Origin of the sequence: Streptomyces griseosporeus (genome assembly GCF_014656055.1) — a bacterium.
GTDB classification, from domain to species: Bacteria; Actinomycetota; Actinomycetes; order Streptomycetales; family Streptomycetaceae; genus Streptomyces; species Streptomyces griseosporeus.
Genome location: NZ_BNBR01000002.1, coordinates 769,745 through 991,639, shown reverse-complemented (window position 1 = coordinate 991,639; position 221,895 = coordinate 769,745). Strand labels below are relative to the sequence as shown.

212 protein-coding genes and 5 pseudogenes (1 of these 217 running past the window's edge) are annotated in these 221,895 nt (G+C 73.7%); 103 read left to right on the top strand and 114 right to left on the bottom strand.

Features of this window, described 5'->3' with window-relative positions; genetic code table 11:
- Window positions 1-27 precede the first annotated feature (27 nt).
- Together IE308_RS13540 and IE308_RS13535 are read right to left on the bottom strand one after the other, a co-directional pair.
- Window positions 28-786: a PP2C family protein-serine/threonine phosphatase gene (locus IE308_RS13540; protein ID WP_110626620.1), complete on the bottom strand. Its 759-nt coding sequence runs from the start codon at window positions 784-786 to the stop codon at window positions 28-30.
- A gap of 160 nt (window positions 787-946) precedes the next feature.
- Window positions 947-1,318 (bottom strand): winged helix-turn-helix transcriptional regulator, encoded by a 372-nt coding sequence (locus IE308_RS13535; protein ID WP_110626619.1) that lies wholly within the window; start codon window positions 1,316-1,318, stop codon window positions 947-949.
- 124 nt (window positions 1,319-1,442) lie between these two features.
- On the opposite strand from IE308_RS13535, the gene IE308_RS13530 reads away from it, so the two are divergent.
- Window positions 1,443-2,093 carry an FMN-dependent NADH-azoreductase gene (locus IE308_RS13530; RefSeq protein WP_110626618.1) on the top strand — a complete coding sequence of 217 codons (651 nt, stop codon included), beginning with the start codon at window positions 1,443-1,445 and terminating at the stop codon, window positions 2,091-2,093.
- Window positions 2,094-2,184: 91 nt separating this feature from the next.
- Here IE308_RS13530 and IE308_RS13525 read toward each other — a convergent pair whose 3' ends face one another.
- The 4 genes from IE308_RS13525 to IE308_RS13510 form a co-directional block, all read right to left on the bottom strand.
- A complete protein-coding gene (locus IE308_RS13525; RefSeq protein ID WP_110626617.1) occupies window positions 2,185-2,610 on the bottom strand; it encodes a DUF2267 domain-containing protein in 426 nt (141 codons plus the stop codon).
- 45 nt (window positions 2,611-2,655) lie between these two features.
- Window positions 2,656-2,844, bottom strand: a complete 189-nt coding sequence (locus IE308_RS13520; protein WP_190218080.1) for a hypothetical protein — start codon at window positions 2,842-2,844, stop codon at window positions 2,656-2,658.
- A 251-nt stretch (window positions 2,845-3,095) separates the two neighbouring features.
- Window positions 3,096-3,332, bottom strand: a complete 237-nt coding sequence (locus IE308_RS13515) for a hypothetical protein (RefSeq protein ID WP_190218079.1) — start codon at window positions 3,330-3,332, stop codon at window positions 3,096-3,098.
- Window positions 3,333-3,476: 144 nt separating this feature from the next.
- Window positions 3,477-4,595 (bottom strand): CapA family protein, encoded by a 1,119-nt coding sequence (locus IE308_RS13510; protein WP_190218078.1) that lies wholly within the window; start codon window positions 4,593-4,595, stop codon window positions 3,477-3,479.
- 161 nt (window positions 4,596-4,756) lie between these two features.
- Here IE308_RS13510 and IE308_RS13505 point away from each other — a divergent pair, with 161 nt between their 5' ends.
- A complete protein-coding gene (locus IE308_RS13505) occupies window positions 4,757-6,265 on the top strand; it encodes an RtcB family protein (protein WP_190218077.1) in 1,509 nt (502 codons plus the stop codon).
- 86 nt (window positions 6,266-6,351) lie between these two features.
- Here IE308_RS13505 and IE308_RS13500 read toward each other — a convergent pair whose 3' ends face one another.
- On the bottom strand, window positions 6,352-6,807 hold the full coding sequence (locus IE308_RS13500; protein WP_190218312.1) for an archease: 456 nt from the start codon (window positions 6,805-6,807) through the stop codon (window positions 6,352-6,354).
- 183 nt (window positions 6,808-6,990) lie between these two features.
- Here IE308_RS13500 and IE308_RS13495 point away from each other — a divergent pair, with 183 nt between their 5' ends.
- From IE308_RS13495 to IE308_RS13480, 4 genes are all read left to right on the top strand, one after another.
- Window positions 6,991-7,818 (top strand): LLM class F420-dependent oxidoreductase, encoded by an 828-nt coding sequence (locus IE308_RS13495; RefSeq protein WP_110626612.1) that lies wholly within the window; start codon window positions 6,991-6,993, stop codon window positions 7,816-7,818.
- A gap of 21 nt (window positions 7,819-7,839) precedes the next feature.
- Complete coding sequence (locus IE308_RS13490; RefSeq protein WP_373314497.1) at window positions 7,840-8,346, top strand: TIGR03668 family PPOX class F420-dependent oxidoreductase; 507 nt, start codon at window positions 7,840-7,842, stop codon at window positions 8,344-8,346.
- A complete protein-coding gene (locus tag IE308_RS13485; RefSeq protein WP_190218076.1) occupies window positions 8,343-9,152 on the top strand; it encodes a LysR family substrate-binding domain-containing protein in 810 nt (269 codons plus the stop codon). The genes IE308_RS13490 and IE308_RS13485 overlap by 4 nt, the downstream gene beginning before the upstream one ends.
- 374 nt (window positions 9,153-9,526) lie before the next feature.
- A complete protein-coding gene (locus IE308_RS13480) occupies window positions 9,527-10,456 on the top strand; it encodes a helix-turn-helix domain-containing protein (protein WP_110626610.1) in 930 nt (309 codons plus the stop codon).
- Between the two features lie 36 nt (window positions 10,457-10,492).
- On the opposite strand, the gene IE308_RS13475 is transcribed toward IE308_RS13480, so the two are convergent.
- Window positions 10,493-10,969 (bottom strand): Lrp/AsnC family transcriptional regulator, encoded by a 477-nt coding sequence (locus IE308_RS13475; RefSeq protein WP_110626609.1) that lies wholly within the window; start codon window positions 10,967-10,969, stop codon window positions 10,493-10,495.
- Window positions 10,970-11,244: 275 nt separating this feature from the next.
- Here IE308_RS13475 and IE308_RS13470 point away from each other — a divergent pair, with 275 nt between their 5' ends.
- Both IE308_RS13470 and IE308_RS13465 read left to right on the top strand, forming a co-directional pair.
- Window positions 11,245-12,735, top strand: coding sequence for an FUSC family protein (locus tag IE308_RS13470; RefSeq protein ID WP_190218075.1), 1,491 nt, complete (start codon window positions 11,245-11,247; stop codon window positions 12,733-12,735).
- Between the two features lie 247 nt (window positions 12,736-12,982).
- A complete protein-coding gene (locus IE308_RS13465; RefSeq protein WP_190218074.1) occupies window positions 12,983-14,014 on the top strand; it encodes a lactonase family protein in 1,032 nt (343 codons plus the stop codon).
- Between the two features lie 123 nt (window positions 14,015-14,137).
- Here the strand turns inward: IE308_RS13465 and IE308_RS13460 are convergent, their stop codons facing one another.
- From IE308_RS13460 to IE308_RS13445, 4 genes and pseudogenes are all read right to left on the bottom strand, one after another.
- Window positions 14,138-15,058 carry a sirohydrochlorin chelatase gene (locus IE308_RS13460; protein WP_190218073.1) on the bottom strand — a complete coding sequence of 307 codons (921 nt, stop codon included), beginning with the start codon at window positions 15,056-15,058 and terminating at the stop codon, window positions 14,138-14,140.
- Window positions 15,059-15,153: 95 nt separating this feature from the next.
- Window positions 15,154-16,233 carry an N-acetylglucosamine kinase gene (locus tag IE308_RS13455; protein WP_190218072.1) on the bottom strand — a complete coding sequence of 360 codons (1,080 nt, stop codon included), beginning with the start codon at window positions 16,231-16,233 and terminating at the stop codon, window positions 15,154-15,156.
- Between the two features lie 186 nt (window positions 16,234-16,419).
- Window positions 16,420-17,097 (bottom strand): uracil-DNA glycosylase, encoded by a 678-nt coding sequence (locus IE308_RS13450; RefSeq protein WP_190218071.1) that lies wholly within the window; start codon window positions 17,095-17,097, stop codon window positions 16,420-16,422.
- A gap of 73 nt (window positions 17,098-17,170) precedes the next feature.
- Window positions 17,171-18,333 (bottom strand): annotated as a pseudogene (locus tag IE308_RS13445) (WD40/YVTN/BNR-like repeat-containing protein).
- Window positions 18,334-18,546: 213 nt separating this feature from the next.
- Between IE308_RS13445 and IE308_RS13440 the strand changes: the two are divergent.
- Together IE308_RS13440 and IE308_RS13435 are read left to right on the top strand one after the other, a co-directional pair.
- Window positions 18,547-19,128, top strand: a complete 582-nt coding sequence (locus tag IE308_RS13440; RefSeq protein WP_190218069.1) for an Rv1733c family protein — start codon at window positions 18,547-18,549, stop codon at window positions 19,126-19,128.
- Between the two features lie 120 nt (window positions 19,129-19,248).
- A complete protein-coding gene (locus IE308_RS13435) occupies window positions 19,249-20,673 on the top strand; it encodes a TerD family protein (RefSeq protein WP_190218068.1) in 1,425 nt (474 codons plus the stop codon).
- A gap of 82 nt (window positions 20,674-20,755) precedes the next feature.
- Here IE308_RS13435 and IE308_RS13430 read toward each other — a convergent pair whose 3' ends face one another.
- Complete coding sequence (locus IE308_RS13430; RefSeq protein ID WP_190218067.1) at window positions 20,756-22,429, bottom strand: acyl-CoA dehydrogenase family protein; 1,674 nt, start codon at window positions 22,427-22,429, stop codon at window positions 20,756-20,758.
- Between the two features lie 80 nt (window positions 22,430-22,509).
- On the opposite strand from IE308_RS13430, the gene IE308_RS13425 reads away from it, so the two are divergent.
- Window positions 22,510-23,274, top strand: a complete 765-nt coding sequence (locus IE308_RS13425) for a PaaX family transcriptional regulator C-terminal domain-containing protein (RefSeq protein ID WP_190218066.1) — start codon at window positions 22,510-22,512, stop codon at window positions 23,272-23,274.
- Between the two features lie 37 nt (window positions 23,275-23,311).
- On the opposite strand, the gene IE308_RS13420 is transcribed toward IE308_RS13425, so the two are convergent.
- A complete protein-coding gene (locus tag IE308_RS13420) occupies window positions 23,312-24,118 on the bottom strand; it encodes a pectate lyase (RefSeq protein WP_190218065.1) in 807 nt (268 codons plus the stop codon).
- 393 nt (window positions 24,119-24,511) lie between these two features.
- On the opposite strand from IE308_RS13420, the gene IE308_RS13415 reads away from it, so the two are divergent.
- From IE308_RS13415 to IE308_RS13405, 3 genes are all read left to right on the top strand, one after another.
- Window positions 24,512-25,783 (top strand): extracellular catalytic domain type 1 short-chain-length polyhydroxyalkanoate depolymerase, encoded by a 1,272-nt coding sequence (locus IE308_RS13415; protein WP_373314502.1) that lies wholly within the window; start codon window positions 24,512-24,514, stop codon window positions 25,781-25,783.
- A gap of 128 nt (window positions 25,784-25,911) precedes the next feature.
- Window positions 25,912-26,664, top strand: coding sequence for a hypothetical protein (locus IE308_RS37350; RefSeq protein ID WP_308440100.1), 753 nt, complete (start codon window positions 25,912-25,914; stop codon window positions 26,662-26,664).
- A gap of 10 nt (window positions 26,665-26,674) precedes the next feature.
- A complete protein-coding gene (locus IE308_RS13405; protein WP_190218064.1) occupies window positions 26,675-30,937 on the top strand; it encodes a cation-translocating P-type ATPase in 4,263 nt (1,420 codons plus the stop codon).
- Window positions 30,938-31,163: 226 nt separating this feature from the next.
- Here IE308_RS13405 and IE308_RS13400 read toward each other — a convergent pair whose 3' ends face one another.
- Window positions 31,164-32,267, bottom strand: a complete 1,104-nt coding sequence (locus tag IE308_RS13400; RefSeq protein ID WP_190218063.1) for an NADH:flavin oxidoreductase/NADH oxidase — start codon at window positions 32,265-32,267, stop codon at window positions 31,164-31,166.
- Between the two features lie 121 nt (window positions 32,268-32,388).
- Here IE308_RS13400 and IE308_RS13395 point away from each other — a divergent pair, with 121 nt between their 5' ends.
- Complete coding sequence (locus IE308_RS13395) at window positions 32,389-32,751, top strand: ArsR/SmtB family transcription factor (protein ID WP_110626595.1); 363 nt, start codon at window positions 32,389-32,391, stop codon at window positions 32,749-32,751.
- A 4-nt stretch (window positions 32,752-32,755) separates the two neighbouring features.
- On the opposite strand, the gene IE308_RS13390 is transcribed toward IE308_RS13395, so the two are convergent.
- Window positions 32,756-34,108, bottom strand: a complete 1,353-nt coding sequence (locus IE308_RS13390; RefSeq protein ID WP_190218062.1) for an FAD-dependent oxidoreductase — start codon at window positions 34,106-34,108, stop codon at window positions 32,756-32,758.
- Between the two features lie 127 nt (window positions 34,109-34,235).
- Between IE308_RS13390 and IE308_RS37455 the strand changes: the two are divergent.
- Both IE308_RS37455 and IE308_RS37450 read left to right on the top strand, forming a co-directional pair.
- Window positions 34,236-34,568: pseudogene (locus tag IE308_RS37455) on the top strand (DUF6214 family protein); the annotation flags it as partial.
- Between the two features lie 252 nt (window positions 34,569-34,820).
- Window positions 34,821-35,030, top strand: a pseudogene (locus tag IE308_RS37450) (DUF6214 family protein); the annotation flags it as partial.
- Between the two features lie 16 nt (window positions 35,031-35,046).
- On the opposite strand, the gene IE308_RS13375 reads toward IE308_RS37450, so the two are convergent.
- Window positions 35,047-35,697, bottom strand: coding sequence for a DUF305 domain-containing protein (locus IE308_RS13375; RefSeq protein ID WP_229908857.1), 651 nt, complete (start codon window positions 35,695-35,697; stop codon window positions 35,047-35,049).
- Window positions 35,698-35,817: 120 nt separating this feature from the next.
- Here IE308_RS13375 and IE308_RS13370 point away from each other — a divergent pair, with 120 nt between their 5' ends.
- Complete coding sequence (locus IE308_RS13370; protein ID WP_190218060.1) at window positions 35,818-37,320, top strand: LVIVD repeat-containing protein; 1,503 nt, start codon at window positions 35,818-35,820, stop codon at window positions 37,318-37,320.
- Between the two features lie 6 nt (window positions 37,321-37,326).
- Here the strand turns inward: IE308_RS13370 and IE308_RS13365 are convergent, their stop codons facing one another.
- Both IE308_RS13365 and IE308_RS13360 read right to left on the bottom strand, forming a co-directional pair.
- Window positions 37,327-38,004: a TetR/AcrR family transcriptional regulator gene (locus tag IE308_RS13365; RefSeq protein ID WP_110626591.1), complete on the bottom strand. Its 678-nt coding sequence runs from the start codon at window positions 38,002-38,004 to the stop codon at window positions 37,327-37,329.
- A 176-nt stretch (window positions 38,005-38,180) separates the two neighbouring features.
- Window positions 38,181-38,870, bottom strand: coding sequence for an HAD family hydrolase (locus IE308_RS13360; protein ID WP_190218059.1), 690 nt, complete (start codon window positions 38,868-38,870; stop codon window positions 38,181-38,183).
- Between the two features lie 78 nt (window positions 38,871-38,948).
- Here IE308_RS13360 and IE308_RS13355 point away from each other — a divergent pair, with 78 nt between their 5' ends.
- Window positions 38,949-39,494 (top strand): GNAT family N-acetyltransferase, encoded by a 546-nt coding sequence (locus IE308_RS13355; protein WP_229908856.1) that lies wholly within the window; start codon window positions 38,949-38,951, stop codon window positions 39,492-39,494.
- A 22-nt stretch (window positions 39,495-39,516) separates the two neighbouring features.
- On the opposite strand, the gene IE308_RS13350 is transcribed toward IE308_RS13355, so the two are convergent.
- The 3 genes from IE308_RS13350 to IE308_RS13340 form a co-directional block, all read right to left on the bottom strand.
- The gene (locus IE308_RS13350; protein WP_190218058.1) at window positions 39,517-40,176 is read right to left on the bottom strand and encodes a phosphatase PAP2 family protein; all 660 of its coding nucleotides are present in this window, start codon (window positions 40,174-40,176) and stop codon (window positions 39,517-39,519) included.
- A gap of 55 nt (window positions 40,177-40,231) precedes the next feature.
- Window positions 40,232-41,170, bottom strand: a complete 939-nt coding sequence (locus tag IE308_RS13345; protein ID WP_190218057.1) for a M56 family metallopeptidase — start codon at window positions 41,168-41,170, stop codon at window positions 40,232-40,234.
- A 95-nt stretch (window positions 41,171-41,265) separates the two neighbouring features.
- Complete coding sequence (locus IE308_RS13340; RefSeq protein ID WP_190218056.1) at window positions 41,266-41,802, bottom strand: DUF5134 domain-containing protein; 537 nt, start codon at window positions 41,800-41,802, stop codon at window positions 41,266-41,268.
- Between the two features lie 168 nt (window positions 41,803-41,970).
- Here IE308_RS13340 and IE308_RS13335 point away from each other — a divergent pair, with 168 nt between their 5' ends.
- The gene (locus IE308_RS13335) at window positions 41,971-43,638 is read left to right on the top strand and encodes an FUSC family protein (protein ID WP_190218055.1); all 1,668 of its coding nucleotides are present in this window, start codon (window positions 41,971-41,973) and stop codon (window positions 43,636-43,638) included.
- On the top strand, window positions 43,635-44,180 hold the full coding sequence (locus IE308_RS13330) for a MarR family winged helix-turn-helix transcriptional regulator (RefSeq protein WP_190218054.1): 546 nt from the start codon (window positions 43,635-43,637) through the stop codon (window positions 44,178-44,180). The genes IE308_RS13335 and IE308_RS13330 overlap by 4 nt, the downstream gene beginning before the upstream one ends.
- Window positions 44,181-44,195: 15 nt before the next feature.
- Here the strand turns inward: IE308_RS13330 and IE308_RS13325 are convergent, their stop codons facing one another.
- The 7 genes from IE308_RS13325 to IE308_RS13295 form a co-directional block, all read right to left on the bottom strand.
- Complete coding sequence (locus IE308_RS13325) at window positions 44,196-45,440, bottom strand: putative hexosyltransferase (RefSeq protein ID WP_190218308.1); 1,245 nt, start codon at window positions 45,438-45,440, stop codon at window positions 44,196-44,198.
- Window positions 45,441-45,448: 8 nt separating this feature from the next.
- Window positions 45,449-46,693 (bottom strand): bifunctional glycosyltransferase family 2/GtrA family protein, encoded by a 1,245-nt coding sequence (locus IE308_RS13320; protein ID WP_190218053.1) that lies wholly within the window; start codon window positions 46,691-46,693, stop codon window positions 45,449-45,451.
- 107 nt (window positions 46,694-46,800) lie between these two features.
- A complete protein-coding gene (locus IE308_RS13315) occupies window positions 46,801-47,325 on the bottom strand; it encodes a hypothetical protein (RefSeq protein WP_190218052.1) in 525 nt (174 codons plus the stop codon).
- Between the two features lie 10 nt (window positions 47,326-47,335).
- Window positions 47,336-47,842, bottom strand: coding sequence for a SigE family RNA polymerase sigma factor (locus IE308_RS13310; RefSeq protein WP_110626582.1), 507 nt, complete (start codon window positions 47,840-47,842; stop codon window positions 47,336-47,338).
- Between the two features lie 180 nt (window positions 47,843-48,022).
- Entirely contained in the window at window positions 48,023-49,075 is a 1,053-nt protein-coding gene (locus tag IE308_RS13305) for an aldo/keto reductase (protein WP_190218051.1), read from the bottom strand.
- A gap of 102 nt (window positions 49,076-49,177) precedes the next feature.
- A complete protein-coding gene (locus tag IE308_RS13300) occupies window positions 49,178-49,942 on the bottom strand; it encodes a VOC family protein (protein WP_190218050.1) in 765 nt (254 codons plus the stop codon).
- Window positions 49,943-50,059: 117 nt separating this feature from the next.
- Window positions 50,060-50,452: a VOC family protein gene (locus IE308_RS13295; RefSeq protein WP_190218049.1), complete on the bottom strand. Its 393-nt coding sequence runs from the start codon at window positions 50,450-50,452 to the stop codon at window positions 50,060-50,062.
- A gap of 84 nt (window positions 50,453-50,536) precedes the next feature.
- Here IE308_RS13295 and IE308_RS13290 point away from each other — a divergent pair, with 84 nt between their 5' ends.
- Window positions 50,537-51,088 (top strand): GNAT family N-acetyltransferase, encoded by a 552-nt coding sequence (locus tag IE308_RS13290; RefSeq protein ID WP_190218048.1) that lies wholly within the window; start codon window positions 50,537-50,539, stop codon window positions 51,086-51,088.
- Between the two features lie 37 nt (window positions 51,089-51,125).
- Here IE308_RS13290 and IE308_RS13285 read toward each other — a convergent pair whose 3' ends face one another.
- Complete coding sequence (locus IE308_RS13285) at window positions 51,126-51,809, bottom strand: glycerophosphodiester phosphodiesterase (RefSeq protein WP_190218047.1); 684 nt, start codon at window positions 51,807-51,809, stop codon at window positions 51,126-51,128.
- A gap of 235 nt (window positions 51,810-52,044) precedes the next feature.
- On the opposite strand from IE308_RS13285, the gene IE308_RS13280 reads away from it, so the two are divergent.
- From IE308_RS13280 to IE308_RS13265, 4 genes are all read left to right on the top strand, one after another.
- On the top strand, window positions 52,045-53,442 hold the full coding sequence (locus IE308_RS13280) for a DUF6421 family protein (RefSeq protein ID WP_110626576.1): 1,398 nt from the start codon (window positions 52,045-52,047) through the stop codon (window positions 53,440-53,442).
- A 44-nt stretch (window positions 53,443-53,486) separates the two neighbouring features.
- Complete coding sequence (locus IE308_RS13275; RefSeq protein WP_162655701.1) at window positions 53,487-54,233, top strand: SDR family NAD(P)-dependent oxidoreductase; 747 nt, start codon at window positions 53,487-53,489, stop codon at window positions 54,231-54,233.
- Window positions 54,230-55,300: a threonine aldolase family protein gene (locus tag IE308_RS13270; RefSeq protein WP_110626574.1), complete on the top strand. Its 1,071-nt coding sequence runs from the start codon at window positions 54,230-54,232 to the stop codon at window positions 55,298-55,300. Before IE308_RS13275 ends, IE308_RS13270 begins: the two co-directional genes overlap by 4 nt.
- A gap of 93 nt (window positions 55,301-55,393) precedes the next feature.
- Window positions 55,394-55,999, top strand: a complete 606-nt coding sequence (locus tag IE308_RS13265; RefSeq protein WP_190218046.1) for a transglutaminase domain-containing protein — start codon at window positions 55,394-55,396, stop codon at window positions 55,997-55,999.
- A 3-nt stretch (window positions 56,000-56,002) separates the two neighbouring features.
- Here the strand turns inward: IE308_RS13265 and IE308_RS13260 are convergent, their stop codons facing one another.
- On the bottom strand, window positions 56,003-56,917 hold the full coding sequence (locus tag IE308_RS13260; protein WP_190218045.1) for a LysR family transcriptional regulator: 915 nt from the start codon (window positions 56,915-56,917) through the stop codon (window positions 56,003-56,005).
- A 176-nt stretch (window positions 56,918-57,093) separates the two neighbouring features.
- On the opposite strand from IE308_RS13260, the pseudogene IE308_RS13255 reads away from it, so the two are divergent.
- Window positions 57,094-57,980: pseudogene (locus IE308_RS13255) on the top strand (SDR family oxidoreductase).
- A 137-nt stretch (window positions 57,981-58,117) separates the two neighbouring features.
- Here IE308_RS13255 and IE308_RS13250 read toward each other — a convergent pair.
- Both IE308_RS13250 and IE308_RS13245 read right to left on the bottom strand, forming a co-directional pair.
- The gene (locus tag IE308_RS13250) at window positions 58,118-58,846 is read right to left on the bottom strand and encodes a lysophospholipid acyltransferase family protein (RefSeq protein ID WP_110626570.1); all 729 of its coding nucleotides are present in this window, start codon (window positions 58,844-58,846) and stop codon (window positions 58,118-58,120) included.
- A 204-nt stretch (window positions 58,847-59,050) separates the two neighbouring features.
- Window positions 59,051-59,467 carry a DUF4395 domain-containing protein gene (locus IE308_RS13245; protein WP_190218044.1) on the bottom strand — a complete coding sequence of 139 codons (417 nt, stop codon included), beginning with the start codon at window positions 59,465-59,467 and terminating at the stop codon, window positions 59,051-59,053.
- Between the two features lie 77 nt (window positions 59,468-59,544).
- Here IE308_RS13245 and IE308_RS13240 point away from each other — a divergent pair, with 77 nt between their 5' ends.
- The 7 genes from IE308_RS13240 to IE308_RS13215 all read left to right on the top strand — a co-directional run bounded on the left by IE308_RS13240 (window position 59,545) and on the right by IE308_RS13215 (window position 66,221).
- On the top strand, window positions 59,545-59,958 hold the full coding sequence (locus IE308_RS13240) for a TlpA family protein disulfide reductase (protein ID WP_110626568.1): 414 nt from the start codon (window positions 59,545-59,547) through the stop codon (window positions 59,956-59,958).
- A gap of 107 nt (window positions 59,959-60,065) precedes the next feature.
- Window positions 60,066-60,146: a putative leader peptide gene (locus IE308_RS37445; protein ID WP_366504475.1), complete on the top strand. Its 81-nt coding sequence runs from the start codon at window positions 60,066-60,068 to the stop codon at window positions 60,144-60,146.
- Between the two features lie 44 nt (window positions 60,147-60,190).
- A complete protein-coding gene (locus IE308_RS13235) occupies window positions 60,191-60,700 on the top strand; it encodes a flavin reductase family protein (protein ID WP_110626567.1) in 510 nt (169 codons plus the stop codon).
- Window positions 60,701-60,919: 219 nt separating this feature from the next.
- On the top strand, window positions 60,920-61,708 hold the full coding sequence (locus tag IE308_RS13230; protein ID WP_110626566.1) for an electron transfer flavoprotein subunit beta/FixA family protein: 789 nt from the start codon (window positions 60,920-60,922) through the stop codon (window positions 61,706-61,708).
- A gap of 72 nt (window positions 61,709-61,780) precedes the next feature.
- Window positions 61,781-62,743, top strand: a complete 963-nt coding sequence (locus tag IE308_RS13225) for an electron transfer flavoprotein subunit alpha/FixB family protein (RefSeq protein ID WP_110626565.1) — start codon at window positions 61,781-61,783, stop codon at window positions 62,741-62,743.
- A gap of 191 nt (window positions 62,744-62,934) precedes the next feature.
- Window positions 62,935-64,230: a DUF6986 family protein gene (locus IE308_RS13220; RefSeq protein ID WP_190218043.1), complete on the top strand. Its 1,296-nt coding sequence runs from the start codon at window positions 62,935-62,937 to the stop codon at window positions 64,228-64,230.
- 110 nt (window positions 64,231-64,340) lie between these two features.
- On the top strand, window positions 64,341-66,221 hold the full coding sequence (locus IE308_RS13215; protein WP_190218042.1) for a serine/threonine-protein kinase: 1,881 nt from the start codon (window positions 64,341-64,343) through the stop codon (window positions 66,219-66,221).
- Here the strand turns inward: IE308_RS13215 and IE308_RS13210 are convergent.
- Together IE308_RS13210 and IE308_RS13205 are read right to left on the bottom strand one after the other, a co-directional pair.
- Window positions 66,167-66,946 carry a hypothetical protein gene (locus IE308_RS13210; protein ID WP_190218041.1) on the bottom strand — a complete coding sequence of 260 codons (780 nt, stop codon included), beginning with the start codon at window positions 66,944-66,946 and terminating at the stop codon, window positions 66,167-66,169. The two genes, IE308_RS13215 and IE308_RS13210, sit on opposite strands and share 55 nt — an antisense overlap.
- Window positions 66,947-67,034: 88 nt before the next feature.
- A complete protein-coding gene (locus IE308_RS13205; RefSeq protein ID WP_110626563.1) occupies window positions 67,035-68,153 on the bottom strand; it encodes a LacI family DNA-binding transcriptional regulator in 1,119 nt (372 codons plus the stop codon).
- A gap of 146 nt (window positions 68,154-68,299) precedes the next feature.
- Here IE308_RS13205 and IE308_RS13200 point away from each other — a divergent pair, with 146 nt between their 5' ends.
- Window positions 68,300-69,250, top strand: a complete 951-nt coding sequence (locus IE308_RS13200) for an ROK family protein (RefSeq protein WP_190218040.1) — start codon at window positions 68,300-68,302, stop codon at window positions 69,248-69,250.
- A gap of 69 nt (window positions 69,251-69,319) precedes the next feature.
- Here IE308_RS13200 and IE308_RS13195 read toward each other — a convergent pair whose 3' ends face one another.
- The 3 genes from IE308_RS13195 to IE308_RS13185 all read right to left on the bottom strand — a co-directional run bounded on the left by IE308_RS13195 (window position 69,320) and on the right by IE308_RS13185 (window position 72,885).
- Window positions 69,320-71,329, bottom strand: a complete 2,010-nt coding sequence (locus IE308_RS13195) for an NPCBM/NEW2 domain-containing protein (RefSeq protein WP_190218039.1) — start codon at window positions 71,327-71,329, stop codon at window positions 69,320-69,322.
- A gap of 193 nt (window positions 71,330-71,522) precedes the next feature.
- The gene (locus IE308_RS36900; protein WP_229908855.1) at window positions 71,523-72,215 is read right to left on the bottom strand and encodes a hypothetical protein; all 693 of its coding nucleotides are present in this window, start codon (window positions 72,213-72,215) and stop codon (window positions 71,523-71,525) included.
- 121 nt (window positions 72,216-72,336) lie between these two features.
- Window positions 72,337-72,885: a YciI family protein gene (locus IE308_RS13185; RefSeq protein WP_190218038.1), complete on the bottom strand. Its 549-nt coding sequence runs from the start codon at window positions 72,883-72,885 to the stop codon at window positions 72,337-72,339.
- Window positions 72,886-72,986: 101 nt separating this feature from the next.
- Here IE308_RS13185 and IE308_RS13180 point away from each other — a divergent pair, with 101 nt between their 5' ends.
- Together IE308_RS13180 and IE308_RS13175 are read left to right on the top strand one after the other, a co-directional pair.
- Entirely contained in the window at window positions 72,987-73,187 is a 201-nt protein-coding gene (locus tag IE308_RS13180; protein ID WP_190218037.1) for a hypothetical protein, read from the top strand.
- 148 nt (window positions 73,188-73,335) lie between these two features.
- Window positions 73,336-74,376, top strand: a complete 1,041-nt coding sequence (locus IE308_RS13175) for an NUDIX hydrolase (RefSeq protein ID WP_190218036.1) — start codon at window positions 73,336-73,338, stop codon at window positions 74,374-74,376.
- Window positions 74,377-74,409: 33 nt separating this feature from the next.
- On the opposite strand, the gene IE308_RS13170 is transcribed toward IE308_RS13175, so the two are convergent.
- Entirely contained in the window at window positions 74,410-75,909 is a 1,500-nt protein-coding gene (locus IE308_RS13170; RefSeq protein ID WP_190218035.1) for an alpha/beta fold hydrolase, read from the bottom strand.
- A gap of 76 nt (window positions 75,910-75,985) precedes the next feature.
- On the opposite strand from IE308_RS13170, the gene IE308_RS13165 reads away from it, so the two are divergent.
- A complete protein-coding gene (locus IE308_RS13165) occupies window positions 75,986-76,924 on the top strand; it encodes a helix-turn-helix domain-containing protein (RefSeq protein ID WP_373314496.1) in 939 nt (312 codons plus the stop codon).
- A 70-nt stretch (window positions 76,925-76,994) separates the two neighbouring features.
- Here IE308_RS13165 and IE308_RS13160 read toward each other — a convergent pair whose 3' ends face one another.
- Window positions 76,995-78,350, bottom strand: coding sequence for a dipeptidase (locus IE308_RS13160; RefSeq protein WP_190218034.1), 1,356 nt, complete (start codon window positions 78,348-78,350; stop codon window positions 76,995-76,997).
- Window positions 78,351-78,565: 215 nt separating this feature from the next.
- On the opposite strand from IE308_RS13160, the gene IE308_RS13155 reads away from it, so the two are divergent.
- A complete protein-coding gene (locus tag IE308_RS13155) occupies window positions 78,566-79,798 on the top strand; it encodes a geranylgeranyl reductase family protein (RefSeq protein ID WP_190218033.1) in 1,233 nt (410 codons plus the stop codon).
- Window positions 79,799-79,829: 31 nt separating this feature from the next.
- On the opposite strand, the gene IE308_RS13150 is transcribed toward IE308_RS13155, so the two are convergent.
- Window positions 79,830-80,294 (bottom strand): nitroreductase family deazaflavin-dependent oxidoreductase, encoded by a 465-nt coding sequence (locus IE308_RS13150; protein WP_190218032.1) that lies wholly within the window; start codon window positions 80,292-80,294, stop codon window positions 79,830-79,832.
- 147 nt (window positions 80,295-80,441) lie between these two features.
- Between IE308_RS13150 and IE308_RS13145 the strand changes: the two genes are divergently transcribed.
- The 4 genes from IE308_RS13145 to IE308_RS13130 all read left to right on the top strand — a co-directional run bounded on the left by IE308_RS13145 (window position 80,442) and on the right by IE308_RS13130 (window position 83,730).
- Window positions 80,442-81,152: a TetR/AcrR family transcriptional regulator gene (locus IE308_RS13145; protein WP_190218031.1), complete on the top strand. Its 711-nt coding sequence runs from the start codon at window positions 80,442-80,444 to the stop codon at window positions 81,150-81,152.
- A gap of 95 nt (window positions 81,153-81,247) precedes the next feature.
- On the top strand, window positions 81,248-81,595 hold the full coding sequence (locus IE308_RS13140; protein WP_110626552.1) for a DUF1330 domain-containing protein: 348 nt from the start codon (window positions 81,248-81,250) through the stop codon (window positions 81,593-81,595).
- A gap of 237 nt (window positions 81,596-81,832) precedes the next feature.
- Entirely contained in the window at window positions 81,833-83,068 is a 1,236-nt protein-coding gene (locus tag IE308_RS13135; RefSeq protein ID WP_190218030.1) for a sensor histidine kinase, read from the top strand.
- Complete coding sequence (locus tag IE308_RS13130) at window positions 83,065-83,730, top strand: response regulator (protein WP_110626550.1); 666 nt, start codon at window positions 83,065-83,067, stop codon at window positions 83,728-83,730. Before IE308_RS13135 ends, IE308_RS13130 begins: the two co-directional genes overlap by 4 nt.
- On the opposite strand, the gene IE308_RS13125 is transcribed toward IE308_RS13130, so the two are convergent.
- Window positions 83,691-83,993 (bottom strand): DUF6332 family protein, encoded by a 303-nt coding sequence (locus tag IE308_RS13125; RefSeq protein WP_190218029.1) that lies wholly within the window; start codon window positions 83,991-83,993, stop codon window positions 83,691-83,693. The two genes, IE308_RS13130 and IE308_RS13125, sit on opposite strands and share 40 nt — an antisense overlap.
- 75 nt (window positions 83,994-84,068) lie before the next feature.
- Window positions 84,069-85,562, bottom strand: coding sequence for an MFS transporter (locus IE308_RS13120; RefSeq protein ID WP_190218028.1), 1,494 nt, complete (start codon window positions 85,560-85,562; stop codon window positions 84,069-84,071).
- An 85-nt stretch (window positions 85,563-85,647) separates the two neighbouring features.
- On the opposite strand from IE308_RS13120, the gene IE308_RS13115 reads away from it, so the two are divergent.
- The gene (locus IE308_RS13115) at window positions 85,648-86,040 is read left to right on the top strand and encodes a MarR family winged helix-turn-helix transcriptional regulator (protein WP_190218027.1); all 393 of its coding nucleotides are present in this window, start codon (window positions 85,648-85,650) and stop codon (window positions 86,038-86,040) included.
- 36 nt (window positions 86,041-86,076) lie between these two features.
- Here the strand turns inward: IE308_RS13115 and IE308_RS13110 are convergent, their stop codons facing one another.
- The 3 genes from IE308_RS13110 to IE308_RS13100 all read right to left on the bottom strand — a co-directional run bounded on the left by IE308_RS13110 (window position 86,077) and on the right by IE308_RS13100 (window position 88,553).
- Complete coding sequence (locus IE308_RS13110) at window positions 86,077-86,820, bottom strand: maleylpyruvate isomerase family mycothiol-dependent enzyme (RefSeq protein ID WP_190218026.1); 744 nt, start codon at window positions 86,818-86,820, stop codon at window positions 86,077-86,079.
- A gap of 66 nt (window positions 86,821-86,886) precedes the next feature.
- A complete protein-coding gene (locus tag IE308_RS13105; RefSeq protein WP_190218025.1) occupies window positions 86,887-87,693 on the bottom strand; it encodes a maleylpyruvate isomerase family mycothiol-dependent enzyme in 807 nt (268 codons plus the stop codon).
- Window positions 87,694-87,920: 227 nt separating this feature from the next.
- Window positions 87,921-88,553: an NAD(P)-dependent oxidoreductase gene (locus IE308_RS13100; protein WP_190218024.1), complete on the bottom strand. Its 633-nt coding sequence runs from the start codon at window positions 88,551-88,553 to the stop codon at window positions 87,921-87,923.
- 132 nt (window positions 88,554-88,685) lie between these two features.
- Between IE308_RS13100 and IE308_RS13095 the strand changes: the two genes are divergently transcribed.
- A complete protein-coding gene (locus IE308_RS13095; protein ID WP_190218023.1) occupies window positions 88,686-89,342 on the top strand; it encodes a TetR/AcrR family transcriptional regulator in 657 nt (218 codons plus the stop codon).
- Between the two features lie 94 nt (window positions 89,343-89,436).
- The gene (locus tag IE308_RS13090) at window positions 89,437-89,637 is read left to right on the top strand and encodes a DUF6059 family protein (protein WP_110626544.1); all 201 of its coding nucleotides are present in this window, start codon (window positions 89,437-89,439) and stop codon (window positions 89,635-89,637) included.
- Window positions 89,638-89,674: 37 nt separating this feature from the next.
- On the opposite strand, the gene IE308_RS13085 is transcribed toward IE308_RS13090, so the two are convergent.
- A complete protein-coding gene (locus tag IE308_RS13085) occupies window positions 89,675-90,895 on the bottom strand; it encodes an MFS transporter (RefSeq protein ID WP_229908854.1) in 1,221 nt (406 codons plus the stop codon).
- A gap of 230 nt (window positions 90,896-91,125) precedes the next feature.
- Here IE308_RS13085 and IE308_RS13080 point away from each other — a divergent pair, with 230 nt between their 5' ends.
- A complete protein-coding gene (locus tag IE308_RS13080) occupies window positions 91,126-92,400 on the top strand; it encodes an ArgE/DapE family deacylase (protein WP_190218022.1) in 1,275 nt (424 codons plus the stop codon).
- Window positions 92,401-92,423: 23 nt separating this feature from the next.
- On the opposite strand, the gene IE308_RS13075 is transcribed toward IE308_RS13080, so the two are convergent.
- Entirely contained in the window at window positions 92,424-92,996 is a 573-nt protein-coding gene (locus IE308_RS13075; protein WP_190218021.1) for a YrhB domain-containing protein, read from the bottom strand.
- 171 nt (window positions 92,997-93,167) lie between these two features.
- On the opposite strand from IE308_RS13075, the gene IE308_RS13070 reads away from it, so the two are divergent.
- The 3 genes from IE308_RS13070 to IE308_RS13060 all read left to right on the top strand — a co-directional run bounded on the left by IE308_RS13070 (window position 93,168) and on the right by IE308_RS13060 (window position 96,449).
- Window positions 93,168-94,394, top strand: a complete 1,227-nt coding sequence (locus IE308_RS13070) for a CaiB/BaiF CoA transferase family protein (protein ID WP_190218020.1) — start codon at window positions 93,168-93,170, stop codon at window positions 94,392-94,394.
- Window positions 94,395-94,484: 90 nt separating this feature from the next.
- Window positions 94,485-95,282 (top strand): VOC family protein, encoded by a 798-nt coding sequence (locus IE308_RS13065; protein WP_110626539.1) that lies wholly within the window; start codon window positions 94,485-94,487, stop codon window positions 95,280-95,282.
- A 210-nt stretch (window positions 95,283-95,492) separates the two neighbouring features.
- Window positions 95,493-96,449 carry an RNA polymerase sigma-70 factor gene (locus IE308_RS13060; RefSeq protein WP_229908853.1) on the top strand — a complete coding sequence of 319 codons (957 nt, stop codon included), beginning with the start codon at window positions 95,493-95,495 and terminating at the stop codon, window positions 96,447-96,449.
- A 34-nt stretch (window positions 96,450-96,483) separates the two neighbouring features.
- Here IE308_RS13060 and helR read toward each other — a convergent pair whose 3' ends face one another.
- The 4 genes from helR to IE308_RS13040 all read right to left on the bottom strand — a co-directional run bounded on the left by helR (window position 96,484) and on the right by IE308_RS13040 (window position 101,270).
- Window positions 96,484-98,646 carry an RNA polymerase recycling motor ATPase HelR gene (helR, locus tag IE308_RS13055; RefSeq protein ID WP_190218019.1) on the bottom strand — a complete coding sequence of 721 codons (2,163 nt, stop codon included), beginning with the start codon at window positions 98,644-98,646 and terminating at the stop codon, window positions 96,484-96,486.
- Between the two features lie 38 nt (window positions 98,647-98,684).
- Window positions 98,685-98,846 (bottom strand): hypothetical protein, encoded by a 162-nt coding sequence (locus IE308_RS13050; protein WP_190218018.1) that lies wholly within the window; start codon window positions 98,844-98,846, stop codon window positions 98,685-98,687.
- A gap of 164 nt (window positions 98,847-99,010) precedes the next feature.
- The gene (locus tag IE308_RS13045; RefSeq protein WP_190218017.1) at window positions 99,011-100,603 is read right to left on the bottom strand and encodes an MFS transporter; all 1,593 of its coding nucleotides are present in this window, start codon (window positions 100,601-100,603) and stop codon (window positions 99,011-99,013) included.
- A gap of 193 nt (window positions 100,604-100,796) precedes the next feature.
- Window positions 100,797-101,270: a MarR family winged helix-turn-helix transcriptional regulator gene (locus tag IE308_RS13040; RefSeq protein WP_190218016.1), complete on the bottom strand. Its 474-nt coding sequence runs from the start codon at window positions 101,268-101,270 to the stop codon at window positions 100,797-100,799.
- Window positions 101,271-101,445: 175 nt separating this feature from the next.
- Between IE308_RS13040 and IE308_RS13035 the strand changes: the two genes are divergently transcribed.
- Window positions 101,446-102,705: a vanadium-dependent haloperoxidase gene (locus tag IE308_RS13035; protein ID WP_229908852.1), complete on the top strand. Its 1,260-nt coding sequence runs from the start codon at window positions 101,446-101,448 to the stop codon at window positions 102,703-102,705.
- Between the two features lie 37 nt (window positions 102,706-102,742).
- Here the strand turns inward: IE308_RS13035 and IE308_RS13030 are convergent, their stop codons facing one another.
- The 6 genes from IE308_RS13030 to IE308_RS13005 are packed head-to-tail and all read right to left on the bottom strand — an operon-like array spanning window position 102,743 to window position 109,487.
- Window positions 102,743-105,454 (bottom strand): fumarate reductase/succinate dehydrogenase flavoprotein subunit, encoded by a 2,712-nt coding sequence (locus tag IE308_RS13030; protein ID WP_190218014.1) that lies wholly within the window; start codon window positions 105,452-105,454, stop codon window positions 102,743-102,745.
- 11 nt (window positions 105,455-105,465) lie between these two features.
- Window positions 105,466-106,233 (bottom strand): ABC transporter ATP-binding protein, encoded by a 768-nt coding sequence (locus IE308_RS13025; protein ID WP_190218013.1) that lies wholly within the window; start codon window positions 106,231-106,233, stop codon window positions 105,466-105,468.
- Window positions 106,217-107,080 (bottom strand): ABC transporter permease, encoded by an 864-nt coding sequence (locus IE308_RS13020; RefSeq protein WP_190218012.1) that lies wholly within the window; start codon window positions 107,078-107,080, stop codon window positions 106,217-106,219. Before IE308_RS13020 ends, IE308_RS13025 begins: the two co-directional genes overlap by 17 nt.
- Window positions 107,077-108,420 carry an ABC transporter substrate-binding protein gene (locus IE308_RS13015; protein WP_190218011.1) on the bottom strand — a complete coding sequence of 448 codons (1,344 nt, stop codon included), beginning with the start codon at window positions 108,418-108,420 and terminating at the stop codon, window positions 107,077-107,079. Before IE308_RS13015 ends, IE308_RS13020 begins: the two co-directional genes overlap by 4 nt.
- Before the next feature lie 15 nt (window positions 108,421-108,435).
- Entirely contained in the window at window positions 108,436-108,663 is a 228-nt protein-coding gene (locus IE308_RS13010) for a 4Fe-4S dicluster domain-containing protein (protein ID WP_190218010.1), read from the bottom strand.
- A gap of 38 nt (window positions 108,664-108,701) precedes the next feature.
- The gene (locus IE308_RS13005) at window positions 108,702-109,487 is read right to left on the bottom strand and encodes a GntR family transcriptional regulator (RefSeq protein ID WP_190218009.1); all 786 of its coding nucleotides are present in this window, start codon (window positions 109,485-109,487) and stop codon (window positions 108,702-108,704) included.
- A 232-nt stretch (window positions 109,488-109,719) separates the two neighbouring features.
- Between IE308_RS13005 and paaA the strand changes: the two genes are divergently transcribed.
- The 5 genes from paaA to paaE are packed head-to-tail and all read left to right on the top strand — an operon-like array spanning window position 109,720 to window position 113,456.
- Window positions 109,720-110,694, top strand: coding sequence for a 1,2-phenylacetyl-CoA epoxidase subunit PaaA (gene paaA, locus IE308_RS13000; RefSeq protein WP_110626530.1), 975 nt, complete (start codon window positions 109,720-109,722; stop codon window positions 110,692-110,694).
- On the top strand, window positions 110,691-110,984 hold the full coding sequence (gene paaB / locus IE308_RS12995; RefSeq protein ID WP_110626529.1) for a 1,2-phenylacetyl-CoA epoxidase subunit PaaB: 294 nt from the start codon (window positions 110,691-110,693) through the stop codon (window positions 110,982-110,984). Before paaA ends, paaB begins: the two co-directional genes overlap by 4 nt.
- A gap of 20 nt (window positions 110,985-111,004) precedes the next feature.
- The gene (paaC, locus tag IE308_RS12990; RefSeq protein WP_190218008.1) at window positions 111,005-111,832 is read left to right on the top strand and encodes a 1,2-phenylacetyl-CoA epoxidase subunit PaaC; all 828 of its coding nucleotides are present in this window, start codon (window positions 111,005-111,007) and stop codon (window positions 111,830-111,832) included.
- Window positions 111,826-112,341: a 1,2-phenylacetyl-CoA epoxidase subunit PaaD gene (gene paaD, locus IE308_RS12985; protein ID WP_190218007.1), complete on the top strand. Its 516-nt coding sequence runs from the start codon at window positions 111,826-111,828 to the stop codon at window positions 112,339-112,341. Before paaC ends, paaD begins: the two co-directional genes overlap by 7 nt.
- On the top strand, window positions 112,341-113,456 hold the full coding sequence (paaE, locus tag IE308_RS12980) for a 1,2-phenylacetyl-CoA epoxidase subunit PaaE (protein WP_190218006.1): 1,116 nt from the start codon (window positions 112,341-112,343) through the stop codon (window positions 113,454-113,456). Before paaD ends, paaE begins: the two co-directional genes overlap by 1 nt.
- Before the next feature lie 104 nt (window positions 113,457-113,560).
- Here paaE and IE308_RS12975 read toward each other — a convergent pair whose 3' ends face one another.
- Together IE308_RS12975 and IE308_RS12970 are read right to left on the bottom strand one after the other, a co-directional pair.
- Complete coding sequence (locus IE308_RS12975) at window positions 113,561-114,067, bottom strand: SRPBCC family protein (RefSeq protein WP_190218005.1); 507 nt, start codon at window positions 114,065-114,067, stop codon at window positions 113,561-113,563.
- A gap of 195 nt (window positions 114,068-114,262) precedes the next feature.
- Window positions 114,263-114,946, bottom strand: coding sequence for a DUF899 family protein (locus tag IE308_RS12970; RefSeq protein ID WP_190218004.1), 684 nt, complete (start codon window positions 114,944-114,946; stop codon window positions 114,263-114,265).
- Between the two features lie 167 nt (window positions 114,947-115,113).
- Between IE308_RS12970 and IE308_RS12965 the strand changes: the two genes are divergently transcribed.
- The gene (locus IE308_RS12965) at window positions 115,114-115,701 is read left to right on the top strand and encodes a TetR/AcrR family transcriptional regulator (protein ID WP_190218003.1); all 588 of its coding nucleotides are present in this window, start codon (window positions 115,114-115,116) and stop codon (window positions 115,699-115,701) included.
- 57 nt (window positions 115,702-115,758) lie between these two features.
- Window positions 115,759-116,922, top strand: a complete 1,164-nt coding sequence (locus IE308_RS12960) for a GDSL-type esterase/lipase family protein (RefSeq protein WP_190218002.1) — start codon at window positions 115,759-115,761, stop codon at window positions 116,920-116,922.
- Window positions 116,923-116,965: 43 nt separating this feature from the next.
- Here the strand turns inward: IE308_RS12960 and IE308_RS12955 are convergent, their stop codons facing one another.
- A complete protein-coding gene (locus IE308_RS12955; RefSeq protein WP_190218001.1) occupies window positions 116,966-118,402 on the bottom strand; it encodes an MFS transporter in 1,437 nt (478 codons plus the stop codon).
- A gap of 69 nt (window positions 118,403-118,471) precedes the next feature.
- Here IE308_RS12955 and IE308_RS12950 point away from each other — a divergent pair, with 69 nt between their 5' ends.
- Window positions 118,472-119,116 carry a TetR/AcrR family transcriptional regulator gene (locus IE308_RS12950; protein WP_190218000.1) on the top strand — a complete coding sequence of 215 codons (645 nt, stop codon included), beginning with the start codon at window positions 118,472-118,474 and terminating at the stop codon, window positions 119,114-119,116.
- Window positions 119,117-119,168: 52 nt separating this feature from the next.
- Here IE308_RS12950 and IE308_RS12945 read toward each other — a convergent pair whose 3' ends face one another.
- Window positions 119,169-120,788, bottom strand: a complete 1,620-nt coding sequence (locus IE308_RS12945; RefSeq protein WP_190217999.1) for an adenosine deaminase family protein — start codon at window positions 120,786-120,788, stop codon at window positions 119,169-119,171.
- Between the two features lie 284 nt (window positions 120,789-121,072).
- Here IE308_RS12945 and IE308_RS12940 point away from each other — a divergent pair, with 284 nt between their 5' ends.
- The 3 genes from IE308_RS12940 (at window position 121,073) to IE308_RS12930 (ending at window position 125,536) form a co-directional block, all read left to right on the top strand.
- Entirely contained in the window at window positions 121,073-122,302 is a 1,230-nt protein-coding gene (locus IE308_RS12940) for a M20 metallopeptidase family protein (RefSeq protein WP_190217998.1), read from the top strand.
- 60 nt (window positions 122,303-122,362) lie between these two features.
- Window positions 122,363-124,255: a molecular chaperone HtpG gene (htpG, locus tag IE308_RS12935; RefSeq protein ID WP_190217997.1), complete on the top strand. Its 1,893-nt coding sequence runs from the start codon at window positions 122,363-122,365 to the stop codon at window positions 124,253-124,255.
- A gap of 195 nt (window positions 124,256-124,450) precedes the next feature.
- A complete protein-coding gene (locus IE308_RS12930) occupies window positions 124,451-125,536 on the top strand; it encodes a GNAT family N-acetyltransferase (protein WP_190217996.1) in 1,086 nt (361 codons plus the stop codon).
- Between the two features lie 95 nt (window positions 125,537-125,631).
- Here IE308_RS12930 and IE308_RS12925 read toward each other — a convergent pair whose 3' ends face one another.
- Window positions 125,632-126,213, bottom strand: a complete 582-nt coding sequence (locus tag IE308_RS12925; RefSeq protein ID WP_190217995.1) for an AMIN-like domain-containing (lipo)protein — start codon at window positions 126,211-126,213, stop codon at window positions 125,632-125,634.
- 103 nt (window positions 126,214-126,316) lie between these two features.
- Window positions 126,317-126,628: a hypothetical protein gene (locus tag IE308_RS12920; protein ID WP_229908851.1), complete on the bottom strand. Its 312-nt coding sequence runs from the start codon at window positions 126,626-126,628 to the stop codon at window positions 126,317-126,319.
- Window positions 126,629-126,696: 68 nt separating this feature from the next.
- On the opposite strand from IE308_RS12920, the gene polX reads away from it, so the two are divergent.
- Window positions 126,697-128,448, top strand: a complete 1,752-nt coding sequence (gene polX / locus IE308_RS12915) for a DNA polymerase/3'-5' exonuclease PolX (RefSeq protein ID WP_190217994.1) — start codon at window positions 126,697-126,699, stop codon at window positions 128,446-128,448.
- Here polX and prcB read toward each other — a convergent pair.
- Window positions 128,445-129,284 carry a proteasome subunit beta gene (gene prcB, locus IE308_RS12910; RefSeq protein WP_190217993.1) on the bottom strand — a complete coding sequence of 280 codons (840 nt, stop codon included), beginning with the start codon at window positions 129,282-129,284 and terminating at the stop codon, window positions 128,445-128,447. The two genes, polX and prcB, sit on opposite strands and share 4 nt — an antisense overlap.
- Before the next feature lie 203 nt (window positions 129,285-129,487).
- Between prcB and IE308_RS12905 the strand changes: the two genes are divergently transcribed.
- Window positions 129,488-130,366: a methylenetetrahydrofolate reductase gene (locus tag IE308_RS12905; RefSeq protein WP_190217992.1), complete on the top strand. Its 879-nt coding sequence runs from the start codon at window positions 129,488-129,490 to the stop codon at window positions 130,364-130,366.
- Here the strand turns inward: IE308_RS12905 and IE308_RS12900 are convergent.
- From IE308_RS12900 to IE308_RS12870, 8 genes are all read right to left on the bottom strand, one after another.
- On the bottom strand, window positions 130,291-130,983 hold the full coding sequence (locus tag IE308_RS12900) for a flavin reductase family protein (protein ID WP_190217991.1): 693 nt from the start codon (window positions 130,981-130,983) through the stop codon (window positions 130,291-130,293). The genes IE308_RS12905 and IE308_RS12900 overlap by 76 nt on opposite strands.
- Before the next feature lie 58 nt (window positions 130,984-131,041).
- Window positions 131,042-131,608 carry a class I SAM-dependent methyltransferase gene (locus IE308_RS12895; protein WP_190217990.1) on the bottom strand — a complete coding sequence of 189 codons (567 nt, stop codon included), beginning with the start codon at window positions 131,606-131,608 and terminating at the stop codon, window positions 131,042-131,044.
- 55 nt (window positions 131,609-131,663) lie between these two features.
- Window positions 131,664-133,295 (bottom strand): FAD-dependent monooxygenase, encoded by a 1,632-nt coding sequence (locus IE308_RS12890; RefSeq protein WP_190217989.1) that lies wholly within the window; start codon window positions 133,293-133,295, stop codon window positions 131,664-131,666.
- Window positions 133,296-133,382: 87 nt separating this feature from the next.
- Window positions 133,383-133,499, bottom strand: a complete 117-nt coding sequence (locus IE308_RS37600) for an LWPPW motif RiPP peptide (RefSeq protein WP_494518356.1) — start codon at window positions 133,497-133,499, stop codon at window positions 133,383-133,385.
- Between the two features lie 75 nt (window positions 133,500-133,574).
- Entirely contained in the window at window positions 133,575-133,874 is a 300-nt protein-coding gene (locus tag IE308_RS12885) for a PqqD family protein (RefSeq protein ID WP_110626509.1), read from the bottom strand.
- A complete protein-coding gene (locus tag IE308_RS12880) occupies window positions 133,867-135,024 on the bottom strand; it encodes an aKG-HExxH-type peptide beta-hydroxylase (protein WP_190217988.1) in 1,158 nt (385 codons plus the stop codon). Before IE308_RS12880 ends, IE308_RS12885 begins: the two co-directional genes overlap by 8 nt.
- Before the next feature lie 141 nt (window positions 135,025-135,165).
- The gene (locus IE308_RS12875; RefSeq protein ID WP_190217987.1) at window positions 135,166-137,013 is read right to left on the bottom strand and encodes a glycoside hydrolase family 15 protein; all 1,848 of its coding nucleotides are present in this window, start codon (window positions 137,011-137,013) and stop codon (window positions 135,166-135,168) included.
- 63 nt (window positions 137,014-137,076) lie between these two features.
- The gene (locus tag IE308_RS12870; protein ID WP_190217986.1) at window positions 137,077-137,856 is read right to left on the bottom strand and encodes a DeoR/GlpR family DNA-binding transcription regulator; all 780 of its coding nucleotides are present in this window, start codon (window positions 137,854-137,856) and stop codon (window positions 137,077-137,079) included.
- 146 nt (window positions 137,857-138,002) lie between these two features.
- On the opposite strand from IE308_RS12870, the gene IE308_RS12865 reads away from it, so the two are divergent.
- Together IE308_RS12865 and IE308_RS12860 are read left to right on the top strand one after the other, a co-directional pair.
- A complete protein-coding gene (locus tag IE308_RS12865; RefSeq protein ID WP_190217985.1) occupies window positions 138,003-138,884 on the top strand; it encodes an SIS domain-containing protein in 882 nt (293 codons plus the stop codon).
- Window positions 138,885-138,904: 20 nt separating this feature from the next.
- Window positions 138,905-139,774, top strand: a complete 870-nt coding sequence (locus tag IE308_RS12860; RefSeq protein ID WP_190217984.1) for a class II fructose-bisphosphate aldolase — start codon at window positions 138,905-138,907, stop codon at window positions 139,772-139,774.
- A gap of 67 nt (window positions 139,775-139,841) precedes the next feature.
- Here IE308_RS12860 and IE308_RS12855 read toward each other — a convergent pair whose 3' ends face one another.
- Window positions 139,842-140,978: a methyltransferase gene (locus IE308_RS12855; protein WP_190218304.1), complete on the bottom strand. Its 1,137-nt coding sequence runs from the start codon at window positions 140,976-140,978 to the stop codon at window positions 139,842-139,844.
- A 122-nt stretch (window positions 140,979-141,100) separates the two neighbouring features.
- On the opposite strand from IE308_RS12855, the gene IE308_RS12850 reads away from it, so the two are divergent.
- Window positions 141,101-141,766 carry an alpha-ketoglutarate-dependent dioxygenase AlkB family protein gene (locus tag IE308_RS12850; protein ID WP_190217983.1) on the top strand — a complete coding sequence of 222 codons (666 nt, stop codon included), beginning with the start codon at window positions 141,101-141,103 and terminating at the stop codon, window positions 141,764-141,766.
- 24 nt (window positions 141,767-141,790) lie between these two features.
- Window positions 141,791-143,035 carry an ROK family protein gene (locus IE308_RS12845; RefSeq protein WP_110626501.1) on the top strand — a complete coding sequence of 415 codons (1,245 nt, stop codon included), beginning with the start codon at window positions 141,791-141,793 and terminating at the stop codon, window positions 143,033-143,035.
- 17 nt (window positions 143,036-143,052) lie between these two features.
- Here the strand turns inward: IE308_RS12845 and IE308_RS12840 are convergent, their stop codons facing one another.
- Both IE308_RS12840 and IE308_RS12835 read right to left on the bottom strand, forming a co-directional pair.
- Entirely contained in the window at window positions 143,053-143,820 is a 768-nt protein-coding gene (locus IE308_RS12840) for an SDR family NAD(P)-dependent oxidoreductase (RefSeq protein ID WP_190217982.1), read from the bottom strand.
- Window positions 143,821-143,925: 105 nt separating this feature from the next.
- Entirely contained in the window at window positions 143,926-144,510 is a 585-nt protein-coding gene (locus IE308_RS12835) for a TetR/AcrR family transcriptional regulator (protein ID WP_190217981.1), read from the bottom strand.
- 133 nt (window positions 144,511-144,643) lie between these two features.
- On the opposite strand from IE308_RS12835, the gene IE308_RS12830 reads away from it, so the two are divergent.
- Entirely contained in the window at window positions 144,644-145,534 is an 891-nt protein-coding gene (locus tag IE308_RS12830) for an NAD(P)-dependent oxidoreductase (protein WP_190217980.1), read from the top strand.
- A 48-nt stretch (window positions 145,535-145,582) separates the two neighbouring features.
- Window positions 145,583-146,002, top strand: a complete 420-nt coding sequence (locus IE308_RS12825) for a PPOX class F420-dependent oxidoreductase (protein WP_190217979.1) — start codon at window positions 145,583-145,585, stop codon at window positions 146,000-146,002.
- 9 nt (window positions 146,003-146,011) lie between these two features.
- Here the strand turns inward: IE308_RS12825 and IE308_RS12820 are convergent, their stop codons facing one another.
- The 4 genes from IE308_RS12820 to IE308_RS12805 form a co-directional block, all read right to left on the bottom strand.
- Complete coding sequence (locus IE308_RS12820; protein WP_190217978.1) at window positions 146,012-146,191, bottom strand: DUF1272 domain-containing protein; 180 nt, start codon at window positions 146,189-146,191, stop codon at window positions 146,012-146,014.
- A 128-nt stretch (window positions 146,192-146,319) separates the two neighbouring features.
- Complete coding sequence (locus tag IE308_RS12815) at window positions 146,320-147,234, bottom strand: phosphotriesterase family protein (protein WP_190217977.1); 915 nt, start codon at window positions 147,232-147,234, stop codon at window positions 146,320-146,322.
- Window positions 147,231-147,815 (bottom strand): DUF4865 family protein, encoded by a 585-nt coding sequence (locus tag IE308_RS12810; RefSeq protein ID WP_110626496.1) that lies wholly within the window; start codon window positions 147,813-147,815, stop codon window positions 147,231-147,233. The genes IE308_RS12815 and IE308_RS12810 overlap by 4 nt, the downstream gene beginning before the upstream one ends.
- A gap of 11 nt (window positions 147,816-147,826) precedes the next feature.
- The gene (locus tag IE308_RS12805; protein ID WP_110636060.1) at window positions 147,827-148,444 is read right to left on the bottom strand and encodes a TetR/AcrR family transcriptional regulator; all 618 of its coding nucleotides are present in this window, start codon (window positions 148,442-148,444) and stop codon (window positions 147,827-147,829) included.
- 184 nt (window positions 148,445-148,628) lie between these two features.
- Between IE308_RS12805 and IE308_RS12800 the strand changes: the two genes are divergently transcribed.
- From IE308_RS12800 to IE308_RS12790, 3 genes are read left to right on the top strand one after another with little or no spacing between them, the layout of a single operon-like run.
- The gene (locus tag IE308_RS12800) at window positions 148,629-148,913 is read left to right on the top strand and encodes an SHOCT domain-containing protein (protein ID WP_190218303.1); all 285 of its coding nucleotides are present in this window, start codon (window positions 148,629-148,631) and stop codon (window positions 148,911-148,913) included.
- Window positions 148,910-149,659 (top strand): ABC transporter ATP-binding protein, encoded by a 750-nt coding sequence (locus IE308_RS12795; protein ID WP_190217976.1) that lies wholly within the window; start codon window positions 148,910-148,912, stop codon window positions 149,657-149,659. The genes IE308_RS12800 and IE308_RS12795 overlap by 4 nt, the downstream gene beginning before the upstream one ends.
- Window positions 149,656-152,217, top strand: a complete 2,562-nt coding sequence (locus IE308_RS12790; RefSeq protein WP_190217975.1) for an ABC transporter permease — start codon at window positions 149,656-149,658, stop codon at window positions 152,215-152,217. Before IE308_RS12795 ends, IE308_RS12790 begins: the two co-directional genes overlap by 4 nt.
- 271 nt (window positions 152,218-152,488) lie before the next feature.
- Here the strand turns inward: IE308_RS12790 and IE308_RS12785 are convergent, their stop codons facing one another.
- Entirely contained in the window at window positions 152,489-153,028 is a 540-nt protein-coding gene (locus IE308_RS12785) for an ATP-binding protein (protein WP_190217974.1), read from the bottom strand.
- Window positions 153,029-153,268: 240 nt separating this feature from the next.
- Window positions 153,269-153,592, bottom strand: a complete 324-nt coding sequence (locus IE308_RS12780; protein ID WP_190217973.1) for a hypothetical protein — start codon at window positions 153,590-153,592, stop codon at window positions 153,269-153,271.
- A gap of 414 nt (window positions 153,593-154,006) precedes the next feature.
- Between IE308_RS12780 and cds1 the strand changes: the two genes are divergently transcribed.
- A complete protein-coding gene (gene cds1, locus IE308_RS12775) occupies window positions 154,007-155,134 on the top strand; it encodes an L-cysteine desulfhydrase Cds1 (RefSeq protein ID WP_110626491.1) in 1,128 nt (375 codons plus the stop codon).
- Between the two features lie 22 nt (window positions 155,135-155,156).
- On the opposite strand, the gene IE308_RS12770 is transcribed toward cds1, so the two are convergent.
- Window positions 155,157-156,020: a DeoR/GlpR family DNA-binding transcription regulator gene (locus IE308_RS12770; RefSeq protein WP_190217972.1), complete on the bottom strand. Its 864-nt coding sequence runs from the start codon at window positions 156,018-156,020 to the stop codon at window positions 155,157-155,159.
- 435 nt (window positions 156,021-156,455) lie between these two features.
- On the opposite strand from IE308_RS12770, the gene IE308_RS12765 reads away from it, so the two are divergent.
- The gene (locus IE308_RS12765; RefSeq protein WP_190218302.1) at window positions 156,456-158,756 is read left to right on the top strand and encodes a hypothetical protein; all 2,301 of its coding nucleotides are present in this window, start codon (window positions 156,456-156,458) and stop codon (window positions 158,754-158,756) included.
- Window positions 158,757-158,796: 40 nt separating this feature from the next.
- Complete coding sequence (locus IE308_RS12760) at window positions 158,797-159,246, top strand: nucleotidyltransferase domain-containing protein (RefSeq protein ID WP_190217971.1); 450 nt, start codon at window positions 158,797-158,799, stop codon at window positions 159,244-159,246.
- A 21-nt stretch (window positions 159,247-159,267) separates the two neighbouring features.
- On the opposite strand, the gene IE308_RS12755 is transcribed toward IE308_RS12760, so the two are convergent.
- Window positions 159,268-161,703, bottom strand: coding sequence for a right-handed parallel beta-helix repeat-containing protein (locus IE308_RS12755; protein WP_190217970.1), 2,436 nt, complete (start codon window positions 161,701-161,703; stop codon window positions 159,268-159,270).
- Window positions 161,704-161,853: 150 nt separating this feature from the next.
- Complete coding sequence (locus IE308_RS12750) at window positions 161,854-162,459, bottom strand: Rv1733c family protein (protein WP_110636052.1); 606 nt, start codon at window positions 162,457-162,459, stop codon at window positions 161,854-161,856.
- A gap of 307 nt (window positions 162,460-162,766) precedes the next feature.
- On the opposite strand from IE308_RS12750, the gene IE308_RS12745 reads away from it, so the two are divergent.
- Window positions 162,767-163,540: a nucleotidyltransferase domain-containing protein gene (locus IE308_RS12745; RefSeq protein WP_190217969.1), complete on the top strand. Its 774-nt coding sequence runs from the start codon at window positions 162,767-162,769 to the stop codon at window positions 163,538-163,540.
- Here the strand turns inward: IE308_RS12745 and IE308_RS12740 are convergent.
- Both IE308_RS12740 and IE308_RS12735 read right to left on the bottom strand, forming a co-directional pair.
- Window positions 163,537-164,361, bottom strand: a complete 825-nt coding sequence (locus tag IE308_RS12740; RefSeq protein WP_190217968.1) for an MOSC domain-containing protein — start codon at window positions 164,359-164,361, stop codon at window positions 163,537-163,539. The genes IE308_RS12745 and IE308_RS12740 overlap by 4 nt on opposite strands.
- Window positions 164,362-164,404: 43 nt before the next feature.
- A complete protein-coding gene (locus IE308_RS12735) occupies window positions 164,405-164,836 on the bottom strand; it encodes a DUF6643 family protein (protein WP_110626485.1) in 432 nt (143 codons plus the stop codon).
- A gap of 238 nt (window positions 164,837-165,074) precedes the next feature.
- On the opposite strand from IE308_RS12735, the gene IE308_RS12730 reads away from it, so the two are divergent.
- Window positions 165,075-166,433, top strand: a complete 1,359-nt coding sequence (locus IE308_RS12730) for a TerD family protein (protein WP_190218301.1) — start codon at window positions 165,075-165,077, stop codon at window positions 166,431-166,433.
- Between the two features lie 3 nt (window positions 166,434-166,436).
- Here IE308_RS12730 and IE308_RS12725 read toward each other — a convergent pair whose 3' ends face one another.
- On the bottom strand, window positions 166,437-167,630 hold the full coding sequence (locus IE308_RS12725) for a glycosyltransferase (RefSeq protein ID WP_190217967.1): 1,194 nt from the start codon (window positions 167,628-167,630) through the stop codon (window positions 166,437-166,439).
- A 39-nt stretch (window positions 167,631-167,669) separates the two neighbouring features.
- Here IE308_RS12725 and IE308_RS12720 point away from each other — a divergent pair, with 39 nt between their 5' ends.
- Together IE308_RS12720 and IE308_RS12715 are read left to right on the top strand one after the other, a co-directional pair.
- Entirely contained in the window at window positions 167,670-168,455 is a 786-nt protein-coding gene (locus IE308_RS12720) for a glutamate racemase (protein WP_110626482.1), read from the top strand.
- Window positions 168,456-168,558: 103 nt separating this feature from the next.
- Complete coding sequence (locus tag IE308_RS12715) at window positions 168,559-169,104, top strand: hypothetical protein (protein WP_110626481.1); 546 nt, start codon at window positions 168,559-168,561, stop codon at window positions 169,102-169,104.
- Between the two features lie 10 nt (window positions 169,105-169,114).
- Here IE308_RS12715 and IE308_RS12710 read toward each other — a convergent pair whose 3' ends face one another.
- Complete coding sequence (locus IE308_RS12710; protein ID WP_373314495.1) at window positions 169,115-170,113, bottom strand: O-antigen ligase family protein; 999 nt, start codon at window positions 170,111-170,113, stop codon at window positions 169,115-169,117.
- A gap of 291 nt (window positions 170,114-170,404) precedes the next feature.
- Here IE308_RS12710 and lnt point away from each other — a divergent pair, with 291 nt between their 5' ends.
- The 4 genes from lnt (at window position 170,405) to IE308_RS12690 (ending at window position 175,470) form a co-directional block, all read left to right on the top strand.
- Window positions 170,405-172,012, top strand: coding sequence for an apolipoprotein N-acyltransferase (gene lnt / locus IE308_RS12705; protein ID WP_190217965.1), 1,608 nt, complete (start codon window positions 170,405-170,407; stop codon window positions 172,010-172,012).
- A 67-nt stretch (window positions 172,013-172,079) separates the two neighbouring features.
- Window positions 172,080-172,559, top strand: a complete 480-nt coding sequence (locus tag IE308_RS12700) for an NUDIX hydrolase (protein WP_190217964.1) — start codon at window positions 172,080-172,082, stop codon at window positions 172,557-172,559.
- A gap of 54 nt (window positions 172,560-172,613) precedes the next feature.
- Window positions 172,614-173,414 carry a 3-hydroxybutyrate dehydrogenase gene (locus tag IE308_RS12695; RefSeq protein ID WP_190217963.1) on the top strand — a complete coding sequence of 267 codons (801 nt, stop codon included), beginning with the start codon at window positions 172,614-172,616 and terminating at the stop codon, window positions 173,412-173,414.
- A gap of 109 nt (window positions 173,415-173,523) precedes the next feature.
- A complete protein-coding gene (locus IE308_RS12690; protein ID WP_190217962.1) occupies window positions 173,524-175,470 on the top strand; it encodes a helix-turn-helix domain-containing protein in 1,947 nt (648 codons plus the stop codon).
- A gap of 49 nt (window positions 175,471-175,519) precedes the next feature.
- Here the strand turns inward: IE308_RS12690 and IE308_RS12685 are convergent, their stop codons facing one another.
- Window positions 175,520-176,908, bottom strand: coding sequence for an MFS transporter (locus IE308_RS12685; RefSeq protein ID WP_190217961.1), 1,389 nt, complete (start codon window positions 176,906-176,908; stop codon window positions 175,520-175,522).
- A 963-nt stretch (window positions 176,909-177,871) separates the two neighbouring features.
- Between IE308_RS12685 and IE308_RS12680 the strand changes: the two genes are divergently transcribed.
- On the top strand, window positions 177,872-178,477 hold the full coding sequence (locus IE308_RS12680; RefSeq protein WP_190217960.1) for a GNAT family N-acetyltransferase: 606 nt from the start codon (window positions 177,872-177,874) through the stop codon (window positions 178,475-178,477).
- 256 nt (window positions 178,478-178,733) lie between these two features.
- Here the strand turns inward: IE308_RS12680 and IE308_RS12675 are convergent, their stop codons facing one another.
- The 3 genes from IE308_RS12675 to IE308_RS12665 all read right to left on the bottom strand — a co-directional run bounded on the left by IE308_RS12675 (window position 178,734) and on the right by IE308_RS12665 (window position 179,682).
- Window positions 178,734-178,934, bottom strand: coding sequence for a hypothetical protein (locus IE308_RS12675; protein ID WP_190217959.1), 201 nt, complete (start codon window positions 178,932-178,934; stop codon window positions 178,734-178,736).
- A 155-nt stretch (window positions 178,935-179,089) separates the two neighbouring features.
- Window positions 179,090-179,353 (bottom strand): YrhB domain-containing protein, encoded by a 264-nt coding sequence (locus IE308_RS12670; protein WP_229908850.1) that lies wholly within the window; start codon window positions 179,351-179,353, stop codon window positions 179,090-179,092.
- 2 nt (window positions 179,354-179,355) lie between these two features.
- A complete protein-coding gene (locus IE308_RS12665) occupies window positions 179,356-179,682 on the bottom strand; it encodes a toxin glutamine deamidase domain-containing protein (protein ID WP_229908849.1) in 327 nt (108 codons plus the stop codon).
- 1,320 nt (window positions 179,683-181,002) lie between these two features.
- Here IE308_RS12665 and IE308_RS36890 point away from each other — a divergent pair.
- A pseudogene (locus tag IE308_RS36890) lies at window positions 181,003-181,295 on the top strand (CBS domain-containing protein); the annotation flags it as partial.
- Between the two features lie 220 nt (window positions 181,296-181,515).
- Here IE308_RS36890 and IE308_RS12660 read toward each other — a convergent pair.
- From IE308_RS12660 to IE308_RS12635, 6 genes are all read right to left on the bottom strand, one after another.
- On the bottom strand, window positions 181,516-183,228 hold the full coding sequence (locus IE308_RS12660; RefSeq protein ID WP_190217957.1) for a glycerol-3-phosphate dehydrogenase/oxidase: 1,713 nt from the start codon (window positions 183,226-183,228) through the stop codon (window positions 181,516-181,518).
- Window positions 183,229-183,309: 81 nt separating this feature from the next.
- Window positions 183,310-184,827 carry a glycerol kinase GlpK gene (gene glpK / locus IE308_RS12655; protein WP_190217956.1) on the bottom strand — a complete coding sequence of 506 codons (1,518 nt, stop codon included), beginning with the start codon at window positions 184,825-184,827 and terminating at the stop codon, window positions 183,310-183,312.
- 62 nt (window positions 184,828-184,889) lie between these two features.
- Complete coding sequence (locus IE308_RS12650; protein ID WP_190217955.1) at window positions 184,890-185,738, bottom strand: MIP/aquaporin family protein; 849 nt, start codon at window positions 185,736-185,738, stop codon at window positions 184,890-184,892.
- A gap of 125 nt (window positions 185,739-185,863) precedes the next feature.
- The gene (locus tag IE308_RS12645; protein WP_190217954.1) at window positions 185,864-187,984 is read right to left on the bottom strand and encodes a GAF domain-containing SpoIIE family protein phosphatase; all 2,121 of its coding nucleotides are present in this window, start codon (window positions 187,982-187,984) and stop codon (window positions 185,864-185,866) included.
- A gap of 12 nt (window positions 187,985-187,996) precedes the next feature.
- On the bottom strand, window positions 187,997-190,447 hold the full coding sequence (locus IE308_RS12640; RefSeq protein ID WP_229908848.1) for a SpoIIE family protein phosphatase: 2,451 nt from the start codon (window positions 190,445-190,447) through the stop codon (window positions 187,997-187,999).
- Between the two features lie 153 nt (window positions 190,448-190,600).
- A complete protein-coding gene (locus IE308_RS12635) occupies window positions 190,601-191,821 on the bottom strand; it encodes a metallophosphoesterase (RefSeq protein WP_190217953.1) in 1,221 nt (406 codons plus the stop codon).
- 233 nt (window positions 191,822-192,054) lie between these two features.
- Here IE308_RS12635 and IE308_RS12630 point away from each other — a divergent pair, with 233 nt between their 5' ends.
- Together IE308_RS12630 and IE308_RS12625 are read left to right on the top strand one after the other, a co-directional pair.
- Window positions 192,055-192,441 (top strand): BlaI/MecI/CopY family transcriptional regulator, encoded by a 387-nt coding sequence (locus IE308_RS12630; protein WP_190217952.1) that lies wholly within the window; start codon window positions 192,055-192,057, stop codon window positions 192,439-192,441.
- A 6-nt stretch (window positions 192,442-192,447) separates the two neighbouring features.
- Entirely contained in the window at window positions 192,448-193,386 is a 939-nt protein-coding gene (locus IE308_RS12625) for a M56 family metallopeptidase (protein WP_190217951.1), read from the top strand.
- Window positions 193,387-193,426: 40 nt separating this feature from the next.
- On the opposite strand, the gene IE308_RS12620 is transcribed toward IE308_RS12625, so the two are convergent.
- A complete protein-coding gene (locus tag IE308_RS12620) occupies window positions 193,427-193,882 on the bottom strand; it encodes a tellurite resistance TerB family protein (RefSeq protein ID WP_190217950.1) in 456 nt (151 codons plus the stop codon).
- Between the two features lie 256 nt (window positions 193,883-194,138).
- Between IE308_RS12620 and IE308_RS12615 the strand changes: the two genes are divergently transcribed.
- From IE308_RS12615 to IE308_RS12575, 9 genes are all read left to right on the top strand, one after another.
- Window positions 194,139-195,734 (top strand): alpha/beta hydrolase domain-containing protein, encoded by a 1,596-nt coding sequence (locus IE308_RS12615; protein ID WP_190217949.1) that lies wholly within the window; start codon window positions 194,139-194,141, stop codon window positions 195,732-195,734.
- Between the two features lie 112 nt (window positions 195,735-195,846).
- Entirely contained in the window at window positions 195,847-196,620 is a 774-nt protein-coding gene (locus IE308_RS12610) for a restriction endonuclease (RefSeq protein WP_373314494.1), read from the top strand.
- Between the two features lie 118 nt (window positions 196,621-196,738).
- Window positions 196,739-197,749 carry a LacI family DNA-binding transcriptional regulator gene (locus IE308_RS12605; protein WP_110626461.1) on the top strand — a complete coding sequence of 337 codons (1,011 nt, stop codon included), beginning with the start codon at window positions 196,739-196,741 and terminating at the stop codon, window positions 197,747-197,749.
- Window positions 197,750-198,152: 403 nt separating this feature from the next.
- Window positions 198,153-198,290, top strand: coding sequence for a hypothetical protein (locus tag IE308_RS12600; RefSeq protein ID WP_190217948.1), 138 nt, complete (start codon window positions 198,153-198,155; stop codon window positions 198,288-198,290).
- A gap of 175 nt (window positions 198,291-198,465) precedes the next feature.
- The gene (locus IE308_RS12595) at window positions 198,466-202,752 is read left to right on the top strand and encodes a discoidin domain-containing protein (RefSeq protein ID WP_190217947.1); all 4,287 of its coding nucleotides are present in this window, start codon (window positions 198,466-198,468) and stop codon (window positions 202,750-202,752) included.
- A gap of 164 nt (window positions 202,753-202,916) precedes the next feature.
- Window positions 202,917-204,329: an extracellular solute-binding protein gene (locus tag IE308_RS12590; protein ID WP_190217946.1), complete on the top strand. Its 1,413-nt coding sequence runs from the start codon at window positions 202,917-202,919 to the stop codon at window positions 204,327-204,329.
- A 23-nt stretch (window positions 204,330-204,352) separates the two neighbouring features.
- Window positions 204,353-205,315: a carbohydrate ABC transporter permease gene (locus IE308_RS12585; RefSeq protein ID WP_190217945.1), complete on the top strand. Its 963-nt coding sequence runs from the start codon at window positions 204,353-204,355 to the stop codon at window positions 205,313-205,315.
- Window positions 205,316-205,331: 16 nt separating this feature from the next.
- Window positions 205,332-206,207, top strand: coding sequence for a carbohydrate ABC transporter permease (locus IE308_RS12580; protein WP_190217944.1), 876 nt, complete (start codon window positions 205,332-205,334; stop codon window positions 206,205-206,207).
- 173 nt (window positions 206,208-206,380) lie between these two features.
- Window positions 206,381-207,988 (top strand): glycoside hydrolase family 13 protein, encoded by a 1,608-nt coding sequence (locus IE308_RS12575; protein ID WP_190217943.1) that lies wholly within the window; start codon window positions 206,381-206,383, stop codon window positions 207,986-207,988.
- A gap of 86 nt (window positions 207,989-208,074) precedes the next feature.
- Here IE308_RS12575 and IE308_RS12570 read toward each other — a convergent pair whose 3' ends face one another.
- The 5 genes from IE308_RS12570 to IE308_RS12550 all read right to left on the bottom strand — a co-directional run bounded on the left by IE308_RS12570 (window position 208,075) and on the right by IE308_RS12550 (window position 210,769).
- Window positions 208,075-208,464, bottom strand: a complete 390-nt coding sequence (locus IE308_RS12570; protein WP_373314493.1) for a helix-turn-helix domain-containing protein — start codon at window positions 208,462-208,464, stop codon at window positions 208,075-208,077.
- A 55-nt stretch (window positions 208,465-208,519) separates the two neighbouring features.
- The gene (locus IE308_RS12565; protein WP_190217942.1) at window positions 208,520-209,212 is read right to left on the bottom strand and encodes an NUDIX domain-containing protein; all 693 of its coding nucleotides are present in this window, start codon (window positions 209,210-209,212) and stop codon (window positions 208,520-208,522) included.
- The gene (locus IE308_RS12560; protein WP_110636038.1) at window positions 209,209-209,562 is read right to left on the bottom strand and encodes a DUF4406 domain-containing protein; all 354 of its coding nucleotides are present in this window, start codon (window positions 209,560-209,562) and stop codon (window positions 209,209-209,211) included. Before IE308_RS12560 ends, IE308_RS12565 begins: the two co-directional genes overlap by 4 nt.
- A gap of 57 nt (window positions 209,563-209,619) precedes the next feature.
- A complete protein-coding gene (locus IE308_RS12555) occupies window positions 209,620-210,405 on the bottom strand; it encodes a DeoR/GlpR family DNA-binding transcription regulator (RefSeq protein WP_110626453.1) in 786 nt (261 codons plus the stop codon).
- A gap of 70 nt (window positions 210,406-210,475) precedes the next feature.
- On the bottom strand, window positions 210,476-210,769 hold the full coding sequence (locus IE308_RS12550; protein ID WP_190217941.1) for a dsRBD fold-containing protein: 294 nt from the start codon (window positions 210,767-210,769) through the stop codon (window positions 210,476-210,478).
- Window positions 210,770-210,944: 175 nt separating this feature from the next.
- On the opposite strand from IE308_RS12550, the gene IE308_RS12545 reads away from it, so the two are divergent.
- Window positions 210,945-211,364, top strand: coding sequence for a 5-carboxymethyl-2-hydroxymuconate Delta-isomerase (locus IE308_RS12545; protein ID WP_229908847.1), 420 nt, complete (start codon window positions 210,945-210,947; stop codon window positions 211,362-211,364).
- Here IE308_RS12545 and IE308_RS12540 read toward each other — a convergent pair.
- Window positions 211,333-211,722, bottom strand: a complete 390-nt coding sequence (locus IE308_RS12540; protein WP_110626451.1) for a VOC family protein — start codon at window positions 211,720-211,722, stop codon at window positions 211,333-211,335. The genes IE308_RS12545 and IE308_RS12540 overlap by 32 nt on opposite strands.
- A gap of 281 nt (window positions 211,723-212,003) precedes the next feature.
- Here IE308_RS12540 and IE308_RS12535 point away from each other — a divergent pair, with 281 nt between their 5' ends.
- Entirely contained in the window at window positions 212,004-212,672 is a 669-nt protein-coding gene (locus IE308_RS12535; protein ID WP_190217940.1) for an O-methyltransferase, read from the top strand.
- 89 nt (window positions 212,673-212,761) lie between these two features.
- On the opposite strand, the gene IE308_RS12530 is transcribed toward IE308_RS12535, so the two are convergent.
- Both IE308_RS12530 and IE308_RS12525 read right to left on the bottom strand, forming a co-directional pair.
- Window positions 212,762-213,016: a PLDc N-terminal domain-containing protein gene (locus tag IE308_RS12530; RefSeq protein ID WP_190217939.1), complete on the bottom strand. Its 255-nt coding sequence runs from the start codon at window positions 213,014-213,016 to the stop codon at window positions 212,762-212,764.
- Window positions 213,017-213,186: 170 nt separating this feature from the next.
- Window positions 213,187-214,032 carry an inositol monophosphatase family protein gene (locus IE308_RS12525; protein WP_190217938.1) on the bottom strand — a complete coding sequence of 282 codons (846 nt, stop codon included), beginning with the start codon at window positions 214,030-214,032 and terminating at the stop codon, window positions 213,187-213,189.
- 135 nt (window positions 214,033-214,167) lie between these two features.
- On the opposite strand from IE308_RS12525, the gene IE308_RS12520 reads away from it, so the two are divergent.
- On the top strand, window positions 214,168-215,142 hold the full coding sequence (locus IE308_RS12520) for a winged helix-turn-helix transcriptional regulator (RefSeq protein WP_229908846.1): 975 nt from the start codon (window positions 214,168-214,170) through the stop codon (window positions 215,140-215,142).
- Between the two features lie 160 nt (window positions 215,143-215,302).
- Here IE308_RS12520 and IE308_RS12515 read toward each other — a convergent pair whose 3' ends face one another.
- Window positions 215,303-215,701 carry a hypothetical protein gene (locus tag IE308_RS12515; RefSeq protein ID WP_190217936.1) on the bottom strand — a complete coding sequence of 133 codons (399 nt, stop codon included), beginning with the start codon at window positions 215,699-215,701 and terminating at the stop codon, window positions 215,303-215,305.
- Window positions 215,702-215,931: 230 nt separating this feature from the next.
- On the opposite strand from IE308_RS12515, the gene IE308_RS12510 reads away from it, so the two are divergent.
- From IE308_RS12510 to IE308_RS12500, 3 genes are all read left to right on the top strand, one after another.
- Window positions 215,932-217,437, top strand: a complete 1,506-nt coding sequence (locus IE308_RS12510; RefSeq protein WP_190217935.1) for a purine-cytosine permease family protein — start codon at window positions 215,932-215,934, stop codon at window positions 217,435-217,437.
- On the top strand, window positions 217,434-217,991 hold the full coding sequence (locus IE308_RS12505; RefSeq protein WP_190217934.1) for an isochorismatase family protein: 558 nt from the start codon (window positions 217,434-217,436) through the stop codon (window positions 217,989-217,991). The genes IE308_RS12510 and IE308_RS12505 overlap by 4 nt, the downstream gene beginning before the upstream one ends.
- 154 nt (window positions 217,992-218,145) lie before the next feature.
- On the top strand, window positions 218,146-218,547 hold the full coding sequence (locus tag IE308_RS12500) for an SseB family protein (RefSeq protein WP_110626444.1): 402 nt from the start codon (window positions 218,146-218,148) through the stop codon (window positions 218,545-218,547).
- Between the two features lie 18 nt (window positions 218,548-218,565).
- On the opposite strand, the gene IE308_RS12495 is transcribed toward IE308_RS12500, so the two are convergent.
- The 5 genes from IE308_RS12495 to IE308_RS12475 all read right to left on the bottom strand — a co-directional run.
- Window positions 218,566-218,961 (bottom strand): MarR family winged helix-turn-helix transcriptional regulator, encoded by a 396-nt coding sequence (locus tag IE308_RS12495; protein ID WP_110626443.1) that lies wholly within the window; start codon window positions 218,959-218,961, stop codon window positions 218,566-218,568.
- Window positions 218,962-219,023: 62 nt separating this feature from the next.
- Window positions 219,024-219,374, bottom strand: coding sequence for a VOC family protein (locus tag IE308_RS12490; RefSeq protein WP_110626442.1), 351 nt, complete (start codon window positions 219,372-219,374; stop codon window positions 219,024-219,026).
- 140 nt (window positions 219,375-219,514) lie between these two features.
- On the bottom strand, window positions 219,515-220,546 hold the full coding sequence (locus IE308_RS12485) for a LacI family DNA-binding transcriptional regulator (protein ID WP_110626441.1): 1,032 nt from the start codon (window positions 220,544-220,546) through the stop codon (window positions 219,515-219,517).
- A complete protein-coding gene (locus tag IE308_RS12480; RefSeq protein ID WP_190217933.1) occupies window positions 220,543-221,448 on the bottom strand; it encodes a carbohydrate ABC transporter permease in 906 nt (301 codons plus the stop codon). Before IE308_RS12480 ends, IE308_RS12485 begins: the two co-directional genes overlap by 4 nt.
- Window positions 221,445-221,895, bottom strand: the 3' end of a protein-coding gene (locus IE308_RS12475) for a carbohydrate ABC transporter permease (RefSeq protein ID WP_190217932.1). Its footprint extends 476 nt past the window's final position; the window shows 451 of its 927 coding nt (coding positions 477-927); the start codon falls outside the window, past its right edge; the stop codon is at window positions 221,445-221,447. The genes IE308_RS12480 and IE308_RS12475 overlap by 4 nt, the downstream gene beginning before the upstream one ends.

Genomic DNA, 221,895 nt, shown 5'->3' with positions numbered 1-221,895 from the left:
CACTCGTGTCGGGTCTCGGGGTGTGCGCTACGCGTCGTCGTCCCCGATGCGCACCAGCGCCACCGTGATGTTGTCCGGGCCGCCCTCCTCGATCGCGGCCCGCCACAGCTCGAACGCGGCCCGGCCGTCGTCGTGCTCGCGCAGGATGGCGTCGAGCGCCTCCGGCGCCACCGGGTCGGTGAGCCCGTCGCTGCACAGCAGATAGCGCTCGCCGGGCGTGCGGGGTACGGCGATGATGTGCGGCTCCACGTCACGGTAGCCGGGGCTGCCGCCCAGGCACTGGGTCACCATGGACGTGGTGCGCTGGCCGGGGTGCAGGGGCGGACTGTCGTCGACGCTCACCTGGCGCAGGCCGTCGGAGGAGTGGGCGAAGACCCGGCTGTCGCCCACGTTGAAGATCAGCACGGAGTCGGGCCGCACGACGAGGCCGGCGATGGTCGTGCCCATCGCGGTGAGGTCGGTGTCCTGGTCGCCGCCCGCGGCCTCGTACAGGGCGCGGTTGCAGTCCTGGAGGGCGTCGCGCAGGGCGTCCTCGCTGCCCAGCGCCGGTCCGAGCGCTGCGATGCTGCGGACGGCGAGCGCGCTGGCCAGGTGGCCGCCGGGATGCCCGCCCAGTCCGTCGGCGACGGCCACGGTGAGGGGGTGCTCGCCGAGCGGGAAGACCAGGGTCTGCGGGTTCTCGGTGACCGTGGCGCACAGCGTCCAGGGGCCGACGGCGAGCGAGTCCTCGTTGCGCTCACGCAGCAGGCCGGGATGGCTCAGCGCGCTCACCGCGACGTACGCCATCGAGCGCCACCGCCTTCCCGAATCGGCTCCGCCGACCGGGGGCCGGGGCTGCTGTCACAGTCTAGATCGTGTCCGCGAAGTCGCGCCTGCCGCGACGCCCGGCACGCCCCTCTCGCCGCAGCGGCACCGGCCCGGCAGGTGTCGCGTCGGTCGGGCCGGGTCAGGCGCGGGCCGCGGAGGGGCAGGCGGACGCGTCGGGCAGGTGCTTCTTCGCCCACTCGGCCAGTTCGCGCAGCGCCGGCTCCAGGGCCTCGCCGGCCTCGGTGAGCCGGTAGGAGACCCGCAGCGGTGGCCCCTCGTCCACCTCGCGCAGGACCAGCCCCGCCGCGCCCAGCTCCGTGAGCCGGTCGGAGAGCATGCGCTCGCTGATGCCGGGGATGGCGCGGCGCAGGTCGGTGAAGTGCGCGGGCTGCTCGACGAGGACGGACACGATCTGGCCCGTCCAGCGCTTTCCGAGCAGCTGGAACACACGGGTGATGCCGTCGTCCACCCGTTTGCACGCTCCCGCGTCGTGGCTCTGCTGCGCCGTCATGACTCCAGGGTACTACCCTGACGTAGGGGGATGAAAAAAAGTAAGTCCCTGTGCTATCAATAGTTGAGTACGAAACGTCAGCCCCGGGCCGGGATGTCCCGGGCACGTCTTCCTGGAGCAACGCATGGCCACCCTGCTGCACATCGACTCGTCCCTCTTCCCGAGCGAGGCGTCGGCCTCCCGCGCGGTGACCGAGGCCTTCCGCAGGACCTGGGAGGAGCAGCACCCCGGCGGCACGGTCGTCTACCGCGACCTCGCCGTCGACCCGGTCCCGCACATCACCGTGGACAGCCACACCGCCGGCTTCGCCGACCCGGCCACGCACACCGCCGAGCAGGCCGCCGCGTTCGCCGAGCGGGTCAAGCTGATCGAGGAACTGGAACAGGCGGACGCCGTGCTGATCGGCGCGCCGATGTACAACTACACGATCCCGTCCACGCTCAAGGCCTGGCTGGACAACGTGATCCTGTTCGGCCGCACCGCCGGCGAGAACCCCTCGGCCAAGGGCACCCCGGTCACCGTCGTCGCCAGCCGCGGCGGCTCCTACGCGCCGGGCACCCCGCGCGAGTCCTACGAGTACGTCCAGAACTACCTGCGCGCCGTCCTCGGGGACGCGCTCGGCATGGAGGTCGACTTCATCGTCCCGGAGCTGACCATGGCCCCCCAGAACCCGGCGATGGCCGAACTCGTCCCGCTCTACGAGGCGTCCCGCACCCGCGCCCTGGACGAGGCGGCGACCAAGGCGAAGCAGCTCACCGAGCGCCTGGCGGCCTGACCGGTCCCGGTGCGCACGCGGATGCGCACCGGGACGCGCGGGCCGGGACCGTGTCGGCGAAGTCCCGTCTGCCGCCCGACGCGGAGTAGATCTAGGTGATCGTGTGTTCCGACGCTCGCGTCGTCGGGAGCAGTTCGCGGATGTCGTGGGGGAGGGCGCCGGAGAGCTTGTCCATCAGTTCGGGGGACACCGCCGCGTCCAGGACCTCCAGGACCGCGGCCGAGCGCTGGACCGCGGTGTCCTCCGAGACGCCGGCCCGCCAGGCGACGCGCCCGGCGAAGGTCGTCAGGTCGAAGCGCTCGCCGACGGTACGGGGGTGGCCCGACTCCCCGGCGCCCGTGGGGCGCAGCGCGCCGCCCAGTTCGTGCGGCAGCTGGGCGGCCAGGTGCTCCGCCAAGCCGGCGGGGACGCGTTCGGCGAGGGTGCGCAGCACCGCCCGGAGCGTCTGCTCGGCCTCGTCGCGGTCGACGAACCCGACCCGGTCCCGCACCGTCCGGACCATGTCGTCGTACTTCATGATCACACTCCTCGTGCGGTCCGCCTCTGGGTGGCCGCGCCGCCGTCACGTGCCCGGCGTGTCCCGGGTGTCGTCGGCGCGTTCGCCCTCTGCCTGCGAGGGCGTGGTCCGCGGCGGGTCGTAGGCGTCGCCCGCCGGGCCGGTGCGCGAGGCGCGCGATTCCGCGACGGCGTCGTCGGCGTCGTCGCGCTCGCCCTCGGCCTGGGACGGTGTCTGCTCGTAGAACTCGGACATCGGTGTCACCCCTCGGCGGCCGGCCCCGCGTCCGCCCCGGCGGGCGGACGCACGCATCGGGCGCTGCGCGAGTACCCGCCGGGCACCCTGGCATGCAGCAGTGATGGGGTCGGCATCCGCGGGTTTCCCGCGTTCGGACCGCGTCGCTTGCGACGGCGATCGAGGCCGTCGCGTCGCTCCCGACGGCGATCGAGGCCGTCAGCCGGCTCGACGCCGGCCGCTGGGCCGATCGGATGACGGCCGGCCACCCCCTAGGCGTTGCCGGCGCTGCCGCCGCCCTCGCTGAAGTCGTACGGCCCGCCGCCCCGCCACTCGATCAGCTCGGGGTCGTCGACGGCGTGGTCCTCGCCCGGGAGGCCCGCCCCGTGCACCAGGTCCAGCACGTCGAACAGGCTGTAGGCGACCCCCACCTCGGCGTCGTCGACCGTCACCCGGCGTCCTCCGTCCTCGGACGGCGGGTGCACGATCACGGGTGTACGCCTGTTCATGGCACCACCATGCGCCGGAACAGCTCCGGACGCAGCTCGACGGATCATCGAACCCCCTGTCCGAGGGACCGGCCCTGGTCGCGGGTCATGCCCCAAGTGTGCTCTCGACGGCCGCCCTGAGGAAGGACATGCGCGGGGCCGCGGTCACGCCTCGGCGCGGGCCGGGAGAAGCATCAGGGAGCCGTCCGGGGCGGGCCCGACGCGTACGCCGTCACTGATCCGGTCCAGGACCCCGCACAGCCAGGCGCGGTCGGCGGCCGGTGCCGCCTCCAGCCGCATCCGACGGGACCGCAGCACCACCATGCGCAGCCGCAGAAGCCGGCCCGTGTCCGCCTCCAGCGTCGCCAGGTGGGCGAGGCGCAGGTCGTCGCGGAACTCCTCGTACCCGGTGATGCCCTCGTAGTCGTCGACGAAGTCGCCGCAGCCGTGCAGCACGAGCCGCCCCCGGTACACCTCGACCGGACGCGGATGGTGCGAGGAGTGACCGTGGACGACGTCGGCGCCGCCGTCCACCAGAGCGTGCGCGAACCCGACCTGCTCGCGGGGGACCCGGTACCCCCAGTTGGAGCCCCAGTGGACCGACAGCACCACGAGGTCACCGGCCCGCTTCACCTGCCGTATCCGCCGGACCGCCGCCGCGGCCGACGCCGCCGACAGGTCGGGCAGGTACGCCACCCCGGGCAGGCCCGGGCCCGCCGCCCACCGCGGCGGCACCCCGCTGGTGCGCGCCCCGAGCCCGAACACCAGGACCCGGCCGCCGCCCGGCACCGGCACCGCCGCCGGCGCGTACGCCTCCTCTGCCGTACGGCCCGCCCCCGCCGTGCGCAGCCCGGCCCGATCCAGCGCCTCCAGCGTGTCCAGCAGGCCCGGCCGGCCGAAGTCCAGGACGTGGTTGTTGGCCAGCACGCACACATCGGGCCGGGCCACCGTGAGGGTGGGCAGGTTGTCCGGATGCATGCGGTAGTGCACCGCCTTGCCCGGCGCGAACGCGCCGCCGCACGTCACGGACGTCTCCAGATTGACGATCCGCACGTCCGGCGCCGCCGCCTCCAGCACCCGCAGCGCCTCGCCCCACGGCCAGGACGGCTCGACCGGCGCCGGGACGGGACCGCTCACCGACTCCACCAGCCGTACGTACGTGCGGGCGTCGCGGACGTACTCCTCGCGCAGCCGTGGATCACCGGGCCGCGCCAGGATCTGGTCGACGCCACGCCCCAGCATCACGTCACCGCACAGGAACAGCGTCACCGTGCCGGTGCTCATACGTCCACCGTACGAGGGGGCGCCCGGCCGTACCGCCGGCCCGGGTCTCGGCGGCCCGCCGTACCGCCGATATCCGGGCCCCGCCACGGGTACCCCGTACGTGCCACGGGTGCCGGCACCGCACGTGGCGCGGAGCCGCGCAGGCCCGCACGGAGGCCGTCATGGAACTGGTCGAGGAATCCCCCCACCGCTACCGCATCCCCGCCCACGGCGCGATGCGCGTGCCCGGCGTGGTCTTCGCCTCGCGGGCCCTGCTGACGGACGCCCGGCAGGCGTTGCAGCAGGTGGTGAACGTGGCCACGCTGCCCGGCATCGTCGGCGCGTCGTACGCCATGCCGGACGTCCACTGGGGCTACGGCTTCCCCATCGGCGGCGTCGCGGCCACCGACGTGGCCGACGGCGGGGTCGTCTCGCCCGGCGGCGTCGGCTTCGACATCTCCTGCGGGGTGCGGCTGCTGGCCGCCGACACCGACGCCGAGGCCTTCCGCCGCGCGCTGCCGGCCGTCATGGACGGTCTCGACCGGGCGATCCCGCGCGGCGCCGGCCCGGGCGGCGTGTGGCACCTGACCGGCCCCGGCCAGCTGGAGCGGATCCTGGCCGGGGGCTCCCGGTACGCCGTCGAGGAGGGGTACGGCGAGGCACGCGACCTCACCCGCTGCGAGGACGGCGGCGCGGTCGCCGACGCCGACACCGCCCAGGTCGGCCCCCGGGCCCGGGAACGCGGCCTCGCCCAGGTCGGCAGCCTGGGCTCGGGCAACCACTTCCTGGAGGTCCAGCGGGTCGACGAGGTCTACGACGCGGAGGTGGCGGACGCTTTCGGGATCGCCGCCGGACAGGTCTGCGTGATGATCCACTGCGGTTCGCGCGGTGTCGGCCACCAGATCTGTACCGACCATGTCCGCGCGATGGACCGCGCCATGCCCCGCCACGGGATCACCGTTCCCGACCGGCAGCTGGCCTGCGCCCCCGTCGACTCGCCCGAGGGCCGCGACTACCTCGGCGCGATGGCCGCCGCCGCCAACTACGGCCGTGCCAACCGCCAGTTGCTCTCCGACGCCGCCCGCCGCGTCTTCCGCCGGGCCGCGGGCGCCCGGCTGTCGCTGGTGTACGACGTCTCCCACAACCTCGCCAAGATCGAGAGCCATCCGGTGGCCGGTCCGGGAGTGGACGCCGTGGCGGGCCCGGGCCCGGGCCCGGGCCCGGGCGCGAGCGTGGAGACGGGGACGGGGCCGGGCGCCGAGACGGGGCCGGGGGAGCGGCGCCGGTTGTGCGTGCACCGCAAGGGCGCCACGCGCGCTTTCCCGCCCGGCCACCCGGACCTGCCCGAGGACCTGCGGGACGTCGGCCAGCCGGTGCTGATCCCCGGCACGATGGGCACCGCCTCGTACGTCCTGGCCGGGGTGCCCGGCGGCGACGCCTTCGCCTCCACCTGCCACGGCGCAGGCCGTGTCCTCAGCCGCCACCAGGCCGCCCGCGAGACCACCGGCGCGCAGGTACGGGACCGACTGGAGGCCGCGGGCATCGCCGTACGGCCCCGCTCGCTGCGCGGCCTGTCCGAGGAGACCCCGGAGGCCTACAAGGACGTCACCGAGGTGGTCGCGGCGAGCGAGGGCGCGGGACTGTGCCGCACGGTGGCGCGGCTGGTGCCGCTGGGGGTGGTGAAGGGCTGAGCGGGACCGGCGGGGAGTGCGGCGGTGGTCCGGGGGAGTGCGGCGGTGGTCCGGGAGGCTCGTCGGACGTCCACCGCGCACAGCCCTCAGACGTCCACCGTCACCGCGCACGACCAGCCGTAGGGCCCCGGCGCGATGTGCAGCCCGTGCCACGACACCCCCTTCGGCGCGGCCCCGGTGATCTCCACGTCGCCCAGCCCGGCCAGCGCCAGCCGGACCTCCAGTCCTTCCTCCGCCTCGTCCGCCTCCAGGTCGACCGGCACCTGCCCGTCCACCTCCAGCCGGAAGACGACCTCGTCCAGCAGGGCCGCGAGGAGGTCGTCGTCGTCGTTCTCCGCCAGCCGGATGTGCTCGACGGACGTGGGCCGCACCGCCGTGACGTCCGCGAAGCACTCCACCATGCCCAGCGCCGCCTCCACCAGGCAGCGCTCGCGGCTCGCGCCCCACGCCTCGATCCGCACGTCGGCCGTGTGCGGCACCGTCCGGTGCCCGCTGCCGCCCTGCCGCCGTTCCTGGATGTCGTCGTCCGTGTCACCGACCATGGCGCTCATCACCCTGCCCTACGGCTCGGCCCCGGCCATCTGTGTCCGGATCCGATCGTCCCTCGGGGAGGGGTGCCGCGTCGAGCCGGGTACGTGTGACGGGAGAACGGCGCGGGCGCCAAGCCGTGCGTGACGCGGCGAACAGGGCGGAATCCGGGACCATGAAGCGGAGAGGTGACGTGCATGAGGTTCGGAGTGTCGACCTTCCTCACCGACGAGGGCATCGCCCCGGCGGTCCTCGGCCCGGCCCTGGAGGAACGCGGACTGGACGCCCTGTTCGTCGCCGAGCACACGCACATCCCGGCCTCCCGTGAGACGCCGTACCCGGGCGGCGGTGAGCTGCCGCGCGTCTACTACCGCAGCCTCGACCCGTTCGTCGCCCTCGCCGCTGCCGCCGCCGTGACCCGCACCCTGCTGCTGGGCACCGGGATCGCCCTGGTCGTGCAGCGCGACCCGATCGTCACGGCGAAGGAGGTCGCCACCCTCGACCTGGTCTCCGGCGGCCGGGCCGTCTTCGGGGTGGGCGCGGGCTGGAACCGCGAGGAGATGCGCAACCACGGCACGGACCCGCGTACCCGGGGCCGCCTGATGGACGAACGCGTCCGCGCCGTCGTCGAGCTGTGGACGCGGGAACAAGCCGAGTTCCACGGCGAGTTCGTCGACTTCGACCCGGTCTACTGCTGGCCGAAACCCGTGCAGCGGCCGCATCCGCCGATCTACGTCGGCGGCGGGGGCGACCACGCCTTCGCCCGGGTCGCCGCCTACGGGGCGGCCTGGATGCCGACGGGCGTGCCGCCGAAGCGGCTGGGTGAGCAGATCGACCGCCTGCGGCAGACCACGGGCACCGACACGCCCGTCGTCGTGTACGGCGCCCCGCGCGACCGTGAATCCCTCGACCTGTACGCCGCGCTCGGCGTCGAACGTGTCCTGCTGCACCTGCCGACCCGCCCCGAGGACGCCACGCTGCAGCGGCTCGACGAGTACGCCGGCCTCGTCGCGGCGTACCGCTGAGAGGGCAGGGAGGAGCCCGCCGTGCCGGACATGGCCGAGGCCGAGGCCCGCCGGCGGTTCGCCGCCGCACGGGTCGCCCGGATGGCGACGGTCGACCCGGAGGGGCGCCCGCACCTGGTGCCGGTGGTCTTCGCCGGGGGTGAGACGGACGGCGGGCACGGTGCCCGTGCCGGGCACCCCGTGGACGTCGTCACCGCCGTCGACCACAAGCCGAAGCGGTCCCGGCGGCTGGCCCGGCTGCGCAACATCGCCGCCCACCCGGCGGTCACCCTGCTCGTCGACCACTACGCCGAGGACTGGGACCGCCTGTGGTGGGTCCGCGCCGACGGCGACGCCCGCGTCCTCCCGCCCGACGCGGCGGACGGACGGACCCGGGCGGAACACGCCGCCGCGCTCGCCCTCCTGCGCGACAAGTACCCCCAGTACCGCGACCGGCTCCCCGACGGGCCGGTGATCGTGGTGAGCGTCCACCGGTGGACGGGCTGGCGGGCCGTGGCCGGGGACGAGCCCGGTAACCTGGCGGGATGACCGGCTCCGCAGACTCCCCGACGTTCACCCTCGCCTACGTCCCGGGGGTGATGCCCGCGAAGTGGGTGGGGATCTGGAACGAGCGCCGGCCCGACGTGCCCCTCACCCTGCTGCAGATCACCGCCGCCGAGGCACCCGACGTGCTCCGCGAGGGCCGCGCGGACGCGGGCCTGGTGCGGCTGCCGGTCGACCGTACGGTGTTCAGCGCGATCCCCCTCTACACCGAGACCACGGTGGTCGTCGTCCCCAAGGACCACCTCGTCACCGCCGCCGACGAGGTCACCCTGGACGACCTCGCCGACGAGGTCGTCTTCCACCCCCTCGACGACGTGCTCGGCTGGGAACAGCCGCCCGGCGAGCCCGGCTTCGAGCGGCCCGCCACCACGCAGGACGCGGTGGAACTGGTCGCGGCCGGCGTCGGCCTGCTCTACGTGCCGCAGTCCCTGGCCCGCCTGCACCACCGCAAGGATGTCACCTACCGCCCCGTCGCCGACGCCCCGCAGTCGAGCGTCGCCCTGTCCTGGCCCGAGGAGGCGACGACCGACCTGGTGGAGGACTTCATCGGCATCGTCCGCGGCCGCACCGTCAACAGCACCCGGGGCCGCCGCCCGGAGCCCGACGCCGACTGGACGCCGGGCAGGGCGGCGACGCGGCAGACCGGCGGCAGGGCCGCGGGGCAGTCGGGCGGCAAGTCCGGTGGGCAGTCGGGCGGCAAGGCGGCGGGCCGGACCGGGGGCAAGGGCCGCGCGGGCACGGCGAAGAGCGGCGGGACGCGCCGCACCGGCCGCCCCCGCCGCCGTTCGTAGAACCGCGTCGGGCCACCCGCGACCGCCGTTCGCAAACCGCACCGGCCACCCGCGGCCGCCGTTCGTAAACCGCCCCCGCCACCCGCGGCCGCCGTTCGCAAACCGCCCCCGCCACCCGCGGCCGCCGTTCGTCAGCCGCCCTGGCCGACCGCGTCCGACCGCGTCCGACCGCATCCGACCGCATCCGACCGCGTCCGACCGAGTCCGCCCCCGGCCGCCGTCAGCGACCTCGGCCCTCGGGCCGCCGTCAGCGGCCTCCGCCCCGCGCCGCCGTCTCATCCCGCAAGACGCTCACCCGCTTTCCGCCACCTCCGGCGGCCCTCACCGCGTCAATGGAGGAGAGACACCGCTCGCAAGGATCACCAGGGGGACGCATGGGGCTGGCCCATCTCGGCATGACGGCCGATCAGGAGCGGCTGTACCGCTACCTGCTGCGCGACACCACCGCCGGGCTCGACCGGGCGCGGGCCGAGCTGGACATGCCGGACGTGGAGCGGGTCGCCGCCGAACTGCGCGCCCTGGGGCTGCTCCACGGCACGTGCACCGCCGTCACGCCCGCCAACGCCGTGGACCTGCTGGTGTGGCGGCGGGTGGACGAGACCCGGCGCCGGCTGACCGAACTCAGCGTCGCCTGGGACGTCCTCGCCGAGCTGACCGAGGAGCACCGCAGCGGACGCAGCGTGCGGCTGGTGGAACACCTGACGGACAGTTCGTCGGTCACCGCGCGCATGCAGTCGCTGCTGGAGCAGGACCCGCGGGAGTTCGTGCACCTGAAGCGGCGGGCCTGCGAGCCCGGCAACAGCTACGACGCCGCCCCGTTCCAGCGCCTGCTGGCCGGCGGCATGCGCAGCCGGACGCTGTTCTCCGCGCACGTGCTGCACGAACCCGGTCAGGCTTCCTACGCGCGGTCCTGGCACGCCCGGGGCGATCTGCACCGGGTCACCCGCGAGCCGTTCCGGCACCTGGCCGTGATCAACCGGACCGTCGCCTTCGTCCAGGCGGACCCGGCCGACCCCTGGGCCGGAGCGCTTCAGATCCGCCAGCCCGGGGTGGTGGCCATGCTGGCGGAGGTCTTCGAGGGCATGTGGGACCGCGCGCAGGAGGTGGAGGACCTGTCGCTGTCGGCCGTGGAACAGCGTGTGCTGGACGCCCTGGCCCGCCATGACACCGACGAGGCCGCCGCCCGGTCGATCAATGTGTCGGTCCGCAAGTTCCGCGCCCACGTGGCGGACCTGATGCGCACGCTCGGCGCCAACAGCCGCTTCCAGGCCGCCCTGCGCGCCAAGGAGCGCGGCTGGCTGTGAGGGCCGGGCCGCCGCCGGTTCACCGCCCGGTGCGGGTCACTTCCCGGCCGTCCGGCCGATCGACTCCACCAGAGGCAGCAGCCGGTGCGGGACGCGCTCGCGCAGAGCCACCTCGGTGCGGGTGCGCACCACACCGGGCAGGCTGATCAGCTTCTGGATCACGTCCTCCAGATGCGCGTTGTCCCGCGCCACGACCCGGGTGAGCAGATCCCCGCCGCCGGTGATCGAGAAGGCCTCCACGATCTCCGGCACGGCGGCCAGCGCGTCGCCCACGTCGTCCAGATGGCCCTGGGTGACCTCGATGTGCACGAACGCCAGCACCGGGTGGCCGAGCGCGGCGGGGGACAGCACCGGGCCGGTGCCGGTGATCACCCCGTCCCGCTCCAGCCGGTCGAGGCGGGCCTGGAGGGTGCCGCGGGCGACGCCGAGGATCCGGGCGTACTCGCGCACGCTCGTGCGCGGCTGCTCCAGCAGCAGCCGCAGGATGCGGGTGTCCAGCTCGTCCACGGCCATCGGCCCGTGCGCCTCCTCCGGCCCGGTGTGATCGTCGTCGACTGTACCAATGGCCCAGCCGGGGGAGGCCTGCCGACTGGTCCGTTGGCCTGCCGGTGGCGGACGCGGTGAGCACTTCGCTGGGCCAATGGACCAGTCATTCGGGTGCGACTTGAGCCAGTGACCCCAAGGGTGCTGTCATATCAGCGTCGATGGCGCTGCGGACCCCGCGGCGCCTTTTTCGTGCGTGTGTCCCGCGCCGTGTGCGCGCGTGTGTCCGAAGGGGGCGGTAGACAGTGCTGAAGAGGATGTTCGTGGCTCCGGACCCGGGGCGGGCGCGGCTGCGCTTCGCCGCGCGGGCCGTCCTCGGCATCGGCCTCGCGGTCGTCGTGTGCGGCCTGGCCGGACATTCCCTGCCGGGCGTCGTCACCGGCGGCCTGGCGGCACTGCTCGCCCTGTTCACCGTCACCGACGCCACCGTCCGCGGGCAGGCCGTCACCACCGCGCTGCTGCCGGTCGTCGGGCTGCCCGTGCTCGCCGCGGCGGCCGAGCTGCACGACGACCCGATGCTGCGCGACCTCACCTTCCTCGCCGTCGTCGGCGCGGGCGTGTACGCGCGCCGCTTCGGCCCGCGCGGCCACAGCCTCGGCGTGTTCGCGTTCATGACCTTCTTCGTCGCGCAGTTCCTGCACGCCACCCCCGGCCGGCTGCCCGAGCTGTCCGCCTCCGTCGTGCTGTCCGTGCTCAGCGCCGTGGCCGTCCGCTTCGGCGTGTGGTGCTACGAGCGCCGGCTGCCCCCGGCCGCGGTGCCCGCCCCGCCCGGCGGTACCGGCCTGAACCGGATCACCACCCGGCAGGCCGTCCAGGCCACCGCGGGCGCGGCCTTCGCCCTCGTCGCGGGCCAGCTGGTCTCCGGGGAGCGCTGGTACTGGGCCGTCGGCGCCACCTGGTGGATCTTCGTCAACACCACCTCGCGCGGCGAGACCCTGGTCCGCGGCTTCCGCCGGGTCCTCGGCACGGTCATCGGGCTCGCCCTCGGCTTCCTGGTCGCCGTCCCGGTGCACGGCGCGCCCCTGCCCACCGCCGTCCTCGTCGCCGTCTGCGTCTTCGGCATCTTCTACACCGCCGCCGTCTCCTACACCTGGATGATGCTCTGCGTCACCCTGCTCGCCGAGTCGCTCTACGGCCTGCTCGGCGTCCTCAGCCCGGGCCTGCTCGCGCTGCGGCTGGCGGAGACCGGCGTGGGCGCGCTCGGCGCGGTCCTCGCGGTGCTGTTCGTACTGCCGGTGACCACCCACGCCGTCACCGACGCCTGGATCCAGCGCGCCCTGCGCTGCGTCCACGCCTGCACGGCGGAGGCCGCCGCCCGCCTCGCGGGCACCCCGGACGCCGACCCGGCGCCCCGCGTGGCCGAACTGGAGCAGCTGCTCGGCCGGGTACGGCTGTCCCTCGCGCCCCTCGTCCACCCGCTGAACCCGATGCGGGGCCGCAAGCGGCGGGCCCGCCGGGTGCTCGCCCTGCTCGACGACTGCGCCCGCGAGATCCGCGGCCTGGTCGCCGTCGCCGCCGACCCCGAGGCCTCCCACGACGCCCGCCTGGCCGCCGCCTGCTGGCGCGTCGAGGCCGCGGTCGAGGCGCTGACCGGCGGCGCCGCCGAGGTCCCGGTCGCCGAACGCCCGCCGGTGACCGAGCCCGCCCTGGCCCATCTGCACGGCATCGAACGCGCCCTCGCGGAACTCGCCGCGCCGCTGCGCGGCCCGTCGGGCTCGCCGCTGGTCGGCGCCTGAGGAGGCGGTAGTACCGCCGCCTGCAACGCCGTACCGGGAGTACCGCCGCCTGCAACGCCGTACCGGTAGCACCGCTGCCCGCAACGCCGTACCGGCGAACGCCGTACCGCCGCCCTGACCAAGCGCCGTAGCCGTCTCGCGGCGCGGCCCCCGGGCGGCCGTACGACATGGCCGGGCTTGGTCTAGACCTCAGCTGATCGGCTGCTACCGTCAGCCCGGGACACTGCGGCGACGAGAGGGGACAGCCGTGGCACACGGCGGCAGGCGGCGGGCGTTCATCGGGTCCTTCACGGCGGCCGGCGGCCCCGGCATCGTCACGGCGGCCGTGGCCCCGGACAGCGGCGCGCTGACCGTCCTCGGCGGCACGAACCGCCTGCCCGACCCCTCCTACCTGGCCCTGTCGGCCGACGGCGGCACCCTCTACGCGGTCAGCGAGACCGCCGAGGGCGCCGTGGCGGCGTTTCGCGTGCACGGCGACAAGCCGGAGTCCCTGGGGCCGCGCGTGCCGGTCGGCGGCGGGCCCACCCACCTCGCCCTGTACGACGGACACCTGCTGACCGCCGACTACGGCTCCGGCAGCGTCACCGCCGTCCCCCTGCGCGCCGACGGCGGCCTCGCGCCCGCCGCGTCCGGCGTGCTGCGGCACACCGGCTCCGGCCCGCACAGCCCCCGCCAGCAGGGGCCGCACGCCCACCAGGTGCAGCCCGACCCGAGCGGCCGATGGGCGGTCAGCGTCGATCTCGGCACCGACTCCGTCCGCGTGTGCACGCTGGACGGCGGCAGCCCCGTCCTGCACCGGGAGACCGCCCTGCGGCCCGGCTCCGGCCCGCGCCACCTGGCCTTCCACCCCTCGGGCGGCTTCGCCTACGTCGTCAACGAACTCACTCCCACGGTGACCGTCTGCCGCTGGGACGCCGCCGACGGCACGCTCAAGCCGCTCACCGAGACCGAGGTGCTGCCCGCCGCCCCGGCCGGCGACGCCTACCCGTCGGGGATCGCCGTCTCGCCCGACGGCCGCTTCGTGTGGACCGCGACCCGCGGCGAGGACGTGCTGTCCGTCTTCGCCGTCGCGGGCGGCGGCGAGGTGCTCCGGCTGGTCGGTACCGTGCCGTGCGGCGGCCACTGGCCCCGCGCGATCACCGTCTCGGACGGCGTGCTGTACGTCGCCAACGAACGCTCCGGCGACGTCACCTGGTTCGCCCTCGACCCCGGCACCGGGCTGCCGCGGCGCGCCGGAGCGATCGACGTGCCGGCCGCGTCCTGCGTGGTCCTCGGCTGACCGGCGAGAAACCCCCAGGACACGCCGAAGGGCCCGCTCCGGTGCACGGAGCGGGCCCTCGCGTCTTGCTGCGTCCTTACGGCGTCCGGGAGGACGCGCCTTCGGCGTCCAGGGTGCCGCCGCTCAGCGGACGGCTCCCTGCGGCTGCTGGGGCGCGATGCCCAGGGCCGTCGTGTACTTGGCGAGGGCGAGCTTGCCGATCGCCGGGTAGGCGCCGAGCGCCTCGGCGAAGGCGCAGCCCGCCTCCTTGGCGGCCTCCTCCACCAGCGACGCGTCGATCTCGGGGCCGATCAGGTACGGCGCCAGCGCCAGCTGCTGCGAACCGGCGGAGCGCAGCTGGTCGGCGACGGAGGCGATCGAGCCCTCCTGGTCGAGCGCGGCGGCCATGACCGGCACGGCGAGGCGCGCGGCGAGCAGCATGCCGGTGATCCCGGCCGCCTGCACGGCCTCCTCGCCGCCCACCGAGGCCAGCACGATGCCGTCGGCGGCGGTGGCCACGGTGAACAGGCGGGCGCGGTCGGCGCGGGCCAGACCGGCCTCCGACAGGCGCACGTGCAGCGCCTCGGCGAGCAGCGGGTGCGGGCCGAGCACGTCGGTCAGCTCGGCCGCGACACGGCTGTCCATGACGGCCTGGCGGATCTGGCGCAGCAGCGCGCCGTCCGGACCGGCCAGCAGCGGCACCACGACGGCGACGGGGCCCTCCGGCTCCTTCACCTCGACCCCGGCGGCCAGCGCCTGCTCGTAGCGGGCGGTGCGCTCGTCGGCGGCGCGCGTCAGCACCGCCGGGAGGGTCGGGAACTCCGTGTCGTCCCCTTCCGCATAGCCGATCCGGGCGTCCAGGCCGGGCAGCTCGGAGCGGGCGATGCTCACGACCTCTTCGGCGAGGCCGCGGACGGCGGCGCTGGGCGTGCCCGGCACCGCGAGGACGAGCGCGGGCGCGCCCTCGGGAGCCGCCAGGGGTTCGGGACGGCGGTGCCGTCCGGGCTGGCGGGGGCGCGGCATTCGTACAGGCAGGCCGGACGCGGGCCCAGTGGGGGAGCTCATGGCGCCGCATGTTACTGGTTTCCTGGGCTCCCCTGTTCGGGGAGGGTGCAGGTGAGCGGTATCCGTCCGGTTTTGTCTGATGAGGTACGTACGGATCAGAAGTGATCAGCCGGTTTACCGGCTGATACGTCCGGTGTGCCGGGCGGCGGGGTGTCCGCCGTCGTGGCCGCCACCTGCAGCATCGTCCCGTCGGCCGGCAGGGCGAGGGTGTCCGTGGCGAGGGCGGCGGCGATACGGGCCGCGCCGTGCAGCGGGTCGCCCTCGGCGGGGACCCGCCGGGCGTGCGGCAGCAGCCGGGCCAGCTCCTGCTCCAGGGGCGCGAGCAGGGATTCGCCCGCGCGGAACAGCCCGCCGGTGAGCGCGACCAGCGGTGCGCCGTCGGGCGGGCAGACGGCGGCGGTGCTCTCCGCCATGTGCCGGGCCGCGTCGGCGAGGATGCCGGCGGCCACCGGATCGGCGTCCGCGGCGGCGCAGGCCGCCACCTGTGGGGCGAAGGAAGCCAGCACGGCGGGCCGGTCCGGCCGCGGGTACAGCAGCCCGGGCAGCCCGGGCACCGGCCCGAACGTCTCCTCGGCGCGGGCCAGCAGCCGCGCCGATCCGCCGGGCCGCCCGTCGTACGCCCGCAGCGCCGCCTCCAGCCCGGCCCGGCCGATCCAGGCGCCGCTGCCGCAGTCGCCCAGCAGATGGCCCCAGCCGTCCGCGCGCCGCCAGCGGGCCAGATCCGTGCCGACGGCGATGAGACCCGTCCCGGCGGCGATCACCGCGCCCGGGCGGGCGCCGAGGGCTCCGGTGTAGGCGGTGACCGCGTCGGCGGCCAGCGCGAGGCGCCGGACGCCGAACGCCCGGTGCAGGGCGCCCGGCAGTTCGGCGCGCAGATCCGCGCCGAGGGTGCTCAGCCCGGCCGCCCCGACGGCGGCCGTCACGGGCTGCCCGAGCCCGCTCTCCTCGGCCAGTGCCCGCACCACCGGTACCAGCAGCTCCATCAGGTGCCCGGCGTCGATGCCCCGCGCCCCGGTCCGGACCGGTTCGGCGACGGCCCGCTGCACGACCACGCCACGCCCCGCCGCACCGAGCGCCACCCGCAGCCCGGAGCCCCCGGAGTCCACCGCGAGGAAGACACCGTCGCCCTCGGCGACGGGCGCATCGGGTACGGCGGTCACGTCACGGGCCGGCATGGGACGGGCCTCCCTGGGGAACGAAGGGGTGCCTCCGTCGGCCACCGGAAGCGCGCCGGCGGCCGCCGCCGGGGCCGTCCTGCGGGCGACGACTGCCGAGCCGACGGAGGAGGCTCTCGACGGGGAGCGGCGCGGCCGCCCCGTCGCCCGGTGTGCCGGGCGTGCGGCCGCGCGCCGAGCGGGGGGTCATGGCAGGCGCCAGTCCACCGGCTGGCCGCCCTGCCGGATCAGCAGGTCGTTGGCGCGGCTGAACGGGCGGGAGCCGAAGAAGCCGCGGTCGGCGGACATGGGGGAGGGGTGCGCGGACTCCACCGACGGCAGGGTGCCGAGCAGCGGGCGGAGGTTGCGCGCGTCCCGGCCCCACAGGATCGACACCAGCGGCTTGCCGCGCGCGGCCAGCGCCCGTATCGCCTGCTCGGTGACCTCCTCCCAGCCCTTGCCGCGGTGGGCGCCCGGCTTGCGCGGGGCCGTGGTGAGGGCCCTGTTCAGCAGCAGCACCCCCTGCCGGGTCCACGGCGTCAGGTCACCGCTGGACGGCTGCGGCACGCCCAGGTCGGCCTGCAGCTCCCGGAAGATGTTGATCAGGCTGCCGGGCAGCGGCCGTACGTCCGGCGCCACCGAGAAGGACAGCCCGACGGCGTGCCCCGGCGTGGGGTAGGGGTCCTGTCCGACGATGAGGACGCGGACCTCGTCGAAGGGCTGCTGGAAGGCCCGCAGCACGTTCGGCCCGGCCGGGAGGTAGGTGCGCCCCGCGGCGATCTCCGCGCGCAGGAAGTCGCCCATCTCGGCGATCCGTCCGGCCACGGGTTCCAGGGCCTTCGCCCAGCCCGGTTCGACGATTTCATGCAACGGTCGTGGTGCCACGGCCGTCACCCTACTGCCGTACACACGGCGGTGATCAACCGGTGGCCAGGGCTACCCGGTAACGCGGTGCGGCTCATCCGACCACCGCCGCGCGCACGCACAGCACATCGGGCAGGTGGGAGGCCAACTGCCGCCAGCTGTCACCGTCGTCGGCCGACGCGTACACCTCGCCGTTGCGGTTGCCGAAGTAGACGCCCGCCGGGCCGTCACCGCTGTCGTCGGTGCACATCGCGTCCCGCAGCACCGTGCCGTAGTGGTCCTCCTGCGGCAGGCCCGCCGTGAGCGGCTCCCATGTCCTGCCCGCGTCCGCCGTGCGGAAGACCCGGCAGCGCCGCCCGGCCGGGACACGGTCGGAGTCGGCGTTGATCGGGAAGACGTACGCCGTCTCCCCGCGGTGCGGATGGGCCGCGACGGCGAAGCCGAACGTGGAGGGCAGGCCCTCGCCGATGTCGGTCCAGTGCGCGCCCGCGTCGTCGCTGCGGTAGACCCCCCAGTGGTTCTGCAGATACAGCCGGTCCGGATCCGCCGCGTCCCGGGCCACCTTGTGCACGCACTGCCCGAACTCCGGGTTCGGGTCGGGCAGGAACACCGCGGAGACACCGGAGTTGGACGGCGCCCAGCTCGCGCCGCCGTCGGTGGTGCGGAACACGCCCGCCGTCGACACCGCCACCGTCACCGACCCGGCGTCCCGCGCGTCGGTGAGGACGGTGTGCAGCCCCTCCCCGCCGCCGCCCGGCACCCACTTCGAGCGCGTCGGGTGCTCCCACAGCGGGCGGACCAGCTCGAAGCTCTCCCCGCGGTCCTCGGAGCGGTACAGCGCGGCCGGTTCCGTGCCCGCGTAGACCACGTCCGGCTCGGCCGCCGCCGGGTGCAGCTGCCACACCCGCTCCAGCGAAGCCCCGGTGTCCGGCGGGAACTTGACCGCCGGCTTGGGCGGCTCGGTCCAGGTGCGGCCCAGGTCGTCGGAGTGGAACACCGACGGCCCCCAGTGCGCGCTGTCCCCGCCGGCCAGCAGCCGCGGACGCTCACCGCGGGTGTCGACGGCGACCGAGTAGACCGCCTGGGCGTTGAAGCAGGGACTCTCGTCGAACTCCCAGGCGCCGCCCCGCCGGCGCCCGATGAACAGGCCTTTGCGGGTACCCACGGCGAGCAGTACCTCGGACATGCCGATCACCTCCGCGACATCCTCGTCCGGACGTCTTTGTCCTGGACACCGGCCAGTGTGCACCCCACCACTGACAGCCACCCCTCGGCCGGGCGTCCGCGCAGGTCAGGGCGGCGATTGTGGCAGACGCCGGCGATCCGCGGAGGTGTTTTGCGGCAATCTGCCCGCCCACCGCGCCGCCGTGCCACGGTCGGTCCGGAGGACTCGTCCTGAGCATCCCGGGCCTGCCGCCCGTATGGGAGGGCACCCGGGATGGTCGCGTGCTCACGAGGAGGCAGCCTTCGATGGCGTTCCGAGGACCGAAGGTGTGGCTGTGGCGCTGGCGGCGCAACCCGCTCCGGCGCCGTGCCGACAGGGTCGAGGCGTGGGTGGTGCTCGCCGCCTGGACGGTCACCGTCCTCGCCGGGGTGCTCGCCGGCCTGGCGACCGCCCGGACCGTCGAGCACGGCCTGGCACGGGAGCGCGCCGAGTGGCGGCCCGCCGCCGCCCGTCTGACCGAGCCCGCGCCCGGCCGGGCGGCCGACCGGCCCGAGGACGCCGGCGAGCGCGTGTGGGCCGAGGTCGCCTGGACCGCCCCGGACGGCTCCGCCCGCTCCGGGCAGGTCCGCGTCAATCCCGGTACGGACGCCGGTACCGCGGTGACCGTCTGGACCGATCACCGCGGCCGTCTGGTGAGCCCGCCCGCCTCCGCCTCCCAGGCCGAACTGCGCTCCACGCTCATCGGCGGCCTCGGCGGCCTCAGCGCCGCGGCCGTCCCGTTCGCCGCGGGCCGCGCCCTGCGCCGGCGCCTGGAGGAGCGGCGCCTGGAGCTGTGGGACCTGGCCTGGGCACGCTTCGACCCCTTGTGGCGGGGGCGAACGGGCTGACTGGTACCGGGCGTTGTCCTGCCCGTACCTCGGCCCTCCTGTCAGCGGCGTGTGACATGATCCGCTCGCGGTTCCCCCGTGCGACCGGTTGCACCCGGGGGACGATCAGTGGGGGGTCACATGATCAAGGGAGGCAATGCCTTCGTCCCGTCCGTGCCGCTGCGGATCGCCGTGCGCGCGGGAGTGGACGCGGCGGCGCTGCTGCTGACGGACGACGGCCGGGTCCGGGGGGACCAGGACGTCGTCTTCCACGGTGCTCCGGAGCATCCGTCCGGTGCCGTACGGCTGTCCGGGCCCGAGGACGGCACCGCCTGGCTCGACGTGGGCCTGACGTCGGTGGAGGAGGACATCGCCCGCGTCCTCGTCGTCGCGGCGACCGAGAGCGGCGCGATGCGCGACGTGGCCGGGCTGTCGGTGGAGGCGTTCGCGCCGGACGGCACATCCGTCGTCCGGTACGACGTGACCGACGCCGGCGGCGAGACGGCCATGGTGCTGGCGGAGCTGTACCGGCGCGCGGGCGGCTGGAAGTTCCGCGCGGTGGGCCAGGGTTACCTGGACGGTCTCGCGGCGCTGGCGGCGGACCACGGGGTGGAGGTGGCGGAGGACGCCATGGAGACGGCGCCGGCAGGTCCCGCTCCGACGCCCACTGTCGTGGTGCCGCAGACCGCGCAGCCCGTGCCGGCCGTCGTGCAGACGCCGCAGCCCCTCCCGGCCGCCGTGCAGATCCGGCAGTCCACGCCTCAGTCCATACCGGCCGCCGCCCACGCCCCGGCAGCCGTGGCGAGCCCCGCCCCGGTGCCGCCGACCACCCCCGAGCCGTTCCCCGCGCACCCGCGACAGTGGACCTTCGGCCCGGTCTTCGAGCCCTGGGCGCGGAGCGGCCGGGACAACGACGTGATCGCCGTCGACGGGCTGCCGCCGGGACCGGTCGTGGTCGAACTCGCCGTGCGGGGCGAGGGATACACCGGTCTGTGGACCCTGGACGGGCGCAACAAGGACAAGGACAACCTCGTCAACAGCACCGAGGACGACTTCCGGGGCCGGCTTCTGACGACGGTGCCCGGCAGCGGGCGCCTGCGCCTGCGGCTGCGGGCGGACGGCCCCTGGCACGCCCGCGTGCTGCCGCTGGCGGAGGCCCGGACGCTGACCGAGGAGTGGCTGGAGGGCAGCGGTCCCGAGGTCCTGCTGCACACGGCGGGCGCGGCCGATCTGTCGATCCACTACCGCGGCGACGACAACCTGATCGTCCACACCTTCGAGTTGGCGGGGTACGAGGACCCGACGACCCTGCCGCGGCAGAACAACGTGGTGAACGAGATCGGCCGGCGCCGGGAGACCGTACCGCTGCCCGAAGGGCCGCTCATCGTGGCGATGGTGAGGTCGGACGGCGCCTGGCGGGCCCGCCTCAAGGATGTGCAGGCCCTCGCCGGGCCGCCCGGGCCGGGGCAGTCCCCGCAGGTCACGTGGGCGGGCGCCGCCGACGGCCCCAGGCAGGCGTCCGGCGTCCGCAAGATGCAGAGCTGGCTGCGCCGGAACCGGTGGTGAGCACGGGCGTCCGCTGAGCCGCGACAGGCCGACCGTGCACGCGTCGGCCCCGCCCGTCACACCCCCAGGCCCGACGGCACCGTCACACCCCGCCCGGCAACCCCCGTCCCACGATCGCGTCCAGGTCCGCGCCGTCCGGCAGCGTGCCGAAGGCGTGCCCCCAGTCGCCGCCCAGCCGGGTCGCGCAGAAGGCGTCGGCGACGGCGGGCGGGGCGTGCCGGACCAGCAGGGAGGCCTGCAGGGTCAGGGCCATCAGCTCGACGAGCCGCCGGGCCCCCGACGGGGAGCCCGTGGACAGCAGCCCCTTCAGCCGGGTCACCGCGGCGTCGAGCCGGGCGTCCGCGCCCCGCGCCAGGGCGAGTTCGCCGAACAGGGCGTCGGCCGCGCCCTGCTCCCGGCCGAGCGCCCGCAGGACGTCGAGGGCGTTGACGTTGCCCGAGCCCTCCCAGATCGACAGCAGCGGCGCCTCGCGGTAGTGCCGGGGCATGCCGGACTCCTCGACGTAGCCGTTGCCGCCCAGGCACTCCAGGGCCTCCGCGGTGAACGCCGGTCCCCGCTTGGTCACCCAGTATTTGCCGACGGCGGTGGCGATCCGCCGGAACGCCCGCTCGCCCTCGTCCCCGCGCACGGCCCGGTCGGCCGCCCCCGCCAGCCGCAGCGTCAGCGTCGTCGCCGCCTCCGACTCCAGCGCGAGATCGGCGAGGACGTTGCGCATCAGCGGCTGGTCGATCAGCCGCGCCCCGAACGCGCTGCGGTGCCGCACATGGTGACCGGCCTCCACCAGCGTCTTGCGCATCAGCGTCGCCGAGGCCATCACGCAGTCCAGGCGCGTGCAGTTGACCATCTCGATGATGGTCTTCACGCCCTGCCCCTCGGGCCCGACCAGCCAGGCGACGGTGCCGTCGAACTCCGGCTCGGAGGAGGCGTTGGACCGGTTGCCGAGCTTGTCCTTCAGCCGCTGGATGCGGAAGGTGTTGCGGGTGCCGTCCGGCAGGATCCGCGGCACCAGGAAGCACGACAGCCCGCCCGGCGCCTGCGCGAGGACCAGGAACAGATCGCACATCGGCGCCGACGTGAACCACTTGTGCCCGCGCAGCGTGTACACGCCCGGCTCGGCGGTCGGCGCGGCCGCCGTGGTGTTGGTCCGCACGTCCGAGCCGCCCTGCTTCTCGGTCATCCCCATGCCCGCGAGCAGCCCGCGCTTCTCGGCCGGCACGCGCAGCCCGGGGTCGTACTCCCGGCTGGTCAGCAGCGGCTCGTACACCTTCGCCAGCTCCGGCTGGCGGCGCAGCGCGGGGACGGCGGCGTACGTCATCGACGTCGGGCAGCCGTGCCCGGCCTCCGTGTGGCCCCACACCAGACCGCCCGCCGTCCGGGCCACGTGGGCGCCCGGCCGGTCGTCGGCCCAGGGCGCCCCGGCCAGCCCCTCGGCCACCGCCACCCGCATCAGCTCGTGCCAGCTCCGATGGAAGTCGACCTCGTCGACGCGGTGGCCGTACCGGTCGTGGGTGCGCAGCTCCGGCTCGTGCCGGTTGGCCAGCTCCCCCCACTCCTGTGCCTCGGCGCTCCCGGCCCGCAGCCCGAGCCGCCGGATGCCGTCCTCGGCCCAGCCCGCGCCCTCCCGGCGCAGCCCCTCCAGCAGGGCCGCATCCTCCGAGGCGTCGTAGGGGGCCAGCGGCGGCGGCTGGTTGGTCACGTCGTGCGTGGCGTACGGCGCGGCGGACGCCTGCGCGGCCGGTTCCAGGATCGAGGTCATGACCCCATGTTGCACTTCTCCTTCGGCCGCAGCAATAGTGCAACAAGAGTGGCGTACGGCGGCCCGCGTACAGTCGGCCCATGCGCGTGAACGTCTCCGGGGATCCTTCCGCCGAGCTGCGGCTGCGCCCGCTGTCGGCCCGGTCGGTCGTGCTGAGCCTGCTCCTCGGCGCGCACCCGCCGGAGCTGCCGGTGCGGGAGCTGACCCGCGCGGTGGAGCCCTTCGGCGTCGGCGGCTCCACCCTGCGCGCGGCGCTCAGCCGGATGACCGCCGCCGGCGACCTGCACCGCACCGGCACCGGCTACCGCATCGGTGACCGGCTGCTCGCCCGCCAGCACCGCCAGGACGACGCCGTCGCCCCGCGCACGCGCGCGTGGGACGGCGACTGGGAGATGGTCGTCGTCACCGCCACCGGCCGCGGACCCGCCGAACGCGCCGACCTGCGCGCCCGGCTGGCCGCCCTGCGGTTGGCGGAACTGCGCGAAGGCGTCTGGCTGCGCCCGGCCAACCTGGACCGCGCGCTCCCCGAGGACGTCACGGCGGTCGCCCAGACCTACACCGCGCGCCCCGACCGGCCCGCCCGCGAACTGGCCGCCGCCCTGTGGGCATTGGACGCCTGGGCGGCCACCGCGCGCGGGCTGCTCGCCCATGTGGCCGCCGCCGGCCGCCCGGCCGACCGGCTCACCGCCTTCGCCGCGGTCGTACGCCATCTGCTCGCCGACCCCGTCCTGCCGCCGCCCCTGCTGCCGGACGACTGGCCGGGCGCCGAGCTGCGCGCCGCCTACGCCGCGTACCAGCGGGAGCTGACCGGGGCCGTACGGCGGCGGCCGTACGAAGAGGCGTGAACACCCCTGCGTACGGCCGCCGTTCAGCGCGTCACGGTCACTTGTAGGTGATGTCGGACGACGAGTACTTGCAGTACGTGCCGTCGGGGCCGCTGCCGTTGGTGGTCGGCTCGGCGCCCGTGTTGTTGCCGATGTACTTCTGGCAGGGGATGATCTTCTTGCTGGTGTCGCCGACGATCGTGATGGCCCTCAGGGTCGCGCTGTCGCCGTAGTTGGTGTTGATGCCGACGAGCTTGCTGCCCTTGTAGGTCGCCTCGATCGTGTTGAGGTTGATCGTCCGCTTGTACTGCGTCTTGCAGTTGCCGCAACTGCGCACGAACGTCCCGAAGTTCTTCACGGCGAAGTTGGACACGTTGAGCGTGCCGGCGCCGTTGAACTGGAACACCTTGTCGCTGGCCTCCTTCGCGCCGCCGCCGGAGACCGTGTAGACGTTGGACGAGGAGGAGCCGAGGAAGGTCGCCGCGTCCTCGCCGACGTCCTCCCACCACACGTTCTGCAGCGTGCAGCTGCCCAGGCAGTGGATGCCGTCGGCGGCCGGGGAGCCGATGATGACGTTCTTCAGGACGGCGCCGGGCGCCAGTTCCAGGATCGGTCCCTGGTCCTCGTCCTGGCTGCCGCTGCCCAGGTCGCCGCTGCCGTACAGCCGCTTCATCCCGTAGTCCTTGGTGCCGGACACCGAGATGGTCGAGGAGACGGCCTGGCTGCCGTTGGCGGTGGGCCAGGTGGCGGCGCTCGCGGGCGACAACGCGCCCTCTGTCATGATCATGACAGCCGAGAGTCCGACGGCGGCCAGCGCGCCGGTCAGCGTGCGCCGGCGTCCGTGTGGACGTGGTGCAGAAGTCATGTCCCGATGCCTTCTTCCGGTTGGGGGGTGTGTACGCATTGCGGGTGCGTCCCTTCGCCGCGCGGATACGGCTGTCCACATGCATGGGTTACGTATATGCATGTGAACTTGCGCGGCATTGATGCGCCGCTCTGGGCCTCACGTGGCTCCGGTCGGTCACACTGTTGAACGGACCGTAAGAGGTAAGCGCTTTCTGGTCAACGCCTCGCGCAGAACACATCCGGCCACTGTCGGCCGTCGCGAGAAGGCCGTGGGAGCGCTTCCATGACGGACGTGTCCATGCCACCATGCCACCGGACATCCCCTGCGGTCCGGACGCTCTCCCCCCGCTCTTCCCCCGCATCAGAAGGGACTCGGCCCTTGCCCCCCACCCGCAAACGCCCCCTGCGCACACTGCTGACGGCCCTCGTCGCGGCGCTCGTGCCGCTGCTCGCCACGCTGACGCTCACCGCGCCCCCCGCCGCGGCCCGCACCACCGCGGTGCCCGCCGCCACCCTCACCGAGGTCACCGGCTTCGGCGAGAACCCCAGCAACCTCCAGATGTACGTCTACGTCCCCGCCGGCGTCACCGCGCACCCCGCGGTCGTCGTCGCCGTGCACTACTGCACCGGCTCCGGCCCGGCGATGTACTCCGGCACCGAGTGGGCCTCGCTCGCCGACCGCCACGGCTTCGTCGTGATCTACCCGTCGGTCACCCGCGCCAGCAAGTGCTTCGACGTCTCCTCGCCGCAGGCCCTCAGGCGCGGCGGCGGCAGCGACCCCGTCGGCATCAAGTCGATGGTCGACTGGGTGGTGCGCACCTACTCCGCCGACACCTCCCGCATCTACGCCACGGGCATGTCCTCCGGCGCGATGATGACCAACGTCCTGCTCGGCGACTACCCCGACGTGTTCGCCGCGGGCGCCGCCTTCTCCGGAGTCCCCTTCGGCTGCTTCGCCACCACCGACGGCTCCGAGTGGAACAGCGCCTGCGCCGGCGGCACCGTGATCCGCACCCCGCAGCAGTGGGGCGACCTGGTCCGCGCCGCCTACCCGGGCTACACCGGGCCCCGCCCGCGCATGCAGGTGTGGCACGGCACCGCGGACGACACGCTGCGCTACCCCAACTTCGGGGAAGAGATCAAGCAGTGGACGAACGTGCTCGGCGTGAGCCAGACGCCCGCCGCCACCGACACCCCCCAGTCCGGCTGGACCCGCACCCGCTACGGCGGCACCGGTGACCACGCCCCCGTCGAGGCGATCAGCCTCCAGGGCGTCGGCCACAACCTGTACGCGAGCGGCATGGGCGCCCGCGCCCTCACCTTCTTCGGCCTGGACACCTCCGGCCCGGGACCGCAGCCCCAGCCGTCCGCCTGCCGGGTGAAGGCCACGACCACCGCCTGGAACAACGGCCTGACCGGCTCCGTCACGCTCACCAACACCGGCACCTCGACGCTCACCGGCTGGCGGCTCGGCTTCACCCTGCCGGCCGGCCAGACCATCACCAACGGCTGGGGCGCCTCGTACGCCCCGTCCTCCGGCGCGGTGACGGCCACGAACGCGTCGTACAACGGGACGCTCGCCCCGAACGCCAGTGTCACGTTCGGTTACCAGGCGACCCACACCGGCAACAGCTCCGCCCCGTCCGCCTTCACGCTCAACGGCAGCCCCTGCGCGGTCGGTTGATCCCGGACGTCCGCGGGGGCGGCAGCGGGCGCTGTCACCTCCGCGGACGCGGGTGACCGCGGTGAACCGGGGAACTCGGCAGGTCCAGGAGTCGACACGAGTGGATCTGCTCGGGAGGCGAGTGAGCCATGGCACGGCAGGAAGCGTCGTCCGGACTTCCCCGGCCGCTGCGCGCCCCGGTCTCGTTGCTGGGCAAGGTGCCGGGCGCCGGCACGGTCGGCCGGGCCGCCGGAGGAGCGCTGGACGCGGTCGGGCGCGTGTCCCCCCGTGGCCGCCGGCTGGCGGTGTACACCGGTGCCGGCGTGCTCGGCGTCGCCGGTGTCGTGGAGTGGCCGGTCGCCCTGACCGGGGCGGCGGTGGCCTGGCTGACCCAGGCACGGCAGCGGGAACAGGGCAGCGAAGGGGCGGGCGGTACGGCGGCGGAGGCGGCCGGCGAGGCCGGCGCCGGCGGTGGCGCGCGCCCCGAGTGGCGGCCCCGCGGCCCCGAGGCCAGGAGGACCACGGCCGGGGCGATGAAGTCGGCGGCCGGCGGCGGCATCGAGGCGCGCAGGTCCACGGCGGCCGCGCGCAGGCCGGCGACCGGCGCCACCAGGAGCGCGGCCGGTGACCAGGACCGGCCCGGCACGGGGGACACCTCCCGGGACGAGCGTTCCCCGGGCACGGGTAGGTCCGGCACGGGGGACACCTCCCGGGACGAGCGTCCCTCGGGCACGGGTAAGTCCGGCACGGGCGCGGCCCGCTCCGCCGCGCGGTCGGCCAGGGCCGCCCGGTCCGCCGCCGGTCACGCCGCGGGCAACCCCGCCGGCCGGCTCACGTCACGAGCGGGCCGGGTCCGCATGGCCTCCGGTACGTCCCGTCCGGCCCACGGCCACGACCGCTGAGGGTGGTGCCATGGCTCTGGGAATGGTGAGGGTGTCCTCCGCGGCCGCCGGGCTGATGCTCGCCGGGCCGCGGCTGCTGGTGCGCGGCGCCGCGCCCGCCGTCGGCGCGGCCGCCGGTGCGGTGGCCGGGACGGCCCGGGCCGGCGTCCGCGGCGCGGACACCGCGGTCAGGGTCGGCCGGGTCGCGCGCGCCGCGCTGCCGGGCGCGGGCGGCGACTGGCGCTCGGGCCGGCGTGCGCATCTGGCCCTGCGGGCCGAGGCCCCGGAGCGGGTGCGCCGGGCGGGCGGGACGGAGTCCGCGGCGCGCCGCGTCGCCGACTCCCTGGCCGGCCGGCCCGACGTCGCCTACGCCTACTGGGACCGCGGACTCAAACGCCTGGTGGTGTCCGCGGCCGAGGAGGCCGCCACCGACCGGGTCATGGACCTGGCCACCGACCTCGCCCAGCGGCACGGGCTCGGTTCGACCGACGAGACGGTGGAGGAGTTCGCGCACCCCGGCGATCCGTCCGGCGTGCGCATGGCCGCGCTGGCCCTGGCCGCCGACGCGGTGGGCACCGCCGTGGCGCTGGGCGCGTACGCGCTGCGGATCCCGCCCTCGCCGCGGCTGGTCACCGCGGCCGTGACCCTGCTGCGGGAGAACCCCCGCTTCCGCAGCTGGCTGCGGACCCGGCTCGGCCCCTCGCGCATGGACCTGGTGCTCGCCGCCGCGAACGCCGCCGCCCACGGCGCCGGACAGACACCGCCCGCCCTCCTGCTCGACGGGGTGCTGCGGACGCTCCAGCTGGTGGAGACCCTGGCCCGCGCCGCCGCCTTCGACTACGACCACGACCTGCTCTGCGCGCCCGGCCGCGAGGACGTGGCCCCCGACGCCCGCCCCCGGCCGCCGCTGCGCAGCAGCCCCGCGCAGGAGTACGCCGCCCACGCCGCCACCGGCAGCCTGCTGGGCGCCGCCGCGACCCTGCTCGTCAAGCACAACGCCGCGGAGGCCGCCGAGGCGGTGCTGGCCGGATCGCCGAAGGCCGCCCGCTACGGCCCCGCCGCCTTCAACGCCGTCCTCGGCTGCGCGCTGGCCCGCACCGGCGTCCTCGTGCGCGACACCGACCGCCTGCGCCAGCTGGAGACCGCCGAGACGCTGGTCCTGCACCCCAGCGCGCTGCGCACCCCCGACGCCGGATGCGATCCGTGGGCCGAGGCCGTGCTGGACGCCGCCCGGCGGGCCGGACTGCGCGTCGTGGTCGCCGAACACCCGGACCTGGACGACGTCACCGGCCTCGCCGACCACGTCGTCTCCGCCGACCGGCCGCTCGGCGAGGTCGTCACCGAGCTGCGCGAGCGCGGCGGGGTCGTCACCGTCGCCCGGCCCGGCTCCGCCGACGACAAGGAGGTCCTGGACGGGCTGCTCGCCGGGGACGTGGCGGTGGCGCTCGCCGACCGCAACGCGGCCGTGGTGTGGGGCGCCGACGTGGTCGCCCCGCACGGGCTCCCCGACCTGTGGCGGCTGCTGACGGCCGTGCCGGCCGCCCGGGGCGTGAGCCGCCGCTCGCAGACCCTGGCCCGCTCCGGCGCCGCCCTGTCCGGGCTGCTCGTCGCCGTCGGCGAGGCACGCAAGGGCCGCCGCAGCCCGCTGCCGGGCCTGCGGCACGCCCCCGTCGACATGAGCGCGGTCGCGGCCCTGGTGTCGGGCACACGCGCCGCACTCGGCGTGGCCCTCGCCCGGCCGCCCCACCCGCGGCCCCGGGTGGCCTGGCACGCCCTGCACCCCGACGACGTACGCGAACGGCTCGACCGGCAGGCCGAGGCCCCGCCCTCGCTGCTGGAGCAGACCACCGGCCGGGTGCGGCGGGTCGCCGAGGGCGCGGGCGCCCTGCCGCCGCTGGCCCCCGCCCGCTGGACGGTACGGCTGGCCCGGGCGGTGCGCGGGGAGCTGGACGACCCGCTCACCCCGGTCCTCGCGGTCGGCTCGGCCGCCTCCGCGATCCTCGGCTCCGCCGTCGACGCGCTGCTGGTCGTCGGCGCCCTCGACCTCAACGCCCTGGTCGGCGGCCTCCAGCGGCTGCGCGCCGAGCAGGCGCTGTCCGGGCTGCGCGCCGAGCAGAAGCAGAAGGCGCGGGTCGTCGCCGAGCGCGAGGCGCGGACCGTGGACGCGGCCAGGCTGGCCCCCGGCCATGTCATCGAGCTGAAGGGCGACGACGTCGTCCCCGCCGACGCCCGGCTGCTGTGGGCCGAGGGCCTGGAGGTGGACGAGTCGGCGCTGACCGGCGAGTCGCTGCCGGTGGAGAAGCGCACCGACCCCGCGCCCCGCGCGCCCGTCGCCGAGCGGCACTGCATGGTCTTCGAGGGCACGACCGTGGTCGCCGGGCACGCCCGCGCGGTCGTCGTGGAGACCGGCGAGCGCACCGAGGCGTCCCGGGCGGTCTCCCTCGCCGCCCGCACCCCTCCGGCCGCCGGTGTCCAGGCCCGGCTGCAGGAACTGACGTCCAAGGCGCTGCCGTGGACGCTGGCCGGCGGTGCCACGGTGACCGGGCTCGCGCTGCTGCGCGGCACCCCGATCCGCGAGGCGGTCAGCGGCGGTGTCGCGGTGGCCGTGGCGGCCGTGCCCGAGGGGCTGCCGCTGGTGGCCACGGTCGCGCAGCTCGCCGCCGCCCGCCGGCTGAGCAGCCGGGGCGTCCTGGTGCGGGCCCCGCGCACGCTGGAGGCGCTGGGCCGCATGGACACCGTCTGCTTCGACAAGACGGGCACCCTCACCGAGAACCGGCTGCGGCTGGTGCGCACCACGGACGCGGAGGGCGCCGAGGGCGACGCGAGCGTGCTGACGACGGCGGCGCGCGCCTGCCCCCGGCTGAACGGCGACGGCGACCGGCCGACGCACGCCACCGACGAGGCGATCCTGGCCGCCGCCGAACCCGACCCGGCGTGGGAGCAGAGCGAGGGCCGCCCGTTCGAGGCGGGCCGCGGCTATGCCGCCGCCGTCGGCCGCGACGGGGACGGCGCGCGCCTGCTGGTGGTCAAGGGCGCCCCGGAGACCGTCCTGCCCGCCTGCGCGGGGCCGGCCGACGCAGCCGACGACACCGCGCACGCCCTGGCCCGGGACGGGCTGCGGGTGCTGGCCGTCGCCGGGCGGCGGCTGCGGGAGGACGAGAGCGACGCCGACGCCCTCGAAGAGCCGCTCAACGGGCTGGAGTTCACCGGTCTGGTGGCGCTGGCCGACGTGCCCCGCGAGACCTCCACCGCGCTGGTGCACGGGCTGCGCGAGGCGGGCGTACGGCCCGTCATGCTGACCGGCGACCATCCGCAGACCGCCCGCGCGATCGCCGTCCAGCTGGGCTGGCCCGAGGACACCGGCGTGGTCACCGGCGACGAACTCGCCGCCGTCGACCGGGCCGAGCGGGCCCGCATCCTGCGGGACGCCGGGGTCGTCGCCCGGGTCGCGCCCGAGCAGAAGCTCCAGGTCGTCGAGGCGCTGCGGGACGCGGGCCGGGTCGTCGGCATGGTCGGCGACGGCGCCAACGACGCCGCGGCCATCCGCGCCGCCGACATCGGCGTCGGCATCAACGCCCGCGGCTCGGCCGCCGCCCGCAACGCCGCCGACCTGGTGCTCACCGACGACCTGGGCGCCCTGGTGGAGGCGGTCGGCGAGGGCCGCGCCCTGTGGCACAGCGTCGCCGACGCCATCGCCATCCTGATCGGCGGCAACGCGGGCGAGGTCGGCTTCGGCGTGATCGGCACGCTCCTCGGCGGCGCGGCACCGCTCGCGACCCGTCAGATGCTGCTGGTCAACCTCTTCACCGACCTGTTCCCGGCGATGGCCGTCGCCGTCACCCCGCAGCGGGACCCGGCCGACACGCACGGCGAGGCGCCGCTCGGCACCTCCCTGCTCGGCGCGCCGCTGATGGAACAGATCCGGCACCGGGCCCTGACCACCTGCCTGGGCGCGGTGACCGCCTGGCTGTTCGGCCGCTTCACCCCGGGCACCCGGCGGCGCTCCACCACCATGGCGCTGTGCGCGGTGGTCGGCACCCAGCTCGCCCAGACCCTCGCCGACCGGCGCGGCAGCCCCCTGGTGCGGGCCACCGTCGTCGGCTCGGCGGCCGCCCTGGTGCTGCTGGTCCAGACGCCCGGCGCCAGCCACTTCTTCGGCTGCACCCCGCTGGGCCCGCTCGCCTGGGCGGGCGTCGCCCTGGCGATCGCCCTCGCGGTGACCGGCCAGCGGGCGCTGCCCCAACTGGAGCGCACGGTCCTGCGCCTGGGCCGGGCGGCGGCAGCGGCCCGGTGAGGACGCCACCGGCCGGGTCGAGGTCCGCCGTCGGATCGGCCCGGCTCCGGGCCAGGGCGCCTTCGTGGGGCCGGCGAGCCACGCGGCTCCGGGCTGATCGGGAGGGCGGGACCTGACCGGAGAAGCCGTCCCGCACGATCTCCGGCGCGAACTGGGTGCGCGCCGTCGCCAGTTCGCCGGCGACGACTGCTGATCACGCGGGCCGGACCCGGATCAAGCCCTTTGCTCAGGCGCCGCGCCGCTGCCGGGCCGGTGCGGCGCGGTGGTACTGGTCGGGCACGCGGACCGTTCCGCCGAGCCGGTCGGCGGCCTGCCGCGCCCAGGACGGGTTGCGCAGCAGTTCGCGGCCGAGGAGGACAGCGTCGGCCTCGTCGTTGGCGAGGATCTTGGCGGCCTGCTCGGGCTCGGTGATCAGGCCGACCGCGGCGACGGCCAGCGGGGTCTCGGCCTTGACGCGGGCGGCGTAGGGCACCTGGTAGCCGGGGCGGACGGGGATGTGCACGCCGGAGGCGTTGCCGCCGGTGGAGACGTCCAGCAGGTCGACGCCGTGGGCGTGCAGCTCGCGGGCGAAGCGCACGGTGTCGTCCGCGGTCCAGCCGCCCTCCGGCAGCCAGTCGGTCGCCGAGACGCGGAAGAACAGCGGCTTGCCCTCGGGCCACACCGCGCGGACGGCGTCGACGACCTCCAGGGCGAACCGGGTGCGGTTCTCGTAAGAGCCGCCGTAGGCGTCGGTGCGGTGGTTGGTGTGCGGGGAGAGGAACTCGTTGATGAGGTAGCCGTGGGCGCCGTGGATCTCCACCGCCTCGAACCCGGCGGCCAGCGCCCGGCGGGCCGCGTCGGCGAACTGGCCGACGACCTCCTGGATCTGGTCGACCGTCAGCTCGGCCGGCACCGGGTGGTGCTCGTCGAAGGGGACCGGGCTCGGCGCCAGCGGCTGCCAGCCGTGCGCGTCGGGTCCGACGGGCGCGCCGCCCTTCCAGGGGCGGTCGGTGGAGGCCTTGCGCCCGCCGTGGCCGAGCTGGATCGCGGGGATGGTGCCCTGTGCGGTGAGGAAACGGGTGATGCGGCGGAAGGCCTCCGTCTGTGTGTCGTTCCACAGCCCCAGGTCGTAGGGGGAGATCCGGCCCTCCGGCGAGACGGCCGTGGCCTCGACGATGATCAGCCCGGTGCCGCCGGCCGCGCGGGCCGCGTAGTGCGCGAAGTGCCAGTCGTGCGGCGCGCCGGCCTCGGGGCCGTCGGGCGCGGCGGAGTACTGGCACATCGGCGGCATCCACACGCGGTTGGGGATGGTCACGTCGCGCAGGGTGAAGGGCTCGAAGAGCGCGCTCACGGCGGACTCCGTTCGTCGGGGACCGAGGTTTCGACTCGTACGATAGCCATCGTAGTACGGTGGATGTCAAACTACGACAGCCTTCGTACAATGAGGGCATCCGACGAAGGGGAGCCGTGCCGTGACCACCACCGCCACCGGCAGCCGCGTCCTCCCGCACCCGGCACGCGAGGAGATCCGGCTGGAAGCGGTGCTGCACGCGCTGTCCGACCCGATGCGGCTGCGCATCGTGCGCGACCTGGCCCGGGACGAGGACGAACTGTCCTGTTCGTACTTCGACCTGCCGGTCACCAAGTCGACCACCACCCACCACTTCCGCGTGCTGCGCGAGGCCGGCGTCATCCGGCAGGTCTACCGCGGTACGGCGAAGATGAACGGCCTGCGCCGGGACGACCTGGACGCCCTCTTCCCGGGCCTGCTCGACGCCCTGCTGGACGCCGCCGGCCGTCAGGCCGCCCGCCTCGGGACGGCCGGGGACGCCTGACCGGTCACCCTTCCCGCCGCGACCCCGACCGGGCCGCCGTCAGCAGCGACTCCCAGTCCGGCAGCTTGACCACGCCGCGCCCCAGCGACGCCCCGAGCTCCGCCTCGGCCCGCTCGATGGCGAGCCACCCGCCCCACTCCACCGGCTCGATCCCCTCCGAACGCAGCACCTCGGCGGGATCGCCGGGCAGTTCCCGGCGTACGAGCGCGGGCGCGTCCGCCAGCAGCGAGGCGACCGTCTCCTTCGCGCAGGGCCGGTTGGTGCCGATGACGCCCGTCGGGCCGCGCTTGATCCAGCCCGCCACGTACTGGCCCGGCACCACGGCCCCGTCGCGGACCACCCGGCCGGCCAGATGCGGCACCGTGCCGCGCCCGGCGTCGAACGGCAGCCCCTCCAGCGGCACTCCGCGGTAGCCGACCGACCGCAGCACGAGCTGTGCCTCGATGTCCTCGAACCGGCCGGTCCCGGTCACCCCGCCGCGCCCGTCCGGTGCCGTCCGCTCGAACCGCACCGCGCCGGCCCGGCCCTCACGCGCGAGGACGGCGACGGGCCGCAGGAAGAACCGCAGCCGGATCCGCCGGGCGGCACCCCGGGCCGGCCGTGCGGCCCACGCCCGCAGCACCTCCACGTTCCGGCGCTGCACGGCCGGCAGCGCGGTGGGGTCGGCGTACTGCGGATCCAGGGCCAGCTCCTCCGGGTCCACCATCACCTCGGCGTCCGGCAGCTCGCCCAGCTCGCGCAGCTCCTTGGTGGTGAAGCGGGCCTGGGAGGGGCCGCGCCGGCCCACCATGTGCACGTCCGTCACCCGGCTGGCGGCCAGCGCGGCGAGCGCGGCCTGCGGCATGTCGGTGGGGCTCAGCTCGGCCGCGCCCCGCGCCAGGATCCGCGTGACGTCGACCGCGACATTGCCGACGCCGATCACCACCGCGGCCCGCGCCCCGGGCACGAAATCTCCGGGCCCGGCATCGGGGTGGGCGCTGTACCAGGAGACGAAACGGGTCGCCGACCAGCTGCCGGGCAGGTCCTCGCCGGGGATGCCCAGCCGCCGGTCGGTCGCGGCGCCCACGCAGTAGACCACCGCGTGGTACAGCTCCGCGAGCCGCGCCGCCGGCACGCCCCCGGCGCCGACCTGCACGCCGCCGAGGAAGCGGACCCGCGGCTCCTGGAGGACCGTACGCAGCGTGTTCTGCAGGGACTTGATCTTCTCGTGGTCCGGGGCGACGCCGTACCGCACCAGGCCGTAAGGGCAGGGCAGCCGGTCCAGGACGTCGACGAGGACCTCGGCGTCCTGCTGGAGGAGGCCCTGGGCGGTGTAGACCCCGCTGGGCCCGGAACCCACGACGGCGACACGCAGCACGGCGGAACTCCCTAGGCTTCGCCTCCAGCATCGCACTCCGGGCGCGCTGCGCTGACAGGGTGCCGGACGGGACGGGTCCGTGCGTGTCCGTTCGTATGGAATGTGATCATGCGGTTACGTTGCGTGTGTGCTAGAAGCATCCTTTCTTAATCTTTCTGATCGGTCCGGGACGGACGGCGCCGTGTCCGTGTGGCCCGCGTGGGAAGTGAAGGAGGAGGGCGGCGCCACCTCGTGGTTCCAGGTGCGCCTGGCGTTCCCCGACGGTGCCCGGGTCGACGCCCTGGCGGTGGTGTCCGGCGGCTGCGTCCGGCTGGAGGACGTGCGTGCCCAGCCGCCGCTGTCGCTGGCCGACCTGACGGTGCTCGCGGACTGGATCGAGGAGCCGCTCTTCGAGGCGTGCGGCGTGCCGCCGGCGGGAGGGAAAGGGGCCGCCCCGTCCGGCGAGGACGCCCCGCCCGGCGAGGACGCCCTGCCCGGCGAGGACGCCCTGCCCGGCGAGGAGTTCACGAGCGGCGAGGGGGCCGCGGGCGACGCAAAGCCCCGGGGCGGCGAAGAGCCCAGGGGTGGCGAAGAGCCCTGGGGCGGCGGCACGGCGCTGCTCGGCGCCACGGTGTCGTCCGGTCCGTCCGTCGTGCCGTGGAGCGGTACGGGCGAGGAAGAGGAAGACGACGACGGGTACGACGGGTGCGACGAGACGCCGGACGAAGCGGGTGCCGGCGCCCGGCGGGCCCGGCCCGCCTGGCCGCGCGGCATCGAAGGACGTTGGCTGATCGCCCAGGAGTACCGGGCGGCCCAGGAGGAGGGCGTCGACCCGGTCCTGGCCGTGATGTGCGCGACCGGCCACAGCCGCCGCAAGTCCCTGCGGCTGATCGCCCAGGCCCGGGACGCGGGCTACCTGACGCCCCGCCACACTCGGCGCTGAACCGGGCGCGGCGGCGTCACCTCATCCGCCGCATCCGGGTGATCTCGCTGGTCTGCTGGGCGATCACGTCGTCAGCCATCTCCTCGACGACGACGCTGTTGCCCTGCGCCTTCACGTCGGTGGCCATGGTGATCGCCCCCTCGTGGTGGGTGATCATCAGGGTGAGGAACAGGTCGTCGAAGGCGGCGCCCTTGGCCTCGCGCAGCCGCGCCAGCTGGGCCTCGGTGGCCATGCCGGGCATGGTGCGGTGGTCGTGGCCCTCGGCGGTCGGGCTCTTGCCGATCGTCTTCAGCCAGCTGGTCATCGCGTAGATCTCCGGGCCCTGGGCCGCGGAGATGCGTTCCGCGAGCCGCCGGACGGCCTCCGAACCGGCTTGCTCGGGGGCGAGCCGGGTCATCTCCAGTGCCTGCTCGTGGTGCGCGATCATCATGCGCGCGTACGCCACGTCCGCGCCGTTGGGGGTGTCGTCCTCCGCGCGCTGCTCGGCGGCGTCCTGCGCGGACAGCGTCCTGTTCGGCTCGCCGGGGTTGCCGGGGACGAGCACCGAAGGCCCGCCGGAGGGTGACGCGTCGGTGTGCGGGCCGGAGTCGCAGCCGGCCAGGGCGAGCGCGGTGAGCAGCAACACGGCGACTGCGGGCGGTGCTTGGGACACGCGGCGGAAAAGCACGGTTCCCTCCTGACGCCTGAACGGCGAACGCATTGCACTGTTTTGGTATGTGCATGATAAGGGCGATACTGCAGGGGTCCGTGCACCGTTCCACCGCGAACGGCACAAGGGAGGAAGACAGTGACCCTGTTGAACGGCCCCCGAACACGGCGCAGACGCCTGGGAGTCGCGGCCGCAGCCGGCGGACTCCTGACCGCTCTGCTGACGGCCTGGCCCGCGACGGCGATCCCCGACCCCGGAGACGCGCCGCCCGCCCGCACACAGGTCTCCGACCGCACCGAGGCCCAGGTGCGCGCCGCCATCGCCGACGGCGAGATCCCCGCCCAGGATCAGATCGTCCACTCGGCCAACCTCACGCCCCTCGGCAACATCCCCAAGGACGCCCTGCCCGGCACCAACTCGGACCTGGCCTTCCAGGGCCGGTACGCCTACGCCGGCAACTACGACGGCTTCCGCGTCTTCGACATCAGCGACCCGAAGTCCCCGAAGACGGTGGCCCAGGTGCTCTGCCCGGGCTCGCAGAACGACGTCTCCGTCTCCGGCGACCTGCTGTTCCTGTCCACCGACTCCTCGCGCAGCGACGCCAGTTGCAACAGCACCACCCAGCCCGCCACGGAGAAGTCCTCCTGGGAGGGCATGAAGGTCTTCGACATCAGCGACAAGGCCAACCCCCGGTACGTCGCCGCCGTCGAGACCGCCTGCGGCTCGCACACCCACACGCTGGTGCCCAAGCGCGACAACGTCTACATCTACGTCTCCTCCTACTCGCCGAACGCCGCCTACCCCGACTGCCAGCCGCCGCACGACGGCATCTCGGTCATCAAGGTGCCGCGCAAGGCGCCCGAGAAGGCGGCCGTGGTGGGCTTCCCGGTGCTCTTCCCCGGGGACGGCCCCGACGGCGGCGGCAACCCCGGCGCGCCCACCAACCCGGGCGTCTCCAAGACCACCGGCTGCCACGACCTGACCGTCCTGCCGAGCGAGGACCTGGCCGCCGGTGCCTGCATGGGTGACGGCATCCTGTTCTCGATCAAGGACCCCGAGCACCCCAAGGTGATCGACCAGGTCCAGGACAACGTCAACTTCGCCTTCTGGCACTCGGCGACCTTCAACCGCAACGCGAAGAAGGTCGTGTTCACCGACGAGCTGGGCGGCGGCGTCGGCGCCACCTGCAACGCGGCGACCGGCCCGGACAAGGGCGCCGACGGCATCTACGACATCGTCGGCCGGGGCGAGCACCGCAAGCTCGTCTTCCGCGGCTACTACAAGATCCCGCGCCACCAGGCCGACACCGAGAACTGCGTCGCCCACAACGGCTCGCTGATCCCGGTCGCCGGCCGCGACATCATGGTCCAGGCCTGGTACCAGGGCGGTGTCTCCGTCTGGGAGTTCACCGACTCCGCGCACCCGAAGGAGATCGCCTACTTCGAGCGCGGCCCGCTGACCACCGACAAGCTCACCGTGGGCGGCTCCTGGTCGGCGTACTGGTACAACGGCTACATCTACTCCAACGACATCGCCAAGGGCCTCGACGTCCTGAAGCTCACCGACCGGCGCACGGACCCGGCACGGCGGATCCATCTGCGCGAGCTCAACGTCCAGACGCAGCCGGACTACTTCGACTGACCGGGACTACTTCGACTGATCGCCGGCCTCACGGTCGGTCGCGAAGAACCGTGACAGATCCGTCTCGCACGCCCCGCCGGAGGCCGCCGCGGTCTCCGGCGGGAGCCCCTGCTCCCAGTCCAGCCGGTAGCGGCCGAACAGCTCGGCCCGCATCGTGGCGAACGGCATCGGCACGTTCGGCAGCACCATCGCGAAGACGGCGCCCATCAGCAGCGACCTGAGCATCGGATAGTCGGCGTCGACATCGCCGGAGCCGTGCCGGGCGACGGTGTCCCGCAACAGCTCCGCGAGCCGCTTCTGCTCCGGGCACTGCACGAAACCCTCCGCCTGCAGCAGCCCCGCCATGTGCTGGCGCATCAGCACGGTGCGGTCGCGGGCGAGCCCCAGGATCGCGTCGATGGCCCGCGCCATGCGCTCCCGCCCGTCCTCGGTGCGCGGCTCGCGCTCCAGCGCCTCCTCCAGCGTGCGGTGCATCAGCCGGTGCACGGCCGACTGCACGAGCTGGCGCTTGCCCGGGAAGTAGTACGACACCAGGCCGCGGGCCGAGCCCGCCCGGTCGGCGATGTCGCTGAGCGTCGTGGCCTCGTAGCCACGCTCGTTGACCAGCTCGACCGCCGCCTGCAGCAGCCGTTCCCGGGAACGCCGCCGCAATTCTTCATTGACCGAGGCGCTGCGCGGGGACATCCTGTAACTCCTGCGTTGACTGGCTGCCAGCCAACTATACTCAGCGCATGACGGCCGACCCGTTCACGGGCCGGTCGTGCCGTCCGTCTCGGGCGACGCGGGGGATCGTCCGAGACGGACTTCTCTTCCCCCGATGGTCGCCTGAGGCGACGAGGGGGCAGGTCGCGGGCTCTGTTTCAGCCGACGAGTTCCAGCACCGGCCGCAGGCCGTCCGGGCGCTCGCTCACCGGCAGGTGGTCCACGAAGTACACCCCGCAGCCCAGGGCCGCCGCGCCGCCGTCCGCGCGCGGCTCGTCGCCGACCATGAGCGTGTCCTGCGGAGCGCTGCCGAGGGCCACGCAGGCCGTCTCGAACAGCCGCGGGTGCGGCTTCTGCACGCCGTGCTCGTAGGAGAGCACGTACGTGTCCACGTACGCGTCGAGGCCGTGCTCCCGGAAGACGGGCCGCAGGTCCCAGCCGATGTTGCTCACCACGCCGATGGCGATCCCGCGCTCGCGCAGCGCGGCCAGCACCTCGGCCGCGTCCGGGTACGGCGCCCAGGCGGCCGGGGTGCGGTGCCGGTCGTACAGCGCGTCGTGCAGGGCCGGGTCGGGCAGCTCCACCTGGCGGGAGAGCCCGGTGTAGGCGGCCCGGTGCAGCTCGGCACTGCGGTCCCGGCTCCGCCAGACCTCCGCCAGCTCGTCCGGGACCCGCCGCGGATGCGGGCCTCCGGGCAGTGCCCCCGCGGCCTCCAGCGCCCGCGCCGCCGCTGTCAGTTCCGGCTCGGGCAGCGCGAGCGAGGCCTCGGCGAGGACGGCGCGCAGCCAGCTCTCGGTGGACTCGATACGGAAGAGGGTCCCTGAGAAATCGAACAGTACGGCGGTCATGGCGTGATCCTAGGGCGAGTCTGACGAGAGGCCCCAGGGGGTGATCGTCCGCCGTCGGCGGTGTGCTTCGATGCGGAGGTGAACGCGCAGACACACGAGGCAGGGGCGGACCGGCCGGCCCCGCGCATACGGCCCCGTACCGACGGCGACATCGCGGCCTGCGTGCGCGTGCTCGCGGACGTCCATCGCGCCGACGGTTACCCGGTGAACTGGCCCGAGCGTCCCGGGGACTGGCTCCGCGGGGCGTCCCTGCTGGGCGGCTGGGTCGCCGAACTCGGCGGCCGTCCTGCCGGCCACGTCGGCCTGTCCCGACCCGGCGACGGGGATCTCGCCCCCGGCCTGTGGAGCGAGCACACCAAGGCGAGCCCCGACCGCACTGCCGTGGTCGGCCGGCTGTTCGTCGCCCCGCACGCCCGGGGACACGGCCTCGGCGCCGCGCTGCTCGGACGGGCCGGCGAGGAGGCGCGCCGGATCGGCCTGCACCCGGTCCTCGACGTCGTGGCGTCGGACACCGCCGCGGCCGCTCTCTACGAGCGCCTGGGCTGGCGGCGGCTCGCCACCGTCGAGCAGCGCTGGAGCCCGGCCCAGGTCGTGTCCGTGCACTGCTACGCGGCGCCCGGCTGACCGGCGTACCGGTGGCGGCGCCTCACGGGCTCCAGCGGCGGTGGGCCAGGACGGCCAGCGTGGCCGCCAGCGCGCCCAGCAGCCAGCCGCCCAGGACGTCCGACATCCAGTGCACGCCGAGCCAGACCCGGGTCACGCCGACGCCGACGACCGAGATCACGGCAGCCACCAGAGCCGTACGGCGGACGGCGCGGGGGGCGTCGTAACGGCGCAGCAGCCACAGCAGCAGGCCGCACACGACCGTCGCCGTCAGCGCATGCCCGGAAGGGAAGGCGGCGTAGTGCGCGGAGTCGACCGGGTCGCGCCAGACCGGGCGGGAGCGGCCCACCGCGACCTTGAGCAGCTGCTGGACCAGCGCCGCGAGGACGCATGTCACCGCCAGCCACACCGCCGTCCAGCGGGCCGCGTACCGCCACAGCAGCCATCCCGCCGCGACGGCGGCCAGCAGACGCATCGTCCACGGGTCCCACACCCAGTCGGTCAGGATGCGGCACACATGCGTCAGGCCCGGTTCGTCGACCGCCCAGCGGTGCGTGGTGCGGGCGACGTCCCGGTCCGCGGTGACCAGCGGGTGCCACTTCAGCAGGACCAGCGTGAGCAGGAGAGCCGAGCACAGGCCCAGGACCAGCGCGACGCGCCCGGTGGTGCGGCGGGGCGGTGGGACGACGGGCGGGGAGAGCATGCAGTGATCCTCGCCGACGGACGGGGCGCGAGGCCACCATGCGAGGTGGGGGGCGTCAGCCCAGCGCCCGCAGCGCCGGTACGAACGCCACCAGCAGCGGGACGACCGGCACCAGGGCCGCCGTCGCCGTCAGGCGCAGCCGGCGGCCCGCGGTGAGCCGGTCCGGCGGGGTCAGCAGGCGGTTCACGCGCTGCGGGACGTGCGCCTGCGGTGCCGGACAGGGCCCGAACACGCCCCGGTCCTCGTTGAGTTCGACCAGCGCGAGGGCCGTGGTGAGCCGGCCGAAGCGGCGGGAGGCCATGTCGTCGGCGGCCAGTTCGACCAGCCGGTGCATCTCGTCGCGGAACGCCGCGAACACCGGCACCTGCGGGAAACCGCCCGCCAGCGCGGAGGAACAGTGCAGCAGCCAGTCGTGCCGCGCCCGCGCGTGGCCCTGCTCATGGGCGAGCAGTGCGTCGAGCTGCCGCCCCTTCAGCCGCCGCAGCGCGGCGGTGGTCACGACGAGCCGCGGCGCCGCCCCGGGCAGCCACCAGGCGTCCGGCCGCTCGCCCTCCAGGACGACCAGCCGCCGCCCCGCACCCCGCTCCTCGCCCGGCAACTGCGGCGCCCGCAGCAGCAGTTCTCCCCGCCGCAGCCGGTGCCGGGCCCGCGCCCCCGCCACCTCACGGACCAGCATTGCCGCGCTCCACATCCCGCCGCAGGCGAGCGCCACGGCGGTGGCCGCCGCCCACGGCCCGGCCGCGCCGGGCGCGTACGCCTCCACCACCGCGTGCGGCGCGGGCGCGAAGAGATGCCCGCGCACCGCCTGCCACGCCGCGGCGGCGCTCAGCGTCATCGACAGCGCGCAGCACAGCAGTACGGCCGCCACGACGCACTGCCACACCCACAGCGCGACCACCGGCTCACGGTCCGGCCAGTCGGCCCGGGCCAGCAGCCGGGGAGCCGTGACGGCGGTCAGCGCGCCGAGCAGCAGCAGGACCGCGGGGACCATCATGGGCAGCACCTTATGAGCGGTCGCTTGCTCAGGGGTACGGGTTCCTCCGGCAAAGTGACACAGACCACGGCCCGGGGGTGAGGCGGGGCCGGGCCTCAGAGCGCGAGCAGCATCGCCACCATGCCGATCCCCATCGACAGCCGGCACGCCCGCGCCAGCTCCGGCCGGTCGCCCCACCGCGGCGCCGTCCCGGCCGTGGCGCCGACGGGCACCAGCCGGGCGCCCGACGCCAGCACGTACACGGCGAAGTACAGCAGCAGCGCCCCCGTGAGCAGGGGTATGCCCGCGCCGTCGTGGTGGTGGCCGGGGGAGACGGCCATCACGACCGCCATGTAGACCATGGCCGCGGCGCCCACCAGATGGTGCAGGTGGTGGGCGCCGCTCCGCGCCGCCCACAGCGCACGCACCCCGGCGGCGCCGAAGACGGCCGTATAGGGGATCCACGCCCAGCCGGGCGGGGTGAACACCGCCGAGGGCACCGCCATCGCCGCCATGCCGAAGCCCATCAGCGCCTCGCCGCCCGCGGCCCGGCGCTGCTCCTCCACGCTGCTGCGCATCCGCAGCAGGCAGTAGGCGCCGGTCGCCGCGCACAACGCGACCAGCAGCCACCCGGGCGAAGCCGGTCCGTGCACGCGCACCTCCCCGCTCGACACTCGCTCCCGGCAGAGCGATGCCCGGCCGGTGCGGCGCGTACCCGAGCGCAAAGGTGTACGCGGGGAGCACGCGGCGGAGCGCGGACACCGCCGCGGCCTGACCGCGAGAAATCCTTTACAGGTAAAACACCTGTTAAGCTTGTCCGTATGCACGTCCGCCGACCTCCCCGTCCCCGTCTTCCGCTCGCCGGCGCGCTGCGCCTGGGCCGTCCGCCCGAGATCTGGTTCAAGCCCGCCCTGAGCGTCGTGGCGGCGGTCGCCCCGCCCAACCTGCTCCTGCTCGCCCTCGGCCGGCTGGACCTGGCGATGTACACGATGGCCGGCTCCCTGTGCGCCCTCTACGCCCACAACCGCCCCTACGCCGCACGCGCCCGCACCCTGGCCCGGGTGATCCTCGGCATGGTCGGCGGCCTCGCCGTCGCCCTGGTCACCGCGTCCCTCACCACCAGCGCGGCCGTCCTCGTCACCGTCGGTGCCGCCCTGGCCGCCGTACAGAAGGCCCTGTGCGACGCCGCACGCGTCGGCCCGCCCGGCAACGTGGTCCTCACCTTCATCACCTCCGCCGCCCTCTTCGCCCCGCAGAGCCTCGGCCAGGTCCCCGGTCACCTGGCGATGGCCGTCGCCGCGGGCGCCTGGGCATGGCTCGTCGGCATGGCCCCCGGCCTGCTGCGCCCGCACGGCCCGGAGCGCCGCGCCACCGCCCAGGCGCTGACCGCCGCGGCCGCGCACGCCGCCGCGTCCCGCACCGGCGCGGCCTCCCACGGCACGCGGGCGGCCGCGGCCGCCACGATCCAGGCCGCCTGGCAGACCCTGCTCGCCACCGGCGACCGCTCCGCCCGCACCCGGCGCGCCCTGGAACGCCTCCTCGTCCGCGCCGAGGTCGCCCTCGCCGCGCCCGCCGACACCGACCCCGAGCGGCTCAACGCCTGGGCGCGGGACCTGCGCGGCAACGGCCCTCTCCCGCGCGTGCACGACCTGCCCGGCGAGGCCGACGAACTCCTCGGCGCCGACACCGAGCACGCCGTCCCCGCCCGGCCGCTGCACCGCCGCCTCGCCCCGCTCCGGTCCGTCGCCGCACGCTGCTTCCTCGGCTGCGCCCTGGCCGGCCACGCCTCCCTCGCGCTCGGTGTCGGCCGCCCCTACTGGGCCCTGGTCACCGCCGCCTCCCTCTACCAGGCCAACCTGACCCTCACCTGGAACCGGGCCGTCCAGCGCGTCGTCGGCAACCTCCTCGGCGTCCTCGTCTTCGCCGCGGTCGTCCCGCTCGCCCACCTCCACCAGGCGCTCCTCGTCCTGCTCTGCCTGGCCTTCAACTTCGGGGCCGAGGCGCTGATCGGCCGCAACTACTGGCTCGGCAGCGTCTGCGTCACCCCGATGGCCCTGCTGATCACCGAGTTCGCCCGGTTCCAGGACTCGGGCGAACTGATCACCGAGCGGATCGTCGACACCCTCGTCGGCGCCCTCCTCGGCTTCGCCGCCGCGCTCGCCGTCACCGACCGCCGCGCCGGCGACCGCCTCGAACGCGCCCTCACCGCCGCCGAGCAGGCGCGCGAGCGCACCGCGCGCCTCCTCGCCGCGCCGCACGCCGCACCCACCGCGCTGGAGACCGCCCGGCGCGCCCTCGCCGCCACGCTCGTCGAACTGCGCGCCACGGCCGACGCCGCCGCGGGGGAGTGGTGGCAGCGCGCCCTGCCCCAGGACCGGGTGGTGCTCGCCGAGCAGGCCGGACACCGTACGCTCGCCGCGACGGTACGGCGCCAGGGACTCGTCCTGGACCGGGACGCGGACACGGAAGCGGAGGACGTACGGCCATGACGGCGACCAAGGGACGGGGCGCGACCGGCGACGACACCAGGGGCGACACCGTCGCCGCCGTCGTCCGCCAGTGGCAGGCGGTCCACCCCGACCTCGACACCGGCCCCATGGAGATCATCGGCCGGGTCAACCGCTGCGCCGCCCTGCTCCAGCAGGCCGAGGACGCGCCGCTGCGCCGGGCGGGGCTGAGCCGACCCGAGTTCGACCTGCTCGGCGCGCTGCGCCGCACCGGCCATGAACTCACCCCCGGCGAACTGGCCCGCGAGACCTTCTCCTCCGGGGCCGCCGTCACCAAGCGGGTCAAGCAGCTCACCGAACGCGGCCTGGTCGAGCGCCGCGGCGACACCCGGGACCGCCGCGTCGCCCATCTGCGCCTGACCGACGCGGGCCGCGACCTGGTGGACGCCCTCCTGCCCGAGCAACTCGCCTACGAGACGGCCGTCCTGTCCTCGCTGGACGCCGGCCGGCAAGGCGAACTGGCCGCCCTGCTGGGCGAGTTGCTGGGCCGCCTGGAGGGCAGGCTCGGCGCCCTGCGCGCCTGAGAGGCCCCGTCGCCGTCAGGGGACCCCGAGTTCGAACAGCGCGTACCCGGCGTACGAGCCGGACGCCAGCGCGGCGACCCCGAGCAGCGTCAGCTGGAGCGGCAGGGACAGCCGGCGCAGCGCGGCGGCGAGCGGCACGAACAGCGGGAAGGCGGGCAGCAGATAACGCGAGACGTTGGCGAAGATCTGCTGGCTGCCCAGCACCAGCACCAGCGTCACCACCGTGTACACCACCAGCGCGGCCGGCGGGCGGCGGCGGACCAGCAGCGGCAGCAGGAGCACCGCCAGCAGCACCACCCCGACCCCGATGAGATCGGCGAACGGCCAGGCGGAGAGGTAGTCGGTGTGGCCCACGGGCACATTGGCGAACACGTCGGCCGTGTGCCGGCCGTAGTCGAAGGTGTGCGCCCAGGCGCCGCGCTGGAGCGCGAAGTACCCGCCCCAGTCGCCCATTTCGTGCCCCACCCAGCCCAGATAGCCGAGCAGGCCGAGCGGGGCGACGAGCAGCGCCGTCAGCGGGCGCGCCACACCGTCCTGCCGCCGGTACAGCGCGAGCAGCGCCGCCACGGCGAGCGCGGCGATCAGCGCGACCGCGGTGGGCCGGTTGAGCCCGGCCGTGTAGGTGAGGAGCCCGGCGGTGAGCCAGCGGCGGGTGAGCACCGCATGGCAGGCCCAGGCGGCGAGGGCGACGTACAGGGAGTCGGAGTAGACCGCCCACTCCACGCCGGAACCCGGCCACACCGCCCACAGTCCCGCCGCGGCCAGGCCCGCACGCCCGTCCACGAGCCGTGCGGTGACGGCGTGGATGCCGAGCGCGGCGGCGAAGGAGGCGACGACGGAGACCAGTATCCCGGCGCCGTACAGGCCGAGGCCGGTCACCTCCGACGTCAGCCGCATCGCGGCCGGGTAGAGCGGGAAGAACGCCGCGGAGTTCCCCTCCAGGGTGATCAGGCCGGTGGCGCCGGGGACCGGTTCGAGCGCCGGATGGTAGCCGTGCGCGGCGATCTGCTGGTACCACCAGCCGTCCCAGGTGGCCAGGACGTCCCAGGCGTGGGCGCCGCCGCCGAACCGGGGGTGCCGGGTGCGGAAGTCGCTGGCCGAGTCCAGCAGCCACATGAACACGGCGAACCCGGCGAGCTTCAGGCCGCCGTACACGGCGAGGACGGGGCCGTACCGCCGGACCACGCGGCGCAGCCGCCGGGGGAGGGACGCCCGGCCGGGCCCGGGGCCGGACCTGCGGACCGGCACGACGGTCGTCATGGTCGTCGTCACGCCCGGGTGCCTCCCGCCGCGGCACGGAACACCCAGGCCCGCAGCAGCATGAACCGCAGCAGCGTCGCGGCCAGGTTGGCGGCCACCAGTACGGCGAGTTCCGTGCCCCGCTCGGCCCCGGGCGCCAGGCGGTGCAGGGCGGCGAGCGCACCGCCGGTGAGGGCCAGGCCCAGCACGAACACGGCGAGCCCGCGCAGGTGATGACCCAGCGCGCCGCCCCGGCCGCGCAGACCGAACGTCAGCCGCCGGTTCGCCGCCGTGTTGCCGACCGCGCACACCAGCAGCGCCAGCGCGTTCGCGAGCTGCGCCCCCGCCGCCGGGCGCAGCGCCGCGTACAGCAGCAGATGCCCGAGCGTGCTCACCGCGCCCACCGCGGCGAACCGCCACAGCTGCGCGACCAGCCCGGGCGGCGGAGCGTCCGCGCCCGCCCGCAGTCCGGCCGGCGGCAGGGTGCCGCGGGCCAGCGCGCGGCCGAGCCGGGTGATGCCGCGCAGGTCGGCCAGCGCGGTCGCGCGGAGGTCGACCCGGCTGTCGGGGTCGTCCACCCAGTCGACCGGCACCTCGTGGATGCGCAGCCCGGCCCGCTCGGCGATCACCAGCAGCTCCGTGTCGAAGAACCACTCCGCGTCCCGCACCAGCGGCAGCAGCCGCTCCGCCACCTCCCGGCGCACCGCCTTGAACCCGCACTGCGCGTCGGAGAAGCCCACGGCGAGCGTGGAGCGCAGCAGCGCGTTGTAGCAGCGCGAGACGAACTCCCGCTTCGGGCCGCGCACCACCCGCGCGCCCGGCGCCAGCCGCGTGCCGATGGCGAGGTCGGAGTGTCCGGAGATCAACGGGGCCACGAGCGGCAGCAGCGCGCTCAGTCCGGTCGACAGATCGACATCCACGTACGCCAGCACCGGCGCCGGCGACCGGGACCAGGCGGCCCGCAGCGCCCGGCCCCGGCCCTTCTCCGCCAGCCGCAGCCACCGCACCTCGGGCAGCTCGGCGGCCAGCCGGGCGGCGATGCGCGGGGTCGCGTCGGTGCTGGCGTTGTCGGCGACGGTGATCCGGAACGGGTAGGGGAAGGTGTCGCGCAGGTGTGCGTGGAGCCGCCGCACGCCCGGCTCCAGGTCCCGCTCCTCGTTGAACACGGGCACCACCACGTCCAGGACGGGGGCGGACGGGTCGGCCGGGAGGGCGGGGGAGCGGTCGGGCAGGCGGTCGGGGTCACACACGGTCGCCGGAGCGGCTTTCTGCATGGTTCGTCCTTGTCTGCGCCCTGGTTTCCGGGCATGCCGAAGGCACGTGGGGCACGTGGGGCGCGCGGTGAGCGGAAGAAGCGGTGACGGTGAGGAGAGAGCGGCCGCTACGGCGTCCCGGAACTCTCCGGTGCGTAGGTCTCGGGGAAGGTGGTGGTGCTGGCGCCGTCGGTGAAGGTCGGCGTGGCCGAGCCGGTGGGATCGGCCGTGCCGGTCGGGTCCGCCGTGTCGGACGGATCCGCCGTATCGCTCGGGTCCGCCGTATCGCTCGGACCGAACGTGTCGCTCGGGTCGGCCGTGTCGCTCGGAGGCAGCGAGCCGGTCGGGGACGAGGGCGGCGCGGTCGGGGTCAAGTCCGGTGTCGGGTCCGTCCCCGGGGAGGACGACGGGCTCGACACGGGGCGCGGAAGGGGCGCACCGGGCTCGGTCCGGGTCGGCGTGTCCGGGATCAGGAACAGACCGAGGCTCAGACCGGCGACCGCCAGCACCGAGCCGACGGCCTTCTGCGCCAGCCGCACCCGGCGGCGGGCGCGCACACCGGCCCGCAGCCGGTCCTGGTGCCTCGGCTCGAAGGGGGAGTGCTGCTCGGCGTCGCGCATCATCCGCGCCAGCTGCCGTTCGAAGTGGTCCATGGCTCCTCCTTCACCCCACCGGCTCGATGACATCGGCCAGCAGCTGCCGCAGCCGGGCCACTCCGCGCGCGGCGTGGGACCGGGCCGTGCCCAGCGGGCAGCCCAGCGCCTCCGCCACCTGTCGTTCGGTCAGGTCCTGGTAGTAGCGCAGGACCACGGCGGCCCGCTGCTTCGCCGGCAGCCGGCCGAGCGCGGCCTCCAGGCGGGAGCGTTCCGCCACGGCCGCGGACACGTCCCCCGCGGCCGCCGTCTCGGGGACCTGCTCGACGGGGCGCTCCCCCCACCAGCGCCGCCGGGCCGAGCGCGCCGCCGCGCGGACCAGCACCGTACGGACGTACGCCTCCGGTGCCTCGTCGGCGATCCGCGGCCACACGAACCAGAGCTTGACCAGGGACTCCTGCACCAGGTCCTCCGCCCGGTGCCGGTCGCCGCCGGTGAGCAGCCGCGCGAGGTGCAGCAGCACCGACCAGCGGGCCGCCACGAACTCGTCGAACTCACCGGCCCGAGCTTGATCCATGCGCACTGTCCCTGCTCTCGCCAGTCCCTTACGTGAGGAGAAAGACGTCGGCGGCCCGGGACCTATGCACCCGGATCCTGTGATCCGCGTCACCGAAGCCCGGGCCCGCAGGACGTACAACGAGCCCGGCCGTCTCGGTGCGCACACCGAGACGGCCGGGGAGAAGCGGGGACGGAGCGGTCAGAGGACGTCGTGCACGGTCCGGCGGTAGGTCGAGCGGCGGTCGTCGACGTCCGCCCAGCGGTCGCCGTAGACGGTCCGCGTGACCTGCGGCTCGCGGAGGAAGTCGTGCGGGAAGCCGAGCGGCACCGCGCTCGCCTCGTCGAGGAGCGCCAGCGCGTCCGCGTCGAGCCGGACGTCCACCGCGCCGAGGTTGTCGGCGAGCTGGCTCTCCCTCGTGGCCGCGACGATCGGTACGACGTTCCCGGGCCGGGACAGCAGCCAGGCCAGGGCCACCTGCGCCGGGCTCCAGCCGCCCTGCTCCGCGACCCGGAGCACCGCGTCGACCACGGCCTCCTCGCGCGGGTCGGCGGCCGTGCCCTGCGCGCCCAGCCGGCCGGCCTCGCCGCGCCGGTACTTGCCGGTGAGCTTCCCCGCGGCGAGCGGCGCCCAGGCGAACACCGCGAGGTCGAACGCCCGCGCCTGCGGGAGCAGGTCCCGCTCCGGGGTGCGCTCCAGCAGGTTGTAGCGCAGCTGGGACCCGGCGAACGCGGTCCAGCCCCGCAGCTCGGCAAGGGTGTTGGCCTGCGCGATCTCCCAGGCCGGCCAGTCGGACACGCCGACGTACAGCACCTTTCCGGTCCGTACGAGGTCGTCGAGGGCGCGCATCACCTCCTCGACCGGCGTGAAGTTGTCCCGGGCGTGCACCCACAGCACGTCGAGCCGGTCGGTGCGCAGCCGTGCCAGGCTCGCCTCCACCGACTGCACCAGGTTCTTGCGGTGGTTGCCGGCCGCGTTGACATCGCCGTCCCGCGTGCCGCACGTGTACTTGCTCGCGAGGACGAACTCCTCGCGCCGCCCCCGCAGCACCTCGCCGAGGATGCGCTCGGAGGCGCCGCCCGCGTAGATGTCCGCGGTGTCGATGAAGTTGCCGCCGGCGTCCGCGTAGGCGTCCACGATCCGCGCGCTGGTGTCCTGGTCCGAGCCGTGGCCGCCGTCCGCGCCCATGACCATCGCGCCGAGGCTCAGCTCGCTCACCCGCAGCCCGGTCCTGCCGAACAGTGTGTACCGCACGTCGTCTCCCCCTTCGGGTCGTTCGTGCGGACGACGCTAGGAGCTGAAGCGCACTTCAACGCAAACCCGCGGCGGCCCCACCTCGCCCTCCCGCGGGCCGGCTCACCCTTCCGTGCCCGCCAGGTACACCCCGAACATCGCGCCCTGCGGGTCCCGCAGCACCGCGATCCGCGGGCCGTCCGGCACGGACGTGGGCACCATCAGCACGGTGCCGCCCGCGCCCGCCGCGTCGGCCGCCGCGATGTCCACGTCCTCGACCGCGAAGTACGGCAGCCAGTGCGGCGGCACCTTGGGCGGGAACTTGTCGTCCATCACCACCATGCCGCCGAAGTCCTCACCCTCGATGCCCCACTGCGTGTACCGCTCGGAGGCGTTCACGCTCCAGCCGAACACCCGGGTGTAGAACGCCTCCGCCTGCTTCGGCTCCCGGGTCATCAGCTCCACCCAGCCGAGCGAGCCGGGCGCGTTGAACAGCCCCGCGCCCGGGAAGGTCCGCTCCTGCCACAGCTGGAACACCGCGCCGGTGGGGTCGGTGGCGACGGCGAACCGGCCCACGTCGAAGACGTCCATCGGCCCGAGCAGCACCAAGCCGCCGGCCGCCCGTACCAGCTGTGCGGCGTCGTCGGCGTCCTCCACCGCGAACGACACGTTCCAGGCGACGGGCTGCGTCTCCTGGTACAGCGGCGTCAGCGCGGCGACCGCCGCGTCCCCGAGGTGCGCGACCGTGTAGCCGCCCGCCTCCTGCCGCGGGTCGGTCTCCGGCCGCCAGCCGAACACCGTGGTGTAGAAGCGCTTCGCCGCGTCGAGGTCGCTGGTCCCCAGCTCCGTCCAGCAGGGCCCGCCGGTCACCGGTCGGTCGAGCTTCATGGCGTTCCTTCCGTACGGGGAGCCCCCCGCAGCACGCTAGCCCCGACCGCGAACGCCGACCATCCGAGGCGCCCGCCCGGCTTCGGCACAGGAATTGGCGGGCCCCTGGCAGCGTCCCTAGATCCCCGGCCGGTAGCGCAGCGGATGGTCCGCCGGGATCTCCACCAGGACGATCTGCGTGCCGTCGGGGTCGGCGATCCACATCTCCACCAGGCCCCACGGCTCCCGCACCGGCGGCCGGACGATGGGGACCCCCTGGGCGCGCAGCTCCCGCTCGGCCGCCGCCGCGTCCGCCACCTGGAGCCACAGCCGCACGGCCGGGGAGGGCGGGGTGTCGGAGCGGCCCGACAGCTCCAGGAAGCCGCCGCCGAGGAAGTAGACCGTGCCGCGCTCGGGACCCGTCCCGAACTCGCGGTACACGGCGAGGCCCAGTTGCTCGCCGTAGAAGACGCGGGAGCGCTCGGGGTCGGTGGGGCGCAGAAGTGTCCGGCTGCTGAGAACATGCACCATACAAACGGATCCTAGTGGCAGGGTTACCCTCGTCCGGGTCCGAGCCGCGCCGCCGGGCGCGCCTGAGCAAGGGAGCAGCAGCCCATGGAATCCCCCGCGTCCTCCGAGTCCTCCGCACTGGTCTTCCGCGACGCCACCGACGCCGACGTGGACGCGCTGGTCGTCCTCGTCGAGTCGGCGTACCGGGGCGACGCCAGCCGGGCCGGGTGGACCACCGAGGCGGACATCCTGGACGGGCAGCGCACCGACCCGGAGGGTGTCCTGGAGGTCATCAAGTCGCCGGACAGCCGGCTGCTCACCGTGGAGCGGGACGGCGAGATCGTCGCCTGCTGCCAGCTCGAACACCGCGGTGACTACGCCTACTTCGGCATGTTCGCGGTCCGGCCGTCCCTGCAGGGCGCCGGCCTCGGCAAGGTGATCATCGCCGAGGCGGAGCGGCAGGCCCGGGAGACCTGGGGCGTGCGCGAGATGCACATGACCGTGATCTCGGTGCGCGAGGACCTCATCGCCTGGTACGAGCGGCGCGGCTATCGCCGTACGGGCCGGACGAGCCCGTTCCCGTACGGCGACGAGCGCTTCGGCGTCCCGCGCCGGGACGACCTCCGCTTCGAGCTGCTGGTCAAGCCGCTCGTCTGACCTTCACGCGGTGATGACCTTCACGCGGTGATGACCTTCACGCGGTGAACCGGCCCGTGCGCTTGATGTCCGGGTAGTCGGTGGTCGCGCCGTCCAGCTCCAGCGCCCGCACCAGCCGCAGGTCCTGCTGGGTGTTGACCACCCAGGCGCACACCCGCAGCCCCGCCTTGCGGGCCCGCTCCACCACCTCCAGCGTCAGCCGCTGAATGTCCAGGCAGACGGTCGCGGCGCCTACCGCGACCGCGCGCTCCACCACCTCGGGGCCGTAGTGCTCCGCGACCAGGGCCGTGCGCACGCCCGGCACCAGCCGGGCGACCTCCGCGATCGCCTCGTCGTGGAAGGACAGCACCTCCACGCGGTCGGTCACGCCCCGGTCGGTCAGGACGCCGGCCAGGGAGCGGGCCGCCCGCACGTCCTTGATCTCGGCCTGGAGCGGGGCCCGCACCGCGTCCAGGACCTCCTCGAAGACCGGGATCCGCTCCCCGTTCCCCGCGTCCAGTTCGCGCAGCTCCTCCAGCGTCTTCTCGGCGATCGGACCGCTGCCGTCCGTCGTGCGGTCGACGTCGGCGTCGTGCATGACGACGAGGGCGCCGTCCTTGCTCAGGTGCAGATCCAGCTCGATGACGTCCAGTCCCGCACGCTCGGCGGCGACGAAGGAACGCAGGGTGTTCTCGGGCTCGACGCCCATGACTCCGCGGTGACCGATGGTGAGGAAGTTCAAGGTGGACCTCGCTTCCGTCGACGGCAGTCGGGGCCCCGCAGCCTAGTGGCCCCCGCCCACGATGCACCCTGACGTGCACAGGAGTGCGGAAGCATCCCTTCCCGGCGTTTCAGACAGGAAAACCTGCGGTGACTGCCGGGGGTGCGCAGGATAATTTGCGGAGGCTCCCCTTGCTGGAAGAAACCGCATATGCGTACGGTGTCCCTACGCGAGCTTCTCCCGTGGAGGATGGGACATGACGGAAATTCTTGTGCAGGCGGCGACGGAGGGCCAGGTTCCTCCGGCGAGCAGGGTGGTCGAGCACCCGGCCTGGCCCCGGCTCAAGGATGCCGTGGAGCAGATCCGCCCCTGGCAGTCGAAGGACGGTTCGATCGACTTCCAGGCCGAGGGCGCGCCCGGGCGGGCCGCCGCCGAGGCCGCCGTCCAGCAGGTGATCGAGGCCGTGCGGGAGCTGTCCCCGCTGGTGCCGCACGACGCCGCGTACCACGAGGCGCTGGCCAAGGACCTCCAGCGGTGGGCCGAGGGCGGCTTCGAGGTGCCGGACTTCCTGGACTCGCTCCTCGCCTTCCAGCCGGCCCGCGACCGTCGTGACGGCCTGCAGCACCTGGTCGTCTTCCCGATGTACACGCAGAACGGCAACCCCGACCGCAACCTGGAGGCGGTCGTGCTGCGCATGGTCTGGCCCGACTGGCTGGCCGAGCTGGAGCGCACGCGCTACGACAACCCGCTGTTCTGCGGCATCAAGTTCGAGGACTTCACGGCCGGCTACGACACCAACTCCGCTGTGCTCTTCCCGGAGACCATCGCCGTGCGCGAGGCGCCGGAACGATTCACCTGGGGCGGCATCTTCTGCGACCGCGAGGCCGCCCGCTTCCGCCGGGTCACCGACGCCGCCGTCGACATCCTGGGCCTCGACCTGCCCGAGGACATCGCCGCGATGGTCCACGACCAGAAGCGCTGCGAGGAGGCCTTCGTCCTGTGGGACATGGTCCACGACCGCACCCACAGCCACGGCGACCTGCCCTTCGACCCCTTCATGATCAAGCAGCGCCAGCCGTTCTGGATGTACGGCCTGGAGGAGCTGCGCTGCGACCTCACCGCCTTCAAGGAGGCCGTGAAGCTGGAGGCCGACGGCGTCCCGCAGGCCCGTGACGTGCAGTACGCCGTGCTGTTCGACCGGATGTTCCGCTTCCCCGTCACCGGCGACCGCAACCGCAACTACGACGGCCTCGGCGGCCAGCTGCTCTTCGCCTACCTGCACCGGCACGACGTCGTGCGCTGGACGGACAACAAGCTGTTCATCGACTGGCAGCGCGCCCCGCAGGTCACCAACGAGCTGTGCGCCGAGATCGAGAAGCTGTACCGCGACGGCATCGACCGCCCGAAGCTGGTGCACTGGTTCGCCGGCTACGAGCTGGTCTCCACCTACCTCGCCCCGCACCCCGGCTCCAAGTGGGCCAAGGGCCCGGACGCCCTGGACCTGACCCAGCCGCCGCGCAAGCTCGTCGATGACGTGCTTCCGGACGAGTTTCCGCTGAGCATGTTCTATGAGGCGCTGTCCAAGAAACTGAAGAACGTGATCGCGTCCACGCGCGGTATCACGGCGGACAGCCCGGAGCAGGTCGCCGCATGAGCGACCGGCCCACCGAGAACACTGCTCAGCAGGAGGCGAAGAACATGGGGAACGGGGCTCTCAGCGGTGCGGTGATCGCGGTCGCCGGCGCCGGCGGACCGGCCGGCCGGGCCGCACTGCTCAGGCTGGCCGAGGCGGGCGCGACGGTCGTCGGCGCCGACAACGACCCGGAGCGGCTCGCGGAGGCCGTGGACGCGGCGCGCTACGCCTCCGGCGGCGCGACCGTCACCGGCGAGACCGTCGACCTGCTGAACCTGGAGGCCACCCGCGACTGGGCGAGCCGCACCGAGAAGGAGTTCGGCCGGGTCGACGGCCTGGTCCACCTCGTCGGCGGCTGGCGCGGCAGCGAGACCTTCATCAAGACCAGCCTGGACGACTGGGACTTCCTGGAGCTGCTGCTCATCCGCACCGTGCAGCACACCTCCCTGGCCTTCTCCGAGGCGCTCCAGCGCAGCGACCGCGGCCGGTACGTCCTGATCAGCGCCGCGGGCGCGACCAAGCCCACCGCGGGCAACGCCGCCTACGCCGCCGCGAAGGCCGCCTCCGAGGCGTGGACGCTGGCGATGGCCGACTACTTCCGCAAGGCCGGGGGCGAGCAGGGGCCGACCTCGGCTGCTGCGATCCTGGTGGTGAAGGCGTTGGTGCACGACGCGATGCGCGCCGAGCGCCCCAACGCGAAGTTCGCGGGCTTCACGGACGTCAAGGACCTCGCCGAGGCCATCGTCGGCGTCTGGGACAAGCCCGCCGCGGAAGTGAACGGACAGCGTCTGTGGCTCACCGAGAAGCCGTGAACCCCCCGAAGACCGACGCCCGCCGCCACCACGACCCGGAGGTCCGGGGCTTCGCCAGCGACAACTACGCCGGCGCCCATCCGGAGGTGATGGCCGCCCTGGCCCTGGCCAACGGCGGCCACCAGGTCGCGTACGGCGAGGACGACTACACCGAGCACCTCCAGGGCATCATCCGCAGCCACTTCGGGCCCACCGCGGAGGCGTTCCCGGTCTTCAACGGCACCGGCGCGAACGTCGTCGCGCTCCAGGCGGTCACCGACCGCTGGGGCGCGGTGATCTGCGCCGAGAGCGCCCACATCAACGTGGACGAGGGCGGCGCGCCCGAGCGGATGGGCGGCCTGAAGCTGCTCACCGTGCCCACCCCGGACGGCAAGCTCACCCCCGAGCTGATCGACCGGCAGGCCTGGGGCTGGGAGGACGAGCACCGCGCGATGCCGCAGGTCGTCTCGATCACCCAGAGCACCGAGCTGGGCACGCTGTACACCCCGGACGAGATCCGCGCGATCTGCGAGCACGCCCACGCCCACGGCATGAAGGTGCACCTCGACGGCTCCCGCATAGCCAACGCGGCGGCCTCGCTGGACGTGCCGATGCGCACGTTCACCAACGCCGTCGGCGTCGACATCCTCTCCCTGGGCGGGACGAAGAACGGCGCGCTGTTCGGCGAGGCGGTCGTCGTGCTGAACCCGGACGCGGTGCGCCGGATGAAGCATCTGCGCAAGCTGTCGATGCAGCTGGCGTCGAAGATGCGGTTCGTGTCCGTGCAGCTGGAGGCGCTGCTCGCCAAGGACCTCTGGCTGCGCAACGCCCGACACGCCAACGAGATGGCCCAGCGCCTCGCCGAGGGCGTCCGCGCCGTGCACGGGGTGGAGATCCTCTATCCGGTGCAGGCCAACGGCGTCTTCGCCAAGCTCCCGCACGACGTGAGCGAGCGGCTGCAGAAGCGGTTCCGGTTCTACTTCTGGGACGAGGGCGCGGGGGTCGTGCGCTGGATGTGCTCCTTCGACACCACCGAGGACGACGTGGACACGTTCGTGGCCGCGCTCAAGGAGGAGATGGCGCGCTAGCGTCCGACGCCGGCCGGTACGGCTGTGCATAGTTATGCGGTCACCTGAAAAGTCATTGACTGTCGGGTGATCGCATTCCTATGCTCTGCGGGCATGCAGCTGATCCAGGAACACCCCGACCTTTCGGCGTACTTGGCCGCCGACGAGGCCATCGACCACCACCATCCGCGGGTGCGGGAGACCGCCGCCCGGCTGGCGCGCGACGCCGAGGACTCGTATTCCTATGCGCGGCTCGCCTTCGAATACGTCCGTGACACCATCCCGCACTCCGCGGACTCCGGCGACCTCCGCGTCACCTGGCGCGCCTCCGACGTCCTGGAGCAGCGCACCGGCATCTGCTACGCCAAGGCCCACGCCCTCGCCGCCCTGCTGCGGGCCGAGGACATCCCGACCGCGCTGTGCTACCAGCGACTGGCGCACGACGACGGTTCCGGGCACGCCCTGCACGGCCTGGTCGCCGTCCGCTTCCACGGCGCCTGGCACCGCCAGGACGCGCGCGGCAACAAACCCGGGGTCGACGCCCGGTTCTCCCTGGACGGGGAGCGGCTTGCCTGGATCCCCGACCCGGAGTCCGGCGAGCGGGACTACCCGGTCCTGTACGCCCGGCCCCATCCGGCCGTGCTGAGCGTCCTCAAGGCCGCACCCGACCGGCCGTACCTCTGGAAGACGCTCCCCACCGAGCTGCCGCGGGCTCGGTGACGCTCACTCCGGGGGCGTGACGGACGCCGGGCCCAGCTTCTCCCGCGCACACCTGCGGAAGTCCGCCACCAGCCGTCCGCGCTCCTCGGCCCGGGTGGCCAGCACCACATGGCTCGGGTCGACGCCCTCCAGCGGGACCGTGGTGAGGTCGGGACGGATGGTGTGCACCCGGGGGCTGCCCGGGACGATCGCCACCGCCTGGCCGTCGGCGATCAGCTCGTACTTGTCCTCCATGACGTCGACCACCGGCCCGTCCGGCGCCGGACGTCCGTCGGGCCGGGGGTCGATGCGCCAGTACGCGTTCCACACCGGGTCGTCCCGCACCTGCGGCGTGGGCTCGCCCGCGATGTCGTCCAGGGTGACCGACTCCTTGCCGGCCAGCGGGTGGTCGAGCGGCAGCATGACCATCCGCGGCTCGTCGTACAGGACGGTCACCTCCAGCCCGTCCGTCGCCAGCGGCAGCCGTGTCACCACCGCGTCCACCCGGCGCTCCAGCAGCGCCGCACGCGCCTCGTTCCAGCCGAGGTGGAGGGCGTGCACCTCGGCGTGCGGATGGCGGCGGCGCAGCTCCCGCACCGCCGGGGTGACGATCAGGGAGGTGGTGTACCCGACGGCGAACCGGCTGGGCCGGGCGGCGGCCCGGGTGTGCGCCGCGGCCTCCGCCGCCGAGCGCAGCAGCGCCCTCGCCCGCGGCAGGAACACCTCCCCGGCCTCGGTGAGCCGGGTGCCGCGCGGCGTGCGGTCGAACAGGCGGGCGCCCAGCTCCTGCTCCAGCCGGCGGATCTGCCGGCTCAGCGACGGCTGGGCGACCCGCAGGGCCTCGGCGGCCCGGCCGAAGTGGCCGTGCTCGGCGACGACCGTGAAGTACCGCACGAGACGCAGATCGAGGTCGGACGGCGGCTGCGGCGAGGAGGACATGCCCCAACGGTACGCGCAGACACCGGGTCTGGGCTGCGGTGATGCCCGAAACGTATTGCGCGCTGCGGAACAGGTCTTGGACCCGGGCCGGCCGGGACGCGCAGGGTGGAGGCACCGGCCCGGACCTTCCCGGGCCACGGGACTTCCCCCGAACCTCGCTGAAGGAGTGCACCCCTGTGCGTGTCTTCGTCACCGGCGCGACCGGTTTCGTCGGATCCGCCGTCGTCCGCGAGCTGCTGGACGCCGGACACCAGGTCCTCGGGCTCGCCCGCTCCGACCGGGCCGCCGCGGCGCTGAAGGACGCCGGCGCCGAGGCCCACCGCGGCGACCTCGACGACCTCCACGCCCTGCGCGCGGGAGCCGCCGCCGCGGACGGCGTGATCCATCTCGCGTTCGTCCACGACTTCGCCCACTACGACGCCGCCGCGCGCACCGACCGGCGGGCCATCGAGACGCTCGGCGAGGAACTGGCCGGCTCCGGCCGGCCCTTCGTCGTCACCTCCGGCACCGCACTCGTCGCGCCGGGCCGGCCACCGAGGAGGACGTGCCCGGCCCTGCGGCCTCGGCGGTCGCGCGGACCTCGGAGCAGACCGGCCTGGCCTTCGCCGGGCGCGGCGTACGGGTCTCGGCGGTGCGGCTGTCGCCGACGGTGCACGGCGAGGGCGACCACGGCTTCGTGCCGCGGCTGATCGAGATCGCCCGCGAGATGGGCGTCTCCGGCTACCCGGGCGACGGCTCGAACCGCTGGTCGGCGGTGCACCGGAGGGATGCCGCCCGGCTGTTCCGGCTCGCGCTGGAGTCGGCACCGGCGGGCGCGCGGCTCCACGGCGTCGCCGAGACGGGCATCGCGGTCCGTGACATCGCCGAGGCCATCGGCCGGCACCTCGGGCTCCCGGTGACCTCCGTGGCCCCCGAGGACGTGCCCGGGCACTTCGGCTGGATCGGCCCCTTCTGGTCCCTGGACGTCCCGGCCGGGAACGAGCTGACACGGGCGCGGCTGGGCTGGGAGCCGACGGAGGAAGGACTGCTCGCCGACCTCGACGCCGGGCACTACTTCGCCTGAGCGGAGCGGTCCACTACGTCCGCTGCGCCACGCAAGGGCACTGCGTCCGCTGCGCCACGCGCGGCCCTGCGTCCGCTGAGCGACGCCGGCACCGCAGCGGCCGAGGCCCGGTGGGACCGCGCCCGGCCGGCTCGCGGTCAGCCGACCTCCGCCGCCCGCACCTCGTCCGGCGTGGGCGCCGTACCGCCGAGGTGGGCCGGCATCCACCAGGTGTCGTCCGAGCCCTTGGGGCGGACCGGGTAGGCGCGCTGCGCGGCCTCCAGCAGTTCCTGCACCCGCTCGCGCAGCCGCCGGGTGATCGCCCCCGCGTACTGGTCGCGGGGCGCCTCGACCGGCTCGCCCACCCGGATCGTGATCGGGGTGTGGCTGCGCTTGAAGTTGCGCGGGTGGCCCTTGGTCCACAGCCGCTGCGTCCCCCACACCGCCATCGGGATCAGCGGGACACCCGCCTCCTGGGCGAGGCGGGCGGCGCCCGACTTGAAGCTCTTCAGCGTGAAGGACTGCGAGATCGTGGCCTCGGGGAAGACCCCGATCACCTCGCCGGAGCGCAGCGAGTCCAGGGCGTGCGCGTAGGCCGCCTCGCCCTGGCCGCGGTCCACCGGGATGTGCTTCATGCCGCGCATCAGCGGGCCGGAGATCCGGTGCCGGAACACGGACTCCTTCGCCATGAACCGCACGAGCCGCTTCTGCGGCAGGGCGGCGAGCCCGTTGAAGATGAAGTCCAGATAGCTGATGTGGTTGCTGACCAGCACCGCGCCGCCCGAGCGCGGGATGTTCTCCGAACCCCTGCAGTCGATCTTGAGGTCCCACACCTTGAACATCGTGCGGGCGAGACCGATGACGGGACGGTAGACGAGTTCAGCCATGGGCGGGGCGGACCCTTCCTTCTTCTCTGCAGGGACTCTTCTGCCAGGGAAGGGGACTCCCGGCGGGAAAGTTACGCGGCCGTAGGTTTACGGCTTGTGGCAGATCGTGCCCGAAGAACGCGCGGGGAGCCACCCCGCGTGCCGTTCCCCGGCGAGATCCTCGTCACGTCCCCGCCATGATCCACCTGCGCTTTTACGGTCGCTTTACTCCGTGCGAACCGTCACGCGCCGCCCCAGCAGGTACATCTCACATCCCAGGCAGTACCCGAAAACGGCGTTCAGAAAAGCCGCCGCCAGCGCCGCCCCCGTCGCCGCGAGACCGAGCCAGCCGGGGCCCAGCGCGTAGCCGACCAGCCCGAGACCGGCGAAGACGAGCCCGACCGCCTGCGCGAACCTCGGCGGCTCCGGCGGCTCGAACGCGATCGGCGGCCCGATCCGCGGCCGTACCAGCACGCGGAAGAGCAAGCCGTACGGCGACCGGGCCACCCCGCCGGCCGCGCCGAGCGCGAAGGCGAGGGTCTGCCAGGCCAGCAGCCAGGTGCTGGAGGTGATCAGGACGGCCGCGAGCACGACCGTCGTCACGGCCGCGCCGAACCGCGGCCCCCGTACGTCGATGTCCATGGGAAGCAAGCATTCCGCACCCGGACCGGCCCCGGGAGCGGGGAATCTTTGCAGTCTCGTGAAGAGTTGTACGGGAGATGACCGGACTGGTGGTGTGCGTGGCGGTGCTCGCGGCGGCGAGCGTCTACGGAGTGCTGCAACGGCGGCGGAGCGGGAGGATACGGGTGCGCGGGCGCGACGAAGGGAAGCGGCTGGGCGCCGCGGAGCTGGGCGGGGACCTCGGCGAGCGCGCGACGCTGGTGCAGTTCTCCAGCGCGTTCTGCGCCCCCTGCCGGGCGACCCGGCGCGTCCTCGGAGAGGTCGCGGCCCTGGTCCCGGGCGTGGCGCACATCGAAATCGACGCCGAGGCCCGGCTGGAACTGGTGCGCGCGCTGGACATCCTGAAGACCCCGACCGTGCTCGTCCTGGACGCCGAGGGCCGGGTGGTGCGCCGGGCCACCGGACAGCCCCGCAAGGCGGACGTGATCGCGGCGCTGGGAGAGGCCGTGTGAGCGGCCGTGTGAGCGACCGTGTGAGCGACCGGGTGACGCGAGTGAGCCTGCTCCCACATCGCGGAACGTACTTGACTGCGCACGTCAACTATCGTCAGCCTGACCTTATGCCTTCGGAACTCCTTCTCTACGGGCGCGTCCACGTGGACCTCGCCCGGACCGCGAGCGCGTGCTGTCCGAGCTGCTGAGCAGCCACGCATCCGCTCGTCATCCCCGGCAGAAGGACAACTCCATGACGGCCGTGCCCGAACTGGCCACCCCCGCCCTCGCCTCTCCCGACCTGCTGCGCTCGGTCTTCCGGCGCCATGCGGCGGGAGTCGCCGTGATCACCGCCCGCGGCGCCGACGGCCCCGTCGGCTTCACCGCCACCTCCCTCACCTCCGTCTCGGCGGAGCCCCCGATGCTGTCCTTCGGCATCGGGACCGGCGCCTCCAGCTGGCCGGCGATCGCCCGGGCCGACCACGTCGGCGTCCACATACTCGGCGAGCACCAGCAGGAGCTGGCCGCCACCTTCGCCCGCAGCGGCGCCGACCGCTTCGGCGCCCCGACCGTCTGGCACGAGGGCCCCGAGGGCGTGCCCGTCCTCGACGGCGTCCTGGCCTGGCTGGTGTGCCGGGTCGTCACCCGGGTGCCCGCCGGGGACCACCGGATCGTGCTCGCCGAGGTGACGCTCGGAGACCCCGCCGGCCCGGGCCGTCCGCTCCTCTACCACCAGGGCCGCTTCACTGCTCTGCGTGATTGATCACGGTCCGGCTCTCCTGCGGCCTCGTCCCATTCCGGTTACGCTGCGTTGCACAGGTCACAGTTCAAAGCGCTTGCTTAGCGGGCAGGAACTGGGTGTACTGACGAGTAATATTTCGGTCGGAGCGCGGGTCGCCCCGGACCGGGATGGGCCGCTTCAGGCGCCTATGCTGCCTGCAAGCAGGCAGCCGAGAAATGACGATGCAGTAGGAGAGCCGGCGTGAGCTTGAGGATCGTTGTCACTGTGAAGTACGTGCCCGACGCCACTGGCGACCGGCACTTCGCCGATGACCTGACCGTCGACCGGGACGACGTGGACGGTCTGCTCTCCGAGCTGGACGAGTACGCGGTCGAGCAGGCGCTGCAGATCTCCGAGAACTCCGACGACGACGTCGAGGTCACCGTCCTGACGGTGGGCCCCGAGGACGCCAAGGACGCCCTGCGCAAGGCGCTGTCCATGGGCGCCGACAAGGCGATCCACGTCGAGGACGACGACCTGCACGGCACCGACGCCATCGGCACCTCCCTGGTCCTGGCCAAGGCCATCGAGAAGGCCGGCTACGACCTGGTCATCTCCGGCATGGCCTCCACCGACGGCACCATGGGTGTCGTACCGGCGCTGCTCGCCGAGCGCCTCGGCGTCCCGCAGGTCACCCTGCTGTCCGAGGTCTCCGTCGAGGACGGCACGGTCAAGGGCCGCCGCGACGGCGACGCCGCGAGCGAGACGCTGGAGGCGTCCCTGCCTGCGGTCGTGTCGGTCACCGACCAGTCGGGCGAGGCCCGCTACCCGTCCTTCAAGGGCATCATGGCGGCCAAGAAGAAGCCGGTCGAGTCCTGGGACCTGGAGGACCTGGAGATCGACGCCGAGGAGGTCGGTCTCGACGGCGCCTACACCGTGGTCGACGGCGCGGCCCAGCGTCCCGCGCGCACCGCGGGCACGATCGTCAAGGACGAGGGCGAGGGCGGCAAGCAGCTCGCTGAGTTCCTCGCGAGCCAGAAGTTCATCTAAGGGTCGTCGGCCCGTTGAGGCTCACCTTCCCTTCCGCCCCCAAGACTTCGCATTCCGCAGGAGAGCAATCCCATGGCTGAAGTTCTCGTCTACGTCGACCACGTGGACGGTGCCGTCCGCAAGCCGACCCTGGAGCTGCTGACCCTGGCCCGCCGCATCGGCGAGCCCGTCGCCGTCGCCCTCGGCAACGGCGCCGCCGACACCGCCGCCGCCCTCGCCGAGCACGGCGCGGTCAAGGTCCTCACCCACGACGCGTCCGAGTACGCCGAGTACCTGGTCGTGCCGAAGGTGGACGCCCTGCAGGCCGCCGTCGAGCAGGTCTCCCCGGCCGCCGTGCTGGTGCCGTCCTCCGCCGAGGGCAAGGAGATCGCCGCCCGTCTGGCGCTGCGCATCGGCTCCGGCATCATCACCGACGCCGTCGACCTGGAGGCCTCGGACAACGGTCCGGTCGCCACCCAGTCGGTGTTCGCCGCCTCCTTCACCACCAAGTCCCGCGTCGCCAAGGGCACCCCGGTCATCACGGTCAAGCCGAACAGCGCGGCCGTCGAGGCCGCCCCGGCCGCCGGCGCGGTCGAGGCCCTGTCGGTGACCTTCTCCGACAAGGCGACCGGCACGAAGATCACCGGCCGTACCGCCCGTGAGTCGACGGGCCGCCCCGAGCTGACCGAGGCCGCGATCGTGGTCTCCGGCGGCCGTGGCGTCAACGGCGCCGAGAACTTCTCGATCATCGAGGCGCTCGCCGACTCCCTCGGCGCGGCCGTCGGTGCCTCGCGTGCCGCCGTCGACGCCGGCTGGTACCCGCACACCAACCAGGTCGGCCAGACCGGCAAGTCGGTCTCGCCGCAGCTGTACATCGCCAACGGCATCTCCGGCGCGATCCAGCACCGCGCCGGCATGCAGACCTCGAAGACCATCGTGGCCGTCAACAAGGACCCCGAGGCCCCGATCTTCGAGCTGGCGGACTACGGCGTCGTCGGCGACCTGTTCGACGTCGTCCCGCAGCTGACCGAGGAGATCAAGGCCCGCAAGGGCTGATCCCCGCACCAGCGGCCCGAGGCCCCCGTGACCCGCGCGGTCACGGGGGCCTCGGCGCATCCTGGAACCCGGGACGTGCCCGCGCCGTGGACAGGGTGTTGACCTGCGGGAAGATCGGCGGATAACTTCACTCTACGGATTGTTGATTCCGTACAGCGGAAAACAGGGTTGCGCGATCAGGAGGGTGCGGGATGGGTCAGGGCCAGCAGGAGAAGGTGTCGACGAGCCTCGCGGGCGCCGTCAGCGAGGAGATCAGCGCCTCGCTCGCCCCGGTCGACGCCGAACTGGAGCGCCGCTACCCCGGAGACCCCGGCACCCGCCAGCCCGTCCACACCGTCTACGTCCCCGGCGACGTCTTCGTCGCCGGCACGATCCGCTCCTGGGGGGACCAGGCCCTCGCCGCCCTCGACGAACACGCCCCGGACACCGCCTCCTTCGCCGCCGTCCTCGGCCTGCCCGACGACCTCGCCGAGCCCGTGTACGCCCGGGTCCGCGCCAAGCTGGAGCGCGAGCCGGTGGAAGACCTGCGCGTCGACTTCGAGGACGGCTACAAGGGCGCCGACGAGGACCAGGACGCCGCCCGCGCCGCCCGGCTGATCGCCGAGGCGTACGCCGGCGGCACGGCCGCGCCGTACATGGGCATCCGCATGAAGTGCATGGAGGCCGCCGTCCGCGACCGCGGCATCCGCACCCTCGACATCTTCCTCTCCGGCCTGCTGGAGCACGGCGGCCTGCCCGACGGACTCGTCCTCACTCTTCCCAAGGTGACCTACCCCGAGCAGGTCACCGCGATGGTCCGCCTCCTGGAGGCGTTCGAGAAGACCCGCGGCCTCACGCCCGGCCGGATCGGCTTCGAGATCCAGATCGAGACCAGCCAGTCCATCCTCGCCGCCGACGGCACCGCCACCGTCGCCCGCATGATCCAGGCCGCCGAGGGCCGCGCCACCGGCCTGCACTACGGCACCTTCGACTACAGCGCCTGCCTCGGCGTCTCCGCCGCCTACCAGGCCAGCGACCACCCGGCCGCCGACCACGCCAAGGCGATCATGCAGGTCGCCGCCGCGGGCACCGGCGTACGCGTGTCGGACGGCTCGACGAACGTCCTGCCCGTCGGCCCCACCGAGAAGGTCCACGACGCCTGGCGGCTGCACTACGGCCTCACCCGCCGCGCCCTGGCCCGCGCCTACTACCAGGGCTGGGACATGCACCCCGGCCACATCCCCACCCGCTACGCGGCCGTCTTCGCCTTCTACCGCGAGGGCTTCGAGCAGGCCGCCGCCCGCCTCGCCCGCTACGCCGCCCACACCGACGGCGACGTCATGGACGAGCCCGCCACCGCCAAGGCCCTCAGCGGCTACCTGCTGCGCGGACTGGACTGCGGCGCCCTCGACGACACCGAGGTGGCCGAGGCGACCGGCCTGACCCGCACCGCCCTGGAGGGCTTCGCGGCCCCCCGGCGCGGCGACCTGACCGCGACGGCCCGGTAACCGCCCCCGGGGCGCAGGATCGGTCACAGCCGCGGCCGACGGCCGCCGCCGTCACCGCCGCCCCGTAGTCTGTACGGCGCCGAAGTGCGTGTCACAGAAACGGGGCAGTGGTGACGACGGGGGAGTACGGACAGACGGACGGGGCCGGCCGGCTGCTGGCCGGGCGCTACCGGATCACGGCGCAGCTCGGCCGGGGCGGTATGGGTGTCGTCTGGCGGGCGGTCGACGAGGTCCTCGGCCGCGAGGTCGCCGTCAAGGAACTGCGCACCTACACGGACGCCGACGCGCCCGAACTCGCCGACCTGCGGCTGCGCATGCAGCGCGAGGCCCGCGCGGCGGCCCGGGTACGCCACCCCGGTGTCGTCGCCGTGCACGACATCGCCGAGGTGGACGGCCGCCCCCTGATCGTCATGGAACTGGTCGACGGGCCGTCCCTGGACGACGTGCTGCGCCGGAGCGGCACCCTCGACCCGCGCGAGGCGGCCGTCATCGGCGCGAAGGTGACCGACGCGCTGGCCGCCGCGCACGCCGCCGGTGTCCTGCACCGCGACGTGAAGCCCGGCAACATCCTCCTCGACCGGTCGGGCCGCGTCGTGCTGACCGACTTCGGCATCGCCACCATGGACGACCCCGGCGACGGCTCCGCCACGCACCTCACCCGCAGCGGCGAGATCGTCGGCTCCCTCGACTACCTCGCCCCCGAGCGCGCCCAGGGCGCCCATCCCGGCCCCGCCTCCGACGTGTGGGCCCTCGGCGCCACGCTGTACGCGGCCGTGGAGGGCGCCTCGCCCTTCCGCCGCACCTCCACCTTCTCGACGCTCACCGCGATCGTCGGCGAGCCGCTGCCCGAGCCCCGCCTGGCCGGCCCCCTGGCCCCCGTCCTTCGGCGGCTGATGGACAAGCGCCCCGACGCCCGCCCGGACGCGGCCGAGGCCCGCGAGCTGCTGGAAGCGGTGGCGGCCGGAAGCCCCGACGCACCGACGTCCCCGCTGCGGGGCGGCCCGGTGCCCCCCGCACACCAGGAGACCGAGCGCAGCCTGCCCGCCGTACCACCGGGCTTCGGGCCGGTGCAGCCGACGGGGCCAGGGGTTGGGGTGGCGGGTCCGGGAGCGGTGGGTCCGACGGCGGCGGGGCCGGGGTCGGCGGGGCAGCCCCCGTCGGGTGCGCCCGGCTTCTACGGGCACGGGGCTCAACTCGCATCGGGCGCCCCCGCGACGCACCCCGCCCCCGCCTTCGGCGCCGCAGCGCATCCGCCGCACCCGTACGGCCCGACCGGCCCCGCCTCCACCCCCACGGCGGTCACCTCCACCCCGCCCCGCCGGAAGGGGCGCGCGCTCCTCGCCGCCCTGGCCGTCACCGTCGTGCTCGCCGCCGCCGGGGTCACCGTCGCCCTGGTGAGCAACGGCGACGACCCGGCAGCGCCGCGGGCCGGATCCGGCCCGGAGGCCTCCCAGGCGTCCCTCGGCGCCTCCGCACCGACCACGACCAACGGCACCGTCCGCTCCGGCGCACCCTCGCCCAAGGCCACGACGACAGATGACGGGAAACAGCCCGGCGCGTCCCCGACGCCCGAGGCGGGCACCCACGAGCCCGAACCCACCGCGGCACGCGAGACGACCACCGCCCCGTCGAGGTCCGCCGCCGCGGGCGGCACCGGCGGTACGACGGGCGGGGGCGGCACCGCCACCAGCCGGGCACCGGCACCCGCGCCCGCCTGCCACGCCATCGGCGGCGGCAAGTACAACTGCCAGGTCTGGCGCACCGCAACGTCCTACACCGCCTCGGGCAGCCAGGCCGGCGTCCTCAACGCGGGCACCAACTACTTCTACTGCCAGCAGAACCTGGGCCGCCGCGAGACCTACGGCGAGTGGACCAACGTGTGGTGGGCGAAGACGGACGACGACAGCGGCAACACCGGCGTGTGGGTCAGCGACGTCTACGTGAAGGGCGGCAACAACGACGAGCCGGTGCCCGGACTCCCGGTCTGCTGAGCCCCGACGTACCGCTCCAGCCCGGACGCCGTCACCCACTGCTCCTCCGCCAGCAGCCGCGTCCCCCGCGCGCACAGCGCCGCGTCCGCCCGCGCCCGCGCGCAGAACTCCTCCGGCGTGCCCCCGAACAGCTCCCGCAGCCGAGGCGAGCGCAGCAGCAGCTCCGTCAGCAGGGCGCGCTGGCCGGGGTGGCCGCGCGGGGTGCCGGGGCTGCCGTCGTGCAGCACGCCGTGCCGGTTGACGTACCCGAACACCCCGGGGAGGGCCGGCCCGCCCTCCGGCTCCACCCGCACGTCCGGCGCGGGCAGCCAGGCGCGGCGGAAGTTGCCGCGCGCCAGCGGCACGCCCTCGCTGGCGTCGACGACCGCCAACTGCTCGGCGTCCAGCCAGATGACGAACAGCTCCCGTACGGCGCCGGGGGCCCGCACCGGCGACGCCGAGACATAGCCGAGGCGGCTGACGTGCGCGGAGACGCCCACGTCCAGGCCGCGCACCCGGCACCGCACCATCGGGACCGGCGAGGACAGACCGGCCTCGTCCAGCTTGTGCCGGAGCTGGGCGGGGCAGGCGTTGGAGCCGACCGCGAGCACCGGCGCCCGGTCCTCGTACACCAGCCGGTCCAGCGGCAGCAGCCGGTCGCCGTCCAGCAGCCCGGACTCCCGCGGCCACGCCCCCGGATACAGCAGCGGATTCTCCCGCGGCGCGTCGGCCAGCCCGAGCGCCACGAGCGTACGGTCGCCCCCGTCCGCTCGGTCGCGGTCGGCGGGCGCGGGTTGTGTGGGTCGTCCCTCGGTGCGGTCCTCCACGGGCGCCTCAGTCCGCCGGGGGCAGCTCGCCGGAGCCGCGGGTGATCAGCCGGGTCGGCAGCTCGATCCGCTCCGGGACGACCAGGCTTCCGTCGAGCTGCCGGAACAGCCGCTCGGCGGCGGTACGGCCGAGGGCGGCGGCGTCCTGCGCGACGACCGTGACGCCCGGCTGGAGCAGATCGGCCAGCTCGATGTCGTCGAAGCCGACGAGGGCGACCCGGCGGGCGTGCTCGGCGAGGACGCGGATCACGGTGACGGTCACCCGGTTGTTGCCGGTGAAGATCGCGGTGACCGGCTCCGGCCCCGAGAGCATCTCCTCCGCCGCCCGGCGCACCCGCTCGGGCGTGGTGACGCCGAGGGACATCCACGCGTCGGCCACCGGTATCCCCGCGTCCTCCAGGGCCGCGCGGTAGCCGCGCAGCCGCTCCGCGGCGGTGTGGATGCGGGGCATGTCGCCGATGAAGCCGATGCGCCGGTGCCCGTGCGCGACGAGATGCGCGACGCCGTCGCGCGCGCCGCCGTAGTTGTCCGACAGGACGCAGTCGGCGTCGATCTTCCCGGCGGGGCGGTCCACGAACACCGTCGCCACGCCCGCCTTGATCTCCGGCTCCAGGTACCGGTGGTCGTCCCCGGCCGGGATCACCACCAGGCCGTCCACCCGCCGGGCGCACAGCGCCAGCGCCAGCTCCTGCTCCCGGTCGGGGTCCTCCGCGCTGGACCCGTTGATCAGCAGGGCGCCGTGGGCGCGGGCCACCTCCTCGACGGCGCGGCTCAGCGGGCCGTAGAAGGGGTCCGCGAGGTCCTCCAGGACCAGGCCGATGCTGGCGGTACGGCCCTTGCGGAGCACCCGCGCGCTGTCGTTGCGGCGGAAGCCCAGCGCCTCGATGGCCTCCTGCACCCGCCGTTCGGTCTCCGGGGTGACGCCGGGCTCGCCGTTGACCACACGGGAGACGGTCTTCAGCCCGACACCGGCGCGGGCGGCGACGTCCTTCATGGTGGGCCGGTTGCCGTACCGGTTTCCGGAGAGGCGGGCGGTCTCGGGCACGATGCGGGGTCCTGTCCTGTCGTCTCGACGTCCGCGGGATGCGGCGATCCACGGTCTGTATGAGGATGTGGCGTCGAGCATAGAGCCTGGACAACGTTGTCACGGGCGGGAGAGACTGTCCACACTCTCCGGCCCCGCGCCCCACCGCTGGACCGGGCGATCCCTTGCCCTGCACGTCCGAGGCAGTGCCTCTGCCTTTCCTGCTTGAACGGGGAGATACCACACCGATGCACACCGACCTCGTGGCCGCGCTCGACATCGGCGGCACCAAGATCGCCGGAGCGGTGGTCGACGGCCACGGCACGATCCTGGTGCGCGCCCAGCGCCCGACGCCCGCGCGGGAGGACGGCGACACCGTCATGCGGGCCGTCGAGGAGGTGCTCGGCGAGCTGACCACCTCGCCGCAGTGGGGGCGGGCCCGGGCGATCGGCATCGGCAGCGCGGGTCCGGTGGACGCCTCGGCCGGCACGGTCAGCCCGGTCAACGTGCCCGGCTGGCGCGACTTCCCGCTGGTGGAGCGAGTGCGGGCGGTCACCGGCGGACTCCCGGTCGAGCTGATCGGCGACGGGGTCGCCATCACCGCGGCCGAGCACTGGCAGGGCGCGGCCCGCGGCCACGACAACGCGCTGTGCATGGTGGTCTCCACGGGCGTCGGCGGCGGCCTGGTCCTGAACGGCCGGCTGCACCCCGGCCCCACCGGCAACGCCGGTCACATCGGCCACATCAGCGTCGACCTGGACGGCGACCCCTGCCCGTGCGGCTCGCGCGGCTGTGTCGAGCGGCTGGCCAGCGGTCCCAACATCGCCCGCCACGCGCTGGAGAACGGCTGGCGGCCGGGCCCCGACGGCGACTCCACGGCGGCCGCGGTGGCCGCCGCCGCCCGCGCCGGGGACCCGGTGGCCGCGGCCTCCTTCCAGCGGGCGGCGCAGGCCCTGGCCGCCGGGATCGCGGCCACCGCGACCCTCGTCGAGATCGACATCGCGGTCGTCGGGGGCGGAGTCGGCAAGGCCGGGGACGTCCTGTTCACGCCCCTGCGCAAGGCCCTCGCCGACTACGCCACCCTCTCCTTCGTCCGGCGCCTGACGGTCGTCCCGGCCCGGACGGGCACCGACGCCGGCCTCGTGGGCGCCGCCGCGGCGGCCCTGGCGGGGCTGCCGGGCGCAGCGGCGGGAGTCTGAGGCGCGAGGGACGGGAACGGCGGGTCGGGTGTCCGGGCCCGGGGCCGGTGGGCCCCGGGCGCCGGCGGATCAGCAGGTCAGGCGTGCGTCCGCCCAGTCCGCGTGGTCGGAGTCGATGAAGTCTCCGCCGTCCGTGACGACCAGCCGGACCAGCTCCGCGCCGCGCACGTCCGCGGTGAGCGGCTGCGCGGGCATCGCGTTGGTGAGGGTGCCGGTCGCGGCGACACGGTTGTCGTCGGCCCAGATCTCGAAGGCGACGGAGCCCTTGGCGCCGGTCTCGTCGTCGACGCCGACGTCCGCGCGGACCGTCGTGCAGCGCCGGCCGGTGTAGTACATGACGTCGCTGAGCGCGTGGACGCCGAGTCCCTTGCCGTAGACGACCCCGCCGATGGTGATGGGACGTCCGTCGCCGGCCGCCTTCCCGCCGTTGCTCGTGTTGCGTTCCGCCGGTCCGAAGCCGCTCCCGGCGAAGACCCAGGGCAGATCACCGAGGTACGACGTCCCGGCAGGCGGCGCGACCACCACGGTCGCCGTCAGCGGTACGACGTTCTCGGTGCTGACGCCGGTGGGGGAGCGGTAACTCGCCTTCAGGGTCAGGGGATACGACCCGTCCGGTGTTCCGGCCGGCGCGGTGAGCGTCCAGGTGGTGCGCAGCGCGCGGCCGGTCGGCAGCGAGGCGGCCGTCGTCGCCGAGCCGGGCCGGACGGTCCAGCCGCCGGGCCCGGTCAGGGTGACCGAGACGTCCCGGGCGGCGGTGCGGCCGAGGCCGGTGGCGGTGGTGGTCAGCACGGCCGGGCTGCCCGCCTCGGTGAACAGGCTGCCGTTCAGGGCGAGTTCCACGGCGGGCGGCTGCGCGGCCCAGCGCGGGTCGGGAGCCACGCGCAGCAGCACGGTGCCGTGCGCGGGGACGGTGGCCGAGACGGCGCCCGCGGTGTTGTAGGTGCGGTGCTGCCACAGGTCGCGCAGGGTGTAGGCGTCGGCGTCGGGCAGGCCGAGGGCCGCCGTGGTGGTGGCGATGCGCTGCGGGCTCGCGGTCTCGTTGAACAGGGCGACCGCGCGGCTGCCGTCGGCCATCTCCTTGGCGATCACCCAGCGGCCGCCCTCGGAGGACAGCACACTGCCCTGCCGGCCCAGCGGGTCCTGGTCGACCGCGATGACCTCCTTGTTGCCGAGGATCGTGAAGGTCGCGTCGGAGGCCTTGCGCGGATCGCTGCCGATGAGCAGCGGCGCGGCCATGATGGACCACAGGGAGAAGTGGGAGCGGTACTCGGTGTCCGTCATGCCGCCGTTGCCGACCTCCAGCATGTCGGGGTCGTTCCAGTGGCCGGGGCCGGCGTAGGGCGCGAGGGGCAGGTTCTTCTTGGCGATGGTCAGCATGGAGGCCCAGCTGTCGCGGATGTCGCCGGTGGTGCGCCACAGATGGCCCACGTCGGCCGCCCACTCCCAGGGCTTGTTCTCGCCCCACTCGCAGATGCTGAAGACGATGGGCCGACCGGTCGCCTTGAGCGCGTCGCGCATGGTCCGGTAGCGCTGCCGGGCGTCGAGGCCCTGGTTGTTGCAGTTGTCGTACTTGAGGTAGTCGACGCCCCAGTCGGCGAACTGCCGCGCGTCGCTGTACTCGTGGCCGAGCGCTCCGGGGAAGCCGTTGGGGTCGCACGTCTTGGTGCCGGCGCTGGTGTAGATGCCGAGCTTGAGGCCCTTGGAGTGGACGTAGTCAGCGACGGCCTTGATGCCGTGGGGGAAGCGGACCGGGTCCGGGACCAGCTTGCCGTCGGCGTCGCGCTGGGGCTTGGCCCAGCAGTCGTCGAGGTTGACGTACCGGTAGCCGGCGTCCTTGAGGCCCTTCTCCACGAAGAGGTCGGCGACGCCCTTGATCATCGTCTCGTTGAATTCGGCGCGGCAGTAGGTGGAGTTCCAGTTGTTGAAGCCCATGGGCGGGGTGCGGGCGAGTCCGTCGTCCAGGGCCCGGGCCGGAGGGGCGGTGGCCGCGGGTACCACGAGCGCGGCCGTACACATCAGGCCGGCGGTGATCGCTCCGACCACTCTCCGCCGGGTGGTGCGGGTGTGAAGGTGACGCATCGTCACGTCCTCCAGAACCTGCGTAGCCGAGATGACGTCATGAACCCGTCATCCGTGCGTGATTACGGTAGGTCCTGCAGAACTGTGGTGGAAGGGAAGGGGTAACGCCTCACTCCGCCAAGGGTGAAAACACGACAAAGTCCCCGCTTTCCGTCGGGGGTGGTGTGCGGGCGTGATGGATCGTCAACAGGTCCTAGTCCCAGCCCCCCAGCAACCCCGCGTTGGCCTGGGCGGTGCAGATGTTGTAGCCGCCGGAGGCGTGGCCCTTCTCCGTCTCGCCGTCGATCGTGACGGAACAGTTGATGTCGCCGGAGCCCTGGAGCTGTGCGGTCACCGAGTAGTACAGCGCCTCCTCGTCCAGGGGCAGGGTGGCCGTGAACTCGTGGCCGTTCCACTTGCCCTGGCGGTTGTCGCTGTCCGACCCGTAGGTGATGTCCAGGGGGCCGAGGGCGCCGCTGGGCGCGGTGCCCCACACCTTGAACACCACCTTGCCCGCGCCGCCGGTGTCCGCCGCGGTCGTGTCGCCACCGGCGGCGTCCTCCTTCGCGGAGGCCTTCGGGGAGGCCTTCGGCGCCGCCTTGGGGGTGGCGGTCGTCGTCACGGTCACCGTGGCCCGCGGTTCGGCCTCGGCCGCCGGGGTCGCGGCTTCGGCGGTCCGGGTGACCGTCACGGTCGGGGCCGCAGCCGCCTCCGCGCCGGTCTTCTCCGCGCCACCCCCGGCCGAGCCGATGCCCGCGCCGACGAGCAGCAGGACGAACGCGGCCGGGATCGCCACCCGCTTGCGCGCCCACTTCGGCCCGTCCGGGGCGGGGACGGGCGGCAGCGGCGGCGGAGGCGGCGGTCCCACGGTCGGCGGCCCGGAAGGCGGCGGAGCGTCAAACGTCATGGTCCCCCCAGGGATTCGGTGCGTCACGCGAACGTAAGCGCGACTCCGGAGGCGCGGGGAGAGCGCGGCACGGTTGTGACGAAAGTGTGATGGGCGGGTGAATTCCCGGTGTCCGGGGAGGTCAGCGGCGTCCGCCGAACTCCCAGTCGTGGACCTCGATGTGGGCGTACCGGTCCTCGGTGAGGACCGCGCGCGCCGTGGCGGCGTCCGGGGCGCGCAGCAGCACCGCCGTGCCCAGCCAGGCGGTGCCGTCGTCGGAGAGCAGCGGGCCGTAGGCGATCAGCTCGTCGCGGTCCGGCGGCGGCGCGACGTCCGCGGGCTCGCCGGAGCCGAGGCCGAGGACCAGGTAGCGGTCGCCGCCCGTCCGGCCGCCGGGGAACTCCCACATGGTGCGGCCGAGCAGGTTCCGCCACCGGCGCAGCAGCACGTCCCGGTACCCGCCCGCCTGGTACACGGGCTCCTCGAAGGCGAACGCGCGGGCCGCGGCCGCGTCCGGCAGGTCGACGATGTGCACGCTGCCGGAGGGCGTCTCACCGTCCTCGGCGAAGGTGGGCCCGCGCGCGATCAGCTCCTCGGCGAACCGGTCCATGTAGGACCAGTGCTCCTCCAGCAGCTCCGAACGGAGGGCGGCGGAGCCGGGACGGTCGCGGTGGTAGCAGAAGAACTCCATGGAAGGAGATCATTCCCGGCCCGGCGGGCCGGCTCAACGGGATTCGGCGCCGCCCTCGCGCCGGGGCGTGACCCGCGGCCGTTCCCCGCGTTGAGCTGGGCATGAAGAAGCGCAGCATGCTCGCCATCGCCTCCCTCGCCACCGGTTTCGTCGTCGCCGCCGTGACGCCCTCCCACGGCCTGGCCGCTTCCGACGGTCCGCTCGGCGACCTGAACGTGCAGGACACCCTCAGCGCCGTCGACCACACCGTCGCCAGCCACAGCCTGGACCTGGACGAGGGCTCGGTGGTGGACGGCGACTGAGCGTGACCGCGCCGACGGCGCCGGGCCCCGCACCGGGGGTCCGGCGCCGTCCGCCGTCCCGGCCCTTTCCCGCGCCCTCAACTGGACCTGGTTTCCGTGGCAGGGTGGAGCGGGCAAGCCTCAGGGGGCCAACAGAAGAGGGGGACCCGTGATCGTCGTTTGGATCAACGGCGCGTTCGGTGCGGGGAAGACCACCACCGCACGGGAACTGATCGAGCTGATCCCGAACAGCACGCTCTTCGACCCGGAGGTCATCGGCGGCACGCTCACCGACCTGCTGCCGGCCAAGCACCTCGCCGAGGTCGGCGACTTCCAGGACCTGCCGATCTGGCGGCGGCTCGTCATCGACACCGCCGCCGCGCTCCTCGCCGAGCTGGGCGGCACCCTCGTGGTCCCGATGACCCTGCTGCGCCAGGAGTACCGGGACGAGATCTTCGGCGGTCTCGCCGCCCGCCGCATCCCGGTCCGGCATCTCGTCCTCACCCCGGCGGAAACGATCCTGCGCGCCCGGATAGCCGACCGGGAGACACCTCCCGGCCTGCCCGACGGGGAGATACGCGTACGGCAGTGGGCCTACGACCACATCGAGCCGTACCGCGCCGCGCTCGCCTCCTGGCTCGCCGCCGACGCCCACCTCGTCGACAACGGCACCCTCACACCGCACCAGACCGCCGCCCGGATAGCGGAGGCCGTCACCAGCGGGGAGGCGCCGGCCTGCGACATCGTGCAGACCCCCGAGCCCACCGCCGAGACCCTCGCCGCAGGTGTCCTGCTCTTCGACGAGCGGGACCGCGTGCTGCTCGTCGACCCCACCTACAAGGCCGGCTGGGAGTTCCCCGGCGGTGTCGTCGAGCCCGGCGAGGCCCCCGCCCGGGCCGGGATGCGCGAGGTCACCGAGGAGACGGGCCTGCGCCTGGCGGACGTACCCCGCCTCCTCGTCGTCGACTGGGAGCGGCCCGCGCCCCCCGGCTACGGCGGCCTGCGGCTGCTCTTCGACGGCGGTCGCCTGGATTCCGCCGAGGCCGAGCGGCTGCTGCTGCCCGGCCCCGAGCTGCGCGCCTGCCGCTTCGTCACCGAGCAGGAAGCCGCCGACCTGCTCCCGCCCGTCCGCTACGAACGCCTGCGCTGGGCACTGCGGGCCCGCGAGCGGGGGGCCGCGCTCTACCTGGAGGCAGGCGTTCCGGTCTAGGGGGTGTCTCGCCGCGAGCAGCCGGAACGGCGCTCACTCCGTCAGGTGCGCCACCACCGCCCCCAGCGCGGCGTGCAGCGGCCCGCTCCACTCCTCGACCGGGTCCAGGCTCTCGAAGCCGTGGTGGCCGTGGGGGACGTCGATCACCTCCAGGCGTGCCCCGCCGTCCTTGGCGGCGGCGCGGAACTCCTCGACATGGGCGGCCAGTTCGGATGCCTCCAGCCCCGCGCGCAGCAGCACGAGGGGCAGGTCGCCCGCGCCGCCCACCGCGGTGACGGGGCGGGAAATGCCCTCGGGCAGGCCCCAGTTGGGCAGCGGCGCCAGCACCGGGTAGCTGAACGCCACGCAGCGCAGCCACGCCGGCGGCCGTGCCAGCCAGTCCGCCGACAGCAGCCCGCCCCCGGAGAAGAACCACAGGGCGATCCGGTCGGCGTCCACCCGGGGGTCGGCCCGGACCAGCTCCACGGCGGCGGCCACGTCCTCGGCGGCACGCGGGTAGGCGGTCACGTCGTGCAGACCGTGGTCGAACGTCACCGCGACCGCTCCGCGCGCGGCGACGGACCGGGCGTGCCCGGTCAGCGTCGGCCAGTCGCGCGGCGAGGGCCGCGCCCCGGCCGGCACCGGGCCGCCGTGCACGAACAGCACCGCCGGCAAAGGGCCCTCGGCGCCGGACGGCACGTACAGGTCGACGTCCCCGTGCCGGTCCCGCGGCACGTCGGGCACCTCCAGGGCGAACGGCCGCAGGTGCGCGGGCGGCTGCCCGGCCCCGGCAGGGGTGAGACGGTGGCCTTCGCCGGCGGCGGCCCGCAGCAGAACCTCCGCCAGCTCGGCCGGCGAGGACAGCATCGGCCAGTGCCCGGTGGGCAGTTCGAAGAAGGACACCGCCGGTGAGGCCAAGGCCTGCAGCGCGGGGTCGCCGAAGTCGACCAGCCGCTGGATCATCCCGATGTCCACGCCGTTGCCGGTGCACAGCACACCCGTGGTCGGCACCGAGGCCACCGCGCCCGTCAGCCGCAGCGGCTGGAACAGCGTGGCCAGCGGCTGCGGGCGGGCGAGCGCGGTGAGCCGGTCCAGCGCCTCCGGTGCCACGCCCGCGGTGCTGCCCCAGCGCCGCCACTCCTCGGGGCCGGCCGGAGGCGTAAGGACACCGTCGCTCTCCCCGGCCCCGGCGCGCGCGGCCAGCCGCGTGCGCAGTTCCTCGTCGGGCACCGCCGCCAGTGCGGGGACGCCGTTCCGCGGCAGGCCCGCGTCGACGAAGACGATCCGCGCGACCCGGTCGGCCCGCCGGTCCGCCGCGCCGAGCGCCGGGTGGGCGCCGTAGTCGTGAGCGACCAGCACCACCTGCTGCTCCGGCCCGGCCGTGTCGATCGCCTCGGCCACCTGCGCGATGTGCGCCTCCAGATCGGCCGGCCCCGGCGGGCCGCCCAGCGTCACCGGGTACGCCTCCGCCCCCGCCGCGACCAGCCGCGCGGCTGTCGCCTCCCATACGTGCGCGTCCGTGAACATCCCTGGGACCAGCACGAATGCCGTCATCGCCGTCTCCTTGCGTCTGTTGGGCGAGCGTTCGCGGGTACCGTAGGAACTCCCCCTGAGGGAGGTTCAACTGTCCATGTCGCCCGACGGCCTGTGGAGCATCGGCGAACTCGCCGAGCACGCGGGCGTCACCGTCAAGACCGTCCGCTTCTACTCCGACCGCGGTCTGCTGCCGGAGGCCTCCCGCAGCTCCGGCGGACACCGCCGGTACGGCCCCGGAGCGCTGGACCGGCTGCGCCTGATCCGCTCGCTGCGCGCCCTGGACCTGCCGCTGCCCGAGGTGCGCCGCGTCCTCGACGCGGAGGGCGAGCCGGGCCCCGCCCTGGCCGACGCCGTCGCCGGGCGGCTGCGCGAGGTCGGCACCCAGCTGCGGGCGCTGCGCTGGCGGGAGACGGCGCTGCGGCTGGTGCAGGAGGCCCCGCCCGAGGAGCGCGCCGACCGGCTGCGGCTGCTCGGCGCGCTGACGACCCCGCCGACCACCGACGCACCCGCCCGGTTCTGGCGTGCCTGGCTGCCGGCGCGGATGCCCGCCCGCTCGGTCAGCGCCTTCCTTGAGGTGGCCGTACCGCAGCCGCCGGACGATCCCCGCCCGGAGCAGGCGCTCGCGTTCGCCCGGCTGCACGCGCTGACCAGCGGGCCCTGCCCCGGCGGGTCGCAACCCCAGCCGGAGGCGCACCGGGAGGCGGGCGCGCGCGGCGCCGCCGTCCTGTACGCGGGTCTGGCCGAGGCGTACGAGCTGGCGGCCGTACAGCTGCGCCGGGACCGGCGTCCGTGCCCCGGCGACGCGCTGGACGGCTTCGTCGCGGCGTACGCCGACGCCTACGGCATCCCGGACAGCCCCGGCTTCCGGCACCGGCTCGCCCGCCAGCTGGCCGCCGATCCGCGCCTGGACCGGTACTGGGAGCTGGTGTCCGAGGTCACCACGCGGCCTGGCGCCCGCCCGGAGCCCACACCCGGTGCCGCGCACGACTGGCTGCTCGCCGCCCTGGACGCGGACCTCGCGGCGGCCGGGTGAGCCGGCGACCGGCGCACGCAAGGGGCCCCTCGCCGAGCGGCGAAGGGCCCTCTGACGTGCGCGGAACGGATCAGCTCGCCGCGTAGTTGCGCAGGAACAGCGCCTCCGCGACCGACAGGCGCTCCAGCTCCTCCGGGGAGACGCTCTCGTTCACGGCGTGGATCTGCGCCTCCGGCTCGCTCAGGCCGATGAGCAGGATCTCCGCCTGCGGGTAGAGGGAGGCGAGGGTGTTGCACAGCGGGATCGAGCCGCCCTGGCCCGCGTACTGCATCTCCTGGCCGGGGTAGGCCACCGCCATCGCGTCGGCCATCGCCTGGTAGGCGGGGCTGGCCGCGTCGGCGCGGAAGGCCTGGCCCTGGCCGATCTGCTCCACGGCGACCCGGGCGCCCCACGGGGTGTGCGCCTCGATGTGGGCCTGGAGCAGCTTGGTCGCGTCGGCCGCGTCGGTGCCCGGCGGCACCCGCAGGCTGATCAGCGCCCGCGCGCTCGCCTGCACGGACGGCGTGGCGCCGACGACCGGCGGGCAGTCGATGCCGAGGACCGTCACCGCCGGGCGGGCCCAGATGCGGTCGGCGACCGTGCCCGAGCCGATCAGGCCGACGCCGTCGAGGACCTTGGCGTCCGCGCGGAACTGCTCCTCGTCGTACTGCAGTCCGTCCCAGGAGGCGTCCGCGGGCAGACCGTCGACCGTCGTCGAGCCGTCCTCGGCGCGCAGCGAGTCCAGCACGCGGATCAGCGCGGCCAGCGCGTCCGGGGCGGCGCCGCCGAACTGACCCGAGTGCAGGTTGCCCGCCAGCGTGTCGACCTGGACACGGACCAGGGTCATGCCGCGCAGGGTCGTGGTGACCGTCGGCAGTCCGACACGGAAGTTGCCCGCGTCACCGATCACGATGGTGTCCGCCGCCAGCAGCTCCGGGTGCTCCTCGGCGTACCGCTCCAGACCGCCCGTGCCCTGCTCCTCCGAGCCCTCGGCGATCACCTTCACGTGCACCGGCACGCCGCCGTTCGCCTTCAGCGCGCGCAGCGCCAGCAGGTGCATGATCACGCCGCCCTTGCAGTCGGCGGTGCCACGCCCGTACCAGCGGCCGTCGCGCTCGGTCAGCTCGAACGGCGGCGTCGTCCAGCCGGCCTCGTCCAGCGGCGGCTGCACGTCGTAGTGCGCGTACAGCAGCACCGTCTTCGCGCCCTCGGGGCCGGGGAGGTAGCCGTACACCGACTGCGTGCCGTCCGGGGTGTCGAGCAGGGCGACGTCCTGGAAGCCCTCGGCGGTCAGCGCGTCCGCCACCCAGCGGGCCGCGCCCTCGCTCTCGCTCTTCGGGAACTGGTCGAAGTCCGCCACCGAACGGAAGGCCACCAGTTCGGCGAGCTCCGCCTGCGCCCGGGGCATCAGCGAGGCGACGGTCTCGGCGACCGGATTCGACGACATGGGCACGCTCCTTGTAGGTGCGACGTTGTACTTGCGTGTACGTGTGCGTACGTCTTGTGCGTTGATCTGCCAACGGTTGACCGTGTGAGCGTACGCCCGTCCCGCGGCGCGGGTCGCATCCGCTGCCGGACCTCGGTCGGCGGCCCTTCGCGATCTCCGCCGTAGGATGCGGATGACAGCAGCGGCAGCGGCTTGATCGGGAGCGGTAGACCATCGTGAGCAGCGAGAACTCTTCGGCGGACGACGTGCGGCAGGTGTGGGACGTCGTCGTGGTGGGCGCGGGACCCGCAGGAGCATCGGCCGCCTACGCGGCCGCGGTCGCCGGGCGGCGCGTGCTGCTGCTGGAGAAGGCGGAGCTGCCCCGCTACAAGACCTGCGGCGGCGGCATCATCGGACCGTCCCGTGACGCGCTGCCGCCCGGCTTCGAGCTGCCGCTGCGCGACCGCGTGCACGCGGTGACCTTCTCCCACAACGGCCGTTTCGCCCGCACCCGCCGCTCCCGGCAGATGCTGTTCGGTCTGATCAACCGGCCGGAGTTCGACCAGCAGCTGGTCGAACACGCGCAGAAGGCCGGCGCCGAGCTGCGCACCGGGGTCACCGTGCAGCGCGTCGAGCAGCACGGCTCGGCGGTGCCGGACCGCCGTACGGTCGCCGTCGTACTGCAGGGCGGCGAGACGGTGCTGGCCCGCGCGGTCGTCGGCGCCGACGGCAGCGCCAGCCGCATAGGGGCGCACGTCGGGGTCAAGCTCGACCAGGTCGACCTGGGCCTGGAGGCGGAGATCCCGGTGCCGGAGACCGTCGCCGAGGACTGGAAGGGGCGGGTCCTGATCGACTGGGGGCCGATGCCCGGCTCGTACGGCTGGGTGTTCCCCAAGGGCGACACGCTCACCGTCGGCGTCATCTCGGCGCGCGGCGAGGGCGCCGCCACCAAGCGCTACCTGGAGGACTTCATCGGCCGGCTCGGCCTCGCCGGGTTCGAGCCCAGCATCTCCTCCGGCCATCTCACCCGCTGCCGCGCCGACGACTCGCCGCTCTCGCGCGGCCGGGTGCTGGTGTGCGGGGACGCGGCGGGGCTGCTGGAGCCGTGGACCCGGGAGGGCATCTCGTTCGCGCTGAGGTCGGGGCGGCTCGCGGGGGAGTGGGCGGTGCGCATCGCGGAGGCGCACGACGCGGTGGACACCCGCCGTCAGGCCCTCAACTACGCCTTCGCCGTCAAGGCCGGCCTCGGCGTGGAGATGGCCGTCGGCAAGCGGCTGCTGGCCGCGTTCGAGCGGCGGCCCGGGGTGTTCCACGCGGCGCTGACCGGGTTCCGGCCGGCGTGGAAGGCGTTCATGGACATCACCCGCGGCGCGACCTCGCTGGGCGAACTGGTCCGCAACCGGCCGATCGCGCAGCGCGCCCTGACACTGCTGGACCGGCGGGCGGCGCCGGGCGAGTCCGGGGCCTGAGGCCTGCCGGCCCGGTGCTCCTTCGGCTGCCTCAGTTCGCGGCCGTGATCCGGAACACCGGGTGGTCCGGTGCGATGCGGCGCAGTTCGGTGTCGGGCGAGTCCGGGCCGACGCCGTCGAAGAAGATGCCGACCTCGGCCTTCCAGCGCTTGAGGTAGGCGCGCAGGATCGCGGGCTTGTCGTCGTCGGCCACCTCGGTGGCGGTGAACTCCTCGACGTGCTTGCCGAGGTGCAGTTCGCCGCCGCCGGCCGCGCGCATGTTGTGGGTCCACTGGACGTGGCCGCGCGGGGCGACGAGGTAGCGCCGGCCGTCGACGGTCAGCAGGTTGACCGGCGTGGTCCGCCACTCGCCGCTCTTGCGGCCGCGCACGGCGAGGACGCGGGAGCCCCAGACGCTGACGCCCCGGCGGGTCAGCCACGCGACCGAGCGATTGAGGACCTGGACGGTGAACCAGCCGGGCTTGCGGACGTGTGCGGACACGGCGTGCGTGGACATGGAGACCCCCTGGGCGAGTGGGGAGAGCGCCGCTCTCTTGTGTGAGCACTGCTCTCGGTAACTCCAGTGTGCACCTTCGGCGCGGCCCGCGCAAGAGCAGTGCTCTCTGTTGTGTGCACTGCTCTCGCCGCATGGCAGACTGCAGCCATGAGCAGCCCCTCCGCACCCCCCGGCGGCGCCCGTGCCCGCGCCCGCCTCGAAGTCACCGCGGCCATCAAGGAGGCCGCCCGCCGTCACCTCGCCGCCGGCGGCGCGGCCCAGCTCTCACTGCGGGCCGTCGCCCGTGAGCTGGGCATGGTCTCCTCGGCGCTCTACCGCTACTTCCCCAGCCGCGACGACCTGCTCACCGCGCTCATCACCGACGCCTACGACTCCCTCGGCGAGGCCGCCGAGACCGCGCACGCCGAGGTCGCCGACGCGGCGCCGCCGCACCGCTGGACGACGGTCTGCGCGGCCGTACGGCGCTGGGCGCTCGCCCACCCGCACGAGTACGCCCTGATCTACGGCACGCCCGTGCCCGGCTACCGCGCCCCCCTCACGACGCTGCCTGCCGCCTCCCGCGTCGGCCTGCTCCTCATCGGCGTCGCGCGCGACGCGCACCGCCGCGGCCAGTTGGCGGCGCCGCCCCTCCCGGCCGGCCTCCGCGCGGAGGCCGCCCGCCTGGCCGCCGACATCGCCCCCGATCTCCCGCCGGCCACCGTGACCGCGCTGGTCGCCGCCTGGGCCCAGCTCTACGGCCTGGTCGGCTTCGAGCTGTTCGGGCAGTTCGACCGGATGGTGGAGGACCGTGAGCCCTTCTTCCGCCACGCGACGGCCCGGCTGGCGGAGAGCGTCGGCCTGCGCGCCGGAACGGCCTGATCCGGCCGCCCTTACCTCGGAGGTCATCGACCCCCGGCCGGCGCCCTGCCACGATCGTCGGTGTCAGCAGCCGACCGCCCGCCCAGGAGGACGCCGTGACCGCGTACGCCATCGCCCACCTGCACAACCCCGCCCCGCACCCGGACGTCGCCGAGTACATCGAGCGGATCTCCGCCACCTTCGAGCCCTACGGAGGCCGCTTCCTGGTGCACGGCGCGCAGCACGAGGTGATGGAGGGCAACTGGCCCGGCGCCGTCGTGATGATCGCCTTCCCCGGCATGGCCGAGGCCCGCGCCTGGTGGGACTCGCCCGCCTACCAGGAGATCGCCCCGCTGCGCTCGCGGCACATCGCCAGCGACATCGTGTTCGTGCCGGGTGTGCCCGAGGGCTACGACGCGGGTGCCACCGGCCGCGCGATGCGCGAGTCGCTGCCCGCGGGATGAGCCGGGCCGGGGCTCGGGCGGGTCCGCACAGTCGCGTCGTCCGCCCGGAGGGCGGGCCGCGCGGCGTCCGGTGCCTGCTCTGGGGCCCCTGCTCGAAGAGCTTGGGGGAGTGCCGGGCGTCGGGCGGCAGACGGGACTTCGCGGGCACGGCCTGCGGCGGATACTGCTCCGGGAGTACGTGTGACCACCACGCGTGGGTGACGCCGTCCGTCCCGCCCGGCGTCTAGCGTGACGGTCATGGACGAGCAGCGCACACGCGGGACCGGCCCCCCGCCGCGACGCCCGTGGCACGGGCCGCCGCCGGGGTGGGGTCGCCGCGACGAGGAGCACGACCGCCCCCGCCGGCCCTGGCGGTCCACCGCCGTCGTCACCGCGTTCGTGCTGCTCGGCTCGCACTTCGCCGCGGAGCAGCAGCACGGTGAGCGGGTCCCGCTGGATGCGTTCGGGCGTGCGCTGCTGGTGGTGGCCTCGCTCCTGCTGCTGTGGCGCATCCGGTACCCGGTGGCGGTCGCGTTCGGCACCGCCGCCGCGGCCCTGGTCTATCTGGGCGCGGGCTACCCGTACGGGCCGGTGTTCGTCACCGTCGCCCTCGGCTGCTTCAGCGCGGTCGTCGCCGGGCACCGGCATGCGGCCTGGTCGGCGCTCGGCCTGCTGTGGGCCGGGCATCTGCTGGTCGCGCACTGGCTGTACCGGTGGCTGCCGCCGTCCGGGGACTCCGCCGCCGGCTGGGGGCAGGAACTGCCGATCGCCGCCTGGGTGGTGGCGATCGTCGCGGTGGCCGAACTGACGCGGGTCCGCCGCGAGCAGTGGGCCAGGGAGCGGGCCGAGCGGGCCCAGGCGGCCCGGCGGCGCGCCGACGAGGAGCGGCTGAGGATCGCCCGGGAACTGCACGACGTCCTCGCGCACAGCATCTCCGTCATCAATGTCCAGGCAGGCGTCGGCCTCGCCCTGCTCGACTCCGACCCCGAGCAGGCCCGCACGGCGCTGACCACCATCAAGGCCCAGAGCAAGGAGGCGCTCGGCGAGGTGCGCCAGGTGCTCGACTCCCTGCGCGCGCCCGGCGCCGCCCCGCGCACCCCCGCGCCCGGCCTGGACCGGCTCCCGGAACTGGTCGAGCAGGCGGCGGGCGCCGGACTGACGGTGGAGGTGACGGGCCGGGCACCGGCGCTGCCGCCGGGCGCGGACCTCGCCGCGTTCCGCATCGTCCAGGAGGCCCTCACCAACGTCGTACGCCACTCCGGTTCCCGGCACGCGCGCGTGCGGCTGGAGCGGGCGCGCGGGGCGCTGCGGCTCAGCGTCGACGACGACGGGCCCGCGACCGGCGCCGACGCGGGCGGCAGCGGCAACGGACTGGCCGGAATGCGGGAGCGTGCCGCCGCGCTCGGTGGCACGATCGAGGCGGGGCCGCGCCCCGACGGCGGCTTCCGGGTGCTCGCCGTCCTGCCGCTCGACGCCGAGGAGGACAGCCGGTGATCCGCGTACTGCTCGCCGACGACCAGTCGCTGGTCCGGGCCGGGTTCCGCGCCCTGCTGGACGCGCAGCCGGACATCGAGGTCGCCGGGGAGGCCGCCGACGGCGAGGAGGCGCTGCGCAGGACGCGCGAACTGCGGCCGGACGTCGTGCTGATGGATATCCGTATGCCGCTGCTCGACGGCCTGGCCGCCACCCGCCGCATCACGGGGGACGACGCCCTGAACGGGGTCCGGGTGGTCATGCTGACCACCTTCGAACTCGACGAGTACGTCTTCGAGGCGATCCGCGCCGGTGCCTCCGGCTTCCTGGTGAAGGACACCGAACCGGAGGAACTCCTGCGCGCCGTACGGGCGGTGGTGGCCGGCGACGCGCTGCTGTCGCCCGGGGTGACGCGCCGCCTGATCGCGGAGTTCGCGGCCCGGTCAAAGGAACCGGCCGCGGCGGACGCGCTCGCGCACCTCACCGAGCGGGAGCGGGAGGTGATGGCGCTGGTCGGCATCGGCCTGTCCAACGAGGAGATCGCCCGCCGTCTGGTGGTCAGCCCGCTCACCGCGAAGACGCACGTCAGCCGCACGATGGTGAAGCTGGGCGCCCGTGACCGGGCTCAACTGGTGGTGCTGGCCTATGAGTCGGGGCTGGTCCGGCCGGGCTGGCTGGGCTGAACCCGCCCGTCGTGCTCCAGATCCCGCACCTGCCGGAAGCGGACCAGGACGGTCACCACACGGGTGACGAAGAGGGCGGCGGCCAGGACGGCACCGAGTCCGGTGAGCGTGTCGCGCACGCCCGCCGGCAGACGGAAGGCGTACGCCGGTCCGGCCACCGCGCCGAACACCAGCGCCGCCCCGAAGGCGGCACTGAACAGCGCGTATCCGATCTCGACGGTGATGGCGTCCCGCTCTGCCTGTGTACGGCGTCCCCCGGTCATGCGCGGGAGTCAAGCAGGCGGGGGCCCGGCGGGCAAGCAGCCCGGCCGGGCCCCCCTTTCACGGAGGCGCCCCCGTCAGTCGCGGACCGGAACCCGGTCCGGCTGCGCCTCCTCCACGGTGGACCTGGCGACCACGATCGACGGCTGCCGCGTCCGGCGCGGACGCAGGCCGGTGAGGGTGATCAGAAGGCCGACGGCGGCGATGCCCGCCGTGACCACGAACCCGGGACGGTAGCTGTCCAGCACGGCCTGCGGGGTCGCGGTGCCCGGGGAGTTGGCGGTGACCACGGCCGTCACGACGGCCAGGAAGATCGCGCCGCCCACCTGCACCGAGGTGTTGAGCAGACCGGAGACCATGCCCTGCTCGTGGTCCTCCACGCCGTTGGTGGCCTGGATGTTGAGCGAGGGGAAGACCAGCGCGCAGGCCGCGCCGATCAGCAGCATCGACGGCAGGATCGCGGCGGCGTAGACCGGGTCGAGGTCGATGCGCAGGAACAGCGCGTACCCGACGACCATCAGCGCGAAGCCCGCCGCGATCAGCCGCTGGGTGCCGAACCGGTCCACGATCGAGCCGACCTTGGTCGAGGAGATCGCCACCAGGGCGCCCGCCGGCAGGAAGGCCAGCGCGGTGTGCAGCGCCGACCAGCCGAGCAGCGACTGCATGTACAGCGTGGTCAGGAACTGGAAGCCGACGTAGGAGCCGAAGAAGGCCAGCGCGCCGAGCTGGGCGCGGACCTGGGTGCCGGAGCGCAGCACACCGAGGCGGATCAGCGGGCCCGCGGAGCGCCGCTCGACCAGGACGAACACGGTCAGCAGGACGGCGACGGCCAGGAAGGACAGCAGCGTGCGGGCCGAGCCCCAGCCGACCTCGGGCGCCTGGACCACGGTGAAGACCAGCAGCAGCATCGACGCGGTGCCGAGGACGGCGCCGGGCACGTCGTAGCCGTTGTGGTCCTTCTCCCGCTCGCTGCGCGGCAGCAGCTTCAGGCCGGCGACCAGGGCGATCAGGGCGATGGGCGCGGGCAGCAGCATGGTGAGCCGCCAGCTGGCCTCGGTGAGCAGGCCGGACAGCACCAGGCCCATGGAGAAGCCGGTGGCCGCGCAGGTGGTGTAGATGGACAGGGCCCGGTTGCGCAGCGGGCCCTCGGCGAAGGTCGTGGTGATGATGGACAGGCCGGCCGGCGCGGTGAAGGCCGCGCTCAGGCCCTTGATGAAGCGGCTGGCGATCAGCAGCGGACCGGAGTCGACCAGGCCGCCCAGCAGTGAGGCGAGCGCGAACACGCCGAGGGCCACCAGGAAGACCTGGCGCCGGCCCAGCAGGTCGGCGGTGCGGCCGCCCAGCAGGAGCAGGCCGCCGTAGCCCAGGATGTAGCCGCTGACGATCCACTGCAGCGTGGAGGTGGACAGGTCCAGGTCCGAGCCGATCGACGGCAGGGCCACGCCGACCATCGACACGTCCAGCGCGTCCAGGAACATCGCGGCGCAGAGCACCAGCAGGGTGCCCCACAGCCGGGGGGTCCAGCGGCCCTCCGGGGCGGGGGCCGCGGGGGTGGTGAGCGGAGAGGTCATGCCCCAGAGACTACATGCACATGCATCAGATGCAAGCGCATTTAATTCGGGTGCAATAATTTCCTGGCTCTGCTACGGTGCGGCCATGGCGGCGAAGAAGGCCGAGCAGGCGCTCGTGGACCAGTGGCGGGACATCCTTGCGCTGCACGCCCGCACCCAGTGCGAACTCGACCGCGCCCTCGGCGGGCACGGTCTGTGCGCCAGCGACTTCGAGGTGCTCGACGTGCTCTCCGAGAGCGCTCCCGACGGCTCCTGCGTCTCCTACCGCGTCCAGGAGATCGCCGAGCGCGTCCATCTCAGCCAGAGCGCCCTGTCCCGTCTCATCGCCCGGCTGGAGAAGGACGGCCTGGTCGATCGGGGCATGTGCCCGGAGGACCGGCGGGGCGTACGCGTCGCCCTCACCGCGAAAGGGCGCGCGCTGCACGACGAGCTGCGCCCGGTGCAGCGCGCGGTGCTGACGCGGATGCTGGCGGACTGAGTCCGCCCGCGTCTCCCGGCGTCAGGCGCTGCGGCGTCAGCCGATGGCCGACGTCTCCCGCCACAGTGCGGCGAGCGCGGCGTCCCCGGTCACCCGCGGCACCGGGACCCTGTTCCACAGCGCCAGATACAACTCGTCCGCCGGTCCGGCCAGTTCGGCGTCGGCGGCGCCGGTGTCCTCGCGCGTGGTGACGGGCGGCTCCGCCGACAGCCGTACGGTCCACACCGCGTCCGCGTCCGTCGCCCGCACCCGCAGCAGCCGCGGCTCGGGCGTCCGCACCCGGCTCTTGGGGCGGGCGTGGAAGCCGCGCAGCAGCTCGTCGATGCCGTCGACGGCGAACTCCGTGCCGACGGGGGAGGGGCTGCCGCCGCGGGCGGTCTCCGCGTCGTAGCGGTGGACGGCCGTCTCGTGCGCCTGGCGCCGTGTCCAGAAGGCCAGCGGCGACGGTGACGGCAGGGGTGCCGGGTGGAACGTCCAGGCGGCCGTCTCGGGTGAGGCCGCGGCCAGGGTGTCCACCAGGCGGCGATGGCTCTCCCGGTACCAGGCCAGCAGCTCGGCTCCGTCGAGGTCCGGCTCCTCGCCGAGGGGCCGGGGCGAGGTGAGCTGCTCGGCCACGAACGCGGTGGCCCAGCGGTGCACCGCGCCGGTGTGCCGCAGCAGGTCGCGCACCTGCCACTCCGGGCAGGTGGGCACCTTCGCGTCGGTGCCCGCCGCCTCGGCGGCCGCGGCCAGCGCCCGGCCTTCCCGGTCCAGGGCCTCAAGGAACTCGGCTGTCTCCATGGGGGGAGTGTGCAGCATCGAGTGGGTTCGAACGCAAGGGAATTCCTGGTGGCCCGGCGTACCGGCTCACTCGCAGCGGCCCCAGCCCGGATACGGCGGCCGCGGCCACACCGGTGGGTGAGGAAGGGGGAGGTCGCCCGGCGCGCGGGCCAGGTCCGTCCGCGCGGCCTCGTCTTCCGGCGCCGGGGCGGGCAGGCGGCCGGCGAGCCAGCCGAGGAGGGCGTGCCCGGGTGCGGCGACCGAGGGGCCGCCGGATCCGACGCGCCAGGTCCGGCCGAGGTCGGTCGCGTGCACCGACGTGACGGGGAAGTCCTGTGCGCGCAGGGTGGCGACGGTCTCCTCCAGCGCCCAGGAGACATACGCCGCGGGCCAGTCGTGCGTGCCGTAGGCGAGTCGGAGGTCCACGTGGTGGGTCTCCAGCTCGCGCCGGCAGCGGTGCAGGGTGAACCAGGCCGGGTGCCGCCAGCCCGCCAGGGCGCAGACCATGCGCTGCCAGGCCTCGACGGGCAGGGCGCGGGCCTCGCGGACGAACCGGTCGAGGCTCGACCGCACCTGGCCGGCCAGGCCGTCCCGGCCCCGCCCCGCGTCGGCCTCGACCGCACGGGCCAGCTCGGCGGCGCTCAGCCTCGGGCCGGGCGCGACACCGTCGCGGGCCGTCAGCAGCAGCCCGACGTACGCGTCGGCGCTCCGGGCGACGTGCGCCACCACATGGCCCCGGGTCCACCCGTCCAGCGCGGAAGGCGCCCGCAGCTCGTCGTCTTCGAGTGCGGCGACCGTGGCGACGAACCGCTCGGCCGCCAGGGCGACTTGGCCGAGGAGGGCGTGCGGGTCGGGGGCGTCGAGAGGGGTGTCGAGGGGAACGTCGTGCGGCACGGGCGCCTCCGGGGCGGGCCGGGTCGGGGTCGTTGAGGAACAGCGGGGCACCCAAGGGGAGCCGGGTGTCCGGCGGGGCGTCGCGGGCCGCGAGGGTGCGCTGCGGTGGTGCCGCGCGGGTCCGGACGTCGCCGGTGCGGTGATCGTACCGGCGGGTGTGCACCGGCCCCGCCGGCCGGCTCTGCTCGTGTCGTCTCGCGCCTGCACCGACGCGTATTCGGACGGGCTCAGTCGGCCACTCCCACCCCCTGCTTCACCGCGCCCGGGTCGGTGGTCAGGGCGAGCATCGCGTGGGCCACGTCCGCGCGGGCGATGAAGCGGCCCCTGGGCGGGAAGCCGCCGACGACCGTCCGGTACCGGCCGGTGAGGGGCCTGTTCTGCAGACGCGGCGGGCGGACGACCGTCCAGTCCGTGGCGCTGGCGGCCACCTCGGCCTCCATCGCGCGCAGGTCGGCGTAGACGTCCTTCAGGACAGCCGAGACGATCCCGCGTACGGCCCGGTCGAGGGGGCCGTCGTCCTCCGGCGCGGGGCCGACCGGGGCAGCGCTCACCACGACCAGTCGCCGGGTGCCCTCCGCCTCCATCGCGCGCAGCACGGTCCGGGTGAGCCGGGTCGCCACGCCCGCGTCCTTGCGGGAGCGCGCGCCGAGGCCGGACAGGACCGCATCGCGGTCGGCCACCGCGGGGCGGACGGCCTCCGGGTCGTCGAGGGCGGCGCGGACCACCTCCAGGGTGTCGCCGCGCACGGCCAGCCCGGCCGGGTTCCGGACGACCGCGGTCACGTGGTGTCCCGCGTCCAGCGCCTGGCGGACGATCTCCTGGCCGATGCCTCCCGTGGCGCCGAAGACGGTGAGTTTCATGGTCCCTCCAGGTGGTCGCGGTGAAGTCGTGGATGGTGGGTGAGTGTTTACTCACCACCTGCCTCCAGGGTGAGTAAACACTCACCCACCCGTCAAGCCCGGTCGGCCCCCGTCATGGAATGCTTGGTGACCATGCAGCAGCCACCGGCCAGAGTCCGCATCCTCGACGCCGCCCACGAGCTGATGCTCACCGTGGGACTGGCCCGTGCCACGACCAAGGAGATCGCCCGGGCGGCCGGCTGTTCCGAGGCGGCGCTCTACAAGCACTTCACCGGCAAAGAAGAGCTGTTCATCCGCGTACTCGCGGAGCGGCTGCCCCGCCTCACTCCGCTGCTGCGCAGCCTCGCCGCCGAGCCCGGGCAGGGCACCCTCCAGGAGAACCTCACCGAGATCGCCCGCCAGGCCGCCCTCTTCTACGAGCAGAGCTTCCCGATCGCCGCATCCCTGTACGCCGAGACCCAGCTCAAGCGGCGCCACGACGACGCGATGCGGGAGATGGGGTACGGGCCGCACCGGCCCATCGAGGACCTGGCGGCGTATCTGCGGGCGGAGCAGGACCTGGGGCGGGTCGCCCGGGACGCCGACCCGTACGCGGCGGCCTCGCTGCTGCTGGGGGCCTGCGCGCAGCGGGCGTTCGCCTATGACGCGACGCCGGACGCGACCCGGCCGGAGGTCGACGACTTCGCCGCGCGGCTGGCCCGCACCCTGCTCGCCGGCATCGCCGGGAGTACCGGGAGCGCCGGGAGTGCCGGGAGTGCCGGGACCGAGGGGGCCCCGGGTCCCAGGTGACGGGCCGGGAGCGGACCGGCCGCTGTCTTTCAGCCACTCTTTAGCATGGCGCGGCAGCATCGGGGCATCCCGCACCGGCCGTGAGGAGGCCCCCGTGACGCAGCCCTGGGTGATCCTGACCCGAGTCGTGGAGGAGGCGTACCGCTCCCTGGTCGCCTACGGGCAGATGTGGATCTGGGTGCCCTCCGAGCCGCCCCTGCCGGAACCGCTGGAACGCGTCCGCCCGGACATCCCGCTCTCGGCGGTGGAACGCGCCCTGGAACGGCAGTTGCTGGACCTGGACACCCTGGGCTGAGACACGGTCGGGTACGGCGTCCCGCCGGGCGCCCGCCTCAGCCTCCGGCCGCGCGGCGGGTGGTGAGGGCGATGGCGGCGGCCGTCGCGGCCAGGACCGCCACGCTGGTGAGGGCGACCGGCAGGGAGAACCAGTCGGCCATGAACCCGATGGCGGGCGGGCCGAGGAGCATGCCGCCGTAGCCGAGGGTGGAGGCGAGCGCGACACCGCCCGGACCCGCCAGGCTGCCGGCGCGTTCGACTGCGACGGGGAACAGGTTGGCCAGTCCCAGGCCGGTGATCACGAAGCCGAGCAGCGCCGCCCACACCGACGGCACGAGGCTCGCGACGAGCATCCCGGCGGCGGCGATCGTGCCGCCCCACACCAGCGTGCGGGTGCGTCCCAGCCGCTCCAGCAGGCGCGTGCCGGACAGCCTGCCGACGGCCATCGCGAGCGCGAAGCAGGTGTATCCGGCCGCCGCGACGCCCGGTGCCGCGCCGAGGTCCTGCTCCAGGTGCAGGGCGCTCCAGTCGGCGAGTGCTCCCTCGCCGTAGGCGGTGCCGAGGGCGATCAGGCCGAAGGTGACGACGAGGCCGCGGGTGCGGCTGTCGACGCGGCGCGTGCCCGGTGCCGTGTCCGGTGCGTCGGGCGCGGGGTCGTCGGCCGGTGCCGCCGGAGGGCGGTGACGCAGCAGGACCGGGCCGGCTGCGAGGGTCACGAGCAGGCCGAGCACTGTGAGGATGAGGAGATGGGCTGTGGGGGTGAGCGATCCCGCCACCAGTCCGCCGAGCCCGGCACCGGCCATGCCGCCGAGGCTGAAGGCGGCGTGGAAGCTGGGCATGACGGGGCGGCGCAGGGCGGCGACGAGGGCGACGGCGGCGCTGTTGAAGGCCACGTTGATGCTGCCGTAGGCCGCGCCGAACAGCAGCAGGACCGCGCCGAGCGCGGCGGCCGAGTGGGTCAGCGGGGGCAGCGCGACGCTGAGGGAGAGCAGGACGGCGCAGACGACGGTGACCTGGTGGCTGCCGTAGCGGCGGCACAGGCGTCCGGTCAGGGTCATGGTGACGACCGCGCCGGCCGAGACGCCGAGCAGCGCGAGACCGAGGGCGCTGGCGGAGGCGCCGGTCTGCTCCTTGATGGCGGGGATGCGGACGACCCAGCCAGAGAAGACGAAGCCGTCGAGGGCGAAGAAGGCGGTGAGAGCGATACGGAGTCGGGTGAGCTCGTGACCGTGGCCCGGCACGACGCTGTGCAGTCGGGTTTTGTTTATTTGCGGCACAAAGTCAGGCTAGGGCGGGCGGGGGCGGTGGGCAAGAGGTGACGCCCGGCACGCGCGTCCGGGGCGTCGCCGGCCTTCGCGCGCGCCGGCGTCGCGGGGCGGGGCCGGGGCCGGCCGGGGCCGGTGGTCGGTCGGATGGCCCGTACCGGTGATTGCCCGGCCGGCTGGGGCGGTCGTACCATCCGGGCTCCGTCCGATCCGCCGTACCGCGACACGACAGGGGTGCCCGTATGCCGGCAGCGCTCAGCCCTCAGGAGTCCGCCGCGCTGGCGGCGATCGACGAGGCGGACGTCGCCCGGACGCTGCGGGAGCTGATCGCGATACCGAGTGTCACCGGGAGCAGCGCCGAGTCCGAGGCGCAGCACCATCTCGCGCGGCGACTCGACCGGCTCGGCCTCGACGTCGACCTGTGGCCGGTGGACCTGGCCGCGCTCCGCGCCGACCCGGACTTCCCGGGCACCGAGGCGCCCCGGGACGAGGCCTGGGGCCTGGTGGCCACCACGCCCGGCGGGGGCGACGGGCCCACGATGATCCTCCAGGGGCACGTGGACGTCGTACCGCCCGGTGATCCGCGGCAGTGGGCCGGCGATCCCTTCACCCCGCGCGTGGAGGGCGACGTCGTGCACGGCCGCGGCGCCTGCGACATGAAGGCCGGGCTGGCCGCCAACCTCGCGGCGCTGGCGGCGATCCGGGACAGCGGGGCGAGGCTGCGCGGCCGGGTGGCCGCGCACTGCGTGGTGGGGGAGGAGGACGGCGGGCTCGGCGCCTTCGCCACGCTGCGGCGCGGCCACACCGGCGACGCCTGCGTCATCACCGAGCCGACCGGCGGCACCCTCGTGACCGCCAACGCCGGCGCGCTGACCTTCCGTATCGAGGTGCCGGGGCGGGCCACCCACGGCAGCACGCGGGACGCGGGGGTAAGCGCCATCGACGCCTACCTGCCCCTGCACCGGGCGCTGGCCCGGCTGGAGGCGCGGCGCAACGCCGGCGCCGACGCGCTGATGGCGGAGTACGCCCTTCCCTACGCGCTGTCGGTCGGCACCCTGCACGCCGGCGACTGGGCCAGCAGCGTGCCGGACCGGCTGGTCGCCGAGGGCCGGCTCGGCGTGCGGCTCGGGGAGGACCCGGCCGAGGCGAAGGCGGCGCTGGAGGGCTGTGTCGCCGAGGCGTGCGCCGAGGATCCCTGGCTGCGCGCGCACCCCGCCCGGGTGTCGTGGCCCGGCGGCCGGTTCGCGAGCGGCCGGCTGCCCGCGGGGCACCCGCTCGCGGACACCGTCCGCGCCGCCCACGCCGACGCGGTGGGCGGGCCGCGGCTGCGGCAGCGCGGGGCGCCGTACGGCAGCGACCTGCGGCTGTACGCCGCCGAGGGCGTCCCCACGCTGCAGTTCGGACCCGGTGACGTCCGGCTCGCCCACAGCCCCCGGGAACAGGTCTCCGTCCGCGAGGTCGTCGCCGTGGCCCGCACCCTGGTCCTCGCGGTACTCCGCACGGTCGGCACCAAGTAACGCCGCGCGCCGCCCGTCCAACCTCAGGACGGCGGACGGTGCCCGGCTCCCCGGAGGGTGTCCACCTTCGAGAATGGGTCGACGACCGGCGTCAGCTCGGCCGCGGCGACCGCCACCAGCGGCGCCGGGACGTCGCCGTCCCGCAGGGCGGTCACGTACGCGGAGGCCTGGGCGGGGGAGAGGGCGGGGACCTTCCGGCGCAGAACGCGCAGCGCGGAGAGCTTGCCCTCGGCACCGGCGAGGGCACTGATCTCGTCGTGCAGATCGTCGACGGCGGTCCGCACGGCCTCACCGCGCACCCGCACGCGGTACTCGGTCTCCCAGTCCCCGCAGACCGCGGAGACCACGCCGATCTGATGCAGGCTCCCGTCGACGCGGTCGACGAGGTACGGGCCGTTGCCCCCCAGCATGAGGTCCGGATTTCGGGTGCGCAGGTACTCCTCGGACGTCCAGTAGACGATCCAGACCAGCTCGTGCCGTTCCACCCCTGCCACCGCCATGCGGACCGGTGTCCACCGCCCGAACGGCTCGGCGAGCCTGAAGTCGCGTTCCAGCTGATCCTCGACGATCCGCACCGCCTCATCCCGCTCGATCACGTCGGCAGCATCCCCCACCGTTCCGGGCGGCAGCCACCCGTTTTGCGCTCTTGGACGGAATGGCGTGTCCCCACCCCCGCGCGCGGGACATCTCGTCCAGTGCGTCGCCGGGAAGATCGTCCGCACAATGGCGGCCGCACGGCAGGCGGACCGACGTGGGAAGGAAGGCCTATGCCCGAGAGCGCAGGCGGCAACGGAACGACGGACACCACCGGTGCGGCGGACACGGGCGACGGGGTGCATACGGGCGGCGGGGTGGGCGGTCCCCTCGCCGGGCTGCTCGTCGCCGACTTCGGGCGGGTCCTCGCCGCCCCCTACGCCACGATGCTCCTCGCCGACCTCGGCGCCGACGTGGTCAAGGTCGAGCATCCGGACACGGGCGACGACACGCGCGCGTGGGGACCGCCGTACGCGCACGGCGAGGCGACCTACTACCTGTCGGTCAACCGCAACAAGCGCTCCCTCGCGCTCGACCTGCGTAAGGAGCGGGACCTGCGCCGGGCCACCGAGCTGGTCCGCCGGGCCGATGTGCTGTTCGAGAACTTCCGGCCCGGCACCATGGCCCGGTACGGCCTCGACCACGCGCGGGCGCGCGAACTGAACCCCGGTCTCGTCTACTGCTCGGTCACCGGCTTCGGCGCCGGGGCGGGAGCCGGCCTGCCCGGGTACGACCTGCTGATCCAGGCCGTCGGCGGCCTGATGAGCGTGACCGGGCCGGCCCCGGGGCAGCCCGTGAAGACCGGCGTGGCGCTGGTGGACGTCCTGACCGGGCTGCACGCGGCGGTCGGTGTGCTGGCCGCGCTGCGCCACCGTGAGGCCACCGGCGAGGGACAGCACGTGGAGGTGAACCTGCTGTCCTGTCTGCTGTCCAGCCTGGTCAACCAGGCCGGCGGCTACACCCTCGCGGGCAGCGTGCCGGGGATCCTCGGCAACCGGCACCCCTCCATCGCGCCGTACGAGGTGTTCCCCGCCAAGGACCGGCCGCTGGTCGTCGCGGTCGGCAACGACCGGCAGTTCCGCGCCCTGTGCGAAGGGCTGGGGACGCCCGGGCTGGCCACCGACCCGCGGTTCGCGACCAACGCCGACCGGGTCGCCCACGTCGACGAACTCGCCGCCCTCCTGGGGGAGTCGCTGTCGGCACGGAACGCGGCGGAGTGGTTCGACCGGCTCACCCCGCTGGGCGTGCCCTGCGGACCGGTGAACGACCTCGCCCAGGCCTTCGACCTGGCCGACACCCTCGGCCTGCGCCCCCGGGCCCGCCTCGGCGGCCCGGACGGCACCGCCATGGACCTGGTCGCCAACCCGATCGGCCTCTCGCGCACCCCGCCCCGCTACACCCGCCGCCCGCCCCGCCTCGGCGAGCACACCGACGACCTCGGGGCCTGGCTGGACACGTGACTCTCCGTCACCGTGGCGGGCCGGTCGGCGCGCGGTTGTCAGTGCCGGGTGCGAGGCTGAGGTGAGGCAGACCCGCGAAAGGGAATCACCATGATCACCACTGACCTCGCGCCCGGCTCCCCCTGCTGGCTCGACCTCGGCGCCCCCGACGTCCCCGCGGCCGCGGCCTTCTACGGCGCGGTCCTCGGCTGGGAGTACCAGCCGATGGAGGAAGGGGGCGACGTCGAGGGCGGGATGTTCCGCAAGGACGGCAAGACCGTGGCCGGCCTCGGCAAGCTGACCGAGGAGGGGGCCCGCCCGGCCTGGATGATCTACTACACGGTCACGGACGCCGACGCCACGACCCGGGCCGTGGAGGCCGGCGGCGGCACCGTGCGCGTGGCGCCCCGGGACCTCGGCGAATGGGGCCGCATGGCGCAGTACAGCGATCCGCTGGGCGGCCAGTTCGCCGTGTGGCAGCCGGGCAAGCAGGCCGGTTTCGAGCTGGCCGACGAGCCGGGCTCCCTGTCCTGGACGGAGCTGTACACGAGCGACGCGGCCGCCGCGAAGGAGTTCTACGGCGGCGTGTTCGGCTGGCGGTTCAGCGACATGGAGATGCCGGGCGGCGGAGGCACGTACACCCTCATCACCCCCGCCGACCTCCCCGAGGAGCGCATGCACGGCGGCCTCATGCAGCTCCGCACCGAGGACCTCGCCCTGACCGGCGGCCGGCCGTACTGGCACCCCGTCTTCGCCGTCACCGACTGCGACGCGGCGGTCGCCGAGGTGACCGGCAACGGCGGCAGGGTGCAGATGGGACCGGACGACGCCGAGGGCGTCGGCCGGCTCGCCGTCTGCCTCGACCCCTTCGACGCGGACTTCGTGGTGCTCAAGCCGGCCGAGAGCTGACCCCGGCCACCCCCTCCCGCCCGGCGATGTCACACCCGGGCAGGCCCTCTCGTCCCTGAGAGGGAAGGACGTTGCCGGGAACGGGAAGGTGAGGGTGGTCATGCGGGTGTTCATGTCGGGAGGGACCGGGGTCCTGGGCCGGCGGCCGGTGCCGTGGGCCGGGGCCCGGAGAGACGTCTCGCGGCGCCAAGGCCTGTGGGCGGAGGCCGCATGACCGCGATGAGCACGCGCGCCGAGGAGTTCGAGGAGCTGCGGCCGCTGCTGTTCTCGATCGCCTACCGCGTCCTCGGCAGCGTCAGCGAGGCGGAGGACGCCGTCCAGGAGGCCTGGCTGCGCTACGCCGGAGCCGGCACGCGGCCCGCGTCGCCCCGCGCCTACCTGTCGGCCGTCGTCACCCGCATCGCCATCGACGTCCTGCGCTCGGCCCGGGTCCGCCGGGAGCAGTACGTCGGCCCGTGGCTGCCCGAACCGCTCCTCACCGACCCCTACGAGGACCCGGAGCGCTCGGCGGAGCTCGCCGACTCGCTGTCGATGGCGGCCCTGCTCCTGCTGGAGAGGCTCAGCCCGCTGGAGCGGGCGGTGTTCGTGCTGCGCGAGGTGTTCGGCTTCGGCTTCCCGGAGGTGGCCTCCGCGGTCGGCCGCTCGGAGGCGGCGTGCCGCCAGCTCGCGGTGCGCGCGCGGCGCCACATGGCGGAGGGCCGGCCGCGCTTCGAGGCGGACCGCCGGGAACGGGAGGAACTGGCGGCCCGCTTCTTCGACGCCCTGCGCGAGGGCGACGTGGACGCCCTGCGCGAACTCCTCGCCGCGGACGTGCAGATGGTCGGGGACGGCGGCGGCAAGGCCCCGCAGGCGTCCATGGAGCCCCTGGTCGGCCTGGAGACGGTGGCGTCGCTGCTCGTCGCCTTCTTCCCCAGACTCCCGCTGGTGGAGGTCACGTTCGAACGGCACGACGTCAACGGCCAGCCGGGCGCGGTGTTCAAGGACCGCGACGGCCGGGTGGTCAGCACCCTGACCGTCGACATCCTCGACGGCCGTGTCCAGAGCATCCGAACGGTGACCAACCCCGACAAGCTGGGCCACGTCGGCCCGGTCGCCGACGCCTGGGCCCTGGCCCGCGAGGCGGCCCGCGCCCTCGGACACCAGGCCCCGGCCGCAGACCCGGGATGATCCGAAAGACCGGCCCTGACGGCCTGCGCACCCGTCAGCCGCTGGTCAGGACGACGAGCTGCCGCGTCGCCCGCGTCATGGCGACGTAGCGGTCGACGGCTCCCGTGACGCCCTCACCGAAGCGCTCCGGGTCGACCAGGACCACCAGGTCGAACTCCAGGCCCTTCGACAGCTCCGGCGTCAGCGAGCGGACGCGCGGGCTGTCGAAGGGCGCCGGGGCGCCGATGACACAGGCGGTGCCCTCGGCGTGCCCGGCCAGCCACTCCTCCAGGACCGGCCGCAGGTCGGCGAGCGGCCCGTGCACGACCGGCAGCCCGTTGCTGCGGATGGAGACGGGCACGTTGGCGTCCGGCAGCGCCGCCCTGATCACCGGCTCGGCCTCCGTCATGATCTCCTCCGGCGTGCGGTAGTTGATGCTCAGCGACGCCATCCCGATCCGGTCCAGGCCGACCCGCGCCAGCCGCTCCCGCCACGACTCGGTGAACCCGTGCCGGGCCTGCGCGCGGTCCCCGACGATGGTGAAGCTCCGCGACGGGCAGCGCAGCAGCAGCATCTGCCACTCCGCGTCGGTCAGTTCCTGTGCCTCGTCCACCACGACGTGCGCGAACGGACCCGCCAGCAGATCGGGGTCGGCCGCGGCCACGACGGACTCGTCGACCAGGGAGTTCTGCATGTCCTGCCCGTGCAGCATGACCAGGACGCCCTCCCCGTCGTCGTAGGTGTGGGCATGCAGCAGGTCGTCGATGACGCGGCCCATCCGCTCCCGTTCCGCGGCGACCGCCGCCTCCTGCCGGCGCCTGCGCCGGGACGCCTGCGGATCGCCGAGCCGCTGCCGCGCCGCGTCCAGCAGCGGCAGGTCCGACACCGTCCAGGCCTGCGGGTCGGCGCGCTGGAGCCTGCGCACCTCCTCGCGGCTCAACCAGGGCGCGCACAGCCGCAGATACGCCGGGACCGACCAGAGGTCGCCGACCAGGTCGGCCGCCTCCAGCAGCGGCCACGCCCGGTCGAAGGCCGTGACCAGCTCCCGGTTGCGCAGCAGCGCCTTACGCAACAACTGCGGGGACACGTCGTCGCCGTCGTGCTTGTCCAGGAGGATCGTCAGCAGTTCCTCCCAGACCTGGTCGCGTGCGTCGTTGTGGGGCGTGCCGGGCTCCGCGGCCTCGAACGCCACCGCCCAGTCCTCGGCGCCGAGCCGGATCTCCGACCAGGGCGTGGTGACGGTCATCCCCTCGGCGGGCGGCTCCTCGTAGAAGCGGACGGCCGGCTCGATCGCCCGCACCATGTCGGCGGACGCCTTCAGCCGGGCCACCTCCGGATCGCTCTCGGGCGCGGCCGCGGCCCCCTCGGCGACCAGGTCGCGCAGGATGCAGGTCTGCACGCCCTCCTCGCCGAGGCTGGGCAGCACGTCGGAGACGTAGGACAGGTACGGCCGGTGCGGGCCGACGAAGAGCACGCCGCCGCGGCGATGGCCGAGCCGGGGGTCGGAGTGCAGCAGGTAGGCGGCGCGGTGCAGCGCGACGACGGTCTTGCCGGTGCCGGGACCGCCGTCGACGACGAGGGCACCGCGGGACCCGGCGCGGATGATCGCGTCCTGGTCGGCCTGGATGGTGCCGAGCACGTCCCGCATCCGCGGTGAGCGGTCGCCGCCGAGGCTGGCGATGAAGGCGGACTGGTCGTCGAGGGCGGCATGCCCGTCCAGTCCGTCGGGGGTGAACACCTCGTCCCAGTAGTCGCTGATCCGGCCGTCGGTCCAGCGGTAGCGGCGGCGGCTGACCAGGCCCATCGGGTCGGCGTGGGTCGCGCCGAAGAACGGCTCGGCCGCGGGCGAGCGCCAGTCGACGAGCAGCCGGCGTCCCTCGCTGTCGGTCAGGCCGAGCCGTCCGACGTACACCGGCTCGTCCGGGGTGCCGGCGCCGACCATACGGCCGAGGCACAGGTCCAGGCCGAAGCGGCGCAGCGTGCGCAGCCGGGCGGTCAGCCGGTGGATCTCGGCGTCCCGGTCCATGGCCTGCCGGCCCTTGCCGCCGGGGGCGCGGCGTTCGGCGTCGAGACGCGCGGTCAGCTCGGCGATGGACTCCTCCAGGCAGCGGGCGACGGCCGCGAGGTGCCGTTCGTCGGCGGCGATCAGGGCCGGGTCGGCCTTGGCGGCGAGGCGCTCGGGGAGGTCGAAGGCGCTGGTGGTCAGGGACTTGGGCATGGGCGGGCTCCGATGGGGGGAGGAAGGGGCGGGCGTGGTCAGCGGAGCGCGTCCGGCGGCAGCAGCGCGGTGGCCGGAGACCCGTCGTCCGGCGGGGCGCACCCCCGCGAGTCGACGCCGGGCGCCGGCAGCCGCGCCGCGGGCGCCCTCGTCGGTCCGGCGTCCGGGCGCGACCCGTCGGTCGGCAACAGCACACGCACGTCGCGTATCCCTCATTTCCGCAGATTCTGGCCGAGAAGCGGCCTGGAGCCCGTCATTCTGCGGGACGGAGGGGGCCTTGCCGCAAGCCCCCCGGTGCGCTATACCTTGAGAGTGGCAAGGAGTACGTGACTCCTTGCCTTCGCTGTTTTCGGCGCCCGTGCCCTCAGTGGCCGCTCGCCCCGGCTCCCCGGCGCACCCCCACCACCGCCAGCAGGGCGCCGATCACACACAGCGCCCCGGCGACCAGCACCGACAGGTGCACACCGTTCATGAACGCCTCATGGCTGCCGTCCAGGACGGCGGACCGCAGCGGGGCGGGCATCTCGCCGGAGACCGGGGCGACACCCATGGCCACCGCGTCCTTCGCCCGCGCGAGCCCGGCCGCCGCCTCCGCCGGCACGCCCGCCGAGGTCAGCTCGCCGGTGAGGGTGGAGCCGACCCGGCCGCTGATGATCGACACCAGCACGGAGGTGCCGAGGGCGCCGCCGATCTGCAGCGCGGTCGCCTGGAGCCCGCCCGCGACACCGCCGTCCCGCACCGGCGCGTTGCCGACGACGGCCTCGGAGGAGGACGCCATCACCATGCCGACGCCCAGGCCGAGGGCGATGAACGGCGGCCACATCAGGGCGTACGACGACTCCGCGCTCCAGCCGAGCATCACGAAGCAGGCGGCGCCCTGCAGCGCCATGCCCAGTGGCATCGTCAGCCGCGGCCCGAACCGGTCGGTCAGCGCGGCGCCCAGGGGCGAGGCCACGACCGAGGCGAGGCTGAGCGGCAGGGTGCGCACGCCGGCCTGCACAGGGGTGAAGCCGCGGACGTTCTGCAGGTAGAGCATGACGAAGAAGATCACGCCGAGCAGCACGAAGAAGTTCAGCGCGGTGATGACCGTGCCGATGGTCAGCGCGGGGCTGCGGAACAGGCGCATCGGCAGCAGCGGGGAGGCGACCCGGGTCTCGTACCGGCCGAAGACCAGCAGGAGCACGACACCCGCCGCGATGGAACCGAGGGTGCTCGCCGAAGTCCAGCCCCAGGTCTCGCCCTTGACGACACCGAAGACGACGGCGAGCAGACCGAGCGCCAGCAGGGCGACGCCGCCGATGTCGAACTTCTCGTCCGCGGCGGCGGTGTTGCGGCTCTGCGGCAGGACCAGCGCGCTGAAGACGAGCGCGAGGACACCGATGGGCGCGTTGATGTAGAAGACGGACTCCCAGGTGACGTGCTCGACGAGCAGTCCGCCGACGATCGGTCCGAGAGCGGTGGAGACCGAGGAGACCATCGCCCAGATGCCCACCGCCATGCCGAACTTGCGGGGCGGGAAGACGGCCCGCAGCATCCCGAGGGTGTTCGGCATCAGCAGCGCGCCGAAGAAGCCCTGGCAGGCGCGGAAGACGACGACGCCCTGGATGGAGCCGGACAGCCCGATGGCGACGGACGCGGCGGTGAACCCGGCGACGCCGACCAGGTAGAAGGTGCGGCGGCCGAACCGGTCGCCGAGCTTGCCGCCGAGGATCAGCGCGGCGGCGAGGGCCAGCAGGTAGGCGTTGGTGACCCATTGCAGGTCGGCGGTGGAGGCGTCCAGGTCGCGGCCGATCTCGGGGTTGGCGATCGACACGACCGAACCGTCCAGGCCGACCATGAACAGGCCGAAGGCGACGGCGATCAGGGTCAGCCACGGGTTGCCGCGCCGGCCGCGCGGCTGCGCGCCGGTCCCGGCGTGGGTCGGGGGAGCGGGGGAGGGGGTGGCCACGGAGGGCATGACGGTGGGCGTCCTTCGTCGGTCAGGGCGTACGGCGTAGGTCAGGCGGGCCTTGGCGCCGATGCGGCGTAAGGCGTAGGTCAGGGCCTACGGCCGGGGTCAGGGCCTACGGCCAGGGTCAGGGCGTACGGCAGGGCCAAGCCACTGCTGGGCAGGGCTGGAGCCGGGGAAGTGCGGGAAAGGGGCCGCGTGCTCAGCGGGCGGAGCGGCGGAGCCGCCGCTCCAGGGACGTCAGCGCGCCCAGGGCGGAGCCGAGGGCGTCCATCTCGCCGTCGGTCAGTGCGCCCAGCGCTTGCACGACGTGCGCGCGCATCAACTGCTGGACCTCGCCGATCCGCTGCCGTGCGGTGGCGGTGAGGTGCAGGTGCGCGACCCTCTTGTCGGACGCGTCGGGCCGCCGCTCCAGCAGGCCCTGCTCGGTCAGCTGGGTCACCAGGGCGCTGACGTTGTTCGGCTTCATCAGCAGGGCCTCGGCCGCCGCGCGGACGGTGACGCCGTCGTGCGTCTCGACGTACCGCAACAGGGCGAGCTGGGCCTCGGAGGGCTTGGCGTGCGGGTAGGTCAGGTCGACCTGTCGCTCCAGGGCCCGGGACAGCGCGGGCAGGCACGCCACGAGGCCGGCGGCCAGGTGGTCGAGGTCCTGCTCGGACGCGCTGTGCTGGGGCATGCCCGCCAGCATAGGTATGGCTGGATACCTATGTCAACATACCTACCTTGCGGCCCCGCCTCACCGCCCTCCGTGACAGGCCGATGGCAGCTCCGCGAACGCGTTGTTGCAGCGGCGGCCGGATCCACGCACACCTGCTCCGATGGACGGGAACACCAACGCCCAAGGAGGACGCGTGAGTTCGCCCAGACCCCGACCCGCCGCCCTGCCCCGCCGCACCCTCCTCGCGGCCGGTGCGGCGACCCTGCTGACCACGGCCGTCGCGGTGCGCCCGGCCGTCGCCGCGCCGTCCGCGGCCACCGCGCTCACCTGGTACGACGCGACCGCCGAGGCGATCGCAGCGGCGGGTGCCGCCACCCAGATCACCAACAGCCGCACCTGGGCCGTCGCCTGGCTCGCCGCCGCCCGCGCCACCCGGGCCGTCCCCGCCGGCGCCGGACACGGCACCTTCCGGCGGGCGGCCCTGTCCGGCGCCGTGCACCGCGCGCTGGTGACCCTGCTGCCCGGCCGGGCGGAGCAGCTGGACGCGACGCTGCGGCAGACCCTCGCCGCGCTTCCCGGCGGCCCCGCCCGGGAGCGCGGACTGAGCGAGGGGCGACGCCAGGCGGATCTCCTCCTGGCGGAGCGGCAGGGCGACGGCCTCGACCCCGCCTCGGTCGACGCGCCCTACCGGGTGAAGCCCGCCGCTCCCGGCGTCTGGCAGCCGACCCCGCCCGCGTACGCCCCGGCGGCCCAGTACGGCAACCGCCTCGCCACGCCCTTCCTGCTGCCGACGCAGAGCCGGTTCCGGCTGGGGCCGCCGCCGGCGCTGGACTCCCGGCGCTACGCCGAGGACCTGGCCGAGGTGCGGGCGTACGGCGCCGTCGGCAGCACCGTGCGCACCGCCCGGCAGACCGAGACCGCCACCTTCTGGCTCGGCTCCTCCCTCACCCTCTACACGCGGCCGCTGCGCGTGGCGCTCGCCCGCAGCGGCGAGGACGTCGCCGGCCAGGCGCGGCTCGTCGCCCTCTTCCACACGGCCTTGGTGGACACGCAGATCGCCACCTCCGACACCAAGTACGCCTACGAGCGGTGGCGTCCGGTCACCGCCCTGCGCACCGGCGCCCTCGACCCCGACCCGGCCTGGACGCCCCTGCACACCACCCCCGCCCACCCCGACTACCCGAGCGGTCACAACACGTACGCGGGCGCCGCCGAGACCGTGCTGACGGCGCTCACCGGACCCCGTACCGGCCCGTTCGAGCTGACCAGCCCGACCGCGCCCGGGGTGACGCGCACCTACACCGCCTGGCGGCAACTGTCGGCGGACAACACCGACGCACGCGTCTTCTCCGGCATCCACACCCGCAGCGCCGACGAGGCGGGCCTCGTCCTCGGCACGCGGGTGGCCCGCCACACCCTGCGGAACGCGGGTCCGCTGCTGGCGGCGCGGTAGGACGCCCGGGGCACCCCGCCAGGGGCCCCGGGCGCCGTCACAGCGCGCGGGCGGCGTACGCCCGTACGTCCGCGTCCGTGTCCGCCGTCGCCGTGGCCAGGGCCGCCCGGGCCTCGGCGGTGCCGCTGTGCCGGGTGAGGGACAGGACCGCGGCCTTGCGGACGTCCGCGTTCGGGTCGGCCAGTGCCTTGGCGAGGGCCGGGACGGCGAGGGCGGGGTCCGCCGCGGACAGGGCGGTCGCGGCGCCGGCCCGTACCTGCCACGCCGGGTCGGTCAGCGCCTCCTCGGCGCGTGCGGCCAGCGGAGGCGGGCAGCCGGCGGTGCCGAGGGACTCGTGGGCGGCGGCCCGTACCAGCGCGTCGGCGTCGTCGAGGAGCCCGGCGAGCGGCCACGGCTCCCCGGCGGACAGGGCCCTGGCCATCGCGACGCGGACCTCGCGGGACGGCTCGGCGGGCGCCGCCGCGGCCACGTCGGCGAGCGCGCCGACCGACGCCAGCGCCCGCACGGCCGCGATCCGCACCGCGCTGTCGGAGTCCGTCAGCGGGCCCGCGAACACCTCGGCGCTGCCGAGGCGCAGCGCCCGCAGCGCGTCCAGGGCGGCGGCCCGCACGACCGGGTCGGCCCCGCCCAGCGCGGCGCGCAGGCCGTCGCGCAGCGCCGGTTCCGGCGGGAGTGTCTCCACCAGCTCGCGCAGCGACGCGGCGGCGGCGGCCCGCACGCCGGCGTCGGCGTCGCCGAGCGCCCCGGCCAGGGCGGGACCGGTGCCCGGCGGCGCGCTCTCCGTCAGCACGGTGACGGCCGTACGCCGCACCGCGGGCTCGGGATCGGCCAAGTAGGGTCGCAGCGCCGGGAGTTCGGGGGTCTCCTCGGCCAGTGACAGCAGGGCGAGCAGGCGCGGGGCGGTGGGCGTGTCGGCGGCGTCGCCGGGGTGCGTGTCGCCCGCCGGGGCGGACGGGCGGGCGTCCCGTGCGACCGGCGCGGCCTCCCGCGGTCCCGCCGTCGCCACCTGCTCCGGCCGGATCTCCCCGAGCGGCCGGGAGGCGCCGCCGACCGGCTCGAACCCGTCCACCGGCACCAGGTACGGAGCCACCGGGCGTGCCGTGAACTCCATGGTCCCCGCGGGGGACTTGCGCAGGTCCAGGTGGTGGAACCAGGCCGCGTCGTCGCGCCGCGGATGGTCGACGCGCTCGTGGTAGAGGCCCCAGCGGGACTCGGTGCGGGCGAGGGAGGCCCGCGCGGCCATCTCCGCGCAGTCCCGGATGAACGTCACCTCCGCGCACCGCATCAGCTCGTGCGGGGTCCGCGCGCCCATCGCCGCGATGTCCTCGCGCATCCGCTCGAAGGCCTCCAGGGCCAGCGACAGCCGGGCGCCGGTCTTCGGCGGGGCCACGTAGTCGTTGACGAACCGGCGCAGCTTGTACTCGACCTGCGGCTGCGGCGGGCCGTCCGGGTGGCGCAGCGGACGGTAGACCAGCTCGTGCGCCTCCCGCAGCTGGTCGGCCGGCAACTCGCCCTCATAGGACCGGTACTGTGCCGCGTCCGCGCCCGCCAGGTCGCCGAAGACGAACGCGCCGATCATGTAGTTGTGCGGCACGCAGGCCAGGTCGCCGGCCGCGTACAGCCGGGGCACGGTCGTGCGGGCGTGGTCGTCGACCCGTACGCCCGAGGCCGAGTGGCCGCCGCACAGGCCGATCTCGGAGATGTGCATCTCCACGTCGTGCGTGCGGTAGTCGTGCCCGCGGCCCGCGTGGAAGGTGCCGCGGGTGGGCCGCTCCGTGGAGTGCAGGATCGACTCCAGGGCGGAGACCGACTCCTCCGGCAGATGGCTCAGCTTCAGGTACACCGGCCCCCGGTCGCTCGCCACCTCCGCCGCGAACTCCGCCATCATCTGCCCCGACCAGTAGTCGGAGTCGACGAACCGCTCGCCGTGCCGGTTGACCTGGTAGCCGCCGAACGGGTTGGCGACATAGGCGCAGGCCGGCCCGTTGTAGTCCTTGATCAGCGGGTTGATCTGGAAGCACTCGATGCCGGTCAGCTCCGCGCCCGCGTGGTACGCCATCGCGTAGCCGTCACCGGCGTTTGTCGGGTTCTCGTACGTGCCGTACAGGTAGCCGGAGGCCGGCAGGCCGAGGCGGCCGCAGGGGCCGGTCGCGAGGATCACCGCGCCCGCGCGGACCGTCACGAACCGGCCGGTGCGGGTGTGGAAGCCGGCCGCCCCCACGGCGCGGCCCCCGGCGGTCAGCACCCGCACCGGCATCACCCGGTTCTCGATCCGGATCCGCTCGCGCATCTCCCGCCGCCGCAGCTGCCGGTACAGGACCTTCTTGACGTCCTTGCCCTCCGGCATCGGCAGCACGTACTTGCCGGAGCGGTGCACCTGCCGGACCGCGTACTCGCCGTACTCGTCCTTCTCGAACTTCACGCCGTACGACTCCAGCCGCCGCACCATCGCGAAGCCGCGCGTGGCGGTCTGCCGGACGGTGGACTGGTCGACGATGCCGTCGTTGGCGCGGGTGATCTCGGCGACGTAGTCGTCCGGTTCGGCGCGGCCCGGCACGACCGCGTTGTTCACACCGTCCATGCCCATGGCGAGCGCGCCGGAGTGCCGGACGTGCGCCTTCTCCAGCAGCAGGACGTCCGCGCCGCGCTCGGCGGCGGTCAGGGCCGCCATGGTGCCGGCGGTGCCGCCGCCGATGACGAGCACGTCGCAGGAGAGTTCTTCGGCGTCGGTGAGGGCGGGGATCTCCACCAGAGGGCCTTTCAGGTACCGAGGGACGTGAGGATGTCGCGCCGCAGCGCGGTGCGGGCCGGGTCGTCGTGCGCCGTACGGTCGCGCGGCCGCGGCACCTCGCGTACGGCGCTGACGCGGCCCGCGCCGAGCAGGGCCACGCGGTCGCCGAGGAAGAGGGCCTCGTCCACGTCGTGGGTGACGAAGACGACCGTCGCCCCCGTGCCGTGCAGCACCTCCACCAGCAGGTCCTGCATGCCCGCGCGGGTCTGCGCGTCGAGGGCGCCGAACGGCTCGTCCATGAGCACCGCGCGCGGCCCCGGCGCCAGCGCCCGGGCCAGCTGGGCGCGCTGCCGCTGCCCGCCCGAGACGCGGTGCGGCACCTGCCGGGCGTGGTCGGAGAGTCCGACGCGGGCCAGCCACGCCTCGGCCTGCGCCCTGCGGTCGGCGCGCGGCACCCCGCCGATGGCCAGCGGGAGTTCGACGTTGGCGCGCAGCGTGCGCCAGGGCAGCAGGGCGTCCTCCTGGAAGACGAGGGCGCGGTCGGCCGAGGGGCCGGTCAGCCCCCGGCCGTCCTGGGCGACCTGCCCGGCCAGCGGCGGCAGCAGCCCGGCCAGGGTGCGCAGCAGCGTGGACTTCCCGCACCCGGACCTGCCGACCACGGCGAGGATCTCGCCCGGCGCGACCTCCAGGTCCACCCCGTGGAGCACGGGTGCGCCCGGGCGGCCGACGACGGTGCCGCGCAGCGCGAGGGCGGCGCCCCGGCGGGCGGGCGCCCGCACGTCAGACGAGCTGGTCATGGGTCACCTCCGGCCCGGTCGCGTGCAGGGCGGGCGCCGGAGCGGCGGTGCCGCGCGCCCGGCGCGCGGACCGGGGCGCCGGGACGTACGAGGTGCGCGGCAGCCAGCGGGTGAGCCGGCGGCCCAGCAGCTCCACGGCCGTGGAGGTGAGCCAGCCGAGCACCCCGATGGTGACCATGCCGACGAAGACACCCGGGTAGTCGACGACCGTGTAGTCCTGCCAGGTGCGGTAGCCCACCCCGTACTGGCCCGAGATCATCTCGGCGGAGATCACGCAGATCCACGACACGCCGATGCCGACCGACAGACCGCCGAAGATGCCCGGCAGCGCGCCCGGCAGCACCACGGACGCCAGGATCCGCCCCCGCCCGCCGCCCATGGTGCGCACCGCCTCCTCCCACACCGGGGACAGGGCGCGCACCGCGTGCCGGGTGGACACGAGCACCGGGAAGAACGCGGCGGTGCAGGTGATGAAGACGATGCCCTGCTCGTTGGAGGGGAACAGCAGGATCGCGACCGGGACGAGGGCGATCGCCGGCACCGGCCGGACCACCTCCAGCACCGGTCCCAGCAGGTCCTCGGCGAGCCGTGAGCGCGCCACGAGCACGCCGGCGGCCACGCCGAGGACGGCGGCGAGCAGGAAGCCGGTGAGGATGCGGGTCAGGCTGTCGGTGAGGTCCGTCCAGTAGTCGGGCCCGGCGACCCGCCCGGCGAAGGCGTGCGCCACGTCGGTGACGGTGGGGAACTGGGAGAAGCGCAGCCACAGGTCCACGTCCGCGGCGGTGAGCACCTGCCACAGGCCGAGCGCGGCCGCCAGGGAGGCCAGGCGCAGCGCGTACCGGGTCATGCGGCGCGCTCCAGGGCCTCGGCGTAGGAGACGACCCGGGCGCCCGGGTGGGCGGTGGCGTAGTCCTGCGCGGTGGCCGGTGCGACGAACGGCAGCAGCCGCGTGCCGTCCGCGACCCACACTGCCTTGTCGGCGAACCACAGGGTGCCGGTGGTGGTGTCGGGGACGTAGGCGGCGCGCAGGGCGCCGCGGTGCGCGGCCACGTACGTCAGCAGCTCGGCCGGCGTCTTGAAGGCCACCGTCCGGTCGGCGCCCTTCGGCCAGGCCTCGCTCGCGGGAGCGGGCGGTCCGGCGGCGATCCGGCGGTCGTACTCCGCGCCGAGGGCCTTGCGGACGTACCGGTCGTCGACGAAGGCGTCCACGTCGATGTCCCCGGTGAGCTTCGCGGTCTTCAGGACCGCCACGTCCTGCTTCAGCGCGGCGACGAGCCCCGGCTTGACGGCCGGGTCGAAGGTGGCGATGCCGTGGGCGCCGTTGTACAGGTAGACGACCTCGGCGGGCAGGCCGGTGGCCGCGGCGACCTTCTCGGCGGCGGCCACCGGATGCTCGTTCAGGTAGTCGGTGGCCTGCGCCTGCGCCTTGAGGAACGCCTCCAGCACGGCGGGGCGCTTCTCGGCGAAGTCCTCGCGGGCGGTGACGCCGTGGAACGTCGGCAGGTTCAGCCGCGCCCCGTCGTACAGCGCCTTCGCCTTGCCCTGGAAGGCGAGCAGGCCGGGCCAGGCGACGAACTGCGACAGTGCGTCCGCGCTGCCCGCGGTCAGGGCCGAAGCCCCCACCGCGGGCTGCTGGTTGAGCTTCTCGATGTCCTCCTGCGGGTCAAGGCCTGCCCGTTGCAGGGCCCGTACGAGCGTGCCGTCGGCGGCCGAGCCGACGCTGGTGGACACCTTCTTGCCCTTCAGGTCGCGCAGGGTGCGCAGGTCCGAACCGGGCGGCACGACCACGGTGTTGAGGCCTCCGCGCAGGTTGTAGCCGGTGACGGAGACCAGGTGCGTCGGTCGCCCCAGCTGGCGGCCGCGGGCCGCGTTGATGAGCAGCGGGAAGTCGCCCATCGAGCCGATGTCGATCTTCCCGGCGGTCATCTGGGCGGTGATCGGGGCGCCGGTGGCGTAGTCCTGCCAGTCGACCTTGTAGGTGTGCCCGTCGTGCAGGGCGTTCAGCTGCCGCTCGAAAGCGCCGAGGGAGCGCAGCAAGGTGCCCGCGGTGACGGTGTTGATCGTCCGGGACTGGTAGCCGACGGTGACCGTGACGGTGGACCCGTCACCGCCGGCCGCCGCGGTGCCGCCGCAGGCGGTGAGCGGCGCGAGGAGTACGACGGAGGCGGCAATGACCTTGTGTTTCATGGGAGTTCGGGCCTTTCACCGGAGCAGGTAGGGCATGTTGACCGTGACGGCTCCGGTGGGACAGCGGGCCGCGCACGGGCCGCAGTACCAGCACTCGTCCACGTGCATGTACGCCGCGCCGCTGCTCTCGTCGATGGCGAGGGAGTCCAGCGGGCACATGTCCACGCAGAGCGTGCAGCCGTCGATGCAAGTCGACTCGTCGATGGTCACGGGCACGTCGGCCCGCTGGGGCACCAAGGGCATGGCTGTCTCCAGGAAGGGGTGGTGCGGGTCGGGGGTCTCTACAGCGACCGGTGCAGCAGGCCGCTCATCTTGATGCGGTCGCCGCGGAAGCGGATGAACTCCAGGTCCACCGGCCGCCCGTCGGCGAGATGGGTCAGCCGCTCCAGCATCAGTACGGCGGCGCCCTGCGGGGCCTGCAGCACGGCCGCCGAGTGGGTGTCGGCGTTCACCGCCTCCAGGCTGATCTCGGCATGGCCGAGCGACTGGCCGGTGAGGCCTTCGAGCAGCCGGAAGATGTCGGTGTTCTCCAGGTCCTCGCCGATCAGCGCGCCGCCGATGTCCCAGGGCAGGTAGGTGAGGTCCAGGGAGAGCGGCAGTCCGTTCAGGCGCCGCAGCCGCTCGATGTACAGCACGTCCGCGCCGGGCGCGACGCGCAGCCGCTCGGCGACCGGGGCGGGCGCCGGGACGGGGCCCATGGTGCGGACCTCGTTGCTGATGCGGCCGTGTTCCCGCAGGGTCTCCGCGAGTCCCATCAGCCGGTCCAGCCCGTGCGGGTACTTCCGCGCGACGACCACCGTGCCGACCCCGGGCAGCCGCTCCACCAGACCCTCGGCCCGCAGCAGGTCCAGGGCCAGGCGGACCGTGTTGCGGGAGGCGCGGTAGTCGGCGGCGAGCGTCGACTCGTGGGGCAGGGTGCCCGCGGCGAACGCCCCGGTCAGGAGCTGGCGGCGGAGGAGGTCGGCGAGCTGGCGGGCCCGGTCCGCGCGCAGCCGCCGCCGCGCCCGGTGGGCGGCCACGGTGGGCGCCCCCTGGCCGGCGTGGTCGCGGATGCGGTCGGTGGACATGTCCGGGACCCTAGCGGCGCGTCCCGCGCAATGGTGTTGCCGGAGTGTTGCGCCACCTGACGCCCCGCCGGACACCCCGCTGACCTGCGCGTTCTTCCTGCCGTGAGGAAGATCTGCCAGTACCCGCACGAGGGCCTACCCGATCGCCGGACACGGCGTTAAGATGGACCGAACGAATGGTCGGTAGGCATGCTGCGGCACCACCGCGGCAGGGGACGGGCAAGGGAGACGGATGGACACGGAGCTCCAGGCGCACTTCGAGGCGACCGTCGCGCGCGACCAGCGCATCGAGCCGCGCGACTGGATGCCCGAGGGCTACCGCAAGACCCTGGTCCGGCAGATCGCGCAGCACGCGCACTCCGAGATCATCGGCATGCAGCCCGAGGGCGAGTGGATCACCCGCGCGCCGTCGCTGCGCCGCAAGGCGATCCTGTTCGCCAAGGTGCAGGACGAGGCCGGGCACGGCCTGTACCTGTACTCGGCCGCCGAGACCCTCGGCGCCGACCGGGCGGACCTGACCGAGCGGCTCATCGAGGGACGCCAGAAGTACTCGTCGATCTTCAACTACCCGACGCTGAGCTTCGCCGACGTCGGGGTGATCGGCTGGTTCGTGGACGGCGCGGCCATCTGCAACCAGGTCCCGCTGTGCCGCTCCTCCTACGGGCCGTACGCCCGCGCCATGGTCCGCATCTGCAAGGAGGAGTCCTTCCACCAGCGGCAGGGCTACGAACTGCTGATGACCATGATGCGCGGCACCGACGCCCAGCGGGAGATGGTCCAGGACGCGGTGAACCGCTGGTGGTGGCCGTCGCTGATGATGTTCGGCCCGCCCGACCACGACTCGCCCAACTCCGCGCAGTCCATGGCCTGGAAGATCAAGCGGCACAGCAACGACGAGCTGCGCCAGCGCTTCGTCGACATGACCGTCCCGCAGGCCGAGAAGCTCGGCGTCACCCTCCCCGACCCGGAGCTGCGCTGGAACGAGGAGCGCGGGCACCACGACTTCGGCACCCCCGACTGGTCCGAGCTGAAGCGCGTCATCAGCGGCGACGGCCCTTGCAACGCCCAGCGGACCGAGCGCCGCAGGAAGGCCCACGAGGACGGCGCCTGGGTGCGCGAGGCGGCCCTCGCCCACGCGGCCAAGCGGGCCGCGAAAGCCGATCACGCCGAGCAGGCGGCACACGCACGGAAGGAAACGGTGGCATGACCGACGGGAAGCAGGGCTGGCCCCTGTACGAGGTGTTCGTCCGCAGCAAGCGCGGACTGAACCACGTGCACGTCGGCTCGCTGCACGCCGCCGACGACCGCATGGCCCTCACCCACGCACGCGACCTGTACACCCGGCGCAACGAGGGCGTGTCGATCTGGGTGGTGCGCTCCGAGCACATCGCGGCCTCCACCCGCGACGAGAAGGACCCCTTCTTCGCGCCGAGCGCCGACAAGGTCTACCGCCACCCGACCTTCTACGACATCCCCGACGACGTCCCGCACATCTAGTCCCGCACCGAGGAACAGGCATGAGTGACGACCACGTCTACATGACCCTCGCCGAGGGACACGAGGACGACACCCGCTGGGCCTACGGCACCGGCTTCGAGGACCCGCTGCACGGCGTCGACACCACCGTGCCCGAGGGCGTCGACCCCGCCGAACTGGCCGCCCTGTGCGTCGCGCTGGGCGACGACGCGCTCGTGCAGGCCCAGCGGCTGGCCGAGTGGACGACCCGCGCCCCCGAGCTGGAGGAGGAGGTCGCGCTGGCCAACATCGGCCTCGACCTGCTCGGCCAGGCCCGCCTGCTGTACTCCCGGGCCGGCCAGGCCGACGGCACCGGCCGCGCCGAGGACGCCTACGCCTACTTCCGCGACGCCGCCGACTTCCGCAACGTACGCCTGGCCGAACTGCCCAACGGCGACTTCGCGTTCTCCATCGTGCGGATGCTGCTGCTGTCCAGCTGGCGCCTCGCCCACTTCCAGCAGCTCGCCTCCCACCCGGACCCGGTGCTGTCGGCGATCGCCGCGAAGGGCGTCAAGGAGCTGGCCTACCACCGGCAGTACGCCGCCGAGTGGTCCGTGCGCCTCGGCGACGGCACGGAGGAGTCGCACCGCCGCATGCGCGCCGCGCTGGAGCAGACCGCCCCCTACCTGGGCGAGCTGTTCACCGCCCACGACGCCCGGGACGAGGTCGTCGCCGTGCTCCGCCAGGTCACCGAGGCCGCCGGCCTGCCCATGCCGGTCTACCGGCCGCTGCCGGGCGCCGGCCGGCACGGCGAGCACACCGAGCACCTCGCCCCGCTGCTCACCGAGCTGCAGGGCGTGGCCCGCGCCCACCCGGAGGCGACATGGTGACGACCCTGCTCGACGCCCGGCGCGCCCGGCACATCGCCGAACAGGTGCCGGATCCCGAGCTGCCCATGCTCACCCTCGCCGACCTCGGCGTGCTGCGCGGCGTGGAGGTGACCGACGACGGCACGGTCGTCGCCCGCCTCACCCCGACCTACTCGGGCTGCCCGGCCATGGCCGAGATGCGCGCCGGCGTCGCGGCCCGGCTGCGGGAGGCCGGCTACAGCCGCGTGGAGATCCGCACCGAGCTGGACCCGCCGTGGAGCAGCGACTGGATCACCCCCGCGGGCCGCCGCAAGCTCGCCGAGCACGGCATCGCCCCGCCCGGCGCCGCCCCCCGCAGCGCCGGGGGACCGGTCCCGCTCGTGCTGTCCCCGACCCGGCACACCGTGCCCTGCCCGCGCTGCGGCTCCGCCGACACCGAGGAGACCTCCCGCTTCGCCGCAACGTCCTGCAAGGCGCTGTGGCGCTGCCGCGCCTGCCGCGAGCCGTTCGAGTACGTCAAGGAGATCTGATGGCAGACGTGATGGAGCCGGTCTCCCCCCGGGCCGAACGCCCGCGGACCCGGCGCCGGCCGGCCTTCCACCGGCTGCGCGTGGCCTCCGTCCAGCCCCTGTGCGACGACGCCGCCGCCGTCGGCTTCGACATCCCGCCGGAGCTGGCCGAGGAGTTCACGCACCTGCCCGGACAGTCGCTCACCCTGCGGCGCGAGATCGACGGACGGGACGAGCGGCGGTCGTACTCCATCTGCTCGCCCGCCGGCTCCCCGCCGCGCATCGGCGTACGGGTGGTGCCCGGCGGACTGTTCTCCTCCTGGCTGGTCCACGAGGTGCGCCCCGGTGACACCGTCGAGGTGATGGGCCCCACCGGCGCCTTCACCCCCGATCTCGGCACCCCGGGCCACCACGTGCTGATCGCGGCCGGCTCCGGCATCACGCCCATGCTGTCGATCGCCGAGTCCGTGCTCGCCGCCGACGACCGCTCGACCGTCACCCTCTTCTACGGCAACCGGCGCACCGGCACGGTGATGTTCGCGGACGAACTCGCCGACCTGAAGGACCTCTACCCGTCCCGCTTCCAGGTCGCCCACGTGCTCTCCCGCGAGCCCCGCGAGGCCGAGGTCCTCTCCGGCCGGCTGGACGCCGACCGGCTGTCAGCGCTCATCGACGGGCTCGTCGACGTCAAGTCCGCCGACCACTGGTGGCTGTGCGGCCCGCACGGCATGGTCCGCGCCGCTCAGGAGGTCCTGGCCGGCCTCGGCGTGCCCGAGGAGCGCGTCCACCAGGAGCTGTTCTACGCCGACGACGAGCCGGTCCGGGAGGTCCACCATGCGGAGAGCGGACCGACGGGCCCGGTCAGCCGCGTGACCATCACCCTCGACGGCCGCTCCGGCACCGCCCCGCTGCCCCGGGAGCGGACCATCCTCGACGGAGCGCAGAAGACCCGCCCCGACCTGCCCTTCGCCTGCAAGGGCGGCGTCTGCGGCACGTGTCGCGCCCTGGTCACCGAGGGCACCGCCGACATGCGCCGCAACTTCGCCCTGGAGCCGGCCGAGGTGGACGCGGGCTATGTGCTCACCTGCCAGTCGTATCCGGTGTCGGAGACCCTGACGGTCGACTTCGACTCCTGAGCCGGGCATGCGGACGCCCGCCCGCGCCGGAGCGCGGGCGGGCGGTGCGGTGCGATGCCGGTGGTCGCCCGATGACCTGTCAGGGGACCGTGACCGGTGCCGTATCAGGTGAAGGTGCCGGGGCTGGGCGTACCCGGGGTGGAGCCGCCGGTGTCGCCGGGCTTGATCCGGCCGCGCCAGGCCCCGCTCTCCCCGCCACGCTCCTCGACGAAGCTCTTGAAGCGCTTCATGTCCCCCTTGATCCGCCGGTCGATCATCCCGAGCATGTCACCGGCCTTCTCCGCCGCACCGCTCGTCTCGACGTCCATCACCAGCTCCACCCGGGTGTGGGTGTCGTCCAGGCGCTCGAAGCGCACCGACCCCTTCTGCTGGGTGTCACCGGAGGTGGTCCGCCAGGTGATCCGGTCGTCGGGCAGCTGGTCGACGATCTCCGTGTCGAACTCGCGCTTCACCCCGCCGATCTTCATCGTCCAGTGGTTGTGGCGCTCGTCGATCTGCCTGACCTCCTCGACCCCCTCCATGAACTGCGGGAACTCCTCGAACTGGGTCCACTGGTTGTAGGCGGTGCGGACGGGGACGTCGACTTCCACGGCTTCCTTGACCGTGCTCATCAGGGTGCCTCCCTCACATCCTCGATCGACTGCGGGCGTCGGTCGACCACCCGCGTGCCTCGCGGCACGGCGGCCGAGTACCCGGCAAGCCGACGCTGATGACACATGAGTTCCGGTCGGCTCCGGCACCGCGCCGTTCGCCTGCCGGAACACCCCCTGGGGCGGCCGGGACTCGTACGGCACCCCCGCGCGTCGTCAGTAGTCCAGACCCGCGAACCAGTCGCCCCGGCCGCCCGGCGTCAGGTCGAGCAGGTGCCAGACCGGGTTGAGCAGGTCGATGCCGCGCTGGTCGATGTCCTCGGCCATCCGCGGGTGGGCCGAGTAGAAGTGGCGGACCGTGCCGTCGACGTCCCGGGTGAAGACGGAGACGGAGGAGTCCTGCGCACCGTCCTCGTCCTCGCTGCCCAGGTCGTACTTGAAGCTGCTGTCACCGCAGCTCAGCAGCCGCAGCCCGGACCAGCCCCGCTCCCGGGCGTACGCGCGCAGCGTGGGGAGGTCCGCCGCTGCGGCCACGGCGAAGTCGGCGTTCCGGGCGATGTGCCGGGCGACCCCCGCGAAGCCGTCGATCCACAGCGTGCACATCGGGCAGGGGCTCCGCTGGAGCTTGCCGTACATGAAGTGGTAGACGATCAGCGGCCGGCCGGGGCCCGTGAACAGGCCGCTCAACGTCACCTCGCGCACCGGCTCGTCGCCCGCGTCGAGGCCGGCCGGGCCCTCCAGGAAGACGTAGTCGGCCACCGCCGGTCCGGCCGGCAGCGCCCGCCGCAGGGCCGCGACCCGTTCGCGGTGCCGCATCAGATCGATCTCGGCGTGCCGCAGTTCCTCCCGGGCGGCCAGGTACTCGTCGGACTCGTCGGCGAGCCGGGTGTGCCGGTACATCGCGCCCTCCTGCGTGGGAAGCCCGAGGCACTTCGAGTCTAGGACCGGCCCGGCACGGCTTCACCCCGCTGCCGGTGGCGATAAGTCTCAGGCATTTGCCTAAAGGTTTTAGGCAGATGCATAATCGGTTCAGGAAAACGAAACGGCGAGCATAGGGAAGGGGTCGCATGGTCCGGGCAGGACTCACCGCCGACCGGCTGGCCCGCGTCGGCGCGGAGCTGGCCGACGAGATCGGGTTCGAGCAGGTCACCGTGTCGGCGCTGGCCCGCCGGGTCGGCGTCAAGGTCGCGAGCCTGTACTCGCACCTGGCGAACTCCCGTGACCTCAAGACGCGCATCGCCCTGCTCGCCCTGGAGGAACTCGCCGACCGAGCCGCCGACGCCCTCGCCGGACGCGCCGGCAAGGACGCCCTCGTCGCCTTCGCCGACGTCTACCGCGACTACGCCCGCGCACACCCCGGCCGCTACGCCGCCGCGCAGTTCCGCCTCGACCCCGAGACGGCCGCCGCGAGCGCCGGAGTCCGGCACGCCCAGATGACCCGGGCGATCCTGCGCGGCTACGACCTCGCCGAGCCGGACCAGACCCACGCGGTCCGCCTGCTGGGCAGCGTCTTCCACGGCTACGTCAGCCTGGAGCTGGCCGGCGGGTTCAGCCACAGCGCCCCCGACTCGCAGGAGAGCTGGACCCGCGCCCTGGACGCCCTGGACGCGCTGCTGCGCAACTGGCGGGCTCCCGGACCGTCCCCGAGCCCCTGACTCTGCCCCCACCACCCTCGCGCCGTTGCCCGCCGCCCCCCGAAGAAGCAGGACCCCATGTCCCCCTGGATCACCACCCCCCTCACCGCCGACCTCGTCCGCGGCGCCCTCGACCTGGAGCGCACCGAGCACGGCCTGCTGCCGCACCGGCTGCCCGAGCCGGCCCGGGCCCGGTGTGCCGACCCGCAGCTGTCCCTGGCCGAGTCCCAGCCCTCCGGCGTACGGCTGGCGTTCCGTACCCGCGCCACCGCCGTCGAGCTGGACGCGCTGGCCACCAAGCGGGCCTACACCGGCGCCCCGCCGCGCCCCGAGGGCGTCTACGACCTGCTCGTCGACGGCCGGCTGACCGACCGGGCGAGCGTGACCGGCGGCAACACCGTCACCATCGACCTGGCCACCGGCTCGTCCGAGCTGAACCCCGGCCCGGTCGGCACCCTGCGCTTCACCGGGCTGCCGGACCGCGCCAAGGACGTCGAGATCTGGCTGCCGCACAACGAGATCACCGAACTCGTCGCCCTGCGCACCGACGCCCCGGTCGAGCCGCTGCCCGACCGGGGCCGCAAGGTGTGGCTGCACCACGGCAGCTCCATCAGCCACGGCTCCGACGCCGAGAGCCCCACGACCACCTGGCCCGCGCTCGCCGCCTCCCTCGGCGGCGTGGAGCTGATCAACCTCGGCTTCGGCGGCAGCGCCCTGCTCGACCCGTTCACGGCCCGCGCGATGCGGGACACCCCCGCCGACTTCATCAGCCTCAAGATCGGCATCAACCTGGTCAACACCGACCTGATGCGGCTGCGGGCCTTCACGCCCGCGGTGCACGGGTTCCTCGACACCGTGCGCGACGGCCACCCGGACACACCGCTGCTGGTGGTCTCGCCCATCCTGTGCCCGATGCACGAGGAGACCCCCGGCCCGACCGTCATGGACGTCTCGGCGCTGAGCGCCGGTCGGCTCGCCTTCTCGGCATCCGGTGACCCCGCCGAGGTCGCGGCCGGGAAGCTCACCCTGGGCGTCATCCGCGCCGAACTGAGCCGGATCGTGGCCGAGCGCGCCGCCGAGGACCCGCATCTGCACCACCTCGACGGCCGCGACCTCTACGGCGAGGCCGACGCCGAGGAACTGCCGCTGCCGGACGGCCTCCACCCGGACGCCGCCACCCACCGCCGCATCGGCGAGCGCTTCGCCAAGCGGGTGTTCGGAGACGGCGCCGTCTTCGCGTAGGGGCACTTCCCGAGGACCCGCCACCTGGTGAGGACCCCTCGCCTCAGTGCACGTGCGGCCCGCCGCTCATCCGCGGTCGGCCGCGCGGCACGAGCCCGAGGGACACCACCGCACCGCCCGCCGCCGTGGCGGCGCACACCGTGAACGCGTCGGTGAAGCCTCCCGCCGAACCGGCCTCGATGCCGGAGGCGGCGACCGTGGAGAGCACCGCCACGCCGATCGAACCGCCCACCTCGTGGAAGGTGTTCACCACCCCGGAGGCGAGACCCGCCTCCCGGTGGTCGACCATGCCCAGCGCGGTCGTGGTGGCGGTGACGAAGACCGTGCCCAGCCCGAGGGAGCCGACGACGAGGCCCGGCAGGAGACCGGTGTACACCGAGCCGTCGGCGGACAGCCGGGTCAGTGGCACGGTCCCGGCGGCCGCCGTCAGCAGGCCGGCCACCGCGACGCCACGGCTGCCCAGGCGGCCCACCAGCCGCGAGGCCAGATGCGCGCCGAGCCCCGTCGCCACGGCCGGCGGCAGGAACAGCAGGCCGGTCCGCAGGGCGCTGAAGCCGCGCAGGTGCTGGAGGTAGACCGAGCCGAGGAAGAAGTACCCGATCAGCAGCGCGGTGGCCACCAGCATCAGGAACGCGCCCGCCAGCACCGGCCGCCGGGTGAACATCCGCAGGTCCATCAACGGCGCCCGGCTCGCCCGCTCCACCGCGGCGAACCCCGCGTACAGCACCGCGGCCCCGGCCAGCGGCAGCAGGGTGCGCGCGGAGGTCCAGCCCGCGTCCCCGGCCTCCACCAGGCCGTAGATCAACGCGCCGGTGCCCGCCGTGACCAGCAGCGCGCCGGGCACGTCGAGCCGGGCCGGCCGCGGGGCCCGGGCGGGGACCAGCCGGGGGAGCAGCACCAGAAGGGCCACGCCGACGGGGACGTTGACCCAGAAGACCCACGGCCAGCCCGGGCCCGCGGTGAGCGCCCCGCCGACCAGCACCCCGGCCGCCGCGCCCGAGCCGCCGATCGCGGCCCACACGCCGAGCGCCTTGTTCCGCTCGGCGCCGCGGAAGGTCGTCGTGACGAGCGACAGCGCCGCCGGCGACAGCAGCGCCGCGCCGACGCCCTGCGCGATCCGCCCGGCGAGCAGCGGGGCCGCGCTCCCGGCGAGCCCGGTGAGCAGGGAGGCCGCGGTGAAGACGGCGAGCCCGGCGAGCAGGGTGCGGCGGGCGCCGAGGGCGTCGGCGAGCCGGCCGCCGAGCAGCATCAGACCGCCGAAGCACAGGGTGTACGCGGTGACGGCCCAGGTCAGCGTCGCCCGGTCGAGGTGCAGGTCGGCGGCCATGTCGGGCAGCGCGACGTTCACCACGGTGACGTCGAGGACCAGCATGAACTGGGCGAGGCAGATGAGGGCGAGGGCCGTCCAGCGGCGCGGGTCGGCGGGCGGGTGGTGCTCCGGAGCGGCGTGCGTGCCGGCCGGGGAGTGGGTCGCGTCCATGAACTGAACTGTACGGGCCAGTACAGCTGAACTCAACAGTTCAGTTCAGTCGATTGCTACGATCGCCCCATGAGCGTCGACAGTGCCCGCAAGCCCCCGAGCGGCCCCCGCGCCGAGCTGAAACGGCAGGCCATCGTGCGCGCGGCACGCGAGCTGTTCCTGCGCGAGGGGTTCGGGGTCGGCATGGACGCCATCGCCGCCGCGGCGGGTGTGTCCAAGGTGACCGTCTACAACCACTTCGGCAGCAAGGAGGCCCTGTTCAGCGCGGTGATCAGCAGCGCGCTCGACGAGCCCCTGGGCGGCGCCTCCGCCGACGCGCTCGCCGCGCTGGCCGACGCGCCGGACCTGCGGGCCGCGCTCGTGGAGGCCGCCCGGGGCTGGGTCCGCGCCGTCCGCGCCAACGAGGACGTCGCCGCCCTGCGCCGGCTCGTCGCCGCCGAGCAGCACCGCTTCCCCGAACTGGGCCGCGCCTGGGAGAGCCACGGCCCGGAGGGACACCACCCGGCGGTCGCGGGCGCCCTGCGCACCCTCGCCGACCAGGGCCGGCTGGTCGTACCGGACCTGGAGACGGCCGTCATCCAGCTCTACGCCCTGCTGGTCTTCCCGCACCTGGTCTTCGGCACGTACGGCACTCAGGTCGACGACGACCTGACGGACCGTCTCGTCGTCAGCGGGGTCGACATGTTCCTGGGCCACTACGCGCCCCGGGCGTGAAAAAGGCCGGCCGCCGGCCCTGTCGGACCGGCGGCCGGATGCGGCGCGGTTCTCAGCGGCCGGTGCCGAAGGTGCGCTCGAAGGCGTGGAACGCGGCCTCTTGGCGCCACTGCACGGCCGCCTTCGGGCTGGCGTCCAGCAGGCGGCGGCAGGCCCGGCCGGGCTCCGATCCACCGGCGCGCTCACCTCGGCAGGCCGGGACCGGACGGTAGCCGTCGCGGGTCGGGTTGCCGCTCCACAGGCTCTGGCCCGGCAGGAACGCGTACTCCAGGGACGCCCGGGCCAGGTCCTTCAGCTCCGGGTAGCCGAGGCCGTACGTCTCGGCCGCGTACCGGTACTCGTGGCTGATGTCGATACGGCTGACCCCGGGGTCGTCGGTGGCCAGGACCACCGGGACGCCGTAGGCCCGGTACGTCTCGAAGGGGTGGTCGGCGCCGCGTACCCCCAGGATCTGGGCGTTGCTGGTGAACGGCACCTCGACCGCGATCTCCCGGTCGGCCATGGTGGCCGCCGTGCGCTGCCAGCCGTCCTCGTGCCGCAGGTCGACCCCGTGCCCGATCCGCTCGGCGCGGGCCACGTCCACCGCCTCGGCGATGTGGAACTTCAGGTCCTCCGGCTTCACCAGCCCGGGCCACAACTCGCCCGCGTGCAGCGTGACATGGGCCTTCGGGTAGACCCCGCGCAGGTAGGCGAGCATGCGCATCTGCAGGCGGTAGTCGCGCAGCGAGCTGTCCCAGTCCTCCGGCTGGACCAGGTTGACCGCGACGAACCGGCCGTCCCGCTCGGCCAGCCGCATGCCGAGCGCCATCTGCGTGAAGACCCGCTCCTTCGGGCCGCCGCGCGACACCTGGGAGATCCACCGGGTGGTCAGGCCGCAGACCGGCTGCGGCCGGTCCGTGTCGCAGCCGGCCGTGGCACGGAACTCGGCGTCCGCGCCGTCGGCCTCCCGGCGGGCCTCGGCGACGACCTTGTCCAGCTTGCCGCCGGCCACCAGCTTGCGGTGCAGCGCGGCCAGGTCGTCGTCCCAGCCGACCTCGGCGGCCAGCTTCTTGGCGCCCTCCGAGCCGGGGGTCGTCATGGTCTCCAGGTAGAACTGGTTCTGTGCGACGGCGTCGTTGCCGACCCGGGCGAGCAGCTTGCCCGGGTGCCGCCAGGTCACCTCGCCGAACTTGCCGAAGGTGGCGAAGAAGTGGTCGTGGCCGTTGCCGCCCGCCGGGAAGTCCTGCATCGACCACTCCCGCACGATCCGGTCGTGGAAGGCGCGGTCGGTGCGCGCGTCGGCGGCCGGCCGGGTGCCCGCGCCGCACGGCGGCGCCACGGCCGTCCACGTCGTGGTGTCGACGCACAACTCGTCCTCGGCGGCGAGTTCGATCAGGTACTCGGTGGGGGCGGCGCCGGAGAGGTGGTTGTGCAGCTCGCCGCCCTTGGGCAGGCGGCGGAAGAAGTCCCGCAGCAGCGCGGGGTCGTTGCGGACCGAGTCCAGGTAGGCGGCCGTACCGCGCTCCAGGGCGGTCAGCGGGCGGGGCGCGGGAGCCGGCCGCTGCGCCCCGCGCGCGGGCGGTCCCGCGTGGGCGGGCAGGGCGGACAGCGTCGACAGGAGGGTCAGCGCGCCGAGACCCGCGAGGGCCGTACGGCGTGCGCGACGGAGGTTTCCATTGGTCACGCTCCGCATGATCACGAAGACGCCGCCCGAACCGCCCGGCTTCGGGCGGCGTGTACGGGACGTTCACCCGGGTGAGTGATCTGAGGGGCCTCCGCCTCCGGGCGGTTCGGGACCCAAGGGGTGTCCGTGAGCGCGTCCGCGCCGGCGGCGGGCGAGCCATGTGCGCCCGCGGGGGGCGTGGCCGTGCCCCGCCCTGGGCAGGCTTGTGAGCCGACGGACCGACCCCGCGCCGAGGAGCTGCCCGTGCCGACCACCCCGCCCCCGCCGCGCGCCACCGCCCGCGGAGCCGCCCGATGACCGCCGTGCCCGCCGGCTCCGGCCTGCTCGCCGAGGCACAGGCCCTGCTGCCCGGGATCACCGCCGTACGCCGCAGCCTCCACCGCGCCCCGGAGCTGGGCCTGCACCTGCCCCGCACCCAGCGCACCGTGCTCGACGCCCTGGACGGCCTGGGGCTGACCGTCACGACGGGGGAGCGGCTCAGCTCCGTCACCGCCGTCCTGGACGGCGCCCGCCCCGGCCCCACCGTGCTGCTGCGCGGGGACATGGACGCCCTGCCCCAACAGGAGGACACCGGCCTGGAGTTCGCCTCCGAGGTGCCCGGCACCATGCACGCCTGCGGCCACGACCTGCACACCGCGATGCTCGTCGGAGCGGCCCGGCTGCTCGCCGCCCGCCGCGCGGACCTCGCGGGCCGGGTGGTGTTCATGTTCCAGCCCGCGGAGGAGACCGACGGCGGGGCCCGGTACATGATCGACGAGGGGGTGCTGGAGGCCGCGGACGGCACCGGCGTCACGGCCGCGTTCGCGCTGCACGTCGCCACCCGCTACGACGCCGGCACCCTCCAGGTGCGGCCCGGCCCGCTGCTCGCCGCCTCCGACCTCCTCCGGCTGACCGTCCGGGGCCGCTCCGGACACGCCTCCGCCCCGCAGCTGGCACTCGATCCGGTGCCGGTGGCCTGCGAGATCGTGCAGGCGATCCAGACCATGGTCACCCGCACGGTGTCCGTCTTCGACCCGGCCGTGGTCACCATCGCCTCCGTGCACGCCGGGACCACCGCCAACATCATCCCGGAGACCGCCGAGATCCAGGGGACCGTCCGCACCTTCACACCCGCCACCCGGCACACGGTCCGCGAGAACATCGCCCGGGTCGCCCGCCATGTCGCCGCCGCCCATGGCGCCGAGGCGGACGTGGACCTCGTCGAGGGCTATCCGGCCACCGTCAACGACCCGGCCGTCACCCGCGCCGTCCGCGACACCGCCGCCGGTCTGCTCGGCCCCGACCGCGTCCAGGAGCTGCCCGACCCGGTCATGGCCGCCGAGGACTTCTCCTACGTCCTGCAGCGCGTCCCCGGCGCCATGGCCTTCCTCGGCGCCCGCCCGCCGGGCACCCCCGCCGAGGGCGCCCCCGACTGCCACTCCAGCCGGGTCGTCTTCCACGAGCCCGTCATGGCCACCGGCGCCGCCCTGCACGCGGCGGTCGCCCTGCGCCTCCTGGCCGACTCGCCCCACGCCTCTGACTAGGTGTTTTACAGTGGTTTCACCAGTTCCGGCGACTTAGGACCCGTGAGGTAACCGCGAACCATGCCGACCGAAACGTTTGAGTTCCAGGTTGAGGCGCGTCAGCTCCTCCAGCTGATGATCCACTCGGTCTACTCGAACAAGGACGTCTTCCTTCGGGAACTCGTCTCCAACGCCTCCGACGCCCTGGACAAGCTGCGTCTGGAGGCCCTGCGCGACGACACTCTCGACGCCGACGTGTCCGACCTGCACATCGAGATCGACACCGACGGCGACGCCCGCACCCTCACCGTGCGGGACAACGGCATCGGCATGTCGTACGACGAGGTCGGGCAGCTCATCGGCACCATCGCCAACTCCGGCACCGCCCGCTTCCTGAAGGAGCTGAAGGAGACCAAGGACGCGGCCGGCGACGCCGAGGGGCTCATCGGCCAGTTCGGCGTGGGCTTCTACTCCGCCTTCATGGTCGCGGACGAGGTCACCCTCCTCACCCGCCGGGCCGGCGAGAAGCAGGGCACCCGCTGGACCTCCCGCGGCGAGGGCACGTACACCCTTCAGACCGTCGACGACGCCCCGCAGGGCACCTCCGTCACCCTGCACCTGAAGCCCGCCGACCCCGAGAACCAGCTCCACGACTACACCTCGGAGTGGACGCTCCGGGACATCGTCAAGCGGTACTCGGACTTCATCACCTGGCCCATCCGGTACGTCCGCAAGGCCGCCGACGGCGACGACACGCCCGAGCCCGAGACGCTCAACTCGATGAAGGCCCTCTGGGCACGCCCGCGTGACGAGGTGTCCGACGAGGAGTACCACGAGCTGTACAAGCACATCAGCCATGACTGGCGCGACCCGCTGGAGACGATCCGCCTCCAGGCCGAGGGCACCTTCGAGTACCAGGCGCTGCTGTTCCTGCCCTCCCACGCCCCGCACGACCTGTTCACCCAGGGCCACAAGCGCGGCGTGCAGCTGTACGTCAAGCGCGTCTTCATCATGGACGACTGCGAGGAACTCCTCCCGCCCTACCTGCGCTTCGTCAAGGGCGTCGTCGACGCGGCGGACCTGTCCCTGAACGTCTCGCGCGAGATCCTCCAGCAGGACCGGCACATCCGGATGATCCAGCGCCGGCTGACCAAGAAGGTCCTGTCCACCGTCAAGGACCTGATGAACAAGGACACCGAGCGCTACGCCGGGTTCTGGCGGGAGTTCGGCCCCGTCCTGAAGGAGGGCCTGGTCACCGACGCCGACAACCGCGACGCGATCCTCGCCGTGTCCTCCTTCGCCTCCACCCACAGCGCCGAGGAGCCGACCACCCTCAAGGCCTACCTGGAGCGGATGAAGGACGGCCAGGAGGACATCTACTACCTCACCGGCGAGTCCCGCCAGGCCATCGAGAACTCCCCGCACATGGAGGCCTTCCGCGCCAAGGGCATCGAGGTGCTGCTGCTCACCGACCCCGTCGACGAGGTGTGGGTCGACGCCGTCGGCACGTACGAGGGCAGGAAGCTGCGCTCCGTCGCCAAGGGCGAGATCGACCTCGACGGCAAGGACGAGGAAGCCGCGGACACCGGGCGGAACGAGGAGTACGCCGGTCTGCTCGACTGGATGAAGGAGCGGCTGGCGGAGGACATCAAGGAGGTGCGCCTGTCGAACCGGCTCACCGTCTCCCCGGCCTGCCTGGTCTCCGACGCCCATGACCTGACCCCGGCCCTGGAGAACATGTACCGGGCGATGGGCCAGGAGGTGCCCCGCACCAAGCGGATCCTCGAACTGAACGCGGACCACCCGCTGGTGAAGGGCCTCAACCAGGCCTGGCGCGACGACAAGGACCGCGAGGCGCTCGCCGAGACCGCCGAACTCCTGCACGCCCTCGCGGTGCTCGCCGAGGGCGGCCAGCCCAAGGAACCCGCCCGGTTCGTGAAGCTGGTCGCGGATCGCCTGGAGCGCACCCTGTAACAGGTGTGTACCCGGTGCGCCCGCCCTCCCGCGGGCGCACCGATGCCCCACCAGGCCTGATATCGGCGCCGACGGCCCGCGGGCGGTCATCGGCCCGGACCTACGTCTTGACAGCGTGCGTACTGTTTCGCGACGTTTGATCCTCATCGAGCAGTGCGGGACGCGCGCAACGCGTCATGGGGGGAGCGGTCGCCGATGCACATCACCGTCCACAGAGCCGACGAGCTGACCGATGCCCAGCGCAAGAGCTGGCATGCGGCCATGGACGAGTCGCCCGAGTTCGCCAACCCCTTCCTCGCCCCGGAGTTCGCCCAGGGAGTCGCCCGGCACCGCGCCGGGGTACGGGTCGCCGTGCTGCACGAGGGCGGGGAACCGGTCGGCTTCTTCCCGTACGAACGCACCTCCTTCGGCGTGGGCCGCGCCCTCGGCCTCGGCCTGTCCGACTGCCAGGCGCTCGTGCACCGCCCCGGCGTCGTCTGGGACACCCGCCGGCTGCTGAGCGCCTGCGGGCTCGCCAGCTTTGAGTTCGACCACCTCGTCGAGCAGCAGAAGCCGTTCGGCCCCCATGTCACGGGCCTGTTCCCCTCACCCGTGATCGACCTGGAACACGGCGACGACGGCTACCCGGAGTGGCTGCGCGCCACCTACCCGGGCCTGGCCAAGACCACCTTGAAGAAGGAGCGCCGCATCGGCCGCGACATCGGCGAGACGCGGTTCGTCTTCGACGAGCGCGACCCGCGCGCGCTGCGCCAGCTGATGCGGTGGAAGTCCGCCCAGTACCGCAGGACCGGCCGCATGGACCGCTTCTCCCGGCCCTGGATCGTCGACCTGGTCACCGACCTGTTCGAGCTGCGCGAGGAGCACTTCACCGGCGTGCTGTCCGTGCTCTACGCCGGCGACCGGCCGGTGGCCGCGCACTTCGGACCGCGCTCGCGCACCGTCCTGGCGGCCTGGTTCACCGCCTACGACCCCGACGTCCACCGCTACTCGCCCGGGCTGATGATGCACCTCAGGATGGCCGAGACCGGCCGCCGGCAGGGGATCGCGCTGCTGGACCTGGGACGCGGCGACAAGGAGTACAAGGACTGGCTGAAGACCCGCGAACTGCGGGTGGCCGAGGGGTTCGCCACCCGGCCGCACCCCGTCGCGGCCGCCCACCGGCTGGTACGGCGGCCCGTGCGCGGCCTGCGCAACACGGTCCTGGCCCACCCGCGTCTGCGCGAGCCCGCCGACCGCCTGCTGAAGACGATCGGCGCCCTGCGCACCTCCCGCGCCCGCTGAGGCCCTGCCCGCGGGCGGACAGGACGCGGCCCGGCGCGCGCACCCCGCGGGGCACGCGCGCCGGGCCCGTGGGCCGTCGTACGACGGCGTGCCGGTCAGGGCTTGCCGGTCCATGTGTGGGCCACGTCCACCACGACGTGCCCGTCCACCCGCAGCACGCGGAACGGCAGCCGCGCCCGGACCCCGAGGCCGATCTGGGTGTCGCCCTCGAAGCTGCCGGCGAACCGCGTGTCCCGGAACGCGCGGTACCCGGTCAGGTCGACGCCCGGCAGCGGGCGCCCGGGCCGGCCCGGGTAGACCGCGGCGCCGGTGGCGGGGTCGTACGCGGGCGCGGTCACCCGCACCTCGATGACGGCGCCGCCGGCGACGGGCAGGACCCGGCCCGAACCGTCCTGGTACAGGCGGTCGACGTAGCGGACCGAGTAGCCGAGACGGCCGGCGGTCGCACCCGGGACGTCGATCACCATGCGGTCGTAGCAGGTGTGGCGGCCGGTCCTGATGTTCGTCACGGGGTGCGACGTGGCGGCGGACCGGGTCTTGGGAAGGCTGCCCCAGCCGGTGGGGCAGACAGTGGTCTGTGCGGTGGCGGCCGGGGCGGCGTCGGCCGGGACCGCCGCCACTCCGATCGTCGTACCGAGGAGGGTGAGAGCGGCCCAGATGCGTGTGCTTCGTACCATGACGTCCCCCGACGTGGTGTTGTGCCTGATATCAGGGGAGACAAGCCGGATGGCCCCATGGTTGCACTGTGACCGCCGTCACTTTTTCGACGGGTGGCCGGGGTCAGGCGCGGGCGTCGGGATGGGGGCCCATCATGTCGTCGAGCGAGGCGGTGTCGTCCCGCTCCCGCACCCGTAGATGGCGGCGCCGGTGGTGGACGGCACCCGTCTTCATCAGGGCCAGGCCCAGGCAGAAGATCAGCGCCAGGGCGAGACCCGCGCAGAACAGGCCCAGCCCGTTCAGGGTGGCGATGTCGTGGTCCAGGACGGACACGGTGTACCGGGGGCCACCGGAGAGGTTGCCGGCGATCACCAGCACGGTGAAGGCGGCCGTGCCCGCGAGGAGAAGCAGTCCGAGCAGCAGCATGTGAGTCATCTCCCCACGAAGTCGTGCCCCCCACGGGTACCCCCTGCCGCCACCCGCTACCGCACTACCCTGGAGACGTGGCTCGGTCCAACGACGAGGTCGCCGCCCTGTTCCAGGAGTACGCGGACCTGATCTCGATCACCGGCGGAGACGCGTACAGGGCACGTGTCTACGAGAAGGCCGCCCGCTCGGTCGGCGGCTACCACGCCGACGTGTCCACCCTCGACGCCAAGGGACTCCAGGAGATCCCCAACGTCGGCAGGTCCATCGCGGAGAAGATCACCGAGTACGTCCGCACCGGCGGCGTCTCCGCCGTCGAGGAGCTGCGCGCCCGCATCCCCGCCGGCGTCCGGCGGCTGACCGCGATCCCCACCCTCGGCCCGAAGAAGGCCAGCGTGCTCTACGAGGAGCTGGGCATCGCCTCCGTCGAGGAACTCGCTGACGCCATCCACGCCGAGCGGCTGCGCGACCTGAAGGGCTTCGGCCCGAAGACGGAGGAGAACATCCTCCACGGCATCGCGCTCCTGCGCTCCGCCGGCGACCGCGTCCTCCTCGACGCCGCGCTCGACCTCGCCGAGGACGTCGTCGCCCGGCTGTCGGCCGTGCCCGGCTGCCGCCGCTGCGCGTACGCCGGCTCGCTGCGCCGCGTCCGCGAGACCATCGGCGACCTCGACGTGCTCGCCGCCGCCGACGACTCCGCGCCACTGATGCGGGCCTTCACCGAACTGCCGTACGTCACCGAGGTCATCGCCCACGGCACCACCAAGACGTCGGTGCGCACCACCAAGGGCCTCGCCGTCGACCTGCGCGTCGTCCCGCCCGACTCCTGGGGCGCGGCCCTGGTCTACTTCACCGGCTCCAAGGCGCACAACATCCGCATCCGGGAACGGGCCGTCCACCACAAGCTCAAGCTGTCCGAGTACGGCCTGTTCGACACCGAGACCGGCGAGAAGATCGTCTCCGCGACCGAGGAGGAGGTGTACGACCGGCTCGGCCTGCCCTGGATACCGCCCACCCTGCGCGAGGACCGCGGCGAGATCGAGGCCGGCCTGAAGGGCGAGCTGCCCGAGCTGGTCACCGAGGCCGACCTGCGCGGCGACCTGCACACCCACACCGACCTCACCGACGGGCTCGCCCCGCTGGAGGAGATGGTCGCCGCCGCGGCCGACCGCGGCTACAGCTACTACGCCGTCACCGACCACGGCCCCGACCTGTACATGCAGCGCATGACCGACGAGCGGATGCTCGCCCAGCGCGAGCGCGTCCGCGCGCTGGACGGCCGCTTCGGCAGACGGCGCGGCGGCATGCGGCTGCTGCACGGCGCCGAACTGAACATCGGCCCCGAAGGGGACGTGGACTGGCCGGGGGAGTTCCTCGCCGGGTTCGACCTGTGCGTGGCGTCGATCCACTCCCACTTCCGCCAGGACCGCGACACCCTCACCCGCCGTCTGGTGCGCGCCTGCGAGAACCCCTACGTCGACATCATCGGCCACCCCACCACCCGCCTGATCGGCAAGCGGCCCGGCATCGACGCCGACCTCGACGCGGTGTTCGCCGCCTGCGCCCGCACCGGCACGGTCCTGGAGATCAACGCCCACCCCGACCGGCTCGACCTGCGCGACGAGGACATCCTGCGCGCCCGCCGCCACGGCGTGAAGTTCGCCGTGAACAGCGACGCCCACGCCACGCTTCATCTGGCGCACATGCGCTACGGCATCGGCACCGCCCAGCGCGGCTGGCTCACCGCCGACGACGTCGTCAACACCTGGCCCCTGTCCCGCCTGCGCCGCTTCCTGGCCCAGGGCCGCCCCGGACGGCGCGCCGCCTAGAGGACCGGTGCCCGCGGGCCGTCGGGGGTGCGCTGGCGGCGGTCGACCACGTTCTGGGCGATCGCCGCGACCTCCTGCTGCGGCAGCTGCCGGTAGCCGTGCTCGGTGACCAGCGCGACCAGCGGGAACAGCCGGCGGGTCAGGTCCGGGCCGCCGGTCGCGGAGTCGTCGTCGGCGGCGTCGTACAGCGCCTGCACGGCCGCCGTGACGACCTCCTCCTCGGCCATGTCCGCCCGGTACAGCTTCTTCAGCGCGCCGCGCGCGTACACCGACCCCGAGCCGGTCGCCGTGAACCCGGTCTCCTCGGTACGGCCGCCCGTGACGTCGTAGGAGAAGATGCGGCCCGTGCCGCGGTCCACGTCGTACCCCGCGAAGACCGGCACCACGGCCAGGCCCTGCATCGCCATGCCGAGGTTGCCGCGGACCATCGTGGTGAGCCGGTTGGCCTTGCCGTCCAGGGACAGCGCGGTGCCCTCGATCTTCTCGTAGTGCTCCAGCTCCAGCTGGAACAGCCGCACCAGCTCCACCGCCACGCCGACGGTGCCGGCGATGGCCACCGCCGAGTACTCGTCGGCCGGGAAGACCTTCTCGTACTCGCGGTGCGCGATCACATTGCCCATGGTGATCCGCCGGTCGCCCGCCACCAGCACCCCGTCCGCGTACGTCGCCGCGACGATGGTCGTGCCGTGCGGCGCCTCGAAACCCGCGTGCGGCGTGGGCAGACGGCGGTTGCCCGGCAGCAGCTCGGGGGCCTGCGCCGCCAGGAAGTCCAGGAAGGACGAGGTCTCGGGGGCCATGAACGCGGGCGGCAGACCATTGCCGGGCTGAGTGCTCATGCACGTTCCTTCCTGGTCGTCGGACGGACACGGGGCCACCAAGACCGGGGCCCGTCCCCGTTCGCCGACCCTACCCGCCGGGCACCGCCCGCATGCCCCGGCGCGGGGGGCCCGGCGGGTCGGTACGGACGGCGGCCTTAGGCTGGGAGGCGCACTCGGACCGGGCTCCGCCAGGGTGTCCGAGCCACCCGCGAAGGAGGACGATGCACCCCGGTCCCACGGCACCCGCCGCGCCCCTCACGGCGCTGCTGGAGGACTTCTCCCTGGAGATGACCGCCAAGGACGTGCCCGCGCTGGAGCGAGCCCGCGAGACACTTCCCGCCGGCACCCGCGTCAACATCACCTACCTCGGCAACGAGGACCTGGCGATGCGGCTGGCGGCGGCCCGCGCGGTGAAGGCCCACGGTTTCGTGCCCGTCCCGCATCTCTCCGCCCGCCGCCTCGGCTCGCGGGCCGCGCTGGAGGAGTTCCTGGACGGGCTGCGCGCCGACGGCACCGGCGATCACGTCTTCGTCGTCGGCGGAGACCCCGCCGCCCCGCAGGGCCCCTACGACGACGCCCTCGCCGTCCTCCGCACCGGGCTGCTCCAGCGGTACGGGGTGCGCCGGGTCGGCATACCCGGCTACCCGGAGGGCCATCCCGCCATCGCCGACGGGGTGTTGTGGTCCGCGCTGCGGGACAAGAGCGCCGTGCTCGGCCGGCACGGCCTGACCGGCGACGTCATCACCCAGTTCGGCTTCGACGCCGGGCCCGTGCTCGACTGGGTCGAGCGGGCCCGCGCGCACGGCGTCGAGGCGCCCGTCCGCGTCGGTGTGCCCGGCCCGGCCGGGGTGCGCCGCCTGCTCGCGTACGCGGGCCGCTTCGGCGTCGGCACCAGCGCCTCGATCGCCCGCAAGTACGGGCTCTCCCTCACCAATCTGATGGGCACCGCGGGCCCCGACCGCTTTCTGCACGCCTTCGCCCAGGGCTACGACCCGCGCCGCCACGGCGACGTGAAGGTGCACTTCTACACGTTCGGCGGGCTCGCGGCGACGTCGGAGTGGGTGGCCCGGTTCCGCGCGGACGGCGTCTCCGCCCGGTAGGAGCGGCCCAGTTCGGGGCCGAGGCCGAAGTAGTGGCGGAAGTTGTAGACCAGCGGGCTCCAGGCGGCGGGGTCGACGTGGTCGGTGCCGGGGACCACGATCGCCGGATCTGCGTGCACCTTGCGCACCACCGCCTCGACGATCACGAACGTCCCCGAGGCGTCAGGCCGCACCAGCTCGGCACACGCCTCCAGTTGCAGCGGACAGGAGGCGACCCGCGGGGGCCGTACGGTGTCGGACGGCTCCGGCCGCAGACCGGCGGCGGCGAACTTGTCCGGTGCGAAGCGGCAGCCGGGCGGCTTGCTCGCGGGCACCGGACTGCGCCCGGTGAGCGGCGCCAGCCGCTCCACCGCGCGCCACTGGCCGGGTGACGGCAGGCTGACCACCACCTCGGGACGCCGGGCGAGGTTGTACGCGGTCTGCCCGTCCCGGCCGAGACCCAGCACGACCGTCCGGCCGAGCGCCCACGCGGAGGAGATCGGCGCCAGGTTGGCCGAGCCGTCGTCGTTCTCCGTGGTGAGCAGCACCACGGGGGTGCCGAAGTACAGGATGCTCGGCTCGATGGCGATGTGCGCGGCCGGGGCCGCCGCGGGCGTCGTCGCTTTTGCGGTCGTCATGGCACCGAGCCTAGGAACCGGTCGTTTCGGCGGACGCCGAACCATCGGCGTGGGCGGGTCAGGGGCGCAGCGCGAAGCAGCGGTAGCCGTCCAGGTCCTCCTGGTCGACGCGGGACCAGTCGGCGGTCAGCAACTCCGTCTCCGCCGGGCCGAGTTCCCAGTCGCGCCGCTCGCCGCGGGCCGGGTCGTGGACCGGCGTGCCGACCCAGAACAGGCCGCCCGGGGCGAGGAGGGCGCGCACCCGGGCCAGGAAGGCGGGCTTGTCCGGGATCCAGCGGAAGAGCAGCCGGCACGTGATCAGCGCGTAGGCCGGGTGGGGGAACGCCGTGACCTCGTCGCCGGTGACGTCCATGCGCCGGACGTCCAGCCCGGGGTGGCGGCGGCGCGCGGCCGCCAGGGCCGTCGGCGCCCAGTCGACCGCCGTGACCGCGTACCCGAGGTCCAGCAGGTGTGCGGCCAGGTCGCCCTCGCCGCAGCCCAGGTCCAGCGCGGACCGACCCGCCCCCGGCCCGGCCTGCCGTCGCAGGACGTCCGCCTCCCGTTCGTCGAAGGGGCGGTAGCGGCGTCCGGCCCGCCAGTGGGCGTCCCAGTACTCCGCCGCGGTGGGAGGGGTCGTCTCCGTCATCGTCGCCTCCGCCTGCCTCCGGACCTCGCCCGCGCACGCCGTGCGCACGGCACTGCTACGGCGACCCTACGGCCGGCCGGCCCAGCACGGCGGCCAGGACGGCCGCGAAGACCGCGTCGGCGTCCTCGGCCCGTGCCGGTCCGCCCGCCGCCCGCCAGGCGACGTACCCGTCCGGCCGGACCAGCAGCGCCCCTCGGGCGCCGAGGCCGTGCGGGGCGGACAGGTCGGTGTCCAGGTGGTAGACCTCCACCGGCACGCCGAGGGCCTTCGCGGCCCGCTCGGCCGCGGTCGCCCAGGTGTCGCCGTCCGGCCCGACCAGGACCACGGGGCCCCTGCCGTACAGGTCGAGGGTGGAGACCGGCTCGGCGCCGTCCTGGCTGACGGTCACGTGCGGGGCCCGGGTGCCGGGGACCCCGCCCAGGGCGCGCGGGTCGAGCGGGTCCGGTGCGGGCAGCCGGCCGGGCGGGTCCGGCCCCGGCGGGGGGCTCGTGCCGGGCACGGCGGAGGAGCGGTACACCCCGCCGTACAGCAGCCGGTCCATGTCCGTGAGCCGGGCGTCGCTCTCGTGGCCGGGCAGCCGCCAGCGGGCGCGGGCGCGCAGGTGGGCCTCGCGGGCGTTGCGCTCGGCCACGGGCCGGCGTTCCGCGTCGTAGGTGTCGAGCAGGGCCGGGTCCGCGCCGCCGTGCAGGACGGCCGCGAGTTTCCAGGCGAGGTTGTGGGCGTCCTCGACGCCGGTGTGGCCGCCGAGACTGCCCGTGGGCGGCATCAGGTGGGCCGCGTCACCGGCGAGGAGGACGCGGCCGTCGGTGAAGCGTTCGGCGACGCGGGCGCCGACCGGGAACGCCATGACCGGCGGCAGGCCCGGGCCCTGCGGGAGCAGCCGGGCCCGCAGATCCGGCAGGCCTGTCGCCACGCGCAGCCGGTCCAGCAGGTCCTCTTCCGCGACGGGGGCGTCCGGAGGCAGGGCGGTGGCGAAGAACCAGCGCTGGCCGGAGGCGTCCAGCGGGCCCAGTGTGGTGCCGGGCGCGGGCCGGTCCAGATAGGCCATGCCGACGGGACGGCCGCGCAGCGCCGGGTCGAGGTCGGCCTCCACGTGGGTGGTGGCCATGCGGAACAGCGTGCCGGGGCCGTGGACGGCGATGCCCAGGCGGCGCCGTACGGCACCCGAGGCGCCGTCGGCGGCGACCAGCCAGCGCGCCCGGACCGTCTCCGCCGTGCCGTCGGGCCGGTGCAGCAGGACGGTCACGCCGTCCTCGTCCGGCACCAGGCCGCTCGCCTCGGTGCCGAAGCACAGCTCGCAGTCCCGCTCCCGCAACCGCTCGACCAGCAGCCCCTCCAGCTCGTGCTGGCCGATGGGCACGAACGCGCAGGGGGAGAGCTCCGCCTCGGTACTGTCGCCGCCCGTGTCGCCCAGCAGTTCGTGCTCGTCGGCGAGGGTGGGCGCGTGCACCGACGGCAGGTGTCCCGCGGACACCCCCGGCGGGCACACGGCGAGGATGTCCGGCTCCAGGCCCGCCTGCCGGTACAGCTCCATCGTGCGCGGCAGCAGCCCGCGCAGCCGTGGATGGGCGAGCACGGTCGGACGCCGTTCCACCACCGTGACCGGCACGCCGTGCGCCGTCAGGAACAGCGCGGCGGACAGTCCGGTGAGGGAACCGCCGACGATGAGGACGGGGACCTGGCGCATTCACCGCTCCTTGAACCGCTTTTCGGCGGGGATGTACCGGTGCCGGGCCGTGCCCCGGTCGGGGCACGGTCCGGCACCGGTGGTGCGTCAGTGCTTCTGCATGTACCACGGCGGCCACAGGCGCTGGTCGCGCGAGGGAGCCGCGGCCTTCGGCGGGGTCACGTTCTCCGCCTTGGCCAGCCTCTTCTTCAGCTGCTCGGTCATGGTTCACCCCCTTCCGACGGGCAGGAGGGACCCGCGGCCGGGCCGGCCGCAGGAGCTCGGGAGGTGCCGCGGGTGTCAGGCGGTGGTGAGGATGCCCCGCGCCACCAGGTCGGCCAGGCAGTCGCGGGCCTGGTCCAGCGCCGTCTCGCGCGGCACCTGGCCGGCGACCGCCTCGGCGTACTCGGCGGCGATGCGCTCGCCGCTGCTGCCGTCGCTCAGCTCGAACAGGTACCAGCCGGCCAGGTTCAGCCAGTGCACCTTCGGCCGCTCCGGCGTGAACACCATCAGGCAGCCGGCGGCCTCGACGGGCCGCAGCCGCAGATCCGGCGCCTTGGAGTAGCGGACCTGCGAAGGCCGCACGTCGGACTCAGACACGCACGCCCTCCTCCACCCGGTCCACGGTCTCCAGCAGCCAGGTCACGAACTCCCGGCCGAAGTCGGTGAGTTCGTCACCGCCGCGGGACAGGATCTGCTCGCCGAGATAGCGGGCGCGGTCACCGCCGAAGCGGTACAGCGACGGCGGGTCCTCCGCCTCCGGCGCACCGAAGCGGTCCAGCAGCTCCGGGGTGAGCCGGGTGCGCAGCGCCTGCCGGAACGGCACCAGATGGGCGTACACGTGGAAGGCGCCGAGCGCCCGGTCCAGGGCCCACTCGTTGGGCGCGACCATCGACGACCACTTCAGCCACGGCACCTTGACCTTGGGCCCGTCGGCGAGGCGTTCGGGCGCGGTGAAGATGCTCGCCGAGCGCTGGATGTCGAACAGCTTCAGGTGCAGCCCCTCGTGCAGCGCGGTCTCGGCGAACCGCCAGGGCCGCAGCATGCGGTTGGGGGAGAAGAACACCACGCCCGGGATCCGGCCCACATTGCCCGCCAGGAACGTTTCTCCCTCGGTGCGGACGTCGACGACGCCCACGCCGACGTAGTGGGCGCCCACGCTCGCCGCCAGCTCGGGCAGCAGCGCGCCGAGCGCCGCGAAACCGGCGTCCAGCCGGCCGGCGTACTCCGGGCCGGGATGCAGCAGATCGCCGGGGACACCGCGCAGGAAGTCCCGCTCGAAGGTGTTCAGGAAGGTGCGGGCGAGCGGGTCGGTGCTGTCCTGCCCTGTGCCGCACAGCCAGGCGGCCCGGCCCGGGGCGACCTCGACGGTACGGCCCGCGGAGAGGCCGGCGCCGGACGGCGCGGCGTCGGGGCCGTGGGCCGCGAGGGCGTCGCCGACCAGCCGCAGCATGGTCGTCACCTCGCTCCAGGCGGCCTCGTCGACGAAGCCCTGCTCCAGGCGGGAGACCGCCTCGTCGAGGGTGACCCGCACCAGCGGGTCCTCGGCCACGGCCGCCGGGATCTGCCCGTCGGCATCGCGGATGCCGTTCGCGAGCCGGTCCACCTCGGCCGACCGCTCGCAGAGCAGGTCGAGGGCGAACCGGTAGAACTCCACCGCCTTGAGGGTGATCAGTGTCGCGTCACTGAACTCCGGGTGGGAAGCAAGCGCACGTTCAACGGAGACGAGGTCGTCGTCAGGGACGGACACGGAACCTCCTCGTGAAAGGCTCGGCCGACGAGTGCCGATCCAAAGCCACGACCGAACGGTCCGTCAAGGGGGCGGTACGGAAGGTCACTTCGGGGCGGGGGTGGATTCCGGCCACAGACAAAAGCGGCGGAGCAGGCGGGATCAGCCGAGGGCCAGGTCCAGGTTGAACGCCGCGCTGATCAGCGCCAGATGCGTGAACGCCTGCGGGAAGTTGCCCTGCTGCTCACCGGTGTGGGAGATCTCCTCGGCGTACAGGCCCAGGTGGTTGGCGTACGTCAGCATCTTCTCGAAGGCCAGGCGCGCCTCGTCGATCCGGCCGGCCCGCACCAGCGCCTCCACGTACCAGAACGAGCAGATGGAGAAGGTGCCCTCGTCGCCGCGCAGGCCGTCCGGGCTGGCCTGCGGGTCGTAGCGGTAGACCAGCGAGTCCGAGACCAGCTCCCGGGTGAGCGCGTCCAGCGTGGACAGCCACTTCGGGTCGGTCGGCGCGATGAACTTGGCCAGCGGCATCATCAGCACCGCCGCGTCCAGCACGTCGCCGTCCTCGTGCTGGACGAACGCCTGCCGCTCCACCGACCAGCCGCGGTCCATGATCCGCCGGTAGATCGCGTCCCGGTTCTCCCGCCAGCGGGGCAGATCGGCCGGCAGGCCGCGCCGGTGCGCGATACGGATGGCGCGTTCGATCGCCACCCAGCACATCAGCCGCGAGTACAGGAAGTTCTTCCGCCCGCCCCGCGTCTCCCAGATCCCCTCGTCGGGCTGGTCCCAGTGCGCGCACACCCAGTCGACCAGGGCGCACACATCGTCCCACTGGCCGCTGGAGATCGGCTCGGCCCACTTGTCGTACAGGTAGATGGAGTCGAGCAGCGCGCCGTAGATGTCCAGTTGCAGCTGGTCGGCCGCGGCGTTGCCGACCCGCACCGGGGAGGACCCGAAATGGCCCTCCAGATGGCCGAGTTCGCGCTCCGTCAGATCGGTCCGGCCGTCGATGCCGTACATGATCTGCAGGGGTCCCGAGTGGCGGCCGTCGCCGGGGCTGACGTGCCGGGTGACGAACTCCATGAACGCCTTCGCCTCGCCGGTGAACCCCAGCCGCAGCAGGGCGTACACACAGAACGCGGCGTCGCGCACCCACACGTACCGGTAGTCCCAGTTGCGTTCCCCGCCGAGCTGTTCGGGCAGGCTGGTCGTCGGCGCCGCCACGATCGCGCCCGTCGGCGCGTAGGTGAGCAGCTTCAGGGTGAGCGCGGAGCGGTGCACCATCTCCCGCCAGCGGCCCCGGTAGCGGGACTGCGCCAGCCACCGCCGCCAGTACGCCACCGTCGCCGCGAACTGCTCCTGCGCCTCCCGGGACGCGCACCGCCGCGGTGCCACCCCGTCGCCGACCTCGTCCAGCGCGAACACCGCCGATTCGCCCTCGGCCAGCTTGAACCCGGCCCGGGCGTCCGGCCCGTCGGCCTCCAGCGGGACGGTCGCGGTGAGCGCGAGGGACAGCCCCTCGGTCGCGAACACCGCGGTGTCGCCGGCCGTCCGCAGGGTATGGGGGCGCATGCCGTAGTCGAACCGCGGGGCGATCCGCGCCCGGAACGCCACCGTGCCGCGCACGCACACCACCCGGCGGATCAGCCGGTGCCGCTCGGCCTCCGGGCCCTCGTCGGCGACCGGCATGAAGTCCTGCACCTCGCCGACGCCCTCCTCGGTGAAGAAGCGGGTGATCAGGACGTTGGTGTCGGGGAAGTAGAACTGCTTGGTGCGGGCGGGGCCGTCCGCCGCCAGCTCGAAGCAGCCGCCGCGCTCGGCGTCCAGGATCGCGGCGAAGACGCTCGGCGCGTCGAAGGAGGGGCAGCAGTACCAGTCGATCGTGCCGTCCGTGCCCACCAGGGCCACCGTGCGCAGATCCCCGATCAGCCCGTGCTCGGCCACGCGCAGATACCGCCGTACCCGCCCTGTCGCGTCGCCCGCGGTCCCGTCGTCCGCTGTTCCGGCCATGGCAGCCTCCCGAAGCGCTCTTCCCAGCTTAGGGAGAGAGCCGCAAGGCGGCGCAGGGAAGGCTCACACCGTGACGACCGTGATGCCCGCCTCCTCGAAGCGGCGGACCTCCTCCGGGGCCGCCGCCGTGTCCGTCACCAGCGTGCCGACCGCGTCCGTCGCGCAGATACGGGCGAAGGCGCGCCGGCCCAGCTTGCTGGAGTCGGCGGCGACGATCACCCGCTCGGCGCGCTCGCACAGCAGCCGGTTGATCGCCGCCTCCGCCTCGTCGTGCGCGGCGGCCCCGTGCACCGCGTCGAAGGAGACGACACCGAGGACGGCCACGTCCAGCGTGATCTGCCCGAGCACCCCGTCCGCGAGCGGCCCGATCAGCTCGTACGACTGGGCCCGCGCCACCCCGCCGGTCACCACGATCTTGAACTGGGGCCGGACCGCCAGCTCGTTGGCGATGTTGAGGGCATTGGTGACCACGGTCAGCGCGGGCGAGCCGGAAGCGAGGTCACCGCGCACCGCGAGCGCCCGCGCCACCTCGGTGGTGGTCGTGCCGCCGGTCAGCCCCACCGCCTCGCCCGGCGCGATCAGCTCGGCGACCGCCTTGGCGATGCGCTGCTTCTCGGGCGCGCGCCGGGCCGTCTTGTACCGCAGCGGCAGCTCGTACGACACCCCGTGCACCACCGCGCCGCCCCGCGTGCGCACCAGCATCTGCTGCTCGGCGAGCTGGTCGAAGTCGCGGCGGATGGTCGCGGCCGACACCGCCAGCTCGGCGGCGGCCTCCTCGACGTCCAGCCGGCCCCGCTCGACGAGCAGTTCCAGCAGCGCCTTCCAGCGGGCGTCGCGCGACATCCGCACCTCCGTTCCCCGGCCGCTCCCCGGCCCACGCGTGATCTGCGGCGACACTAGCGCACCGCCATTTCGGCCGGATGCTTGAAGATGATCGAAAGGTCGCTATATCTTGCACGAACAATCATCCCGTTCCGGGGAGGGCCCGCATGACCCATGTCGAGGACGAGCTGAACAGCCAGCCCGAGTGCTGGACCCGCGCCGCGGCCCAGGCGGCGGACCACGGTGGCGTGCTGCCCGCGGCGGGGGAGCGGGTCGCGGTGGTCGGCTGCGGCACCTCCTACTTCATGGCCCAGGCCGTCGCCGGGCTGCGCGAGGCCGCCGGGCAGGGCGAGACCGACGCCTTCGCCGCCTCCGAGTTCCCGCACGGCCGCCGCTACGACCGGGTGGTCGCCCTGACCCGCTCCGGCACCACCACCGAGGTGCTGGAACTCCTCGCCGGGCTGCGCGGCCGTACCCGCACCACCGCGCTCACCGCCGACCCGGACACCCCCGTCATGGCCGCCGCCGACGACGTCGTCGTCCTGGAGTACGCCGACGAACGCTCCGTCGTGCAGACCCGGTTCGCCACCAGCGCGCTCACCCTGCTCCGCGCCCACCTCGGCCTGCACCCCGACGCGGCCGTCACCGACGCCCGCACCGCGCTCACCGAGGACCTCCCCCAGGGCCTCGTCGAGTGCCGCCAGTTCACCTTCCTCGGCCGCGGCTGGACCGTCGGCCTGGCCAACGAGGCCGCGCTGAAGATGCGCGAGGCGTCCCTGTCGTGGACCGAGGCCTACCCGGCGATGGAGTACCGGCACGGCCCCATCAGCATCACCACCGACTCCACCGCCACCTGGATGTTCGGCGAGGCACCCGACGGCCTGCCCGAACAGGTCCGGCAGACCGGCGGACTGTGGATCGCCGGCCGTCTCGACCCGCTCGCCGAACTCGTGCGCGCCCAGCGCCTCGCCGTCGCCGTCGCCGCGGCCCGGGGCCTGGACCCGGACCGGCCCCGCCACCTCACCCGCTCGGTGATCCTCGCCTCCTGACGCCCCGGAAAGGACCGGCCGTGTCCCTCGTCACCACCGGCGAACTCCTCACCCGGGCCGCCGCCACCCGCACCGCGCTCGCCGCGTTCAACATCATCACCCTCGAACACGTCGAGGCCGTCGTCGCCGGCGCCGAGGCCGCCGGCGCCCCCGTCGTCCTCCAGGTCAGCGAGAACGCCGTCAAGTTCCGCTACGGCCGTCTCCTGCCGCTCGCCCGCGCCGCCGTCGCCGCCGCCGAACGCGCCGCCGTCCCCGTCGCCCTCCACCTCGACCACATTCAGAGCGACGCCCTGCTGCGCCAGGCACCCGACGCCGGCTTCAGCTCGGTGATGTACGACGCCTCCGCCCTGCCCTACGCCGAGAACCTCGCCGCGACCCGCGCCGCCGCCGACTGGGCCCACGCCCAGGGCCTGTGGATCGAGGCCGAGCTGGGCCAGGTCGGCGGCAAGGACGGCAGACCCGCGCTCGACGCCCACGCGCCGGGCGCCCGCACCGACCCCGCCGAGGCCCGCGCCTTCGTCGCCGACTCCGGCGTCGACGCCCTGGCCGTCGCCATCGGCAGCGTCCACGCGATGACCACCCGCACCGCCGCCCTCGACCACGACCTGCTCAAACGCCTCGCCGCCGCCCTGGACGTCCCCCTCGTCCTGCACGGCTCCTCCGGCGTGCCGGACGACGAGCTGCGGGCGGCCGTCACCGGCGGCATCACCAAGGTCAACGTCGGCACCGCGCTGAACATCGCCATGACCGGCGCCATCCGCGGCTTCCTCGCCGCCCACCCGGAGGCCGTCGACTCCCGCACCTACCTCAGCGTCGGCCGTGAGGCGATGGCACGCATGGTCGAGCAGCTCATCACCGTGCTCGCCGGGACGGCGCCCGCGCTGCGGTGAACACCGGCGCGGGCCGCCGGTGACCACGGGCACAGGGGGCCCGCGGTGGGCCGGCCGGCAGCCCGCCTCAGCGCTCCTTGACCGCCTTCAGCACCACGAACTTCGGATCGCTCGCCACGAGCCGGCTGTTGCCGAACAGCCGCCGCAGCGTCACGTGGTAGCCGAGGTGCCGGTTGCCGATCACCCACAGCTCACCGCCCGGCCGCAGCGCCCGCCGCGCCCCGCTGAACATCCGCCGGGCGGTGGCGTCCGTCGTCGCCTGATGGGAGTGGAATGGCGGGTTGTTGAGGACGATGTCCACACTCCCGGCCGGCACCCCGGTCAGCCCGTCGCCCACCCGGAACTCGGCGTGCCCGGGCACCCCGTTCGCCTTGTACGTCGCCTCCGCCGAGGCCACCGCCTGGAACGACTCGTCGACGAACAGCACCTCGGCCTCCGGGTTCGCCACCGCCACCGCGGTGCCGACGACGCCGTTGCCGCAGCCGAGGTCCACGATCCGCTGCGGGCCGCTCGTCCGCGGCAGGTGCTGGAGGAAGAAGCGGGTGCCGATGTCCAGCCGGTCGGCGCAGAAGACGCCCGCGTGGTTGACGACCGTGCGGCCGGAGACCGGGCCGATGCCGTCCGGGAGCTGGTAGACGTACGGCCACGGGTTCGGCCCGGGCCTCGGCGCCGGGTCGGGAGTGCAGAAGATCAGGCGGGCCTTCTGCCGGGCCAGCGACGTCCGCGTCGGCCCGAGGACCCGCTCGAACAGCTGGAGCGTCGAGGTGTGGATCTCCTTGACCATGCCGGTGCCGACGACGACCGTGCCCTCGTGCACCGCGGGCGCCAGCCGCAGCAGCTGGTCCTCCAGCAGAGCCAGGCTCTTGGGCACCCGCACCAGCAGCACGTCGATCCGCTGCGGCGGCGGGTCCTGCGTGGTCAGCAGCCGGACCGTGCCGGGCGCGATCCCGGCCCGCGCCAGGTTGGCCCGGGTCGCCTCCTGCGCGAGGAAGGAGTCGGTGATCTGCGTCGGCGCGTGCGCCGCGAGCGCGGTGGCCAGCGCGCCCCAGCGGTCCCCGACGACCACGACCGTGCCGGTCAGCGGGACCTCCCGCTCGGCGAGATGCGCGAGCAGGTAGGCGTCGGAGGCGTCCCAGGCGCGCAGCCTGTCGCGCGGGTCCTCGGGGAAGCGGGTCAGCGCGAACTCGCCCCACGGCGTCGTCATACGGTCGTCCATCGCGACAAGGCTAGCGGAGCCGCAGCTCAGGGCGGGTGCGGGAGCATGGGGCGGGGCCCAAGGGGCGAGGGACGCGGAAGCCGGGCGCAGGGACGCGGGAGCATGGAGCCATGGAAGCCGAGCTGTTCCCCCGCGAGCGCACCGTGATCGCTCCCGGCGCGGTGCACATGCCGGACTGGCTCGATCCCGACGCCCAGCGCCGTCTCCTGGACTCCTGCCGGCAGTGGGCGCGCCCGCCGGCCGGCCTGCGCACCGTGCGCACCCCCGGCGGCGGGACGATGACCGCCCGCCAGGTGTGTCTCGGCTGGCACTGGTACCCGTACGGCTACGCCCGTACGGTCGTCGACGGCGACGGCGCGCCCGTGAAGCCGTTCCCCGCCTGGCTGGGTGAGCTGGGCCGCCGCGCGGTGGCCGACACGCTGGGCCCCGAGGAGGCGGAGGGCGCCGCTTACGACATCGCGCTCGTCAACTTCTACGACGGCGACGCCCGGATGGGCCTGCACCGCGACGCCGACGAACGCTCCACCGCCCCCGTCGTCTCCCTCAGCCTCGGCGACAGCTGCGTCTTCCGCTTCGGCAACCCGGAGACCCGCACCCGCCCCTGGACGGACGTGGAGCTGCGCAGCGGCGACCTGTTCGTCTTCGGCGGCCCCTCCCGGCTCGCCCACCACGGCGTGCCGCGCGTCCACCCCGGCACGGCACCGCCCGGGCTCGGTCTGCGGGGCCGGCTGAACCTCACCTTGAGGGTGAGCGGCTTCCCCGCCGCCACCGGATGAGCGGATCATGGGAGACTCCCCCTCATGAGCGGCAAGGCGGACCCCCGGCCGACGGGGGAAGGGACCACCCCCAGGGCGCGGTTGGACCGGGGGCGCGGCGCGCTCGGTCCCGCGCTGGAGCTCGTGCACACCGGGCGGGCCCCGACCCGCGCGGTCCTCACCGCCGAACTCGGCGTCACCCGCGCCACGGCCGGGGCGGTCGCCGCGGAACTGGAGGCCCTCGGGCTGATCCGGGTCGACGCCCGCCCCAGCGCCCCGTCCGGCTCCCAGGGCCGCCCCTCGCACCGGCTGAGCGTCGCCGAGGACGGCCCGGTGGCGCTCGCCGCCCAGGTCCACTCCGACGGCTTCCGCGCCGCGCTGGTCGGCCTCGGCGGCCGGATCGTCGCGACCGCGCCGGGCTGTGAGACGGTCGAGGAGGACCCCGCCAAGGTCCTCGGCTCGGTCGTGGAGGCCGGCGCGCAACTGCTGCGCGAGACCGGGCGGCGCTGTGTGGGCGCCGGGCTCGCCGTGCCGTCGGCGGTCGCCGAGCCGGAGGGCCTCGCCCTCAACCCCCTGCACCTGGCCTGGCCGGTGGGTGCGCCGGTGCGGGAGATCTTCGCGGACTGCGTGCGCGAGGCCGGCCTGACCGGGCCCGCCTTCGCCGCCAACGACGTCAACCTGGCCGCGCTCGCCGAGCACCGGCACGGCGCCGGGCGCGGCGCCCGCGACCTGCTGTGCGTGGCCACCGGGCACCGCGGCGTCGGCGGCGCGCTGGTGCTGGACGGGCGGCTGCACACCGGCAGCGCCGGGCTCGCCCTGGAGGTCGGCCACCTCACCGTCAACCCCGAGGGCCGCCCCTGCCACTGCGGCAGCCGCGGCTGCCTGGACGTCGAGGCCGACCCGCTGGCCCTGCTCACCACGGCGGGCCGCGACCCCGGCCCCGAGGTGTCGCTGCTCCAGCAGGCGAAGGACCTCATCCGCGACGAGTACGACGACCCGGCGGTCCGCGCGGCCGTCGAGACCCTCATCGACCGGCTCGGCCTGGGCCTGGCCGGCCTGGTCAACATCCTCAATCCCGACCGGATCATCCTCGGTGGCCTGCACCGCACCCTGCTGGACGCCGACCCCGAGCGGCTGCGCGCGGTCGTCGCCGACCGCAGCCTGTGGGGCCGCAGCGGCGGCGTGCCCATCCTCGCCTGCTCCCTCGACCACAACAGCCTGGTCGGCGCGGCGGAGCTGGCGTGGCAGCCGGTGCTGGACGATCCGCTGGGAGCGCTCGGCGCACGCTAGGCGAGACCCCGGGACTTCTACAGCGAGGCCCCGCCGTCGATCACCAGGTCCGTGCCCACCAGGGACGCCGCCGCGTCGGACGCCAGATAGAGCACCGCGTCCGCCACCTCCTGCGTGGAGGACACCCGCCCCAGCGGGGACTGCTCCTTCATCCGGGCGTCGCGCTCGGCCTCGGTCTCGCCGGACCGCAGGGACATGGCGGTGTCGGAGGGGCCGGGGCTGACCGCGTTGATGCGCACGCCGTCGGCGATGTACTCCAGGGCGGCCCCGCGGGTGAGGGCGGCGACGGCCGCCTTGCTCGCGCCGTAGGCCACCGTGCCCGGCGCCTGCCGGTGCCGGCCGAGGACCGAGGCGACGTTCACGATCGCCCCGCCGCCGGACTGGGCGCGCATCTGCCGGACCTCGGCCCGCAGGGCGAGGAAGGCGCCGGTGACGTTGACGTCGAGGAGGGCACGCCAGTCGGCCTCGGCGAGTTCGTCGAGGGGTCCACCGCCGTGGAAGACGCCCGCGTTGTTCACGGCGACGTCGAGCGAGCAGAACCGCTCGACGACCGCGCCCACCAGAGCCTCCGCCTCCGCGGCCCGGCTGATGTCGGCGACCTCGGCGACGGCCGTGCCGCCGGCCCGCTCGACGAGCGCCACGGTCTCCTCCAGCGGCGCGCGGGACCGGCCGGCCACGACGACCCGGGCGCCCTCGGCGGCGAAGGCGAGCGCGACGGCCCGGCCGATACCGGAACCGGCGCCGGTGACGAGGGCGGTGCGGCCGGAGAAGCGGTTGCCGGACATGGGGTTCCTCTCCCGGAGGGGGACGTGCCCCCACCACTTTCCAGAACGATCGGTCAAATATAGAGTCGGTAAAAAGGGCGCCGATGACGGCGCCCGGTTTCCGCGTCAGTCCAGCAGGACGAGGGCCTGCTCCGCCGCGTCGCGCACCAGGGCCGGGTCGCTCGACGCCTTGCCGACGACCCGCAGGCCCTGCAGGAGCACCAGCAGCATGCGGGCGAGCGCCCGCGCGTCGCGCTCCTCCGGCAACTCGCCCTGCGCCTGGGCGCGCAGCAGCGCCGAGTGCAGCAGCGTCTCCAGGTGCGTCCAGCTCAGCTCCACCCGGCGGGCGGCGGCGCTGTCGTGCGGGGCCAGTTCCGCGGCGGTGTTGGTGACGAGGCAGCCCCGGGCGCGGCAGGCCTCGTCGGCGGCCTCGTCAGCGAACCGGCGCACCACCGCCCGTACCGCGGGCAACGCCGGCCCCGGCTCGGACAACTCGCGCGCCAGCGGCCCGCAGCGCAGCTCGCCGTACCGGTCCAGCGCCTTGAGGTACAGGTCGCGCTTGTTGCCGTAGGTGGCGTAGATGCTCGCGCGTCCGATGCCCAGGCGCTCGACGAGGTCGGCCATCGACGTCGCCTCGTACCCCCGCTCCCAGAACAGCTCCAGGGCCGACTGCAGGACGGCGTCGGGGTCGAATTCCTTGGTGCGGGCCATGCGGCGACGGTAGTGTTTTCCGGAACGATCAGTCAAGTATCTTCGGGTGCGGCAGTACGAGTCAGGTACGGAACAGGTACGGGGCGTACGCGTCGCCACGCATCGACACGAGTCGTAGAGGAACATGCAGACCATGACCGACAAACTCACCGTGAGCGTCCTGGGCACCGGCATCATGGGCGCCGCGATGGCCCGCAACCTGGCCCGCGCCGGGCACTCCGTCCGCGTGTGGAACCGCACCCGCGCCAAGGCCGAACCGCTCACCGCCGACGGGGCGACCGTGGCCGCCACCCCGGCCGAGGCGGTCCGGGACGCCGACGTCGTCCTGACGATGCTCTACGACGGTGACGCCGCGCTCGCCGTGATGCGCGACGCGGCGCCCGCCCTGCGGTCCGGCACCGCCTGGGTGCAGTCCACCACCGCGGGCCTGGAGTCCGTCCCCGCCCTGGCCGCCTTCGCCCGCGAGCACGGCCTGGTCTTCTTCGACGCCCCCGTGCTCGGCACCCGGCAGCCCGCCGAGGCCGGGCAGCTCACCGTGCTGGCCGCGGGACCCGCCGACGAACGCCCCAAGGTCGTCCCGGTGCTCGACGCCATCGGCGCCCGCACCGTCTGGACCGGCGAGGACGGCGCCGAGGCCGGCGCGACACGGCTCAAGCTCGTCGCCAACAGCTGGGTCCTCGCGGCGACCGCCGCGACCGGTGAAGCCCTGGCCCTGTCCAAGGCGCTCGGCGTCGACCCGCAGCGGTTCTTCGAGCTGATCGCCGGCGGCCCGCTCGACATGGGCTATCTGCACGCCAAGGCGGACCTGGTCCTCGGCGACCGGCTGACCCCGCCTCAGTTCGCGGTGGCGACCGCCGCCAAGGACGCCCGGCTGATCGTTGCCGCCGGCGAGGCGAACGGCGTCCGGCTCGACGTGGCCGCCGCGAGCGCCGCCCGGCTGGAGCGGGCCGCGGCACAGGGCCACGCCGACGAGGACATGGCCGCCGCGTATTTCGCCAGCTTCGACGAGCAGAGCGGCCACTGAGGGAACACGCTCCCCGAGGAACGTCCGTCCACCGAGAGGAGACCGCACATGTCCAGGCCGCCCCTGCCGCCGAAGGCCGTGGAGCTGCTCGGCCGCCCCAACCCCTGCGTGATGGCCACCCTGCGCGCCGACGGGACGCCCGTCTCCACGCCCACCTGGTACGTGTGGGACGACGGCCGCGTGCTGATCAGCCTCGACGAGGGCCGCGTCCGCCTGAAACACCTGCGCCGCGATCCGCGCGTGACGCTCACCGTCCTCGACGCCGACGGCTGGTACACGCACGTCACCCTCATCGGCCGGGTCGCCGAGATGTACGACGACGAGGGGCTGGCCGACATCGACCGCATCTCCCGGCACTACACCGGCCGCCCCTACGGCAACCGGGAACGCGCCCGGGTGAGCGCCTGGATCGAGGTCGACCGCTGGCACGGCTGGGGCGGACTGAAGGACAGCGACCAGCCCGGCTGACCGCCGCGGTCAGCCGGTCCGGCGCGGCCGGGGGACCAGTTCGCCGCCGCAGTTGGGGCACACGTCGTGCATCGCCTCGGCGCACGGCACGCAGAAGGTGCACTCGTAGGAGCAGATGCGGGCCGGCGCGTCGGCCGGCAGGGCCGCGGTCGTACAGCGCTCGCAGCGGTCGCGCATCTCCAGTGCCATCGTTCTGTGCTCCTCACCTGCGGTTCTGTTGTCCCCGCCAGGGTGCGCCGGACCGGCCCCGGCCCGCAGCCACCCCGCGGGCCACGCACCGACAGGATCGGGCCAACGCCCGCCCCGCCGAGGAGGGATCAGGGCCGGCGCCACGCCACGCCGAAGGCCCGGCCCGGGTTCTCCGTGAGGATCCCGCGCACCAGCTCCTCGCCCACCGCCGCCGCCAGCCGGGGCGCGACCCGGCGCAGCAGGTAGGGCATCCCGGGCCCGCCGTTCACCGACCGCGCGGAGGCGGTCGTCGTGTCGCCGCCGAGCAGCAGCCGGTCGCCGTGCCCCGCGTCGGCGAGGGCGCGCACGGCGTCCGGCATCCGCCAGTCGGTGGCGTGGTTGGCGCGTGACGGCCCGTCGAAGGCCAGGTAGCAGCCGGATCGCGCGGCCTGCCGGTGCACCACGGGGTCGGGGGAGCGGTTGAGGTGCCCGAGCACCACCCGGTGCGGCTCCACCCCCAACTCGCCGCACAGCAGGTCCAGTACGTCCAGCGCCCCCGTCCCCAGCTCCAGATGGACGGCGACGGGGGCGCCGGTCGCGTGATGCGCCTCGGCCGCCGCGGTCATCGTCCAGCGCGCGTGCGCGTCCAGGGCGTGGAAGCCGCCCGCCACCTTGATCAGCCCGGCGCGCACGCCCGACGTGCCGATGCCGTCGGTGAGTTCGGCGACGAACACCTCCGCCAGCCGGCCGCGCAGCTCCTTCAGCACCCGCTCGTCGTAGTGCACGTCCTGGTGCAGCCCGGTCGCGGCCACGATGTGCACCCCCGACTCCCGTGCCAGCGCGGGCAGATCGGCGGCCCGCCGCCCCAGCCCGTACGGCGTCCACTGCACCACGGCACCCCCGCCGACCGCGCGGAACGCCGCCAGCTCGGCCCGCGCCGCCGACCCGCTGCGCAGTTCCTCCCCGGGCAGCCGGGGGCTGGCGAAGAACAGGTGGTCGTGCGCGTCGCACACCCCCAGCTCCGCCGGCGGCAGATCCCCCAGCACCGTACGGACGGCACTCACCACTGCCGCCCCCGCGGCAGCGCCCCCAGCTCCGGCGCCGACAGGTGCAGCACCCGGAACACGTCCCCCTGCGCCTTCGGCGTGTCGTGCTCCCACAGCGAGAAGTGCACCAGCTCCCAGCTGCGTGCGTCCACGGCGGCCGCCGCGAGCAGCGCGCCGTCCTCCCGCGCCAGCCGCCCTGCCTCGGCCACCGCCTCCGCCATGACCTCCGACAGCACCACCCCGTCAGGCACCCGCTCCCGGCGGCGTACGGCGACGACGGCGGGGGAGCCTGCGGCACCGCCCTCCTCAAGGGCGAGCCCCGCCCACTGCCGCACGGCCGGCCGCCCGAAGTCGTCGGCCACGCCCTGGAACGCGCCGCCCCACAGGAAGGCGTTCATGCCCTCCGCGGTGTTCCACAGGTAGAACGGCGCGTACGCGTTGACGGGCGAGCCGTGCACCCCGCGCTCCCGCATCAGGTACGCCTTGAGGCCGAGCCCCGGCCAGTCGTCGAGCAGATGCCCCTTGCGGGCCACCCGGTCCCGGACGATCCCCATGTCGTAGTCGGCGGGCAGGGTGATCTCGTACTGCATGGCGTGCATCGATCGCCTCCTCAGGCGCCGTGACCGGCGGGGTCGACGTGCGCGTCCCGCTCGGTGGTCGTACCGTCCTCGGCGGCCGGCCGCAGCAGCGCGAGCAGCCCCCGCACCCCGGCGTCGAAGGCCGCGGGGGAACCCGACGCGCGGGCGAGGACGTACCCGCCCTGCACGGTCGCGAGGACCGCCGCGGCCACCTCCTCGCCGTCGAGGTGCGCCGCGAACTGCCCCTGCCGCTTGCCCTCTTCGACGATCCGGGCGATCCGCTCCCTGATCCGGGCGATCGTCGCGTCGACGGGCGCGCGCAGCTCGTCGCTGGCGACGACGTCGGGGTCCATCGTCAGCCGCCCGACCGGGCAGCCGCGCAACACGTCGCGCTCACGCAGGAGATAGGCCTCGATCCGCTCGTACGGCGTGCCCGGCCCGCCCAGCACCTCCTCGGCCGTGCCGAGCAACTCCTCGGCGGTGCGCCGGATCGCGGCCAGCGCGAGATCCGGCTTGCCCTTGAAGTGGTGGTACATGCTGCCCTGTCCGGCACCCGCGCGCTCCAGGATCGCCTTGGGGCTGGTGCCCACATAGCCGCGCTCCCAGAGCAGCTCACGGGTGGACTCGATGAGGCGGTCCGCTGTGCTCATGCCCTCACCGTACATACCAGTAGTTACAGAGTCCAGTCTTCGCCGGCGAGGGAAGCAGCCGGCACCGTCCGTCGTACTCCCGGCGGGGTACGCGCACGGCCGCTGGCCGTACGACGACACGACCACCCTCACGACGCGAGTCTCGAAGCACCACCGGAAACGACCTGTCAGGGAGATGACCGAGATGCAGACCCTCGCGCACTGGGACGGCGGACCCGGCCCGTGGATCCTGTTCCTCCCGCTGATCTGGGCGGCCGTCGTGGCCGGCGCCGTCACGCTCCTGCGCCGCACGGCCTGGCGCGGGCGCCGCGGCGGCGGCCCCGGACGGCCCCCGGCACCCGACGACTCGCCGATCACGCTGCTCGGCCGCCGCTTCGCGGCCGGCGACATCGACGAGGACGAGTACTGGCGCCGGCTGTCCGTCCTGGACGAGCAGTTCGGCCGCACGGGCAAGGGCGGTGCGGCATGACCACCATGACCGCCGCACGGACCGCCGCGCGGGTCGTCGACGCCGTGAAGGTGTACGGCGCCGGCGACACCGCCGTACGGGCCCTGGACGGGGTGTGCGTCGACTTCCCGGCCGGCCGCTTCACCGCGATCATGGGCCCGTCGGGCTCCGGCAAGTCCACGCTCATGCACTGCGCGGCCGGCCTCGACACCCTCACCTCCGGCTCCGCCTGGATCGGCGGCACCGACCTGAGCAGCCTCGACGACCGGCGCCTCACCCTGCTGCGGCGCGACCGCGTCGGCTTCGTCTTCCAGGCCTTCAACCTGGTGCCGACCCTCACCGTCGCCGAGAACATCACCCTGCCCCTCGACCTCGCGGGCACCCGCGGCGACCAGGAGTGGATCGACGCCCTCATCGACGTCGTCGGCCTGCGCGACCGCCTGCACCACCGGCCCGCCGAACTCTCCGGCGGCCAGCAGCAACGCGTCGCCGTGGCCAGGGCGTTCGCCGGACGCCCGGACGTCGTCTTCGCCGACGAGCCGACCGGCAACCTCGACTCCCGCTCCGGCGAGGAGGTCCTCGGCCTGCTCGGCCGGACCGTCCGGCACACCGCCCGCACGGTCGTCATGGTCACCCACGACCCGGTGGCCGCGGCCCACGCCGACGAGGTCGTCTTCCTCGCCGACGGACGCCTGGTCGACCGGATGGAGTCCCCGACGCCCGAGCGGATCCTCGACCGCATGAAAGCCCTGGAGGTGCCCTCATGAACGCCTCCGTCCGCCTGAGCCTGGCGTCCCTGCGCGCCCACCGGCGCCGTTTCGCCGGCACCTTCCTCGCCGTCTTCCTCGGCGTGGCCTTCCTCGCCGGCACGCTCGTCATGGGCGACACCCTGCGCGCGAGCTTCGACTCCCTGTTCGGCAACGCGACCAGCGGCACGGACGCCGTCGTCCGCAGCGCCGACGCCATCACCACGCCAGGTGAGGCGCAGGGCGTACGGCAGCCGGTGGACACCGCGCTGGTACGGAAGCTGGAAGCCGTGCCCGGCGTGGCGGCGGCCGCCCCCAACATCCAGGGCGCCGGCCAGCTCGTCGGCGCGAACGGCAAGCCGATCGGCGGCCAGGGCCCGCCCACCCTCGCCGGCAACTGGATCACCGACCCCGAACTGAACCCCTACCGCCTGGCCGAGGGCCGCGCCCCGCGCGCCTCCGGCGAGGTCGTGGTCAACCGGGGCGCGGCCGAGAAGGGCGGCCTCCACCTCGGCGACACGACGACCCTGCGCACCCCCGACCCGGTCCGCGTCACGATCGTGGGCCTGGCCACGTTCGGCGGCGAGGACGGCATGGCCCAGGTGACGTTCACCGGCATGACCCGGTCCGACGCCGAGAAGTACCTCACCGCCCGCCCCGGCCAGGCGGCGAGCATCCAGGTACGGGCCGCCCCGGGCGTGAGCCAGCGGGACCTGGTCGACCGGCTCACCCCCGTGCTCCCGAAGGGCGTGGAGGCGATCACCGGTCAGGAGTCGGCGCAGGAGAACACGGACGCGATCTCCGCCCGGTTCCTCTCCGTCTTCACCGCCCTCCTCCTGGTCTTCTCCGGCGTGGCCCTCCTCGTGGCCACCTTCTCGATCCACAACACCTTCGCCATCGTCGTCGCCCAGCGCACCCGCGAGAACGCCCTGCTGCGCGCCCTCGGCGCTGCCCGCCGCCAGGTCGCCGCGTCGACCCTCGCGGAGGCGACCGTCGTGGCGGTCACCGCGTCCGCCGCGGGCCTCGCGGGCGGCATCGGCATCGCGGCGGGCCTGCAGGCCCTGTTCCCCGCGATCGGCTTCCCCTTCCCCGACGGAAACCTGGTGATCGGCGCCCTGTCCCTGCTGCTCCCGCTCGCGGTGGGCATCGTGGTGTGCGTGGCCTCGGCCCTGATGCCCGCCGTACGCGCCGGCCGTACCGCCCCGCTGGCCGCACTGCGCGAGACGTCCGTCGACACCTCCGGCGCCTCCCGTACCCGTGCCGTCACCGGCGCGGGCCTGCTGGCCCTCGCGGTGTCCCTGACCCTGACGGGCGTCCTGCTGTCCCCCTCGCTCTGGCTGGCCGGCTGCGGCGCGGCCCTGGCCCTGGCGGCGTTCGTGGTCCTCGGCCCGGTCGCGTCCACCACGGCGGTACGGCTCCTCGGTGCCCCACTGGACCGCCTGCGCGGCGTCACCGGCGGCCTCGCCCGCCGCAACGCGCTGCGCAGCCCGAAGCGGACGGCAGCCACCGCGAGCGCCCTGATGATCGGCGTGGCCGTGGTGTCCCTGTTCACGGTCTTCGGCGCCTCCCTGAAGGCGACCATGGACCAGACGGTCTCCCGGTCCTTCGCGGGCGACGTCGCCGTCAGCACCCCGTCCTTCGGCGCGGGCGGCAGCGGCCTGAGCCCGGCACTGGCCCCGGCGGTCCAACGGCTCCCCGACGTGGAGACCGCCGTCGGCCTGGGCCGCGGAGTGGCGGAAGTGGACGGCCGCGGAAGGGCACTGACCGTCACCGACCCGGCGGCCCTGGCCCGCACCTTCGACCTGGGCGACGTCCAGGGCGACCTGCGCACCCTCGGCACCGACGGCATCGCGATCACCCGCAAGGAAGCGGACCGGCAGGACCTGACCCTGGGCGCGACCACCCGCCTGACCTTCACGGACGGCAGCACGAAGCCCTTCACGGTCCGCGCCCTCTACGACCAGTCCGAACTGGCGGGCGACTACGTCATCACCCGGGCCGCGTGGGCCCCGCACCGCACCCAGGACGCCGACACCCTCGTCGCCGTGACGTTCAGGGACGGAGTGAGCACGGCCGACGGCAGGGCAGCGGTGGAAAAGGTCGCGGCCCACTACGGCAACCCCGACGTACAGACCCGCTCCGAGTACGCGCAGTCCTCGGCGGGCGGCATCGACATGATGCTGACCCTGGTCTACGCCCTGCTCGCGCTCGCGGTGGTCATCGCCCTGCTGGGCATCGCCAACACGCTCACCCTGGCGGTCCACGAACGCACCCGCGAACTGGGCCTGCTGCGGGCCGTCGGCCAGACCCGCGCCCAGCTCCGCGCGATGGTCCGCTGGGAGTCCGTCCTGGTCGCCGCGTTCGGCACGGCCGGTGGCCTGGGCCTAGGCGCCTTCCTCGGCTGGGTCCTGGTCAAGGCCTCCGACGGCGCCTCCGACAGCGCGTTCGCCTTCGCCCTGCCGCCCGCGCGGCTGGCGGTGGTGGCCCTGGTGGGCCTGACGGCGGGAGCCCTGGCGGGGCTGAGGCCGGCGCGCAGGGCGGCGCGGATGGACGTACTGAGGGCGATAGCGACGGAGTAGGGGGCTCGCGCCGTATATGGCCGGCGCCCACAAGATTCCCATTGCAGCCGACGCCCGCTGCACAGGGTGATGCCGGGCAAGGGCCCACCGACGGCAGGTGTCCCGAGGCCACCGGCCGGAGGGAGCCGGAGGGGCGCGCCGGTGGTGAGAGGCCGACCGCGCGGAGGCCCGAAGGGTCGAGCACGGTCGGCCTCTCACCACCGGCTGAGAGCGCCCTGGAGGCGACCGACCCATCCAGGCAGCGGTCACTGCACCAATCATCACCGCCCGGTCAGCCGACAACGGCGGACCGGGCGGGAGCATGCGCGGGGGTGAGGTCGTCGGCCGGATGGCTGACGGCGCCGACCTCCACCAGCCGGTGTGCGGGCTCGCCCGTGGTGAGCCGGGGCACGGTGGCGGGCCGGGTGGCGGTGGCGGTCGCGGTGGGCAGGGTGAACCAGACGACCTTGCCCTGGTCGCCGTCCGGTCGTACGCCCCAGCTCTCGCTGACGGCGGCGACCATGGCGAGGCCGCGTCCGCAGGTGGCGAGGGGGTCGGCGTCCTCCACGACGGGGAGGCGCGGGTCGTGGTCGCGCACCGAGACGGTGAGCCGGTCGAGCAGGAGTTCCATCTCGACGGTGCACGTCTTGTCGGGTCTGGCGTGCCGGTGGACGTTGCTGAGCAGCTCTGTCACACCGAGCGTGGCGCGCTCTATCAGGGGATCCATGTGCCAGTAGCGCAACTGCGCCGATACGATTCTGCGGACCTGGCCGATCCGCGACGGCAGAGCTTGCAGCTCCACTGTGCAGTGCCTGCGTGGGTTACTGATCACGGCTGCGACTCCCCGACGTGAGGTCCGAGATGGACGTCCGGAAGAACACGAACAACGGATCGTCAGCAGGACGCCTGCGTGGAACTGCCGCCTGCTGTCGTGGCCGGCGGGCTGGTTCGCAGCGTTATCGCCGGTAAACCCTCAGTGACGTGACACCAGCGTGACCCAGCGCAGTGGGTCCCGCAACTCGCGGTGACCCGCTTGCCCGTCAGGGTCGTGTGCCGGGCCCGGCGCGCCTGTTCAGCCGCCGCGTCCCGCCGCTTTGCGTACGGCTTCGATGAACCGGCGGGCGGCGGGCGGCCCGGGCTGCCCGGGGGCGGGGTCGTGCTCGCCCAGGGTCAGCAGGTACCGCTTGCCGTTGAGGTCGGCCAACGCCCGGTCGTCGGGCGCGAACCAGGGCCGTGAGGCGCGGACCGCCTGGACGGGTGCGCTGTCGATCTCGCTGCCGTAGCTGGTGAGCAACTCCAGCCTGCCGCCGCTGATGCGGACCTGTCCGGCCCGGGTGAGTGAGCGCAGTCGTTTGCCGATCTGCACGCCCGTGGCCGTGAACTCCGGCTCCGCCATGCCGCCCTGCCCCCTTGTGCGCGTGGGTTGCGGGTGTGCCGGCCGGTGCTGTCGCCCGGACGGCGTCCCGTCGGGTCTTGTGATCCCGTGTGCCCCCCGTTGCGGTGCAGTCTGCCGGGGGACGGCGTGGAGCACCAGTGCGCGTGGGGTGCGGGGCTGCCGTCGCGGAGGCATTCGCCCGAATGCGCCCCCCTGGGCCCCCGCGCCTTGACCGGGGTCCGCCCGCGCGTCGTCGAGGCCGGCCCGCGGGCGGGTCCGAGGGCCGGTCCGGGGGTTCGCCGAGGAGTTGACCCAGGGCTTCCTTGGGGGCGCTCAAAGTTGCGTTTATGCAGGTGAGAAGCGTGCGAAAGGTGCCTATCATCGGTGTGTCGGGCGCGCGACGCGCCGTCGGCGTGAAGCGTGAGGAGCACCGCCGTGAGCATCACCCAGCAGCCCCGGACCGGCGAGACCCTGGATGTCGACCGCAGTGACGCCGCCTACCGGGACTGGCTGAAAGACGCCGTCCGCAAGGTGCAGGCGGACGCCAACCGGTCGGCGGACACGCACCTGCTGCGGTTCCCGCTGCCGGAGCACTGGGGCATCGACCTGTACCTGAAGGACGAGTCGACGCATCCCACCGGCAGCCTCAAGCACCGCCTGGCCCGCTCGCTGTTCCTGTACGGCCTGTGCAACGGCTGGATCCGTCCGGACCGGCCGGTGATCGAGGCGTCGAGCGGTTCGACGGCCGTGTCGGAGGCGTATTTCGCGAAGCTGATCGGTGTGCCGTTCGTGGCGGTGATGCCGCGCACGACGAGCGCGGAGAAGATCCGGCTGATCGAGTTCCACGGCGGGCGCTGTCACTTCGTGGACGACCCGCGCGGGATGTACGCGGAGTCGGCCCGTCTCGCGGCGGAGACCGGCGGCCACTACATGGACCAGTTCACGTACGCGGAGCGGGCCACCGACTGGCGCGGCAACAACAACATCGCCGAATCGATCTTCCGCCAGCTGGAGTTGGAGCGCTATCCGGAGCCGGCGTGGATCGTCGCGACGGCCGGGACCGGCGGCACCTCGGCGACCATCGCGCGGTATGTGCACTACATGCAGCACGACACGCGGATCTGTGTCGCCGACCCGGAGAACTCGTGTTTCTTCGAGGGGTGGACGACCGGCGACGCGGACGTGACGTGCGACTGCGGGTCGCGGATCGAGGGCATCGGCCGGCCGCGGATGGAGCCGAGTTTCGTGCCGGGCGCGATCGACCGGATGATGAAGGTGCCCGACGCGGCGTCCGTCGCCGCGGTCCGCGCGCTGGAGCAGGCGATCGGGCGGAAGGCGGGCGGTTCGACGGGCACGGGGCTGTGGAGCGCCCTGAAGATCGTCGCGGAGATGGTCGCCGAGGGCCGTCAGGGCAGTGTGGTCACCCTGCTGTGCGACCCGGGCGACCGCTACCTGGACAAGTACTACTCGGACGCCTGGCTCGCGCAGCAGGGCCTGGACATCGCCCCGTACAGCGCGGCGATCGAGACGCTGCTGGCGACGGGCGTCTGGCCGGAGGACTGAACGACCGGCGGCCGACGCCCCGTCAGCTCTCCGCGTCGTCGTCCGGGGCCTCGTCCGCGTCCCTGTCCGCGGCCTCGGGTTCGCCCGCCACCACGAGCTGCCGTACGTGATCGGAGACCTCCGCGCGGGCCTCCTCGGGCAGTCCGGTGTCGGTCACCCAGGTGTCGACCTGGTCCAGCTTGGCGAACGAACTCAGGCCGACGGTGCCCCACTTGGTGTGGTCGGCGACCACGACGACACGCCGCGCCGACTGCACCAACCGCCGGTTGGTCTCGGCCTCCGCGAGGTTCGGCGTGGACAGCCCCGCCTCCAGCGATATCCCGTGCACGCCGAGGAACAGCAGGTCGAAGTGGAGTGAGGCGATCGCCTGGTCGGCCACCGGGCCCACCAGCGAGTCGGAGGGCGTGCGGACCCCGCCGGTGAGCACCACCGTGGCCGCGCCCTGCCGCTGCCCGGAGGTGCGCTGCGCGGCGTGGAAGACGTCCGCGACCCGCACGGAGTTGGTGACCACCGTCAGGTCGGGCACGTCCAGCAGGTGCTGCGCCAGCGCGTAGGTCGTCGTACCGCCCGACAGGGCGATCGCGCTGCCCGGTGCGACGAGCTCCGCCGCGGCTCGCGCGATGTCCTCCTTGGCGGTCAGTTCCAGCCCCGACTTCGCCTCGAAGCCCGGCTCGTGCGTGCTCGCCTCGACGACCGGTACCGCGCCGCCGTGCACCTTCTCCAGGACGCCCTGCCGGGCGAGCGCGTCCAGGTCGCGGCGGACCGTCATGTCCGACACGCCGAGCTTGCGGGTCAGCTCGTTGACGCGGACCCCGCCCCGCCGCCTGACCTCGTCCACGATGAGGGCGCGTCGCTGCTCCGCGAGGAGGTTCTGATTCTCGCTCACGTACGCTCCGGTCCTTTCGCCTCAAGCCGTCTCACAGCCGCCCGCCACGCACCGGTCCACGCCCGGACCACGTCCCGACCGTGCCGGCCACGCGTCCGGCGCACGTCCGGCGCTTTTCCGACACACCCGGCGCACCCGCTGTGACGAGCACCTTCGCGCGTCCCCGGGGCACGGACGTCCCATCCTTGCACGCCACGACGCGCGACGCGGCACCCCCTGCCCCGACGCGCACATGCCACACGGCGCGATCCGTTCGCCTCGCCTCGCACGGAAAGGGGAGATTCCGTGACGAGAGGTGTACGACGGGTCCGCGGTGGACATCCTTGTGCCCGCACGGAGACAGGCCGACGGCGCGTCACGGGGGAGGTGCGAACAGTGGAACGTGCGGCGAAGGACCGGCCGGCCGACGGCGCCGGCGGCACGGGGCGACCGGAGATGGCCCTGGAACTCCTGGTCCACGGGGTCGGCGGCGCCACCCCCGAGAGGATGCTCGACGATCCGCGCACGGAACGGATCACCGGCGACGACACCGCGGCCGTCTTCCGGCGCGCCGACGACGTCGACGCCGAGACCCGCCCGGGCGACCACCGCGGCCGGCCGGTGCGCGAGGCGTACGTGTGGTGCAACCTCACCTCAGGCAACGGCACCCGCGCCCTGTGGCTGGTGCTGCTGCCGTTCATGGTGGTCAACCTCGCCCACTGGATGCGCCCGTCCGCCCACGGCCGTACCCGGGCCGTACGCCTGTACGGACTGCTGGTGCGGCTCACCGGGCTCACCCTGACCGTGCTGCTGGTGGCCGCCGCCTGCGAGGTCGCGCTGGACCTCGTGGCCTGGCAGTGCGCGGGCACGCGCGCGTGCACCCGCCGCCACACCTGGCTCGGCTTCCTGTCGCCGGCCGCGCCGCACCCCGGCTGGTGGAGCCTGCCCGGCCGCCGCCTCGCCCTCGCCGCCGTGGTGCCCGCCGCGCTCACCGGTCTGCTCTGGTACCTCTCCCACCGCACCTGGCGGGCGTACGAGTCGCAGCTGCCGCTCACCGGCCCGGTCGAGCCGGACGAGGTCACGTCGCCGAACGCGCTGGGCCGGCCCGGCTTCTGGTACGGGCGGCGCCTGGTGGCCCGGCTGCGCGCCGCGCACACCGCGGCCGGGCTGCTCACGGTCGCCGCCGCGGTGGGCATCTCGGCGGCGCGGTTCGACCGCCGCCCGGGCGGCCCGGTGCCGCTCGACGTCCTCGGCCGGCTGCTGGAGGGAGCGCTGGTGGCCGGCGGGATCGCGGTGGTGTGGGTGGTGTGCCGCCGGGGCCGCAGCGAGCGCCGCCCGGACCGGGAGCTGGACGCCGGCCTGGTGCGCGGGCTGCCGCTGGGCGCGCTCGCGCTCCTCGTCCTGACCGCGGTGTACGCGGGCTGGGACCGCCCGGGCTGGCAGTCGGCCGGCCGGCTGCCCGGCGACGCCACCTTCGGCGGCCTCGCCCTGGTCCAGGGCCTGCTGGTGGTCGCCCTGGCAGGTGTCGCGCACCTGCTGCACCGGACCGGGCCCGACACCCGCGCCGCCATGCGCGGCCTGGGCGGCCCGGCCGTCGCCATGCTGGCCTGCGCCCTGGGCGGTGTGATGTCCGGCGGGGTCGCGCAGCGGGTCGCGGACTGGCTGGACGGCACCCGCGCCACCCTCGACGGGCCGCCCGCGCTGCTGACCTGGCAGGCCTCCGTCATCCCGGCGGTGCTGCTGGTCCTGCTCGCGTTGTGCGGGCGGCTCGCCCGGCAGGCCTGGCAGTTGCGGCGCGCCGAGGTGGCCGCGGTCGAGCGCGCCTACCCGGACGAGCCGAAGGACGCGGCGCGCACCCGCCGTATCGCCACCGCACGCGCCATGGCCACACTCACCGACCGCGCACCCCTGGTCGTGGCGGTCACCTCCCTCACCACCCTGTTGCTGGGCGCCGCCGCCCTGGTGGGCGCCCTGGCCTCCGGGAAGACGCCGAGCGGGGCCGCCGCCGGCGCGCCGCCCTTCGTGCACGGGGCGGCGCAGACCGCGCAGGCCCTCGGGTCCTGGCTGATCGGCCTGGGCTTCCTGCTGTTCGTCACCTGGGGGCGGCGCGCCTACAAGGACCCCTCGGCGCGCCGCACCATCGGCATCCTCTGGGACGTCGGCACCTTCTGGCCGCGCGCCGCCCACCCGTTCGCCCCGCCCTGCTACGCCGAGCGGGCCGTGCCGGACCTGACGTGGCGCATGGCCACCTGGACCCGCGCCACCGGCGGGCGTCTGGTGATCTCCGGGCACTCCCAGGGCAGCGTGCTCGCGGCGGCCGCGGCCTGGCAGCTGAGCGCGGCCGACCGCAGGCGGGTGGCGCTGCTGACGTACGGCTCCCCGCTGGAGCGGCTCTACGGCCGCTGGTTCCCGGCCCACTTCGGGCCGGCCGCGCTGGCCTCCCTGCACGACGAGGTCGACTGCTGGCGCAACCTGTACCGGGCGACCGACCCCATCGGCGGCCCGGTCCGGGTGACCGGCGAGGACGCCCCCGGCGTCGACCGTGAGGCCCTGCTGGACCCCCTGGCCTACGGCCGCACCGAACGGCACCCGCTGCCCGCGCCGATCCTCGGCCACTCCGACTACCAGGCCGACCCCGCCTTCGCGGAGGAACGCCGGGCGCTGCTGGGCCGCCTGCAGCCGGGCGTGCCGACACCGCGGCCCGCCGGGGAACGCATGTCGAGGACGGGGGAGATGCCGGCGGCGGGGGAGGTGTGAGACTCTCCCGGCACGTTCCCGCGGCATCCGAGGAGTACGCATGACCAGGGCCGCCCACGAGCCGACGCCCTCGGGGGAGCGCCACGCCCAGGTCGCCGAGCTGCTCGACCGCGCCACCCGCTGGGCCGCCGCCCGCGCCGACGTCACCGGCCTGCTGCTGGCCGGCTCCTGGGCGCGCGGCGCGGCCCGCCCCGACTCGGACGTCGACCTGGTCCTGCTCACCTCCGCCCCGGAGGCCTACGCGGACGGCGCCTGGGTGGCCGGACTCGGCCTCGGCGCCCGGATCCGCACCGGGCAGTGGGGGCCCGTCACCGAGTACCGTCACCTCGCCGAAGACGGCCTGGAGGTGGAGATCGGCGTCGCCCACCCGGACTGGGCGCGCACCGGCCCCGTCGACCCCGGCACCCGGCGGGTCGTCACCGACGGCTCCCGGGCCCTGTACGACCCCTCCGGGCTGCTCGCCGCCCTGCTGCGGGCCTGCGAGAGCTGACGGGGCAGGGCAGCCGACGGGTCAGGGCAGCTCCGGTAGGTCCTCCGGGTACAGCAGCGTCAGATCGTCGGTGCTCGGCTCCGGGACCTGCGCCACCCGGCCCGCGTGCCGCTCCACCATCGCCTCGAACGTCTGCCGCGCCGTACGGCCGTTGCCGAACGCGGCGCCCTTCGGGATCGCCGTGAAGTACTTCAGCAGCGCCTCGCCCGTGCCCGGCGCCAGCCGGTACTCGTGCTCCTCGGCCTGCTGCTCCACGATCCGCAGCAGCTCCTCGGGGCCGTAGTCGGAGAAGGTGATGGTCCGTGAGAAGCGGGAGGCTACGCCCGGGTTGACGGACAGGAACCGCTCCATCTCCGCCGTGTACCCGGCGACGATCACCACGACCGCGTCCCGGTGGTCCTCCATCAGCTTCACCAGCGTGTCGATGGCCTCCTTGCCGAAGTCGCGGCCCGCGTCCTCCGGCGACAGCGCGTACGCCTCGTCGATGAACAGCACGCCGCCGCGGGCCCGTTCGAACGCCTCCTGGGTGCGGATGGCGGTCGAGCCGATGTGCTCGCCGACGAGGTCCACCCGCGACACCTCGACGAGATGACCCTTCTCCAGCACGCCGAGGGAGGCGAGGATCTCGCCGTAGAGGCGGGCGACGGTGGTCTTGCCGGTGCCGGGGGAGCCGGTGAAGACCAGGTGCCGCTTGACCGAGGCCGCCTTCAGCCCGGCCCGCTGTCGGCGCCGCCCCACCTCGATCATGTCGGTGAGCGCCCGCACCTCACGCTTGACGCTGTCCAGCCCGACCAGGGCGTCGAGTTCGGCCAGGACGTCCTTGCTGGTCCGCGCCGGCGTCCCGGTCGCCTCCGGCGCGGCGGCCGGCTGCGCCTCGGGGCGGGGCTCGGGCACCGAGGCGAGCAGCCCCGGCGCGGGGCTCACCGTCTGCACGGCCGTCTCCAGCACCGCGGGGGCACGCAGCCCGCCGCTCTCGTCGCTGGTGCACTCCTCCACGACCGGGCCGGTGCCCGGCGCCGCGTCCGGGCCGCCCTCGGCGAACTCGTACCCGCCGCGCGCGCACCGCTCCGTGCGGCACCGGCGCAGCGTCGTACGGCAGCCGTCGATCACATGGAAGCCGTATCCGCCGCTGCCCGTGACCCGGCAGTGGGCGAAGGTGCCGCGGCCGCCCGCGGAGACGTAGAACCCGGCCTCGGCGGGGGAGTCGACCGTGCACCGCTCGACGGTGGGGTCGGCGCCCTTGGTGACGATCACGCCGGTCTGGGTGCCGTCCAGCGTGCAGTTGTTCAGCGTGCCGCCGCTGCCGTGGTCGCGGAACCAGGCGCCGGTCGCCGCGTCCCGGATCCGGCAGTCGTCGAGCTGGGCGGTGGCCCCGTCGCTGACCGACACGGCGGTGTTGCGGACCTGGGAGAGGTCGCTGTCGACGACGTCCGCGCGCGAGCCGCGGTCCAGGACGAACAGCGCGTCGGGCACGTCGTGCACCCGGCAGGAGTCCAGCACGGCGGTCGCGCCGTCGCTGACCCAGACGGCCGGGTAGTCGCCGGTGCTGTCGAAGATCTCGCACTGGTTGGCGTCCACGCGCGTGCCCGGGTCCCACACGGACAGGCCGTTGCGGCCGAACTGACGCACCGTCGTCCGGGTCAGCGTGAGCACCGAACGGGAGCGCAGGTCGACCGCGTTCTCCGGGATGTCGTGGATGCGGCAGTCGGCGAGCGTCAGCACGGCGTCGGTGTCGAGGGTGACGCCGTCGGCGGTGGTGCGGTGCACATCGCAGTCGGTGAGGTGGGCGGTGGCCCGGCCGGTGATCTGCACCCCGCTGCCGCGGACCTCGTACACCTCGCAGCCCACCGCCTCCAGCGCGGAGTTCTCACCCGTCGCGCTCAGGCCCGCGCCGGAGGCGTGGTGCACCCGGCAGCGCTCCAGCCGGGGGTGGGCGCCGCCGCGCACCGCGACCCCGGACTGCCCGGCCGCGACCACCTCGCAGTCCTCGAACACCCCGCCCCCGCCGTCCAGGACGGCGATGCCGACGCCGGCCGGGTTGTCCACGGTGCACCGCCGCACGGTCGGCCGCGCGGCCCCGCGGACCTCGATCCCGGCGGCCGAGCGGGTCACGACACGGATGTCCCGCAGCTCCGGCGTCCCCTCCTCCACCAGCAGCGCGGGCGCGGCGGCGTCCTGCCCCTCCACATGCAGGTCCTGCACGACCGCGGAGGCCCGCACGGTCAGCGGCACCCCGTCGGCGGGCGCGATGCGCACGCTGCCGGGGGAGCCCTCCGGGCCGCGCAGCGTGACCGCCCGCTGGAGGACGAGGTTCTCCCGGTAGGTGCCGGGGGCGATGGTGAGGACGTCACCGTCGGCCGCGGCCTCCAGGGCGGCGGCGAGCGACGTGTACTCACCCGTGCGGCGCCGCCACCGCGAGGTGCCGGTGTGCGTCACCTGGACCGTGCCCTGTGCCATGCGTTGCTGTGCCCCCACCTCGTCGTACCTGATGGCTCGTTCGCCCCCGGGCGCCTGACCGGCTCCCTCATGTGCGGGATGTCGCCGAAGAGTCGGCCGGTCCACCGTAGCGTGCGCGGGGGGCGGGGGTTGACCGGAGGCGGAACGCCGTCAGCTGCCGGTGCCGGTGCGGCCCCAGTCCGGGCCGGTCCGGTCCCAGGCCTGGTCCCAGCGCGCGTACCGGCGGCGGACCATGCGCCAGACGGTCAGCCGTCTGCCGCCCTCGACGAGGCCCGCGGCCAGCATGGCGGTGCCGAAGCCGGCGAGGACGGCGTGCGTCGTCGCCGTCGCCGGGTCCAGCGGGCGGGCCACTATGCCACCGTGGGTGTCGGTCCACAGCGTGAAGTGGTCGCCGGGGCGGGGGGTCTTCAGGCTCGCCAGGACCGGCCCGTGGTGGGACGAGCCGTCCGGGGCCCGCCAGTCGGCGACGACGCGGCTGCGCGCGCCGCGGCCCGTGATGCTCTCGGGGTCCGTCTCCAGCGCCGCACGATCCAGCGCGCGCACGACGGTGGCCGTCACCGCGTGCCGGTCGTGGTGCTGGTCGCGGACGGACTGCTGGAGGGCGTCCTGGGCGAGACCGCCGACGAGGACACCGGCCAGGGGCGCGGCCACCAGGAGCAGCACGAGGGCCGCGAGGGCGACCCAGGCCTCGGCCAGGTCGGTACCGCGGCGCAGCGGGTTGTGCCGCCAGCGCCACAGGCCGCTGATCGCTCGCACCGTCACACCCCCCTTCCCGCTCCGTGATAACCCCGGGTGCGGCCGTTCACGCGAGGGTCCGGTCAAGAGAGAGGGAAATCACCCCTGGCCGGCACCGCTCACGAACTGCCCACACCCCTCCCAACGAGCGGCGCCCGCGGGAGGGTTCCCCACTCGGCGGCGCCGGTTCCGGAACGGCGGAAAGGATGCGGAGGGAAGGCCGGAAGGGGACGTCAGGGGGCCCGGCAGCGGCCCTCCGGGCGGGGGCGGGGGCCGTAGGGGACGGGCGGGGGTGTCGCGCGGCGGTGGGCGGCGGCAGACTGACCCGATGACCGACGACGACGCGACGCGGCACCTCCTCGACCGGTTCCTGCACGCCGTCCGGCCCCTGCCGTCGCTGCTCGCCGTGTGGGCGCACGGCTCGCTCGCCGGGGGCGACTACCGGCCCGGCCGCAGCGACCTGGACCTGATCGCGGTCGTCGCCCGCCGCTGCCCGCCCGACGAGGAGGAGTTCCTGACCCGGGCGCACACCGCGCTCGACGAAACGCTGCCCCTGGCGGAGGGCCTCCACTGCACCTACGTCGCCGCCGACGAGTGGGCGGACCCCGACCGGCCGCACTTCACCTGGGCGCACCGGCAGACCCAGTACCGCCCCGTCACCCTGGTGACCCGCCGCGAACTGCACGTGTTCGGCCGGGTGTTGCACGGACCGCCCCCGGCGGACCTGCTGCCGCCGGTCGGCGACGCGGACCTCGCCGGCTTCGTCCGCCGGGACCTGCGCACCTACTGGCGGCCCGCCGTGGACCACCCGGCGCGCTGGCTCCAGGACGTCTGGGTCTACCTCGGACTGCTCACCCTCGCCCGGGCGCGCGTCACGCTGGCGACGGGCCGGCTCATCACCAAGGGCGAGGCCCTGGACGTCCTCACCGGCCTGGGCGCCCCCGCCGACGTCGTCGACGACATCCGCCGCCGCCGGTACGGCACCCCGCCGCCGGCCTCCCCGGCCTGGCGGGCCCGCAGGGCCGACGCGACCCGCGCCTTTCTCGCACCGGCGATCGAGCGGACGCTGGCCGAGTACGACCACCCTGCCGCGACGGCCTAGCCGAGGATCCTGACCGGGTCGCCCACCCGTATCGTGCCGGGGCCGAGCGGCACCAGGTTCTGGCCGAAGACCAGGCTCCCGTTCATGCGGCGGTGGCGGCCGAGGGTGTGCAGCGGTTCCTTGCCGCGGGTGGCGCTGTGCTGGTCGGTGGTGGTCACCACGCACCGGCCGCACACCTTGGCGACGCGGAACTCGACCTCCCCGACGGCGATGCGGGTCCAGTCGTCCTCGGCCCACGCCGCGGTGCCCGCGACCACCAGGTTGGGCCGGAAGCGGTTCATCGGCAGCGGGCCCTCGTGCGCGTGATCGCCCTTCGCGACGAGCGCGTTGAGCGCGTCGAGGGAAGCGGTCGTGGTGACGAGCAGGGGGAAGCCGTCGGCGAAGGAGACCGTCTCGCCCGGCAGGGCGTAGTCCGGGTCGACCGGGCGGCGCGTGGCGGGGTCGTCCATGTGCACCAGACGGGTCCCGGTCCCGAGGTAGGCGCCGCACCAGGTGTGCGCGGCGGTGTCGGCGAGGACGCCTTCCACCTTGTCGCCGAAGATGTCCACCGTGACCGTGTCCCCCGGCTCCGGGACGGCGACCTCCAGCGGGTCCAGGCCGGGCGCGGACAAGCGGAGGCCGCCGCCGGGCAGAGGCTCGGCGGCGGCCAGGGCGAGCCGCGGCTGCTGGCGTTGCGTGACGACCTTTCCCCCGTCGTCGATCAGCACCCAGCGTCGGTCTCCGGCCAGCCCCCAGGGCTCCACGACGGCCTCCCGGACGGACAGTGCCCGGAACGCCTTGACCGGATGGACATGAATCGACTGCAGCTCCGCATTCCCCATGTGACCATCGTGCCAGCCGGCACCGACAGCCGGGGACGGCGGATCAGTAGCCGCGGTACTGCTGGTTGTTGTACGGATCCTGGTAGGGAGCCGGGGCAGGACGCGGGGCCGCGGGACGCATCGCCTCGTAGCCCGCGGCGGGTGCGGCGGGACGCGGCTGCTGCGGATACGGGCCCGGGTAGCCGCGCGGGGCGGTCGCCTGCTGCGGGATGTACGCCGCGGGCGCCTGCTGCAGCGGTGCGGGCTGCTGCGCGTGCGGATAGCCGTAGGCGGGCTGGGACGGGGCCGCCGGAAGGGCGGGCAGGGCCGAGGGCAGCGCGGGCAGGCCTGCGCCCGGCGTGTCGTAGGCCGCGGGGACCCGGATCGGGGCGATCTGCGGGGTGCCCCGCTCGGCCACGAGCGAGTCGTAGATCGGGGTGTCCGGGAAGGAGGCGGAGTAGTAGCCGCCACCATAAGTGGAGCGGGGGGAGGTCATGGCACATAAGTTAAGCCCACGATGTGCTGGTTGGGGAGACCGATAAGAGGGTTGTTTTCCGTGCCCGGAGTGACCTGGCTTCCCCAATGAGAGCGAACATGGGAAAAAGGGACACCACGCCGGGCCCGGATCTGGTAAACGCCGAGTTCCGAGGGCGTTACCGGCGGTTGGGTAGGCATCGGAAGCGAGTGCCGGGAGCGGCCCGGCGCGGTGAGGCGTGATGGGGGCCCACATGTCAATGCCGAAGGGATCGAACACGCCGGTGCCGGCCACGGCACTCCGCGTCGAGCTGGGCTGGCGCCCGGGGCCGGGCGTGCCCGACGTGGACGCCTCGGCCCTGCTGCTGGTCGGCGGAAAGGTCCGCACCGACGCGGACTTCGTCTTCTACAACCAGCCCGGGCACGCTTCCGGCGCCGTGCGCCACGAGGGCAAACGCGCCGCGGGCGATCAGGTGACCGACACGCTGCTGGTCGACCTCGCGCGCGTGGAGGGCACGGTCGAGACGGTCGTCGTGGCGGCCTCCGCCGACGGCGGCACGTTCGGCCGGGTGCCCGGCCTGTACATCGAGGTCCGTGACGCGGCCCGGGACACCGTCGTCGCCCGCTTCGACAGCACCGGCGCGAGCGTGGAGACCGCCTTCGTGCTCGGCGAGTTCTACCGCCGCCAGGGCGCCTGGAAGTTCCGGGCCGTCGGACAGGGCTACGACAGCGGCCTGGAGGGCCTCGCCACCGACTTCGGCATCACGGTCGACGAGCCGCAGCACACGGCACCGCCGCAGCAGGCACCCACCGCCCCCGCGCCACCGGCGTCCACGACCCCTCCGCAGCCCGCGTACCCCGCACCGCCGCAACCGGCGCCCCCCGCCCCACCGCAGCCGTCGTACACCGCGCCACCGCAATCGCCGTACGGCGCTCCGCCGCCGCCCCCGGCCGCCCCCGCGCCCCCGCCCGCGCAGCCCGTGCGCCTGACCAAGGTGACGCTCACCAAGGCGTCCCCCTCGGTCTCCCTCACCAAGCAGGGCGGCACCTCCGGCGCCCTGCGCGTCAACCTCAACTGGCAGGTCCGCAAGCAGTTCTCCGGCTGGGGCAGCAAGCGCGGCCGGGCCGTCGCCATGCACTCCGACCTCGACCTGGACCTGTGCGCCCTGTACGAACTCGCCGACGGCCGCAAGGGAGTCGTACAGGCCCTCGGCAACGCCTACGGGGCGCTGCACCAGCCGCCGTACATCCACCTCGACGGCGACGACCGCACCGGCGCCGTCGCGACGGGCGAGAACCTCACCGTCAACCTCGACCACATCCGTGACTTCCGGCGCATCCTCGTCTTCGTCACCATCTACGAGGGCGCCCGCTCCTTCGCCGACCTGCACGCCACGGTCACGCTCCAGCCGCAGTACGGCGCGCCCGTGGACTTCTCCCTCGACGAGTGCACCGTCCCCTCGCCGGTGTGCGCCCTGGCGCTCCTCACCAACACCGGCGGCGACCTCGTCGTCCAGCGCGAAGCCCGCTACCTGATCCCGGAGCGCGGGGTGAGCCCGCAGCGCACCGTCGACCACGCCTACGGGTGGGGCATGAACTGGACGCCGGGCCGCAAGTAGCGGTCAGACCTCGTCGGGCACCGACTCCGGGCGCGCGTAGGTGCGGCCCTTCCAGGCGGCACCGCGCCCCCGGTAGTGCTGCACCGCGGAGTCGACCGTCATCAGCAGGTACAGCGACGCCGTGAACGGCAGGAGCGGAGCGAGCCACAGCGGCTGCCGGTAGTAGCGGAGCATCGGCACGTACGTCCCCGTCATGACCAGCCACGCCGCACCGCCCGCCACCACGGCCGCCGTACTCCCCGCCGCCATGCCGGCGACGACGGCCACGGGCGGCACCAGGTAGACCAGCGCGAGCCCCGCCACCGTGCCCAGCAGGAGCAGCGGGTTGTGCCGCAGCTGGGCGTACGCGCTGCGGGACACCATCCGCCACAGGTCGTGCAACCGTGGATAGGGGCGCACGCTGTCCACCGCGTCGGCCAGCCCCAGCCAGATGTGGCCGCCGCCGCGCTTGACCGCGCGGGCGAGCGCCACGTCGTCGATCACGGCGTGCCGGATCGCGTCCGGGATCCGGGCCCGCTCGGCGGTCTCGGCGCGCAGCAGCACGCAGCCGCCCGCGGCGGCCGCCGTCCGCGACCCCTTCCGGCCGATCCGGCGGAACGGATACAGCTGTGCGAAGAAGTAGACGAACGCGGGCACCACCAGCCGCTCCCACAGGCTCTCCACCCGCAGCCGCGCCATCTGCGACACCACGTCGAACCCGCCGGTGCGGGCCGCCGCCACCAGCCGGCGCAGGCTGTCCGGGGCGTGCGCGATGTCCGCGTCGGTCAGCAGCAGATACTCGGGGTCACGCGCGCGTGCCAGCGCGATCCCGTGCCGCACCGCCCACAGCTTGCCCGTCCAGCCCGCGGGCGGCTCGCCCGGCGAGCCGACGGTCAGCGGCAGCCCGCCGTGCCGCCGCGCCAGCTCACGCGCCAGCTCACCGGTGCCGTCCGTGCTGCCGTCGTCGACGAGGAAGACCGCCGCCCGCCCCGGATAGTCCTGGGCGAGCAGTGAGGGAAGGCTCTCCGGCAGGACGGCCGCCTCGTCACGGGCCGGGACGACCACGCACACGGACGGCCACCGACCGGGATCCCGCCGGGGCGGCAGCCGTACGTCGGTCCGCCAGAACATGCCCTGCGCGAGCAGCAGCCACAGCCAGGCCGCGAGGGACACCACAGCACTCCACACGATGGCGCTCACCCGCGCAGTCTGCCCCACCCGAGCGGCCGTGCGGAGCGCATCGTCTATCGTGGCCGGGTGAAGATCGCGCTCATGGACTCCGGAATCGGGCTGCTCGCCGCCACCGACGCCGTACGACGCCTGCGCCCCGACGCCGATCTCGTGCTCTCCCTCGACCCCGAAGGCATGCCGTGGGGGCCGCGCACCCCCGAGGACCTCACCGAGCGCGCGCTCGCCGTCGCCGAGGCCGCCGTGGCGCACGGGCCCGATGTGCTGATCGTGGGCTGCAACACCGCCACCGTGCACGCTCTGCCCGCGCTGCGGGCCCGCCTGGAACCGGGCATCCCGGTGATCGGCACGGTCCCGGCGATCAAGCCCGCCGCGGCCGGCGGCGGCCATGTGGCGATCTGGGCCACGCCCGCCACCACCGGCAGCGACTACCAGCGCAACCTCATCCGCGACTTCGCCGACGGCGTCCCGGTCACCGAGGTGCCCTGCTGGGGCCTCGCCGACGCCGTCGAACACGCGGACGAGGCGGCGATCGACTCTGCGGTCGCTGCGGCCGCCGCGCTGACCCCGGAGGACGTGACGACCGTCGTCCTGGGCTGCACCCACTACGAACTCGTCGCCGAGCGGATCCGCGCCGCCGTGCAGCGCCCCGGCCGGCCGCCGCTCGTCCTGCACGGTTCTGCCGGTGCCGTCGCCGCCCAGGCACTGCGCCGCATCGGCAGCGCCCCCGCGCCCGACGCCACTCCGCTCGGTGCCGTCACCGTGCTGCTGAACGGCCGCGAGGGCGCCCTGCCCGCCCCCGCGCTGGCCTACGCGGAGGGCCGCCTGCTGGCCGCGGCCGGCACCGCCTCCTGACCGGGACGGCTCCCGCGAGCCCTGCGCCCATCGGGTGGCGGGCCGGTGGCGTCACTGTGTGCTACGCGGTACCAGCACAGCGAAACGTGGGTACTCTCATGGCATGAGGGACCACCTCCACGGCAAGGACACCCCGCACCCCGATGTCTGGACCGGGCGGGCCACCAACCGGGTCCAGTGGCTGCTGGCGCTCGTCGGCGCCGCGTGCATGGCGCTCGGCATCGAGCTGGCCGTGGAATCCGCCTGGACGTCCGGGATCACCGCCCTCGCCATGTCGGTCGTCGGCTGCATCGCGGCCGGTCTGCTGGTCCTCTTCGGCACCCTCGCCTTCGTCCACGTCGACCTGAAGCTCGACAAGGAGTCCGTCGAGGTGCGCTGCGGGCACATCGGCGTCCCTCGCCGGCGCATTCCCCTCACCCATGTCGCCGGTGCCGAGTTCGACCCGTGCGTCACCCCGCGCCACTGGGGCGGCTGGGGCTACCGCTGGCGGCCCGAGAAGGGCACGGCCGTCGTCGTGCGCCGCGGCGAGGGCGTGGTGCTGCGCCTGTGGGACGGCCACACCTTCACCATCACCGTGGACAACGCCGAGGCCGCCGTCCGCGCCATCCGGGCCCGGCTGGGCGCCGGCACGCCCGGCACGGCCGTCTGACAGTACGGCGTCACGGAGTCAGCCGGCCGTCACGCGCGCGTGCCCGTGGTGTGCCCTCCGGCGCCTCGTCGTGCAGAGGGCGGGCCGTCGCCAGGCCCGTCAGCAGACCCGCGCCCACGGACACGGCCGTGAAGCTGAGGGCGTTGCCGAACGAGGCGAGAGCCGCGAGGGCCGTCAGGGTCGCGCCCGCGGTGAGCACCACCGGCGTGGGACGCCGGCTGCGCCACAGCGCGTACAGCATCCAGCCGAAGGCCGCCACCAGCAGCGCCACGCCGAGCACGCCCTCCTCGGCCGCCAGCTGCAGCGGCGCCGAGTGCGGTTTCGCGTCCGGGGGCAGGGCCTGCGCCGCGAGCGGGCCGACCGTGCCGAACCGTCCCGGGCCCACGCCGAGCGCCGGTTCCTGGCGGGCCAGGTGCAGCGCGTCGTGCCACAGGCCGACCCGGTGCGAGGTGAGCTGTCCCTCCAGCGCCGCGCTGAGCCCCCGCGGGAACGCGCCCGCGGCGACCGCCCAGGTGGCGCCGGCCACCAGCGCCGCCGCCACGGCCAGCCCGGCGACGCCCAGGCCGCGGTGGTGCATCCGGCCGGCGGCGAGTGAGCCCAGCAGCACCGCGGTGCAGGCCACGACCCCGGCCACCGACCCCAGGGCGCCCGCGGTGATCGTGATCCCCACCGCCAGCAGCCGCAGGGCCAGCCGCGGCGCGGGGGCCGCGGCCCAGGCGGCGCAGCAGGCGGCACCCGCGGACAGGGTCAGTACGGCGGCGGTGGCGCCGGCGTGCCCGAGCGGGGAGAGGACCTGCGGGCCGGGTGCGAGATCCGGGACCGCCACCACCAGGACGAGCCCGGCGAGCGCCCCGGTGCACGGCGCGGCGACCGGCAGCAGCGCCCCGAAGATCCGTCCGGCCGCGTGCCCGGCGGCCACCGCCAGCACCGCGAGCAGCATGCCCTCGGGGCGGCCGTCCCGCGCGGCGGCCGTGATCACCGCCCAGGTGGCGCAGGCCCCGAGCACCACGACGCCCGCCGCGTCGGAAACGTTTCGTCTCTCGCCGTCCGCCTCCGGACCGGCGCCGGACACTCTCGCCGTGGACCCCACCCGAACCCCCGAAACCGGCCGCCCCCGACCTGTGCGCATCCCGGCCGCACGGTCCGCGAGGGCCCGCGACCAGGACTGGGCACACCGTAACGGCTGATGGACGGTTTGTGGATGAGTCGTGCGGAAGTGTGCAGGAACGATGCGGCGGGGCGGCCGGGCGCCGACCGGCCGCGCTGTCCGTGCCCAGGTCAGCCGCCGTACACTCCCGGAGTGACCGTCACCGCAACCTCCGTGGACCAGTCCGACCAGCTCCAGCCGCAGGCCGCGCCCGGGCGCGCCGCGCGGCTGCGGCGACTGGTCCCGGCCGTCGTAGCGGCACTCGCCGGAGTGCTGCTCTACGTCAGTTTCCCGCCGCGCACCCTGTGGTGGCTGGCCCTGCCGGCCTTCGCCGTCCTCGGCTGGGTGCTGCGCGGGCGCGGCTGGAAGGCGGGCCTGGGCCTCGGCTACCTCTTCGGCCTCGGCTTCCTGCTGCCGCTGCTGGTGTGGACCGGCGTGGAGGTCGGCCCGGGACCGTGGCTGGCCCTGGCCGCGGTGGAGGCGGTGTGCGTCGCGCTGGTCGGCGCGGGCGTCGCCGCGGTCTCCCGGCTGCCCGCCTGGCCAGTGTGGGCGGCGGCGCTGTGGACCGCCGGTGAGGCGGCACGCGCGCGCGTGCCGTTCGGCGGCTTTCCCTGGGGCAAGATCGCCTTCGGGCAGGCGGACGGCGTGTTCCTGCCGCTCGCCGCGGTCGGCGGCACCCCCGTCCTCGGCTTCGCCGTCGTCCTGTGCGGTTTCGGCCTGTACGAGGTGGTCCGGCTGGTCGTCGAAGGGCGCCGCACGCGCGCGGTACGGCGCGGAGCGGCCGCAGCGGCCCTGCTCAGCGTCGCCGTGCCCCTGGCCGGCGCCGTGGCCGCCCGGCCCCTGGTCAGCGACAAGGCGGAGGACGGCACGGCGACCGTGGCCGTCATCCAGGGCAACGTGCCCCGGCTGGGCCTCGACTTCAACGCCCAGCGCCGGGCCGTGCTGGACTACCACGCCCGCGAGACGGAGCGGCTGGCCGCCGAGGTCAAGGCCGGCAAGACCCCCCGGCCCGACTTCGTGCTGTGGCCGGAGAACTCCTCCGACATCGACCCCTTCGCCAACCCCGACGCCGCCGCCGTCATCGAGCACGCGGCGCGGGCCGTCGGCGCGCCCGTCTCCGTCGGCGGCGTCGTCGAGCGGGACGGCAAGCTGTTCAACGAGCAGATCCTCTGGGACCCGGACAAGGGCGCCGTCCAGACCTACGACAAGCGGCAGGTCCAGCCGTTCGGCGAGTTCCTGCCGCTGCGCTCCGCGATCGGCGCCCTCAACAGCGACTGGACGTCGATGGTCCGCCAGGACTTCAGCCGCGGGACCAGGCCGGGCGTGTTCGACTTCGGCGCCGCGAAGGTGGGCCTCGCCACCTGCTACGAGGCGGCCTTCGACTGGGCCGTGCGCGACACCGTCACCCACGGCGCGCAGATGATCTCCGTGCCGAGCAACAACGCCACCTTCGACCGCAGCGAGATGACCTACCAGCAGCTCGCCATGTCGCGGGTGCGCGCGGTGGAGCACAGCCGGACCGTCACCGTCCCCGTCACCAGCGGCGTCAGCGCGGTCATCCTGCCCGACGGGAGGATCACCCAGAAGACCGGCATGTTCGTCGCCGGCCACCTGGTGCAGAAGGTGCCGCTGCGCTCCTCCGAGACGCCCGCCACCCGGCTCGGCATCCTGCCCGAGATCGCCCTCGTGCTGGTCGCCGCGGGCGGCCTCGGCTGGGCGATCGGCGCCGGGATGCGCGGGCGGCGCGCCGGTGACGTGTAGCCGTACGCCCGCCGTACGCCCATCGGAACCGCCGGGGGCGCCCTGACCGGCCGGTTAGGGTCGCTGCATGGCTACTCCCGACTTCATCCGCACCCTCCGGGCCTCCGCCGGACACCAGCTGCTGTGGCTCCCCGGGGTCACCGCCATCGTCTTCGACGACGACGGCAGAGTGCTGCTGGGCCGCCGCACCGACACCCGCAAGTGGTCGGTGATCGGCGGCATCCCGGAGCCCGGGGAGCAGCCCGCCGCCTGCGCCGTGCGGGAGGTCCACGAGGAGACCGCGGTGCGCTGCGTCGTCGAACGCGTCGTCCTCGTCCAGGCGCTCGACCCGGTCACCTACGCCAACGGCGACCTGTGCCAGTACATGGACATCACCTTCCGCTGCCGGGCCGTCGGCGGTGAGGCGCGGGTCAACGACGACGAGTCGCTGGAGGTGGGCTGGTTCGAGGTGGACGCGCTGCCGGAGCTGAACGAGTTCGGGCTCTTCCGGATCAAGCAGGCGATGTCGGATGCCCCCACATGGTTCGACCCTATGACCTCGCAGTGAAGTATGGGGCGTGACCACATGGGGAGGGGCGGGGGCGCTGCCTAGGGTCGAGACATGACCGCGTCCCGTCCCTCCGTGGATCCCTCCGCCGCCGCCCTGGACCTCGGCGGCCGCACCGCCCTCGTCACCGGCGCCGCCGGCGGCATCGGCCGCGCTTGTGCGCTGCGGCTGGCCGCCGCCGGGGCCAAGGTCAGAGCCGTGGACCGGGACGCCGCCGGCCTGGAGGAACTCGCCGGACAGGCCGCCGGACTGCCGGGCGGCGTCGAACCGCACGTGCTGGACCTGACCGACCTGGACGCCGCCGAACTCGCCGCGGCCGGCACGGACATCCTGGTCAACAACGCCGGACTGCAGCTCGTGCGGCCCATCGAGGAATTCCCGCCCGAGGTGTTCCACACGGTGCTCACCGTGATGCTGGAGGCGCCGTTCCGCCTCATCCGCGGCGCCCTGCCGCACATGTACGGGCAGGGCTGGGGCCGGATCGTCAACATCTCCTCCGTGCACGGGCTGCGCGCCTCCGCCTACAAGTCGGCGTACGTGTCCGCCAAACACGGCCTGGAGGGCCTGTCCAAGACCGCCGCCCTCGAAGGCGCCCCGCACGGCGTCACCTCCAACTGCGTCAACCCCGGCTACGTCCGCACCCCGCTGGTGGAGAAGCAGCTCGCCGACCAGGCGCAGGCCCACGGCATCCCGGAGGACCGGGTGCTCGCCGAGGTGCTGCTCCAGGACAGCGCGGTCAAGCGGCTGATCGAACCGGAGGAGGTCGCCGAGGCCGTGGCGTACCTGTGCGGCCCGCAGGCGTCCTTCGTCACCGGCACCTCCCTCGTCCTCGACGGCGGATGGACCGCGCACTGAGCCCGACCGGACCGGGCCGGACCGTGATGTCCACAGGGCCGGGCGCTCGGGCCCGCCGAGTTGTCCACAGGGCTCACCGCGGATCCGGCCGATGGGTAATCCTGTGACCATGCCCCGCGATCACGTGCAGTCGCCCGAGCGCTCCGCCACCCCGGCCGGAGCGCCACCGGGCAGCGCCGAGGTGCCGTTCCTGGAGCTGCTGGCCAGGGGCGCGGCAGCCGACGCCTACGAGCAGCCGGTGCTGCGGGCCCGCGCCGAGGGGCAGCCCGCCGAGCGGATCGCCACCCTCGAACACGCCAAGCTGCTCGCCCTGCGCGTCCGCGCGGAACTGGAGGGGCGGCGCCGCCGGGAGGCGGAGCTGTCCGCGCTGTTCGAGACCGCGCACGACCTGGCCGGTCTGAGAGACCTCGACGCCGTCCTCCAGGCCATCGTGCAGCGCGCCCGCTCGCTGCTCGGCACGGACGTCGCCTACCTCAGCCTCAACGACCCCGAGCGGGGCGACACCTACATGCGGGTCACCGAGGGCTCCGTCGCCGCCCGCTTCCAGCAGCTCCGCCTGGGCATGGGGGAGGGGCTCGGCGGCCTCGTCGCCCAGACCGCCCGGCCGTACGTCACGGACGACTACTTCCAGGACGCCCGCTTCCAGCACACCTCACCGATCGACACCGCCGTGCACGACGAGGGCCTCGTCGCCATCCTCGGCGTGCCGCTGATGCTGGGGGCGAACGTGATCGGCGTGCTGTTCGCCGCCGACCGGCGCGCGCGGGTCTTCGAACGGGAGCAGATCGCCCTGCTCGGCTCCTTCGCCGCGCTCGCCGCCGCCGCCATCGACACCGCCAACCTGCTCACCGAGACCCGCTCGGCCCTCGCTGGCCTGGAGCGGGCCAACGAGATCATCCAGGACCGCAGCGCCGTCATCGAGCGCGCCTCCGACGTCCACGACCGGCTCGCCGAACTCGTCCTGCGCGGCGGCGGGGTGCACGACGTCGCCGCCGCCGTCTCCCAGGTCCTCGGCGGCACCGTCGAGTTCGCCGAGGCGGACGCCGCGCCCGCCACCGCGCTGGAGGCCTCCCGCGCCGACGGACACGCCGTGCGGCACGCGGACGACTGGATCGCCGCCGTCGCGGCCGGCGGGGAGCTGCTCGGCGCGCTCGTCCTGCGCGGCCACCCCGGCCTCGACCCCGTCGACCAGCGCACCCTGGAACGCGCGGCGATGGTCACCTCCCTCCTGCTGCTCGCCCGCCGCTCCGCCGCCGAGGCCGAACAGCGCGTCCGCGGCGAACTCCTCGACGACCTGCTCGACGCCCGGGACCGCGACCCCCGCCTGCTGCGCGAACGCGCCACCCGGCTGCACGCCGACCTCGACGCGGTGCACGTGGTGCTCGCCGCCCGCCTCGACGGCGCCGCCGCCGACGCCGAGCAGGAGGCCGACGCCCGCCGCCGGCTGTGGTCGGCCGCCTCCCACCTGGCCGCCACCCGGCACGGACTGGCCGCGGCCCGCGACGGCGGTACCGTCCTGCTGCTGCCCCTCACCCCCGGCGACACCGCCACGGCCCTCGCCCGCCGCACCGCCCGCCACCTGGGCACCGCCGTGCACGAGGCGGTGACCGTCGGCGCGTCCGCCCCCGTCGAGCGGCTCACCGCCCACCCCGACGCCGTGGCCGCCGCCTACGCCGAGGGCCGCCGCTGCCTCGACGCCCTGCGGCTGCTCGGCCGCACCGGCGACGGCGCCGCCGCCGAGGACTTCGGCTTCCTCGGGCTGCTGCTCGCCGGCGACCGGGACATATCCGGCTTCGTGGAGCGCACCATCGGCGACGTGGTGGCGTACGACCACCGCCGCGGCACGGACCTGCTGCGCACGCTGGAGGCGTACTTCGCGTGCGGCATGAGCCCCGCCCGCACCAAGGACGAGCTGCACGTCCACGTCAACACGGTCGCCCAGCGCCTGGAGCGGGTCGGCCGCCTCCTCGGCGACGACTGGCAGAGCCCCGCCCGCGCCCTGGAGATACAACTCGCCCTGCGACTGCACCGGTTGTCGGCCGCCGCACAGCACTGACCCCCGCACGCGCGGGGCGTACGGGGGCCGGCTGTTCGGGGTCCGTGGCTCAGACGGTCCGGGCGTCCGCTTGGGAGGCCGGCGCGGCCTGCTCCTCGGCGTCGGCGGGGTCGACGGCGGCGAGGTCGCGCAGGCGGGTCTCCTTCGCCACCAGCACGGCCAGCACCGTCAGGACGGCCGCGGCGATCACGTACAGGGCGATCGGGGTGGAGCTGCCGTAGTCGTCCAGCAGCGCCGTGGCGATCAGCGGCGCCGGGGCGCCGGCGGCCACCGAGGCGAACTGGGCGCCGATCGAGGCACCGGAGTAGCGCATCCGGGTCGCGAACATCTCCGAGAAGAAGGCGGCCTGCGGCGCGTACATCGCGCCGTGCAGCACCAGGCCGACGGTGACGGCGAGGACCATGCTGCCGAAGCCGCTCGTGTCGATGAGGGCGAAGAAGGGGAACATCCACAGTCCCACGCCGACGGCGCCGATCAGGTACACCGGCCGGCGTCCGATCCGGTCCGACAGCGCGCCCCACAGCGGGATGACGGCGAAGTGCACGGCCGACGCGATGAGGACGGCGTTGAGCGCGGTCTGCTTGGAGACGTCGGCCGCGGTCGTCGCGTAGACGAGGATGAAGGCGGTGATCACGTAGTAGCTGATGTTCTCCGCCATCCGGGCGCCCATCGCGATGAGCACGTCCCGCCAGTGGTGGCGCAGCACGGAGACGAGCGGCAGCTTCTCGGCGACGCCGTCCTGGGCGGCCTTGCGGGCCTCGGCCTGCGCCAGCGCCTCGCGGAACACCGGCGATTCATCGACAGAGAGACGAATCCACAGACCGACGATCACCAGCACCCCCGACAGCAGGAACGGGATCCGCCAGCCCCAGCTGCCAAACGCGTCGTCGGACAGCACCGCGGTCAGCAGCGACAGCACACCGGTCGCCAGCAACTGGCCCGCCGGCGCGCCGGTCTGCGGCCACGAGGCCCAGAAACCGCGCCGCCGCGCGTCCCCGTGCTCGGACACGAGCAGGACGGCACCGCCCCACTCGCCGCCGAGGGCGAAGCCCTGCACGAGCCGCAGCGTGGTCAGCAGCACGGGCGCCGCGCTCCCCACGGTCGCGTGCGTCGGCAGCAGACCGATCGCGAACGTGGCCCCGCCCATCAGCAGCAGGCTCAGCACGAGCAGCTTCTTGCGCCCGAGCCGGTCGCCGTAGTGCCCGAACACCAGCGCGCCGAGCGGCCGCGCCGCGAACCCGACGGCGTACGTCAGGAAGGACAGCAGCGTGCCGACCAGCGGATCGGAGTCCGGGAAGAACAGCTTGTTGAACACGAGCGCGGCGGCCGAGCCGTACAGGAAGAAGTCGTACCACTCGATGGTGGTCCCGATGAGGCTGGCGGCGACGATGCGCTTGAGATTGCCCGGGGAGGGGGGAGCGGTTGCTGCGGAGGCCATTTCGCCACTTCCTCGTGTGCGGTGGGGACGGGTACGTGATGGCACACGGTAGGAAGCGGCAGGTCAGGGGCACATGTGGTGGGGCAACACAGTTCTGGGGTTGGCTATGCGTGTGGCCACCATGCCGGGTCACCGAAGGGTGCTTTGGCCGATGCAACGGGTCGAAAACGAGGGGTGTCCGAGAGGCGTATTTCGGGGTGGTTTGACGGTGCCGTGCTGACTCCCGTGCTGGTTTGGTGCTGACTGAAAGCCCACGTCATCACCCCTCTTCACCTTTCCCGTGCTGACTTGGTGCTGACTACGCTCCGTTGAGCTCAGTCATTTGGGGCTGAGAGGCCCGGGGCAGCCGGTGGTAGGTGACGCGGCTGGAGAGGCCAGCGCGCTATTGGGTGCGGTGCACCTTCGTTCCGGCAGTTTTGTCGTCTCTTTGTGGCACACGACCTCACCTGCTACTGGGCTGCGGCAACGGGGGCAATAGCTCGATGCGGGGACGAGCTGGTCCACACCTTTTCCGGACCTCGGCGTGGTGCCAGCGGAGAAGCTTCCAGTGGTACTACATGGCATAGGTTGAGAGACCGTCCAGGGGCGTCTACGCCAGTCCACTGCGAGCATGCATTTCCAGGTCGGAGCCTCTTGGTCCGAGAGTGTCTGCCCAGTTGGTGATGGCTGTGTGATACGCGGGTGACGTGAGGTCGAACGCGTGTTACGGCCGGATCGACTGGCTGGCCACCGGCATGAACTGGGCATCTCGGCCTGTAGCCAGGCCACGGCTGCTTCGCTGTCCCGTGTGACGTCCATGTGGGCGTCGATCCGTACTCCCGTAACTACTACGAACGCCGCATCGGGAGACCGCGCGTGACAGTCTCATGCGTCTCGATCGCTACTTTGCCTGAGAGGTCGGCCGCTTGGTCAGGCTCACACCGCCGTGATGGCCACTAGAGGCGCAGTCGTAGGCTATGAAGCATGAAGATCAGGGTCCGTGACGCTCATCCAGCCGACGTCGAATGGATGAGCAGAAACACCGAGGGCTGGACGGTCACCGTCGAGAAGCAGGAGGGGGCCGCCTCCCTGGCGGAGGCGCTCCACGCTCTGATCGCAGAGGATTCCGACCAAGGCGTGCGTATGGGATGGCTTCACTCTAGTCTGCAGCGCGCGGCAGCCGGCGAGCCCGGCTACGTCAGGCTTTATGAGCTCCACGTTTCTCCTGAGTTCCGACAAAGGGGAGTGGCACGAGCTTTGGTCGATGAGTTGTTTGTTCGGGTGCCCGATCAAGAGATCATCTTGTCTGCGTGGGACCGGGAGCTGTACGGAGTGTGGCTTAAGCTCGGATTTACATACGTCCCTGAACCCGGCGAAATGTCAGGGGATCACAGTTACCCCGGTGACATGGTGCGCCCTCCGGTAGAAGCTTCGTCCGAAGGATCGGCATCGTCTGTCGGCATAGTCGTCCAGGATCGTTTCCTGCGGGAACGAAATGTCCAGGGCAATGCCGAGCTGTTCCGCCCCTTCGCGACCCTCAGCCCACTCGACGGTGGGGGACGAAACTCGGAGGATCCGACTGACAGATGATCTACACCCGAGACCTCCGCCCAACACCAGCATGACCACCCCGAACGGCCCCCACACAGCCCTGACCAGCTACTTCAAGAGGGCGCAGCCCACTGAAGCTCGCAGCCAGGGGGCCTAACGAAGTCCACGCAAGGTTCCAAAAGCTACCGCCGCCTCGTCCAGGAACCGCGGAGCCGGGTCGACCGCAGCTCGGAAATTAGCCGTCCCTCTCTGGTTGGGCGATTTCCGAACTGCCGCCCACTTACTCCCACGCCCATTACTGCATGGCATCCAGACTGGGGCACCCATGCTCATGCATGAGGTGAATCACCTGACTGGCGAGATCGTCGTCGTCGATGAGGAGGGCTCGCCGCGTGCTGATGTTCCAGATGGTCTCTCCTACCTCCGTCTGGACTGTTACCCAGCCCTCCTCCGTGCCGTTCCACAGGAAGGCGTATTCCTCTTCCGCATCGGTCATTTGAGTTTGACTCCACTGCGAAATGCCTGCGCGATCGGCAGCTGACACCGGTATGTCGATGAGGGCGTTCCCCCTTCAGGGCGCCCGTTTCCGGCGTGTCGGTCCTCTCCAAGCCTGTGGCCTCGACGGCGGTTCGTCGAGGCCACAGACCGGCGTCAGAACAGGTCGAGCTCGGCGGACTCCACTGCTCCCAGGATGCGGCAGGTCCCGGTCTCCCCGTCGACGGCTACACAGCCCACGCCGATAGCCATGTCTCGGAGGTCGCCGCTGCGGAGGTAGGCGACTGACTGGCAGTCGAAGTAGTAGACGTTACCTACTTGCGCGCGTGCGCCCTCCACGAGAGCCAGCGGCACGTCGCCTGGCCCTGCCTCCTCGTCCAGGAATCGCTGGGCCAATCTGGCTGCTTGCTCGATGTCCAAGATCAGTCCGTTCTCAGAAGTTGGAAGCTCCGCCAATACCCGAGATGGTTGGCATGCCCCGTCTGGCCATCCAGGAAAATGACGTCTCCCTTGACGTTCACGACATTGAAGGCGTGCGCGTCCCTGCCCTTATATCCCACGACGATGCCACGTGCGCCGTCGCCAGCCTTCCTCGTGGGCGAGTCCGAGTAAGCGTGTGCCGGGGCCCACTTGCCCCGAGACCGCTCGACTTGCTCACGCCGCTCGGCGAGGGTCATGGCCTTCGGAGGCTTCGGGAGGTCCGCCGCGGTACGAGCCTCGGCTTGTCGAACCGCCGCTAAGGCGGGCATGGGTCTGCTGGGGAGGGCCCAGGCCGGAACGACCCCTGCAACGGCCAACAGGGACAGGGGCAGGAGAACGATGACTGATCTTCGAGCTCGCGTGCGCACTGTGCACCCCTCGTGTGACAGTCGTGAACGAAGTGTTGGGAGGATCTTCGATCAAGAGGTGCGAGGTGCGACGGGCAGCTAAGGGATATGACTGAAAGCCCAGAAGCAGGAGACTTGTTGAGGTGCCATACCAGCAGGTCATCAGGCTTCCGTGGGTACGCCACACATGAGAATGGCGTGAACATGCTCTAGGGGTATTGGCTGTGTGCATGAATCCAGGCACTTGGGTGGGTTGACTGCGGGCGTCTGGGGTTCGGCATGGAGACGCTGCCTGCTTTCCCCTGTGTAAGCCGCGGCCTTCCAGCGGCTAGGCCAGGGCATTGCCCAGGTGCTGTCCATTCGGTGATCGCCCCGGCGTCGGCCCGCGTGCCTTGCCTCCCTGTGCCGAGCAGCGTGGGCGGCAAGAGCACTCAACGGTCTTCATGCCGCACGCGGTCGCCGCCACGGGGGTTGCGAATTGCCTCGATCCACCGCGGCGCCGCACGGCTGCGGCGGTCGGGGTTTCTGGCGAGGAGTGTGGACATGCGCCTCGAACTGACCCCGCACCTCGCCTTCGGGCCGAGGGGCTCGCCGAGGCCGCCGCCCGCGTCTCGTCTGCCCGGATGGTGACCGCCAACGTGATCAGAACGGAACGTCCCGTGTTTGTGGAGAGCGCCCAGTCGTGGGGAGGGGCGTCGGTCATGTCGGTCGGAACATGCCCGCGTCGGCGGAAAGACGCAGGGCGGTGAACATGGGGGTAAGGCTGTTGAGTTCTCGACGCCGGCCTCTGGGAAGCGGCTGATTCGTCGCAGGCGCACTGCCGGGCTGTCAGTCTGGCAGGGTCACCGAGGGCTGCCGTCTCGCGCGCAGTATCCGGTCCCCGTACGTCCAGCAGGGACTGCGGCCGTATCTCGTGCGTCGGGAGCGTTGCTTCTCACGCTGGGGGTCTCGAGCGGTTGCTGCCGGTCGCCCGGCAGGGCGGGAGCACCACGACGAGGGCGAGCACCCGCACGGCCACGGACACGACCACAGTCACGGCCCGCCCGTCGCCTGGCTGCTCGTCGTTCCCGCACTCGCGATGCTCCTCTTCCCACCGCCCCCTCTCGGCTCGTACAGCGCCGAGCTTGAGTCCGCGCGACAGGCCGTCGCGGGGATCGGCACCTTCCCCGGCCTGCCGGCGGGCGACCCGGTCGACCTGACCCTCGGCGAGTCCGCCTCCCGCGCCATGTACGACGGAAATCCCTGTTCCCCGCGAGGAAGGTGCGCACGGTCGACGTGTCGATCACTCCTGCGGGTTTGTAGCGCATCGCGGCCGAGGCAGGCTACTCCCGCCTCCCGGTCACCGGAGCCCCGCTGGGCTACCTCCACATCAAGGACACCTTGGACCTCCCCGACCGCGAGCGGCCCTTCCCGCGCACGGCCCTGCGCCCGGTCACCGGGTTCGACTCGACACCCCGCTGGATGACACCCTCACTGCTCTGCGCGCCGGCCGCAGCCACCTCGCGGCCGTCACCGGCGACCAGGGCACCGTATTGGAGCGGTGGTGTGACATCACCGAGGATGTGGAGGAAACGTCCCCTTGGGCTGCGGGACCGTTGATCGGTGAGGCCAGGGGCCCAGTCATCTACTTCGCGCTGCGGTGGGACAGGGCAGAAGAGGCGTCCGCCTATGCGGCAGCCCTCGCCGACTCGATGGGGCTGGTCTGCTTCGATTCCCAGCAGAGACAACTCAGGCACGCTCCGTCGAACCCGGGTATCAGCGCACCGGGATGATGTCGGGGGCGCCGAGCCGTACCGCGTCGGCGGTCTGGTCGTCCGGCTGCTGCTGGGCCTCGCGTTCGGCGGCCACCCGCTTCAGGTAGTGGTCGACCTCACGGTCCCGGTGCGCCTGGTCCCATCCCAGGTGAGGCGCCATCAGTTCCGCGACGGTCCGCGCCGCGTCCACACCACGGTCCCAGGACTCGATGGAGATCCGGGTCCGTCGGGCGAGCACGTCCTCCAGGTGGCGGGCGCCCTCATGGGTCACCGCGTACACGGCCTCGACCCGCAGGTAGTCGTCGGAACTCGGCAGCGGCTCGCCGAGCGAGGAGTCGGCCGCGACCATGGCGAGCAGCTCGTGCACCAGGGAGCCGTAGCGGTTCAACAGGTGCTCGATGCGGGCGACATGCAGCCCGGAGGACGCGGCGAGGTTGTGGCGGGAGTTCCACAGGGCCGGATAGCCGTCGGCGCCGAGCAGCGGGACGCGTTGCGTGACGCAGTCGGGCACCTTCTCGTCCAGGCCGCGGACCGCCTCGTCGACCGCGTCCTTGGCCATCACCCGATAGGTCGTGTACTTGCCGCCGGCCACCACCACGAGACCGGGTACCGGGTGGGCGACCAGGTGCTCCCGTGACAGCTTGCTGGTGTCCGCGGCCTCGCCGGACAGCAGGGGCCGCAGACCGGCGTAGACGCCCTCGACATCCTCCGGAACCAAAGGCGTGGCCAGGACGCTGTTGACGTGTTCCAGCAGGTAGGTGACGTCCTTGGAGCTGAGGGCGGGATGGGCCTTGTCGAGCGTCCAGTCGGTGTCGGTGGTCCCGATGATCCAGTGCCGTCCCCAGGGGATGACGAACAGCACGCTCTTCTCGGTGCGGAGGATGAGCCCGGTGCGGGAGTTGATCCGGTCACGGGGGACCAGCAGGTGTACGCCCTTGGAGGCGCGGACGTGGAACTGGCCGCGCGTACCGGCGAGGGACTGGGTGTCGTCGGTCCACACGCCGGTCGCGTTGATGACCTGCTTGGCCCGCACCTCCGTCTCGTCGCCGGTCTCCAGATCCGTGACGACGGCTCCCACCACCCGCTCGCCCTGCCGCAGGAAGCGGCTGACCCGGGTGCGGTTGGCGGCCAGCGCTCCGTAGGCGACGGCCGTGCGGGCGAGGAACATGGTGTGCCGGGCGTCGTCGACCTGGGCGTCCCAGTACTGGATCGCGCCGACCAGGGCGTCGGAGCGCAGCGCGGGCGCCTCGTGCAGGGCCCGGCGCTTGAGCAGGTGGCGGTGGCGGGGCAGACCGGTGGAGGTACCGGAGGCCGCCGCCATGGTGTCGTACAGCAGCACGCCGGCGCCCACGTACGGGCGCTCCCGGATCCGGTGCTGCAGCGGGTAGAGGAACGGCACCGGACGCACCAGATGAGGGGCCAGCACCTGAAGCAGGAGTCCGCGTTCCTTCAGGGCTTCGGCGACGAGCCGGAAGTCCAGCATCTCCAGGTAGCGCAGGCCGCCGTGGATGAGCTTGCTGGAGCGGCTGGACGTGCCCGAGGCCCAGTCCCGGGCTTCGACGAGACCGACTCTCAGGCCCCGGGTGGCGGCGTCCAGGGCCGCGCCGGCGCCGACCACGCCGCCCCCGACGACGAGGACGTCCAGCTCGCCCTCTCCCATCCGGACGAGGGCCTGCCCGCGCTCGCCGGGTGAGAGAGCCACCGGGTTCGCCATGGTCTCCTCCTCGTGCAGCGGGCGCGGGTGCGGGCGGCGCACACGGCTCGGGCGGCCCCGTTCGGCACTCCCCTCAGGGACCTATTCGACCTTGGCCCAGTCGAGCGTGCGCTCCACCGCCTTCTTCCAGCCCGCGTATCCTTCCTCGCGCTGTTCCTCGGACCACTGGGGTTCCCAGCGCTTGGACTCCTGCCAGTGGGTGCGCAGTTCGTCCGTGTCCTGCCAGAAACCGGTGGCCAGACCGGCGGCGTAGGCGGCGCCGAGCGCGGTGGTCTCCGCGACGACCGGGCGGCTGACCGGGACGCCGAGGACATCGGCCTGGATCTGCATGCACAGGTCGTTGGCCGTCACGCCGCCGTCGACCTTGAGCACGTCGAGGTGGACGCCGGAGTCCTGCTCCATGGCTTCCACCACGTCGCGGCTCTGGTAGCAGATGGCTTCCAGGGTGGCTCGCGCCAGGTGGCCGTTGTCGTTGTACCGGGCGAGGCCGACGATCGCGCCGCGGGCGTCGGAACGCCAGTACGGGGCGAACAGGCCGGAGAAGGCGGGGACGAAGTAGATCCCGCCGTTGTCCTCGACGGTACGCGCCAGGCGTTCGCTCTCGGCGGCATCGCTGATGATCTTCATCTGGTCGCGCAGCCACTGCACCGCGGAGCCCGTGACGGCGATGGAGCCTTCGAGTGCGTAGATCGCCGGGCTGTCGCCGAACTGGTATGCCACCGTGGTCAGGAGGCCGTTCTGGGACCGCACCAGGTCCGTGCCGGTGTTGAGCACCAGGAAGTTGCCGGTGCCGTACGTGTTCTTGGCTTCGCCGGGCGCGTAGCAGACCTGCCCGACGGTGGCCGCCTGCTGGTCGCCGAGCACACCGGTGATGGGGATGGCCGCCCGCAGCGGCCGGGACGTACGGGTCTGTCCGAACGCCTCCCGGTGCGAGGACGGGCTGATGGTCGGCAACATCGCCCGGGGAACGCCGAAGAAGCCCAGCAGCTCGTCGTCCCAGTCGAGGGTCTCCAGGTCCATCAGCATGGTGCGGCTGGCATTGGTCACGTCGGTGGCGTGGACGCCCCCGTCGGGGCCGCCGGTGAGGTTCCACAGCACCCAGGAGTCGGTGTTGCCGAAGAGGGCATGGCCCTGCTCAGCCGCCTCGCGGACACCGTCGACGTTCTCCAGGATCCACTGGATCTTGCCGCCGGAGAAGTACGTGGCCGGCGGCAGTCCTGCCTTGCGGCGGATGACGTCGCCCTGGCCCGAACGGTCCAGCGCTGCCGCGATGGAGTCGGTACGGGTGTCCTGCCAGACGATGGCGTTGTAGTACGGGCGGCCGTTGCGCGGGTCCCAGACGACGGTCGTCTCCCGCTGGTTGGTGATACCGATGGCCGCCAGGTCCTCCGGGGAGAGGTTTCCGTGCCGGAGCGCGGTCTGGATCACCGAGTTGGTGCGCTCCCAGATCTCCACCGGGTCGTGTTCCACCCACCCCGAGCGCGGAAGGATCTGTGAGTGCTCCAGCTGGTGCCTCGCCACCTCGTTGCCGGCATGGTCGAAGATCATGAAACGGGTGCTGGTGGTCCCCTGGTCCACCGCGCCGACGAAGTCCGCCATGGGATGCCGCCTCTCCTTGGGCTCTCCCGGGGCAGCCGGAGCCCGGCCGCCCCGGGAGACGGTCAGCTCTCGTCCGGGGCCGGCACCCGTCCCGGGGGCTCCGGCTCAGCGGTCGGCAGGAACCGGCCGATGAAGAACTTGTACAGGCCCGCTCCCAGCAGGCCTCCGATCACCGGACCGACGATCGGCACCCAGAAGTAGAAGTTCCCGTACTGATCTCGCCACGCTCCGCCGTACCCGGTGAGGAAGCTGGCCAGCCGGGGACCGAAGTCGCGTGCCGGGTTGATCGCGTAACCCGCGTTGGTACCCCAGGCCATACCGATGGCCACGACGATCAGACCGACGATGAACGGTGCCAGGTTGGCGCCGGGGGGCGTGTTGAGCAGGTCCGTGACCGCCAGGATCAGCAGCAGCAGGATCGCGGTGCCGATGACCTGGTCGCGGAATGCGCCCCATTCGTGGACCGGCAGGTTCGGATTGCCGTTCGCCGGCAACGTGGAGAAGACGCCCTGCGTCTTGATCGTGTGGGTGGGATCCGCTTTCGCCAGCGCCTCGGTGTAGTTCCACCGGACGATCAGAGCTGCCACGAAGGCGCCGGCTGTCTGGGCCAGCGCGTAGGGAGCCACCTTGCTCCACGGGAAGCCCTTGAACGCCGCCAGCGAGAGGGTCACCGCGGGATTGAGGTGCGCACCGCTCAGCCTCGCCGCGACGTAGACACCCAGGGTGACGCCCAGGCCCCAGGCCCAGGCGATGCTGTCGTGGTTTCCCAGGCCGCCCGGCGGATTCGTGAGGCCCCCGCCGGCGACTACCTGAGCCACCACGCCACAACCGAAGAGGATGAGGATCATCGTGCCGGCGAATTCCGCTGAAAGTTCGCCGATCAGCCCTGATCTCTTGAGTCGCTCAGCCATGGTGCCCGCTTCCCGCCGGCCCAAGGGTCGGCCGTCGACTGCCCCGAGTCCTCGAAGAATCATTTTAGGACCGGTGAGCGTCGGAGGCGCGCCGGGCGATACGGCCCGCTGCCCGGTCGTCCGGGTCAGGCGGGCACGGCGCTCGGCCGGAGCAGGAGCAGGGCGACGTCGTCGATGCGGTCGTCGACGGCGCGGACGGGTGCCGTGAGGGTCTGCGCCAGGGCCGGAAGACTCAGCGGGCTGTTTCCCATGTCGTGTGCGAGCCGTGTGATGCCGGCGTCCAGCGGGTGGTCGGGGGTTTCGATCAGGCCGTCGGTGAACAGCGCCAGCACCGCTCCGGCCGGCAGCGGGAGGGTGCGGGTCGGGTAGGTGGCGGCCGGGTCGATGCCGAGCAGGACCCCGGGCTCGACCTGAACGACGCTCGTCACCCCGTCGGGGCGGCGCAGCAGGGGCGGCAGGTGGCCGGCGGAGGCGATGCGGACGCTGCGGGCGGCGAGGTCGATCCGGGCGTACAGGCAGCTGGTGAACAACCCGGGATCCAGGTCGATGAGCAGCCGGTTGGTGCGGGCGAGGACTTCGTCGGGGGCGGCGCCGGCCGTGGCGTGGGCGTGGATCGCCGTGCGGACCTGGCCCATCAGGGCGGCGGCGGCCACGTTGTGGCCCTGGACGTCGCCGATGACCGCCGCGACGGTGGTGTCGTCGAGACGTATGAGGTCGTAGAAGTCGCCGCCGATGTCCATGCCGTGCGTGGCGGGCAGGTAGCGGGCTGCCACCTCCAGACCCGGCACGACCGGCAGTGTGTGGGGCAGAAGGCCGGTCTGCAGGCTCTGGGCGAGCGCGTGCTCCGTGTCGTAGAGGCGGGCGCGGTCCAGGGCCTGGGCCATCAGCCCGGCCAGCGAGGTCATCGCGGCGCGTTCCTCGGGTGCGAAAGGATGTGGCCGCTGGAACGCCAGGACGCAGGTCCCGACCGGCCTGCCGGACGCGATCAGCGGCAGGAACGCCCAGGCCGCCATCCCGTCGGTGCGGTCGCCGCGGGCAGGAAAGACCCGCTCCAGCTCCTCCCGGGACGAGAAGAAGCCGGCGGTCCCTTCCGTCAGCGCGCGGACACCGGGGGTCGGCGAGGTCAGAGGGGTGCCGTCGAACAGGTCCATCGTTTCGGGCGGGTAGCCGTGGTAGCCCACGATGCGCAGCCGGCCGCCCTCGGTGACGAGCATGGCCAGGGCCTGAGCGCCGAACGCGGGCAGCACCGTGTCGGCCACCAGCCGCACCACGTCATCGGCGCCCGCTGCCTCGCTCAGGGCGCCGGCCAGGTGCATCAGGTGGTACAGCGCCCCGACCCGGACCGGCGCGACCTGGGGCGGAGCGGGCTGTGCCGGCCCGGCCGCCTCGCCGTCCACCGTGCCGGGGGCGTGCGTGATGCGCACGCTGATGCCGGTTCCGTCGGGGAACAGCTCGAAGCACAGCACCACCCCGTCGGGCCGCCGGGCGGTGAAGGAGGTGGGACGCCGGCTGATCAGAGCGGCACGGTAGCGGTCCTCGTAGACCGGATCGTTGAGCCACGGCAGCACCTCCCACGGCGGGGCGCCCAGCAGCCGTCGCTCACTGGCGCCCACCAGGCCGGCCGCGGCGCCGGTGATGAACGTGACCCGCCCGTCCAGGTCGAGCGCCACGCCTGGCTCGGGAAGCCGCTCGGCATACCTGGCCGCGGCATCGTCCGGCGCCTTCCCGTCGTCGGCGGCCGGGTCGGCCAGCGTGCGCGCCGCGGAGCGTGGTGCCAGTGGCTGCCCTGTCTGCTCCGCCGCGGCCAGGACGTGGCCGAGGAACGCGCACACGGACGCGATACCGGCCCGGACCGCGGGCACCAGGTCGTGCCGGGGCCCGGGCCACAGCAGCAACAGCGCGCCCACGACCCTCTCGCGGTGCAGGATCGGGGCGCCGGCGAGGGCGAAGTGGTAGGGCAGCACGAGCGCCGCCCGTGGATAGCGGCGTGCCAGCTCCTCGTGCGAGGCGACCCATACCAGGTCACGGGAGCGTATGGCGTCGGTGACGGGAACCGGGTAGGCGAGGGAGATCCGGTGCCACGGCTCGGCGAAATGTGCCGGTACCCCGGTCATGACCTCCAGCGTGAGGACGTCCTCGCCGGGCGGGAGCACGTACACGCCGGCCGCGTGCGCCCCCAGGTCCCGCACCGCCTCCACCAGGAGGTGGTCCAGCAGGCGCCGCCCCAGGTCCGGGCCCTCAGTCAACCGCTCGCTCCCTCATCCCGGGGCGGGCACTTCCGCCCAGATGATCTTGCCGTCCGCCGTGGGGCGGGTGCCCCAGCGCGCGGCGAACTGCGCCACCAGGAAGAGACCGCGGCCGCCTTCCTCGCCGAGTGTGGCCCTGCGCAGGTGGGGGGCGGTGCTGCTGCCGTCCGAGACAGCACAGACAAGGCGGTTCTCGGTCCGGATCAGCCGCAGGGAGACGGGGCCGCGCGCATGCCGGATCGCGTTGGTGACCAGTTCGCTGACGATCAGTTCCACGGCGAAGGACAGATCCTCGAGCCGCCACTGGGCGAGGCGCTCACCGGTGAGGGACCGGGCCCGCCCGGCCGACTCCGGGTCGAAGGCCAGCTCCCAGGAGGCGATGTGGTCGGCAGGCAGCGGGCGGGGGCGGGCGACGAGGAAGGCGACGTCGTCCGGCGGGTGGTCGGGCAGCAGGATGCGTTCCATGGTGCCGGCGATCTCCTCCAAGGGGCGATCCGGATGGGCGAGCGCGAAGCACAGCCGCGCCATGCCGATGTCCGTGTCCGACTCGGAGGCCATGATCAGACCGTCGGTGTAGAGGGCCAGGACGCAGTCGTCCGGGATGTCCATCTCCACCGATTCGAACGGCATGCCGCCCACACCGAGCGGCGGGCTGACCGGGATGTCGCAGAACTCCACCGGCCTGTCCCGGTGTGCGAGGGCGGGGAGCGGATGGCCCGCGCTGGCGAAAGTCGCACGGCGCGTCACGGCATCGTAGACGCCGTACAGGCAGGTGGCGCCGACCACACCCTCCGCGCTGAAGGGGTGTGCCGTCTCGGCCTCTTCTGCCAGACGCTGGACGAGGTCGTCGAGGTGGGCCAGCAGTTCCTCGGGAGGCAGGTCCAGGTCGGCCAGTGTGTGCACGGCTGTGCGCAGCCGGCCCATCGTCGCCGCGGCGCGCAGACCGTGGCCGATCACGTCGCCGACCACCAGCCCGACCCGGCCGCACGCCAGGGGCAGGACGTCGAACCAGTCACCGCCCACTCCGGCCTCCGTGTCGGCCGGCAGATAACGGTAGGCGGCCTCCACAGCGGCGTGGGCGGGCAGCTCGTGCGGCAGCAGGCTGCGCTGCAGCATGAGTGCGGAGTGGTGCTCCCTGGCGAACCGGCGGGCGTTGTCGACGCACACAGCGGCCCGGGCTGCGACCTCCTCAGCGAGCAGCAGGTCGTCCGGGGTGAAGGGCTCAGGGTTGCGCCACCGCATCAACGTCGCCACCCCCATGGTCACGCCCCGCGCGCGCAGCGGGACCACCATGTGGGAGTGGATGCCCAGCTCCCGCATGCGGGTGCTGCGCACGGCGTCTTCCACCAGCCAGGAACTGGAATAGGACAGTACGGCGTCCATTACGGGCTTCTCGCTGCCCAGACAGCGCCATTGCGGTGACCCCTGCGCATATCCGACCGTGGCGCCGGGCGGGACGACGGCTTCGGGCAGGTCCTCGCGGACGGACCGGTGGAACGCCCGGCGTACGTCACCTGTGCGGCCGACGGAGCGGACGTCGGGTTCCCTGCCGTCCAGCACGGCCCCGAGCAGGTCCACGGCGATGAAGTCGGCCAGCTCGGGCACCAGGACCTCGGCGAATTCCTGCACCGTGCGGTCGAGGTCCAGGGTGCTGCCGATCAGGCCGGCGGCCTCGCTCAGAAGCGCCAGCCTGTGCCGCGCCCGGTACTGGTCCGTGACGTCGACGGCCTCCTCGCACACGCCCAGAGTCCGGCCGTTCGCATCCTGCAGCCGGTAGTAGGACAGCGACCACACGTGTTCACGGCTCGGATCCGCGAGGGTACGCCCCTGGTACCGGAGGTCGACGACGGTCTGCCCGGTGGTGAGCACCTCCCTCATCAGCTCCGTCACCGTGGGCGGGTGTTCGGCGGAGAGCACCCGGCTGCCGGGGTACAGCTCGCCTTCACTGCGTCCCAGATACTGCGTGAAGTCTCCCGGCAGCTCCTCCCGCGCCGCGGCGTTGGCCCAGGCCACCCGCAGATCGGGTCCGTAGATGGTCAGCGCCACCGCGGATTCCGCGGCCAGGCCCTGGAGCATGGCCTGGCGGAGCTGCCACTGCGCCTCGTCCTCGGCGTCCGCGAGCAGCAGGAGGAAGGCTGTGCCCGCCGCCTCGGCCGGCAGCTCGTACAGCGATGTCGCCGTGCGCAGGTGGTGTCCGGCCCGGTGCCGCAGAACGGCGTGACCGGGCTCTCTGCCGTCCGCGTGCACGCGGAGCCAGTCCTCGCGCGTCCCTTCCGGACCGGCCGACAGCGCGCCGATCGGCCGGCCGAGCATGTCCTTCGCGTCGTAGCCGAGCAGCCGTTCAGCCTGCGCGCTCCAGCCGGTCACACATTTCCCGGTGTCGAGCGTGACCACGGCGGCCCGTGTGACGCTCAGCGGGTCGCCCCGATCCTCCGCCCCAGGGGTGGCTGCCGATGTGGTCACTGCACGTCCGTCCTCGCTGTCACTGCGGCCCCCGGCGTGCAACCGCGTGCTTCCTTCAAGGATCGGCTCGCGCGAGCGGAGGCACAACGCCTGCGATCGGGCCGCTCGACGGGGGCAGGGCGGCGTGCCACATCCGGCCGCCCGGATCACGTGTTACGGCGACGTCGGCGGGTGCGGCGAGCGGAGCACGAGCAGGGTGATCTCGCTGGGGGCGAAGACGCGGAACGGCGGGCCCCAGAAGCCGGTGCCGCGGCTGGTGTAGAGCAGGGTGCGGGAGCCGTGGCGGCTGAGACCGGCGACGGCGGGCTGGTCGAGGCGGACCAGGTGGTGGAAGGGCCAGATCTGGCCGCCATGGGTGTGGCCGGAGAGCTGGAGGTCCACGCCGGCGGCGGCCGCCCGGTCGACGAACTTGGGCTGGTGCGCCAGCAGCAGGACGGGCAGGCCGGGGTCGGCGCCGTCCAGGGCTCCGGCGAGGTGGGCGCGGTGGCCGGCCAGGCCGGAGGACTCGGCGGTGACGTCGTCCACGCCGGCGACCACGAGGGTGTCGCCGCCGCGTTCGAGCAGCACATGGCGGTTGCGCAGCGGCTCCCAGCCCAGCTCGTCCATCAGGTCGACCCAGCCCTGGGCCTCGCTGTAGTACTCGTGGTTGCCGGTGACGTAGACCCGGGCCCGGGTGGCCCGCACGGTACCGAGTGGGGTGGCCTGGGCGCGCCGGCGTTCGGCCGTGCCGTCCGCGATGTCGCCGGTGTGGCAGACCAGGTCGGCCTCCAGGCCGTTGACCGTCTCGCACACCCGTTCCGACCAGCGGGCGCGGTCGAGGGGGCCGTAGTGGGTGTCGGTGACGAGGACGACGCGGAGGCCGTCCAGCCCGGCACCCAGGCGGGGGAGGTGCACGTCGACGCGCCGCACGCGGGGCACGCGGCGGGCCTCGGCGTACCCCCAGCCGAGCAGCGCGGCGGCGACGCCGAGGACGGCCCACGTGACGATCCGGGCGCGGTCCTGGCTCTCGCCGACGCCGGTCACGGTCAGGGCGAGCCGCAAGAGGACGCCGAGGAGGACGGACCAGGTGAACAGCACCCAGCTGGTGCCCAGCAGGGGGTCACCGACGATCGCCGCCCGGTCCTGCTGGCGCCGGCCGTGGCCGCGCACCATCGCGAGCGGCATCGATATCAGGCCGAGGACGAACACGGCGGTGCCGGCCAGTGTGACGGGCAGCGGCCAGTGCTGGCCGGTGTACAGCAGCACCCAGCAGGGCACGGCCCACAGCAGGACGGGGGCGATCAGCGGGATGTAGCGCATCAGGCGGTGCAGCGGGCTCTGCCGCGGCGCTCGCGCTTCGCTCTCGGCGGGCCGGGTGTTGCTGGTGTCGGTCACGCTTCCCCTCCCTGACCGGGCTGCCGTCTCGCGCAATTCTGGCATCCGGGGGGCGTGTGTGTGCCCGTGGGAGCTGTGCTCGTCCCTCTCGTCGCGCGGACGCCGACGTCCGGAGGGACGTTCCTGGCTGTCGGCGGGCCGTGGCGGCCAGTCCTCCGCTCGGCGGGTGCGCGCGCTTTGCGTCCCTACGATGAACGTCGCGTGACCCCCGCGCGCTGGAAGGGAGGCAGGGTGTGACGGATCGGCGGCGGGCCCGCAGGCGTGGGCAGGGCGAGCTGGAGGTGCAGGTCCTGTCGGCGCTGCGCGAGGCGGACGGGCCGGTGACGGCGGGCCGGGTGCAGGAGCGGCTCGGCGGGGACCTCGCCTATACGACGGTGATCACCATCCTGACCCGGCTGCTGGCCAAGGGGGCGGTCACCCGGGAACGGGTGGGCCGGTCCTTCGTCTGGACCGCGGCCTCGGACGAGGCGGGGCTGGCCGCACGGAAGATGCGCAAGGTGCTCGACGCGGAGCGCGACCGCGGGGCGGTGCTGGCCAGCTTCGTCTCCTGCCTGGACCCGGAAGACGAGCGGCTGCTGCGCGATCTGCTGGAGCAGGGCGGGGCCGGGGGAGACGACTGAGGCCACATGGGGGTGTTCGTCTTTCTGCCGCTGGTGCTGCCGTTGACCGCCTGGCCGGTCGCGCGGCTGGCCGAGCAGCATCTGCATCCGCGGACGGCGACCCGGTTGCTGACCGGCGTGTCGGGCGTGATGGCGCTCTGCAGCACGGTCTGCCTGGGCCTGGTGATGGTGGTCGGCACCGCCCAACTGCCGGGCAATCCGCTGCCCGACGGCTGGTCGGACCGCGAGGTGCGGGAGGCCGTTCCGTACGACGAGGTGGTCGGCAAGGCGGCGATTCCCGCACTCGTGGCGGTCGTTGTGCTGTGCGCACGGGTGCTGTGGCGGCACGGGAAGGTGCGGAGGCAGGTGCACCGGGCGCTGGCCGGGTTGCCCGGCGCATCGGAGGTCGCGGTGCTACCCGACGACACGCCGTACGCGTTCGCCGCGCCCGGCGGGGAGCGGGGCGGCCGGGTCGTGGTGACCACCGGACTGCTCGGCCGGCTCGCGTCCGGGGAGCGGCGCGCGCTCTTCGCGCACGAGCGTGCCCACCTGGCGGCCCGTCACCACCGCTTCGTGCTGGTGGCGCAGCTGGCGGCAGCCGCCAACCCCTTCCTGCTGCCGCTGCGTACGGCGGTGTCGTACACCACCGAGCGGTGGGCGGACGAGGAGGCCGCCCGCGCGGTCGGTGACCGCCGGACGGTGGCCCGCGCGATCGGCAGGGCGGCGCTGGCCGCACACGCCGTCCCGTGGCCGACGCCGGCCGGCCTCGCCGCGCCCGGGCCGGTGCCGCGCCGGGTGGCGGCCCTGCTCGGCCCGGCGCCCGCCGTCCGCGGCCGGCCTTCGCTCTTCACCGCCGTCGGGCTGGCGGCCTGGACGGCGGCCGCCGGTACGGCCGTATCGGCGATGTCTTCCGCGAACTGCACGGTCACGATGGTGGTGATCCTGCACGCGGCGACTCCGCTCTGACCGGGAGCGGGCGGTCGGCAGGCCGCCCGCAGGGCTCCGCTCAGAGATCGAACTCGTGCGGCGGCAGGTCGAGCGTGAAGCACGCCTCGCGGACCACGGCCTGCTCGTCCTTGTCGAAGTCGCCGTCGGCGCCGCCGATGACGATGCCGATCTGGATGACGGCACGGGCCTCGGCCGGCTTCTTCTTCGCCTTGGCGACCTCCTGGAGCACGCTCACCTTGCCGAAGGCGAAATCGGCGGTCAGCTTGTTCAGGTTCTCCTCGAAACGGCGGCGCAGGTCCTCGGCGTCGAAGTTCTGCAGCACCTCGTTGGTGGCGATGAGCTGCGCCACCCGCTGCCGCTCGGACGGGTCGACGGTGCCGTCCGCCGCCGCCACCAGGGCGCACATGGCCATGCTGGCGTCGCGGAAGGCACCGCTCTTGAGGTCGTTCTTCTTCGCCACGAGCTGGGTCTGCATCTGCGACGCGGACTCCTTGACGCGGTCCCACAGGGCCATGAGCACTCCATACGGTCGATCGAAGGCCCGGCCCGCCCCGGCGGCAGGCCGTCGGCCGGTTGTCTCTACAGCACCGTAGAAACTCGTGGGGAGGCGGGAAAGTTCCGGGTGTTCCGCGGATGTTCACCGGCCCGCGGCCCGTGCCGCGGCGCCGAACCGCCTCGGCCCACCGGTGGATTGGCCGATGGCAGAGCGCCGCCGCCGCTCGACACTGCGGTCTCAGCCCATTGGGACCCCGCACTCACGGAGGCAACCCGTGCGTCTGCTTGCCCGGTCATCCCGGCGGTCCGTCACCGCCACCGCCCTGGGCGCGCTGCTCTGCGGCGCCGCCCTCGGCCCCCTGCCGGCCACCCCCGCGTCGGCCACCCCGGCCGCCAGGGCCACTCCGGCCCAGGCCGTGCCCGCCCCGGCCACTCCGGTCGCGGCCTCCGCCGCCACCGCCGCGAGCCCCACCGTCACCGTCCCTCCCGCCGGCAGCCACGGTTTCCCGTTCCTCGCCGCCGCGGAGGACCTCGGCTCCTTCGGCTACACCGAGAGCGAGTTCTTCCTCTCGGGCACCGCCACCTCGTACGCCAAGTACGGCCTGTGGACATCGGACGGACGGTGGACCGTCCGCGCGTCCGGCACCGCCCCCTACAAGACCCGCCTGCTGGTGCGCCGCCCCGCCGACCCGGCGAAGTTCAACGGCACGGTGGTCGTGGAGTGGCTCAACGTCAGCGGCCAGATCGACCTCTCCCCGGACTACTGGTTCGAACGGGACGAGCTGCTGCGCCAGGGCTACGCCTGGGTCGGCGTCTCGGCGCAGGCCGTCGGCGTCAACGGCGGGCTCGGCGAGATCAAGGGCCTGAAAGGCTGGGACCCGGCGCGCTACGGCAGCCTGGTCCACCCCGGTGACGCCTTCGCCTACGACATCTTCTCCCAGGTCGGCCAGGCGCTGCGCGCCCCGAACGGACCCGACCCGCTCGGCGGGCTCCCGGTGCGGACGCTGCTGGCCGACGGCGAGTCGCAGTCGGCGGGCTTCATGACGACGTACGTCAACGCCGTCCAGCCGGTGAGCAAGGTCTACGACGGCTTCATGGTGCACAGCAACAGCGCGGTCGCCGCCCCGGTCAGCGGCGTCCTCGCCGACACCCTGCTGATGCCGAACCCGTCCCGGATCAGGACCGACCTGCCCGTGCCGACGTTCGTCGTGCTCACCGAGACCGATGTGCCGGGCGCCGCGATCGCACGACAGCCCGACACGGACAGCGTCGTCCACTGGGAGCTGGCCGGTACCGCGCACGGCGACCAGTGGGCCTTCGACGCCGGTGAGGCGACGGTGCGGAAGTCGGCGGGCCCGGCCGCGCCCTCGGCCGACTGCGCCGCCGGTTCGGCCCCCTTCAACGACGGGCCAGGCCACTGGGCGATGAACGCGGCACTGCGCCACCTGGCCGGCTGGGCCCGGGGCGGGCCCCGGCCGCCGAGCGGCCAGCCGCTGGGCACCGTCCTGCGCGACCCGGCCACCGGCCTGGCCACCGGGGGTGTCCGGCTGCCCGACGTCACGGTGCCCACCCGCACGCTCAGCGGCGCGCGCGACACCACCGGCAGCGGGGTCTTCTGCGGCCTGTACGGCGCCCGTGACCCGTGGAACGGCGACGCCGACGCCTGGGACCGGCACGACGACGGCGACCCGTCCGACCCGTCGTTCCCGCCCACCGCGGAACCGGTCCTCAACCGGCTCTACCCGACCCACGCCGACTACGTGGGCAAGGTGCGCGCGGCCGCGCAGCGGTCCGTCGACGCCGGGTACCTGCTGCCGGAGGACGCCACGGCGATCGTCGCAGCCGCGCAGACCTCGGACATCGGAGGCTGATCCCGGACCTCGTCGTGGTGCGGCGTCGGTCACGCATCTGATCACACAAGCGTTTCGTGGGCAGACGCTAGTGATCGTGACGTTCCGTCAAACCAGGGGAGGGGGCCATCTCGTGACCATGCCCGCACGCCGCATACGACCGGATACCGGTCGCCGGTCGTTCGATCTCCGGGCGACCGCCTGGTTCTTCGTGCTGCTCGCGCTCGTCCTGTGTGTCCTCGGCTTCGTCGTCCGCACGGTGGCCGAGACCGCCGAGCGGCGTCCCGCCTGGGTGGTCGTCCTGTGCGTGACGGGCCTGGCCGCGGTCCTCGCCCTGCGGCGACGGCGGCACCGCCTCTCCGCCCGGACCGCCCGGCGGGCCGCCGAGGCACTGGAGGAGGGCGCGCTCACGGCGCTCGAGGAGTGGGAGACACCCGTGACGGACGCCCCGCCCGTCCTGCAGGCACCGGCTGCCGCGGCCGGCCCGGGCCTCGTCGCGTACGACTACGCCGCGCTGGACGCCGACGAGTTCGAGCAGGCAGTCGCCGAGCTGTGCGCGCGGGACGGCTGCACCGGGGTCGAGGTCGTCGGCGGCGCCGGCGACCTGGGCGCCGATGTGCTGGCCGTCGCACCGGACGGGCGGCGCGTGGTCATCCAGTGCAAGCGGTACGAGGACGGGCACCGGGTCGGATCGCAGGACCTGCAGCGCTTCGGCGGCACCTGCTACACCGTGCACGAGGCCGACGTGGCGGCCCTCGTCACCACCAGCGACTTCACCGCCCCGGCAATCGAGTACGCCGAGCACTGCGGCATCCTGTGCGTCGACGGGGCGGCCCTGCGAGCCTGGCAGGAGGGCACCGGCCCGGCGCCCTGGACGTACGCCGGCGACGTCGGCGGGGGATGCTGACCCGGCACGGCACGGATGACGCCCGCCGGTTTCGCTTGCAGTGTCTTGCGTACGGAACCCTCCGGAGGCCCGCAGCACGCCGTAACCCGCTTGCGCTTCTTGCGCTAGCCTTGCGTGCATGACGCGACGACTTGCCCAGGTTGCCAAGAAGGTGGGGGTCAGCGAGGCGACGGTCAGCCGGGTCCTCAACGGCAAGCCGGGTGTCTCGGAGGCGACCCGTCAGTCCGTGCTGACGGCGCTGGACGTGCTGGGCTACGAGCGGCCCACGCAGCTGCGCGGCGAGCGCGCGCGTCTGGTCGGTCTCGTGCTCCCGGAGCTGCAGAACCCGATCTTCCCCGCGTTCGCGGAGGTGATCGGCGGTGCGCTGGCGCAGCAGGGCCTGACGCCCGTGCTGTGCACGCAGACGCAGGGCGGTGTCTCCGAGGCCGACTACGTGGACCTCCTGCTCCAGCAGCAGGTGTCCGGCGTGGTGTTCGCCGGCGGACTGTTCGCGCAGGCCGACGCGCCGCACGAGCACTACCGGCAGCTGGCCGAGCGGAACATCCCGGTCGTGCTGATCAACGCCTCCATCGAGGGCCTGGACTTCCCCTGCGTCTCCTGCGACGACGCCGTCGCCGTCGAGCAGGCCTGGCGCCACCTCGCCTCACTGGGCCACGAGCGGATCGGCCTCGTCCTCGGTCCCGGCGACCACGTGCCGTCCAACCGGAAGCTGGCCGCCGCCCGCGCGGTGGCGGACGCGGCCGGGACCGCGCTGCGGGACGACTTCGTCGTACGGTCGATCTTCTCGCTGGAGGGCGGGCAGGCGGCCGCCGCCCGGCTGCTCGACCGGGGCGTCACCGGGATCGTGTGCGCCAGTGACCCGCTGGCCCTCGGCGCGATCAGGGCCGTACGGCGGCGGGGTCTGTCCGTGCCGCGGGACGTGTCGGTCGTCGGCTACGACGACTCCGCCTTCATGAGCTGCACCGAACCGCCGCTGTCCACCGTCCGCCAGCCCATCGAGGCGATGGGGCGTGCCGCGGTCGAGCTGCTGTGCGCCCAGATCCAGGGCACCCAGGCGCACCCCGGGGAGCTGCTGTTCGAGCCCGAACTGGTCGTCAGGGCCTCCACCGCGCAGGCCCCCGCGAGCTGATCCCCCTCGCTCTGCGCGCCGGCGCCCCGCCTTCCCGGGGGCCGGCGCTTTCGTCTGTCCTCGGCCGTCGGGCGTAACGCTCTCTGCTGTCACGGCCGTTGACAAAGCCGTCACCGGAGAGAAACCTGTCACTCCGGCGATGCAAAAACTCGATGACTCAGCTCAATTAGTGGCCAATTGTCGGTGTTCCGCCGCATCGCAGCTCCTCTCATCGGAGTCACGCCGCGCCGATGAGTGTCCGGATCATGGAGAGGCCCATGACGAGACGAAACCATCCCACCTGGCGGCACACGATCGGCAGACCGGCGACCGCCAGTGGCACCCTGGCCGGTTACCCGGCCGCCCAGGTCACCGACGGAAGCCGGCAGATGTACTGGGCGGGCCCGCCCGGGGCGTTCCTCGGGTGCCCTTTTCGGGGCAGACGCTCGTCGTCGGCAACGCACCCGGTGTCACGATCCGCGACACCGAGATCCATGACTCGACCTACGACGGCATCCAAGTGACCGAACCCGGCTCGCGGTTCGTCATCGACCACGGCTGACGCCGGCAGCCCGGTACGGCGGTCCGCACCGGGCGGACCGCCGCCTCGGCATGCCCGCTGACCAGCAGGAACGCCGGGACAACTGATGCCCCGCGATCCGTAGACGTCCGGGCGATCCTCTGCAACTCTCTGAGCCGCACGCGCAAAAAAACGACACCTCAGAGATCGGGGATCGATGAGCATCCGCAGATGGAGATCGCGGGGCCTGAGCGCCGTGATCGTGACCAGTCTTCTGGCGCTGGGCGGCCCGGCGCTGACAGCCCGGGCGGCCGGCGGACCGAACATCGCGCTCGGGGACGCCGCCTCGGCGAGCAGCGCGCACAGCGGCTACGGCGCACCGAACATCACCGACGGCAATCAGGGCACCTACTGGGAGAGCGCCGGCTCGGCCTTCCCGCAGTGGGTGCAGGCCGACCTCGGCACCACCGAGCGCGTCGACGAGGTCGTGCTGAAGCTGCCCGCGGGCTGGGAGAGCCGCACCCAGACCCTCTCCGTGCAGGGCAGCGCCGACGGCACCAGCTTCAACACGCTGAAAACCTCCGCGTCGTACACCTTCAGCCCGGCCTCCGCCAACACCGTGACGGTGGCCTTCCCCGCCACGCAGACCCGTTTCGTGCGCATCGCCGTCACCGCCAACACCGGCTGGCAGGCCGCGCAGCTATCGGAGCTGGAGGTGCACGCCGCCGACGGGTCGTCGGCCAACCTCGCCGCCGGACGCACCCTGACCGCCAGCAGCACCACCCAGGTGTACGCCGCCGGGAACGCAGGCGACGGCAACCGGGCCACGTACTGGGAGAGCGCCAACAACGCCTTCCCGCAGTGGCTCCAGGCCGACCTCGGCTCCTCCCTGCGTGTCGACCGGGTCGTGCTGCGGCTGCCCGACGGCTGGGAGTCCCGCAGCCAGACGCTGAAGATCCAGGGCAGCGCCAACGGCACCGACTTCACCGACCTGACCGCCTCCCGCGCCTACGCCTTCGACGCGGCGAGCGGGAACTCCGCGAGCGTCACCTTCGACGCCGCCACCACCCGCTATGTGCGCGTCCTGGTCACCGCCAACACCGTCCAGCCCGCCGCCCAGATCTCCGAGCTGGAGATCTACGGCCCCACGACCGGTGACACCCAGCCGCCCAGCGCGCCCGCCGGGCTGGCGCTCACCGAGCCCGCCACCGGGCAGATCCGGCTGACCTGGAACGCCGCGACCGACAACGTCGGCGTCACCGGCTACGACATCTACGCCAACGGCACCCTGCTGAGCAGCGTCGCCGGGAACGTCACCACGTACACCGACACCCGCCCGGCGGCCGAGACCGTGTCGTACTACGTGCGGGCCCGGGACGCGGCCGGCAACCAGTCCGGCAACAGCAACACCGTCACCCGCACCGGCGACCGCGGCGACACCCAGGCCCCGACCGCCCCGGCGAACCTCGCGTACACCGAGCCCGGCGACGGCAAGATCAAGCTGACCTGGACCGCCTCCTCGGACAACGTCGGCGTCACCGCCTACGACGTGTACGCCAACAACACGCTGCGCGGCAGCGTCGCCGGTGACGTCACCACGTACACCGACACCCAGCCCGCGACGAGCACGGTGACGTACGCCGTGCGGGCCAGGGACGCCGTCGGCAACCAGTCCGCGCCGAGCAACAGCGTCACCCGCAACGGCAGTGGCGGCCCCGGCTCCGATCTCGCCGTCGGCAAGCCGATCAGCGCCTCTTCGGTGGTGTACACCTACGCCGCCGAGAACGCCAACGACAACAACGTGAGCACGTACTGGGAGGGCGCGGGCGGCAGTTACCCGAACACCCTCACCGTGAAGCTCGGCGCCAACGCCGACGTGGACCGGCTGGTGCTGCGGCTCAACCCCGACGCCGCCTGGTCGAAGCGGACGCAGACCATAGAGGTGCTGGGCCGGGAGCAGAGCGCCTCCGGCTTCACCTCGCTCGTCGCGGCGAAGAGCTACACCTTCGACCCGGCCGCCGGCAACAGCGTCACCGTGCCCGCCTCCGCCCGGGTGGCCGACGTGCAGCTGAGGTTCACGGCCAACTCCGGCGCCCCGGCCGGGCAGCTGGCCGAGTTCCAGGTGATCGGGGTGCCGGCGCCCAACCCGGACCTGGAGGTGACCGGGCTGACCGTGTCGCCCGCCGCGCCGGTGGAGTCGGACACCATCAGTGTCTCGGCGACCGTGCGCAACAGCGGCCCGGCCGAGGCCCCGGCGAGCGCCCTGGCCGTCCGGCTGGGCGGCACCAAGGTCGCCACCGCGCAGGTCGGCCGGCTCGCGGCCGGCGCGCAGACCACCGTCACCGCCTCGCTCGGGCAGCGGGACGCGGGCACCTACCAGCTCAGCGCCGTCGCCGACGAGGGCAACGCGGTGATCGAGCAGAACGAGTCCAACAACACTTACACCAGCTCCACTTCGCTGGTGGTCAAGCCCGTCGAGAGCGCCGACCTGGTCGCCTCCTCGGTGACCACTGCGCCGTCCAGCCCGGCCGCCGGTGACGCCGTCACCTTCAAGGTCGCGCTGAGGAACCAGGGCAACAAGGCCACCACGAGCGGCAGCCACGGCGTCACGCTGACCGTGACGGACGCCCAGGGGGCCACCGTCAAGACCCTGACCGGCGCGTACACCGGCACGCTTGCCGCCGGTGCCTCCGCCGGCGTGGACCTCGGCGCCTGGACCGCCGCCAACGGGTCGTACACCGTCAAGACCGTCATCGCCGACGACGGCAACGAACTGCCCGTCAAGCGCGCCAACAACACCGCCACCCAGCCGCTGTTCGTCGGACGCGGCGCCCACATGCCGTACGACATGTACGAGGCGGAGGACGGCACGGTCGGCGGCGGTGCCACCGTCGTCGGGCCGAACCGCACGATCGGCGACGTCGCGGGAGAGGCGTCCGGCCGCCGGGCCGTGACCCTGGACGCGACGGGGGAGTACGTCGAGTTCACCACCCGCGCCGCGACCAACACCCTGGTCACCCGCTTCTCCATCCCGGACGCCGCGGGCGGCGGCGGCACCGACGCCACGATCGACGTCTACGTCGACGGCGTCCTCAAGAAGGCTCTGCCGCTCACCTCGAAGTACGCCTGGCTGTACGGCGCGGAGGCCTCACCCGGGAACTCCCCGAGTGCCGGAGCCCCGCGGCACATCTACGACGAGGCGCACCTCCTCCTCGGTGAGACCGTGCCCAAGGGCAGCAGGATCCGGCTGCAGAAGGACGCGGCGAACACCTCCACCTACGCCATCGACTTCGTCAGCCTGGAGCAGGCCACGCCGGTCGCCAACCCCGACCCGGCCGCGTACGCCGTGCCGGCCGGCTTCACGCACCAGGCCGTGCAGGACGCCCTCGACAAGGTCCGCATGGACACCACCGGCAAGCTCGTCGGCGTCTATCTGCCGCCCGGCGACTACGAGACGGCGAGCAAGTTCCAGGTGTACGGCAAGGCCGTGAAGGTGGTGGGTGCCGGGCCCTGGTACACGCGGTTCCACGCGCCGGCGGCGCAGGAGAACACCGACATCGGGTTCCGGGCCGAGGCCACGGCCAAGGGCTCGCTGTTCCAGGGCTTCGCCTACTTCGGCAACTACACCTCCCGCATCGACGGACCGGGCAAGGTGTTCGACTTCTCCAACGTGTCGGACATCGTCATCGACGACATCTGGGTCGAGCACATGGTGTGCCTCTACTGGGGCGCGAACACCGACCGGATGACGATCAGGAACTCCCGGATCCGGGACACGTTCGCCGACGGCGTCAACATGACCAACGGGTCGACGGACAACCTCGTCGCCAACAACGACGCCCGGGCCACCGGTGACGACAGCTTCGCGCTGTTCTCGGCGATCGACGCGGGCGGCGCGGACGAGAAGAACAACGTCTACGAGAACCTGACCACCACCCTGACCTGGCGGGCGGCGGGGATCGCCGTCTACGGCGGCTACAACAACACCTTCCGCAACATCCACATCGCCGACACGCTCGTCTACTCGGGGATCACCATCTCCTCCCTGGACTTCGGCTACCCGATGAACGGCTTCGGGACCGAGCCGACGACCTTCGAGAACATCTCCGTCGTCCGGGCCGGCGGCCACTTCTGGGGGCAGCAGACCTTCCCCGGCATCTGGTTGTTCTCCGCGTCCAAGGTGTTCCAGGGGATCCGGGTCAACCACCTCGACATCGTCGACCCGACGTACAGCGGAATCATGTTCCAGACGCAGTACGTCAACGGACAGCCGCAATATCCCATCAAGGACACGGTGTTCACCGACATCTCGGTCACCGGTGCCCGCAGGAGCGGCGACGCCTTCGACGCCAAGTCGGGCTTCGGGCTGTGGGCCAACGAGATGCCCGAGCCGAACCAAGGCCCGGCCATCGGTGAAGTGACGTTCAACGGGCTGGAGTTGAGCGGCAACGCGGTCGACGTCCGCAACACCACCTCCACCTTCAAGATCAACATCAACCCGTGACACCCGGCAGCCCGGAAGCCTCGCGCTTCCGGGCTGCTGTCGGAAATTTACGCAAGTCTGCGCGAGATATTGCGTTCACTTGTCGGCGGTGGTTGAGTGTGCGGCGCCCCACACCGCACCGGCGACGGGGCCACCTCACGTTCACCGCCCGAAGGGGACCACCCATGAGAACAGCCCGGCTCCGCCGTACCCGCCGCACCGGCGCGATCGCCGTCGTCTCCGCCCTCACGCTGACCGCTCTCGCCGCCTGCGGCACCAGCAGCAGCGACAACGGCAGCGGCAACTCCGGCAGCGGGTCCTCCGACCCGGCCGCGCCGCTGAACCCGAAGACCAAGGTGACGATCACGATCGACTGCATGCCGCCGGCGGCCAAGGCGGCCGAGCTGAAGGAGTGGAAGGAGGACGTCGCCGAGTTCCACAAGACCTACCCGAACGTGACCATCGAGGGCCGCTCCACGCCCGGCCAGTGCCTGGAGCCGCCCCGCTTCACCGCGATGCTGAAGGCGCACTCCCAGCCCGACGTCTTCTACACCTACTTCACCGACCTGCCGCAGGTGCTCGACAACGACGGCGCCGAGGACATCACCGCCTACGTCACCGACAAGACCGTGCCGCTGCTGAAGGACATCGACCCGAACGTCCTCGCCTCGCTCAAGCACGACGGCAAGCTCTACGGGCTGCCCACCAGCAACTACACGATGGGCCTGCTCATCAACCGCAAGCTCTTCCAGCAAGCCGGCCTCGACCCTGACAACCCGCCGCGCACCTGGGACGAGGTCCGTGCCGCCGCCAAGAAGATCGCCGGACTCGGCGACGGCATCGCCGGCTTCGGCGAGTACAGCGCCGCCAACACCGGCGGCTGGCACTTCACCGCGCACATGTACAGCCGCGGCGGCGACATCGTCGACGCGACCGGCAAGAAGGCCGCCTTCGACAACGCGACCGGCCGCGAGGTCGCCCGCACCCTCCACGCCATGCGCTGGGAGGACGACAGCATGGGCAAGACCCAGCTGCTGAAGTGGGGCGACCTGCAGAAGCAGATCGCCACCGACAAGCTCGGCATGTTCCTCGCCGCCCCCGACGACATCGCCTACATGGTCCAGCAGCTCGGCGCCAAGTACGAGAACTTCGGCATGGGCCCCATCCCCGGCGAGAAGGCCACCCTGGCCGGCGGCAACAACTACATGATCAAGAAGGGGATCTCCGGCGACAAGATCAAGGCCGCGATCGCCTGGCTGAACTTCAAGAACCTCACCGTCGGCAAGGGCCAGTTCGACTGGGCCCGCACCAAGGCCGACAACCTCCCCGTCGGCGTCCCGCAGCCCAACTTCTGGCTCGGCGAGTCGAAGAAGAAGGATGACGGCGCCCGCCTCGCCAACGCCACCATGCCCGTCGCCAACTTCAAGACGTTCATGGACAACCCGGTCCCCGGAAAGGCCGAGCCGCCGAAGGCCCAGGAGATCTACAAGGTCCTCGACAACGTCATGTCCGGCATCCTCACCGACAAGGACGCCGACATCGACAAGCTGCTCTCCACCGCCGCGGACCAGGTCGACCAGGTCCTCGCCAATCAGTGACCGGCACGCACCGAGGAGCGACGATGTCGGCCCCGAGCCTGACGAAGACCCCGGCGGGCACCTCCCGCCGTACGGCCCCGCCCCGCCCGGCGGGGCGCCCGTCCCGCAGCGAGCGGTTCAGCCGCGGCCTGCGCCGCAACCTCACCGCGCACGGCTTCCTCATCGGCGCCGTGCTGTGCTTCGCGGTCTTCTCCTGGTACCCGATGATCCGCGAGTTCTTCCTCGCCTTCCAGAAGACCGAGGCGGGCGGCACCCATTGGGTCGGCCTGGACAACCTCCGCACCGTCGTCAACGACCCCGCCTTCTGGCAGGCCTGGCGCAACACCCTGCTGTTCACCCTGCTCGCGCTGCTGATCGGCTTCGCGGTGCCGTTCCTCGTCGCGATCGTCATCAACGAGTTCCGCCACGGCCAGGGCTACCTCCGGCTGCTCGTCTACCTGCCGGTCATGCTGCCGCCGGTCGCCTCCGTCCTGCTCTTCAAGTACCTCTACGACCCCGGATACGGCCTGCTCAACGAGATTTTGCGGTTCCTGCACCTGCCCGAACAGCAATGGCTGCAGGACCCCGACCTCGCGATGCCGTCCGTCGTCATCGCCGCGACCTGGATGAACATGGGCGGCGCCACCCTCATCTACCTGGCCGCCCTCCAGGGCATCCCCGGCGAGCTGTACGAGGCGGCCGAACTCGACGGCGCCGGCCTGCTGCGCAAGATCTGGCACGTCACCATCCCGCAGACCCGCCTCATCCTGTCGCTGATGCTGCTCATGCAGATCATCGCCACCATGCAGGTCTTCATCGAACCGTTCCTGCTGACCGGCGGCGCCGGACCGGAGGGCTCGACCACCACGGTCGTCTACCTCATCTACCAGTACGCCTTCAACTTCAACAACTACGGCGCCGCGGCGGCGCTCGGCCTGCTCCTGCTCGTCCTGCTCGCCGGGTTCTCGGCGGCGTACGCCAGGCTCAGCCGCGCCCGCGACGAGTAGACCCGGGGGAACCGGCATGTCCACACGCACACTCGTCTCACCCGCCCAACTCGCCCGGCCCCGCGGCAAGGCCGTCTACCGCACCGTCTTCGGCCTCGTCGTCACCGGGTTCACCCTCGTCTTCCTCGGGCCGCTGTACTGGATGATCTCCAGCGGCTTCAAGGACAGCCAGGAAGTGGTCCGGACGCCCCCGACCTGGGTGCCGCAGTCCTTCGCGCCGGACAACTACTCCCGCGCCTGGGAGGTCATGGACCTGTCCACGCTGTTGTTCAACACGCTCTACTACGCGTTCGGCGCCCTCGCCTTCCAGCTCGTCCTCGACGTCGCCGCCGCCTACGCGCTGTCCAAGCTCCGCCCCGTCCTCGGCAAGGCGATCCTCGGGATGATGCTCGCCACGCTGATGATCCCGGCGACCGTCCTCGTCGTCCCGCAGTACCTCACCGTCCTCGACGTGCCGGTCGTGCAGCGCAACCTGCTCGACACGCCCTGGGCGATCTGGCTGCCCTCCGTCACCAATGCCTTCACCGTCTTCCTGCTGAAGCGGTTCTTCGACTCCATCCCGCAGGAGATCCTCGACGCCGCGGCGATGGACGGAGCCTCCCCGGTGCGCATCCTGTGGTCGATCGTGCTGCCCGTCTCCCGGCCGATCCTCGGCGTGGTGTCGATCTTCGCGGTCGTCGGCATCTGGAAGGACTTCCTGTGGCCGATGCTCACCCTCCCCGACCCCTCCAAACAGACCCTCAACGTCGGCATCTACTCCCTGTCCAACGGCGTCCCCGTGAACGTCCTCATCGCGGCGCTCACCATCGCCTCTCTGCCGACCCTGCTGCTCTTCCTCGTCTTCCAGCGCAACATCATGAGCGGTCTGACCGCCGGCGGCCTCAAGGGCTGACCCGATGCCCGACGGTGCCGACGGCCGACCCGCCGTCCGCCCGCTCCGGCCCACACCTTCGCCGCCGGCCCGTCCGACGCCCCGCAGCCTCCGGGCCGGCGGCGAAGCAACCGCACCCGCCTGCCCCGGCCATCCGGCCGCTTCCACCCCTGCCGTCGAAAGGACCGTCTCACGTGGCAGCCCCTCATCCGCCCCGCACCGCTGACCACTGGTGGCGAGACGCCGTCATCTACCAGGTGTACCCCCGCAGTTTCGCCGACGGCGACGGTGACGGCATCGGGGACCTCGCGGGCGCCCGGGCACGCCTGTCCCACCTCGCCGACCTCGGCGTCGACGCCGTCTGGTTCACCCCCTGGTACGCCTCCCCGATGGTCGACGGCGGCTACGACGTCGCCGACTACCGCGCCATCGACCCGGCCTTCGGCACCCTGGAGGAGGCCGAGAAACTCATCGCCCAGGCCGCCGAGATGGGCATCCGTGTCATCGTCGACATCGTCCCCAACCACGTCTCCGACCAGCACCCCTGGTTCCGCGCCGCCGTCGAGGCCGGCCCCGGCAGCCCCGAACGCGAGCTGTTCCACTTCCGGCCCGGCCGCGGCGAGCACGGCGAACTCCCGCCCAACGACTGGCCGTCCCAGTTCGCCGGCCCCACCTGGACCCGGGTGCCCGACGGCGAGTGGTACCTGCACCTGTTCACGCCCGAACAGCCCGACCTGAACTGGGACCACCCCGCCGTCCGCCGGGAGCACGAGGACATCCTCCGCTTCTGGTTCGAACGCGGAGTCGCGGGCGTCCGCATCGACTCCGCCGCCCTGCTCGTCAAGGACCCGGCGCTCGCGGACTTCCAGGAGGGCGTCGACGCGCACCCCTACATCGACCAGGACGGACTCCACGACATCTACCGCTCCTGGCGGGCGATCGCCGACGAGTACGGCGCCGTCTTCGTCGGCGAGGTCTGGCTCCCCGACGCCGAACGCTTCGCCCGCTACCTGCGCCCCGACGAACTGCACACCGCCTTCAACTTCACCTTCCTCACCTGCCCGTGGGAGCCGGACCGGCTGCGCGCGGCCATCGACGACACCCTCGCCGAGCACGCCCCCGTCGGCGCCCCCGCCACCTGGGTGCTGTGCAACCACGACGTCACCCGGACGGTCACCCGCTACGGCCGTGAGGACACCGCCTTCGACTTCGCGACGAAGGCCTTCGGCACCCCTACCGACCTCGACCTCGGCACCCGGCGCGCCCGCGCCGCCGCCCTGCTCACCCTCGCCCTGCCCGGCTCCGTCTACCTCTACCAGGGCGAGGAACTCGGCCTGCCCGAGGCCGAGGTACCGCGCGACCGCATCCAGGACCCCATGCACTTCCGCAGCGGCGGCACCGATCCCGGCCGCGACGGCTGCCGCATCCCGCTGCCTTGGAACGCCGACGCGCCCCACGCCGGTTTCGGCTCGCGCGACGAGCCCTGGTTGCCGCAGCCCGCCGGCTGGGCGGCGTACGCCGTCGACCGGCAGAGCGACGACCCGGAGTCCATGCTCACCCTGTACCGGCGGGCCCTGCTGCTGCGCCGGACCGAGAAGGGCTTCGGTGACGGCCCGCTGACCTGGCTCCCGGCCCCGGAAGGCGTCCTTGCCTTCGGCCGCCCGCACGGACTGCTCTGCGTGGTCAACCTGTCCGCCACGCCCGTCGAACTCCCGCCGCACGAGCGTCTGTTGCTGTGCAGCGGCACGCTCACGCCCGACGGCAGGCTCCCGGCCGACACGGCGGTCTGGCTCCGCGGGTGAGGCACCGGCCCGCCGGGGCGGTGGGCAGTGAGCCGGCCGCCGCCCGGCTGCTCCCCGAAGCCCGGTGAGCGCGGTTCCGGCCGCGGTCAGTCGTCCGGGGCCGACTCGCGCGGGGTCGCGTCGCCGGCGGGGGACACGCCCAGCACGCTCTTGGGCAGGGGACCGCGGGCCCGGCCGCGGCGCGAGGGGCGCCGGCCGGCGGCCCGCGCCAGGTCGTGCAGATGGGCGCGCTCCGCCTCGTCGAACTGAAGGGCGTCCGCGATCGCGTCGAGGACCGCCTTCGAGGCCCCGGCCAGGTGGCCGCGCTCCAGACGCACGTAGTAGTCGATGCTGACCCCGGCGAGCAGTGCGACCTCCTCGCGGCGCAGACCGGGCACGCGCCGGTTGCCGCCGTAGGCCGGCAGACCGGCCTGCTCGGGAGTGATCCGGGCCCGGCGGGAGGCCAGGAACTCGCGGACGTCGCTCTCGGTGCTCACTCTTCCAGGCTAGATCGTGTCGGCACCCTCGCGCCGTGACGGCTGCGCCGCGTGCTCAGCGAGAATACGCAGCGTTACCAAGAGGCCTGATGTCAGGCCCGAACGGTCCGTCGAGGGCCGCCCACTGCAGCAGCATGATGGTCTTGGCGTCCGCGATCCCGCCGCTGCGGATCAGGGCGAGCGCCTCCGGGAAGGGCAGTTCCACGACGGTGATGTCCTCGCCCTCCGCGGCGACGCCCCGCTGGGTCGCCGCGGAGGGCGAGGGCCGGTACGGGGCGGCGAAGAAGTGGAGCCGCTCGGTGACCGAGCCGGGGCTCATGTAGACGTCGAAGACGTGCTCGGGGGCACCGACGACCTGGCCGGTCTCCTCCTCCGCCTCCCTGCGGATCGCGTCCTCGGGGGTGTCCCCGTCCAGCAGCCCGGCCGCGGCTTCGAGCAGCATGCCGTCGGGGTGGCCGTTGACGTAGGCGGGCAGACGGAACTGACGGGTCAGCAGGACCGTCCCCCGGTCGCTGTCGTAGAGCAGGATCGTGGCGCCGTCGCCGCGGTCGTAGGTCTCCCGCTGCTCCCGGCTCCAGTGGCCGTCGCTGTGCCGGAAGTCGAAGGTCGTCCTGCGCAGGACGTACCAGTCGCAGGACAGCACCTCCACGTCCCGGATCCGCACCCGCGGGTTGCCGGTCAGGTCGCGCCCCTGCCGGTCCAGCCCGGTACGGCCGCGCCGGTCCGGCGTGTCGATGCCTGCGGTCACCGGGCGGCCGGGATCTCGTCGAGGCCGGTGTAGACGGCCTTGCCCCAGGCCCGCGCCCGCTCGACCATGCGGTCGGCGCCCTCCGAGGGCCCGCCTATGCGCAGCACCGCGTCGCAGCGGGCCAGCAGCTGTTCGGCGACCGGGTGGAAGATCTCCTCGTACAGCGCGTCGCCGGGGCCGGTGCTCCCGGCCGTCTCCAGCAGGGGCAGGGCGAGCGCCTCCCCGGTGACCCCGAGGTGACCGGCCCGGAACAGGCTCAGCGCGGCCTCGTTCATCGCCCGGACGTTCGCGTCGAGCTTGCGCGGGTCGTCACCGGTGCCGGACCGGTACGGTCCCGCGACCAGGATCATCAAGGGGCGTTCGGCGGTGTTCACAGGCCACTCCTCGGTGGGTTCGGCGGGCCGGCGTCAGACCAGACGGGTCTCGACACCGGCGTCCCGCAGCGCCTGGAGCGTCTGCGGGCCATTGGGATGGGTGTGCGGATCCTCGGCGGCGGCGTCGGTGACGAAGCAGTCCACCGCCGGCAGCGCGGCGACCTGACTGAACGCGCGGACGCCGAGCTTGGTCGCGTCCGCGACGGTGACCGTGCGCGCCGACTGGGCGAGCCCGGCCTGCTTGACGGCCGCGTCGTCCAGGGAGAACTCCGACCAGCCGTGCTCGGCGTGCACCCCGCCGATCGACATCACGAAGCAGTCGAAACTCAGCGACTCGATCGTCCGCAGCGCCAGCGGACCCACCAGCGACCGCTCACCCGGCCGGGAACGGCCCCCCAGCACGAGCAGTTCGATCCCCGGCCGGTCCGCGAGGACGACGGCCGTCTGCAGACTCAGCACGGCGACCGTCAGCGGGGCCCGCTCCGCCAGATACGCCGCCACGTGCACCGTCGTGGTGCCCGCGTCCAGCAGCACCCGCGAGCCCGGCTCCACCAGCGCGGCCGTGGCCGCTCCCAGCCGGTCCTTCGTGCCGGCCTGCCACTGCTCCCGGGCGGCGAAGCCCCCGCCCTCCTCCCGCGGGCGCGTGGCGACGGCGCCGCCGTGCACCCTGCGCACCAGACCCTGGCGCTCCAGCGTGCCGAGGTCCCGGCGCACGGTCATCTCGGACACGCCGAGCCGCTGGGCCAGCTCGGCGACGGACACGCGGTCGGAGCCCTGCACGAGGCGCAGGGTCAGGTCGAGACGATCGGCGACACCCATGCGCCATTTCTAACACGCGGGTGTTCATTTGAACATGTGAATGTGAGAGTCGGGCGGGCGAGAACGCGTGTCAGGAGAGCCAGCCGCTCGCCGGGTGGGGCTCCGGCTCGGGCTCGGGCGGGCTCATCTGGTGGAGGTCCTGGCGGGCGTTGGTGACCAGCTGCCGTCCGAGGTCGTGCAGGGCGCGGCCCGCTGCCAGCTCGTCGCCGATCTCCGGCACGTTCTCGTCCGCGGGATTGCGCTGTGCCACTCCGTGGCCGGTCAGGGATCCGTGCCCGGTGTCCAGCACGACCTCCGCCTTGGTCGTGCCGCGCTCGTCCTCGACGAGCCGCAGGTGGACCTGCCATTCCGTGGTGTGCGACATCGCTTCCTCCTCATCCCGGTGCACATCGGTCGAGTCGGGGTGCGCTGGCCGCCGGCCGGCAACCGATGACGCCAGCGTATCCGCGCACCGGAACCGCTGCTTCCGTTGACTTCGGGCTCGGTGTGGGGGCTGCCTCCCGCGTGAGGGAAAATGGTTGCCTGAAGAAACCAGGATCGTGGGAAAGGTCTTCATGCCGCACCTGACCGTCACCTACTCCACCCAGCTGGACGGCGCCTTCGACCGGACGGCTCTCCTGAAGGAGCTGCACCCGCTCGTCGTCGAGGAATCCGGCACGACGGGTGTGTGCAAGACCCTGCTGCGGCCGGAGGAGACCTGGGTCGGCGACGGGCCGGGCGGGCTCACGCCCCTGGTCCATGTGGAGGTGGGCCTCATGCCGGGCCGCTCGGAGGCGACGAAGGCCCACCTGTCGGAGAGCGTCCTCGCCCTGCTGGCCCGGCATGTGCCCGAGGGGGCGATCCTCTCGGTGGAGGTGCGGGACCTGGCCGCCTCCTACCGTCTCTTCCCCTCCACGCGCGGCCCGGCCCGGCCGCCCTACGGTTCCGCTACGCGGGCCACCCTCCGTACGGCACCGTGATCAGCTCCATCGCATGCCCCGCCGGATCCATGAAGTACACGCCGCGACCCCCGTCGTTACGGTTGATCGCGCCGGGCTGCCTGCGGTGCGGGTCGGCGTAGTGCTCGATGCCGCGCTCCCTGATGCGCGCGTAGGCCGCGTCGAACTCCTCCTCCGAGACCAGGAAGGCGTAGTGCTGCGGCGTGATGCTCTCGGCGGGAATGGTGGCGAAGTCCAGCGTGACGCCGTTGGCCAGGGCGACGGCCACGAACGGGCCCCACTCTCCGGTGATCTCCAGTCCCAGCAGCTCCGCGAAGAACCGCGCGGACTCCCGGTTGTCCCGGGCGTGGACGATGGTGTGGTTGAACTCGACGGACAAGGAATGCCTCCGGGGCATCTCCTGGCACCTCCATGCCTCACCCGGACGGTGACCGACACGCGATGCCAAGGCGATCGTAACCAGCCGACAGGCGGCCCGGGCAAGGGATTTCGGGCCGGGAACCGTGTCACCAGGTGGTCGGGCGAGTGCGTGGCCGGCTGTGTGCCAGGGGTGGTCGGATGGGTGGCCGGAGCCGGCCGGAGCGCCGTAAAGCACTGGCGGGCGGTCAGCGGCGCCCAGTAAGTTCCCTCAGGGAACTCATCGACCGAAGGGCATGCACTGTGGGGCAGCAGATCTGGACCGCCGTGGACGACTACTTCAACGACCTGCTGGTCGAGGAGGACGACGCCCTGCGCGCCGCCCTCGCCGACACCGCCGCCGCCGGCCTCCCGGCGATCCAGGTCGCCCCCAACCAGGGCAAGTTGCTGCACCTGCTCACCCGCGTCCAGGGGGCCCGCAGGGTCCTGGAGATCGGCACCCTCGCCGGGTACAGCACCCTCTGGCTCGCCCGCGCGCTGCCCGAGGGCGGCAGGCTGGTCACCCTGGAGGCCGACGAGCACTGTGCCGCCGTCGCCGCCGCCAACATCGCCCGCGCAGGGCTCGACCACGTCGTCGACGTCCGCGTCGGCAAGGCCCTCGACACCCTGCCACTGCTCGAACAGGAGGGCGCCGGCCCCTTCGACCTGGTCTTTATCGACGCGGACAAGCCCGCCAACCCCGACTACCTCGACTGGTCCCTGCGGCTCACCCGGCCCGGCAGCGTCATCATCGGCGACAACGTCGTCCGCGACGGCGCCGTCACCGACCCCACCAGCACCGACCCGCGCGTCCAGGGCGTCCGCCGCTTCACCGAACTCATCGCCGAGCACCCCCGGTTGACCGCCACCACCGTCCAGACGGTGGGGGAGAAGGGCTACGACGGCTTCACCCTGGCACTGGTGACGGCCTGACCCGGAGCGACCGGCAGCGGACACCCGCCGTGCCGGCCCCCGCAGTCCCGGCCCGACAGCCCCGGCCCTTCGGCCCCCGCACGGCGCGCTCACGCCCGTATGGGCTCGCGGGCCCCGGACTCGGCCCCCGTCCCGGACCCGGTCGTCTCCGCCTGCTCGGGCAGCTTGCCGAAGTAGGTCCAGGTGAGCGAGCCCAGGATCGGCGCCCACAGCATGAACAGCAGCCACAGCGGCTTCGGCAGGCAGCGGACGCGGGCCGACGGGGTGCGGACGCAGTCGATCAGGGAGTGGACGTACATCACGGCCACCAGGGCGAACAGGACGTAGGTCAGCCAGGCCAGCATCGGGTGCCTCTCCCTCTCTCCAGCACCCTCAAGCACTCTCCGGTGCCTCGGGTGTTCTCCGGCCGGTGTCTCTTCACCGACTCACCCCTTCATCGGATGAGGCCCGCCGATCGGTTCACGGACTACGCGAGGGATTTCAGAGAATTCAACGGGCAGCATCCGCGGGAGATTCAGCGGGCCACCGGCGACATCCGCGGTGCACCCGCGAGCACTTCCAGCAACCGCCCGTGCAGCGCCGGGCCCGCCGCGAGGAAGCCGTCGGCGCCCGCCGCCCACGGGCGGCCCTCCATGTCCGTCACCACAGCGCCCGCCTCGCGGGCGATCAGGGCGCCCGGCAGCAGATTGGTGTCGTCCCGGCCGAACTCCCAGAAGGCGTCCAGGCGTCCGGCCGCGGTGTCGGCGATCTGCCACGAGGTCGGGCCCAGGTTCCGCACCGCGGCCACGTGCGGCAGCACGGCCGTCAGCGCACGCCCCGCCTCCTCGGCGACCCCCGGCTGCCGCCCCGGGAACGGCGGCTGACTCGTCGCCACCACCGCGGCGGCCGGCTCCGCCTTGCCCGACGGGACTAGCGGCCGCCCGTCGAGGGTGGCGCCGTACCCCCGGGCGGCGCGGTAGGTCTCGCCGAGCAGCGGCGCGTGCAGCACGGCCGCCACCGGCTCGCCGTCCCGCACCAGCGCGAGGCTCACGCAGAACTGCGGCAGTCCCTGCAGGAACTGCACCGCCCCGTCGATCACGTCGACGATCCACCGCTCGCCCTCGGCCGGCAGCACGGCCAGGCTGTCCAGCTCGTCGGCCCAGCCCACACCCGGCCGCAGCCGCTCCAGCCTCCGGCGCAGCAGCGCGGCGGGCGCCGCCTCCGCAGCCTCGAAGGCCGCGGCGAACTCGGCGAACGTGCCCGCCGACGCCGGACGCGGCGCGGCCCCCGGCAGGTCAGACCTCAGCCGGTCGGACCTCAGCAGCTCACCGGCCTCCTGAGCGGCGGCCGTCATACCGGTGAGCAGGTCGTCGTACGTCATCAAGTTCTCCTGTTCGATGCGGTGGATGCGGTGGATGCGAGGGCCGATCAGATGCATCGATCCTGGGGGAGACCGGTCGACCGGTGTGCCTCCCCGCCCTCGAAGTGAGCGATACTGACGGCCATGGCGGGGGACATGGCGGATCAGGTACTCGACATCCGTGACCAGCGGCTGATCGCCGCCCTCCAGTGCGACGGACGGCTGACCGCCGAGCGGGCCGCCGACGCCCTCGGGATGAGCCCCCGCACGGTGCACCGCCGCTGGCAGGCCCTGACCGCCGACGGCACCTGCCGGGTCATCGCCCTGCCCGCGCGGCCCTCGGCGGTCGGCGCGCTGCTGCTGCGCATCCGGGTGCTCGGCGCCCGGCGGGACGCGCTCGCCGCGGCGCTGGCGGCACGGGACGACATCCCCTTCATCGATCTGTCCGCCTCCGGCGACGAGATCCTCGCCGTCTCCCTCACCCGGCCCGGTACCCGCGACCACCTGGTCTTCCGGGAACTGCCCGCCACCCGTGCCGTCACCTCCGTCAGCGCGGACACGATCCTGCACCTCTTCGCCGAGGCCGCCGACTGGCGGCACGACGTACTCACCCCGGACGAACGCGCCGCCCTCACCCCCGCCGGGTCCCCCACACCACCCGCTCCCGACCAGGCCGACCAGGCCGACCGCGACATCCTCGCCGTCCTCGCGGATGACGCCAGGGCGCCCGCCGCCGCGGTGGCCGCCCGCACCGGCCGCCCCGAATCCACCGTCCGTCGCCGCATCGCCCGCCTCACCGCGACCGGCCTGCTGCGCACCCACGTCGTCGTCGATCCCCGGCGCCTGGGCCTGGCCATCGACGCCAACGTCCTGCTCCGCGTCGCCCCCGACCGGCTGGACGACGCCGGCCGCGCCCTCGCCGCGCACCCGGCGGTCCACGGCGCGTTCGCCACCACGGGCACGGCCAACCTCCAGGCCGCCGTCTGGATGCGCGACCTGGCGGACCTCTACCGGTTCCTCAGCCAAGACCTGGCCGGACTTGGCGTGGAGGCGGCGGAGACGGTCATCATCGGCCAGGCGGTCAAACGCCCCGGCACCCTCCCCGTGCCGCCACGGCGACCTCCGGCTTGAACATCCCGCCGCTTCCCCGTGCCGCCACGGCGACCGCCGGCCTGAACATCCCGCCGCCAACCCTCGACGCCACGCCGACCGCCGGCCCGAGCAACCCCGCAGCCACCCCACCCCTCCCGCCACGACCACCGCCGCCCGAGGGACACCGCCGCGCCCCCGCTCACATCCGCGGCTTGACCTCGTACCGAGGCCCCAGGTCCGGACGGTCGCCGCCCGCCAGCTCCGTGACCAGCCGCTGCACCCTCGTCAGGTCGTGCAGCAGCGTGCGGGTCTCCTCCAGTCCGAGTCCGGCGGTGGCGGCGATGTCCTCCAGATGGACGGCCTGCCCGCGGTTGCGTTGCTGCGCCTCGCTCAGGGCGTCGAACACCCGCTCGTGCCGGTCCGACCAGTCGGGGTACTCGTGCCCGGCGGCCCCACCCTGCCCGGCCCCGCCCGACAGGTCCGGCGTCTGGGCCTCCGGCGGCAGGCCACCGTGCAGCCCGGCGACGCGCTCCTCGTGCGCCTCACGGGCCGCCGCGGCACGCCGCTGCCCGTCGTCTTCCGTCTTCTCGTGCCCCATGCGCACTCCACGTCGATCGCGTCCCGGCCCCGCCCCCCGGGTAACCACGACCGCCGTGGTACTCACCCCTCACCCGGCCGCCGTACAACCGCCTCCGCCGCAGCGGATCACTTGACCACCCCGACGCCCCCACTTACCGTCACCTCGACCCACCCCACCGCACCAGCACAGCCCCCCCCACACACACCAGCACAGACCCGCACCGTCACTCCAGGACAGGCAGGTCGCCGATGACGACGCAGCCACACGACACCGCCAAGACGCCCGCCGACCGCCCGCTCCAGGTGGAGACCCACGGCCTCGACGTGATCGGCGACGCCGAACGCAAGGGCACACCACGGTCCCTGTTCTGGCCCTGGTTCGGCGCGAACGTCTCCGTCCTCGGCCTGAGCTACGGCTCCTTCGCGCTCGGTTTCGGCATCTCCTTCTGGCAGGCGCTGGCCGCGGGCGTGATCGGCATCGTCTTCTCGTTCCTGCTGTGCGGTTTCGTCGCCGTGGCCGGAAAGCGGGGATCCGCCCCGACCATGGTGCTCAGCCGCGCCGCCTACGGGGTGCGCGGCAACCGCCTGCCGTCCCTCGTCTCCTGGGTGCTCACCGTCGGCTGGGAGACCGTCCTCGTCTCCCTGGCGGCCATGGCCACCGCCACGGTCTTCGACCGGCTCGGCTGGGGCGGCGGCACCGGCACCAAGATCGTCGCGCTGGTCCTCGTCGGCGCGCTGACGATCGCCGGCGGCGTGCTGGGCTTCGACCTGATCATGCGCCTGCAGACGGTCATCACCGTGGTGACCGGCGTCCTCACCCTCGTCTACGTCGCCCTCGTCGCCGACGACATCCACTGGAGCGCCGTCAGCGCCGTGCCCTCCGGCTCCGCCCAGGAGTTCATCGGCGCGCTGGTGTTCATGACGACCGGCTTCGGACTCGGCTGGGTCAACGCCGCCGCCGACTACTCCCGCTATCTGCCGCGCACCTCCTCCGGCCGCGGCGTGATCGGCTGGACCACCTTCGGCGCCTCGCTCGCGCCGCTGCTCCTGCTGGTGTTCGGGCTGCTGCTGGCCGGCTCCTCAGACACGCTCGGCGCGGCCGTCGCCGCCGACCCGATCGGCGCGCTCACGACGCTCCTGCCGACATGGTTCCTGGTGCCGTTCGCGGTCGTCGCCGTGCTCGGTCTGGTCGGCGGCGCGGTCCTGGACATCTACTCCTCCGGCCTCGCCCTGCTCTCGGCCGGCGTGCGGATCCCGCGGCCGCTGGCCGCGCTCGTCGACGGCGTGCTGATGATCGCGGGATCGGTGTACATCGTCTTCTTCGCCGACGACTTCCTCGGCCCGTTCATGGGCTTCCTCACCACCCTCGGCGTCCCCGTCGCCGCCTGGTGCGGCATCATGCTCGCCGACCTCCTGCTGCGCCGCCGCGACTACGACGAAGCCGACCTCTACCGCCCGCACGGCCGTTACGGCGACGTACCGCCGACCCCGCTCCTGATCACCCTCGCGGCCACCGCCCTCGGCTGGGGCCTGGTGACCAACACCAGCGCGGGCCGGCTGGACTGGCAGGGCTATCTGCTCGGCCCGCTCGGCCTCGGCGGGAGATCCGGCTCCTGGGCGTACGCCAACCTCGGCGTCCTCGCCGCCCTCGCGCTCGCCTTCCTCGCCACGCTCGCCCTCGGCCGTGGCCGGGTCCGGGCGCAGGAGGCGCAGGCGCCGGGGCGCGCGGCGGGGGAGGAGCTGGGCGCCGTATGAGCGAGGTGTCCGGGCTGCTGGCCGTGATCGACATGCAAGAGGTGTTCGCCGCACCGGACAGCCCCTGGGCGGCGCCCCGCTTCGCCGAGGCCGCGCAAGGGGTTCGGCGGCTGCTGCCCCCCTTCGGTGAGCGCGTCGTCTTCACGCGCTTCCTGGCGCCCGCCGCGCCGAGCGGCGCCTGGGAGGCGTACTACCGGCAGTGGACGTTCGCCCGCCGGCCCCCGGATGCCCCGCTGTGGCGCCTGGTGGACGAGTTCGCCGACGGTGCCCGGCCCACCCTCGACACCACCACCTTCGGCAAGTGGACGCCCGAGCTGGCCGCCCGGATCGGCCCGGAGGGGCGGCTGGTCCTGGCGGGCGTCAGCACCGACTGCTGCGTGCTCTCCACCGCGCTCGCCGCCGCCGACGCCGGGGCCGAGGTGCTGGTCGCCGCGGACGCGTGCGCGGGCGCCGACGACGACTCCCACGCCAAAGCCCTGCAGATCATGGACCTGTACCGGCCGCTGGTCCGCGTCACCACCGTCGCCGAGATCCTGGGGGAGACGGGCGGCTGAATCCGGCGGCGCGCGGCAGCCGGGCGAATTCCGCCGGCCCCGACGCATGGTCCCGGTCGCGTCGGGTACGCGAGGCCCGACCGCGCCCGGGGCCGCAGGCTCGCGGGCGGTGCGTACGACCGCCGCTACCAGCACGGAAGCCAGGGAAGCAGTCATGGACACACCCGCGAACGACAACCACACCAGCCCGGCCCAGCGCGCGCTGGACACGCTCGCCCACAACACCCAGGACACGGCGGCGCTCGACACGCTCGCCCAGTGCGACGTGCTGGTGCCCGTGCCCGACGACGCCACCGACGCGGACGCCGCCGACCCCTCCGCGGTGGCCCTGCCCGTGCTGGAGCAGCCCGGCGGGCAGCCGGTGGTGCCGGTGTTCACCTCGGAACTGGAGATGGCCGGGCTGCTGCCGTACGTCTCCCGCTACCGCCTGGTGCCGCTGGGGGCCCTCGCCGCGCAGTGGCCGACGGACGACCTGTCCCTGACCATCGACGCCGGCTCCTCGCACCCGCTGACGCTCACGTCCGAGGGCGTACGGACGCTGCTGGCCCGGCCGTAGCCGGTCGCAGTACGGGACTCAGTCCCGTCCGCCGAGCATCCGCTCCAGCACCTCGCGCTGGAGCGGCCGTACCTCCGCGTGCAGCCGGCGGCCCTTCTCGGTGAGGGCCACCCACACGCCGCGGCGGTCCTCGGCGCACACCGAGCGCTCCACCAGGCCCTCCTTCTCCAGGCGGCCGATGAGACGGGACAGCGCGCTCTGGCTCAGGTGCACCTGCCCGACGAGGTTCTGCACCCGGCACAGGTCGCCCTCCGCGGGCGCGGCGGACGCGAGGATGTCGAGCACCTCGAAGTCGCTCGCGCCCAGGCCGTGCGGGTGCAGCACGCGGTCGATCTCGCACATCGTGCGCGCGTGGACGGCGAGGATGTCCCGCCAGCGGTCCTCGAGCCGGGCGTCGGCCGTCTTCAGTGCCATGTCTGCACGGTAACACCGAAACGACCGTTCGTTGACTTTGCAACTACCGCTGGGTGAAGGGCTCAGCTCGAGGTGTCCTGGAGCAGCCCCACGAGGTTGCCGTCCGCGTCCTTCACCGAGGCGATCAGCCGGCCGCCGCCGACGTCGCGCACGTCCTGCAGCAGCTCGGCACCGGCGTCGAGGAGGGCGGACAGACGGGCGCGGATGTCGGCCACGTGCCAGTAGGGGACCGGCCCGGTCATGCCCTGGGCGTGGCCGTTCGGGTCGAGGCCGACGTCCTGCCCGGCGTCCTTGAAACCGACGTAGTACGGCTCGTCGGCGTACGGCTCGGTCTCCAGCAGCGCCTTGAACAGGGCCTTGGCACGGTCGAGGTCCTTCACGGGGTAGATGATCGTCGTCAGGCCGGCGGTCATGGCGGACTCCTTCTCCACGGGGAACCGGCGGGGTCCCCGCCGGTGGTTCCACGCTAGGACGGGAGAGCCGACGACGGCTTCTCGAATCCTGACCGCTTCGCCCGAACCGGGCCTGGCAGGGCCGGCCGCCCCGGCTGCCCTCACGCCGAAGCGCGCCGCACCAGCTCCGTGGGCAGGATCACCGCCGCCGGGTCCTCGCCGCCGATCTGGGCCAGCAGGACGCGGACCATCTCGTTGCTGATGCGGTCCCACGGCTGCCGTATGGTCGTCAGCTCGGGGCTGGCGGCCACCGCCGCGGGGGAGTCGTCGAAGCCGCCGACCGCCACGTCCTCCGGCACCCGGCGCCCCGCCCGGTGCAGGGCCGTGAGCACGCCCTGCGCCATCAGGTCGGAGGCGACGAACACCGCGTCGACGTCCGGTGCCTGATCGAGCAGCCGCTCCGCGCCCGCCTCGCCGCTGGCCCGGCTGTAGTCGCCGGAGACGACAAGGTTGTCGTCGTACGGGACACCGGCCTCGGCCAGCACCTCCCGGTAGCCGGCGAGGCGCTCGACACCGCCGGGGGTGTCCAGCGGGCCGGTCACCGTGCCCACCCGGCGGCGGCCGAGCGACAGCAGGTGCCGGACCATGTCACGGGCGCCGTCGCGGTCGTCGGCGGCCACGTAACTCACCTTGGAGCCCAGCCCGATCGGCTTGCCGCAGGCCACCAGCGGTACCCCCGCCTCCCGCAGCTGCTCGGCCACCGGGTCGCCGGAGTGGCTGGAGACCAGCAGCACCCCGTCGACGTGACCGGCGGTGATGTACCGCGTGATGCGCCGCCGTTCGTCCTCCGTCCCGGCGATCATCAGCAGCAGCGGGATGTCGTGCGCGGCCAGTGCCTGGGTGCAACCGCGCAGCAGCACATTGAAGTTGGGGTCCTCGAAGAACCGCTCCTGCGGCTCGGTCAGCAGGAAGCCGACCGAGTCAGAACGCCCGGTGATCAGGGAGCGGGCGTGCCGGTTGACGACGTAACCGGTCTTGCGGATGGCCGCGTTGACGGCCTCCTGCGCCGCGGGGCTGACGTAGTGGCCGCCGTTGAGCACGCGCGAGACGGTGCCGCGCGAGACACCCGCCTCGCGCGCCACGTCGTGGATCGTCGGCGGCCTGCGCCGGCCCCCCGTATTGCTCATGGTCATGACTTTACGGCCCCGGACAGCAGATCCAGGCTCCAGAACCGCTGGATGACCAGGAAGAGGGCGATGAGCGGCAGCACGGCGAGGAATGCGCCGGTGATCACCAGCGTGTACAGCGCCGGGGTGTTCGCGCCCTGCTCCAGCAGCGTGAACAGACCGAGCGTGATCGGGAACTTCTCGTCGTCGCTCAGCATGATGTACGGCAGCAGGAAGTTGTTCCAGATCGCGACGAACTGGAAGAGGAAGACCGTCACCAGGCCGGGCACCATCATCGGCAGCGCGATCCTGGTGAAGATCCGCCACTCGCTCGCGCCGTCCATCCGCCCGGCCTCCACCACGTCGGCGGGCACGGCCGCGGCGGCGTAGATCCGCGCCAGATACACGCCGTACGGGGCGAGGATCTGCGGCAGCAGCACGGACAGGTAGCTGTCGGTGAGGTCCGCCTTGGCGAGCAGCAGGTACTGCGGCACGGCGAGGATGACCGGGGGCATCAGCACGCCCGCGAGCAGCACGTTGAACAGGGTCTCCCGGCCCCGGAAGCGGTAGACCGCCAGCGCGTAGCCGCTGAACGCGGACACCGCCGTCGACAGCAGTGCGCCGAGGATCGCGTAGAGGGCGGAGTTGCCCATCCACTCCCAGTACACGCCGTCGCGGTAGGCGTTGAGCTGGGAGAGGTTGTCGGAGAAGCCGGAGCCCGGCAGGAAGGTGAAGGTGGAGAACAGCTCCTTGCCGGACTTGGTGGAGGCGATCACCACCCAGGCCACGGGCAGCAGGCAGTACACCGCGCCCAGCAGCAGGGTCAGCGTCGGCACGAGCGCGATCCGGCGGCGCAGCGGCGGGCCCTGGGCGGTGCCGGGGTTGGTGCCGGCGGCCGGCTCGGCTTTGTGGAGGGCGAGGGAACTCATCGTGCCGCCTCCTGCTTCTGACGACGGTTCGCGGCTCGCAGGAAGCCGAAGGACAGCAGCAGCGTGGCGAGCGCGATGATCACGGCCTGGGCGGCCGCCGCGTAGATGTCGCCCTTGCCGAAGGCGTCCTGGTACACCTTCATCAGCGGACTCCAGGTCGTGGACACCGAGTTGGTGAGCGGTTTGATCGTGGTCGGCTCGTTGAAGACCTGGAGCGTCGCGATGATCGAGAAGAAGAAGGTCAGCACCAGCGAGGGCGCCACCATCGGGATCTTGATCCGCAGCGCGATCTGCAGCGGCGTGGCGCCATCCAGCTTGGCCGCCTCGTACACCTCGGCCGGGATGGCCTGCAGCGAGGTGTAGATGACGATCATGTTGAAGCCGGTGCCGCCCCAGATCGCGATGTTCGACAGCGCGAGGTAGAGCGGACCGCCGTCCAGCAGGTCC

Excerpts from the sequence above, each read along its gene's own strand:
- IE308_RS13540 (WP_110626620.1), bottom strand. The coding sequence starts at position 786 with ATGGCGTACGTCGCGGTGAGCGCGCTGAGCCATCCCGGCCTGCTGCGT.
- IE308_RS13535 (WP_110626619.1), bottom strand. The coding sequence starts at position 1,318 with ATGACGGCGCAGCAGAGCCACGACGCGGGAGCGTGCAAACGGGTGGAC.
- IE308_RS13530 (WP_110626618.1), top strand. The coding sequence starts at position 1,443 with ATGGCCACCCTGCTGCACATCGACTCGTCCCTCTTCCCGAGCGAGGCG.
- IE308_RS13525 (WP_110626617.1), bottom strand. The coding sequence starts at position 2,610 with ATGAAGTACGACGACATGGTCCGGACGGTGCGGGACCGGGTCGGGTTC.
- IE308_RS13520 (WP_190218080.1), bottom strand. The coding sequence starts at position 2,844 with ATGTCCGAGTTCTACGAGCAGACACCGTCCCAGGCCGAGGGCGAGCGC.
- IE308_RS13515 (WP_190218079.1), bottom strand. The coding sequence starts at position 3,332 with ATGAACAGGCGTACACCCGTGATCGTGCACCCGCCGTCCGAGGACGGA.
- IE308_RS13510 (WP_190218078.1), bottom strand. The coding sequence starts at position 4,595 with ATGAGCACCGGCACGGTGACGCTGTTCCTGTGCGGTGACGTGATGCTG.
- IE308_RS13505 (WP_190218077.1), top strand. The coding sequence starts at position 4,757 with ATGGAACTGGTCGAGGAATCCCCCCACCGCTACCGCATCCCCGCCCAC.
- IE308_RS13500 (WP_190218312.1), bottom strand. The coding sequence starts at position 6,807 with ATGGTCGGTGACACGGACGACGACATCCAGGAACGGCGGCAGGGCGGC.
- IE308_RS13495 (WP_110626612.1), top strand. The coding sequence starts at position 6,991 with ATGAGGTTCGGAGTGTCGACCTTCCTCACCGACGAGGGCATCGCCCCG.
- IE308_RS13485 (WP_190218076.1), top strand. The coding sequence starts at position 8,343 with ATGACCGGCTCCGCAGACTCCCCGACGTTCACCCTCGCCTACGTCCCG.
- IE308_RS13480 (WP_110626610.1), top strand. The coding sequence starts at position 9,527 with ATGGGGCTGGCCCATCTCGGCATGACGGCCGATCAGGAGCGGCTGTAC.
- IE308_RS13475 (WP_110626609.1), bottom strand. The coding sequence starts at position 10,969 with ATGGCCGTGGACGAGCTGGACACCCGCATCCTGCGGCTGCTGCTGGAG.
- IE308_RS13460 (WP_190218073.1), bottom strand. The coding sequence starts at position 15,058 with ATGAGCTCCCCCACTGGGCCCGCGTCCGGCCTGCCTGTACGAATGCCG.
- IE308_RS13455 (WP_190218072.1), bottom strand. The coding sequence starts at position 16,233 with ATGCCGGCCCGTGACGTGACCGCCGTACCCGATGCGCCCGTCGCCGAG.
- IE308_RS13440 (WP_190218069.1), top strand. The coding sequence starts at position 18,547 with ATGGCGTTCCGAGGACCGAAGGTGTGGCTGTGGCGCTGGCGGCGCAAC.
- IE308_RS13435 (WP_190218068.1), top strand. The coding sequence starts at position 19,249 with ATGATCAAGGGAGGCAATGCCTTCGTCCCGTCCGTGCCGCTGCGGATC.
- IE308_RS13430 (WP_190218067.1), bottom strand. The coding sequence starts at position 22,429 with ATGACCTCGATCCTGGAACCGGCCGCGCAGGCGTCCGCCGCGCCGTAC.
- IE308_RS13425 (WP_190218066.1), top strand. The coding sequence starts at position 22,510 with ATGCGCGTGAACGTCTCCGGGGATCCTTCCGCCGAGCTGCGGCTGCGC.
- IE308_RS13420 (WP_190218065.1), bottom strand. The coding sequence starts at position 24,118 with ATGACTTCTGCACCACGTCCACACGGACGCCGGCGCACGCTGACCGGC.
- IE308_RS37350 (WP_308440100.1), top strand. The coding sequence starts at position 25,912 with ATGGCACGGCAGGAAGCGTCGTCCGGACTTCCCCGGCCGCTGCGCGCC.
- IE308_RS13405 (WP_190218064.1), top strand. The coding sequence starts at position 26,675 with ATGGCTCTGGGAATGGTGAGGGTGTCCTCCGCGGCCGCCGGGCTGATG.
- IE308_RS13365 (WP_110626591.1), bottom strand. The coding sequence starts at position 38,004 with ATGTCCCCGCGCAGCGCCTCGGTCAATGAAGAATTGCGGCGGCGTTCC.
- IE308_RS13360 (WP_190218059.1), bottom strand. The coding sequence starts at position 38,870 with ATGACCGCCGTACTGTTCGATTTCTCAGGGACCCTCTTCCGTATCGAG.
- IE308_RS13350 (WP_190218058.1), bottom strand. The coding sequence starts at position 40,176 with ATGCTCTCCCCGCCCGTCGTCCCACCGCCCCGCCGCACCACCGGGCGC.
- IE308_RS13345 (WP_190218057.1), bottom strand. The coding sequence starts at position 41,170 with ATGATGGTCCCCGCGGTCCTGCTGCTGCTCGGCGCGCTGACCGCCGTC.
- IE308_RS13335 (WP_190218055.1), top strand. The coding sequence starts at position 41,971 with ATGCACGTCCGCCGACCTCCCCGTCCCCGTCTTCCGCTCGCCGGCGCG.
- IE308_RS13330 (WP_190218054.1), top strand. The coding sequence starts at position 43,635 with ATGACGGCGACCAAGGGACGGGGCGCGACCGGCGACGACACCAGGGGC.
- IE308_RS13325 (WP_190218308.1), bottom strand. The coding sequence starts at position 45,440 with ATGACGACCGTCGTGCCGGTCCGCAGGTCCGGCCCCGGGCCCGGCCGG.
- IE308_RS13320 (WP_190218053.1), bottom strand. The coding sequence starts at position 46,693 with ATGCAGAAAGCCGCTCCGGCGACCGTGTGTGACCCCGACCGCCTGCCC.
- IE308_RS13315 (WP_190218052.1), bottom strand. The coding sequence starts at position 47,325 with ATGGACCACTTCGAACGGCAGCTGGCGCGGATGATGCGCGACGCCGAG.
- IE308_RS13310 (WP_110626582.1), bottom strand. The coding sequence starts at position 47,842 with ATGGATCAAGCTCGGGCCGGTGAGTTCGACGAGTTCGTGGCGGCCCGC.
- IE308_RS13300 (WP_190218050.1), bottom strand. The coding sequence starts at position 49,942 with ATGAAGCTCGACCGACCGGTGACCGGCGGGCCCTGCTGGACGGAGCTG.
- IE308_RS13295 (WP_190218049.1), bottom strand. The coding sequence starts at position 50,452 with ATGGTGCATGTTCTCAGCAGCCGGACACTTCTGCGCCCCACCGACCCC.
- IE308_RS13290 (WP_190218048.1), top strand. The coding sequence starts at position 50,537 with ATGGAATCCCCCGCGTCCTCCGAGTCCTCCGCACTGGTCTTCCGCGAC.
- IE308_RS13280 (WP_110626576.1), top strand. The coding sequence starts at position 52,045 with ATGACGGAAATTCTTGTGCAGGCGGCGACGGAGGGCCAGGTTCCTCCG.
- IE308_RS13275 (WP_162655701.1), top strand. The coding sequence starts at position 53,487 with ATGGGGAACGGGGCTCTCAGCGGTGCGGTGATCGCGGTCGCCGGCGCC.
- IE308_RS13265 (WP_190218046.1), top strand. The coding sequence starts at position 55,394 with ATGCAGCTGATCCAGGAACACCCCGACCTTTCGGCGTACTTGGCCGCC.
- IE308_RS13260 (WP_190218045.1), bottom strand. The coding sequence starts at position 56,917 with ATGTCCTCCTCGCCGCAGCCGCCGTCCGACCTCGATCTGCGTCTCGTG.
- IE308_RS13250 (WP_110626570.1), bottom strand. The coding sequence starts at position 58,846 with ATGGCTGAACTCGTCTACCGTCCCGTCATCGGTCTCGCCCGCACGATG.
- IE308_RS13245 (WP_190218044.1), bottom strand. The coding sequence starts at position 59,467 with ATGGACATCGACGTACGGGGGCCGCGGTTCGGCGCGGCCGTGACGACG.
- IE308_RS13240 (WP_110626568.1), top strand. The coding sequence starts at position 59,545 with ATGACCGGACTGGTGGTGTGCGTGGCGGTGCTCGCGGCGGCGAGCGTC.
- IE308_RS37445 (WP_366504475.1), top strand. The coding sequence starts at position 60,066 with ATGCCTTCGGAACTCCTTCTCTACGGGCGCGTCCACGTGGACCTCGCC.
- IE308_RS13235 (WP_110626567.1), top strand. The coding sequence starts at position 60,191 with ATGACGGCCGTGCCCGAACTGGCCACCCCCGCCCTCGCCTCTCCCGAC.
- IE308_RS13225 (WP_110626565.1), top strand. The coding sequence starts at position 61,781 with ATGGCTGAAGTTCTCGTCTACGTCGACCACGTGGACGGTGCCGTCCGC.
- IE308_RS13220 (WP_190218043.1), top strand. The coding sequence starts at position 62,935 with ATGGGTCAGGGCCAGCAGGAGAAGGTGTCGACGAGCCTCGCGGGCGCC.
- IE308_RS13205 (WP_110626563.1), bottom strand. The coding sequence starts at position 68,153 with ATGCTCGACGCCACATCCTCATACAGACCGTGGATCGCCGCATCCCGC.
- IE308_RS13200 (WP_190218040.1), top strand. The coding sequence starts at position 68,300 with ATGCACACCGACCTCGTGGCCGCGCTCGACATCGGCGGCACCAAGATC.
- IE308_RS13195 (WP_190218039.1), bottom strand. The coding sequence starts at position 71,329 with ATGCGTCACCTTCACACCCGCACCACCCGGCGGAGAGTGGTCGGAGCG.
- IE308_RS36900 (WP_229908855.1), bottom strand. The coding sequence starts at position 72,215 with ATGACGTTTGACGCTCCGCCGCCTTCCGGGCCGCCGACCGTGGGACCG.
- IE308_RS13185 (WP_190218038.1), bottom strand. The coding sequence starts at position 72,885 with ATGGAGTTCTTCTGCTACCACCGCGACCGTCCCGGCTCCGCCGCCCTC.
- IE308_RS13180 (WP_190218037.1), top strand. The coding sequence starts at position 72,987 with ATGAAGAAGCGCAGCATGCTCGCCATCGCCTCCCTCGCCACCGGTTTC.
- IE308_RS13170 (WP_190218035.1), bottom strand. The coding sequence starts at position 75,909 with ATGACGGCATTCGTGCTGGTCCCAGGGATGTTCACGGACGCGCACGTA.
- IE308_RS13165 (WP_373314496.1), top strand. The coding sequence starts at position 75,986 with ATGTCGCCCGACGGCCTGTGGAGCATCGGCGAACTCGCCGAGCACGCG.
- IE308_RS13160 (WP_190218034.1), bottom strand. The coding sequence starts at position 78,350 with ATGTCGTCGAATCCGGTCGCCGAGACCGTCGCCTCGCTGATGCCCCGG.
- IE308_RS13150 (WP_190218032.1), bottom strand. The coding sequence starts at position 80,294 with ATGTCCACGCACGCCGTGTCCGCACACGTCCGCAAGCCCGGCTGGTTC.
- IE308_RS13145 (WP_190218031.1), top strand. The coding sequence starts at position 80,442 with ATGAGCAGCCCCTCCGCACCCCCCGGCGGCGCCCGTGCCCGCGCCCGC.
- IE308_RS13135 (WP_190218030.1), top strand. The coding sequence starts at position 81,833 with ATGGACGAGCAGCGCACACGCGGGACCGGCCCCCCGCCGCGACGCCCG.
- IE308_RS13125 (WP_190218029.1), bottom strand. The coding sequence starts at position 83,993 with ATGACCGGGGGACGCCGTACACAGGCAGAGCGGGACGCCATCACCGTC.
- IE308_RS13120 (WP_190218028.1), bottom strand. The coding sequence starts at position 85,562 with ATGACCTCTCCGCTCACCACCCCCGCGGCCCCCGCCCCGGAGGGCCGC.
- IE308_RS13115 (WP_190218027.1), top strand. The coding sequence starts at position 85,648 with ATGGCGGCGAAGAAGGCCGAGCAGGCGCTCGTGGACCAGTGGCGGGAC.
- IE308_RS13110 (WP_190218026.1), bottom strand. The coding sequence starts at position 86,820 with ATGGAGACAGCCGAGTTCCTTGAGGCCCTGGACCGGGAAGGCCGGGCG.
- IE308_RS13100 (WP_190218024.1), bottom strand. The coding sequence starts at position 88,553 with ATGAAACTCACCGTCTTCGGCGCCACGGGAGGCATCGGCCAGGAGATC.
- IE308_RS13095 (WP_190218023.1), top strand. The coding sequence starts at position 88,686 with ATGCAGCAGCCACCGGCCAGAGTCCGCATCCTCGACGCCGCCCACGAG.
- IE308_RS13080 (WP_190218022.1), top strand. The coding sequence starts at position 91,126 with ATGCCGGCAGCGCTCAGCCCTCAGGAGTCCGCCGCGCTGGCGGCGATC.
- IE308_RS13070 (WP_190218020.1), top strand. The coding sequence starts at position 93,168 with ATGCCCGAGAGCGCAGGCGGCAACGGAACGACGGACACCACCGGTGCG.
- IE308_RS13065 (WP_110626539.1), top strand. The coding sequence starts at position 94,485 with ATGATCACCACTGACCTCGCGCCCGGCTCCCCCTGCTGGCTCGACCTC.
- IE308_RS13060 (WP_229908853.1), top strand. The coding sequence starts at position 95,493 with ATGACCGCGATGAGCACGCGCGCCGAGGAGTTCGAGGAGCTGCGGCCG.
- helR (WP_190218019.1), bottom strand. The coding sequence starts at position 98,646 with ATGCCCAAGTCCCTGACCACCAGCGCCTTCGACCTCCCCGAGCGCCTC.
- IE308_RS13045 (WP_190218017.1), bottom strand. The coding sequence starts at position 100,603 with ATGCCCTCCGTGGCCACCCCCTCCCCCGCTCCCCCGACCCACGCCGGG.
- IE308_RS13040 (WP_190218016.1), bottom strand. The coding sequence starts at position 101,270 with ATGCCCCAGCACAGCGCGTCCGAGCAGGACCTCGACCACCTGGCCGCC.
- IE308_RS13025 (WP_190218013.1), bottom strand. The coding sequence starts at position 106,233 with ATGACCAGCTCGTCTGACGTGCGGGCGCCCGCCCGCCGGGGCGCCGCC.
- IE308_RS13020 (WP_190218012.1), bottom strand. The coding sequence starts at position 107,080 with ATGACCCGGTACGCGCTGCGCCTGGCCTCCCTGGCGGCCGCGCTCGGC.
- IE308_RS13015 (WP_190218011.1), bottom strand. The coding sequence starts at position 108,420 with ATGAAACACAAGGTCATTGCCGCCTCCGTCGTACTCCTCGCGCCGCTC.
- IE308_RS13010 (WP_190218010.1), bottom strand. The coding sequence starts at position 108,663 with ATGCCCTTGGTGCCCCAGCGGGCCGACGTGCCCGTGACCATCGACGAG.
- IE308_RS13005 (WP_190218009.1), bottom strand. The coding sequence starts at position 109,487 with ATGTCCACCGACCGCATCCGCGACCACGCCGGCCAGGGGGCGCCCACC.
- paaA (WP_110626530.1), top strand. The coding sequence starts at position 109,720 with ATGGACACGGAGCTCCAGGCGCACTTCGAGGCGACCGTCGCGCGCGAC.
- paaB (WP_110626529.1), top strand. The coding sequence starts at position 110,691 with ATGACCGACGGGAAGCAGGGCTGGCCCCTGTACGAGGTGTTCGTCCGC.
- paaC (WP_190218008.1), top strand. The coding sequence starts at position 111,005 with ATGAGTGACGACCACGTCTACATGACCCTCGCCGAGGGACACGAGGAC.
- paaD (WP_190218007.1), top strand. The coding sequence starts at position 111,826 with ATGGTGACGACCCTGCTCGACGCCCGGCGCGCCCGGCACATCGCCGAA.
- paaE (WP_190218006.1), top strand. The coding sequence starts at position 112,341 with ATGGCAGACGTGATGGAGCCGGTCTCCCCCCGGGCCGAACGCCCGCGG.
- IE308_RS12975 (WP_190218005.1), bottom strand. The coding sequence starts at position 114,067 with ATGAGCACGGTCAAGGAAGCCGTGGAAGTCGACGTCCCCGTCCGCACC.
- IE308_RS12970 (WP_190218004.1), bottom strand. The coding sequence starts at position 114,946 with ATGTACCGGCACACCCGGCTCGCCGACGAGTCCGACGAGTACCTGGCC.
- IE308_RS12965 (WP_190218003.1), top strand. The coding sequence starts at position 115,114 with ATGGTCCGGGCAGGACTCACCGCCGACCGGCTGGCCCGCGTCGGCGCG.
- IE308_RS12960 (WP_190218002.1), top strand. The coding sequence starts at position 115,759 with ATGTCCCCCTGGATCACCACCCCCCTCACCGCCGACCTCGTCCGCGGC.
- IE308_RS12955 (WP_190218001.1), bottom strand. The coding sequence starts at position 118,402 with ATGGACGCGACCCACTCCCCGGCCGGCACGCACGCCGCTCCGGAGCAC.
- IE308_RS12950 (WP_190218000.1), top strand. The coding sequence starts at position 118,472 with ATGAGCGTCGACAGTGCCCGCAAGCCCCCGAGCGGCCCCCGCGCCGAG.
- IE308_RS12945 (WP_190217999.1), bottom strand. The coding sequence starts at position 120,788 with ATGCGGAGCGTGACCAATGGAAACCTCCGTCGCGCACGCCGTACGGCC.
- IE308_RS12940 (WP_190217998.1), top strand. The coding sequence starts at position 121,073 with ATGACCGCCGTGCCCGCCGGCTCCGGCCTGCTCGCCGAGGCACAGGCC.
- htpG (WP_190217997.1), top strand. The coding sequence starts at position 122,363 with ATGCCGACCGAAACGTTTGAGTTCCAGGTTGAGGCGCGTCAGCTCCTC.
- IE308_RS12930 (WP_190217996.1), top strand. The coding sequence starts at position 124,451 with ATGCACATCACCGTCCACAGAGCCGACGAGCTGACCGATGCCCAGCGC.
- IE308_RS12925 (WP_190217995.1), bottom strand. The coding sequence starts at position 126,213 with ATGGTACGAAGCACACGCATCTGGGCCGCTCTCACCCTCCTCGGTACG.
- IE308_RS12920 (WP_229908851.1), bottom strand. The coding sequence starts at position 126,628 with ATGACTCACATGCTGCTGCTCGGACTGCTTCTCCTCGCGGGCACGGCC.
- prcB (WP_190217993.1), bottom strand. The coding sequence starts at position 129,284 with ATGAGCACTCAGCCCGGCAATGGTCTGCCGCCCGCGTTCATGGCCCCC.
- IE308_RS12905 (WP_190217992.1), top strand. The coding sequence starts at position 129,488 with ATGCACCCCGGTCCCACGGCACCCGCCGCGCCCCTCACGGCGCTGCTG.
- IE308_RS12900 (WP_190217991.1), bottom strand. The coding sequence starts at position 130,983 with ATGACGACCGCAAAAGCGACGACGCCCGCGGCGGCCCCGGCCGCGCAC.
- IE308_RS12895 (WP_190217990.1), bottom strand. The coding sequence starts at position 131,608 with ATGACGGAGACGACCCCTCCCACCGCGGCGGAGTACTGGGACGCCCAC.
- IE308_RS12890 (WP_190217989.1), bottom strand. The coding sequence starts at position 133,295 with ATGCGCCAGGTCCCCGTCCTCATCGTCGGCGGTTCCCTCACCGGACTG.
- IE308_RS37600 (WP_494518356.1), bottom strand. The coding sequence starts at position 133,499 with ATGACCGAGCAGCTGAAGAAGAGGCTGGCCAAGGCGGAGAACGTGACC.
- IE308_RS12875 (WP_190217987.1), bottom strand. The coding sequence starts at position 137,013 with ATGGCCGGAACAGCGGACGACGGGACCGCGGGCGACGCGACAGGGCGG.
- IE308_RS12870 (WP_190217986.1), bottom strand. The coding sequence starts at position 137,856 with ATGTCGCGCGACGCCCGCTGGAAGGCGCTGCTGGAACTGCTCGTCGAG.
- IE308_RS12865 (WP_190217985.1), top strand. The coding sequence starts at position 138,003 with ATGACCCATGTCGAGGACGAGCTGAACAGCCAGCCCGAGTGCTGGACC.
- IE308_RS12855 (WP_190218304.1), bottom strand. The coding sequence starts at position 140,978 with ATGACGACGCCGTGGGGCGAGTTCGCGCTGACCCGCTTCCCCGAGGAC.
- IE308_RS12850 (WP_190217983.1), top strand. The coding sequence starts at position 141,101 with ATGGAAGCCGAGCTGTTCCCCCGCGAGCGCACCGTGATCGCTCCCGGC.
- IE308_RS12845 (WP_110626501.1), top strand. The coding sequence starts at position 141,791 with ATGAGCGGCAAGGCGGACCCCCGGCCGACGGGGGAAGGGACCACCCCC.
- IE308_RS12840 (WP_190217982.1), bottom strand. The coding sequence starts at position 143,820 with ATGTCCGGCAACCGCTTCTCCGGCCGCACCGCCCTCGTCACCGGCGCC.
- IE308_RS12835 (WP_190217981.1), bottom strand. The coding sequence starts at position 144,510 with ATGGCCCGCACCAAGGAATTCGACCCCGACGCCGTCCTGCAGTCGGCC.
- IE308_RS12830 (WP_190217980.1), top strand. The coding sequence starts at position 144,644 with ATGACCGACAAACTCACCGTGAGCGTCCTGGGCACCGGCATCATGGGC.
- IE308_RS12825 (WP_190217979.1), top strand. The coding sequence starts at position 145,583 with ATGTCCAGGCCGCCCCTGCCGCCGAAGGCCGTGGAGCTGCTCGGCCGC.
- IE308_RS12820 (WP_190217978.1), bottom strand. The coding sequence starts at position 146,191 with ATGGCACTGGAGATGCGCGACCGCTGCGAGCGCTGTACGACCGCGGCC.
- IE308_RS12810 (WP_110626496.1), bottom strand. The coding sequence starts at position 147,815 with ATGCACGCCATGCAGTACGAGATCACCCTGCCCGCCGACTACGACATG.
- IE308_RS12805 (WP_110636060.1), bottom strand. The coding sequence starts at position 148,444 with ATGAGCACAGCGGACCGCCTCATCGAGTCCACCCGTGAGCTGCTCTGG.
- IE308_RS12800 (WP_190218303.1), top strand. The coding sequence starts at position 148,629 with ATGCAGACCCTCGCGCACTGGGACGGCGGACCCGGCCCGTGGATCCTG.
- IE308_RS12795 (WP_190217976.1), top strand. The coding sequence starts at position 148,910 with ATGACCACCATGACCGCCGCACGGACCGCCGCGCGGGTCGTCGACGCC.
- IE308_RS12790 (WP_190217975.1), top strand. The coding sequence starts at position 149,656 with ATGAACGCCTCCGTCCGCCTGAGCCTGGCGTCCCTGCGCGCCCACCGG.
- IE308_RS12780 (WP_190217973.1), bottom strand. The coding sequence starts at position 153,592 with ATGGCGGAGCCGGAGTTCACGGCCACGGGCGTGCAGATCGGCAAACGA.
- IE308_RS12765 (WP_190218302.1), top strand. The coding sequence starts at position 156,456 with ATGGCCCTGGAACTCCTGGTCCACGGGGTCGGCGGCGCCACCCCCGAG.
- IE308_RS12760 (WP_190217971.1), top strand. The coding sequence starts at position 158,797 with ATGACCAGGGCCGCCCACGAGCCGACGCCCTCGGGGGAGCGCCACGCC.
- IE308_RS12755 (WP_190217970.1), bottom strand. The coding sequence starts at position 161,703 with ATGGCACAGGGCACGGTCCAGGTGACGCACACCGGCACCTCGCGGTGG.
- IE308_RS12745 (WP_190217969.1), top strand. The coding sequence starts at position 162,767 with ATGACCGACGACGACGCGACGCGGCACCTCCTCGACCGGTTCCTGCAC.
- IE308_RS12740 (WP_190217968.1), bottom strand. The coding sequence starts at position 164,361 with ATGGGGAATGCGGAGCTGCAGTCGATTCATGTCCATCCGGTCAAGGCG.
- IE308_RS12735 (WP_110626485.1), bottom strand. The coding sequence starts at position 164,836 with ATGACCTCCCCCCGCTCCACTTATGGTGGCGGCTACTACTCCGCCTCC.
- IE308_RS12730 (WP_190218301.1), top strand. The coding sequence starts at position 165,075 with ATGCCGAAGGGATCGAACACGCCGGTGCCGGCCACGGCACTCCGCGTC.
- IE308_RS12715 (WP_110626481.1), top strand. The coding sequence starts at position 168,559 with ATGAGGGACCACCTCCACGGCAAGGACACCCCGCACCCCGATGTCTGG.
- IE308_RS12700 (WP_190217964.1), top strand. The coding sequence starts at position 172,080 with ATGGCTACTCCCGACTTCATCCGCACCCTCCGGGCCTCCGCCGGACAC.
- IE308_RS12695 (WP_190217963.1), top strand. The coding sequence starts at position 172,614 with ATGACCGCGTCCCGTCCCTCCGTGGATCCCTCCGCCGCCGCCCTGGAC.
- IE308_RS12690 (WP_190217962.1), top strand. The coding sequence starts at position 173,524 with ATGCCCCGCGATCACGTGCAGTCGCCCGAGCGCTCCGCCACCCCGGCC.
- IE308_RS12685 (WP_190217961.1), bottom strand. The coding sequence starts at position 176,908 with ATGGCCTCCGCAGCAACCGCTCCCCCCTCCCCGGGCAATCTCAAGCGC.
- IE308_RS12680 (WP_190217960.1), top strand. The coding sequence starts at position 177,872 with ATGAAGATCAGGGTCCGTGACGCTCATCCAGCCGACGTCGAATGGATG.
- IE308_RS12675 (WP_190217959.1), bottom strand. The coding sequence starts at position 178,934 with ATGACCGATGCGGAAGAGGAATACGCCTTCCTGTGGAACGGCACGGAG.
- IE308_RS12665 (WP_229908849.1), bottom strand. The coding sequence starts at position 179,682 with ATGCCCGCCTTAGCGGCGGTTCGACAAGCCGAGGCTCGTACCGCGGCG.
- IE308_RS12660 (WP_190217957.1), bottom strand. The coding sequence starts at position 183,228 with ATGGCGAACCCGGTGGCTCTCTCACCCGGCGAGCGCGGGCAGGCCCTC.
- glpK (WP_190217956.1), bottom strand. The coding sequence starts at position 184,827 with ATGGCGGACTTCGTCGGCGCGGTGGACCAGGGGACCACCAGCACCCGT.
- IE308_RS12650 (WP_190217955.1), bottom strand. The coding sequence starts at position 185,738 with ATGGCTGAGCGACTCAAGAGATCAGGGCTGATCGGCGAACTTTCAGCG.
- IE308_RS12625 (WP_190217951.1), top strand. The coding sequence starts at position 192,448 with ATGGGGGTGTTCGTCTTTCTGCCGCTGGTGCTGCCGTTGACCGCCTGG.
- IE308_RS12620 (WP_190217950.1), bottom strand. The coding sequence starts at position 193,882 with ATGGCCCTGTGGGACCGCGTCAAGGAGTCCGCGTCGCAGATGCAGACC.
- IE308_RS12605 (WP_110626461.1), top strand. The coding sequence starts at position 196,739 with ATGACGCGACGACTTGCCCAGGTTGCCAAGAAGGTGGGGGTCAGCGAG.
- IE308_RS12595 (WP_190217947.1), top strand. The coding sequence starts at position 198,466 with ATGAGCATCCGCAGATGGAGATCGCGGGGCCTGAGCGCCGTGATCGTG.
- IE308_RS12590 (WP_190217946.1), top strand. The coding sequence starts at position 202,917 with ATGAGAACAGCCCGGCTCCGCCGTACCCGCCGCACCGGCGCGATCGCC.
- IE308_RS12585 (WP_190217945.1), top strand. The coding sequence starts at position 204,353 with ATGTCGGCCCCGAGCCTGACGAAGACCCCGGCGGGCACCTCCCGCCGT.
- IE308_RS12580 (WP_190217944.1), top strand. The coding sequence starts at position 205,332 with ATGTCCACACGCACACTCGTCTCACCCGCCCAACTCGCCCGGCCCCGC.
- IE308_RS12560 (WP_110636038.1), bottom strand. The coding sequence starts at position 209,562 with ATGATCCTGGTCGCGGGACCGTACCGGTCCGGCACCGGTGACGACCCG.
- IE308_RS12555 (WP_110626453.1), bottom strand. The coding sequence starts at position 210,405 with ATGGGTGTCGCCGATCGTCTCGACCTGACCCTGCGCCTCGTGCAGGGC.
- IE308_RS12550 (WP_190217941.1), bottom strand. The coding sequence starts at position 210,769 with ATGTCGCACACCACGGAATGGCAGGTCCACCTGCGGCTCGTCGAGGAC.
- IE308_RS12530 (WP_190217939.1), bottom strand. The coding sequence starts at position 213,016 with ATGCTGGCCTGGCTGACCTACGTCCTGTTCGCCCTGGTGGCCGTGATG.
- IE308_RS12525 (WP_190217938.1), bottom strand. The coding sequence starts at position 214,032 with ATGACGTACGACGACCTGCTCACCGGTATGACGGCCGCCGCTCAGGAG.
- IE308_RS12520 (WP_229908846.1), top strand. The coding sequence starts at position 214,168 with ATGGCGGATCAGGTACTCGACATCCGTGACCAGCGGCTGATCGCCGCC.
- IE308_RS12515 (WP_190217936.1), bottom strand. The coding sequence starts at position 215,701 with ATGGGGCACGAGAAGACGGAAGACGACGGGCAGCGGCGTGCCGCGGCG.
- IE308_RS12510 (WP_190217935.1), top strand. The coding sequence starts at position 215,932 with ATGACGACGCAGCCACACGACACCGCCAAGACGCCCGCCGACCGCCCG.
- IE308_RS12505 (WP_190217934.1), top strand. The coding sequence starts at position 217,434 with ATGAGCGAGGTGTCCGGGCTGCTGGCCGTGATCGACATGCAAGAGGTG.
- IE308_RS12500 (WP_110626444.1), top strand. The coding sequence starts at position 218,146 with ATGGACACACCCGCGAACGACAACCACACCAGCCCGGCCCAGCGCGCG.
- IE308_RS12495 (WP_110626443.1), bottom strand. The coding sequence starts at position 218,961 with ATGGCACTGAAGACGGCCGACGCCCGGCTCGAGGACCGCTGGCGGGAC.
- IE308_RS12490 (WP_110626442.1), bottom strand. The coding sequence starts at position 219,374 with ATGACCGCCGGCCTGACGACGATCATCTACCCCGTGAAGGACCTCGAC.
- IE308_RS12485 (WP_110626441.1), bottom strand. The coding sequence starts at position 220,546 with ATGACCATGAGCAATACGGGGGGCCGGCGCAGGCCGCCGACGATCCAC.
- IE308_RS12480 (WP_190217933.1), bottom strand. The coding sequence starts at position 221,448 with ATGAGTTCCCTCGCCCTCCACAAAGCCGAGCCGGCCGCCGGCACCAAC.